The sequence below is a fragment of the Pseudomonas cerasi genome, assembly GCF_900074915.1.
Taxonomy (GTDB): Bacteria; Pseudomonadota; Gammaproteobacteria; order Pseudomonadales; family Pseudomonadaceae; genus Aquipseudomonas; species Aquipseudomonas cerasi.
On record NZ_LT222319.1, the window covers coordinates 4,218,784 to 4,449,469 of the forward strand.

Here is a 230,686-nt window from a genome sequence, read left to right on the forward strand (position 1 = left end):
GATTGACCATCCTTCGCTGGATATTCTTCCGGTCACGCTGCTACTCTCTCCTCTGATATCACTATGACCACGAGCTGGATCACGCTCTGGACGTTATCTTCTTTGTGGAATGCTCGAATGAAGAACTGGATGCTTTTCGGTGCACTTGTCTACCTTGGCGGCTGCGCGTCGCACCACTGCGAAAACGGCCCCAACGACAGTCAGCTCACCGACAGCCCTTGCCGGGCGGAGCACCTGCTCTATCAGAACGACATGCTGCAGGCCAAACTGCTGATCAGCGAAGACAACCGCGAAAACTATGAGCTGGCCGAAGCCATGCTGCGTCGTGCCGCACTTGACGACGCGTCGGGCGAAGCCGAGTTCTATCAGGCCGTGTTGCTGATTCGCCAGCAGGCCGACCAAAAGCAGATCATCGATTTGCTGCAAACCGCTGCGAAACACAAGCATCCGTTGGCCATTGCCCTGCTCTCCCAGCAATTGAGTGTCAGCGATCCAAAACTTGCTGAACGTTACCAGGCCGAATACGCCCAACTGGACGTCGCCAAGAGCGGCTACCCGTCGTTCGAGCAGGCGTTGGTGGTGATTCGCGGGCTGATCATTCCGTCTGCCCGCACCACTGCGGCCAACTGACACACAACGGATCGACGAACGGTCCGCCCTCAGCTGATTTCGACGGTATGCTTGCGAGGCTCTAGCTCGCGGCTTGTGTCGGCTCCTGAGCCATTTTCGATACGCCATCCCTGACCACACTCCTCGCAGATCAAGGAGTGAGCCATGCTCAGCCATCGCTTACATGTGCTGTCTTTCAGCGCCATGCTTGTTTGTCAGTCCGTCTCTGCCCAGGTTCTGGAGCGGGATCTGGGCGACTTCGACCTGAAACTCGCCAACACGCCTACGCGCAGCATGGCCCAGGGTCTGGTGACGCCCACCGGCGGTTCCGGCTCCTTTCATGGCGGCCTGGACCTGACCCACGAGAGCGGTTTCTATTTCGGACAATGGGCACCCGACATGGGCCTGACCTCCGATACCGGGATGGAGCTTGATTCCTACATGGGCTTCAAGAAGCCGTTCGATAACACCCTTGGCTACGAGCTGGGGATGATTCGTTACAGTTACCCCGACACCAGCCAGATCGACAGCCACGAGTTCTATGCCGGTCTGCGCATGCTCAACAGCCGCATCGGCGCGGCCTTCAGCAACGATGTCGGCAGCCGCGACAGCACGGTATTCGTCGATCTGGGTGCCATCGAGCAACTGGGGGTCGGGGTGCGCATGCAGTACGCCAATCACCAGTTCGATACCCCGCAGTCCTCAGCCGACGGCGGATTGATCAACGGCTTCAACGACTGGTCGCTGAACCTGTCACGCCCCTGGCTGGGCATCGACATGAACCTCATCTACAGCGGCTCAAGCCTGAGCGGCGGCGATTGCAGCGTCTACAGCGGCCACAACGCGCGCTGTGAAGGGACGTTCACGCTCAAAGCGGTGCGTTCATTCTTTTAAAGGCCCAAACCGGTTGAACTGCCAGACGCTACACTCCTCTACTGCACGTCAGTACGCCAAGGAGATGTCATGCAGTCTTTATTCAAAGCATTCGTCACGCTGTTGATGACCGTTGCACTGCTCGCAGGATGCAATCAGGTAGGACTGGCGTATCGCAACCTCGACGTGATCATTCCGTGGACGCTCAGCGACTACCTGGACATGAATTCGGAACAGAAAAGCTGGCTGGACGTGCGCCTCAAACAGCATTTGAGCTGGCATTGCAGCACCCAGCTGCCGGAATACCTGACCTGGCTGGACAAGCTTGAAGACATGGTCAAGACCGACCAGGTGACTTACGAAGGGCTGCAAGCCCGTACCAGCGAAGCCAAAGAGGCGATCGCCAAGATCTCGAAGGAAATCACCCCGTCTGCCGTGGAGTTACTGTCGCGCTTTGACGACAAGCAAGTGCAGGAGATGCAGGAGTCGTTCGCCAAGGACCAGCGCAAGCGCGAAAACAAGTACCTCGACCAGCCACTGGAGCGCCAGATTGCAGAGCGTGCCGACCGGATGGAGAAACGCGTGACGCCGTGGGTCGGCAAGCTCAATCAGGCGCAGAAGGACCGCATTCAGGTATGGTCTGCATCACTGGGCGAGCAAAACAAGGCGTGGATTGAAAACCGTACGCGCTGGCAGAACCTGTTCCTGGCCACGGTCCAGCAGCGTCAGGCCAGTGACTTCCCGCAACGCATCGCCGCGCTGCTGCAGGACCGCGAGACGTTCTGGACCCCTGAATACCGCAAGGCCTACGACCAGACCGAGAAGGCCGCGATATCGCTGATCGTCGACATCACCGCCCTGAGCACCCCGGAACAACGCGCCAAACTGCTGAGCCGCATCGCCGACATGCGCAAGGACTTCACCGACCTGGATTGCCTGAAGTCGCAGAAGTAGTCCGCTAGCCCTATCACCATGACTATCGTGCCCATGCTCTGAAGTGGGCATGCCGTTCCGGACGCTCTGCGTTCTGCCTTGAGTGCGCGGCGCAGGATCGTGACGCAGAGCGTCACCCAATGCATTCCCACGCTGGAGCGTGAGGAACGATGGTCATTTCAGCACAACTATGACTATCGTACCCATGCTCCGCGTGGGCATGCCGTTCCGGACGCTCTGCGTCCTCAGAATCGGCATGTGCAGTGTCAGCGGTTTCAGGCGATCTGCGGCTTTTTGGCGATGGTGTCGAAGAGCGCGGGGTCAAGGGGGTCGCCGGCCTGCTCATTGAGCACCTGACGGGGGTGATCATTCCCCGGAATGCTGCTGTCGATCAAAGCCAGCAGACTTGCGCCGCGCTTTGTCAGCATGTACGTCGAGCCATCTCCGCCTTCCTCGCGAGGACGCGGTTCGATGTAGCTGCGATTCAGCAGTGTCTCGAACTCAGTGGATGTCGATGGGGTGCCGTTGTTCTGCACATCGTGCAACAAACGCTCGATAAGGTCCCAGTTATAAGTCATTTTTCTAAACCTCCGTCCAGCATGGAATGATCACCCATGACCTCCAGCCACGGGCATGCGACTCAAAGGGTGTGACCTGCGAGGTGTATGACGGTTCAGAGAAGCTGGCGGACGGTGTAACGAGGCGTTGTCAGTACTGCAAAGAGGTCGATCGCTCCCGAATGCTCGGGAGCGATCACGGCAATCACTCGGCAGCCGGGGCCGGAGTGCTGCGTTTTTTCAGCGGAGCCATGCCGTCCTGGCTGACCAGGTCGGACTTGGGACGGTTGACCGTCTTGCGTTTGGTTGGCCCTTTGGCCGCGACCTTCTTCTTGTCGCCCTTCGCGTCGGTCTTTTTCTTCTTGACGCCTACTGCCTTGCCTGAGGCCTTGACCTTCTTCGGCCCGCCGTAGGTGCCTTTGACTTCCTTGATGACGCGACGCTCGAAGCTCTGCTTGAGGTAGCGCTCCACGCTCGACATCAGGTTCCAGTCGCCATGACAGATCAACGAGATCGCCAGACCGTCGCTGCCTGCGCGACCGGTACGCCCGACGCGGTGGACGTAGTCATCGCCGCTGCGTGGCATGTCGAAGTTGATCACCATGTCCAGACCTTCGACATCAAGGCCGCGAGCCGCCACATCGGTGGCGACCATGACTTTCGCGCCGCCTTGCTTGAGACGGTCGATGGCCGCCTTGCGGTCCTTCTGGTCCTTGTCGCCGTGCAGCACGAACGCCTTGTATTCCAGCGCCACCAGACGGCCATACAGACGGTCGGCCATAGCCTTGGTATTGGTGAAGATAATGGCTTTCTGGTAAGTCTCGTTGGCCAGCAGCCAGTTGAGGACCTGCTCTTTGTGCACATTGTGGTCGGCAGTGATGATCTGGTGGCGTGTGCCGGAAGCCAGTTCGCTGACGCTGTTCACTTGCAGGTGCTGTGGATCCTTGAGCACCTTGCCGATCATTTCCCGCAGGCCAGCGCCGCCGGTGGTCGCCGAGAACAGCATGGTCTGCTCACGACCGGCACATTCGCCGGCCAGACGCTCGACGTCTTCGGAGAAGCCCATGTCCAGCATGCGGTCGGCTTCGTCCAGCACCAGCACTTCAACGTGCTTGAGGTCCAGATTGCCTGCGTTCAACTGCTCCAGCAGACGACCCGGCGTGCCGATCAGAATGTCCGGCACCTTGCGCAGCATCGCGGCCTGAACCTTGAAGTCCTCGCCGCCGGTGATCAAACCGGCCTTGACGAATGTGAACTGCGAGAAGCGCTCGACTTCCTTGAGCGTCTGCTGAGCCAGCTCGCGGGTCGGCAGCAGGATCACCGCACGGATGTCGACGCGAACCTTGGCCGGGCCGATCAGACGGTTGAGGATCGGCAGCACAAATGCGGCGGTCTTGCCGCTACCGGTTTGCGCAGTCACCCGCAGGTCGCGCCCTTGCAGTGCGAGCGGAATGGCGGCCGCCTGCACGGCCGTAGGCTCGACAAATTTAAGCTCGGCCACAGCTTTGAGCAGGCGTTCGTGCAGGGCGAATTCGGAAAACACGGGTGCTACCTCGACGAAAAACAAAAATACAGCCGCATAGCGTAACGGTTTCGAGCGCCGGGGCCGAGTTTCTTTACCAACAAAGGCCGATTTTGTTTACCAACGGGCGCATAAAGGCCATTCGCAAGTTTGCCGGGCAACGCCGCAAACCCGCGCCTCGTGTCACTCTTTCCCCCCTCTTGCGCGCAAAAAACCGAAGGTCGTGATTTCTTTTTCTACCTTCAGATTCGGTTAAGAAAGCGCTTCGATACTCCACCCTACTCGCTGACCGGGGGAGGAGCCTCGCCAATGCCTGATATCGATTCGAACATTCGTCTACCGCTGAGTTTTGGCAATGCCGGGGCACCTACCCTGACCCTCTTCCGCGCCTTGGCGCATGAACAGCCGCGTGAGCCTCTGGAACGGTTCGTTCAGCAACAATTTCGCAAGGCCCACAACGCCGTCATGCCGGAGCTTTTCGGGCTTCAGGACGGCAGCCGCGCGCTGTGTGCGGTTGCCGGCATTCGTCACGCCAGCGCCGGCACATTGTTTCTGGAGAACTATCTGGATGCGCCCATCGAACAACAGGTCAACGCTGCAGCAGGGCGACTGATCGAGCGCCAGTGCATTGTCGAAGTCGGCAACCTGGCGGCCAGCAGCCTGGGCAGCGCCCGGCTGAGCATCATCACAGTGACCTGGTTGCTGGCAATGGGCGGTTTCGAATGGGTCGCCTTTACCGGCAATGCGGCGCTGGTCAACAGCTTCAATCGTCTGGGCCTCAATCCGGTCACGCTGTGCACTGCCGATCCGGCACGCCTGGGTGAAGAACGTCACACCAGGGGCTCGTATTACGACTCACGGCCCAGTGTGCATGTCGGCGACATCCGTGCCGGTTTTCTGCACCTGAGCAGCATGGGCATCTTCGAGCGCTTTGGACTGCCACAGACACTGGAGCCTGATAGCCATGTCGCATGAACGTGAAGCCTTTTGGCAAAGACTGCAGACGCTGGCCGATGAGCAGCCTCGGGCGATCGCCCTGCGAGGCGAAGACCGGACGCTGGATTACGCCGCACTGATCGAAGAGGTTACGCAGCGCCGCGAACAATTGCGCGTCGCCAATGCGCGGATCGTGGCGCTGCTGCTGGACAACAGCCCCGACGCCCTGCTCTGGGACCTGGCCGTGCTGTTCGAAGGCCTGAGCTGCGTGGCGCTGCCGCCGTTCTTCAGCGCCGCTCAACGACAACACTGCCTGGAACGAAGCCAGGCGGACACGGTGATTACCGGATCGATCTTCGCCCAAGAGCTGCAGGCCTCTGATTACAGGCAACACGGCGCACTCTGGCAACGCCGCGCTGCCGAGCAACCGTACATGCCGGCGGGCACCGCCAAACTGACCTTCACGTCGGGCACCACGGGCACCCCCAAGGGCGTGTGCCTGAGCGCCGACAGCATCCTCAGGGTAGCTCGCGGGCTTCATGAAGCCAGTCAGTCGGTACACCCCGTACATCATCTGAGCCTGTTGCCGCTGGCGATCCTGCTGGAAAACATTGGCTGCTACGCGGCCTTGTATGCCGGCGCACGCATCAGCCTGCCGAGCCAGCAGGACCTGGGTATCCAGGGTGCCAGTGGCGTCGATGCGTCGCGTCTGCTGATGTTTTTACAGCAGCGCCGCCCGGACAGCATGATTCTGGTTCCGCAATTGTTGTTGCTGCTGGTGACGGCCTGCGAAGCGGGCGCGTTCGATGCGTCGATGCTGAGCTTCGCCGCAGTCGGTGGCGCGCGCGTCAGCCTCGATCTGCTGTCACGCGCTCAAGCGGCAGGCCTGCCGGTCTTCGAGGGCTATGGTCTGTCGGAGTGCGCCTCGGTCATCACCCTCAATCGACCGGACGCGCAGCGTGCCGGCAGTGTCGGTCGCCCACTGCCACACATTTGGCTACGGCTGGCGGCTGACGGCGAAGTGCTGGTGGCCGGCAGTCCGATGCTCGGCTATCTGGGCGACACGACACCCGCACCGGCCTGGTGGCCTACCGGCGATCTGGGTGAGCTCGATGCTGACGGCTACCTGTACCTGAAAGGCCGCAAGAAACATCAGTTCGTGACCAGCTTCGGACGTAACGTCAATCCGGAATGGATCGAAGCCGAACTGACCCAGAGCCACTGCATTGCCCAGGCGTTCGTGTATGGCGAGGCTCTGCCGTCCAACCACGCCCTGCTCTGGCCATCGCGCCCCGGCACCACTGACCTGCAGATCGACGAGGCCGTCAACCGGGCCAATCAGGCGCTGCCCGATTACGCCCGCGTCACGAGCTGGACCCGCCTCGACGAGCCTTTCAGCCCGGCAAACGGCTTGTCCACCGCGAATGGCCGGCCTCGCCGCGAGGCCATTCTTGAACGCTACCAAACCCTTTTCACGCCCTCCAACCTGACCCAAGGTGCCTTGTCATGAGCTTTTTTCAGACCCTGCAGGATGCGACCCAGGAACAACGCGAAACCCTGTTCAACCTGCCGATCATCCGCCAGGCAATGGCCGGCCAGGTCAGCCTGGAAAGTTACCGGGCGTTTCTGACTCAGGCCTACTACCACGTGCGCCATACCGTGCCGTTGATGATGGCTTGCGGCGCGAGGCTGCCGTCGCGCATGGAATGGCTGCGCGCGGCCGTCTGTGAGTACATCGAGGACGAATACGGACATGAAAAGTGGGTACTCAACGACCTGCGTGCCTGCGGCGGTCAGGCTGACGCCGTGGAAAACGGCCAACCCGGCGCGCCTGTCGAACTGATGGTCGCCTACCTTTACGACCTGATCGCACGTGGCAACCCGGTGGGCCTGTTCGGCATGGTCAATGTGCTGGAAGGCACCAGCATTGCCCTGGCTACGCACGCAGCAGACAGCATGCGCAAAGGGCTCGGCCTTGGGCCAGAAGCGTTCAGCTACCTGAGTTCTCACGGCAGCCTGGACATCGGCCACATGGAAACCTTCCGAAAACTGATGGACAAGGTCGATGATCCGGACGATCAACAGGCCGTGATTCATGCATCGCGCATGGTTTACCGCCTGTACACCGAGATGTTTCGCGAGTTGCCGGGCGCTGCGCTGACCGTGCACAAGGGGTCCGATCATGCGGCTGCCTGACGCGCACGTCGTTCTCACCGGTGCCAGCGGCGGCATCGGTCTGGCAATCGCCAAGGCACTGTGCAGCCAGGGCGCCAAGGTGCTGGCGGTGTCGCGGCACGTGCATCCGCTGCGTCAGTTGCTCGAGCTCTACCCGGCCAACCTGCACTGGGTCGAGGCGGACCTGTGCACGGCGCAAGGTCGTCAGCAAGTAGTCCGTGCGGTTGGCGCCGTGCCTGGCGTCAACCTGCTGATCAATGCGGCGGGCACCAACCATTTCGCGATGCTCGAGCAGCTGTCAGCCAGCGACATCGATTCCATGCTGACCCTCAACGTGCATGCACCGATCCTGTTGACCAGCCTGATGCTGCCGGTGCTCAAGCAGGCCAGCGAAGCCATGGTGGTCAACGTCGGTTCTACCTACGGCTCCATCGGCCATGCCGGGTATGCCACCTACTGCGCCAGCAAGTTTGCGTTGCGAGGGTTTTCCGAAGCGCTGCGTCGCGAGCTGGCCGACACCCGGGTGGGCGTACTGTACGTCGCCCCGCGTGCCACCCGGACCAGCATGAACAGCGCCGCAGCACAGGCCCTGAACGACGCGCTGAGTTCGGCAGTCGACGACCCGCAAGACGTTGCCCAAGCGGTGCTCCAAGCCATTGCAGGTAATCGCAGAGAGCTTTACCTGGGGTGGCCGGAGCGTTTTTTCGTCAGGCTCAACAGCCTGTTGCCGACCCTCGTGGACCGCGGCCTGCGCAAGCATCTCCCGTTGATCCGCCACCACAGTTCACCTATTGCGCAAGAGAAGCACATACCATGAAAAGAATCGCTTTCGTCGTCATGAGCCTGATCAGCCTGCCGCTCTGGGCACTCGATGCACCCGACCAGCAACGTCTGGCCGGTATCCAGAAAGAATGGGCGCATATTCAGTACGGCCTGCCCGAGAAGCAGCGTGTCGACGCATTCGAGAAGCTGGCCACGCAAACCACGGCCTTCACTCAGGATCGTCCCGACGCAGCAGAAGCGTGGATCTGGTCGGGTATCGTCACCAGCAGTTGGGCCGGGGCACAAGGCGGCCTTGGCGCGCTGGGCAAAGCCAAACAGGCAAAGGCCGACCTGGAAAAGGCCATGACCCTCGACGCCAATGCCTTGCAGGGCTCGGCCTACACCAGCCTGGCAGCGCTGTATGACAAAGTCCCCGGCTGGCCGATAGGCTTCGGCGACTCGGCCAAGGCCGGGCAATTGCTGGAGCAGGCGTTGAAAATCAACCCGAACGGCATAGATACGCTATTTTTCTCGGCGCAACATCAGTTCGATCAAGGCAACTATGCTCAAGCACAGCAAGCCCTGAACAAGGCGTTGCAGGCACCCCCCCGTCCGGGCCGTGAAGAGGCCGACGCCGGGCGCAGGAAAGACATTCAGTCGCTGCTCGCCAGCGTGAACAAGAAGCTCAACTGACGGAGAGACCATGCGTCTGCTGCTTATCGAAGACGACGTTGCACTGGGCGAAGGCATTCAGCAGGCACTCAGCCGGGAAGGCTACACGGTTGACTGGATAAAGGACGGCAGCAGCGCCCTGCATGCCCTGCTCAGCGAGAGCTTCGATCTGGCCATTCTCGACGTCGGCCTGCCGACGCTGAGTGGTTTTGAAGTGTTGCGTCGACTGCGTCACAGCGGCTCGACGCTGCCGGTCATGATCCTGACCGCACGCGACGCCACCGAAGACCGGATTATCGGCCTGGACAGTGGCGCTGACGATTATCTGGTCAAACCCTTCGATGTGTCCGAGCTGAAAGCCCGCTTGCGCGCCCTGCTACGCCGGAGTGCCGGACGCGCCAAGGTGCTGATCGAACACAACGGCATCCGTCTGGACCCCAGCACGCAACAGGTCAGCTATCACGATGCTGCAGTTGCGCTGACGCCCAAGGAATACCAACTGCTGTATGAATTGCTCTCGCCACCAGGCAGGGTCATGACCCGCGAACGGCTCATGCAGCTGCTCTATGGCTGGAATGAAGAGGCCGAAAGCAACACCCTCGAAGTGCACATTCACCATTTGCGCAAAAAGTTTTCCAGCACCCTGATCCGTACCATTCGAGGCGTGGGTTACCTGGTGGAGGAGCGTTCTTGAAGTCGATACGCCGCCGCACACTGACCCTGATCATCGGCCTGCTGCTGTGTGGTCTTCTGGTCCTGACGCTGTTCAACGTGCATGACAGCAATCACGAAATCGCGGAAATCTACGATGCCCAGCTGGCGCAGAACGCAAGACTGCTGGAAGGCGTGATGCGCATGCCCATGGAGCGCAAGGAGCACGCGCAGCTCTATCAGGCCTTCAATCAGGCGCTCGCCCAGGCCGAACCGCGTGTGGACGGCCATCCTTACGAGGGCAAGATCGCCTTTCAGGTCTGGGACAAGGACAACAATTCGCTGGTACACACCGCCAGCGCACCGACCTTCACTCATCCGCCACAGAGCACCGGGTTCAGTGATTTCAATGACATGACCGGCCATCAATGGCGAGCCTTCGTGCTCAGGGACCAACAGCACGGGCTGCTGGTCTGGGTCGGTGAGCGCGATGACGTGCGCTCGGATCTGGTCAACCGCATTGTGCGTCACACGGTCTTGCCGAACCTGATCGGCAGTCTGGTGCTGATGATCGCCATCTGGCTGGCGATCCGCTGGGGGCTGAGGCCACTGGCCGATTTCGCCAATACCCTGCGTGGCCGTAACGCCGGCTCTCTGCACCCTCTGCAACTCAACGCCCTGCCCGCTGAACTGGAGCCCATGCAGGCCGCCCTGAACCGCCTGCTGGGGCAGATTCAGGACCTGCTCAAACGCGAGCGACGCTTCATTGCCGATGCGGCCCACGAAATGCGCACGCCTCTGGCGGTCCTGCGGGTGCACGCGCAAAACGTCCTGGAAGCGCACAACGAAGAGCAGCGGCAACAGTCGCTGGGCTACCTGATCATCGGCGTGGACCGTACGACGCGGCTGGTCAACCAGTTACTGACCATTGCGCGCCTGGAGCCCGGCCCTTCGCCAGCGGGCAAGGTAGCGGTGGATCTGGTCAGCGCCGTGCGCGACAGTCTGGTGCAGCTGACGCCGTGGGTGCTGAGCAAGCACCTGGAGCTGTCCTTTGAATGCACTGAAGCCAGCCGCGAAGTCATGGTCGACTTCCCCGCGCTGGACATTGCCTTGCACAACCTGATCACCAATGCCGTCAACTTCTCACCCGAAGGTGGCCAGGTCACGGTGGGGCTGACGTTCAGTGAGCATTGCTTCCGGCTCAACGTCGACGATCAGGGCCCCGGTATCGATGAGCAGGAGCGCGAGCGCTTGTTCGAGCCGTTCTACAGCCGTGGCAACGATCAAGGCGTGGGTCTGGGACTGGCCATCGTGCAGAAAGTCGCGCTATTGATGGGTGGCAACGTGAGCCTCGACAATCGTCCGCAGGGTGGGCTCAGGGCCAGTCTGCAGGCGCCGCTGCGCTGAACATTAAGCAACGCGCCGAGGGACGGTCATCGAGCGCAGTCACGACACCGGCAGCAGTACATCGACCACCAGACCGCCGCCCGGCCGATTGCGTGCGGCGATCTGCCCGCCGTGCATTTCGATAGCCCGCAGGGCGATGGCCAGGCCCAGACCAAAGCCCTGCGCGGCATTCTCCGGACCGCGCTCGAAGGGCTGGAAAATCCGTTGCAGACACGCCTCGTACACACCTGGCCCCTGATCGATGACATTGACCATCAGGCACAGCGGCTGGGCCTGAACGTTGGCGACCACCACCACATCCGTGCCGACCGCCGTGTGGCGAACGGCATTGCGGATCACGTTTTCGAAGGCCCGATAAAGTAATTCGCTGTCGACCTGGGCGACGAAAGATCCGGGAGCCTGCAGCCTGACCCGACACTGCTTCAGTCCGGCCTCGAATTCGGCATCTTCGACGATGGCTGCCAGCAGGCTGATGACATCGACCTGGTCGCGCGTCAGGCTTTCGACATCGCTCTGCATGCGCGCCAGGGTCAGCAATTCTTCGATCAGCGAGTCCATTCGCTCCGATTCGCGCTCGATGCGTTCGAGCATGTCCAGTTGGGTCGGCTCCTGGCGCAGCAGGCCGATGGCGGCACTCATGCGCGTCAGCGGCGAACGCAGCTCATGGGAAATGTCATGCAGCAGTTGTTGCTGGGAGTCGGCCATGACCTTGAGCTGATTGGCCATGCGGTCGCAATCCTCGGCGAGGTCGACGATTTCATCGCGCCGCCGGCCCATATCAGGTTTCACCCGTGTGTCGAATCGGCCTCTGGCGACCTTGCCCATCGCCTCGCGCAATTTAATCAGCGGTGCCACCAGATAGCTGCTGAGAAACCAGCTGAACAGCGCGCTCATGACCGTGCCGGTGATCAGCGGATTGAGGTGAGAGGGTTGATCGTCATGGTTGGGACGCTGGGTAGAGCGGATATGCACGAGTGCACCTTCGCGTGTGCGCACGGCGAGTTCGAAGCGAGGGTTTTCCAGCGAATCGCCCGCCAGCAGCATCCCCTGGCTGTCGTACAAACCGACCTTGCTGTGACCCTCCGGCTGCCAGGCATCAAGCAACGCCTGCCCTGCGGCAATGCCCGAGCGCTGCAAAATGCGCACTTCGTTGTCGAGCACCGTGCTGAACGAAGGATCGCCACGCCCCGACTGGGTGAACATGAACAGGCCGGCACCGACCATGAAGGTCAGGCTGGTCGCCAGCCAGAACGCCAGAAACAGCTTCCAGAACAACCGGCTCGGTCTCATGGCGTGATCAACATATAGCCCAGATTGCGCACGCTCTGTATCCAGCTCTGGTTATCGTTGCGCGGGCCGAGCTTGTGGCGAATGCTGCTGATGTGCACGTCGATACTGCGATCGTAGCGGGCCAGCGGCCGTCCCAGCGCGTTCATCGACAGGTTCTGTTTGCTGACCAGTTGCCCGGCATGCCGCGCCAGCTCTTCGAGCAGGCAGAACTCGTTGCCGGTCAGTTCAAGCGTCACGCCCTGCCAGCGCGCTTCACGCTTGCCTGGCCAGAGCATCAGCTCTCCGGCCTGAATCACATCCCTGACCGTCTCGATCACCGGCACCGCACGCACCCGGCGCATGATCGCCCGCAGACGCGCCACCAGCTCACCCGGAGAGCTGGGCTTGGGCACGTAATCGTCGGCGCCCAGTTCCAGACCGGAAATACGGTCGATATTGTCACCGCGTGCGGTCAGCAGAATCACCGGCACCTGGCTTTGCGCACGGATCCGCCGCAGCACCTCAATGCCGGAGATGCGCGGCATCATGATGTCCAGCACGACGATGTCGTGACGCCCGGACAAGGCTTCAACCTCGCCCTCTTCAGCGCTGTTGGTGCAGGTCACGTCGAAGCTTTCACGGGTCAGGTACTGGCTGAGCATTTCCGTCAGTTCCCGATCATCGTCGACAAGCAATACGGAAGTCATGGCAGGCCCTTGATTGGTGGTTGCCGATTATCCCGGTGCTGCTGCGGCGTGTCAGCCGGGCTCGTTGATCTTTACCTAACCTTACACGGCGTTAACCGTCCCCAACATGCCCTCCCCCTATGCTGCGCAGCCAACAGCGCCCGCCGGACCGGCCCTTTCTGGCGTGTCATCGGCAGCGCTCAAATGCCTTTGTCGCAGCTTTCTGGAAAGGGTTTGATGATTTCTTCGCGTCTGCTTCTATCGTTCTGCCTGTTATTCAGCGTCTCGCTGGTACACGCCGATACTTTTGCCATCTCGGACATCCGCGTCAACGGCCTGCAACGCGTATCTGCCGGCAGCGTATTCGCTGCGCTGCCGCTCAATGTCGGTGATCAGGCCGATGAGCAGCGTCTGGCCGACGCGTCGCGCTCACTGTTCAAGACCGGTTTCTTTCAAGACATCAACGTTGCACGCGATGGCAATGTGCTGGTGATCAATGTAGTCGAACGCCCTTCTATCGCCAGTATCGAGATTGTCGGCAACAAGGTCATCAGCACCGACGACCTGATGAAGGGGCTCAAGCAGTCGGGGCTCAGTGAGGGCGAGATATTCCAGCGCGCCACGCTGGAGGGCGTGCGCAATGAACTGCAACGCCAATATGTCTCCCAGGGCCGCTACAGTGCCTCGGTCGATACTCAGGCGCTGCCTGCACCACGCAACCGCATTGCCCTGAAAATCACCATCGACGAAGGGACGGTGGCGTCGATCCAGCACATCAACGTGGTCGGCAACACCGTGTTCTCCGATGAACAACTGGCTGATCAGTTTCAGCTCAAGACCAGCAACTGGCTGTCGTTTTTCAAGAACGATGACAAGTACGCCCGTGAAAAACTCTCCGGAGACCTGGAACGACTGCGCTCCTGGTACCTGGACCGCGGCTACATCAACATGGATATCAACTCGACGCAGGTATCGCTGACACCTGACAAGAAAGGCGTGTTCATTACCGTCAACATCACCGAAGGCGACCGGTACACCGTGGGCAGCGTCAAACTGGGCGGCGACCTGAAAGTGCCGAAGGACCAGCTCGAACAACTGATTCTGGTCAAACCGGGGCAGGTGTTTTCACGCAAGGTCATGACTGATACCACCAACCTGATCACCCGTCGTCTGGGCAACGATGGCTACACATTCGCCAACGTCAATGGCGTGCCGAAAGCCAACGAGGCCAATCACACGGTCGATATCAGTTTCGTGGTCGACCCCGGCAAGCGCGCCTACGCCAACCGCATCAACTTTCACGGTAACACCAAGACCGCCGACGAAGTGCTGCGTCGTGAAATGCGTCAGATGGAAGGCGGCTGGGCCTCGACCTACCTGATCGACCAGTCGAAGGTGCGCCTGGAGCGTCTCGGTTTCTTCAAGGAAGTGAACGTCGAAACGCCAGCGGTCCCGGGCACCGACGATCAAGTGGACATCAACTACGCCGTCGAAGAACAGGCCTCGGGCAACATCACCGCCAGCGTGGGCTTTTCGCAAAGCGCCGGGCTGATACTGGGTGGCTCCATCTCGCAGAACAACATCCTCGGCACCGGCAACTTCGCCAGCCTTGGCATGACCCGCTCCGAGTATCAGACCAAGTACAACTTCGCGTTCACCAACCCGTACTTCACGCCTGACGGGGTGAGCCTGGGCTACAACGTTTTCTACAACGCGACCGACTACAGCAAGTACTACGACGATGACGACGAGGTCTCCTACTATTCGCTCAACAGCGTGGGCGCCGGGGTCAACCTCGGCTATCCGATCAGCGAAACATCGCGCCTGACCTACGGGCTGTCGATCCAGCGTGACACCCTCGACGCCGGCAGCTACAGCGCTGACGAGATCTACGACTTCATCGAGCGCGAAGGTGATGCGTTCACCAACCTGAAGGCCAGCGTCGGCTGGTCGGAATCGACCCTCAACAAAGGCGTACTGGCCACCCGCGGTCACTCGCAAAGCCTGACCCTGACCAGCACCGTGCCGGGCAGTGACCTGCAGTTCTACAAACTCGACTACAACGGCCAGACCTTCCTGCCGCTCAGCGACACCACCTCGCTGCGCCTGCATACCAAACTCGGCTACGGCAACGGTTACGGCGATACCGACGGCCTGCCCTTCTACGAAAACTATACGGCGGGCGGCCAGGCCACCGTGCGTGGCTTCAAGGACGGCACGCTGGGGCCACGCAATACCCCCGCCACCGGCACCTACGCCAGTCAGGGGCAGATCTACTATTCCGACCGCGACACCGAAGCCCTGGGCGGCAACATCCTGATCACCGGCGGCATGGAATACCTGTTCCCGATGCCCTTCGTCAAAGACCAGAAATCCCTGCGCACCTCGCTGTTCTGGGACTTCGGCACGGTTTACGCGGACAAGTGCTACCTGACCACCACGCAGAACTGCGGCAACATCAATATCGACCAGATGGCCAGTTCGGTCGGCGTCGGCGTGACCTGGTACTCGCCGCTCGGCCCCCTGAGCTTCGACCTCGCCGTGCCGATCAAAAAGCCCGAAGACGCCGAGACCCAAGTGTTCCAGTTCTCGCTGGGCCAGACCTTTTGAGGCGGACCTTTTACAGCATGAACAAGGCGGTCTTTACCCAGCATTACCTGGCCCGGACCGCGCTTTACATCCCGTCGTTGAATACTGCCTGCACTACTCATCAGGTCAGGAGTCGTTACATGAGCCGCGAAGTCAGACAGATCACCCCCGATGTGCAGGAAATCATCCAGCACGCCTTGCGCTCGCTGCTGGGCAAAGGCTTCGTCATCGCGCTGTTCGGCAGCGAGGATGCAACCGGGGCCATGCACTACCACCTGCGTATCGACCACGACGCCACGGGGCTGGGCATCGAGCATCACGACAACGTCGAAGACGGTTTCATCGACGATATCTTCATGCTCGCCACCCGCATGAAAGCCATGCTCAAGCACCGCGAAACCCTGTCTCGCATGCACGGCGGCAGCCAGGCGACGGGGCAGGTCCGGCTGCTGACCTGGATCACCGAGGACAACAGCCAGACAGTCATGCAAACCGCCGAGGCTGCGGGGCGCGAGTGTTTGAGTGCGTTACGCGAACGCAGGTTGCGGGCTTGAATAATGAGCGCCGCACGGCTCAATCAATGGCCGAAGCCATCAGTTCTCGTAACCACATATGAGCCGGATCACGGTGCAAACGCTCAGGCCACAGCATGAGCATTTCAAACCCGGGAATCGAAAGCGGCGGTTCCTGAACCACGAGCGTCAGCTGGGCGCGCACCAGCCGTTCGGGCACCACTGCAACCAGGTCGCTGCTGGTCAGTGCAGACACCAGCGAGCCGAAATGCGGCGCCGACAACACGACCCGTCTGCTTAACCCCTGCGCCGCCAGGGCCTGATCGGTGCTTCCGGCGAACCCGCCGCCGTTGGGAGACATGACCGCATGCTCCAGCTCACAGAAACGTGTCAGCGATACGGGCTGCGCAAAATCCGGATGATCATGCCGGGCAGCAAGCACATAACGTTCATGGATCAACGACCGCTGACGCAGCTTGGGCGGCGCCTCATCGCGGGTGTGCAACGCCAGATCCAGTCGACCGCTTTCGAGATCCGCGGCAAGGCTGACCGGGTGCTTGTTCAACAGAGCCAGGCGCGTACCCGGAGCACTGCTGCGCAACCTGCCGAGCGACGGCCATATCAACGCGATGGTCGCGTAGTCGCTGGCGGCCACGCGCCAGGTGTGATCGGCCTTTGCCGGATCGAAATCCCGGCCGGGCAGCAAAGCGGACTCCAGCGCTGCAAGCGCCTGCCTGAGCGGTTCGCGCAGTTGTTCAGCCCGCGCAGTCGGGGTCATACCCCGCGGTCCCGGCAACAGCAATGGATCATCCAGTACCTGCCTCAGCCGGCCCAATTGCAGGCTGACCGTCGGCTGAGTCAGGTTCAGCCGATGCGCCGCGCGGGTCACGTTCTGCTCCGAGAGCAATGCATCCAGCGTGATCAGCAAATTGAGGTCGATACGCCGCAAGGTATTGTTCATGCACATACCCAGTGTTTGGGAGATTGATTTCCAGCATATCCGATCGAGTCTGTAGCGTTGCCTCATGACAGACAAACCGGAGCCCCTCATGAACGTACTTATTGTCTACGCCCACCCCGAACCGCGCTCGCTGAATGGGTCGTTGAAAGACTTCGCAGTCGATCATCTGCCGAGCAAAGGCCATCAGGTGCAGGTGTCCGACCTTTACCAGATGGGCTGGAAGGCGACAATCGACGCCAACGATGCACCTGGCCTTGAGAGCAGCAGCCGCTTTGACCCTGCCCTTGAGTCGCAACGCGTATTTGCCGCCGGTATTCAACCGCCGGACATCGAGGCCGAACAGGCCAGATTGCTCTGGGCAGACGCCGTCATATTTCAGTTTCCGCTCTGGTGGTTTTCGATGCCGGCGATCATGAAAGGCTGGATAGAGCGGGTGTACGCCTGTGGCTTCGCCTACGGCGTGGGCGAGCACAGCGACCAGCACTGGGGTGATCGATACGGTGAGGGAACGCTGGCAGGCAAGCGCGCCATGCTGACGGTGACCATGGGCGGCTGGGAGTCCCACTACAGCGAGCGTGGCGTAAACGGAGCGCTGAACGACGTGCTCTTTCCTATCCAGCACGGCATCCTGTTCTATCCAGGCTTCGAGGTGCTCGCGCCCTTCCCCGTGTACCGGGCAGGCAAAGTGGACAGCGCAACCTTTGCGCGGATTTGCGCCGACTACGGCGACCGCCTGGATACCCTGTTCACCCTTGAGCCCTTGCCGTTTCGCAGGCAGAACGACGGTGACTACGAGATCCCGGCACTGACATTGCGTCCTCATCTTGCAGTGGGTCGGCAGGGGCTGGACATTCACCTTCGTGATGAGGATGAGCCTGCGGATCTTTAGGCAGATTTGAAACCACCAGTGACCGATAACAAAAAAGCCCTGCTTGTGCAGGGCCTTTTCATGCGTAGCGCTTTCAGGCGGATTACTTCAGGTTGTTCTTGAAAAACTCGCCCAGCTTGTCGAACGGGATCAGATCGACCCGATCGTAAAGATCCACATGCCCGGCCTCTGGCACGATGATCAATTGCTTGGGCTGGCCGGCCAGTTTGTACGCGTCCTCGCTGAACTCCAGCGAGTGCGCCTTTGAACCGGCGATGAACAACATCGGGCGTGGCGAGATGGTCGCGATGTCGTTGAACGGATAGAAGTTCATGAACTTGATGTTGCTGGTCAGCGTCGGGTGAGTGGTCAGTTCGGGGGACTGGCCTTCGGGCGTGAACTCGCCCCGTGGCGTGCGATAAAAATCATAGAACTCGCGTTCGATCGGGCCGGATGTGTCAGTCAGTTTGTGTACCGTGCCACTGGTATACGCGGTGTCGCCGCCGCTGTATTCCACGTCACGTTGCAGTGCCGCCTGCTCGATGAGCTTCTTGCGCTGCGCCAGCGTCTGCGAGTGTTTCAGGCCGTTGCGGTTGGCGGCGCCCATGTCATACATGCTCACCGTGGCGATGGCTTTCATGCGCGGGTCGATCTTCGCGGCACTGATGACAAAGCTGCCGCTGCCGCAAATCCCCAGCACGCCGATTCGTTTTTTGTCCACGAAGGTCTGCGTGCTCAGGAAGTCCACTGCGGCGCTGAAGTCTTCGGCGTAGATATCCGGTGAAACGGCATTACGCGGCAGGCCTTCGCTCTCGCCCCAGAACGACAGGTCCAGCGACAAGGTGACAAACCCCTGCTCGGCCAGTTTCTGCGCGTAGAGATTGGCGCTTTGCTCCTTCACCGCCCCCATCGGATGGCCGACGATGATTGCCGGAGCTTTAACGTTCGGGTTCGAGCCTTTGGGTATAAACAGGTTGCCCGCGACTTTCATCTTGTACTGGTTGTTGAACAGCACTTTTTGCGCAACGACCTTGTCGCTTGTGTAGAAATTATCGGCACCGTGAGACATGTCTGCTCCTGTCGCAGCGTATGAGCTGATTAAAAGCCCAAGCATCAAAAGAATCTTTTTCATGGCGTGTTACCTCGTTGAGAAATTGACCCGCGTTTATCTGCCCGGCCCTGACCGGTGTTGCTTTCCTGCAGAGACGCGTTGTCGCGTGCCGTCCAGGCCAGCGCGGCCGAACACGCCAGTAACACGCCACCGAATGCGAACGGGCTCCACCAACCGAGGCTGTCGAACAGCGCGCCGCCGATACCGGCCCCGGCGGTGATCGCCAATTGAATGGTCGCCACCATCAGGCCGCCGCCCGCCTCGGCATCGTCGGGCAGCGTGCGGCTCAACCACAGGCCCCAGGCGACCGGCGCAGGTGTGGCAATCAGCCCCCAGACGGCAAGCACAATGGCGACGGACTGAGGTGAATGGCCCAGGCCGGTCAGCGCCACGGCCAGCACCGCCATCAGCAACGGAATGGCGATCAGGCAGGCATACAGGCCTGTGTGCAGCAGCCTGCCGATCAGGTAGGTGCCAACCAGCCCGCTGGCCCCCAGCGCCAAAAGCATCAGGGACAACGTGTTGACGCTGACCCCGGTGATCTCTTCCAGAAACGGGCGCAGGTAGGTGAAGACGGCGAACTGGCCCATGAACAGCAACAGGATCGCGCTCATGCCGACGGCCACTTGCGGGTTGCGCAGCAGGCGAAAAGGATTGCGTGCCCGGTTGTTCGGCTGGCTGCGCATGGCCGGCAGGCTCAGCCACTGCCAGGCAAACGCCAGCGCCGCGAGCGGGATAACCAGGAAAAACGCCCCGCGCCAGCCGATGTACTGGCCCATGAAGCTGCCCAATGGCGCGGCGACCGTCGCCGCCAGCGCATTGCCGCCGTTGATCAGTGCCAGGCCCTTGGCGACCGATTGCTTCGGCACCAGCTTCATCACGGTGGCGGTCGACATCGACCAGAAACCGCCAATGGCAATCCCGAGCAATGCACGTCCCGTCATGAATAACCAGCCGTTGGAGGCCAGCGTGACGATCACGCCAGACACCAGCAACAACAGGCTGAAGCCCAGCAGGACAGGCTTGCGATCCAGATGCCCGGTCAGTGGCGTGTTCAGCAGGCTGGTCAACACAGCAAAAAAGCCGGAGATCGAAATCGCCTGCCCTGCCTGCCCTTGGCTGATGCCGAGGTCCTGCGCGATGGGTGTCAGCAGGCTGACCGGCATGAACTCCGACGCAATCAGCACCACCACACACAGCGCCATCGAGAACAAGGCGCCCCATGCGGGCGGATGAGTGGTTATTTCGGACTGCTTCAGGGTTGAATCAAATACTTGCATGCGTCCTGACCTGGCGACGTTAAAAATGAGTCGGCACAGGTTAGGGCAAAGGTATTAGGATGATTAGACACCACAATTTATACGCGCTTGTGAGAAGGATTCAGTAATGAGCACACCCAAACTCAATGACCTGCAAGCCTTCCTGCAGGTGGCACGCGATCAGAGCTTTACCAAGGCCGCGACCAGACTGGGCGTTACGCCTTCAGCCCTGAGCCACACCATGAGGGGCCTTGAAGAGCGCATGGGCCTGCGCCTGCTGGCGAGAACCACCCGCAACGTGGCCCCGACCGAGGCTGGCGAACGGCTGATGCGCTCGATCGGGCCGCTGCTGGATCAGATTGCCGCAGAAGTCGAAGTGCTGGGCGAACTGCGCGACAAACCCGCCGGCACCATTCGCATTACCTGCTCCGATGACGCCGCAGAAGGCATCATCCGCCCGATGCTTGCAAGGTTTCTGGTGCAGTACCCGGATATTCAGATCGAGATCTGCATCGACTACGGCTTCACCAATATTGTCAGCGAACGTTTCGATGCGGGCATCCGCCTGGGGGAGTCCATCAGCAAGGACATGATTGCCGTGCGCCTGGGGCCTGACTGGCGCCTGTCAGTGGTCGGCTCGCCGGCCTACTTCGAGCGACATCCCGTCCCGCTGCAGCCTCAGGACCTGACTCAACACACCTGCATCAACATCCGTCACTCGCCAAACGGCAGCTGCTACGCCTGGGAGTTCGAGAAGGACAGCCGCAAGCTCAACCTACGGGTCAACGGGCAATTTACGTCGAACAGCATGATTCATGTGCTCAACGCCGCACTGGACGGCGTGGGCCTGGCCTACGTGCCGGACTCCATGGCCGAGCCGCACATCGCCAGCGGCCGCCTGAAAGAAGTGCTGGTCGACTGGAGCCCGTATTTCGAAGGCTTTCACTTGTACTACCCGAACCGGCGACAGGCGTCGCCGGCATTCAGTGCGTTTGTCGAGGCGGTGAGGTATCGGGGCTAGCACCCCGTCGCCCGATTACTGCGCGGCTTTCAACGCATCCGCGACCTTGTTCAGCGAACCTTGAGCAGGCTCGGCAAGCAGTTTCAGCTCGGTGGTTTTGCCACGCACCACCACTTGCATGGCGGTGGGCGCACCCTTTGCGTCACCCACGATCCGGTAAACGGTGTCGCCGCGCACAAAGCTCAATACGTGACTGGCAGCGTCGTACTTCAGTTGCTCACCGTCAGCCTGGGGAAACAGCAGCCCGACCTGATTCTTGCTGTCCACGGCCGCGTAGAAGACCGGGCTTGCGTCCCCTGAGCGGAACAACACAATGCGCTTGCCGGACGGCGCGAGCCTGAACGACAGAAGAATCTCACGCTGCTGGTCTTCCTCCCAGACGATGCTGGTGGTGTGCGTCATCTTGCCATTCTGATTGCGACTGACTGTTTCAGTCGGCAGTCCCGACCCACCGGTATGGTCAAGGACCGTCTGCGTTTCCAGAACCGGCTCTCCATTACGGATGCTGTACGTAGACGTCTGGTGCCAGCAGCAACCGTCCTTGGTCATGGTCTCGATCTTGCGGGCTTTCTCATTCACGCTGAACAGGCCGCAGTTGTTTTGCGCCAGTTCGGTAAACGAATCGCTGTGCCGGAAACCATCGGCCGTGCCGAGAAAGACCTGATACGAGGGGCCGTGATAGCAGCTGTTCTGCCCGTCCATCAAGGCCAAGTCCTTGATGCCGTCGAAGTTGAAATCCTGATAGATCAGTACGCTTTGTTCGCCATAGGGCAACTCGTGCACGTTGGTTTTGACCTTGCCGGTTTTCGGGTCAGTGCCGAGCACCAGTTCGTCGGACTGCACGCGGATCAAAGCCGCACCGCTGGCCTTGTCGTACACGTTGATCACGCCGGGACGAAACACATCGTCCTTGGCTGAAATATCCAGCGTCGCACGGTATTTATCGGAAAAGTCCTGCAGGGCGTAGTTCTCCCGGGGCGAGCCCGCGAACCCTGCAGCGTCCATTTCACCGTAGGTCGGTAACGCGCCGGCGGCACTGACCAGTGTCGACGAGGCCAGACCGACCAGTACCCACAAGGCCTGCAACCCGAGACGTGACGCACAGCGTTGAACGATGGATAGGTGCAAGACGCAACTCCTTTGATAATGAGCGACGAGTCTACTTCAGCGATCGATAAAATTTGAAATCATTGCCCAACGTACACTTCGTGCTCACGGGCCGCCCTGTCCAACCCGGTAAATGTTCTAATCACGCCCCCTCTTCGCTTAACGGGCCCGATGCTTTTATGGATATTCACTCGCTTTGGCTCAAGACCCAGGAAATCTGGGACATGCTCGATCAGCACCCGTGGGTACGCACCGGGCTGGCGCTGATCCTGTTGCTGACCGCCGCACTGGTGCTTGGCCGCGTGGCGCGCTTTCTGGTGCTGTACGCCGTCAGGATGCTCGGCCGTCAGCCGTCCCTGCACTGGGTCAACGACTTCCGCCACAACAAGGTCTTTCACCGACTGGCGCAGATGGTGCCGTCACTGGTCATTCAGTTCGGCCTCACGCTGGTCCCGGGCCTGAGCACTGCGGGCCGCAACGTGATCGGCAACATCGCCATGGCGTTCACCATCCTGTTCATGACATTAGCCATCGGCACCCTGCTCAACGCCCTGCTGGACATCTACGCGCGCACCGAACACGCCCGCACGCGCTCCATCAAGGGTTACGTGCAACTGTCGAAGATGATCCTGTACGTCTTCGCCGGGATCATCATCGTCGCCACCCTGATCGACCGTTCGCCCCTGCTACTGCTGTCCGGCCTCGGCGCCATGTCGGCGGTCATCCTGTTGGTCTACAAGGAGAATCCAAAGAACCCCGAAAAAACTGAGAATCTTAAACGTCCATATGGACACGAGGATGAGGCTACGTGCCTGACCAAGCCTAAGCTGCCAACTAAGTCCTATTCAAAAAATGATAGCAACTCCATTAGGCGTCGGCAGCGCCCAAGCGATCACTCTCACCTCAAGACGATGTCGTCCCAGTGCCGCTGGAGGATGTGGGCCGCTGTTTCGGTTCGCCCCGCTGCATCCTCAACCATACGCGCCACCGCACGGTGATTAAACCGGATTTGGTTGCGCGTTAAATGGTCTTCTAACTCATCGACGACGTACCCGATGTTGGTATCCCGACCGATTTCCATAACCCTGCCGATGAACAAAAGCGCTACGTTTTTAGCGTAATGCTCCCCAGGCAGCACCACTGACGTGTCGGTTTCTTCACTGCGTTCGACCAGCACCTCGACCATAGCCGTCAAAGCATCGAGCTTTGTCTGGACTTGCGGAAGCTCTCGATTCAGATAGGCCTTGATGAACACTGCCACCCCGAGATTGTGGTCGATCACTTTGGCCAGTTCCTGGTGATTGTGCTCCGCAAGCCATGAGTTGAACTCGGCAACGCTGAGCGCCTGGGAGGCTTCGCGACCTGATGCAAATGCAGAAACGAGCCCGACAATAGTTGTGTAGGGATCAATTAAATCCATTCTGTTTTTACCCTCATATGAGTGTCTGAGAGGGCTCAATGCTTGATCGAACCGCCAATCCCTCATGGTAGAACCTGCAGACCCAAAGCGCCTATGTCGCCACCCAGAAGCTCTCATCCTGAGAGAAGGGAGTCGCTGACCAGGTACGGATTTCATCGGCAATACCCATGAGTGGCAAAGCGCATCGACCCCAACCCATATGTGTACTTAGGCTCAACATGACGCTGTCCGACGCCATTTTGTTGTTACTACTGGCTGATCGCATCCACGGCACTGACTAGGGGGCGACGTGCAGCTAAAGCATCTTGAAGAAATTCCCCCGCAGCAAGCGGAATATCATATAGACGTTGGTTGATTCCAAAAGCCCCAGACAATTGATCCACCACATCGCCGTGGATTTTGATGACTAGTGCGAATCAGCCGGTAGCCTGTTCGACCTCGAAAAATTCTGCATTAGAGGCTAGTCATACCGATGCCCTCGACTATTTCAAGTGCCCGTTACAGCGATTGCGGAAACCTCGTTTCTGAGATTGTTCTACCCTGCTGAGCAACGCTCTTAAGAACTATGCCCAGGCGCGAACCATCTCAGAGCGGGTCGACGTCTGCAACAATGAGAAGAGGATCTACCCTGAGGTGTATGAAGAAGGATTGGCCTACTTCAGAAACCGTTACTGTGTGAACGGTGAAATCACTTATCACTTCGAATACCTCAACCTCCGCCCTTCCGATTCCCCCGAGTTGGTAGCCAACGTCATCAAAGGCCGAAACGATTAACCTCGCGACAGCATGTTATGCGTCCTGATGATCGTCTGGCGACTTAAGAATAATCTGTTCCACGGTTCAAAGTGGGTATACCAATTCGTGATCAGCTAGACAACTTTACCCACGCCAACGCTGTACTGATGAAAATACTGGAGCGATACGGACGGGCTTGACTGCTCATCGAGCTCGAACAGTCGGTACTTTAGGATAGACACGGCACCATGGGGCCAATCCTAGAATTGCAGAACTCGACTACAAGGAAGAGCGCATGGGAAGCTACGCTTATATTACGATATCTGGTTACCCAATTTCATCGACGAAGAACTATTACCATCGATGGTGCTTTCGGAAGAATGATCGCGTGATCCGCGTTCGCGGTAAATCCCAGCGCAACACCCTCATTTGGTGTGAGGCAGAACCCCACGAGCAGCACGAAGAGGAGACCGATTACTTCTATGCAGTGCCTGGCCCTGTCATGAAAAGGCGTTTAGAGCTTGCAGGTTTCAATCATGAAACGTTGGAGCGCGAATTCAACGAGTGTATCGCTCGGAGAATTGAAATTCTTGAAGAGCCATTTGAGCATGATGACGACTGGGCGGAGGAGCGGTCAACGCGCGCTGCAATCCTCAGGTCTTCAGGTCTGACCGACTGGCTCAAGTGCCTCAAGACTGCCTTTGATGACAGCATAACGAGTTGGCGCTGGGACGAATGCAAGCAGAACTACGCGGATCCGCTTCTAGACATTTTCTTTGATTCGAACGCGTTCTGGGACGAAGGTACGCTCCATGATACCGGCTTCCCATGCCAGACCTTGGAGAGCATGGCAGTAGCGATGCTGGAAATCCTACCCACTGAGGCGGAGTGTATTCTCGATGTCACCGCTCTCATTGGTGGCGGCTGGACGGACTCTTTTGAAGACATCATTGAGTACAACAAGGACTGCACCACCTTCTACGAAGTATTCGCTACATCGATATTAGATACCCAGTCTCTCCTGGCCCTGACTTTGTAATCGTTCATCAGTGCGCGGGCTTCCATCATCGCCAATGGCGCGTTCCCCGTGCCATCAAAATCGGCCCATCCCGTACAGCCTATAAATCGCACACCCTGCAAAATCAGTGTGCGCTTCTCCAGAAAATGCACGTGCGGGGCGCTGGATGAGTTCAAGCGACCAAGCGTTTTATCCCAGCTCGACTTATAGAATTCATGATTGCCGGCCACCAAAATCGTCGTTTTCGAAAAATGCTCTCCAGCCCAATCTGAGCTTCGCCCCTTGATGTTGATGTGTTGGCGCTGATTGAAAACTGACCCACCCTGCCGATTGAAAATTGACCCAGGACGGATTGCTGATTTTTGCCCCAGCAATTGTGGATAAGCTTAGCAGCAGTGTTCCGATTGAAGACGCATCAAGCCCCACCGCATGCAGCAGGGCATTTATGGTGCGGATCAAAATGGCTCATCGTCCTCGATATCATTTCCGTCCTTTCGCTTTCGTTCGCGTGTTTTGATCTTTGTCTGGGCAGCCAATGTGCTGTGTTGTAGGCGGTAGGACTCGTTGCCCGTTTCGACGATGTGGCAGTGGTGTGTCAGCCGATCCAGCAACGCGGTGGTCATCTTGGCGTCGCCAAACACACTCGACCATTCCGAGAAGCTCAGGTTGGTGGTGATGACCACGCTGGTGTGTTCGTACAGTTTGGACAGCAGGTGAAATAACAGGGCGCCACCGCTTTGGCTGAAGGGCAAATATCCGAGTTCATCCAGTATCACCAGGTCTGTGCGCAGCAGTGCCTGGGCGATTCGCCCTGCCTTGCCATCGTACTTCTCACGCTCCAGCAGATTCACCAGATCCACCGTGGAAAAGAAGCGCACGCGTTTGTTGTAGGCCGTGATTCCGGATACAGCCAAGGCACTGGCCAGGTGTGTTTTCCCGGTGCCAGGGCCGCCGATGAACACGACATTCTGCGCGGTTTCAGTGAACGCCAAGCTGGATAGATCGCTGACCAGCCGGGCATCAGCGCTGGAAGCGCTGAAGTCAAAGCCAGCTAAGTCACGGTGCATGGGGAGTTTTGCCATGTTCATCTGATGATTCACCGAGCGCACCGCGCGATCCGCATGTTCCTGCTGAAGCAGATGTTCCAGCAGCCATTTCGATGAAGCCGTCGACGCTGTTCCTTGAGAGACCAGTTCTTCCCAAGCACTGGCCATGCCGTGCAGGCGCAGTTCTTTGAGTTCAGTCATTAGGTCACGCATTGCGATTCTCCTCATCGGTCGTACGGAGCCGGTCGTAGCGTGCTGTATTGGCAACCGGCGCCACTTTGAGTTGCAGGCTGGTTTCTACACAGGGAGGTGGTGCGGTGGAGGTCAGGCGGGCAACGACATTGAGGATGTGATCGGCGCTCAGACTTCCCGATTCAAGTACCAGCTCCACCGCCACCAGCACTGGTTCGAGACCGGCGATGGGCACAGCAGCCAGTACCTGCATCATGATTCGATCACCGTTGGTGTGACGCCTCAGTCCGCGTTTAAGAAGCTGTAACGGTTTTGGCAGATCAGCAAATGGAGCGCCATTGCGCAGTGCACCAGGCTTGCGTTCGATGAGTGGGATGTAGTGCTGCCAGTCAAAACCGATCTGATCTCGATCAAAGAGGCGCTCGTGACTGGCGATCACCGTTTCGTCGGCAATGACCACGATTCGCGAAGGGTACAAACGGCTGCTGACCCATTGACCCACACGCTCGCAAGGCACCGAATAACGATTGCGCGCCACGCTGATCAGGCAGGTGCTAGAGACACGGACGGTGCGTTCCACGTAGCCATCAAAGGCCGTCGGCATCGGCATCATTTCAGCCTGCTCCAGCTCCAGGGCTTCTGCCACCGTCAAACCGTTGTACTGCGGATGTACAAGTTCAGCCCAGAGCGTACGACAGCGTTGGCCGAGCCAGACGTTCAGCTCCTCGAAGGTATGGAACATGCAATTTTGAGCATCGAGCCAGATTCGCCTCCGGCTGTCTTGCACGTTCTTTTCGACGATGCCTTTCTCCCAGCCAGAGGCCACGTTGCAGAAGTCCGGATCGAACAGATAGTGCGCGCACATCACGGAAAACCGGGCATTGACCGTGCGGCCTTTGCCTTTGTTAACCTTGTCGACAGCCGTTTTCATGTTGTCGTAGATGCCGCGACGTGGCACGCCACCCAACGCTCCAAACGAACGTGTATGGGCATCAAACAGCATCTCGTGGCCTTGACTGGGGTACGCAACCAACCAGAACGCGCGACTTGCGCACAGCTTCATATGGGAGACCTGGATACGTCGAAACAGGCCACCGATCAGCAGGCCTTCTTCGCTCCAGTCAAACTGAAAGGCCTCACCGAGGGCAAAAGTCAGCGGTACAAAAGCGCGTACAGACTTGCCTTGCTCGCACCGCCAAGAGCGGACAAACGCCGTGAGCTGGCTGTAACCGCCGTCATAACCCTCGGCCTTGATCTGCTCAAAAAGTGCCTTGGCGCTCCTACGGTTGTGTTTTGGCCGGAACGAATCAGCCTTGAGCGCCTGCTCTAAGGTCTCGTGAAAAGGGTTGAGCTTATTGAAGGATGCGCACCGTTGGTACGCTGGTTGATTGGCTTCGGGCGCTCTGACCCATTTTCGGATGGTGTTTCTCGACAGCCCGGTACGCTTGGCTATCTGATGCAGCGAGAGCTTGTCGCGGAAGTACATCCGCCGGATTTTTCCCAACATTTCCATGCTGATCACCCTGTGTTCTCCTGCTCAAAAAGTGAGCAGAAGCAGTTGAACACCTGGGTCAGTTTTCAGTCGGCAGAACAGCCTCTACTGGGTCAGTTTTCGGTCAGCGGCAACAAAGAGGGGCCTTTTGGTCTTGTCTATAACGTGTGTGAAAAAACATCAGCTGAAAACTGCAAGTTCACTGTCGTTCAGTAACACGAAATTACCCTGTCGCTCTTCAGCGAGCCTGCAATGGTTCGCTGAAGAGTCACTCACGTCAGATCATGCAAATCCTTGCCCAGTGCAGGCATGACCTCGAAATGAGAGAACACCACCTCCAGCCCTCCCCGTTCCGGACTGCAGCACATTGGGCCTACGGCATAAGACTCACTCACGGGAAATGGTGCCAGGCGCAGCAGCGGCCAGCGCAGGCCGTCGCTGGAGTGCTGAATGCGCAACACGCCCTTGGCGACGGTAACTCGCAGCCAGAGGCCGGATGACGAATCATCAAATACACCCGTGGCCCAATCGGATTGTCCGCAGGTTAGAACGCTGCCCAGCATCAGGGCTCCGTCACTGACTTCAACGCCGGTTTTGACCCAGTTGCGCTCGTCAATGCGGACCATCAAGCCCGCCTGATCGTAAAGCGTCTTGAAATCACCTTGCACATGCACTTGCGCAGTGAAATCACCGGTCACCGAAACACCCAGAAAATGACCCGTGTCACGGCAGAAGCCGTAGTGCGTCTGCTGCCAGAAATCGGTTTGCGGGTCTGTGGTGACTGTCAAACGCTCGTCCGTCACGCCGCAGTGCCGGGGTTGGTTCAGCCAGATGCCTTTGTCGAACATGTCGCCTCCTGTGTGGGGTTGTCGAGGGTGATGGAGGCGTTACCTAATCTAACCCATGCAGATGGGCGCGCTTCAATAATAAACATCAACCGACAACACACTATCTGAACACAACCTAAAATCTAACGCATCGCAGCCGCCCCAAAAAATGCCGTTTCCTATGCTTCAGCCCCACACCTTTCCCCCCACACACCCCATTTCGAAGCCACCCTCGTCCTCCGTCACAGCCATATGCTGCGTCAGTGGCTGACGCATGAGGTACTGACGACCTTGCATGATCAACAGAACGTCACGCTGGATAAACCCAGAATGAGCCAGCTGCAATGGCCCGGCACATCGCTGAGCGTGCTGCACTGGCGCAGCGAAACCTGGATTCGCTTACGGGACATGCCGAATGTGGTGGCCGAAGCAGCTCCTCATCCAAAGCGGCCGTTATGGCGCAGGGTGTTGAAGCGCATCAACACAATGCGCACTGCCGCCTGACCGGTACTGCCTGAACCCCGTTGACACCCCTCCCACCAAAAAACATGATGCATCCACTCTAAAAACCGGAACGCACTCATGAGCGACAAGAAAAAGCTTTTGCTGACTGGCGCAAGCCGGGGTATCGGTCATGCCACGGTCAAGCATTTCAATGCCGCTGGCTGGGAGGTGTTTACCGCGTCGCGGCAGAACTGGGTCGATGACTGCCCGTGGGCTGAAGGTCTGCTCAACCACATTCACCTGGACCTGGAAAACATCGACAGCGTCAGCGAGAGCATGGCAGCGATCAAGGACAAGCTCGGCGGGCGGCTCGATGCGCTGGTCAATAATGCCGGCGTTTCACCGAAGACCGAGGACGGCGGGCGCATGGGTGTGCTGGAGTCGGATTACAGCACCTGGATCAAGGTGTTCAACGTCAATCTGTTCTCTACCGCGCTGCTGGGTCGGGGTTTGTTTGACGAGTTGAAGGCAGCCAAGGGCAGCATCATCAATGTCACCTCGATCGCCGGCTCAAAGGTCCACCCGTTTGCAGGCGTCGCCTACGCCACGTCCAAGGCGGCACTGTCGGCGCTGACCCGGGAAATGGCCTTCGATTTCGGCCCGCACGGGATACGGGTCAATGCCATTGCGCCGGGTGAAATCGATACGTCGATTCTGTCACCCGGCACCGCCGAGATTGTCGAGCGGCTGGTGCCGATGCACCGGCTGGGCAAGCCCGAGGAAGTCGCTTCGCTGATCTACTTCCTGTGCACGGCTGGCGCGTCCTACGTGAACGGTGCGGAGATTCACGTCAACGGCGGCCAGCACGTCTGACTCAACGTGTGCCGGAAACGCTCTCCGGCACGCGCCGCACGCCCAGGCGACTGATCCACACCGACGCCACGATCACCCCGCCGCCGATCAGCAGGCGGGTGAAGTCCTCATGCTGGTTCCAGATCAGCAGATTGATCAACAGCCCCAGCGGCACATGCAGGTTATTCATCACCGCCAGGGTGCCGCCGTTGACCATGCACGCACCTTTATTCCACCAATACATGCCCAGCGCCGTCGAACACAGGCCGAGAAATAGCAGCACGATCCATTGGGTCGGCGCTTCGGGCAGGTGTTGCGGGTTACCGAATATCAGGAACGCAGGCAGTACCACGGCCAGTGCGCCGAGGTAGAAGTAGCCGAAGCGTCGGTAATGCGGCAGGTCGCTCGGGTAGCGCGCCACCAGATGCTTGTACAGCACCTGCCCGGCGGCGTAGGTGAAGTTGGCCAGTTGCAGCAGCAGGAACCCGCCCAGGAAGTCGCCATCCAGACCGTCATAGCGAATCACGCCCGCGCCCAGCACCGCGATCAGCGCAGCCAATAGCGCCCACGGGTTGAAGCGTCGGTTCAGCGCGTCTTCGATCAACGTTACGTGCAGTGGCGTGAGGATGGTGAACAGCAGCACTTCCGGCACCGTCAGCACCCTGAAACTCAGGTACAGGCAGACATAGGTCACGCCGAATTGCAGTGCGCCGATCAGCAGCATGCTGCGCATGAAGCGGGGTTCGACCTGACGCCAGCGGGTCAGCGGAATGAATACCAGACCCGCCAGCACCACGCGGATCAGTACCGCGAAATAACTGTCGACGTGCCCGGCCAGATAGACACCGATCAGGCTGAACGAAAACGCCTGAATCAGTGTGACGAAAAGTAGATAACCCATGCCCGCCCCCCATTTTTGAAGGGCGCGACCATAGCGGTTGCGTCACTCACTGTCCACTCGACGGCCGCCAATTTTTGACGCCAACCCGTCGCCGCGCTCCGCGTTACCCGTCACAAATATGACAGTCGCATTATTGACGTACATGTCGTCGGTTTCGACGAAAATATAGCCTATATCGGCAACTTTTCCACAGAAAAAGGTCTTATCATCTCGACGCTGCAATATTGACTCATTTCATCCACATTCGTCGTCGCCTGGAGTAACACCATGATATTCAACACAAAAGACTTCGGAGCAGTGGGCGACGGCGTCACTGACGATACAGCTGCCATTCAGGCCGCAATCGATGCGGCGGCGGCTGCAGGCGGCGGTGAAGTGGTCATGGGGGCCGGCACATACATCGTGTCCGGTGGCGAAGAGCCTTCTGATGGCTGCCTGATGCTCAAGAGCAACGTCACCCTGTCGGGTGCAGGCATGGGCGAGACGGTCATCAAGCTTGCGGATGGCTCGGACACCAAGATCACCGGCATCGTGCGCTCGGCCTATGGCGAAGAAACCCACGACTTCGGCATGAAGAACCTGACGCTGGACGGTAACCGGGACGCCACCACCGGCAAGGTGGATGGCTGGTTCAACGGTTACATTCCGGGCTCTGACGGCAAGGATTCGAACGTTACCCTCGACAGCGTCGAGATCAAGGATTGCTCGGGCTACGGCTTCGACCCGCACGAGCAGACCGTCAACATGGTGATCAAGAACAGCGTGTCGCATGGCAACGGCCTGGACGGCTTCGTGGCCGATTACCTGAGCGACAGCGTGTTTGAAAACAACGTTGCGTACGACAACGATCGTCACGGCTTCAACGTGGTCACCAGCACCCACGACTTCACCCTGAGCAACAACGTTGCCTATGGCAATGGCAGCACCGGCATCGTGGTGCAGCGCGGCAGCGAGAACATCCCCTCTCCCGCCAACATCACCATCACCGGCGGCGCGGTGTATGGCAACGCAGCAGAAGGCGTACTGATCAAGCTGTCCAGCCAGGTCTCGGTCAGCGGCGTGGACATCCACGACAACGGCAACGCCGGCGTGCGCATTTACGGCAGTTCCGGGGTGGATATCTTCGATAACACCCTGAGCAACAACGCGCTGGGTTCAGCGGTTCCGGAAATCATCATTCAGTCCTACGACGACACCACGGGCGTGTCCGGCAAGTTCTTCAGCGGCAGCGACAACCTGATCCGTGGCAACACGATCACCGGCAGTGACAACTCCACCTACGGCGTCGCCGAGCGCAACGAAGACGGCACCGACCGCAACAGCATCGTCGGCAACACCATCAGCCACACCAGCAAGGGGCTGACCCTGGTGTATGGCGATGGCAGCTTTGCAGGTGATGCGTTCCCGCTGGTGACCGTCAATGGCACCGAGGGCAACGACGTCATCACCGGTGGCGCGGCCCACGAGCAGATCTTCGGTCTGGCCGGCAAGGACACCTTGAACGGCGGTGCGGGTGACGACATCCTGATTGGTGGTGCCGGAGCCGACAAGCTCACCGGTGGCGCGGGTGCCGACACCTTTCGCTTCGATCAGTTGACCGACAGCTACCGTACAGCGACCACCAGTTCCACCGATCTGGTCACCGACTTCGATATCAGCCAGGACCGCATCGACCTGAGCAACCTGGGCTTCACCGGGCTGGGCAGCGGCAAGGGCGGTACGCTGAACATCAGCTACAACGCCACGCTGGACCGCACCTACGTCAAATCACTCGACGCCGATGCCAGCGGTAACCGCTTCGAACTGGGCCTGAGCGGCAACCTGAAAGACACGCTCAATGCCAGTCATTTCATCTTCCAGCATGTCGTGGAAGGCACGGCGGGCGGCGATACCCTGACCGGCACCGACGGCAATGACGTGATCAACGGCAACGCCGGTACGGACCGTATCGATGGCGGCGCGGGCGCCGACACGATCACTGGCGGAGCCGATGCCGACACCCTGACCGGTGGCGCGGGCGCGGACCTGTTCATCTACAACTCGCGTCTGGACAGCTATCGCAATTACACAGCCAGCGGCACCAAGCAGAGCGACACGATCACCGACTTCAACCCGGCCGAAGACCGCATCGACCTGTCCAGCATCGGCCTGCGCGGCCTGGGCGATGGCAGCGCCAACACCATTTACCTGTCCGTCAATGCCGACGGCAGCAAGACCTACATCAAGACCGATGCGGTCGACAGCACAGGCAATCGCTTCGAGATCGCCTTGCAAGGCAATCTGGCCGACAAACTGAGCGCGTCCAACTTCATCTTCTCCACCGCAGCCGCCGCCAATCAGGCACCAGTGCTCAATACGCCGCTGATGGACCAGAACATCACCGAGCTGAAGGCGTTCTCCTACGCTGTGCAACCCGGCAGCTTCAGCGACCCGGACAGCAACACGCTGACCTACAGCGCGACCCTGGCCGATAACAGCGCCCTGCCCGACTGGTTGAAGTTCGACAGCAAGACCCTGACCTTCAGCGGCACGCCGGGTGGCACGGCATCGGGGCTTTACTCGGTATTGCTGACCGCAAGCGACGCCACCGGCGCGTCGGTGGCCGACAGTTTTGCCATCAATGTGGGCAACGTCACGCCGGGGACCCTCACCGGCACCGAGAACGCCGAGGCGCTGTATGGCACCGAAGGCAACGACACGATTCTGGGCCTGGGCGGTGACGACACGCTGCGCGGCGATACCGGCGCCGACATCATCAACGGTGGCGCAGGACGTGACGCCCTGTACGGAGGAGCCGATGCCGACACGTTCGTCTACAGCGCCCTGACCGACAGCTACCGCGATTACGACGCTGGCGGGCTGACCGCCACCGACACGATCTATGACTTCACCCCGGGCCAGGACAAGATAGACGTTTCCGCCCTGGGCTTTCTGGGGCTGGGCAACGGCGAAGATCACACGCTGTACATGACCCTCAACGAAACGGGCGACAAGACTTACATCAAGTCCGCTACGGCGGATGCCGACGGCAATCGCTTCGAAATCGCCCTGAGCGGCAACCTGATTAACACCCTGACCGATGCGGACTTCGTCTTCGGCCAGCGTGAGGCGCAGGAGATTCTCTACCTGCCGACGCTGGGCCAGTCCAATGCGCGCCTGCTGCGCATGACCGAAGACGATAACCAGTCCGGCACCTCGGAAATGGTCAAGGACCTGACCCGCTACACCGATTACGACGTGCGCAGCCAATTCACCGACGCCAACGGCGATGGCATCGACCTCGCCGTGGGCGGCAGCACCGTGGTCGGCTACTCGACCGGCACTCAGGAAGAACAGCGTGTTTCCTGGTGGCTGGTCGACACCGATGAGCCGGGCCCTGCGCTGTTGCGCGCCACCGAGTTGCTCAAGTCGCAACTGGCGTCGCTGACCGCCATCGACAAAGTGACCACCGGGATCATCTGGGGTCAGGGTGAAGAAGCCGCTCAGGAAATCGCCCGCGCCACTGACAAGCAGGCGGCAGCCGAGCTGTACAAGGCCTCGACCCTGAAAGTGTTCGACTACTTGCATGCGCAGATCGGCGATTTCACCGTATACATCGCCGAAACCGGGCACTACCAGACCGATGCGGCCAAGGCCCGCGGCTACACCGATGAAAAGATCAACGCCATTGTCGAGGGTACCGGGTACGTCAGAAGCGTTCAGGAAGCCATTGCCACTGAGCGCGCCGACGTCAAGCTGGCGGTTGACTACACCGACCTGCCGCTGCGTTACGAGGTCAACCCGCTGGTTTACCCCGATGACGTCTGGCACTTGCATGAAGAGTCCGCCGAGATCGTCGGCCAGCGCCTGGCCGATTTCATCGCCGATGACCTGGGTTTCCACGGCAACGCCGCTGACAACAACGACCCGGCGGCCATTTTCGAGAGTGGCCAGAACGAAGGTGGCCACATCTTCGGCACCAGTGACGACGACACACTGGTCGGCAGTTCCGGCAATGACGTGCTGGACGGCGATCAGGGCGCGGATGACATGAGCGGCGGCGATGGCAACGACATCTATGTCGTCGACAACGCTTTCGATACCGTCACCGAAAGCAACGACTCGCCTTCGCAGGTCGACACCGTGGTGTCGTCTGTCAGCTGGACGCTGGGCGCCAACCTGGAAAACCTGGTGCTTACCGGCGTGTCTGCCATCAACGGCACCGGCAACGCCGTGAAGAACGTCATCATCGGCAATGCCAGCAACAACATTCTTGACGGTGCTGCAGGTGCCGACATGCTGACCGGCGGCGATGGATCGGACAGTTATTACGTCGACGATGCCGCCGACCGGGTGGTCGAAACCAATGCCGATGCACAGGTGGGTGGCGTGGATACGGTGTACAGCTCGCTGGCCAGCTACACGCTGGGGGCCAATGTGGAGAACATCGTCATCAACAGTACCGGGGCCGCCAACGCCACCGGCAATGCCCTGGACAACCTGATTTACGCGGGCGCTGGCGACAACGTCATGGACGGCCGCGACGGCAATGACACCGTGTCGTATCTGTTCGCCACCGCCGGCGTCACCGTTGCGTTGAACACCAGCGCCCAGCAAGCCACCGGGGGTTCGGGCCTGGACACACTGAAATTCACTGAAAACCTGATCGGCAGCCAGTTTGCCGACACGCTGACCGGCAACAAGAACGCCAACACCCTGAGCGGCGGCGATGGCAATGACACCTTGTCCGGTGGTGCGGGTGATGACGTGCTGATCGGCGGGTCAGGCGCTGATACGCTGATCGGCGGCACCGGCGCGGACCACTACGTGTTCAACAGCATCACCGATACGGGCCTGGGCGGACTGCGCGACATCATCAATGGCTTCAAGACAGTCGAAGGCGACAAGCTGGACTTCTCCGGCTTCGATGCCCGACCGCTGACCGATGGCCACGATGCGTTCGTATTCATCGGCAACGCGGCGTTCAGCGCCAACAACAGCGGTGAACTGCGTTTTGCCGACGGTGTGCTGTACGGCAATATCGATGACAACGTCGGCGCGGACTTCGAAATCCAGCTCACGGGCGTGCAAACGCTGCAGGCCGCCGACATCATTGTCTGATCGTCCCAAAGCATATAACTCATAAAAAGCCCTGGAAACGGGGCTGCACCCTCAGAACATCAGCAAGAGCGACCGGGGTGAGTACCATCCCCCGCAACCCCGGTCCTACACCAACGCGTTGCACAAAAACGCGAAGCCTCTGTGCTCCCCCCATAAATTTGTCTTATCCATAAGAGCGCTCTACTCTCAGGCGGGCTGGCAGCTGAGCCTGATTCGCAACTTTATGATGCTGCGATTGAATCGGGATGAAACGTCGAGACTCTTGCCTGCGCCGACCTGCACATGTCGGGTGCGCGGTGCCTCCGGCCCGTTGATGAACACCACCGAACATTTGGCGTCTACTTCACCGTAGTTGTTGACGGTGATTGACCCGGTATCGTGATAGACGTCGTGGGCAACATAATCGATCTTCACGCCCTGGTACTGTTTTTCCACCTCGATGGGGTACGCCAGGGCCGTCAACGGCAACATGACCAGCAGCGCACAACACAGTCGATTCATTCGGCAATCTCCGAGTCGGGATTGTCAGAGTAGAACAATAAGCCCGTACTTTAAGAGGAATTACAGCATGAAAGCGCCCCGCGTGACTCTCGACCAGTGGCGCACATTGCAGGCCGTGGTCGATCACGGTGGTTTTGCTCAGGCCGCCGAAGCGTTGCATCGCTCGCAATCATCGGTGAGTTACACCGTGGCGCGCATGCAGGAACAGCTCGGCGTGCCGTTGTTGCGTATCGACGGGCGCAAGGCGGTACTGACCGAAGCCGGTGGCGTACTGCTGCGCCGCTCGCGGCAACTGGTCAAACAGGCCAGCCAACTGGAAGACCTCGCCCACCATATGGAGCAGGGTTGGGAAGCGGAAGTGCGCCTGGTGATCGACGCGGCGTACCCTTCGGCGCGTCTGGTCAGGGCGCTGACTGCGTTCATGCCGCAGAGCCGTGGCTGCCGGGTGCGACTGCGTGAGGAAGTGCTCTCCGGCGTCGAGGAGGTCTTGCTCGAAGGCGTCGCGGACCTGGCCATCAGCGGCTACAGCATTGCCGGGCATCTGGGCACCGAGATGAGCTCGGTCGAGTTCGTCGCCGTCGCTCACCCGGACCACGCCCTGCATCAGGCCAATCGCGAGCTGACCTTTCAGGACCTGGAAAGCCAGTTGCAGGTCGTCATCCGTGATTCCGGCAGGCAGCAACCCAGGGACTTCGGCTGGCTGGGCGCGGAACAGCGCTGGACCGTCGGCAGCCTGGGCACCGCTGCGACCTTCGTCAGCAACGGCCTGGGCTTCGCCTGGCTGCCTCGGCACATGATCGAGCGTGAACTGCGCGAAGGCCTGCTCAAGCCCTTGCGCCTGGACAAGGGTGGCAGCCGCAACCCGACCTTCTATCTTTACTCCAGCAAGGACCGACCGCTGGGCCCGGCCACGCAGATTCTGATCGATCTGATCCGCAGCTTTGACACGACCCCGCTCACCGCTGCACTCGGCACGCCGCAAAATGCCTGACCGGCGCAGGCACTTGGCGCTCTTCACTGTATGCAGCACGTCAATCGCACGCGGCTGGAATTCATCGCCAGCAACGCAGTCTGAAAATCCTGTGCGGTCCATGGACGTGCAGCCTGATCGTCTGAAGTGCTGCAAACCCGCCAATACGCTGGGCAAAAAAAGCCAAACGTGGTTACCTTGCCGGTCACAGTCGATATCTCTTAATGAAGGACGTGTTGCCACATGCTGAAAAAAATCGCTCTCGCCGCCTGCTCCGTACTGTTCGCCGCCAACCTGATGGCTGCTCCGGATAAAGCCACGCACGTGGTACTCGACACCAGCTTCGGCCAGATTGAAATCGAACTTGCAGACACCAAGGCGCCGATCAGCACCCAGAACTTTCTGGGCTATGTCGACAGCGGCTTCTATACCAACACCATCTTTCACCGGGTGATTCCGGGTTTCATGGTGCAGGGCGGTGGCTTCACCCAGCAACTGGTTCAGAAGCAGACCAAGGATCCGATCAAGAACGAAGCCCAGAACGGTTTGCATAACGTCCGCGGCACCATTGCCATGGCGCGTACTTCGGACGTGAACTCGGCCACCAGTCAATTCTTCATCAACACCAACGACAATGCCATGCTCGACAACGGCGCGCGCGACTTCGGTTACGCGGTGTTCGGTAAAGTCGTCAAGGGTATGGACGTCGTCGACAACATCGTCAACGCCCGCACCACTACTCAGAAAGGCATGCAAAACGTGCCAATCGACCCGATCCTGATCAAGTCCGCCAAACGCGTCAACTGATCGGGAAACCTGCACCGCATGGAGCCTTCGGGCTTCGTGCGGTCCGGACGGGAGAGCCTCCACTTATCAAGGAGAACCCACGTCGCGTGGGTGTGATAGCCAATGCTTTATCGTCGTTTCGAAAAACTGATCGATATCTTCAAAGACGCTCCTACCGCTGCCCCGCCCAATACCGTCTTCGCGTTTTATCTCTACTACCTGCGTCAGGTGTGGCCGACGTTTACCGCGCTGCTGGTGGTCGGGCTGATCGGTGCGCTGATCGAAGTGTCGCTGTTCAGTTACCTGAGCCGCATCATCGACCTGGCGCAAACCACGCCGCCGGAGAACTTCTTCAGCATTCATGGTTCCGAGCTGATCTGGATGGTCGTCGTCGCCCTGCTGCTGCGGCCGATTTTCGTCGGCCTGCATGACCTGCTGGTACACCAGACGATCAGCCCCGGCATGACCAACCTGATTCGCTGGCAGAACCACAGTTACGTGCTCAAGCAGAGCGTCAACTTCTTCCAGAACGACTTCGCCGGGCGTATCGCTCAGCGCATCATGCAGACCGGCAACTCATTGCGCGACTCGGCCGTACAGTCGGTGGATGCGCTGTGGCATGTGCTGATCTACGCGATCAGCGCGATGGTGCTGTTCGCCGAGGCCGACTGGCGCCTGATGATCCCGCTGGGTACCTGGATCGCGGCGTTCATCCTCTCGCTGATGTATTTCGTGCCGAGGGTCAAGCAGCGCTCGGTGGATTCGTCCGATGCGCGCTCACGACTGATGGGCCGCATCGTCGACGGCTATACCAACATCACCACGCTCAAGCTGTTCGCCCACACCAACCACGAGCAGCAGTACGCTCGCGAAGCGATGCGCGATCACACCGAAAAAAGTCAGCTGGCTGGCCGCGTGGTCACGTCGATGGACACTACCATCACCACCATGAACGGCATACTGATCGTTACGACGACCGGCCTGGCCCTGTGGTTGTGGACTCAGTCGATGATCTCGGTGGGGGCGATCGCACTGGCCACCGGTCTGGTCATCCGCATCGTCAACATGTCCGGCTGGATCATGTGGGTGGTCAACGGCATCTTCGAGAACATCGGTACCGTGCAGGACGGCCTGGAAAGTATCTCGCAGCCCGTCACGGTCAATGACAAACCTGGCGCCCTGCCGCTGAAGATCGAAAACGGCGGTGTCAGGTTCGACGGCGTCGATTTCCATTACGGCAATGGCAACGGGATCATTCACAACCTCAACCTGGACATCAAACCGGGTGAGAAGATCGGCCTGATCGGGCCTTCCGGCGCGGGCAAGTCGACGCTGGTGAACCTGCTGCTGCGCATGTACGACGTGCAAGGCGGGAGAATCCTTATCGACGGCCAGGATATTTCCGAAATCACCCAGGAAAGCCTGCGGGCGCAGATCGGCATGATTACCCAGGACACCTCGCTGCTGCACCGCTCGATTCGCGAGAACCTGCTGTATGGCAATCCGCACGCAACCGACGAACAGCTCTGGGAGTCGATCCGCAAGGCTCGTGCTGACGAGTTCATCCCGCTGCTGTCGGACTCCGAAGGGCGTACCGGCTTCGATGCTCATGTCGGTGAACGCGGCGTCAAGCTGTCCGGCGGTCAACGCCAGCGTATCGCGATCACTCGCGTGCTGCTCAAGGACGCACCGATCCTGATCATGGACGAAGCCACCTCGGCACTCGACTCGGAAGTCGAAGCAGCGATTCAGGAAAGCCTGGAGACGTTGATGCAGGGCAAAACGGTGATCGCCATCGCGCACCGCCTGTCGACGATTGCACGCATGGATCGCCTGGTGGTTCTGGAGAAAGGCCAGATCGCTGAAACAGGCACGCACAGCGAACTGCTGGCGCATGGCGGGCTGTATGCGCGGTTGTGGCAGCATCAAACGGGTGGGTTTGTAGGCGTGGATTGATAGGGGGAGTTTGCTGGCCTCTTCGCGAGCAAGCTCGCTCCCACAGGATCTTCAGAGGCCACAACATCTTCAGCGGCAGCGACGCCGCACTTGTGGGAGCAAGCTTGCTCACGATCGCACGCATGGATCGCCTGGTGGTTCTGGAGAAAGGCCAGATCGCCGAAACCGGCACGCACTGCGAACTGCTGGCGCATGGCGGGCTGTACGCGCGGTTGTGGCAGCATCAAACGGGTGGGTTTGTAGGCGTGGATTGATAGGGGGAATTTGCTGGCCTCTTCGCGAGCAAGCTCGCTCCCACAGGATCTTCAGAGGCCACAAAATCTCCAGCGGCAGCGACGCAGCACTTGTGGGGTCCACCTGTCGGTCATATGTACGCAGCACTTGTGGGAGCGAGCTTGCTCGCGAAGGGGCCAGTGCAGTCGCTGAATGTCTTCTGGCCGGTTACTCCACCTGCCGATACGGCAGCGCGCTGCGCGCTTCCTCGGCATAGGCCAGTACGCCGACTCGCTCCTGCTCCAAAAACTCGCTGACGGCGTCTTTCAGGCCTGGGTGCATCAGGTAGTGCCACGAACGGGTGATCTGCGGTTCGAAGCCGCGGATCAGTTTGTGTTCGCCCTGCGCGCCGGCGTCGAAGCGTTGCAGGCCGTGCGCGATGGCGTAGTCCATACCCTGATAGAAACAGGTTTCGAAATGCAGCCGGTCAAACTCGGCCAGACAGCCCCAGTAGCGCCCATAGAAACTGTCGTCGCCGATCAGGCTGAAGGCCATCGCCACCGGCCGTGAGCCCTGCAGCGCGATGACCACACGAATCGATTCGGGCATGCGCTCGGCCAGCAGGCTGAAGAACTCACGCGTCAGGTAAGGCGCCTGACCACGCACCTCGTAGGTATTGGAGTAGCACGCATACACGAAGTCCCACAGCACTTCGCTCATCTGCGCGCCTTCGAGCCATTCAAACTCGATGCCCTGCCCGGCCACCTGCTCACGTTCCTTGCGCATCTGTTTGCGCTTGCGCGAACTCAATGCATCAAGGAAGTCCTGAAAGTCCCGGTAGCCGCGATTGTGCCAGTGAAACTGGCAGCCAAAGCGCTCCAGCCAACCCGGTTGCGTTTCAAGCAAGGCATCGGCCGCCGGATCGGTGAAGTTCACGTGGGCGCTCGACAACCCTTCACTCTGCAGATAGGCAGGCAGCTCGCTGAGCAACTCGATACCGCCCTGAGGCGTCACCGACAAAATCCGCGAACCGCCGACCGGGCTGAAAGGCACGGCGATCAGCAGCTTGGGGTAATAGGCGATGCCGGCGCGACGGCAGGCGTCTGCCCAGGCGTGATCGAACACATACTCGCCATACGAATGCCACTTTCGGTAAGCCGGCAACGCCGCCACCAACTGATCGTTTTCGTAGTGCAGCACGTGCTCGGCACGCCAGCCCGATCGTGGCCCGAGGCTGCCGCTGTCCTCCAGCGAGCTGAGAAACGCATGCCGCAGGAATGGCTGATTGCCAGGCACCAGCGCATCCCACTGGGCAGGCGCGACGGTGCCGAGGCTGTCGATTACGTGAACAGGCATGCAGGTTCCCCGATAGGCAGACAGGGTGAAGAATATCCCTTATTGAGCCGTCATGTTCACCGCTTGGGCAATCTGCCTGGAAAGAGTGATCGCGAATTCGTTGATCGCCTGCTCACGCTGACGAGAGATCAGGCCAATCTGCTCGAGGTACTGCTGATCGGATCGCTGATCAGGCGGCAACTCATCCAGGGCCACCAGGCGCTGATTGAAAGGCTGCTTGACCGGCTCGAACTCCGGGGCGTAACGAATTTCCAGATAACTCATCCAGAATTCCCGGGCAATCATCGACTGGAAAAACTCAGGGGTGGCTTCGCGATCGATGATTTCGTTGTAAGCCGCCTGCAAATCCGCTTCGCTCACCTTGGCAATAGCGCGGAACCACATGTTTCGCGGCTGGCCCGGCAGCTCAAGCCGCGCCTGCAGACCGACGCGGTAGGCCAGGCGTACTTCGGCCTCATCGACCGTTTCGCCGCTCGCCTGACGAAACGCTATATCGCGCAGGGCGATTTTCTCCACCTGGTCCAGACGGTCCAGACTGCGGGTCATCCTGAACAGCTCGCGTGGCTGCGCGGCCGCCGTCGTGGATGACATGATCGAGAAGATCTGGACGCGCACTTCCATATCGCCAAACACCATTGCCAGTCCATCACCACACGTCTGCGGGTGCGCGGCAACATCGAAGAGCTGGGCACGCAGCTCGGCGTTGACCGACGCCGATTGGATCATCGACCAGACTCGCGCAATCAGCTCATCGCGGTTACTTGAGAAGTCGCCGATTGCGTCAGATCGCTCAGCATCTGAAAAAAATCCGTGGATCCGGCACAGGCGCGCAGGTCTTGCCACAGCCTTATGCGGGTATTCACCTGCTCACGATTCAGACCTGCAAGCCACGGCGCACTGCCAGGTCCGGCCTCGACCGGATTGCGACTCTGGCTGACACCCCACCGCGGGCGCAGCCTGCCCTCGCGAAACAGCCTGATGCGTTCCAGCGTGGGTGAATTCAACGGATTGCCGCTCAGATGCAGGTGCAGGCGCGAGGAACTGAGGGAGCGCTCGATGTTATCGAGTTCATCGATGGATATTTCCGAGATGCGATTGTCACGCACATCAATCCGAATCAGCTCGGACCGCACCCAGTTCCATGCCGGCAATGTTCGAATGCCCGTGCCACGCAAAAACAGTAGGCGCAATGAGTTCAATGCGTGGATGGGGACGTCCTCGCCGAGCGAGCAAAAGTTGAGGTCCAGAATCTCCAACCGGTTCAGGTTCTGCAACGCCACGTTGGCGGACTCTGTCCAGATCAGCGGGTTGTGGCTGATGGACAGCTCTGCAAGCTGAGGCATTTGCCCTATCGAGGTCGGCAAGGATCGCAGATCATTGAAGTCCAGGCTCAGCGAACGCAGTCTGTTGAAGTTTTTCAGTAATGCATTCGCTTGTGGATCGGTAAGCTGCATGGCGCGGGCTTTCAGCACCGCCACATGGTCGAAGTTAGCCGTGATATCCGGGAGTTCTCCGATACGCAAGTTATCCAGATCGAGCGCATACCCTAAAAAGTCACCCTGAAAGTTTCGGCACTGAAAGCTCAAGCGTTTCCAGCAGTCGCGAATGCGCGTCGCGGCGACCTCCCTCGGCCTGCGCAACGAAGAAAAGGGCGTTTCCGCGACCCAGTTGTCCAGGGTAACTTGAAGCGTTCGCAATTCATCGGCGAGGCTGCTCAGTCTTTGCCGGACGAAAGTCGACAACTCCCTCGCCGGTCCGGTGTGTTCGGCGCGCAGCGTGCTCAGGAAGTCGGACACTTCTGCATCGGAAAAACCCGGGTACAGACTTCTTACCGCAAGCTCCGGCGAGTGCCTGGACGCGCCAATGCCCAAGCGACGAAAGAAACCCCGCAAGCGTCCACTCAGGGGGTAGCCAATACGGCCATGAGGCAAGCGTTGCGGCCACTTGATACCCGGCTTGATTGGCTGCAATTGCAAAATGGCAGCCATGCGCTCACGCCGTTCGACTGCCGTATTGCGCAACAGACTGCGCAGTTGCTGCTCATCCGCGCCAGCAGGCAGCTGAATGTCGAGGCGTATCTGTTCGGGAAGCGCCAGCAACAACGCCCTGAAAAATTGCTGATCGACTTCACCGAGCGGCTCACCTGAAGGATCGAAGCACTGAACGCCCGCTTCGGCGCTGACCAGCAGCCGGTGCACTGAGGCCTGATCGCTGTCGAGACTGGCGATTTCGTCGCCCTCCAGCGAATCTTTCAGCAGATCGATGGAAACATCACCTCGCCAGCCTGGCACGTACTGCAGCATGCCCATCCCCGCCGCCTGGGTGTCCAGATTATCGGTTACTGCCCGATAGAAGCCTTCGTTGGTGCGGTTTATCCGCAGTTGCTGCTGATACTCGCGGGCATGCTCGGCAAGTGTCAGAGGAATGCGTTTTTCCGTGGTCATCCGCGCTTTGTCCGCGTCGCTGGCCATGCCGATGAGTTCGAGCGCCACGCTGCTCGGCAAGCTGCCGAAGTCGCGCTGTATCAGTTGAACATGCGGGTCGTCGCTGCGACCTTTGAGCGCCTGCACGTCATCCAGCAGACGCCCCAAGTGTGTCTGGGCGCAATCGGCCAGATAGCGTTTGAAGCCGCGCAGTTGAACGGCCTTGTCGGCACTGTCGCTCCCGGTCAAACGAGTGACTTCATCGGCGGGCAGACCTTCCAGTAACTGGCCGAGCACTTGACTGAGGTGCCCGGTCGGCCCTGTGACATGGGACGACAGCGTCATCTGCGATCCCACGTTCCAGGATTCCAGCAGCGCCCCTTGGGCGTCGATGAGCAACAGGCCGCGGGGCTCATGCCAGCGCGGTGACGACACCAGCAGTTTCAGCCACGGCTCAAGATGAGAAACATGGACCTCAGACACATCGGCGGCCTGAAGAGCGCCGATGCAGACGTGCAGTTGCCGTTCTGTTTCAACGCGCTGAATGGCGTCCTTCAGCAAGGCCGGAGGCTGGAGGTTCTCGACATGTACCTGGCGCAGCAACGCCTCGTGGGTGCCGGTAATGCGCAGGACTTTCTGAATGTCCTCTTCCGGGAGTGCATGACAGGTCGGGTTGAGGCGTCTGAAAGCCGTTACCTCGTCCCAACCCATAGGGTTTTCCCATTCATGGCGCCAGGCACCGGCCCCATTGTGCTTGAGCTTCGGTGCGTAAGAACGCTCATTCAGCGGATGCCTGATGCGCCAGTTGGCGCCGGAGGCATCGGACTCGACGCGATACAGCTTGCCGTCCAGTGGCAGCCAGGTCCTGCCATCGTGCTCATAAAGTCCAAGGGCGTTGCTGCTCAGGTTGTCGGGCAACGAAACCGTATGCGCATAGGCGTCGATGCTCGGCTTGCCGAGACGTACGGCCCCGTCGACACGTCGTTGCACCAGGCTTTCGATGAACATCGAGGGTTGCAACCCGTTCACCGCGCCCACCACGCCGCCTACCAGCAACATCTGTGCAACGTTTTCGCCGATGTTGTAGACATGTTGCATGGCGTCTTCGACTTCATCGTGCTGCCAGTCCTCGTAAGCCACGAACGCTTCGCTGGCGAGCTGATAGAGGGCGACCACTGACATGATTTCACCCAGCACCGGCACAAAGAACCCGGCCACGTTGAGCAGGTTCATGCCATTGTTTTCAAGGCTTTCGTTCAGTGAATCATGAGCCTGCTGGTCCACCTGCGCGGAAGGCACCGCGATAGCCTTTGAGTCGTCATAGGTTTTGGACAGCAAATGGTCGTACAGCCGTTCGAATGGCGGTTTCGAAAACGGCTGTGCCTGCACGACCAGGTCGGCGTCGGGGTCCAGCTTGCGGTCCCCGGCGGGATACAGCCGTGCGTCCAGTTTGGTAAAAAATGCCGGAGCCTGGCCAAGACTGACGAAACGGCTGAAGTAGCGTCGATAGTGTTCGCTGCCCAACGCCGTCACCAACCAGGCGTTGAAGGCCCACAATGACTCGAACTGTTTGATCGGATGCGAGGGCTCGGAAGGCAGGTAGACCAGACAAGGACTGTCATCGGGCCTGGCGCCGTCCTGCTGTATCAGCAAGGCACCCTGTAACAGCGAGCCTGAAAACGTGTAGGTATCGAGCACGTGCAACTGGCAATAGCGCACGCCCTTGCCATCCCAGCGGGGCTGGTCAACGGACTTCACCATATCCAGCAGGGTCTGGTACGCCGCTTCAGTGATATCGCCTTTCATCACGGCAATATGCGCAAGCACCTCAACGGCGGCACGCTCGCTGTCCATGAACGCGCTGGCAACCGCTTGCGTAGCCGGGCCTGGCGGCTTGAACACGCTGTCCAGGTGAGTCTGATACTGACGGCCCAGATCCAGCTCATGGCAAAAATCAGCGAACTGCTCAAGATCGATCGCCTGACGGTCCCGGTATTCCACCTTGTAGCGGCGCTGGGCGCTGTCGATCAGCCAGTAGCGCAGGCCACCTGTCCGCAGGATTGCCGAGTAGGGATTGAAGCGGCTTCTGTTGCTCGAAGCGAAGTTCTGCAAGGCCGCCTGGAGCAAGGTCTGCTCGAGCGGGGCGGGGCTCCAGGCGCTGTCGTAGCGCCAGGTCATCAGTTGAAAGGCTTCAACGTCCAGGTCGAGCTGGAAACGTTCGACAAACGCTTTCGACAGCAAGGGCGCTGCAAATTGCTGTGGCGATAACAGGCGGTTGCGCACCGGCTCCAGCGCCTGCGCGTAACGCCGTGCACTTTGCTGGCTGGCGTGCAGTGCCTGGCGCAGTGCCGTGGACGCACCCACATACCAGTCTGGCAAGTTGAGCCTGATGAATTCGGTGTTGGCGTGCTCCGCTTCGAACGGCGCCGCGTCCTGCGCTCGAGGCGTTACAGAGGCGTGCGCAATGGACGCTTCTATGGTTTCAAAGGGGTTGTAACGGAGGGTGAACATGGTCGATACCGCTAATGGCTTTGTGAATAGCCAATACGATAAAGACCCAAGGGCCTGCACATGACATAACGGGATATGACAGGTAGCGCCCGCCTCCGGAGCGCTACCCGTCGAACGTGATCAGCGCTTGCGCAGAATCACGCTGCCGATCGAATAACCGGCGCCAAACGAGCTGAGTACCGCCAGCGCGCCTTGCGGCAAGTCATCCTGATAGGTGTGAAACGCAATCACCGAACCCGCCGAGCTGGTATTGCCGTAGGTGTCGAGAATCACCGGCGCCTCTTCGACCGTAGCGTCGCGGCCCAGCAGCTTCTTGACGATCAGATGGTTCATGCTCAGGTTGGCCTGATGCAGCCAGAAGCGTTTGACGTCAGTGATGTTGATGCCGTTATCCTGCAAATGCGCAGCGACCAGCTCGGCGACCATCGGGCACACCTCGCGAAACACCTTGCGGCCTTCCTGCACGAACAGCTTGTCCGGCGCATTCTGACCCTCGTCCGAGGTACGGTTGAGGAAACCGAAATTGTTGCGGATGTTGTTGGAGAACTGGGTCAGCAGGCGGGTGCTGACGATATCGAACTGGTAAGGCGAGGTTGCCAGGTCGGCGCGCTCGACCACCACGGCAGTGGCGCCGTCACCAAAAATGAAGTGGCTATCACGGTCACGGAAATTAAGGTGTGCGGTGCAGATTTCCGGGCTGATCACCAGCAAGGCGCGGGCCTGACCGAGTTGCACACTGTTGCAGGCTGCCTGAATGCCAAAGGTGGCCGAGGAACAGGCCACATTCATGTCGAAGCCGTAACCGGCGACACCCAGCGCTTGTTGAATCTCGATGGAGATCGCCGGGTAGGCCCGCTGCAGGTTGGAGCAGGCAACGATTACACCGTCGATATCGGCAGCGGTTTTGCCCGCGCGTTGCAGCGCCTGTCTGGCGGCAGCTACACCCATCTCACAGAGGATCGACCATTCGTCATTGCTGCGCTCCGGCAGGTTGGGCTTCATGCGCTGCGGATCGAGAATGCCCTCCTTGTCCATGACGAAGCGGCTTTTGATACCCGAAGCCTTTTCGATGAAAGCGGCGCTGGATTCACTCAGCGCCTGCACGTCGCCACGTTCGATAGCGGCGGCGTTATCGTTGTTGAACTGTGCAACATAGGCATTGAAAGACTGCACCAGCTCTTCGTTGGAGATGCTGTTGGCCGGGGTAAACAGGCCTGTGCCGCTGATGACGACGTTGTGCACGGTCGTTCCTCTCTTATTGAGTTGCAGGTAATGACCTGCTCAGGCACGGCAATTGAAGGCCCACTGTTTTTGGGACCAACGTACCAGTGCGACTGTAAAAGCTGCCCGTAACAGGGAGCAGCATTTCATGACACGGTGAAGACAGGCGCGGAGTGTGCCACAGAGCCCGGTTTTGGCGCTATCGGGCCAATGAATATAGGCACGATAGACGCCTTTTACTTGGTGACAGGAAGCAGTGGATCAGCTCTCCACCTGACTCCACTGCTTGCTCAACCGTTTGTCCGACACCGGCATTTTGGTGCCCAGTTGCTGGGCGAACAGCGAGACGCGGTATTCCTCCATCCACCAGCGGTACAGCGCCAGCTCCGGGTCGCGCTTGCCCTCTTGAGCATGCTTGTCGGCGCGTGTCTGATATTGCGTCCACAGACCTGCCAGCTCGATGCTCCATACCCTGTCCTTCTGCACCTGAGCCGGGAGTTTTTCCAGGCGTATCTCGATGGCCTTCAGGTAACGCGGCAGCTCCTTGAGCCATACCGCCGGGGTCTCGCGGACGAATCTGGGGTACACCAGCTTGCTCAGTTGCGCCTTGATATCGTTGAGCGCCACCGCTTGGGACAGGTCGATCTTGCCTTTGAAGCGCTTTTGCAGACCGTGCCACAGCTTGAGGATTTCCAGCGTCAGCTTCGCGAGCCGCTCGGCATGCTCGGTCCAGTCGGCGCGCTTGCGCTCCGCCAGTGACAGCAGGCCGGCACCGTCGCGCGGTAACTCGGTTTCACCTTCCAGCACGCAACTGTCGAGGCTGGCCAGCAGAATGTCTTCGATCAACGCATCGATGCGCCCCAGTTCGCGATGCAGCAAGGCCAGCTCGGTCTGCCCCGGCAATTTGTTGCGCAGAAACTTGGCGGGTTCGGCCAACTGCTGCAACAGTAAACGCTGCAAGGCGCGGCGATGCTGGTATTCGGCCTCGGCCTGAGTCGAGAACCGGCCTTCCTTGACCGCGCCGCCCTCTTCGACCAGCGCCGGATAGACCGTCATCGACAGCCCGGCGATGTTCTGTTGGGTTTTCTGCGCCACCGCTGCGAAGGCCTTGGCCTGCACCGGCTGCTGGCTTTTTGCGGTTTGCGGCACGGCCAGCGCGGCCTGGCTCGCCTCGGCAAAGCGCGCCGTCAGCTCGGCCAGATCACGTCCCTCACCAAGAAACTTGCCGCTGCCATCGACGATTTCCAGGTTCATCTTCAGGTGGCCTTCAAGCTGCTGTGCCGCCTCGGCCCAGGCTTCGTCGCTGACCCGTACGCCGGTCATGCGCAGCAGTTCACGACCCAGCGCCTGAGGCAACGAGCCCTCGCCGAAAGTAATGCGCTGCAACGCCGCCTTGATGAAATCCGGGACCGGCACGAAATTCTTGCGTACCGCCTTGGGCAGGTTGCGGACCAGCGCGATGCATTTGGTCTCGAGCAACCCCGGCACCAGCCACTCGAGACGCTCGGCAGGCAGCGACAGCAACAATGGCGCGGGAACGCGCAAGGTCACGCCGTCACGCGGGTGGTTGGGTTCGAAGTGGTAGCTCAGCGACAGGCTCAGGTCGCCCAGACGCAAGGTATCCGGGTATTGCGCGGCGGTGACTTCGCTGGCCTCGCGAGCCAGCACGTCCTCTTCGCGCATGATCAGCAGCTGCGGATTCTTCTGGCTTTCGGTCTTGTACCAGCTGTCGAAGGTGGCCGTCTGATGAATCTCGGCCGGGATGCGTGCTTCATAGAAGCTGTACAAGGTGTCTTCGTCAGCCAGAATATCTCGGCGTCGAGCCTTGGCTTCCAGCTCGTCGAGCTGCTCCAGCAAGCGGGTATTGGCGCTCAGGCACTTGGCCCGCGACAGGATATCGCCACGCACCAAGCCTTCACGAATGAACAGCTCGCGCGAAACCACCGGGTCGATGGGGCCGAAATGCACAGGGCGACGGCCCACCACGATCAGGCCGAACAGCGTGATCTGTTCGAACGCCACAACCTGCCCGCGCTTCTTCTCCCAATGCGGCTCGAAATGATTTTTCTTGATCAGGTGGCCGGCCAGCGGCTCGATCCAGTCCGAGTCGATCTTGGCGACCATGCGCGCGTACAGCTTGGTGGTTTCCACCAGTTCGGCGGTCATCAGCCACTGTGGACGCTTCTTGCCCAATCCGGAGGACGGATGAATCCAGAAGCGCCGCTGCCGTGCGCCGAGGTAATCGCCCTCGTCGGTCTTTTGCCCGATCTGACTCAGCAGACCGGAAAGAATGGCCTTGTGGAATTTCGGGTAATCGGCCGGCTCCTTGTTGACCGTCAGTTGCAGGTCGCGACAAATCAGACTCAATTGCCGATGGGAATCGCGCCATTCCCGCAGGCGCAGGTAATTCAAGAAATTGCGCCGGCACCAGTTACGCAGCGGGCTGGCGGTCAGGGTCTGGCGCTGCTCTTCGAAGCCGCGCCATAGATTGACCATCCCGGCGAAGTCCGAGTCGGCGTCCTTCCATTGCGCGTGGGCCTGATCCGCGGCCTGCTGACGCTCGGGCGGGCGCTCGCGCACGTCCTGTACCGACATGGCGCTGGCGACGATCAGCACTTCCTGCAGGCTGCCCTGCTTCGCTGCTTCCAGCAGCATGCGGCCCATACGCGGGTCCACCGGCAGACGCGCCAGTTGACGGCCCAGCGGGGTCAGCTGATTCTCACGGTTGACCGCCGAGAGCTCCTGCAACAGGTTGAAACCGTCGCTGATCGCCTTGCCGTCCGGCGGTTCGATGAACGGGAAGTCGGTGATCTCGCCCAGGCGCAGGTGCAGCATCTGCAGGATGACCGCAGCCAAGTTGGTGCGCAGGATCTCGGGGTCGGTGAATTCCGGCCGCCCGTTGAAATCCTCTTCGCTGTACAGACGCACGCACAGGCCGGGTTCGACCCGTCCACAACGGCCTTTGCGCTGGTTGGCGCTAGCCTGCGACACCGCCTCGATCGGCAGGCGCTGGACCTTGGCGCGATAGCTGTAGCGACTGATGCGCGCCGTACCGGTGTCGATCACGTAACGGATGCCTGGCACGGTCAGCGAGGTTTCAGCGACGTTGGTGGCCAGTAAGACGCGACGACCGGGGTGTGACTGAAAGATACGCTGCTGCTCGGCCGGCGAGAGGCGCGCGTAAAGCGGCAGAATCTCGGTATGCCTGAGCTGCGCCTTGCGCAGCACTTCGGCGGCATCGCGGATCTCGCGCTCGCCGGGCAGGAACACCAGCACATCGCCTGGGCTCTTGCGCTCGCTGCGCTCGAAGGCCGCCAGTTCGTCCAGCGTGGCCAGAATCGCCTGATCGACGGTCAGGTCCTCTTCAACGCTGTTGCCGTCTTCGTCCTGCTCGCTGGTCAGCGGGCGGTACCAGACGTCCACGGGGAAGGTACGCCCGGACACTTCGATCACCGGCGCATCGTTGAAATGCTCGGAAAAGCGCTGCAGGTCGATGGTCGCGGAGGTGATGATGACTTTCAGGTCCGGACGACGCGGCAGCAGGGTTTTCAGGTAACCCAGCAGGAAATCGATGTTCAGGCTGCGTTCGTGGGCTTCGTCGACGATAATCGTGTCGTAGCGCTCAAGAAAGCGATCATGCTGGGTTTCGGCCAGCAGAATACCGTCGGTCATCAGCTTGATCAGGGTATTGCTGTCGCTCTGATCCTCGAAACGCACCTGATAGCCGACCAGTGCGCCCAACGGTGTGCCGATCTCCTCGGCAACCCGGCTGGCCACGCTGCGAGCGGCGATCCGGCGTGGCTGGGTATGACCGATCAGACCGTGCTGACCTCGACCGATTTCCAGGCATATCTTCGGCAACTGGGTGGTCTTCCCGGAGCCAGTCTCGCCGGCAATGATCAGCACCTGGTGCTTGAGCAGCGCCTCCTTGATCTCGTCACGCTTGGCCGCGATGGGCAGGTTATCGTCATAACGAATCGCCGGCACACTGTCACGCCGCGCCGTGACCTGTGCACAGGACGCCTGCACCCGCGCAACCCACTGCGCCAGCTTCGCCTCGTCGGGCTTTTTGCGCAGGTCATGCAACTGACGGCGCAGACGATGACGTTCGCTGATCATCGCTTGGTCGAGGTTTTTCAGAAGTTGGTCGATAGAGGGCGATTCGTCGGTCATCAGGCGCGCAGGGTCTTTTTTCAAATGGCAGGTGCGGATTGTCGCAGATTGTGGCGGGTCGTGACGAATGGCCTGAGTGTCAGGCTATCCATTGCGGTCATGGTTTGCGGCAGCAGTGCTCAATCACAATAAAGTATGAGGTACTCCATTCCTGACTCTTCGCGCCCTTTTTGCGACGCAGAGCGTCGAGAACTGCATTCCCACGCTGGAGCGTAGGGAACGATAATCGCAACTATCGTGCGGCGCTCCGCGTCGCACGCCGTTCCGGACGCTGCGCGTCCTCTTGCGACGCAGAGCGTCGAGAACTGCATTCCCACGCTGGAGCGTGCGGAACGATAATCTCAACTATCGTGCGGCGCTCCGCGTCGCATGCCGTTCCGGACGCTCCACCCTACTTCTTCACACCCAGCTTCTTCAATTCCTCGTCACGCAGCTCGCGACGCAGGATCTTGCCGACGTTGGTGGTTGGCAGCACGTCGCGAAATTCGACGCTGCGTGGCACTTTGTAGCCGGTCAGGTTGGCGCGCATGTGCTCCATGACCTTATCCTTGGTCAGGGTCACGCCCGGTTTGGCCACCACGAAAACCTTGATGGTCTCGCCCGATTTCTCGTCCGGTACGCCGATGGCCGCGCATTGAAGCACGCCGGGAAGTGTCGCCAGTACGTCTTCCAGCTCGTTGGGGTACACGTTGAAACCGGAGATCAGGATCATGTCTTTCTTGCGATCGACAATCCGGATGTAGCCATCAGGCTGAATGATCGCGATGTCGCCGGTCTTCAGCCAGCCTTCGCTGTCGATCATTTCATCGGTCGCTTCCTGGCGCTGCCAGTAGCCCTTCATGACCTGCGGCCCCTTGATGCACAGCTCGCCGGTTTCACCGAACGCCAGCTCGTTGCCCGCATCGTCGATGACCTTGCACAGGGTCGACGGTACGGGAATGCCGATGCTGCCCATCTGCACGTCCTGAGCGGGATTGACTGTGGCCACCGGGCTGGTCTCGGTCATGCCATAGCCTTCGCAGACCTGGCAGCCCGTCACCTGCTTCCAGCGCTCGGCGGCGGCCTGCTGCAGGGCCATGCCACCGGACAAGGTGACTTTCAACGCCGAGAAATCGAGGTTGCGGAAGCCTTCGTTATTGCACAGGGCCACGAACAGCGTGTTAAGGCCGACAAAGCCGCTGAACTTCCATTTCGAAAGCTCCTTGACCATGGCCGGCAGGTCACGCGGGTTGCTGATCAGGATGTTGTGATTGCCAAGCAGCATCATCGCCATGCAATGAAAGGTGAAGGCATAGATGTGATACAGCGGCAGCGGCGTGATGATGATTTCACAGCCTTCGCCCAGATTTGACGCCATCAGCGCGCGGCATTGCAGCATGTTGGCGATCAGGTTGCGGTGCGTCAGCATTGCCCCCTTGGCCACCCCGGTGGTGCCGCCGGTGTACTGCAGCACGGCAACATCGGCGCTGCCGGGCGACACGTCGGTCACTGGCTGACCACGGCCCTTGCCAAGCACATCGTTGAATTTGATGGCCTTGGGCAAGTGATAGGCCGGGACCATCTTCTTCACGTACTTGATGACGCTATTGATCAGCAAGCGCTTGAACGGCGACAGCATGTCGGCCACTTCGGTGACAATCACCTGCCTGATCTGCGTCTTGGGTACGACCTTCTCGGCCAGATGGGCCATGTTTGCCAGGCACACCAGCGCCTTGGCACCGGAGTCGTTGAACTGGTGTTCCATTTCCCGCGCGGTGTACAGCGGGTTGGTGTTGACCACGATCAGCCCGGCGCGAATCGCACCAAAGACGGCAATCGGGTACTGCAATACGTTGGGTAGCTGCACGGCGATACGGTCACCCGGCTGCAGGTCGGTATGTTGCTGAATCCAGGCGGCAAACGCGCCGGACAGCTCATACAGCTCGCCGTAGGTGATGGTCTTGCCCAGGTTGCTGAACGCCGGCTTGTCGGCGAAGCGCTGGCAGGACTGCTTCAGGACCGCCTGGACGTTAGGGTACTCGTCGGGGTTGATATCGGCAGGGATACCGGACGGGTACTTGTCCTTCCAGAAGTTATCAATCATTCAGTCGGCTCCGTAGCGATAGCGAATTCTTCACATCGCCTGAAGCGATGATTTTCTTGTGCTTGGAATTATGCAGTAGACGCTTTTTCGCTTTATGACTGATCAAAAAGCGCGCCGAGAGTAGCAGCTTTGCCAAAGGCCGACTAGAGGCAGAAGCAGGCCACACAGTCACGAATACGACCAGAAACTAACAATCAGTCACTTTAAATTCATTTAATAAATTTTCATCATCACGTCGAAAGTACCGGAACAGAGCGGCCAATCAATATAATCGCCTGTTTCCGAAAAAAACTGACCCCGTTTACAGCGTTCTGCAAACGGGGCCTAGTACACACATGGAGACGATTAAAGGGTCAGGCGATGTCCCGAAGCTCGCGTCGCAGAATCTTGCCCACCGGAGTCATCGGCAATGAATCACGCAGAACGATCTGCCTGGGCACCTTGTAGCCGGTGAAATTCTCTTTGCAGAAGGCCTTGAGCTCTTCAATGCTCAGCTGCGGGTCTCGCGCCACCACGAACAGCTTCACGGCCTCCCCCGAGCGCTCGTCCGGCACGCCGATACAGGCGCAGTTGGCGACTTTCGGATGGGCCATGACCACGTCTTCGATTTCGTTGGGGTAGACGTTGAAACCGGACACGATGATCAAGTCTTTCTTGCGGTCGACGATACTGACGAACCCGTCAGCGCCAATCACGGCAATGTCACCGGTCTTGAACCAGCCTTCGGCGTCCAGGCATTCGGCCGTGGCATCAGGCTGGTTCCAGTAGCCTTTCATGACCTGCGGCCCCTTGATACACAGCTCGCCACGCTCGCCGAAAGGCAACTCGATGCCATCGTCATTAATGACTTTCATCGCGGTGCCGGGCACGGGAATGCCCACGGTTCCCAAGCGTGCCAGGGCGCCATAGGGATTGGCGCTGGCGACAGGCGACGTCTCGGTCAGGCCGTAACCTTCGACGATCGTGCAGCCGGTGATCTGCGCCCAGCGCTCGGCCGTGGCCTTGACCAGTGCAGTGCCACCGGAGTTGGTGCTTTTCAGCGCCGAGAAATCCAGATTCTTGAATTCCGGGTGGTTCATGAGCACCACGAACAGCGTGTTGAGGCCGATCATGGCAGTGAAACGCCACTTGCCCAGCTCCTTGATGAAGCCGCCGATATCGCGAGGGTTGGTGATCAGGATGTTGTGATTGCCGCTGATCATCATGCACATGCAGTTCGCCGTGAACGCATAGATGTGATAGAGCGGCAACGGCGCAATCATCACCTCCTTGCCCTCTTCAAACAGCGATCCGCCTTGCGGTCCTTGCTGGCGCATGCAGGCATAGACTTGCTGCATGTTGGCGACCAGATTGCCATGGGTGAGCATCGCGCCTTTGGCCAGCCCCGTGGTGCCACCGGTGTATTGCAGAACGGCAACATCCTGCAGACCTCGCGGTACGACCTGCATGCGGCTCTCGCGCCCCAGGCGCAGCGCGCGCTTGAAGCCGACGGCCTGAGGCAGATGGAATTCGGGGACCATCTTCTTGACCTTGTCGACAAGGGTATTGACCAGCCAGCCCTTGGCCGCCGACTGCATGTCGCCCATTTTTACTTCGATCAGGTATTCGATGGCCGTGTCCGGCAGCACTTCCTGCACCAGCTTGCCGAACAGGTTGAGGTAAACCAGCGCTCTGGCACCAGAGTCCTTGAATTGATGGCGCATCTCGCGTGCGGTGTACAACGGGTTGGTGTTGACCACCGTCAGACCGGCGCGCATCGCACCGAATACGGCGATCGGATATTGCAGGATATTGGGCATCTGTACGGCAATGCGATCACCCGGCACCAGTTGCGTATGCTGCTGTAGATACGCGGCGAAAGCGGCGGAGTGACGCTCGAGTTCCGCGTAAGTCAGCGTCACGCCCATGTTGCTGAACGCAGGTCGGTCGGCGAATTTCCTGCAGCAGCGCTCGAACACCTCGACGACCGATTGGTAGGTCTGCAGATCCACCTCGGCGTCGACACCCGCCGGACGCTTGTCATCCCAGAAGTCAGCTTGCATTATTTTTATCCTTTTTCCCTGCATGGGTCTGGGCGGACGTTAGCAGTTAAAGTGTCTCAGGCAAATGATCGTCCGGGCCTCATCAGCAGCATGAATCTTGTCTCTGTTCAGACTGAAATCTGTCGTCGGCGATACACGGCTCACGGCAATCGGGCTGGTAAAGATACTTGCCCGATCGCTCAGTAGCCGTATTCACATGGCGTTTGCTTATTATTTGCCTTGAATGTGATCCGGGGAGCGCCAGCAAGCGTCTGAATGATCTTGTCCGCGCATTGGCGGCGACAGGTCATCAAGTGTTACAAATCAAGGCCAGGTCGGATTGCACGAACCGGCACGCTTCAATTCATTTTTATTGTCAGGACAGCCACATGACTCAAGTCACCAACACGCCTTACGAAGCTCTTGAAGTCGGTCAGACCGCCAGCTACAGCAAGACAGTGGAAGAGCGTGACATTCAACTGTTCGCCGCCATGTCCGGAGACCACAACCCGGTCCACCTGGACGCCGAATACGCCTCCAAGACCATGTTCAAGGAGCGTATTGCCCACGGCATGTTCAGCGGCGCACTGATCAGTGCGGCGGTTGCATGCGAGTTGCCTGGCCCCGGCACCATCTATATCGGTCAGCAGATGACCTTCCAGAAGCCGGTGAAACTGGGCGATACCCTGACTGTGCGCCTGGAAATCCTGGAAAAACTGCCGAAATTCCGCGTGCGCATCGCCACCCGTGTTTTCAATCAGAACGATGAGCTGGTTGTAGACGGCGAAGCCGAGATTCTCGCCCCGCGAAAGCAGCAGACCGTCGACCTGACCGTATTGCCCGAGATCACTTTCGGCTGATACCCGGAACCGGCGCGCGCACCTGCGGCCGCGCCCGGGCTCCACTGCTGACCTGAACACAAATTCATGATGCCCTCGGAACTGTTTGGGCTGCGCTTTCCACTCAGGAAACCAGCGCTACCTTATCCGGATCACGAATCGTTCATTCCTGCAGGCGGGGCAATCACCCATGAATATGATCACCCGAAATTATTATCCCGTCTCCGGGCAACCAACCCAGGGCATAAACCCGCAAGCCGATAACAGTCCGCCACCTCAGGTCACGTCCGGCAATGGCAGCAAACTGGTCGACTTCGCCCCGCCGCAGCAGGCAACAGGGTTGCAGTCGTCATTCAATGGCCTTGGTTCCAGGGCGCAAACGCCCGCTACAAACGCAGCCTCGGGTGCAACTGAAAACCCCGTCGAGTTGTTGCTGAACAAGCTGGTGGAAGCCATTCGCACCATCCTCAAGGATCTGTTTTCCAGATCACAAGGGCATCAGCAGGACGGCTCGACACCGGCACCTGCGCCGTCTGAACGGGAACAGGCGCCGACCTCCCTTCAGTCTTCATCAGCACCCTCGTCAGGGTCGCCGTCATCGTCCGGCAACACAGAAAAGCCGTTCGTGGTGAAAAACGATTATCCGACCGACAAACCGGTCTCGCTGCAAAAGAGCGCCACAGCAGCGCCGTCTGATACGGCACGCACTTCGGCGCCAGCCCAAGGCAATACGCCAGCCGCCAATCAGCCTGCGCCCGCCAAAACGTTGCCAACCGCCACAGACAGATCTGAGACCACAGAAAAAGTGGCGCAACCCGCGCACCGAGCGGGCAACGGTCCTGGGGCCGACATGTCCGGAATGGTCGGCTTCGCCAAACAGGCGAACACCACCGGCGGTAATGGTGGCGAATTCGTCACGGTCAATACCGTAGCGGACCTCAAGAAGTACATGGAGGACGACAAAGCCCGTACCGTCAAACTGGGGGCCAACCTGTCTGCCGACAGCAAGGTGACCATCAACTTTGGCGCCAACAAGACCCTGCTGGGTACCGACAAGGGCAACAGCCTGCACAACATCTACCTGGCCAGCGGCAAGACCGCCAGCAATGACATCTTCCAGAATCTGAACTTCGATCACGACAGCCGTTATCGCGAAAACGGTGACATGCAGATGTTCATCAGCAGCGGTCAGAAATACTGGATCGATCACAACACCTATTCAGGCACCAAGGATCAGAACGCCAAAGGCCTGGACAAACTGCTTTATGTCGGCGGGACGGCAGACAACGTCAGTCTGACCAACTCGAAATTCCAGAACAACGAATATGGCGTGATTCTCGGTCAGCCGGACGACTCCGCTCAAGCCAAGGCCGAGTACAAGGGTTACCCGCGCATGACCATCGCCAACAATGTGTTCAGCAACCTGGATGTTCGGGCACCCGGCCTGATGCGGCATGGCGACTTTGACGTTTACAACAACTCGATCGACAACTTCCATCTTGGCTTCACCGCGACGGGGGATGCGACCATCCTCTCGCAGGCCAACTATTTCGCAAAAGGCGTGGATGTTTCCAACAAGGCCAGCAACTCCGGCGTGCTGGATGACTATGGCGATGCGCACTTCAAGGACATCGGCAGCAATGTCAGCTTCACCCAGAAGTCACTGGTGACCGCCTGGACGCCGAGCTATCAGCGCGACATCAAGACCGCCGAAGCCGCCAGAGCCTATGACCTGGCCAATGCCGGTGCCAAAAACGTGAGCTGATAGCGCCCGGCGTTCGATGCAGGGCGTGGCATGCAGACGAAAAAAAGGGCGACCGAAGTCGCCCCAAGTGCCTTGCGTGCTCATTGAATGCATCCAGGCGCGTGTTCCGCCCACAACGCATTCGATAGAGCAAGATTAAGGCAGCGAACATAACGGCGAGTTGATCCAGATCAGCTGTTGCTGAACCAGACTGATCAGATCAAGGGTGTGGCGGCTGGATCAGCGTTTTTTGGGCTTTTTCTTCGGTTTTTTGCTGCTCAATGGCATCGCCTGTTCGAAGGCGTTACGCACTTCATTGAGGCGCTTGTCATTCAGATCGTGGATACGCTTGGCGCGCTCGGCACCCAGGTCGATCAGTTGTGCATCGTCGCTCATGGCTTGCGGTTCTCGAACACGGGAAATCAGGGCCAATAATGCTCAATCGCAGCAGCCCTGACCAGTCCCGTGACCAGTACAGCCCTGGGCGGTGCAGCAATCAGATCTGAATATCCACCCAAAGCCCCTGGCGCGGCTCGTCGTCGATGAGCGGTACAACGGGTACGGTGTTGTCGGCGTTCAGCGAATCACCCGGGACGACCAGCCCGACGTATTCCTCGGCTTCTCCGCCGCCATGAGCCTGCTGCTGTTGCTGCTGGCGCTGTTGCTCTTCACGCAACAGCAACGCGCTGCGTTCAGTATCTTCATTATTGCGCAGGTCGATGGAGGTCTCGCTGGAGCTCTCCTGTACCGGCGCTACAGGTGGAATGTCCGGCATGCGTTTGGCCGGATCCAGCTGTGATGTCACAGGCACCACACTTAACGGAAGCATAGGTTGCAGCATGGTTTTATCTCCTCTTACCGGGGTTTCGGCCGTGCACGAGGCAACTTGAACCGGGCTGAAAGAGCCAGTGGTCTATAAGATCTTTTTTGACCCCTCTCAGTGAAATAAGTGTCATGGAACCAAAAATTCGATAGGTTGCGGCGCTGACCATGAGTTTTTTCACGCTGCCTTTGGCCTTCGGGGCGTGTTCCGTTAACATACTCAGCTTTTTCAAGCGGGAGACAGGCAGCATGGCGCAGCAGTATCAACCGGGGCAACGCTGGATTAGTGACAGCGAAGCCGAGCTGGGTTTGGGCACCGTTCTGGCACAGGACGGCCGCTTGTTGACCGTGCTCTATCCGGCCACTGGCGAAACACGTCAGTACGCACTGCGTAATGCGCCGCTGACCCGCGTGCGCTTCTCCCCTGGCGACGTGATCACGCACTTCGAAAACTGGAAAATGACCGTTCGCGAAGTCGACGATGTCGATGGTCTGCTGGTCTACCACGGCCTGAACGCGCAGAACGAACTGGTCACGCTGCCGGAAACCCAGCTGTCGAACTTTATCCAGTTCCGCCTGGCGACCGACCGTCTGTTTGCTGGCCAGATCGACCAGTTGTCATGGTTCTCGCTGCGCTACAACACGCTCGAACACACCAGCCGCCAATTGCAGTCCTCCCTGTGGGGCCTGGGTGGCGTGCGGGCACAGCCTATCGCCCACCAGTTGCACATCGCTCGCGAAGTCGCGGATCGTATCGCGCCGCGCGTTCTGCTGGCCGACGAAGTGGGTCTGGGTAAAACCATCGAAGCCGGTCTGGTCATCCATCGCCAACTGCTGTCGGGCCGCGCCAGCCGCGTGCTGATTCTGGTCCCGGAAAACCTCCAGCACCAGTGGCTGGTGGAAATGCGTCGCCGCTTCAACCTGCAGGTCGCGCTGTTCGACGCTGAGCGCTTCATGGAAAGCGATGCCGGCAACCCGTTCGAAGACACCCAGCTCGCACTGGTCGCCCTGGAATGGCTGGTCGAAGACGAAAAAGCCCAGGACGCCCTGTTTGCGGCAGGCTGGGACCTGATGGTGGTTGACGAAGCGCACCACCTGGTCTGGCACGAAGACAAGGCCAGCCGCGAATATTCGCTGGTCGAACAACTGGCCGAAGTCATTGCCGGCGTACTGCTGCTGACCGCGACGCCGGAACAACTGGGCCAGGACAGCCACTTTGCCCGTCTGCGCCTGCTGGACCCGAACCGTTTCCACGACCTCAAGGCCTTCCGCGCCGAGAGCGAGAACTATCGCCCGGTGGCTCAGGCTGTTCAGGAGCTGCTCGACAAAGGCAAGCTGTCTGCCGAGGCGCAGGAAACCATTCACGGCTTCCTGGGTGCCGAAGGCGATTCGCTGCTGGCCTCGGTGAATACCGGCGACGAAGAAGCCAAATCGCGTCTGATTCGCGAACTGCTGGACCGTCATGGCACCGGCCGCGTGCTGTTCCGCAACACCCGTGCCGCCGTGCAGGGCTTCCCGGAGCGCAAGCTGCATCAATACCCGCTGCCCTGCCCTGTCGAATACCTCGAACTGCCGGTCGGCGAGCACGCCGATCTTTACCCTGAAGTCAGCTTCCAGTCGCAGTCGGAAGTCAGCGAGGAAGAGCGCTGGTGGCGCTTTGATCCACGCGTCGACTGGCTGATCGATACCCTGAAAATGCTCAAGCGCGTCAAGGTGCTGGTCATCTGTGCCCATGCCGAAACCGCCATGGACCTGGAAGACGCGCTGCGTGTGCGTTCCGGTATCCCCGCCACGGTTTTCCACGAAGGCATGAACATCCTCGAGCGCGACCGAGCCGCGGCCTACTTTGCAGACGAAGAGTTCGGCGCCCAGGTGCTGATCTGTTCGGAAATCGGCAGCGAAGGCCGCAACTTCCAGTTCTCCCACCATCTGGTCCTGTTCGATCTGCCGTCGCACCCGGACTTGCTGGAGCAGCGTATCGGGCGTCTGGACCGGATCGGCCAGAAGCACACCATCGAGCTGCATGTCCCGTTCCTGGAAACCAGTCCGCAGGCCCGCCTGTTCCAGTGGTATCACGAAGCGCTCAATGCGTTCCTCAATACTTGCCCGACCGGCAACGCCCTGCTGCATCAGTTCGGCCCGCGCCTGCTGCCGTTGCTGGAAAGCGGTGACGACGACGAGTGGCAAACCCTGATCGATGAAGCCCGCAGCGAACGCGAGCGCCTGGAAAGCGAACTGCATACCGGTCGCGACCGTTTGCTGGAACTCAATTCCGGCGGCGCAGGCGAAGGCGAAGCGCTGGTCGAAGCGATCCTCGACCAGGACGATCAGTTCAGCCTGCCGATCTACATGGAAACCCTGTTCGACGCCTTTGGCATCGACAGCGAGGACCACTCGGAAAACGCCCTGATCCTCAAGCCGAGTGAAAAGATGCTCGACGCCAGCTTCCCGCTGGGCGACGACGAAGGCGTGACCATCACCTACGACCGCAATCAGGCGCTGTCCCGCGAGGACATGCAGTTCATCACCTGGGAGCACCCGATGGTGCAAGGCGGCATGGATCTGGTGCTGTCCGGCTCGATGGGCAACACCGCCGTGGCACTGATCAAGAACAAGGCGCTCAAGCCGGGCACCGTTCTGCTCGAACTGATCTACGTCAGCGAAGTGGTTGCGCCTCGCTCGCTGCAACTGGGGCGTTATCTGCCGCCTGCTGCGCTGCGCTGCCTGCTTGACCCCAATGGCAACGATCTGGCCAGCCGTGTGTCGTTCAATACGCTCAACGATCAGCTCGAAAGCGTGCCCCGTGCCAGCGCCAACAAGTTCATCCAGGCGCAACGCGACCAACTGACCCCGAGGATCAACGCGGGCGAAGAGAAAATCACGCCGAAACACGCAGAGCGCGTCGCCGAAGCTCAGCGTCGCCTGGCAGCCGACACCGAAGAAGAACTGGCCCGCCTGACGGCATTGCAAGCGGTCAACCCGACCGTGCGCGACAGTGAACTGGTGGCTCTGCGCACGCAACGTGAACAGGGTCTGGCCATGCTTGAAAAAGCGGCCCTGCGTCTGGAAGCGATCCGGGTACTGGTCGCAGGCTGAGGGCTGGTCACACACCAGCCGGTCATGCCCATGCCCCGCATGGGCATGACGCTCTTGCTCACGCTATGACGCAGAGCGTCATGAAAGGCATTCCCACGCTGGAGCGTGAGGAACGATGTGTCCCGTAACCACGCCCCTGCTCCGCGATATCCGCAACACCCCCCTATCATGCTCCGGGTAGGCATGCCTTTCCGGACGCTCTGCGTCCTCTAAACGATAAGCACCAAACACGCCAGCCATCACTTTGATGCCAAATTGGCACCTCGTGCATTTGCAGGTTGTAAACAGCTTCTATACTCAGCTTTGAACGCTAGGCTTTCAGCCTTGGCGGCCTTGCAGTGAGATAAGGGCAAGCTATGGATTGGCTGGGTTTGAACGTATTCGCTGGCCCACCAGCGGACGTGCAATTATTGATCGACTGCAGTCACAACCTGTTTCTGGTCGCGCTGGCTTATGGCGTGGCCTGTGCTGCGTGCTTTGCCACGCTGGACATTGCGGACCGTGTCATCCAGGTCGACGCCCTTAAAAGCCGTCGCCTCTGGAAGGCGCTGGGCGCGTTATGCCTGGCCGGTGGCGTGTGGGCGATGCACTTCATCAGCATGCTGGCGTTCCAGGCGCCGCTCAAAATCACTTATGACCTTTCCATCACGCTGATTTCCCTGCTGATCGTACTGGTTACCGCACTGGTGGCCATGCGGGCGCTGACCATCCCGGAGCTGACCCTGAGACGCTGCCTGACCAGCGCGGTGGTGATGGGGATCGGCATCAGCGTCATGCATTACCTCGGCATGTCAGCCATGCGCTCTACCGCTACGCAGTACTATGAGCCGCGAATGTTTGCCCTGTCGATTCTGGTCGCGGTTCTTTCCAGCATTGCGCTGCTGACCCTGTCCCGGCACTTGCGCCAGTACCACGGCATGTTTCATCAGATGTTCCGTTATGCGGTCAGCCTTCTGCTGGGCGCAGGCCTGCTGACCATGCACCTGATGGGCATGAAGGCGCTGCGGCTGGTGATACCCGAAGGCATTGAGATGCACGTCCCCAGCACTGAAAACAGCCAGCAGTTGGGGCTTACCATCGCGGCCATCGCCCTGCTGACCATCGCCGGCAGCATCAGCGCGGCAATGGCCGACAAGAAACTGCAAGGCAAGGAGCATGATCTGCAGCGGGTCAATGCACTGCTTACCCAGCTGGATCAGGCACGCGTTTCACTTCAGCAGGTTGCGCATTACGACCCGCTGACCAACCTGATCAACCGCCGCGGGTTCAATCAGATCTTCGCCGAGAAGCTGCAGGAGCATACCTTCAACAAAGGCATGCTTGCGGTGATGTTTCTGGACATCGACCACTTCAAGCGCATCAACGACAGCCTGGGCCATGATGCGGGTGACGAGTTGCTCAAGGTGATCGCCGAGCGCATCCGCAGTGCTACCCGTACCCAGGACGTGGTGGCGCGTTTCGGCGGCGATGAATTCTGCATCCTGCTGAGCATTCCGGACTACGAAGAGGCCCGCCATCTGGCTCATCGGGTCATGCAAAAGATGAAGGAGACCATCGCGCTGGCAGGAAGGCGCATGGTCATGACCACCAGCATCGGCATTGCCGTATTCCCGCGTGACGGTGAGACCTGCGATGAGTTGCTCAAGCACGCAGACCTCGCGCTGTACCAGTCAAAGGACAAAGGGCGCAACGGCGTCAATTTCTTCAATCCGGCCCTCAAGACCAAGGCCAGTCTGGAGCTGCAACTGGAAGAAGAACTGCGCAATGCCCTGCGCGAGGGAACGGGGCTGCAGGTGTATTACCAACCTATCGTCGACATGCGCACCGGCCACGTTGCCAAGCTCGAGGCGCTGGTACGCTGGAATCACCCGCAGCACGGCTTGCTGGTACCCGCACGCTTCATCGGCATCGCCGAGGCCAACGGCCTGATTGCCGAACTGGATAACTGGGTGCTGCGCCGCGCCTGTCACGACTTGCGCACTCTGCATCATGAAGGGCTGGAACAGCTGATCATCTCCGTCAACTGCTCAGCGCTGACGCTGGGCCGCAACGAACTGGTCGAAGAGGTTGAGCGGGCGCTGGCCGATGCTGACGCAGCGCCTGGACGGCTGGAACTGGAAGTGACCGAAAATGCCCTGATGGGCAACATCAGCAACACTATTCTGATGCTCAAACACATTCGCAGCCTGGGTGTTTCCCTGTCGATCGACGACTTCGGCACCGGTTACTCGTCGCTCGCCTATCTCAAGCCGCTGCCGCTGGACACGTTGAAGATCGACCGATCGTTCATTATCGACATCCCCCAGTCCCCGCAGGACATGGAAATCGTTCAGGCAATCCTTGTCATGGCGCATACGCTGCGCTTGAAAGTCGTGACCGAAGGCGTCGAAACCCAGGATCAACTGGAGTTTCTCAGGCAGTTTGGCAGTGATTACGTACAGGGTTATCTGTTCAGCAGGCCCCAGCCGCTGGAGCGCATCCTGCCTCTTGCCAGACAAATGAACCAGCGCGAGCCCACGACCCGCTGGTCTGCCCTGCCACAACAGCACAGCCAGGGGCAAGACAGCGAAACACCAGACATTCCGGATGTGTTTGCCGAACTGCCTGAAAATGACGACTTCGCCAGTCCCAGACCTGTTCGTACCTGAAGGAGCAGCGCAAGGCTCCATCGTCGAAAGAAACAGTGCAGCCCGCAGAAACTGCCACCTTAACGGTGTGGTTTTACGCTACGCGGGCTGCCGAAGAGTTACCTTCCCACTCACTCCGGAAAGCCGCAACACACCTGACTGGTGCGCAAATCAATCCTGCGCCCTGTTTTGAATCAAAACCCAAGGTGCCACTACCACAGCCCAGAGCAGCGGATCTGTCTCCACCAGCTCAAGCGCCTTGGTTTCAGACACCTTGCCAACCCGCCCCTCCGCCAGCCACGCAGACACCCTGGCTGCATCATTTTCGGCCACTGCCTCGGCGACTTCGATCAAATCCAGAGGCAACTCGACCCACAACAGGGCACCCTTGGCAAAGAATGGTTGCAATTCAGTCCAGGTGATTGAGGCCGTTTCGCCAAGCAGTTTGGCATAGAGGGTGCTAGGTTCTTGCGTCATGGGTCTCACCAAAAAGAAAATCGGCGCAATCATACCGCCGACTTTCCCACCGGCAAGCCCAGAAGCAGGCGATTTATCGCAGGGAAGTGCAGATAACCTTATGGATCTGAAGTGATTTCAGACACTCAAGCGGTTCGATTCTGTAACTTTCTTTCGATTAAGCGACACCCACAGGTTTGTCCCCAGACGCCCGGCTTTCCAAGCCAGCGAACCGCGCTCTAAACTGTTCCGGTACAGTTGGCGGCGTGGGACAACCGGTGATCGAATCGGTCCTGGAGCCTTGGCCATCAGGATTATAAAAACTACAATGCAAGAGTGGAGCATCATGACTAAGGGTACCAATAAGCTTTCAAGGCTGTTTGCCGCACTGGTTATGGCGGGGGTTGCCAGCCATTCGTTCGCAGCTGACACCATCAAGATCGGCATCGCCGGCCCCAAGACCGGCCCTGTCGCCGAATACGGCACCATGCAGTTCAATGGCGCCAAGATGGCCATCGAGCAGATCAACGCCAAAGGCGGCGTGGATGGCAAAAAGCTCGAAGCAGTCGAATACGATGATGCCTGCGATCCGAAACAGGCCGTTGCGGTCGCCAACAAAGTGGTCAACGACGGCGTTAAATACGTGGTCGGCCACCTCTGCTCCAGCTCCGCTCAGCCAGCGTCCGACGTTTACGAAGATGAAGGCATCATCATGGTGACCCCGGCTGCCACCAGCCCGGAAATCACCGCGCGCGGCTACAAACTGGTGTTCCGCACCATCGGTCTCGACAGCGCCCAGGGTCCGGCCGCTGGCAACTACATTGCCGACGTCGCCAAGCCGAAAATCGTTGCAGTCATTCACGACAAGCAGCAGTACGGCGAAGGCATCGCGACAGCCGTCAAGCAGACGCTGGAGAAAAAAGGCGTCAAGGTTGCACTGTTCGAAGGCATCAACGCTGGCGACAAGGACTTCTCGTCGCTGATCGCCAAGCTCAAGCAGGCCAACGTCGACTTCGTCTACTACGGCGGCTACCACCCTGAGCTGGGCCAGATCCTGCGTCAGTCCAAGGAAAAAGGCCTGAACGCCAAATTCATGGGCCCTGAAGGCGTCGGCAACGAGTCGATCTCGCAAATCGCGGGCGATGCTTCGGAAGGCCTGCTGGTCACCCTGCCAAAATCCTTCGACCAGGACCCGGCCAACCAGGCGCTGACCGAAGCCTTCAAGGCCAAGAGCCAGGATCCGAGCGGCCCGTTCGTGTACCCGTCCTACTCCGCCGTGCAGGTCATTGCTGACGGCATCGCGGCCGCCAAGTCCGAAGACACCGCCAAGGTGGCCGCTGCCATCCATGCCGGTACCTTCAAAACGCCAATGGGCGAGCTGAGCTACGACGAAAAAGGTGACCTGAAGAACTTCCAGTTCGTGGTCTACGAGTGGCATTTCGGCAAACCCAAGACCGAAGCCGCCAAATAAGCTGCTTGCATCAACCCTCAAAGCCCACTGCCAGCGCAGTGGGCTTTGTTTTACGAATCCAGGCCCGTACGCACGTTTCGGCGACCCGAACGGCGTGCACGAGGCCCCCTGAAAATCTTAAAACCGTCAACAGCGGTTCCCTGGCAGCGCAACAGGCTACGCATCCACAGAATGCCACCCCGGCGCAGGTCAGAGAAATGCAGATCAGGTTTTTAGGAGCGCGGTAAATGCCCGAGTTATTCCACTACATGCAGCAGCTGGTCAATGGCCTGACCATTGGCAGTACGTATGCATTGATCGCCATCGGTTACACGATGGTGTACGGCATCATCGGAATGATCAACTTCGCCCATGGCGAGGTGTACATGATCGGTTCCTATGTAGCTTTCATGGCACTCGCCGGCCTGGCGATGCTGGGGATTCACAGCCTGCCGTTGCTGATGATTGCCGGTTTTGCCGCTGCGATCATCGTGACCAGTGCCTATGGATACAGCATCGAGCGTTTGGCCTACCGTCCGTTGCGCAACAGCAACCGTCTGATTCCACTGATTTCTGCCATCGGCATGTCGATCTTTCTGCAGAACTCGGTCCAGCTTTCCCAGGGCTCGGGCAACTTCGCCATCCCCAACCTGCTACCCGGCAGCCTCTCGTTCGGGCCCGGTGGCGCAGAGGAAGTGCTGATTTCCTACATGCAGATCGTGGTGTTCGTCGTCACCCTGGTGGCCATGACCGGCCTGACCCTGTTCATTTCCCGCTCGCGAATGGGCCGCGCCTGCCGCGCCTGCGCCGAGGACATGAAGATGGCCAATCTGCTGGGCATCAACACCAACAACATCATCGCCCTGACCTTCGTGGTCGGTGCGGCACTGGCCGCTGTCGCCGCCATGCTGCTGAGCATGCAATATGGCGTGATCAACCCCAACGCCGGCTTCCTCGTCGGCCTGAAAGCCTTCACGGCTGCGGTACTGGGCGGTATCGGTTCGATCCCGGGTGCCGTGCTCGGTGGCCTGGTGCTGGGCGTCGCCGAAGCCTTCGGTGCCGACATTTTTGGTGATCAGTACAAGGACGTCGTAGCTTTCGGCCTGCTGGTCCTGGTGCTGCTGTTCCGACCGACCGGCATTCTGGGTCGTCCGGAGGTTGAGAAAGTATGAGCAAGTCCTTCAAGCAGGCGCTGTTCAGCGCCGCACTGGTCTGGGCCGTGGCCTATCCGGTGTTCGGTCTGAAACTGGCCTTTTCCGGCGTCACCCTGCAAGTGCAGAACGCCAGCCCGCTGACCCTGACCATCATTGCCGTGTGTTCGGTCCTGCTGTTTCTGCGCGTATTGTTTGCCGAGCAGATCAGCGGCCTGCGTCGCGGCTCCGACAAGCCGCTGATCCCGCAAAAGACCAGCGACTTTCTGACCCAGCCGAAAACCCAGCGCTGGGGCCTCGCGGCGCTCATAGTGCTTGCGTTCATCTGGCCATTTTTCGGGTCGCGCGGTGCGGTGGACATTGCCACGCTGATCCTGATCTACGTGATGCTCGGCCTCGGCCTGAACATCGTAGTCGGCCTGGCAGGTCTGCTTGACCTGGGCTATGTCGGTTTCTATGCGGTCGGTGCCTACAGCTATGCCCTGCTGTCGCACTACTACGGACTCGGTTTCTGGATCTGCCTGCCGATCGCGGGGTTGATGGCGGCGCTGTTCGGACTCCTGCTGGGCTTTCCGGTGTTGCGTCTGCGCGGCGACTATCTGGCTATCGTGACGCTGGGCTTCGGCGAGATTATCCGTATCTTCCTGCGTAACCTGACCGATATCACCGGCGGCCCGAACGGCATCAGCAACATCGAAAAGCCGACCCTCTTCGGTCTGACCTTTGAGCGCAAGGCCGCTGAGGGCATGCAGACCTTCCACGAGTTCTTCGGCCTGCCGTACAACTCGATCAACAAGGTCATCTTCCTCTACCTGATCGCCCTGCTGCTGGCACTGGCAGCGTTGTTCGTCATCAATCGCCTGCTGCGCATGCCGATCGGCCGGGCCTGGGAAGCCTTGCGCGAAGACGAAATCGCCTGTCGTGCACTGGGTCTGAATCCGACCGTGATCAAGCTCTCGGCGTTCACCCTTGGCGCTGCGTTCGCAGGTTTCGCAGGCAGCTTCTTTGCCGCGCGTCAGGGCCTGATCACCCCGGAATCGTTCACCTTCATCGAGTCGGCAATCATCCTGGCCATCGTCGTGCTGGGTGGCATGGGCTCGCAATTGGGTGTGATCCTGGCAGCCATCTTGATGATCCTGTTGCCCGAGCTGATGCGTGAGTTCAGTGACTACCGCATGCTGATGTTCGGCGCGCTGATGGTGCTGATGATGATCTGGCGCCCACAAGGCTTCCTGCCGATGCAGCGCCCCGAAATGAAATTGAAAGCGGAGCAGTCGAAATGAGCCGCCCATTACTGCAAGCCACTGGCTTGAGCATGCGTTTTGGCGGCCTGCTGGCGGTCAATGGCGTTGCCCTGACCGTCAATCAGGGGCAGGTCGTATCGATGATCGGCCCCAATGGCGCCGGCAAGACGACAGTTTTCAATTGCCTGACCGGTTTCTACCGGCCAAGCGCGGGCACGATTCTGCTGGACGGTGAGCCGATCCAGGGCCTGGCTGGCCATCAGATCGCGCGCAAGGGCGTGGTGCGTACGTTCCAGAACGTGCGCCTGTTCAAGGAAATGACTGCCGTGGAAAACCTGCTGGTTGCCCAGCACCGGCATTTGAACACCAACTTCCTGTCCGGCCTGTTCAAGACGCCCGCGTTCCGCCGCAGCGAACGTGAAGCCATGGACTACGCCGAGCACTGGCTTGAGGCGGTCAACCTCCGGGAGTTCGCCAACCGCCCTGCCGGGACGCTGGCCTACGGTCAGCAACGCCGCCTGGAAATCGCCCGCTGCATGATGACGCGCCCGCGCATTCTGATGCTCGACGAACCGGCGGCGGGTCTGAACCCCAGAGAAACCGATGATCTGAAAGCGCTGATCGGCGTGTTGCGCAGCGAGCACAACGCTACGGTCCTGTTGATCGAGCACGACATGAAACTGGTAATGAGCATTTCCGACCACATCGTGGTGATCAATCAGGGCACGCCTCTGGCCGATGGCACTCCGGAACAGATTCGTGACAATCCCGATGTGATCAAAGCCTACCTGGGGGAAGCGTAAATGCTGCAGTTCGAAAACGTTTCCACCTTCTACGGCAAGATCCAGGCGCTGCACAACGTCAACGTGGAAGTGCGTCAGGGTGAAATTGTCACCCTGATTGGTGCCAACGGTGCCGGCAAGTCCACCCTTTTGATGACCCTGTGCGGCTCACCACGCGCCCACAGCGGCAGTATTCGCTATATGGGTGAGGAACTGGTCGGGCTGGAGTCGTCGATCATCATGCGCAAGAGCATTGCCGTGGTGCCGGAAGGCCGTCGGGTGTTTGCGCGTCTGACCGTTGAAGAGAACCTGGCGATGGGCGGCTTCTTCACGGAAAAGGCTGATTATCAGGAACAGATGGACAAGGTCCTGCAGCTCTTTCCACGCCTCAAGGAACGCTTCAATCAGCGCGGCGGCACCATGTCCGGTGGCGAGCAACAGATGCTGGCCATCGGTCGAGCACTGATGAGCAAGCCCAAGCTGTTGTTGCTGGACGAGCCTTCGCTGGGTCTGGCGCCGATCATCATCCAGCAGATTTTCGAGATCGTCGAACAGCTGCGCCGCGATGGCGTGACGGTGTTTCTAGTCGAACAGAACGCCAACCAGGCCCTGAAAGTCGCCGACCGCGCCTACGTACTGGAAAACGGCCGCGTGGTCATGCAGGGCACAGGCGAAGAACTGCTGGTCGATCCGAAAGTGCGGGACGCGTATCTGGGAGGGTAAGCGCACGCCACGCCCCTATAGGCCGAAACGGTTTTGCAGGAGCGAATCGGGTGACGTTTCGCTTGTTCGCGAAGGCGTTCGTTTAAACGATGTATTTTCGTCGAACAAAACGGCCCTTTCGCGAACACGTTCGCTCCTACCGTCAGCGTCAAACCTGAACTACAGTCAAAGCCACTGCTCGCGCGATAAGCATCCCGACCCTTGTGATGCACCTCCAGTCTGAGTAACGTGGCGGCACTTGTCTGGAGACCACATCATGTTCGCTGCCCGTTCCGTCCTCGTATTTGCTCTTCTACCGCTGTTTGCCGGGTGTCAGTTGCTCGGTAAACAGGCCGAGGAACCGAAGGTTTCCACGGCGGGCATGCTCCGTATGCAGGGCGACCTGACCGGAGAAAACGGCCAGCTGCTGTTCAAGCCGTGTAACGAGCAGCGTCGCTACGTGGTCAAGGATCGCGGCAACACCGGTATTCTGCAGGAAGCGGCCTCGCTGGCGGACAGCAAGGGCACGGTGTTTGCCGATCTGCGCGGCAGTTTTGCTGCGAGCAAGGCGGCCAACAGTGACGGACAGCTGGATCTGCATCAGTTGTACCGCGTCGAGCGTCCCGGCCAGGCCTGTGAAGACCTCAATTTCAAACGCCTGACATTGCACGTCAATGGCAACAAGCCCGCCTGGAACGTCAATGTCAGCGGCAAGGGCATGGTTCTGGAGCGCGAGGGCGTTGCCCCACTGGCGTTGCCCTACGTGGAAGAGAAGCTGCCGGACGGCAGTTTCAGCATCAGCAGTGAAGCCAACAACCAGCGCATCGAGATCTGGGTCGCGCCACAGCGCTGCGTCGACAGCGTCGACGGCTCGGTGCAACACCTCACCGCAGAGCTGCGCATCAACGGCCAGGCCCAGCGTGGCTGCGGTTATTACGGCGGTTCGCGCGACGACTGATCGCCCAGGCTCGCCGCCAAAGGGGTTCAGCGCTTATAATCGCCGGTTCTTGTAGTGCTGTCGGGCTGAACCTGCGGCCCGAAAACTGGACCCCTTAATGTTACGAATCACCGAACTCAAGCTGCCGATCGATCATCCGGAAGAAGACCTGCGCGTTGCGCTCTTGAAGCACCTGGGTATCGACAGCGGCGAACTGCTGGACTTTACCCTCTTCAAACGCAGTTACGACGCGCGCAAAAAGTCTTCCGAGCTGTGCTTCATCTACACCATCGACTTCCAGGTCAAGGATGAAGAGGCACTGTTGCGCAAGCTGGCCAATGACCGCCACGTCGGCCCGGCACCTGATGTCAGCTACAAAGTCGTCGGTCACGCTCCCGAGGGCCTGACAGAGCGTCCGATCGTCGTGGGTTTCGGACCCTGCGGCATTTTTGCCGGGCTGCTGCTGGCGCAGATGGGCTTCAAGCCGATCATCCTCGAGCGCGGCACCGAAGTTCGCCAGCGCACCAAGGACACCTGGGCACTGTGGCGCAAAAACGTGCTCAACCCCGAATCCAACGTGCAGTTTGGCGAGGGCGGTGCCGGGACCTTTTCCGACGGCAAGCTTTACAGCCAGATCAAGGACCCGAAATTCATCGGCCGCAAGGTGCTGCACGAGTTCGTGAAGGCCGGCGCGCCGGAAGAAATCCTCTATGTCAGCAAGCCGCATATCGGCACGTTCCGCCTGACGGGCGTGGTCGAGAACATGCGCCATCAGATCGAAGCACTGGGCGGCGAAGTGCGCTTTCAGCAGCGCGTGACCGACGTGATGATCGAGGATGGCCAATTGCTGGGCGTGCAGCTCGACAGCGGCGAGCAGATCGAGTCCCGGCACGTGATTCTGGCGCTGGGCCACAGTGCCCGTGACACCTTCCGCATGCTGCACGGCCGTGGCGTGTTCATGGAAGCCAAGCCGTTCTCGGTGGGCTTCCGCATCGAACACCCGCAATCGTTGATCGACCGCGCGCGACTGGGTAAATATGCCGGTCACCCGAAGCTCGGCGCAGCCGATTACAAACTGGTGCACCACGCCAGCAACGGCCGCTCGGTCTACAGCTTCTGCATGTGCCCTGGCGGCACGGTCGTGGCAGCCACATCAGAGCCCGGCCGAGTGGTCACCAACGGCATGAGCCAATACTCACGCAACGAGCGCAATGCCAACTCGGGCATCGTGGTCGGTATCTCGCCGGAACAGGACTACCCTGGCAGCCCGCTGGCCGGTATCGAGTTGCAGGAGCGTCTGGAATCCCACGCCTATCTGCTCGGCGGCAGCAGCTACGAGGCTCCGGCGCAACTGGTCGGCGACTTCATTGCAGGCAGGGCCTCGACCGCTCTGGGCAGTGTTGAACCGTCCTACAAGCCGGGCGTGAAGCTGGTGGACCTTGCCGAGGCCCTGCCCGCCTTTGCCATTGAAGCTATTCGCGAAGCGTTGCCTGCGTTCGACAAGCAGATCAAAGGCTTCTCGCTGCACGACGCCGTGTTGACCGGCATCGAAACCCGTACCTCGGCACCGCTGCGCATTACCCGCGGGCCGGCGCTGCAAAGCCTGAACACCAAAGGCCTTTACCCGGCCGGTGAAGGCGCTGGCTATGCGGGCGGGATTCTCTCGGCTGGCGTGGACGGCATTCGGGTGGCTGAAGCGCTGGTGCGCGACATGCTGGGGATCGAGGGCTGACCCCAGGAAACAGGGCGTTCGATACATCGTCTTCGTGAGCAATGGGCATGGTATTCACGCCCATTTACGCTTGGCAATAAAAAACCCCGAGCATTGCGGCTCGGGGTTTTGCTGTGCGGTGTTGCGGATCAGTGAGTAACGCGGCTGGTGCCGTTGACGCTCATGATGCGCACACGCTCGCCGACCCGGAAAATCTCGTTTTCCTGAACCTGCTGCACGTAGGCACGCATGCTGCCGTCATCCTCACGCACGGTGATTTCAACACCTTGCGTACGGGTCAGGCCTTCCTCGGTCGCCGAACCCAGCAGGCCGCCGGCCACTGCGCCGATCACCGCTGCCACGATACTGCCGCGACCGCCACCGATAGCGCTGCCGCCCACACCACCAACGACTGCACCTGCCGCGCCGCCGATCGGGGTCTTGGTGCCCTCGATCTTGACCGGACGCAGGGATTCGATCGTTCCCATGCGAACTGTCTGTACGGTCCTGGCCTCGTCACGGGAGTAGGAATCACCGGTCAGATTCGAGGTACAGCCGCCCATCATCAGTGCCATGGCAGTGAACGAAGCAACCAGAAGAGCAGACTTGCGCATAAAAGGAATCTCCAGAGGAATCAGTGGCCATTAGACTACCCGACAAAGGCGCTGTCACGGCCCCGAGCCCGCAAATTAAATTGATTCAGGCCTCATACAGCCACGGCCCGTATAACGCTCAGACGATTGGCCAGACGAATAATTCAATCAGGGTGCAAGGCGCTCGCGTGTCCATCTGTCGTCTATCAAACGATAGTTCAAACGGTCGTGAAGTCGACTGGAGCGACCCTGCCAGAACTCGATCCGCTCGGGCAAGAGACGATAGCCACCCCAGTGCTCGGGGCAGTGTGGCTGGGTGTCTGCGAAGCGTTGTTCCGTCTGTCTGATCAGACCTTCCAGTTCGTCGCGATCGGCGATCACCCGACTTTGTGGCGAGGCCCATGCACCCAGACGGCTGCCCAGAGGGCGCACCTGGTAATAGGCGTCGGATTCTTGCGCAGAGACTTTCTCGACCCGCCCCTCGATACGCACCTGGCGCTCCAGTGTCGGCCAGAAGAAGGTCATCGCGGCAAATGGAAGTGCAGCGATCTGCTGGCCCTTGGCGCTTTCGTAGTTGGTGAAAAACGTAAAGCCCTGAGTGTCCAGGCCCTTGAGCAGCAGGACGCGGCAATGTGGACGTCCTTGCTCATCAACCGTCGCCAATGTCATGGCGTTAGCCTCGACCGGCGGTTGCTCGGTGTTCACCGCGTCGGCAAACCATGCATGAAAGAGTGCAAAGGGCTCGTCCGGCGATTGCGCTTCGGTCAACCCGTCGCGCGTGTAATCACGGCGCATATCGGCCAGGGTCTGGGTCATGGTCTGGTTCCTGCGAGGTCACGGATCGACCCCACGCGAAGCGTCAGTGACGATCCGCGTGGGTGCTGACAGGCTTAGTTACTGGCCTGGCTGTCATCCTTCTTGGCGGGCGTTGCGGTTTTGGCCGGGGCCTTGGCGGTGGTTTTGGTCGCTGCCGGCTTCTTGGCCGCTGCGGTGGTCTTGGCTGGCGCGGCCTTCTTGGCGGTGCTGGCTTTGGCCGGTGCAGCTTTCTTGGCGGTGTCTTTCTTTGCAGCGGCTTTCTTCGCAGGTGCGGCGGCAGGTGCCGGGGCGACTGGCTTGACGTCCTGGGTCGCGACCATGGTCGGTGCAACTGGCGGCAGTGCGTAGCGGCTCATCAGCGCGCGCATGGTGTCCTGCGGCGTCATGAGGATCTCGACCCGGCGGTTGAGCGCACGACCCTGCAAGCTGTCGTTGGCGGCGCGCGGCATCACCGCACCCATGCCACGCTGGCTCAGGCGATTACGCTCCAGGCCACTGAGACGGAAAATCGCGGCAACCGACTGCGCACGCTCCTGGCTGATCTTCTGGTTGGCTTCGGTAGGACCCGAAGTGTCGGCGTGACCGAGAATCAGCACGGCAGTTTTCTGATCGCCTTCTACCACCTTGGCCAGACGGGTGATCGGACCCAGCGTGTTCGGCAGCAGCATGGCCGGACGGTCGGGGTTGAACGAGCTGTCGACGGGCGCGGTGATTGCCAGCAGGTCTTCGCGACGCTCCAGCTGGAAAGGGCTGTCCTTGATTGCAGCGCGCAGGCGCGGCTCGTATTCGTCCAGCCAGGCCTGGGTCACTTTCGGATCAGGCATCGGCAGCGCTTTCGGCTCGTCCTTGGCGGAGTCATTGCCAAACGGCCACCACCACTTGCTGTCGGTCTCCGACTTGGCAACCATCGCCGGTGCAGCAGGCTTGGCGGCCGGCTTGTCGGCCACGGCATCAGGTTTGGCCTGCGCGTTATCGTTCGAGCCGAACGGCCAGTACCACCGCGCGCTGTTTTCAGCACCTGCCTCAGGTGCCGGCGTTGCAGCAGCCTTGGCAACCGGAGCGGGCGCCGGGCTCGGTGCCGGAGCCTTGGCAGCGGTGCCTGCGTCAGCGGAGTCGCTGCCGGAACCGAACTGCCACCAATGGCCTCCGGTTGCAGCAGAGTCGGATTGTGGGGTTTGCGCACAGCCGGTCACGGCGATGCACAGGGCGAGAACGAGGCTTTTATTAGACGACATGGGTAACCCGCAACGGTTTTGATCAGACAGAAGGACGTAACTACGCCGGTATAACATGCATAAAGATGCAGTTGGAAAAAGAAACCGTCGTACGGTTCCTGTTACAGCCATTTAACTGACAGTCGGTATGAAACAAGCACTTATAGCCGATACTTACTGCAAACACTCACGCAGAACCCCGACCAGTTTCTGAGCGCGTGGGTCCATCAGAATGTACGGCCCCAAGGTGTTGGTAACGAAGCCAAAGGCAACCTCGTCATCAGGATCGGCGAAACCCACCGAGCCGCCCGCCCCCGGATGGCCAAAGGCCTTTGGCCCCAGGCCGTAAGTCGCGTTGGCAACGCCCGGCTGATCGAGCATGCAGCCCAGTCCCAGACGGGTCGAGGTCAGTAATGTCTTGTCCTGACCGAGGCTGTGTTCACGGGTCAGCTCATTGAGCATGTCTGCTTCAAGCAGGCTGCCATCGAGCAGACCGTTATAGAAACCGGCAAGACTGCGCGCATTGCCGTGACCGTTGGCTGCTGGCTGCTGCATGCGGCGCCACTCCGGCTTGTTGGTGCTGGTCATGATCGACGGCGGGTTGGTGAACGCCTTGGCTGTGATCGAAGCCGGTTCGCGCATCGTCGCCTGAAGCACGCGCTGGGCAGCGTCGTCACCGGCATTGCCTTTGCCACGCGCGATGTGGGCCACGCGATGAAACTGGTCATCCGCCAGGCCCACATGAAAATCCAGCCCCAGCGGGCGGGCGATACGCGCAGCAATGGATTCCCCGGGACCTCGACCATCGGCGCGGCGCAGCATCTCGCCCACCAGCCAGCCATAGGTGATCGCTGCATAACCATGCCCCTGACCCGGTGTCCACCAGGGTTCTTCGGCTGCCAGGGCGGCGGTCATGATGTCCCACTGGTAAAGCGCTTCGGCAGGCAACGGCTCACGCAACGCGGGCAGGCCGGCCTGATGGCAGAGCAATTGGCGCAGGGTGATGGAGGCCTTGCCCGCCGCGGCGAATTCGGGCCAGAGCCTGGCCACGGGTTCGTCCAGCTTCAACTTGCCCTCTTCGACCAGTTGCAGAACCGCCACGCTGGTGAAGGTCTTGGTGCAGGAGAACAGGTTGAGAATGGTGTCGGTGTGCCAAGCCTCGGCACCGTCCTTGTCGGCAGTGCCCGCCCACAGATCGATGACGGTCTGGCCGCCGACCTGAATGCACAAGGCAGCACCGCGCTCCTGCGGGTCGTCAAAGAGCGCCGCAAAGGCTTCACGTACTGCTTCGAATTGAAGTTCGTAATGACCCTGGATCTGCAACGGCTGACTCCTGACTGGCAACATGAGCCTGGCGACAGGCTAAATGGCGCGTATTGTTTCAGCGATCGAGCGCTTTGGGAACAGATGTGAAACGCTCTTCATCTTTGGCTCAGGTTATTTCCCGGCGGAACGGTGGCAGCGCATTGAGAATCGCCTTGCCATAGCGCTGGGTGACCACGCGTCGGTCCAGCAGCGTGATGGTGCCGCGGTCCTCTTCGGTACGCAGCAAGCGGCCACAGGCCTGTACCAGACGCAACGAGGCATCCGGCACGGCGATCTCCATGAACGGGTTGCCACCACGCGCTTCAATCCACTCGGCCAGCGCGGCCTCGACCGGGTCATCCGGCACCGCGAACGGGATCTTGGCGATGACCACGTGTTCGCAATAGGCGCCGGGCAAATCCACACCCTCGGCAAAGCTGGCCAGCCCGAACAGTACGCTGGACTCGCCGCTGTCGACGCGTGCCTTGTGCTTGTTGAGGGTTTCCTGCTTGGACAGATTGCCCTGAATGAACACCTGCTTGCGCCAGTCACGGTCCAGGCCGTCGAAGACATCCTGCATCTGCTTGCGCGACGAGTACAGCACCAGCGTGCCTCGCGAACCTTCCACCAGACCCGGCAGGTCGCGAATGATCGCTGCGGTGTGGGCCACCGAGTCACGCGGGTCGGCCTTGAGGTCCGGCACGCGCAGCACACCGGCATCGGCGTGATGGAACGGGCTTGGTACCACGGCGGTCACCGCCCCCTTGGGCAGGCCGGCACGCATGCGATAGCGGTCGAATTTGCCCAGCGCGGTCAGGGTCGCCGAGGTAACCAGCGCCCCGTAGGCGATGTTCCACAAGTTGCGACGCAGCATTTCCGCCGCCAGGATCGGGCTGGCATTGACCTCGATATCGAACATTGCACCGCTGTCGGCCAGGGTCAGCCAGCGCGCCATTGGCGGGCTGTCTTCCGGGTCTTCGGCGGTGAAGGCTGTCCACAATTCCCAGTTGCCATGCGCGCGGGCCAGCAGGCTGCCGAACAGCGGATACCATTCTTCGGCCTGATGGCTGGCGATGCCGATGTTGACCTCACCGTCCATGCCTTCCTTGAGCAGCTCGGTCAGGCGCGTGAACAGGTCGTCGAGGCGCGCAAAGCCCTTCTTGAGCTCGATGCCCATCTCGCGGATGTGCTCGGGAATCACGCCGCCGACAAAGCGATGACGTGGACGCTCGCGGCCCTGCATGTCTTCACCGGCGCGGAAATCCGCCAGTTGCTCGCAGGCACCGAACATGAACTGCTGATGGCCCTTGATCTCGCGGGCCAGCTCCGGCACCTGCTCGATCAGCTTGCCCAGATCGCCGGGCAGCGGATGCTGGGCCAGCAGCTTGGCGAGGTTCTTGGCGGTCTGTTCCAGCCAGTCGGCGGTCGATTTCAAACGGGTGTAATGGGCAAAGTGGCCGATGGCCTTGTCCGGCAGGTGATGACCCTCGTCGAAGACATACAAGGTGTCACGCGGGTCCGGCAGCACTGCACCGCCGCCAAGTGCCAGGTCAGCCAGTACCATGTCGTGGTTGGTGACGATCACATCGACCTTGCCCATGCCTTCCCGCGCCTTGTAGAAGGCGCACTGCTGAAAGTTGGGGCAGTGCCGGTTGGTGCACTGGCTGTGATCGGTGGTCAGACGCGCCCAGTCCTGATCGGCGAGTTCCTGCGGCCAGCTGTCGCGATCGCCGTCCCACTTGTTGCCCGCCAGCTTCTGCAACATGCTGGTGAAAAGCTTCTGACTGGCCTCATCGACCTCGATCTTGAAGCCTTCTTCCTCGAACAGCTGCGCGGTCGCGTTGGTCGCGTCACTTTCCTGCAGCAATGCGTCGAGCTTGGACAGGCACATGTAACGCCCGCGCCCCTTGGCCAGGGCGAAGGTAAAATTCAGACCGCTGTTGCGCATCAGGTCCGGCAGGTCCTTGTAGACGATCTGTTCCTGCAGGGCGACGGTCGCGGTGGCGATCACCAGCCGCTTGCCTGCCGCCTTGGCAGTGGGAATCGAGGCGATGGCATAGGCCACGGTCTTGCCGGTACCCGTCCCGGCCTCGACGGCCACTACCGCAGGATCGCCCGAACGACGGCCCTCTTCATCGGTGTCAATGTCCCCCAGCACCTTGGCGACTTCAGCGATCATCAATCGCTGGCCATAGCGCGGCTTGAGGCTCTTGGCTTCGAGGAAACGCGAGTAAGCGCCCTGGATCTGGGTTTTGAGTTCGGTACTGATCATTGGCTTCGGTTCGGGGGCACGGCTAAAAAGGCTGGATAAATTTTCAGTAGTTCTGAGTGGGCGCTATCATAGCGCGCTAAATCCATCCGCGCAGAACGGAGTGTCCGATGACCGCTTTTTCTACTGTCTATACATTGCATCTGCTGGCTGCCCTGGTGTGGGTTGGCGGGATGTTTTTCGCCTGGATGGTGTTGCGCCCAGCAGTCATTGCAGCACTTGAAGGCCCTTCTCGCCTGAAAGTGTGGGTCCAGGTGTTTCCGCGCTTCTTCGCCTGGGTCTGGGCTGCGGTGGTGCTGCTGCCGATCACCGGCATCGGCATGATTCAGCTCAACTTCACCGGCTTTGAAACCGCGCCGCGTTATGTGCAGATCATGATGGGCCTGTACGTGGTCATGGTTGCGCTGTTTTTGCGTATCCAGTCATTGCAACTGCCGGAGCTGCGTCGTGCCGTGGAAGCCGAACAGTGGGCCGAGGGCGCCGCGGTATTGGGCCATATCCGCCGCCTGGTCGGCATCAATCTGATTATCGGTCTGGCCGTGGTCATGCTCGCTGCTGCTCGTCCGGGCCTTTGAGGTAAAACGGAACATCGCGGGGCACTGGCGGTGACACCGCGCACAGCTTGCGGGCGTTTTCCTGCCCGATCGGTCATCTTCTGCGCCTGATATCCAAGGCATTCAACATCTTGAAACAGTTTGGCATGGGCTGTGCAAACGTTTGCGATCAGCAGTACGCGCCCACGAAAAGGAGCTTCAATGCCACAGCCGCCGTTCACTCGACCCGCAACGCCCTCAAGATTTCTCATGCCTCTGCTGTTCGCCGCCGCTGCGGCGATGCCATGCACCAGCGCGCTGGCACAGCCCGCCGCTACCGACGACTCGGCGCAGGGCGAAGCACTCAGCCCGCCTGCCTCGCCCAAGGAAGGTAAAGGCGCGTATTTTTCAGACTGGTTCAACCAGGACCTGACGCTGATCGGCAGCAAGGACATCAGCTTCGGCCCCAAGCCTAACGATGACATCTACCTGGAGTACGAATACTTCGGCCGCAAAGGGCCGTTCGAGCTGTATGGCTATGTCGACGTACCGAAGATTCTCGGCATCGGCAATGATAATGACAAAGGCGTCTGGGACCATGGCTCGCCGCTGTTCATGGAGCACGAGCCACGCGTCTCGATCGACTACCTCGCCGGGCGCAGTCTGGCCATCGGTCCGTTCAAGGAATGGTACGTCGCCTTCGACTGGATCTATGACCACGGCAGCAATACGGCGAACCGGGCCAACACCCTGTACAGCGGCCTGGGCACTGACATCGATACCCACTCGCGGGTCAATCTGTCGGCCAACTTCTATGGCCGCTACCAGTGGGAGAACTACGGTGCCAGCAACGAATATTCGTGGGACGGCTATCGCGCCCAGCTCAAATACATCGTACCGATCAGCACGTTCGACAACGGCGCCTCGCTGACCTACATCGGCTTCACCAACTTCGATTTCGGCTCGGACCTCAAAAACGATCCGGCACGCACCGGTAACTCCACGGTCGCCACCAATGTGCTGCTTTACGCCTTCACGCATCTGCGCTTCACCCTGGTTGGCCGCTACTTCCACAACGGCGGCAACTGGCAGGACGGCAGCGAGCTGAACTTCGGCGATGGCAACTTCCGCGCGCGCTCCGACGGCTGGGGCTATTACGCAGGCGTGGGTTACCAGTTCTGAACCTTATTATGACGACAGGAGTTTTCATGAAACACACTACTCGCAACGCCCTCTGCACCACGCTGGCACTGCTCAGCCCGGCTGTCTGGGCGGCTACCGCGCCGGTGGCACCGGTCACGCCCAAGGTCACGCTGGTCGCCATGTTTGCGCCCGAAGCACAGAACTGGATCGACCGGCTGCATCTGACCAAGGAGATTCAGGTGCCCGGCCTTGCCGCCGAGTACCCGGCCATCCGCTGCAATGATCAGGACGTCTGCCTGCTGGTCACCGGCATGGGTCAGACCAATGCCGCAGCATCGACTCTGGCCCTGGCCCTGTCGCCGCAATTCGACCTGCGCAAGACTTACTTCATCGTCGCGGGCATTGCCGGCATCAACCCGCACCACGGCACACTCGGCACCACGGCCTGGGCGCATTATCTGGTGGAATTCGGCACGCAGTGGGAAATCGACTCCCGCGATGTGCCCAAGGAATGGCCGACCGGTTATCTGGGCATCAACACCAAGGGTCCGAACGAGAAGCCGCCACTGGATTACAAGACCGAAGTCTTCGAGCTCAACCCCAAGCTGCAGGCCAAGGCGTTTGCCCTGTCGCACAAAGTGACCCTCAGCGAGAGCAAGGAATCAGCAGCCTGGCGCGTCAAATACCCTTATGCGCCTGCCAACCAGCCGCCGCAGGTCACGCAGTGCGACACGCTGGCAGGCAATACCTGGTTTTCCGGGACGCGTCTGAGCGAGCGTGCGGAAGTCTGGACCAAGCTGCTGACCGACGGCAAAGGCGTGTATTGCACCACCCAGCAGGAGGATAACTCCACCTACGAGGCTCTGCTGCGAGCGAGCAAGGCCGGCAAGGTCGATGTCAATCGCCTGGCTGTCGTGCGCGCGGGTTCCGACTTCGATCGTCCGTATCCGGGTTACAGCGAGGTGGACAACCTGCTCAAGTACGCCGATCAGGGGGCCTTCGTCCCGGCGCTGGAAAACCTCTACCGCACCGGCAACCCGCTGGTGCAGGCGATTGTCGGCGACTGGAAGAATTGGGAGAAAGGCGTACCGCAATAATGTGATGTGAAGCGGGTCGCGACTGTCCGGATCATGGCCTTGCACCTGATCCGGACAGGCTCTCGCAGATTACAGACGTTGCAAGATCAACGCGCCTGCCGGTCCCGGAGCACCTGGCAGACCGGGCTCACCCTGTCTGCCAGCCTTGCCGCCTTCAGCGCGGTAGACGATACAGCCTTTGGACGCACCGCCCTTGCCTGCCTTGCCGCCTTCGCCCCCCTTGCCCGCCGCACCACCCGCGACATTCACCTTGATGCGCTCGGCCGGATAGCTCTGTGGCAGTTCAAGACGCACCTGTGCGCCCGCAGCGCCATCGTGACCATTACCGCCGCTGTCGCCGTTATAACCACGCCCGGCCTGGCCCCAGGTACAGCCCGGGTCTTCGCCCGTGCCGCCGTCCAGCCCGGCATAGCCTGGGCTGCCTGCGCCACCACGGGCGTCAATCGACAGTTCTTCGGCATTCAGGCTCTGCAGGCGCAGGGTCAGGTTGCGCCCTGGCCGTGCCGGTTTCTCGAAAGTACCCGGCGCGCCCCGCGCGGTGATCTGGCTGCCGGTGCCGAACTCACCGTGCAGCACGACCATATTGAACGCCTGCACACCAGGGACGATGGCGATTCGCGCTTCGTGCCCCAGCACCAGCTCGCCAATCTTCACATCATCGATCCCGGCCGGGATCAGCAGAGTGCCGTAGTCGGCCACTTCAAGGCGCTCGACCTGCAGAACGCTGCTGTTGCCAGGCAGACGCATCAGCGAGTGTGGCGCAACAATGATTGCCTGGGCCATGGCCAGAGGGCTGAACAGTGCCGCCAGCAGAACGAGCTTACGCATGAGTGTGCCCCCTGACCGAACGGCCGATGGATTGAACGTGAAAGATGCCGAAAAGAATGATTTTGCCCCGGTCGCGCCACGGATGCCGGCGACCGCGCAGGCTGCCGTTGAACAGAATCAGCTCCAGCAAATGAGTCAACAACAGCACCGCGCCTGCCATGTCGATCATCACGCCAAACGGGCTGGGCGCCTCAATCGCCGCGTTGACCAGCACCACCAGCCAGAAGCCCAGCATCAATATCTTTCCCAGCCCCCAAAACACCTTCATTGCCTGCCCACCCCTTGTCATGATCCATTACGAAATTGCAGTCTTCGCATGCTTTTCGTCGCCGCACAGTAGACGTGCTGTACGCCGAATATGCCAGCGGTGTGTTGAAAAAGATCCGCAATGATCTCGACGCAAGACAATGTTTGTGTTCGGCAATACTGCAATCAAGGATAGCGGACACCAAAAAGCCCTGTCACAAAGGATGCAGGGCTTTTTGCAGGACCTCTGATGTGTATCGAGCCTGTCAGGCCTCGCTGGGAGTCTTGGCCTGGACGACTGGACGTACCACCGGCACCGGGCGCTTGTACCACCAGACACCTGCCAATACTGCAGCAACGCCAACCCATTGCACGAACGTGAGCTGCTCATCGAAAAAGAAGAAACCGATCAAAATCGCCACCACCGGACGGGCCAGTGCAGAAACAGAGGCCAGTACCACATCGACGTGCCTGAGTGCATATGCCATCAGGCCATGGCCCAGAAGCTGGCTGATCAGCGCGAGCAACGCAATGACCACCCAGCCGTACACGGTGTCCGGCAGAACCTTCGGACTGGTGAGCAAAGCGATGGGCAGTAACAGCACTGCACAGGTAAAGCTGTTCCAGATAATAATCTTGCGAGACGTGAAGCAGTCGCGCAACGACTTGATCATGATCAGGTAGATCGCATAGAAAAGCGCCGAGTTGAGGGCCAGCAGGTCGCCGGTCACGCTCTGACTGGAAAATGCCACGCTGGCACTGCCGTCAAACACCAGCAGACAGGCCCCGCCGATACTCAGGGCCAGCGCCAACACTTGATAGATGCCGATTTTTTCCTTCATGAACAGATAGGACAGCAGCGCCACGAACACCGGGGACAGGTTCATCAGGACCGACGTGTTGGCCATGCTGGTCAGCTTGACCGCCCAGTGATTGGACAGCAGATCCACACACGACACCACGCCCGACAGCACCAGCAACCAGAGCATCGCCCGCCGGCTGCGCGCCGTACCGACGGTCCCGGTCTCAGTGTTTTTACCTGCTGGCCAGGCAGCCAGCGCAGAGGCCATACCGCCCGCCATGAACATTCGCAGCATCAGGGTAGACGTGGCATCCACTTCACTGAGTTTGACGAACGCAATGGCGGAGGCCACACCGATGGTACTTATGATCAGTGCCAGAACGGGCAGAAACGCCTTATTACCCACCTTCATGACGGTCCCTCGAAGTTATAGGAGTTGAGTGGCGCAATGAATGCCGCCAAACTGCTTTTGATGCTCTGTACAGGCGATCAGATGAACATGACAGTCATGCTCAGCCAACTGATCAAGCAGGCGCACCGGGGCGTTCTGATCGATCCAGACATGGTTGCCCAATGACAATGCATTTGCGCACCATGCAGCCATCATTTCTTCGTCCAGCGGTATCAGCCCGATGCCCGCGACCTGTGCTGCCTGGCGAAGCGTCAGGTCCTTGTCAGTCAGTTGCCAGCCCGATGACACGCGCCGATAAACGTTGGCCAGGGATCGGTCGGCGGCGTCCGCTCTTTTCGCGTCGACCAGCAGGGCGTCGCGCAGCAGGCAGGCGTAGTGATCCAGGTGAAACTGTTCCGGATTGCGCCATACGTCCTGCACCGCCAGCACAACTTCCCCCTTGAGCAGGTTTGAAGCCAGCAAGAACTCCAGCACCGGGAGCTCGGTACGAAAGCCGGTGTTGATCACGGATACGCGTTCATTTTCCAGATAGTCGCCGCCCTCAAGCACCTGATCGAGTTCGACGGGAACGTGACCATGTGCAGCGACCACCTGCTTCACCACATCAACCTCACGCGCCCTGTCCTGACGCTTCAGACGCCCGAAAACCGGCTGTCCACCTACGCTCATGAAGTGGTCCCGCGGAAACAGAAGTCCGTACAGCGGTTGAATCCGGTAGCTCTCGTAGGTAGCGTCCGGACTGATCCGGCCCAACTCGTCATCGTCATGCAGCCGCAGCTCAGGCTGGTTGATGATGATCTCGGCCAACTCCTGCCGACTGCAGCGGAACAATTGCTGGTGAGCAAGCTGCTGGCGCCCGTGTTCGACGTTGTCGGCAAAGCGCAATGCATGCCTTGCCAACCGCCGCATATCCTCGATGGCGACATGCGGACCGTCCTCGCTGAACAGCGCATCGGACAGGAAGACGGTCGGGAAACCCGCTGCATTGAACGAACTGGCCATAGCCATGACATCGGCATCTGCCTGCCGAAGCGAATACGGCTGCTGCGATTCCATGAATACCGACATGGAAACAGGCTGCACGACAGAGGGAAGCTGCAGGAGCACTTTCATCCAGGGTTCCAGAAATCAGGTTGCGCGAATCGACGTCTGCAAAATATTCATGCACTGCACAATGGCCTGCTCTATCGCAGCCTGGCTGTCGGCGGCGAAGTGCAGTCTGGCGGGGATATCCTCGTAGCTGAACGCACTTGAATCGCCCTGAGACTGCACGCTGCTATACGTCAGCAGCGGATGGGAGAGCTCCATCTGCGGATCGAAGGTGAACCCGCCGGGGAACGGATTGGGCATCATCAGAAAACCGGTGATTCGGGTGTCTAGCGGAGCGATAGCCACTTCGAGCGCGGCGCGGGTCCAGAGCTCATACAGGTCGATCCCCTCGCTGCGCAACGCGACAAACGGAATCTCGCCGCCACCGACGCGACCGCCGATCTCCAGAAACACCAGCTCGCCACGACGCTCGATGATTTCCAGGTGAATGGCCTGGTTGTGCAGGTTGAGACGCAGGCAGACTTCTTCGGTGAACGCGCGAACCCGCGCGATGAATGCCCGGTCATCGACTGTGACCGAGCCGAGCGGCAGGCCGTTGCGAAAGTCCAGGCAGGTGTTCAGGTACTTGGACACCTTGAAGTACGGCATGCTGTCGGCCGCCAGTATCGCGTCGACATGATAAATATCGCCTTCTATATATTCTTCGACTTCGTAGCCATTGAAATCCGGCAGGTCGGGTATGTCTTCCAGGCGTTCGATCTTCACCACGCCGTCCGAGGCGGCGCCAACCTGGGGTTTCAGGATGACCGGAAAGCCGTGCTCGCGACAGAAGGCTTCGACGCCGCTGCGCGACGCTACATTCCGGTACTGAGGATAACGAACCGAAGAACCGGTCAAGGCTTCCTTCATGCTCGCCTTGTTACGGCACAGCAGGTTATCGGCGACCTTGGCACCAGGTATGTTGAATTCGGTACGCACCAGCGCAGCGGCATCCAGATCGTATTCCGAAAAGGCGATCACGAAATCGACGGGCTGACGACGATGAATGGCCCGCGCTTCCTGAAGTATCAGATCGGCGTCCAGTACGCTGACTTCGACCACATTGGCGCTGACCTGCGGATCAATCAGTCGCGAGTGCCCTGCCAGTGATATGTAGGAGACATCGACCTGCGAGTGATCGATGTAGTTGCGGTAGTCCGAAAGCTCGTCGTCATAGCGGTTGATGATCAGGACATGCTTCATACGATTCCAACCTCTGTGTGTACCCGCCCGACGAGGCTTCTTACAAGCGCCTCGTCGGCGCCGCCGAACATGACGTAGCCAATTCTTGAGGTCCAGTCCTGATCGGAGCCCAGAGCATCTCCGGACCGGTAATACACCTGATGCGAGAGGTAATACGGACTGTCGAAAATGTCGGAGAGCCCCTGCAGTTCGGTAAATTCGCTCTTGTCGCCTCGGGGGATGAAGGCGATGGCACTGACGCCGTTCGCACATGGCACGGTGCGACTGTCGATGTCCAGGTACTCACACAGCGTCTCTTTGGCCAGGTCAATGCCGCTGGCACGCCTGATCAACTCGACGATATTGTCGCCTGGAAGGCGGGCCGCCAGTTCAACCGCCACCGGCTGACCTTGTGGCGTTACACGCAACTCCAGATGGAACGGCCCGACGTTGAGCTTTATGGCCTCAAGCACCGCCAGCGAGTATTCGGTCAGCACCTTGCGAAACCCTTCGTCATAGCCCTGGCCCACAATGTGACCGACTTCGACGAAGTACGGCTCCGAGCCGAGCAGTTTTTCCGTGATGGACGCAAGGGTGACGCTGCCATCGCTGCGCACGATGCCTTCGACACTGTATTCCGTGCCGGGAATGTACGCTTCGACAATCAGCCGGCCACTGGCAGTAAAGCCGATGTCGTCGGGCAATGATTGACGGAATGTCTGCACCGCTTCGATCAACTCTTCATGACTGTAGAGCTTGCGCACACCGATGCTGCCCGCCATATCGATCGGCTTGACCACCGCCGGAAAGCTGAAGCCCTCCGGCACCGATACCGGGGCGTGGGCATCCAGAAGGAAAAAGCCGATAGTGCTCAGCCCCGCGTCAGTCAGCCGACTGCGGAAATTGAATTTGTTGCGCACTTTCTGTACTGCACTGTCGTGCAGATGCGTTGTGCCTGACGCAGCCCCCAGGCGCGCGGCCATGGGCACGGCGTACTCCACACCGGGAAGAACGGCGCGGATGTTTCCCAACTCATTGATTTTCTCTAGCTGTGCATCGAAATCACCGGTGTCGATTTTGATGACCTGACGCACCTTGGCCCGCAACTCAGCGTTGAGCTCCTGCTCGCCACCGTCACAGGAAAACACATAGACATCGACGCCCAGTTGCTGCGCCGCATTGATATAGTTAATGCCGGATGAAACAGGATCAATGACAACGATGGACATGGCTCAGTCTCCGACTATCCAAAACTTTCAAGTTCACACAAGGGAAGGTTCTTTAACTTGCCGATCACCCCATCCGACCCGACGCCGATGGTGAGCGTGTCGTGCATCAAGTATTCGCCAATGGCGAAGTCAGGGTGGGTCCATTCGGAAAATGGAAAGTTGGTGACCTGAACGTCGCATTCAACCGTCTTGCGAAAGACCTCTATACACCCCGCGTGATAATCGCTTAGGCCTGCACGATTGACGGCGTAAATGGCAACTTCACTAATACCGTACTTCGTCACCAGTTCCTGTGCACGGCTCAGTGCCGCCCCCATTCCACTTCCACCGCTCACGACATTCAAATGACTCAGGGACTGTTCATAGACCGGCAAGGCAGGACTTGCAATTGAATACTCCAACGGTTCGCCAATTGGCCACTGCACCAATAAGCCCGAGAACAGGCCACCCTCACGCAACTTCACATGGCAGGTCAGGCTGTCGTAATCCTTGCCACCCAAGGTGACCACGGAATAACTTCGTACCGCTGAACCCTCGGGGTATTTCAAGCTGATGACCGACTTGGCGTTATAAAAAACCTTTTTGACCTCAAGCACGACTTCCATGATTTGCCCGGACAGAATCCGTTTGCTTTTCAGCCTGGCCTTATGAAAAGTGCTGATCGCAACGCGGATATCAATATCCGTTTCAGCACGACTGACGCATGGCAAAAAGGCTTCATTCAAGGCAACGACTTTTCCCTGTTCCAGAACGCGACCCGAAACAAGTGTGCACTTGCACACTCTGCACACCCCTTTGAGACACCCCCTTACCAACGCTTCATGAGGAAGGGCATCGGTAAGGGGGTGCTGGCTCTCGGCGGTGTAAGTCTGGTCTCCAATACGAACACTGTAGATTGCCATTACACCGACCTTGAGTAAGGTGTATTAAAGCGTTGCTGCACGCAGGGCCTGGAAGTACTCACCGACCATCGGCACGAATGCCTTGATATGAACGACAGCCTTTTGCAGATCCTTCTCATCCTTGATAACCGACGCCAGCATGTTGTTCATCATGCCGCTGTGGTCCTCGGCTTCGTCGAAAGCCACGTGCGAAGCCGCTCCGCTGACCGCTGGCTGGCCCATGCTGGCGCTGGCCTTCTGAGTGATGAACGAGCTGTACTTGTCGCCGTAGTATTCGAGGAACCAGTCCCAGGTGATCGAGGACAATGGCCCGAACTTGCTGACGCAGAAGTTCAGGTAACCCATGAGTTTCCAGGTTTCCGGAAAGGCGAACTGCGCCTGAATATCGGAAGGGGAATAGCCGTACGTAGCGAGGTCCTGACCGAACATTTCGTCGTGGCCGAACTCATCATACAAATAGTAGGACAATTGTTTGGCCGCGGAAATGTTATCGACCGCCGCAACCTGTACAGCCCGTGCGTCCAGTTCGTTGTTCATGTGAATGCGGATCACGCACTCCAGGATATGACGCTTGTAATAAGACTCATTGAACCAGTCGCCTTTATGGAACTCGCCCATGACAGTGTCTTTTTTGAATTCTGCTTCCAGGCAGGCGTCAACGGTGCTTTCAAGCGTCTTTAGCATCTCAGCGGTGGATATCATCGTTTGCTTCTCTCCATGTTAATCATTAATGGCTTAATGACATTTAATGTTCAGCGCCATGCTGAACCGTGTTATCCGTATCACAACAAAACAAATGACCGACGGCCTGAACCGAGAGCAAAAGCTGATCGAGTGGTCAAACAGCGATTGCGTAAAACAAAAAATGACGTCAAACAGGCGCCCCAGCCTATTGCCAGATGCGGCAGCTGAACAACCAGCGTTTTTAATAGCTGCACCGGCACGCACCCGAATGACCCGGGCAATATCATTGCTTTGCGTATTCAAGGCGCACAGAAAAGCGGTTCATCATAATGAACGCCGCACGCCTAATAGCCCGTGGTCAGAATATTCTGCATGCCCGCCGGACACACAGTAAGTGCCACGCCTTTATCAAGGCATCGCAGAAAATACAATTGAGTTACATTGAAGGTGTTTAGGCGTCGCGTCCATGCAGTCACTCTTGGGATCCAATTTGTGCCGGGGATCCTAATACCTCTTAAAACAGCTTGCAAGTAACTTTATAATCTAAGTATCTGCCAAATGGCTTAATGAACCAGTCGCTGCACCTGAAGGCCCGTGAACGACGCTTTCCAGACCTCGCCGGGCAGGCTAGTCTTGTCAGCCAACCAGAGGACTTTCAATGACCGTCGGCTACTCGAACCGTACGCCCCAACAAGCGCTGGCTGCCTTGCTCGATCGCTATGCGCCGCAGCGCCTGCTGTTGATCGGCGCTCAGGCGTTCCCGGCGTTGCAGGCCTTTCAGGAGGCCCATCCGCAGACCGAGGTCGCGCTGGCCGAACCCGGTGCGCTGCCTGCCCATCTGGCTGCGCAACGTTTCGATCTGGCGCTGGTGGTCGATTGCCTTGAGCACATCCCCAAGCGTACCGGCCTGGAACTGTTGGGTGGCATCCGCAACCTCAACGCCAGCCGCATCGCGGTGCTCGCCGATTTGCAGGCCTGCGGCTGGCAGGAGACGGATTTTTTCTCGCTGGCGTTGCAGTCCAGCGAACGCTTCGCCCGCAACGAGCAGGTACTGAACCTGTTTACGTACGATTTGCGTGAGTACAAACAGGTGCCCGACTGGCTGAACGCGAAGTACTGGGCCAACCCGGAGAATTTTGGAAAGTATTGGTGGTGACCTATGAGTAGTGCCATTTGCCCTTGCGGCAGCGGCGATCTGTTGCTGGCCTGCTGCGGTCGCTATCACGCAGGTCAGCCTGCACCCGGCGCGGAAAAGCTGATGCGCTCGCGTTATAGCGCCTATGTGTTGGGGCTGACCGACTATCTGGTACAGACCACTTTGCCGGTGCAGCAAGACGGGCTGGACCGTGAGGCTATCGCGCAGTGGAGTGCGCAGAGCACTTGGCTGGGGCTGGAGGTGGAAAGCTCGGAGGTGTTCGGCGGCAAGCCGGAGCATGCGTTCGTGACCTTTACCGCTCGCTGGCATGATGGCAATGGTGAGCACAGTCATAAGGAGCGTTCGTCGTTCGTGCAGAATCAGGGGCGCTGGTATTTTATCGACTCTACCGTGCCGTTGAGGGCTGGGCGTAATGATGCGTGTCCGTGTGGCAGTGAGCAGAAGTTCAAGAAGTGCTGCTCGGCTTATGTGGACTGAGTTGCGTCTCTTTGCTTGAGCGTCGAGAACTCTGCGGTTGACCATCGTTCCCACGCTCCGCGTGGGAATGCAGTTCGTGACGCTCTGCGTCACACAGCGGTCTGCCTTATCAGGTGGATTGGGCTCACCTTAAAACTCCAATTGCGCCGAGAACGCGACGGTGCGTGGGTCGCCCAGGTAGCTGCTGTTGAGCCAGTATTCCTTGTTGGTCAGGTTGCTGACGTTGACGCGCAGGGTCAGGTCGTTTTCTGAGAGGCGCAAACGGTAGCGGGCTCCGGCGTCGAAGGTGGTGAAGGACGGCAGGTCGTTTTCGTTGCTTTGATCGGTGTATTGTTTGCCGGTGTAGAACGCCCCACCAGTCATGGCCAAGCCTGGTACCGGGTTGATGTCGTATTCGGCATAGACCTTGGCCAGTTGTTTGGCGACGTTGGTCGGCACGTTGCCTTCATCCGCGGCGACGCCGGTTTTCTTGATTTTCGGGTCCAGTAAGGTGAAGCCGCCAACCACAGTCAGTTCCGGAATGACCTTGCCGGTGACGCTGAATTCCAGGCCGTTGTTTTCCTGACGTCCGTCAACCACGTAAATGTTGCCACCCGTGGTGTAGCCGTTGGGCTTTTCGATGTTGAACAGCGCCAGGGTCAGCAGGGTTTCGCCCAGCGTCGCCTTGGCACCAATTTCGTATTGCTCGCTGATTTCAGGCGCAAACGCCTGGCCGGCATTGAGCGTACCGCTAGGCGCGACGCCACCCGATTGCAGGCCTTCTATATACGTCGCATAGGTGGTCAGCCACGGCAGTGGTTTATAGACCAGCGAGATGTTTGGCGAGGTCTTGCTTTCATTGTATTTCGTCTCGGTTTCCGCCGAGCCGAACGCCTTGGCATAGACGAACTCGTTGGCGTAGGTTTTGATCTGCGTGTTGGTCACACCCAGGATCGTTGACCATTGTTCGTTGAAGGTGATGACGTCACCGATCAGGACATTGTTGCTTTCCGAACTGTTGGCCAAGCGCTGGTCGCCATGCCCGATCGAGTACGACGGTTTACCGACCTGAGGCGTCTGGTCCAGCGGTATTGTGCCCACCGGCGAGGTGTATTGCGGGCCTGGCTGATCGGGCGTGTACGGGATGTGATCCTCGTACTGTTTCTGGCGCGAGGTATTGCCCTGATAGCCCACGGTGACCTTGTGACCGATGAAACCGGTATCGAACGCCGCATCGAGAAACAACGAGCCGGTCTTTTCTTCGGTTTCAATCGGGGCGAAGGCATACAGCGGCTGTGAGTAAAGACCCGCGCTGTAGACCGTCGGCCCGGTATAGGTGTTCTCCGAGGTGTACTGCTGGGCAGCGAAGGCTGCGCGCAAGGTGAACGTATCGTTCAAGCGCCATTTGGCGCGAACACCGGCCTTGTCGGACTCATAATCGGAAAACGACCACTTCTGGCTGTAGAGCTTGTCGTTGTCCAGTGATGCCGCGCTGGGACGCAGGGACTGGTCACCGAAATACCAGTAGCTGGTCAGGCCGCGAATCTCGGTCTTCTTGTGCGAGGCGTCGAACTGCACCAGCAGGTCGTCGGACACGTTCCAGTCCAGCGCCAGGGAAATCATCTCGCGACGCCGCTTGTTCAGATCGACGGCCGTTTCGCCATCCTGGGTCAGCACATTGAGGCGATAGGCGAATTTGCCCTCGCTGTCGATCGGCCCGCCGAAATCACCGTGCAGGTAGTAATTCTCACCCCCGGCATTGCCCAGGGTGACGCTGTTGTAGCGTTGATAGGTCGGGCGCTTGAGCACGTAATTGACCAGCCCGCCCGGCGAGGCCGGGCCATACAGAAAGCCGGTCAGCCCGGTAATGACTTCCAGCTGTTCCATCTCTTCCATGTAGTTGCTGCCGTCGGCACCGTTGGTGAAACGCAGGCCATCATTGGCGATGTTCAGGCTGCCCGCGCTGCTGAAACCACGAATGTTGACGGCACTGGCGTAGCCGGCGCTGGTCGGCGAGTACATCTGGGTGAACGGGTTGTGCTTGATGACATCGTCCAGCGAGGTGGCCTGGATGTTTTTCAGCAATGCCTGAGGCGTGACACTGATGGAATAAGGCGTGTCCTGCAGCCTCATGCCACCCAGCGCGCCGACGCTGCTGACGGTCTCGCTGCGATAACCCGCTGCTTCCGAACCTTCGACGGGCGTGCTATTGGCGTTGATGTTGACGTCCGACAGGTTCAAGGCGTTCTGTTCCATGACCATCAGCGTGTAGGTGCCAGCGCTGCTCTGCACCAGTTGCAGACCGCTGCCACGCAGGGCCTCGCGCAAGGCCGTCGCCGCATCGAAATTGCCTTTCACCGCCGAGCTGGTTTTGCCGGCGACCAACGCCGGGTCAAGACTCAGTGCCAGACCACCCTGGCTGGAGATCCGATTCAGCGTGGTCGCCATGGGGCCTGCGGGCAGATCATAGGCAACCACGCTGGCCTGCTGCGCCGCCATCGACAGCGGGCTGGTCAGAGGCGTGCACAGGGCGATCGCCACGGCCAACAGACTGGGACGCAGAAGGGTGTCTAACGAACGGGACATCGGGCAACTCCTGATGGAATACTTCTCAATGCCTGTTAGCCGGACGAACGCTCGAAAGTAACAGGGCTGATTGAAAATAATTCCGTTTCAGGATTCAGCGGGCTCGCAGCATCACTCCGGGATGATCTTCAGATGTGACGTATCGGGCGCCTCCTGCGACTCGGGCTTTTCCACCTGTCCCATGTCGCTGCCCACAGGGGCCAGGCTCAAACGCGAGAGATCCAGCAGCGGCGCAACAGGCTGAGGCTTGCCGGGCAGCAACTCGACGCCCGCTTCTGCAACCGAGTAGTCCGGCGCATCGACGTCCACAAAAGCCGCCATGTAAGCGTCGCGCGGTTTGATCTGCAAACGCCCCGGACTGACCGAGGTCTTGCGCAACCAGGTCGGTGCGTCGGGCGGCGGCGCCAGTTCGACTTCTTCCATGGGCGGTGGCGTATTCATTTCCAGCACACTCACCAGAGCACCTGCGCGCTCCAGGGTGGCGCGGTATTTTTCTGCGGTTGCGGCGTCGAGATTGTTTTTCAGAACCAGTCGGCGCCCCGAGAACAGGAGGTCCAGACGTTCAGCATCCGCATTGAACAGCTTGCCAAGGTTAGCCCTTACCTTCTCGGGTTGTGCTCCGGCGACGAGTTCAGCGCTGAAGACAATTTCGTAGAGATTCATGGAAGAAGACACCGATATGCACGTCAGTAAAAGTATGGCGTAGCGTGATACAGCGCAATAAGCGCGTTGCCGTTGAACGTCGAGTTGGTAGACTCAGGCGTCAAAGGGAGCACATCCATGTTTTTTCAGGCGCACATTACAAGAATCATAAGCCTTGCGTTGATCCTGTTCGGGCTCGGCGGATGCTCACTCCTGAGTTTTGACCGCACTCAGGAACCGAAAGTGCATTTGCTGAAGGTCCAGGTGGTCAAGGCAAGGCTGACACAGCAGGATTTCAAGCTGTACTTCGAAGTTGAAAACCCCAATGAAGACAGCTTGCTGGTGCGTGGCCTGAAGTACAAGATCACCCTCAATGACGTGGTCCTCGTCGATGACACGTTCAGCGACTGGTTTGTCGTCGACGGTAATAGCCGCAAAACCTTTGTGGTGCCGATTCGCACCAACCTCTGGCGCTACGCACGGTACATCGCTCAACTGCTGAAAAAGCCTGATGAGCTGATCCATTATCGGCTGGACGGCAAGCTCAAGACCGGCATCGTATTCAGGCACAACGTCCGCATCGGCACATCAGGCGATGTGCTGCCGCACGACCTGATCCAGCGCCGATGATCATTCCGGCTATCCGCCCAGCTTGCCCTTGATCAGTTCCAGAAGAAACTTCCAGATGTCCGCGGCCCACAATGCCCGATTGACGGCACTGATCAGCGCACCGCCGAACGATCCCAGCAGAAACCCCACGCCCGTGGTGTTGCGCGGGTCTGCCACGCCAAGGTAATCACTGGCAATGCCGGTGAGAAACACAGCACAAGCCACACCGGTCACCAGAAAAACCAGCCAGGCACGCCAGTCAAGCAGACCTGCCTTATGCCACCAGCCAGAAATGATCGCACCCACCCGGCTACCAGCCATTCGCCTCGGTCTGCCAAACCATTCAAGATATCCATCGCTTCTGACTCCGTTCAAGAAATACAGCCGTTCACGAACACAGAAAAATTCAGACACTGGGGGACCTGCCGGGAATTGCTGCGGCGTCGGCACCGTTCAAAAATCAGAAAATTAAGCATACTTAAAAAAACAGGTAAACATATGCCATCAACCCACCGCGCTACCGGGCGAGCATCAGAGGCTTGAGGTCAATTGTCGATGTAGCGCTGCCAGCCGATCCTTATCGAACCGTCTGGCTGACGGTCAATCTCGATGCCTTCGGTCTCTTCGATTTCCTGCAGCACCACGTTCCAGCTGTCCAAGGGCTCATCATCACGACGGACGACGATGACCCACTGGGTCTTTTGAACATTCGGCGCGGAGACCAGCCGTTGAATGCGCTTGCCGATCTGTTCGTAGGAAGACCTGCCTGTCGATCCATTATTACTGCCAGCCATGATAGCCTCCGAGGCATAACTGTATATAAATACAGTATTCCAGCTGCATGAACCTCGCACGCATTTCGTAGGACTTGTCCTGCCGAGCATCTTGGACAAAAATGCCCGCACGCCCTGCCACGCAGGGCTTACAGCCTGCCGGTCATCCTCACGGCCACGCCGATAATGCGACAGTCGGCACCGCACTCGATCATTTTGTACGCCGGGTTCAAGGGCTTCAGGTAGCGTGTGCCACCATCCTCGACCAACTTCTTGAACGTCGCCTCGTTGCTGGCGGGCAGCTTGGCGATGACCAGCCTGCCAGGCTGCACGTCGGCCTCCGTGTCCACCAGAATAAGCATCCCTTCCGGCACGCTGACGCCGGTGGGTGCGGTCATCGAATCGCCCTTGACCTCCAGCCAGAATGCCGGCCCCTTGGAGTCGTAGTCGGAGATTTCATAGCGGTCGGAAAAACCGTCGGGGTAAGGCTGAACCGCCTCTTCCCACGAGCCTGCCGAGACCCAGCTGATCACCGGATAACGGAAGGACATTTTCGGCTGATCGATCAGCGCAACGTTGGCGTCGAAGGCAGGCGCCTTTTCCGGCCCCTCGCCAATCGCCAGCCACTCGGCACGAAAGCCCGTGGCACGAGCCAGTGCGTAAAGGTTTTCCGGCCTCAGGCTCTTGCTTTCTCCGCTGATCCACTGGGTGACGGCAGAGTTGGCCACGCCGCAAAGTGCGGCAATCTCACCTTTCTTCAGGCCACTGGCGGCGATTGCCCTGGCGATGCGTTCCTGTCGGGTCATGGAGTTGGCTCTGCACATGAAATAAAGAACGCTGAAAAACGCTCGACTAAAACTAAGCATACTTAAAAATCGATGCTATGCGAATCCTGATATGGCGGTACTGCTTTGCCATGATTTGCGGGATAATGCGCGCCAGTTTTAATTGCGGAGTAAAACCGATGAACCAGCAAGCCCATGTGCATGGCCCCGATTGCGACCATGATCACGATCACCACGACCACCAGCACGGCCATGTACACGGTCCGAACTGCGGTCACGCCCATCAGGAGCCAGTGCGCAATACCCTAAAGGATGTCGGTCGTAACGATCCCTGCCCATGCGGCAGCGACAAGAAATTCAAGAAATGCCACGGCGCGTAAGGCGCGGAGCATTCTGACGACGGCCTGCATTGCAGGCCGTTTTCATTTGAGCGTGCTGCATGCCTTCAGTTAGGGACCTAAGGCATGTAGCCACTGGCTGCCATGTAGCGCAGAGCGTTGCGAACTAAAGGCGTCTGGTCAGCCTCTGCAAAATCCTGAAATAAACTAGTCCGTGCCGCTTGCGTGCGGCTTGCCTGCTCTCTAACGTAGCGGCTTTTGTACGTTACCCCTCCAGGAGCTTGCCCATGGCCTCGCCAGCCCTTCGTCATTTTCTACCCCGATTCGGCGCTGCCGCCGCTGCGGCGAGCTTCCTGAGCCTTGCCGGCTGCCAGTTGGGCGGCGGCGATCCCGAGACCGTGCTGCCTGTTTCCGGGACGTTCCCGCTCAAAGGGCTGGCGCAAAATGTTTCGGTGCGCCGCAACACGATGGGCATGCCGCTGATAGAAAGCAGCAGCTACCACGATGCGCTGTTCACGCTGGGCTACGTTCATTCCGGTGATCGGATCAGTCAGATGCTCGGCATGCGCCTGCTGGCGCAGGGCCGTTTGTCGGAAATGGCCGGCGCCGATGCGCTGGACGTCGACCGCCTGATGCGCTCGGTCAACCTCAAGCAGAATGCCAGCGACCTGTACAACGCCGCATCGCCACGCTTGAAACGCTTCTTCGATGTCTATGCGCGCGGCGTGAACGCCTACCTGTTCCGTTATCGCGACAAGCTGCCTGCCGATATCGCCAGTTCGGGCTATAAGCCGGAATACTGGAAGCCGGAAGACTCGGCGCTGATCTTCAGCCTGCTCAACTTCAGCCTGTCGGTCAACCTGCAGGAAGAGCTGTCGGCGCTGGTTCTGGCGCAGAAAGTCAGCGCGGACAAGCTCGCCTGGCTACTGCCGACCTACCCTGACGAAGAATTGCCATTTGCCGAAGCCGACAAGCTCAAGGGCCTGAACCTGAACAATCAGGTCACCGGCCTGAGCGATCTGAACAGGATCGCCCTGCAGCTCTCGGACCTGAACATGCTCGGCGTCGCGGCCTCCAGCAACTGGGCCATCGCGCCACAACGCAGCCGAAACGGCAAGAGCCTGCTCGCCAGTGACATGCAGCTGCCTGCCGGGCTCAATTCTGCCTGGAGCTTCGTGCAGATCCGCGCACCGAAATATCAGGTGTCCGGTGTCACCATCGCCGGTATGCCGCTGGTGCTCAGCGGTTTCAACGGCAAACTGGCGTGGAGCATGAGCAACGTCAAGGGCGACAACCAGGACCTGTTTCTGGAGAAGATCAAGCGCGAAGGCAACCGCGTCTCCTATATGGCTGACGGCAAATGGCTGCCAGCGGCGGCTCATCAGGAAACCTTTCTGGTCAAGGGCGGCAGCCCGCTGCGTGAAACCGTGTACGAAACCCGCCACGGCGCGCTGCTCAACGCCTCTGCAACCCCGCCCGGCAACGGTTTGAGCCTGGCACTGCAGGTTCCGACCTTCAAGGACGACAAGAGCCTGGATGCGTTCTTCGACCTGTCCCGTGCGCCTAACGTCGAGAAAGCCTTCGATACCAGCCGCGAGATTCGGGCGATCACCCTGAACATGATCTTTGCCGACGCCTCGAACATTGGCTGGCAGGTCACCGGCCGCTTCCCGAACCGCCGTGAAGGCCAGGGCCTGCTGCCTTCGCCGGGTTGGGATGGCAAGTACGATTGGGACGGCTTCGCCGACTCGATGCTCCACCCCTATGATCAGGATCCGCGCCAGGGCTGGCTTGCAGCGGCCAACCAGCGCACGATTCCGAAAGGCTACGGCATGCAGCTCTCCAACTCGTGGGGCTACCCGGAGCGCGCCGAGCGGATTGCCGAACTCGCCAACGGCGGCAAGCAGGACCTGCGCAGCACCATCGCCATGCAATACGACCAGACCACGACGTTCGCCGCCAAGCTCAAGACCATGTTCCAGGCGCCGGGCATGAGCAAGCCGCTCAAACAGGCCATTGATGCTCTGCCCGAAGCTGAGCGCAACAAGGCCCGCGAAGCGCTCACGCGCCTGATGGCGTTCGATGGCAAGCTCAGTGCGACTTCGGCTGATGCGGCGCTGTACGAGCTGTTTCTGCAGGAAAGCGCCAAGCAGATTTTCCTTGATGAGTTGGGCCCGGAAACCAGCCCTGCCTGGCAGGCACTGGTGGCCAACGCCAGTTCATCCTACTCGCCACAGGCCGACCACTTGCTGGGTCGCGATGACAGTCCGTTTTGGGATGACGTCAAAACCGCGCAGAAGGAAGATAAACCGGCCATCCTTGCGCGCAGTTTGGCGGCCGCCATCACCAGCGGCGACAGCCTGTTGGGCAGCGATCACAAGGCCTGGCAATGGGGCAAACTGCACCGCGACAACTGGGCCTCGACCAGCCCGCTGGCCAAACAATTGGGTGGCGGCGAGTTCAACCGTGGCGCCACAGCAGCGGGGGGTGATCACACGACGCTGAACGTGTCCGGCTTCGAGTGGGGCAAGGGCTTCGACGCCCGCATGGCACCCGGTCTGCGCATGATTGTCGACTTCAGCCTGGTCGAACCGATGACCGGCCTGATCAGCACCGGCCAATCCGGCAACCCGGCCAGCCCGTATTACGCCAACAGCATCGAGCCGTGGCAGAAAGGCCAGTACCAGTCGATTCCGGTGCAACAACAGAACTACGAAAAAGGCTACGGCAAACAGCGCCTGACGCTGACGCCGGGCAAGTAAGCGCCGAAAGGGAGCATGGGCACGAGGATGTTCTCCAGGACACCTATCGTTCCCACGCTCCAGTGTGGTAATGCCTTTCGTGACGCTCCGCGTCACACAGCGGTTCTGTGGTGTCAGGTGGATTTAGGCTCGACTCAAGTCACCTTTTCGCCCCTCGTCGAGTTACTTTGATGAGGCCAAAGTAACCAACGCCTTTCGCTCCGGTTTCCGGCCCGACTTCGTCGGGTTCCTTCGTCCTGTCACTTACGTCGCACTCGGCGTCGTCTGTGCCATCGCGACAAAAAAGCGCTTTTATGCACGATAGTGTTCTTTTGGACATTTATCGCACCTCACGCTCCGCAGCCCTCACGCAAACTCCCCGAACTTCCAGATCCTTACCGGCTCATAGCTAACAAGCCCATCCATACGGTTGCCCCATGGATCTTGTCGTTGCACGCCCCGAAGGTTTGTACTGCCCACCCGGTGATTTCTACATCGATCCATGGCGTCCTGTCGAACGGGCAGTCATCACCCACGCGCATGGTGACCATGCCCGTACCGGCAACGAGCATTACCTGTCAGCGGCCAGTGGCGAGGGCATTCTGCGTTCGCGCCTCGGGCAGGACATTAATCTGCAGACCCTGGAATATGGCGAAACCATCACCCATCACGGCGTGAAACTGAGCCTGCATCCGGCCGGGCATGTGTTGGGGTCGGCGCAAGTGCGACTGGAGTACCAAGGCGAGGTCTGGGTTGCTTCCGGCGATTACAAAGTCGAGCCGGACGGCACGTGTGCGGCCTTCGAACCGGTGCGCTGTCATACCTTTATCACCGAATCGACCTTCGGCCTGCCGATCTATCGCTGGGCACCGCAGGCGCAGATATTCGAAGGCATCAACCAGTGGTGGCGTGCCAATGCAGCCCAGGGCAAGGCCAGCGTGTTGTTCGCCTATTCGTTCGGCAAGGCCCAGCGCATTCTGCATGGCATCGACGCGCAGATCGGGCCGATTCTGGTCCACGGCGCCGTTGAACCGCTGAACCGTGTGTATCGCGAGGGCGGCATCTACATCCCCGAAACCCAATACGCCGGCGATTTCAAAAAGACCGATCCCGCACTGCGACAAGCGTTGATTCTCGCCCCGCCTTCGGCAGGCGGCAGCAGCTGGATGAAGCGCTTTGGGGAATACAGCGATGCGTTTGCCAGCGGCTGGATGATGCTGCGCGGCACACGACGCCGGCGCGGTGTGGATCGTGGTTTTGTGCTGTCCGATCACGCCGACTGGCCGGGCCTGCTATGGGCTGTCGAACAGACCGGCGCCGAACGCGTCATGGTGACCCACGGTTCGGTCGGCATACTGGTGCGCTACCTGCGTGAACTGGGCCTGGATGCGCAAGGCTTCAGCACCGAATACGGCGATGAAGAAGACAGCAACCCGGCAACAAGCGAACCCGAGGCGGCAGGCACGGGTGAGGCTCAGTCATGAAAGCCTTCGCTGAACTCTACGCACAACTGGACGCGACTACGTCAAGCAACGCCAAACTTGCCGCCATGCGCGACTACTTCGAAAAGGCGGCTGCAGAGGACGCCGCCTGGGCGGTGTACTTTCTGTCAGGCGGACGTCCACGGCAACTGGTGCCTACTCGTGTGCTGCGCGAGCAGGCAATGACCCTGGCAAATCTGCCGGAATGGCTGTTCGAAGAAAGCTATCAGGCGGTCGGCGACCTGGCGGAAACCCTGTCGCTGTTACTGCCCCAGGCCGACCACAGTAATGACGAAGGTCTGGCCACCTGGATGGAAGACAAGCTGTTGCCATTGCGCGGCCTGCCGCCTGAAGAACTCGCCGAGCGGTTGCCGCTGTTCTGGTCGCAGCTGGACCGCAGCAGCCTGATGGTCTGTATCAAGCTGATCACCGGCAGCTTCCGCGTCGGCGTGTCCAAGCTGCTGGTCACCCGTGCGCTGGCAGCGCTGGCAGACATCGACAGCAAGCGTGTCGCACAACGACTGGTGGGCTACACCGACCTGTCGCACCGACCCAGCGCCGAACGCTATTTGAAGCTGATCGCGCCTGAATCCGAAGATGAGCACGCCCAACGCGGCGGCCAGCCCTACCCGTTTTTTCTCGCCCACTCCCTGCAACAGCCCGCCGATCAGTTCGAGGAGTTGCTCGGTCCGGCGCAGAACTGGCAGGTGGAATGGAAGTGGGACGGTATTCGCGCGCAACTGGTCAAACGTGACGGACGCTTGTGGATCTGGTCGCGCGGCGAGGAGCTGGTGACCGACCGTTTTCCGGAGTTGCACAGCCTGGTGCAGTGCCTGCCGGACGGCACGGTGATCGATGGCGAAATCGTGGTCTGGAAAGCCCCCGATGCGAACCCCGATGCCGATGCGGAGTTTGCCTTGAACAGCGATGCGCCTGCGGCTGCGCCCTCGGTTCAACCGTTCGCCCTGCTGCAACAGCGCATAGGCCGAAAGACGCTCGGCAAAAAGATTCTTGCCGACGTCCCGGTCGTGGTGCTCGCCTATGACCTGCTGGAGTGGCAAGGCGATGACTGGCGCAGTCGCCCGCAACATGAGCGCCGTGCGCAACTGGAAGCGCTGATCGAAACCTGCCAGAGCGAGGTGCTGATGCCCTCCCCGGTGCTCAGCGGGAAGGATTGGCTCGATCTGGCCACCCAGCGCGAGGCCTCTCGCAGCCTGGGCGTCGAGGGCATGATGCTCAAGGCTCGCGACTCGTTGTATGGGGTCGGTCGCACCAAAGACATGGGGGTGTGGTGGAAATGGAAAATCGATCCGTTCAGTGTCGACGCCGTGCTGATTTACGCGCAACGCGGTCACGGACGACGCGCCAGCCTGTACAGCGACTACACCTTTGCAGTGTGGGACGGCCCGCCCGACGCCAGTGAACGCACCCTGGTGCCGTTCGCCAAGGCCTACTCGGGGCTGACCGATGAAGAAATGCGCAAGGTCGACGCCATCGTTCGCAAGACGACGGTGGAGAAATTCGGTCCGGTCAGCAGCGTCACCCCGACGCTGGTGTTCGAGCTCGGCTTTGAAGGTATCGCGCTGTCGAAGCGCCACAAGAGCGGCATCGCGGTGCGTTTTCCGCGCATGCTGCGCTGGCGGCAGGACAAGCCGGTCGCCGAAGCCGACAGTCTGGCGACGCTGCAGGACCTGCTGAACTAGAGCACCAAAAAGACGCACGGTAAATACTGTGCACCTTTTTGAAACACCGACGAACGAATCATCCCGTCTCCATGCAGGAAACTTCCCGATTCGCTACCAATCTTCCGCTCTTTCTTACCTGAACAAGCATCTTGTGTAGGACCGGGCGATGAACACCAGCCCTGTAAGCGCGCATGGGCGGCCTATTGCCAGCCGTTTATATGAAATAGCGACAACCCCTTATATTTCAAACGCACGTTCGTTCCTCTGGTTCGGAAATTGCTAACCAATGCCTGTCTGGCACTTGCCGGTAGCACGCTTCGCGTATTCCCAACGCCCCATTTAAGGTTTTAAGGACTGAACAATGAAAAAAGCATGGCTGACTCTTTCTGCACTGGCTCTGTGCATCGCCGCCGGTAACACCATGGCCAAGGAATACAAGGAACTGCGCTTCGGCGTCGATCCATCTTACGCACCGTTCGAGTCCAAAGCGGCCGACGGCAGCCTGGTCGGTTTCGATATCGATCTGGGCAACGCGATCTGCAAAGAGCTGAAAGTCACCTGCAAATGGGTCGAAAGCGACTTCGACGGCATGATCCCTGGCCTCAAGGCACGCAAATTCGACGGCGTCATTTCCTCGATGACCGTGACCCCGGCTCGCGAAAAAGTCATCGACTTCTCCAACGAACTGTTCTCCGGCCCGACCTCGCTGGTGTTCAAGAAAGGTGCAGGCCTGACCGCCGACCCGGCCAGCCTGAAAGGCAAGACCGTGGGCTATGAGCAAGGCACCATCCAGGAAGCCTACGCCAAGGCCGTACTGGACAAGGCTGGTGTATCCACCAAGGCCTATGCCAACCAGGACCAGGTTTACGCCGACCTGACTTCGGGCCGTCTGGACGCTTCTATCCAGGACATGCTGCAGGCCGAACTGGGCTTCCTCAAATCGCCAGCCGGTGCCGACTACGAAGTCAGCAAGCCTGTCGACAGCGAACTGCTGCCGGCCAAAACCGCCATCGGCATTGCCAAGGGCAACAAGGAACTCAAAGCGCTGCTGGATAAAGGCATCAAGGCGATGCACGACGACGGCACCTATGCTGAAATCCAGAAAAAACACTTTGGCGACCTGAATCTCTATAGCGGTAAATAACACCCCGACGCCCATCGATTTCGGCGATGATTCGTCGCCCGATCGGTGGGCGTTTTTGTTGGTAACAAGGCCTATCCATGCTCGATGCACTCATGCAAAACCTGGGACTCTCGGCATTCAGCCTGAAGGGCTTTGGCCCGCTGTTGCTGGAAGGCACCTGGATGACCGTCAAACTGGCTGTGCTGTCGCTTGCTCTGAGCATTCTGCTCGGACTGATCGGGGCCAGCGCCAAACTGTCGAGCTCGGCGCTGCTGCGCGTGCCGGCGCAAATTTACACGACACTGATCCGTGGTGTTCCGGACCTGGTGTTGATGCTGCTGATTTTCTACAGCCTGCAAACCTGGCTCACCATGCTGACCGACGCGATGGAATGGGAATACATCGAGATCAACCCGTTCGGCGCAGGCGTCATCACCCTGGGCTTCATCTATGGTGCGTATTTCACCGAGACGTTTCGCGGCGCGATCCTGTCCGTACCTCGCGGTCAGGTGGAAGCAGCGACAGCCTATGGACTGAAACGCGGCCAGCGCTTTCGTTACGTCGTGTTCCCGCAGATGATGCGTTATGCGCTGCCGGGCATCGGCAACAACTGGCAGGTGCTGCTCAAGGCGACTGCGCTGGTGTCGATCATCGGCCTGGCCGATCTGGTCAAGGCGTCACAGGACGCGGGCAAGAGCACCTATCAGCTGTTCTACTTTCTGGTGCTGGCGGCATTGATCTACCTGCTGATCACCAGCGCCTCGAACTTCGCCCTGCGTTGGGCTGAGCGGTATTACGCCGCAGGCAGCCGGGAGGCACAGCGATGATCGAATTGCTGCAGGAATACTGGAAGCCCTTCCTTTATACAGATGGCGTCAACGTCACCGGCCTGGCGATGACCATGTGGCTGCTCAGCGCCTCCATCGCCATCGGCTTCTGCGTGTCGATCCCGCTGTCGATTGCGCGGGTGTCGAAAAACCGCTGGGTGCGCTGGCCGGTGCAGTTCTACACCTACCTGTTTCGCGGCACGCCCCTCTATATACAGTTGCTGATCTGCTACACCGGCATTTACAGCATTGCTGCGGTGCGTGAACAGCCGATGCTTGATGCGTTCTTTCGCGATGCGATGAACTGCACGATCCTGGCCTTCACTCTGAACACCTGCGCCTACACCACGGAGATCTTTGCCGGGGCGATCCGCAGCATGGCCCACGGCGAAGTCGAAGCGGCCAAGGCCTACGGCCTGACCGGCTGGAGGCTTTACGCCTGCGTGATCATGCCGTCGGTGCTGCGCCGTTCGCTGCCGTATTACAGCAACGAAGTGATCCTGATGCTGCACTCGACCACCGTGGCCTTTACCGCCACGGTGCCGGACATCCTGAAAGTGGCGCGGGACGCCAACTCTGCCACTTTCATGACCTTCCAGTCCTTCGGTATCGCCGCCGTCATGTACCTGACCGTGACGTTCATTCTGGTCGGGCTGTTCCGCCTTGCCGAACGCCGCTGGCTGGCCTTTCTCGGCCCGGCCCATTAATCAGGACTGAACATGCGCCACCACACCCATGACTTGCTGTCGCCAGTGCCCGGCACTGGCCGGCAGATCCACAGCTTCCATTACGGTCCGCAAAACGGCACCGGCAAAGTCTATGTCCAGGCGTCGCTGCATGCCGATGAGCTGCCAGGAATGCTGGTGGCCTGGTACCTGAAGCAGCGTCTGGCCGAACTGGAAAATGCCGGGCGCCTGCTGGGCGAAATCGTTGTGGTGCCCGTCGCCAACCCGATCGGTCTGGAACAGGTGCTGATGGACACCCCGCTGGGCCGCTACGAGCTGGAAAGCGGCCAGAATTTCAATCGCTGGTTCAGCGATCTCGGCACTCAGGTCGGTGATGACATTGCAGCCCGACTGACTGCCGACGCAGAGCACAACCGCGCACTGGTCAGGGACAGCCTGCTGGCGGCGCTGAATGCCCTGTCGGCGACCACCCAGTTGCAATCGCTGCGTCTGACCCTGCAGCGCCTGGCCTGCGACGCCGACATGGTGCTGGACCTGCATTGTGATTTCGAGTCGGTCGAGCACCTGTACACCACGCCCGAGGCCTGGCCAAAAGTCGAACCGCTATCACGCTACCTGGGCGCGCAAGCCAGCCTGCTGGCAACCGACTCAGGCGGGCAGTCGTTCGATGAGTGCTTTACGCTGGTCTGGTGGCAATTGCAGCAACGCTTTGGCGAGCGTTTTCCGATTCCCATGGGCAGCTTTTCAGTGACCCTGGAGCTGCGCGGGCAAGGCGATGTGAACCATGCGCTGGCCAGCCGCGACTGTCAGGCGATCATCCATTACCTGATCGACGCCGGCATCATCGACGGCGATCTGCAGCCGCTGCCCGAACTGCTCTACCCCGCTACGCCACTGGCAGCGGTCGAACCGGTGGCTACGCCGGTCGGCGGCCTGCTGGTGTTCTGTGCGATGCCTGGCGAACACGTCGAGGCCGGCCAGCTGATTGCCGAGGTCATCGACCCGATCAGCGACACCGTGACCTGCATCCATGCCCTCAACGCAGGCCTGCTGTATGCGCGTTCGCTGCGCCGCATGGCGACTGCCGGCATGGTCATTGCGCACATCGCCGGCACCCAGGCCTATCGCAGCGGCTATCTACTTTCTCCTTGAGGACCTGTCATGCAAAAACTGACCATCGATGGCCTGCACAAAAGCTATGGCGACAATCACGTGCTCAAAGGCGTATCGCTCAAGGCCAGCAGCGGTGACGTCATCTGCCTGATCGGGGCCAGCGGCTCCGGCAAGAGCACCTTTTTGCGCTGTATCAATTTTCTCGAACAACCCAGTGACGGGGCGATGAGCCTGGATGGCAAGCAAGTGCGCATGGTCAGCGACAAGGACGGCATGCGCGTTGCCGACCCAGATGAGCTGCAGCGTATCCGCACGCGGCTGGCGATGGTGTTTCAGCACTTCAACCTGTGGGCGCACATGACCGTGCTGGAAAACATCACCATGGCGCCGCGCCGGGTTCTGGGCGTGCCCAAGGCCGAAGCAGAGGCGCGCGCGCGCAAATACCTGGAAAAGGTCGGTCTGCCGGAGCGTGTTGCCGATCAGTACCCCGCGTTTCTTTCCGGTGGTCAGCAGCAGCGCGTGGCCATTGCCCGTGCGCTGGCGATGGAGCCGGAAATCATGCTCTTCGACGAGCCGACATCCGCGCTGGACCCGGAGCTGGTCGGTGAGGTGCTGAAAGTCATTCAAGGCCTGGCTGAAGAAGGCCGGACGATGATTCTGGTGACCCACGAAATGGGTTTCGCACGCAAGGTGGCGAGCCAGGTGGTGTTCCTGCACCAGGGCCAGATCGAAGAGTCCGGCCACCCGGACGAAGTACTCAACAATCCGAAAAGCGAGCGTTTGCAGCAGTTCTTGAGCGGCAATCTGAAGTAGCACTGATTGCTGCGTACACACGTCTGGCCCCCCCCCTCAAATCTCGTTCCCACGCTCCAGCGTGGGAATGCATTTCACTGCGCTGCGCGTCATAAACAGGACGCAGAGCGTCCAGAACGGCATGTCGACGCGGAGCATCGGCACGATGGGTAATCCAGGAACGATCAGCCACATAACCATTTAAAACTATTACCCTTTCTCTGCTGTCTCTGACTTAACGCCACTCAGAGCACACTCAAACGGATGAGCAGACCCACCGATTTCGCTCGACGATGGTTTCTCGCCCGGGGCTGGAAGCCCTTTGCGTTTCAGAAGGAAGTTTGGGCAGCGGTAAAAAACGGCGAGTCCGGATTGCTGCATGCCAGCACCGGCTCGGGTAAGACCTACGCCGTGTGGTTCGCTGCGCTCAACCGCTTCGCCAAAGCCAATACGCTCACCGCTGACAACAAACCCCGCAAACGCAAACCGCCCGCTGAACCGCTGAGTGTCCTGTGGATTACGCCCATGCGCGCCTTGGCCGCCGATACCGCCAGAGCCCTTGAGGCCCCGTTGGCTGAACTGGATATCCCGTGGTCGGTCGGCTTGCGCACCGGCGATACCAGCGGCAGCGAACGGGCCCGGCAGAGCCGGCGGCTGCCCTCTGCCCTGATCACCACCCCTGAAAGCCTGACGCTGCTGCTGACCCGTGCCGACGCTCAGGTCGCCCTGTCGACACTGAAGATGGTGGTGGTGGACGAATGGCACGAGTTGATCGGCAACAAGCGCGGCGTGCAGTTGCAACTGGCCCTGGCGCGCCTGAGGCGCTGGAATCCGCAACTGATCGTGTGGGGCATTTCCGCGACGCTGGGCAATCAGCAACACGCGCAGCAGGTGCTGATCGGCGACTGCGGCGTGACCGTGCAAGGCAAGATCGTCAAGGACTTACAGGTCGATACGCTGCTGCCGCCGTCCATCGAACGCTTCCCGTGGGCCGGGCATATGGGCTTGCGCATGTTGCCGCAGGTCGTCGCCGAGGTGGAGAGCAGCGCGAGCTGTCTGGTGTTCACCAACACTCGGGCACAATCGGAAATCTGGTATCAGGCGCTACTGGAAGCCCGCCCCGACTGGGCCGGGTTGATTGCCCTGCATCACGGGTCGCTGGCGCGAGAGGTCCGAGACTGGGTCGAGCGCGCGTTGAAAGAAGGCGCACTCAAGGCTGTGGTGTGCACCTCCAGTCTGGACCTGGGCGTGGACTTTCTACCGGTGGAGCGCGTGTTGCAAATCGGCTCACCCAAAGGTGTCGCGCGCCTGATGCAGCGCGCCGGGCGCTCAGGCCACGCGCCGGGTCGCCCCTCGCGCGTGACGCTGGTGCCGACCCACAGCCTGGAGCTGGTCGAAGCCGCTGCCGCTCACGACGCCGTCGAAGCACGGATGATCGAGCCCCGCGAATCACCGCTCCAGCCGTTGGACGTGCTGGTCCAACACCTGGTCAGCATCGCTCTGGGCGGTGGTTTCCTGCCTGATGAGCTGCTCGCCGAGGTACGCAGCGCCTGGGCTTACCGGGACCTCAGCGACGAGCAATGGCAATGGGCGCTGGCGTTTGTCCGCAACGGCGGCCACTCACTGACCGCCTACCCTGATTATCGCCGTGCCGAACCTGACGAGGACGGCGTCTGGCGCGTCCCCGATGCGCGTCTCGCCAGACGTCACCGCATGAGCGTGGGGACCATCGTCAGTGAGGCCACCGTCAACCTGAAATACTGGAAAAAAGGTGGCGGCGGTGGCTCGCTGGGCAGCGTCGAAGAAGGCTTCATCGCCAGACTCAAACCCGGTGACGGCTTTCTGTTCGGCGGACGCTTGCTGGAGCTGGTTCGAGTGGAAAACATGACGGCCTACGTCAAGCGTGCGACCGGCGAGAAAGCCGCCGTGCCACGCTGGAATGGCGGTCGAATGCCGCTGTCCAGCGAACTGGCGGATGCCGTGGTGGAGAAGTTCGACGCCGCTGCACGAGGCGAATTCAACAGCCCGGAAATGTGTGCCATCAAACCCCTGCTGGAAGTACAGCAGCAGTGGTCAGGGCTGCCACGACGCGACACATTGCTGGCCGAAACACTCAAATCCCGCGAAGGCTGGCACCTGTTCCTCTACCCGTTCGCCGGCCGACACGTGCACCTGGGACTGGGCAGCCTGCTGGCCTGGCGCCTGAGCCGGCATCGGCCGCTGACCTTTTCCATTGCCGTCAACGACTACGGGCTGGAGTTGCTCAGTGCCAGCGAGATCGACTGGGCGCAAGCGTTGCAGGCTGACCTGTTCAGCGAAACGGATCTGTTAGCCGATATTATCGCCAGCCTGAACGCTGGCGAGCTGGCCCTGCGGCGCTTTCGGGAAATCGCGCGTATATCCGGCCTGGTGTTTTCCGGCTACCCTGGCGCGGCCAAGAGCAATCGTCAGCTTCAGGCATCCAGCGGACTGTTCTTCGAGGTGTTCAAGCAGTACGACGCGGACAACATGCTGCTGACCCAGGCCGAACAGGAAGTCCTGCGTCAAGAACTGGACCTGCAACGTCTGGAACTGACGTTGCGCCAGATCAACAGCCGCACGCTGGACCTGCACGCAATAAAGCGCGCGACCCCGCTGGCCTTTCCATTGCTGGTCGAACGCTTTCGCGAAAGCCTCAGTTCGGAGAAACTTGCCGACCGCATCGCGCGAATGGTCCGCGACCTGGAGAAAGCCGCCGGCCCGGAGACTGAACAATGAACCCGTATCTGGCTGTCACGCTGGCAGGAGAAGAGCTGTGGTTGCTGGCCGACAAGGCCATCTACTACCCCGCCGAACGATCCTTGCTGATTGCCGATGCGCACTTTGGCAAGGCGGCCGCCTATCGCAAGCTCGGCCAGCCGGTGCCGCACGGCACTACACAGGAGAATCTGCGCCGCCTGGACAGCCTTTTGAAGGCCTATCCCTGCGATCATCTGATCTTTCTGGGCGATTTCCTGCACGCGCCGGAATCTCACGCGGTTGGCACGCTGGCGGCGCTGGAACAATGGCGGGCAGAACGCTCGACGCTGCGCATCACACTCATCCGCGGCAACCATGACAAACGGGCTGGCGATCCACCCGCTTATCTGGGCATCGATGTGGTCCCCGAGCCCTTGTCACTCGGGCCATTTGCACTGCAGCACGAGCCCGATCCGCACCCTGACCTGCACGTACTGGCCGGGCACGTTCATCCGGTGTATCGGCTACACGGGCGCGGCCGGCAAAGCTTGCGGCTGGCGTGTTTTTACCTGGGCCGGCAAGTCAGTCTGCTGCCAGCCTTCGGCGAATTCACCGGTGGTTTTCAGATTCGTCCCGCGCAGGACAGCACGGTCTATGTGACCGGCGGTGATGCGGTGTGGCGAGTGGCATAACGTAGCCGGTCGCCCTATAAAAAACTGCCCACTGCTCGCGAGAGCAGCAGGCAGTCTTGTGATAATCAGGCCACAGGTGCAGGTGGCGGCTCGTCCGGAACAGTAGGCCCGCCTGGCTCGGTAGGCTGAAACGGAGTGTCGGGGCCTGGATCGCCCGGGATCCCGCCACCGACCATGTTCAGCTCCGGGCTGAGATCGGAATGAGCCATCAATGACCAAGCGAGCAGCCCGATCTCGTTAAGCGGAGATTGAACCTGTTCAGAGATTTTGAAAGTAGTCTTCATAGGGCACTCCAGATCAAAGGCCTTCGCACGTAATGAATGATGCGAAAGCATGTGAGCAGATAGAGTGCGGAATAGAGTATTAATTCAATTCCACTAGTCACCTGAAGCGCAAATCAGGTGCGTGGCAGGGTGACGCCACGCTGGCCCTGGTACTTGCCACCCCGATCCTTGTAGGACACTTCACACTCCTCATCGGACTCCAGGAACAGCATCTGCGCCACGCCTTCGTTGGCGTAGATCTTGGCCGGCAGTGTCGTGGTGTTGGAAAACTCCAGCGTTACATGGCCTTCCCACTCTGGCTCGAGCGGCGTGACATTGACGATGATGCCGCAGCGCGCGTAGGTGCTCTTGCCCAGGCAGATCGTCAGAACGTTACGCGGAATACGGAAATATTCCACCGTGCGCGCCAGCGCAAACGAGTTGGGAGGGATGATGCACACGTCGCTCTTGATATCGACGAAGCTTTTTTCATCGAAGTTTTTCGGATCGACCGTGGCCGAATTGATGTTGGTGAACACCTTGAATTCGTCGGCGCAACGCACGTCGTAGCCGTAACTGGACACCCCGAAAGAGATCACCCGATCGGCGCCTTCGCCACGTACCTGGCGCTCTACGAAGGGCTCGATCATCCCATGTTCCTGCGCCATGCGGCGAATCCACTTGTCCGATTTGATGCTCATGGCGGTGTCCTGAATAGCGAGGTGAAAAAGATATCCGGCATCTTACCGGGCTGAGGCCGACGGTTCAAAGGCAACAGATCGCGAGTTTGCGTGACTGGCCGGGCTGTTTCGCTGTGAATGGAAATAATCATCAACAGACCATTGGCACGTTCGGAAAAAAGGGTTAAGGTGGCGTCACTGTGTTGCTTGTGTCACTGAGAATCTCTACACGATGTTGAATTTCGATCCAACCATCTCCATGAATTTTCCAGCTCTTTGCACTCAGTCTCGGCCAGGGCTCTTCCTACGCCGCAGTTAACTTTGTCCAAGGAGATATACTATGTCCAATCGCCAAACTGGTACCGTTAAGTGGTTCAACGATGAAAAAGGCTTCGGCTTCATCACTCCACAATCCGGTGACGACCTGTTCGTGCACTTCAAAGCTATCCAATCCGACGGCTTCAAAAGCCTGAAAGAAGGCCAACAGGTTTCTTTCATCGCTACCCGCGGTCAGAAAGGCATGCAAGCTGAAGAAGTTCAAGTTATCTAACTTGTACTGATTCGCTTAAAAACCCCGCCCTTAAAAGCGGGGTTTTTTATTGCCCGTCTTTTGACCTCTCGCCGGCTGAGCACCTGCTGTACAGCTGACCGGGACGAGAGAAGCAAAGCACCTCCCCCGCCCGATCATCGCTATCCAATCAGTCTTCGCTTACCGAAATGGTCGGCATGGCTGGACTTGCAGCTTCCTGCAACACGATCCGTGCGCCGACATGACGTGCCAGCTCCTGATACACCATCGCAATCTGACTCTCCGGCTCGGCAATCGCCGTAGGCTTGCCGCCATCTGCCTGCTCGCGAATCAGCATCGACAGCGGCAGTGACGCCAGCAGCTCGACATCGTACTGCGTCGCCAGCTTCTCGCCGCCACCCTCACCGAACAGATGCTCGGCATGGCCGCAGTTGGAGCAGATGTGCACCGCCATGTTTTCCACAACGCCCAGTACCGGAATGTTGACCTTGCGGAACATCTCGACACCCTTTTTCGCATCCAGCAGGGCCAGATCCTGTGGCGTGGTAACAATCACGGCACCCGCCACCGGGACTTTCTGCGCGAGCGTCAACTGGATATCACCAGTGCCGGGCGGCATGTCGATAACCAGATAATCCAGATCATTCCAGGCAGTCTGCGTGACCAGTTGCAGCAACGCCCCCGACACCATCGGTCCGCGCCAGACCATCGGCGTGTTGTCGTCGGTCAGAAAGGCCATCGACATCACCTCGATGCCATGCGCCTCGACCGGCACGAACCACTTCTGGTCCTTGATCTTCGGCCGCGTGCCTTCGGGAATACCGAACATCACCCCTTGGCTAGGCCCATAGATATCGGCATCGAGAATGCCGACACGTGCGCCCTCGCGAGACAGTGCCAAGGCCAGGTTGGCGGCGGTCGTGGACTTGCCGACACCGCCCTTGCCGGACGCGACGGCAACAATGTTTTTCACATTGGCAAGCCCCGGGATCTGGCTCTGGGCCTTGTGCGCGCCGATCACGCTGCTGATGGCGACCGTGGCCGAACTGACGCCTTCAAGGTTCTCGATGGCAGTTTTCAATACTTGCGCCCAGCCGTTCCTGAACAGGTCGGCGGCATAGCCCAATTCGAGTTGCACGCTGACCTGTGCCCCCTGAATATCGATGGACCGGACGCAACCGGCAGTGACCGGATCCTGATTCATATAGGGGTCGGTGTACTGGCGAAGAATCGTCTCCACCGCTGCGCGATTGACTGCGCTCATGGGCTTACTCCGTAAAAAGACTGACTGAAACAGCCGACTATCGTACCTGTTCTGCCAACAGCCCACATGATTTCACTGAACCGCGGCCCACCTTTCAGGAGCATTCCCACAACCGCACGGGTGAAAAAAATCGTTCAGACCTTTATAGTGGCCGGTCTCCGTTTCACTTCAAGTAGCCGAGCCCCATGTCCGAGCCACGCAAGATTCTCGTTACCAGCGCCCTGCCCTATGCCAATGGTTCCATCCACCTTGGCCACATGCTCGAGTACATCCAGACCGACATGTGGGTGCGTTTTCAGAAGCACCGCGGCAATCAATGCATTTATGTCTGCGCGGACGACGCCCATGGCTCGGCGATCATGCTGCGCGCCGAAAAGGAAGGCATCACGCCAGAGCAACTGATCGCCAACGTCAAGGCCGAACACAGCGCCGACTTTGCCGACTTCCTGGTGGATTTCGATAACTTCCACTCGACGCACTCGGACGAGAACCGCGAGCTGTCGAGCATGATCTACAAGCGGCTGCGCGATGCGGGTCATATCGCGACGCGCTCGGTTACCCAGTACTTCGACCCGGAAAAGAAAATGTTCCTGGCCGACCGTTTCATCAAGGGCACCTGCCCGAAATGTGCGGCCGAAGACCAGTACGGCGACAACTGTGAAAAGTGCGGCGCCACCTACGCCCCGACGGACCTGAAAGACCCCAAGTCGGCGATTTCCGGTGCCACGCCGGTGCTCAAGGACTCGAAGCACTTCTTCTTCGACCTGCCTGCGTTCGACGCCATGCTCAAGAGCTGGACACGCAGCGGCACCCTGCAGGACGCCGTTGCCAACAAGATCGCCGAATGGCTGGACAGTGGCCTGCAGCAGTGGGACATCTCCCGCGATGCGCCCTATTTCGGCTTTGAAATTCCCGACGAGCCAGGTAAATACTTCTACGTGTGGCTCGATGCGCCGATCGGTTACATGGCCAGCTTCAAGAACCTGTGCGCGCGTCGTCCGGACCTGGACTTCGATGCGTACTGGGGAAAGGGCGCGACCACTGAGCTCTATCACTTCATCGGCAAGGACATCGTCAATTTCCACGCGCTGTTCTGGCCAGCCATGCTGGAAGGTGCGGCCTTGCGCACGCCGACCGGCATCAACGTACACGGCTACCTGACCGTCAATGGTCAGAAGATGTCGAAATCGCGCGGCACCTTTATCAAGGCACGCACCTACCTCGACCACCTGCCGCCCGAGTACCTGCGCTATTACTACGCGTCGAAGCTGGGCCGTGGCGTCGACGACCTCGACCTGAACCTCGAAGACTTCGTGCAAAAGGTCAACTCCGACCTGATCGGCAAGGTCGTCAACATTGCCAGCCGTTGCGCCGGGTTCATTCACAAGGGCAACGCCGGCGTGATGGTCGAAGCCAATGCGGCGCCCGAACTGACCGACGCGTTTCTGGCGGCTGCACCCAGCATTGCCGACGCTTACGAAGCCCGCGACTTCGCCCGCGCCATGCGCGAGACCATGGCCCTGGCGGACCGTGCCAATGCCTACATCGCGGAAAAAGCGCCATGGGCGCTGGCCAAGCAGGAAGGCAAACAGGATGAAGTCCAGGCTGTATGCGCGCTGGGCATCAACCTGTTCCGCCAGCTGGTGATTTTCCTCAAGCCGGTGCTGCCGAATCTGGCCGCCGATGCGGAAAAATTCCTCAATGTCGAACCACTGACCTGGGCAGACCATAAGACCTTGCTGGCCAATCATCAGCTCAACCCGTTCTCGGCACTGATGACCCGTATCGACCCGGTCAAGGTCGAGGCCATGGCCACTGCCTCCAAGGAAGATCTGACCGCTACCGACTCGTCGGCGGACACCGCACCTGCCGGTAATGGCGAACTCACCAAAGACCCACTGTCGGCGGAAATCGACTTTGACGCTTTTGCCGCCATCGATCTGCGTGTTGCACTGATTCTCAAGGCCGAACACGTGGAGGGTGCCGACAAGTTGCTGCGCCTGACCCTGGACATCGGCGACGAGCAGCGCAATGTCTTTTCCGGCATCAAGAGCGCCTACCCGAACCCGTCCGAACTCGAAGGCCGTCTGACCATGATGATCGCCAACCTCAAGCCGCGAAAAATGCGCTTCGGCATTTCGCAGGGCATGGTGATGGCGGCAGGCCCCGGCGGTGAGGAGATCTATCTGCTCAGCCCCGACAGTGGCGCCAAGCCAGGCCAGCGCATCAAGTAAAAAACGACGCAGGGCCCGGTATCCTGCCATCAGGCGGATACCGGGCCTTTACGCATTCGCAAGCTCCCTGATCTGTCCGATAATGCTGCTCTCTCGATAGACAGAACACCTGTTGGTCACCTGGCAAGACCATGACTGAATTGATTCGCCTGCTTCCCGACGTGGACCTGATCCGCAGTATCGACGCCCTTCTGCCGCAGACTCAGTGCGGCAAGTGCGGCCATCCCGGCTGCAAGCCCTACGCCGAAGGCATCGCTGGCGGTGAAGCCATCAACAAATGCCCACCGGGCGGCGATGAAACGATAGTCCAGCTGGCCGAACTGCTGTCTGTTCCGGTCCTGACACTGGATATGCAACGCGGCACTGCACCTGCGCAGGTTGCCTTCATTCGCGAAGCAGAGTGCATCGGTTGTACCAAATGCATTCAGGCCTGCCCCGTGGATGCCATTCTTGGCGCATCCAAGCTGATGCACACCGTGATTATCGACGAATGCACAGGTTGTGACCTGTGCGTTGCGCCGTGCCCGGTGGATTGCATTGAAATGCATCCGCTGCCACTGGCCACGGTCACGCCCATCGTGGGTGGTCTGGCCCCTACCGCCGAGCTGCAGGAGGCGCGGCAGCGCAAGCGTAGCCATGCCCGGATGCGTTTCGAAGCACGAAATGCGCGCCTGCACCGTGAACAGCAAAAGCGGCTGGCAGAGCGCCTTGCGCGGTCACAGCGCATTGAATCCGCTCGTAGTGTGCTGCCTCAATCCGCCGTCGCTCTCGCCCGCAACGACAAGCCTGCAGGACCGGATGAAGCGGTGAAAAAAGCCCGAATTGCGCTGGCCATGAGCCGCGCGCAGCTCAACAAGTCACTCAAGGCGTTTGGTCACCCTCCCATTGCGGAGCAGGCTGCCAGGCTTGTGGAATTGCAGCGCGAATACGAAGCTGCCGAGCAAACACTTGCAGCACTTCTGCCACCCCCCGCACAGGCTGATTCCGAGGAAAAGCTCCGCTCATGAATGCCGCAAAACGCCAGGAAATCTTTCGCAGGCTGCATGAGGACAATCCGGACCCGAAAACCGAATTGGCCTACACCACGCCTTTTGAACTGTTGATAGCCGTCATCCTTTCCGCCCAGGCCACCGACGTAAGCGTCAACAAGGCGACTGCCAGGCTATACCCGGTCGCCAATACACCACAGGCCATCTACGAACTGGGTGTAGAGGGGCTTTCCGAGTACATCAAGACAATCGGCCTCTACAACAGCAAAGCCAAAAACGTGATTGAAACCTGCCGCATGCTGGTGGAGCTGCACAACGGCGAGGTACCGCAAACCCGAGAAGCACTCGAGGCGCTGCCGGGCGTCGGGCGCAAAACCGCTAACGTGGTGCTCAACACCGCTTTCCGCCAGATCGCGATGGCGGTAGACACGCATATCTTTCGCGTCAGCAACCGCACAGGCATCGCGCCAGGGAAAAATGTGGTGGAAGTGGAAAGGCAACTGATGAAATTTGTGCCGAAAAACTACCTGCTCGACGCCCATCACTGGTTGATTCTGCACGGGCGCTACGTTTGCCAGGCCCGTAAACCGCGGTGCGGCAGTTGCCGTATAGAGGATCTATGCGATTACAAGGCAAAAACGTCCGACGATTGAGCCAGACAGCTCATTGCTGCCTTGTCGATTGAAAAAATCTTTTTTACCCACCTGTGGATTGTCGATATAAGAAGCGCCAGAGAGCCCAAGCCCTGGAGTCGACTTCATGAGCACTGATAACGAACAACTGGACGTAGACGACGACCTTGTCTCCGTCGACACGGACGACACAGAACCAGTGACTGTCGAGCCGGCGAAGACCAACCTGAGCAAACGACGCACCATCGACAACCTGCTTGAAGAACGGCGTTTGCAGAAGCAGTTGGCTGATTACGACTTCGATTTCTAGACAGCCCTGAAACCTCGCACTGACTTGCTCGATCAAGGCATTTGAAGCCTCTCGCAGAAGAGGCTTCAATACGTGATCACTACGAAAGATGAAGGCTCGATAGCCGACCTGCACAACCGGGCATCAGCCACAGCTCCTTTTAGACAATTCCTTACTCAGACAAGCCCGTTACGCTGCGCAAGCTCGATCAGATCGACCAGCGAATGCGCGTTGAGTTTGAGCAATAAACGCGTTTTGTAGGTACTGACGGTCTTGTTGCTCAAAAACATGCCATCTGCAATTTCCTTGTTGGTCTTGCCTCGGGCCAACTGCTGCAAAACCATCATCTCCCTGCCGGAAAGCCGGTCGACCATATCCGACTCACTCGCGTTGCCCATACTGGAGCGAACAGTGTGCAACGCCTGGTTGGGAAAGTAGCTGTACCCTGACAGTACCGCCTTGATGGCACTGAGAAGCTCGGTCAGATCCTGCTGCTTGCAGACATAGCCGGCGGCCCCGGCCTGCATGCAGCGCATGGAGAAGTGGCCCGGCGCCTGGGAGGTGAGGATCAGAACCTTGAATGGCAACGTCATGGCTGACAGACGGGCGATTACCTCCAGCCCGTCGAGCTTGGGGATACCGATATCGAGAATGACGATATCCGGGAGGTGCTCACGCGCCAGTTGCAGCGCATCCACACCGTTGTCAGTCTCCGCGATGACCTCATAGCCATGACGCTCCATCAGCATGCGTACAGCAAGGCGAATGACGGGATGATCATCCACGATCAGCACTTTATTCATGGGCAGTCCATTTTTCGCTATTCGAATTTTCAGAGCCAGCACAATAACTTAGTCGTTTACTGCTTTGCATGGCGCTCACCCTTGTGGACTGACAGCCAAAGACCATTCCTACAATTACAGCAGAAACTTCCTACAATACTTGGCAGGAACGTACATTTTTTATTAATTCTCACAAAGCCTTCCTTTTCGGAACCTGGTGAATTTTGTTGCTGATCACTGCAGCACAAGCATCGCAGCATCAGTAGATAAATGCGTACAGCAGACGATCGCCGAACTCTTACATTCAAAATGCGGCCCTGTTGCACCTGTTAACAGTATCGCCAGAGCATTCCTGCATCAGCGTCACAAATCGACCCGATACATGGCTTATCGCCAGCAATTTAAAACCAATTCCCTTTAGCTGAATCATTTAAAAACAGGTCGTTCCCTGCGTTCCCGATTGAGCACATCTGCTGTTAAAGCCTATTCCTAACGATCTGCGGCGTGGAAGGCGACATCTGCCCATAACGCCCCCTTAGCAGGGTGACTGAAAAGTTTCTGCATGCGGATGCCCTAGCCTGCACACCTATGATCGAAGACCACTGGACACACCCCACACACTAAATACGTAAATAAGGTTTAAAAATTACACATTATTTACAAAATTTCGTACAAATATTTATTTAAGGAAACTCTGAAAAAGACTTCCAAATCTGGTGAAATACGCCAGTCCCAAGCACTGAACGGTTGAGTCCCGATGAAGCAGATGTCCTTCGCTGACGCCGAATACGCTGGCAAACGCAAACAAACCCGCCGTGAACGCTTCCTGATCGAGATGGATCAGGTCGTGCCCTGGAATGGCTTGGTCAAACTGATCGAGCCACACTATCCAAAGGGCGAAGGTGGTCGCCCTGCCTATCCGTTGATGGCGATGTTGCGGGTTCATCTGATGCAAAACTGGTTCGGCTACAGCGATCCGGCCATGGAAGAATCGCTCTACGAAACCACAATTCTGCGACAGTTTGCAGGACTGCACCTGGATCGGATTCCGGACGAAACCACGATCCTCAATTTCCGCCGACTGCTGGAGAAACATGAGCTGGCCGGTGGGATTTTGCAGGTCATCAATGGCTATTTGGGCGACCGTGGTTTGTTGCTGCGCCAGGGCACCGTGGTCGATGCAACGATCATCCATGCGGCGAGTTCGACCAAGAACGAGGACGGAAAACGTGACCCTGAAATGCACCAGACGAAGAAAGGAAATCAATATTTCTTCGGGATGAAAGCGCACATCGGTGTCGATGCCGAATCCGGTTTGGTGCATAGCGTGGTGGGCACGGCGGCGAATGTAGCTGACGTAACTCAGGTCGACCAGTTACTGCACGGAGAAGAAACTTACGTCTCTGGCGACGCGGGCTACACCGGTGTCGAAAAGCGTCCCGAGCATCAAAATCGCCAAATGATATGGTCGATTGCAGCGCGGCCCAGCAGTTATAAAAAGCATGCAAAGGAAAGTCTGATCGGGCGCATGCGTCGCAAAATCGAATACGCGAAAGCTCAACTGCGCGCCAAGGTTGAGCATCCGTTTCGAGTGATCAAACGCCAGTTTGGTTATACGAAAGTACGCTTCCGAGGCCTGCTGAAAAACACTGCGCAGCAGACCACGCTATTTGCTCTGTCCAATCTGTGGATGATGCGAAAACGACTGCTGAATACAGGAGAGGTGCGCCTGTAATGTGGACAATTGACGCTAAAAAGCGCTTGTCCGAAGAAAAAAGAGGAGTTGGGCGAGGCAAAGGTCTGATTTTCGATTGAAACGACGTTTTTTGAAACTTTGAAGCAACGGGAGGGTTAAAAAGTCTGCCTACTTCAGACCTTCCTTAAGGAGAATCCTCACAAAACAGCAAGAAAAATCCTACAAACAAACACATGGCATCAACGTGCCATACCTCTATGAACTGCTCATTGACATGCCTCTACTCAACAAGCTCCATTCTCTTACTGTCGCAAAATCTTACGTACACCCTAGCATAACCCTACATCATTCAAGACCATAAGTAGCTCTTTCGACACGTAGCAAATGCCATTTTTCATTTCAAAGCCAAACGTATTCTTTCGAATAGGAAACGGACTACACGATTAGCAGACGCGACATAACAACTCGTAAGACATTATAAAAACCGCTCGATCAATTCTTATAACTTGCCATTTTTCCCTTGCAAAATTTATTACCAGTCGTTACTTTTTTAACAGCAACTTTATTACTTACTGCCCTTGAACACGCGCCACTATAAGAAACCCTGTTGCTGCGCACTGTACTTGCGCACGTGCCTATGCGATGTGTTTAAGCAGGCTCCATGTATCGCGCGGTCGGATTAATTCCGGCACTGGGTATATCACCAATCCGGCATCGCTGCCTTCTGAAAACTCTCGGGGCGCCTGGCAACTCTTTTGAATGGGCCCTGTGTATAACCATGTTCAAAAAGGGATGTACCATGAACACTAAATACGCTCGTACGCGGCCACCCACCTCCACCCCCACCGCCTCTGATCTCATCACCGCAGTGGAAGCCTTTGTTGCCAGCGGTGGCGTCATAGCCGTCATACCCGAAGGAGAGGCCGCAGGATTAGCCGCCCCCTCATCCACTCGTACACAACCTGCCGTAGAACACGGACTTGAACACGCGGGCAAAGTGCAGCAACTGAAATACCTGGCGGCCAAGGGTGCCGGTTTTACCGCGTTACAGTATTCATTGCGAATGAGTAAAAGGGATGTGCGCCGCCTGGCGACAGAAAATGGCGTGACCGTTAACCTCAGCCAGCCCTTGCTTACCCCCCGCAGGGAGGCCCTTGATGACGTTACGGACATCGATGACGTCGTTGCAGGTCACGCCATGCATTACTCGGCATTGGGCTACACCGCGTCCGAGATTGCCGGGATACTCGATCTGAGCCTTCGCCAGGTACTCGGCATCGGCAAGGCGTACCGGTTTGAGTTCAGCCAGCGACGGGAGAGCGACTGGCGCTGAATAACGAGGCAAAAAAGAGACAGCGTGCGATACCTTTCAGGGAGCCGATGGAAAACTCTGTTATCCCCTGCCCTGAACGTCTACAACTGTTGTAGGAAAACACTAAAACAAATAAGCACTTTTTCGACGCTAACGGTAAGAAGATATTCAACGACTGAATACCCGTGACACATGATATTTCTGCAGTCGGCTACACGCTGCTATCTTGCATAGTATATGTACCCTGTATATCAACCACCGGTTTCACTGGCTAAACGTCTTTTTACATGACGTCCGGAAGGAATGCCCCTTTCGATAGTATTTGAAGTGCAGCCCTGTACGGGCTGCACGTGTCGAACAACTTGCGGTATCAGAACAGCTTGCGGCCCTTGTTGGCTGCAATCCGCATGCGCAGTGCGTTGAGCTTGATGAAGCCCGCTGCATCGGCCTGATCGTAGGCGCCTGCGTCATCTTCAAACGTGGCAATGTTGGCGTCGAACAGCGAATCATCCGACTTGCGACCGGTGACGATCACATTGCCCTTGTACAATTTCAGACGCACAACGCCGTTCACGTGAACCTGAGACGCGTCGATCATCTGCTGCAGCATCAGACGCTCAGGGCTCCACCAGTAGCCTGTGTAGATCAGGCTGGCGTATTTGGCCATGAGCTCGTCCTTGAGGTGGGCGACTTCGCGGTCCAGGGTAATGGATTCGATGGCGCGGTGAGCACGCAGCATGATGGTGCCACCAGGCGTCTCGTAGCAGCCACGGGACTTCATGCCCACATAACGGTTTTCAACGATATCCAGACGGCCGATACCGTTTTCGCCACCGATGCGGTTCAGGGTCGCCAGCACAGTGGCCGGGGTCATTTCGACGCCATCCAGCGCAACGATGTCACCATTGCGATAGGTCAGCTCAAGGTAGGTCGCAACGTTTGGCGCGTCCTCAGGGGACTTGGTCCAGCGCCACATGTCTTCTTCGTGCTCGGTCCAGGTGTCTTCCAGCACGCCGCCTTCATAAGAAATGTGCAGCAGGTTGGCATCCATGGAGTACGGGGATTTCTTCTTGCCGTGACGCTCGATGGGAATGTTGTGCTTCTCGGCGTAGTCCATCAGTTTTTCACGCGACAGCAGATCCCATTCGCGCCATGGAGCAATGACCTTCACGCCTGGCTTGAGCGCGTAGGCACCCAGCTCGAAACGCACCTGATCGTTACCCTTGCCGGTCGCGCCGTGGGAAATGGCGTCAGCGCCGGTTTCGTTGGCGATCTCGATCAGACGCTTGGCGATCAACGGACGGGCGATGGAGGTACCCAGCAGGTACTCGCCTTCATAGACGGTGTTGGCACGGAACATCGGGAAGACGAAATCACGCACGAACTCTTCGCGCAGGTCATCGATGTAGATTTCTTTCACGCCCATGGCCTGCGCCTTGGCGCGTGCCGGCTCGACTTCTTCACCCTGACCCAGGTCAGCGGTAAAGGTCACCACTTCGCAGTTGTACGTATCTTGCAGCCACTTGAGGATTACCGAAGTATCCAGGCCACCGGAATACGCGAGAACTACCTTGTTTACGTCCGCCATGCCATCACTCCACCGGGTTGTACGGAAAACCGCTGATTCTACCGTTCAAACCAGCAAATTTACAGGGGCGCGACAGCTTGTGACGACAAGGCGACGTCTGGCAGGAGCCTTTTACAGGTCTTAAGAAGTGTGTGCTGCGCTGGCAGACGCAACCGGCACCGGGCGCTCATCGGGCGCGACGCGCTCAAGGTGCACGTTCACCCGACGGTTGCGCGCACGATTGGCTTCATTGGTGTTGGGCGCCAGCGGGTAGCGCTCGCCATGAAAGCGCAGGGTGATTTGCTGCTCGGGTATGCCTTGAGCCTTGAAATAATCCATGACCGCCAGCGCGCGACGGCGGGACAGGTCACGGTTGGTGAGGCGATTGCCACTGTTATCCGAATGGCCGTCCAGTTCGATACGATTCACGGTCGGGTCGGCCTTCAAATAAGCCACCATGTTGTCCAGACGTGCTTTGGCACGCGCATCCAGCTCGATACCGCCGCCCGGGAAACCCACTTCGGCCTGTTTGATCTGATCGAAGTTCATCGGCAACAGCTTGGCAGTGCATGCCTGGTAATCGCTGAATGCCTTGCTGAACTTGACCGGCAGCAGACGCACTTCCATCTGGCCGCCGTCTCGCGTGTAGTGGCGAATGAGCGGACTGCGACCGTCCATCAGACCGCTGATCAGACGTCCGGCCTGGGCTTGGGAGGTATTGAAGGGAATGTCGCCATTGCTGACGCGCACCGATCCCAGGTTGATATCGCCGCGACCCGGTTGCCACGGTGCCGCAGCGGCCAGCAATGTCGCGGAGCCGTTACCGAGCATGTTGTACGAAGCCTTGAGGCGAAACGTCGCCTGCTCGCCCGCGCGGCGCACGAACTCACCGGCACCGAAGTCGGTGATCGGTTGAGTCAGACGGCACTCGAACTGATCGCCTTCGACCTTCCACTCGATGCTCTCCAGACGCGTCTGGAAACTGATAGCCATCGCCGGGAGGCTGGCAAACAGGCTGAGCAGGGCTAAATATCGCTGGCGCACGGGAGGCTCCACTGGAAATGAACGCGAAACAGAAAATTACCGACTGACAAGGGAGCTATCGGTAACTTCATGCAAAACTTGATAGCGGATGCCTGAGAGAGTCTTTTCCGGTAGCATTCCCAGCGAGTTTGACCCGCCTGGAATCCCCAATGTCTGACCGCCTGACCCTCCTGCGTCCCGACGACTGGCATATTCACCTCCGTGACGGAGCTGTCTTGCCTCATACCGTTGCTGACGTAGCGCGAACTTTTGGCCGCGCAATCATCATGCCCAACCTCGTGCCTCCGGTGCGCAATGCGCAGCAAGCCGATGCCTATCGCCAGCGCATTCTGGCTGCACGCCCGGCCAGCAGCCGCTTCGAGCCGTTGATGGTGCTGTACCTCACCGACCAGACCACGCCCGACGACATCCGCACCGCCAAGGCCAGTGGTTTCGTGTATGCGGCCAAGCTGTATCCGGCTGGCGCGACCACCAACTCCGATTCCGGTGTCACCGGCATCGACAAGATCTTTCCTGCTCTCGAAGCCATGGCCGAAGTCGGCATGCTGTTGCTGGTGCACGGGGAAGTGACACGTGGCGAAATCGACGTGTTCGATCGCGAGAAGGTCTTCATCGATGAGCACCTGCGTCGTGTAGTCGAGCGCTTCCCGACCCTCAAAGTGGTGTTCGAACACATCACCACCGGTGAAGCGGTGCAGTTCGTCAATGAGGCTTCAGCCAATGTCGCGGCGACCATCACCGCGCATCACCTGCTGTACAACCGCAACCACATGCTGGTCGGCGGGATTCGTCCGCACTTTTATTGCCTGCCGATCCTCAAGCGCAATACGCATCAGACGGCCTTGCTCGACGCGGCCACCAGCGGCAGCGGCAAGTTCTTCCTGGGCACCGACTCGGCGCCGCATGCCCAGCATGCCAAGGAAAACGCCTGCGGTTGCGCCGGGTGCTACACCGCCTACGCAGCCATCGAGTTGTATGCCGAAGCTTTCGAGCAGCGTAACGCTCTGGACAAGCTGGAAGGCTTCGCCAGCCTCCACGGTCCGGCGTTCTACGGCTTGCCCGCCAATCAGGACACCATCACGCTGGTGCGTGACGAGTGGACCGCCCCTGCCAGCCTGCCGTTTGGCGAGTTGACTGTTATCCCGCTGCGCGCTGGTGAAAAGCTGCGCTGGCGTCTGGAGGAACACGCGTGAGTGAAGATCATTTTGACGACGAACACGAAGGCCACGGCGGTGGCGGCGGTTCCCGTCACCCGATGGCGGCGCGCTTTCGCGGCTACCTGCCCGTGGTCGTCGACGTAGAAACCGGCGGTTTCAATTCAGCCACCGATGCCTTGCTGGAAATCGCTGCGGTGACGATCGGCATGGATGAAAAAGGCTTCGTGTTCCCGGAACACACCTATTTCTTCCGCGTAGAACCGTTCGAGGGTGCCAACATCGAAGCGGCGGCGCTGGAATTCACCGGCATCAAGCTCGATCACCCGCTGCGCATGGCCGTCAGCGAAGAAACCGCGATGAACGACATCTTCCGCGGCGTGCGCAAGGCCCTCAAGGCCAATGGCTGTAAACGTGCGGTGCTGGTAGGCCACAACGCCAGCTTCGACCTCGGCTTCGTCAATGCCGCCGTCGCGCGGATGGACATGAAGCGCAACCCGTTTCACCCGTTCTCCAGCTTCGACACCGCCACCCTCGCCGGCCTGGCCTATGGTCAGACTGTGCTGGCAAAGGCCTGTCAGGCTGCCGGCATCGACTTCGACGGACGCGAGGCGCACTCGGCCCGTTACGACACCGAGAAGACCGCCGAGCTGTTCTGCGGCATCGTCAATCGCTGGAAAGAAATGGGCGGCTGGGAAGATTTTGACGACTGAGGTCGTCACGTCTGTGAATGGACCGGCCTTGTGCCGGTTTTTTCATGTCCGGAACTCGACCATCCCGAGGCCGACCGGTAATGCGATTCCTGCGAAAACAACCGCTCATCGCTCGACCTGAATACAACCCAAAACAGTTTTGACAAGCATTCTCATTAACATTAAGCTCCTCGGCACCAAGCAATAAACCAGCGACGGTCCATAGCTTATGTATGTTTGCCTCTGCCAAGGTGTCACCGACGGTCAAATCCGAGATGCAATTCTGGAAGGCTGCTGCAGTTATCGTGAAGTCCGTGAAACACTGGGCGTTGCGAGTAAATGTGGAAAATGCGCCTGCCTGGCAAAGGAAGTGGTGCGTGATACGCTGACCGAGCTGCAAACCAGCCATGCCTTGCTGGCCTATCCAGCAAAATTTTCAGCTGCTTGAATCCCCTCTTTTAAAGAACCGGACACCGCGTCCGGTTTTTTTATGCCTGTAATTCAAGCGCTTAGCGTCAAGATGCGGAACTCAAACATTCTTATTCCTATTTAATTTCACTTATTATTCAACAACTTAGGTTTGACAGGCGTTTAAGCTCAGCTCACACTCGGCACTTATATACACAAGCCACCGGCAGGACCTCGAACATGAAAGGCGACATTACCGTCATCCAGCATCTCAACAAGATCCTCGGGAACGAGCTGGTCGCTATCAATCAGTATTTCCTGCATGCGCGCATGTACGAAGACTGGGGTCTGAAAAAGCTGGGTGGCCACGAATATAAAGAGTCCATCCATGCGATGAAGTACGCTGACAAGCTGATCAAGCGCACGCTGCTTCTGGAAGGGCTGCCAAACCTGCAGGACCTGGGCAAGATCCTCATCGGTGAGCACACCAAGGAAATGTTGGAGTGCGACCTGAAGATCGAGCAAAAAGGTCTGGCCGATCTGAAAGCCGCGATCGCTCACTTCGAGACCGTCGGTGACTTCGGCAGCCGTGAGCTGCTGGAAGACATCCTTGAGCCCAAGGAAGAGCAAATCGACTGGCTGGAGACTCAGCTGGGTCTGATCGTAAAAGTCGGTATCGAGAACTACCTGCAGTCGCAGATGGGTGACTGATTCCCCCATAGCGCCGCAATGAAAAAGCCCGCCTCAATCGAGAGCGGGCTTTTTCTTGTGCGTAAAACCAGGCTGGAGCGTACGAAGCGATAATCGCGACTATCGTGCGACGCTCTGCGCGAGGCTTTACTCGGCCTTGGCGGCGGATGCTTCCTTGACCAACGTCTGCAACGAACCGTCAGCCATCATCTCGGTGATGATGTCGCTACCACCGACCAGCTCACCGGCAACCCACAGTTGCGGGAAAGTCGGCCAGTTGGCGTACTTTGGCAGGTTGGCGCGGATTTCAGGGTTTTGCAGGATGTCGACGTAGGCAAACTTTTCGCCACACGCCATCAATGCCTGGGAAGCCTTGGCAGAAAAGCCGCATTGCGGAGCGTTCGGAGCGCCTTTCATGTAAAGCAGAATGGTGTTGTTGGCAATCTGCTCTTTGATCGTTTCGATGATATCCATGGAGCACCTCGGCTGAAATATCCGACTCAGTTGTCGGCACGGTGGCGCATTGTAACGAAATCCCGAGCATGACGCTCTGTCTTGAGGCTTAACACGCCACGACCTTCACCGGTACGCCGTTCAACGCCGCGTTGCAGGACAGCGCGTCGAGTTGCCGTTCGTCGGTCAGGTCATTGGCACTGACGCCAGGCAGGCTCTGTGCGATCGCCATCTTTACTCCCGCACGTGAATGCCCCCAACCGTGCGGCAGGCTGACCACCCCGGGCATCATGTCCAGACTGCCCAGCACCTGAACCTCGATCATCCCGACCCGGGAGCTGACGCGAACCTGCTGGCCGTCGCTCAGACCACGGCACGCGAGATCGTCAGGATGCATCAACAGCTGATGCCGGGGTTTGCCCTTCACCAGCCGATGGTAGTTGTGCATCCAGGAATTGTTACTGCGCACATGCCGGCGGCCAATCAGCAGCAACTCGCCGGTCTGGGGAGCAGGCTCGGCAGCAAAGCGCGCCAAGTCGGCCATGATCACCTCAGGCGCGGCCTGAATGCGCCCATTGGCGGTCTTCAAGCGCTCTGCAAGATTGGCCTTCAACGCCCCCAGATCAAGACCGTGCGGACGACTGTCCAGGGTTTCCAGTGACAGCTTATGGGGTGATGCATCGCCATAGAGACCTGCACGCAGCCCGCGATCGATCATCTGCGCAGGCGGCAACGTGGGTTTCAGCGCTCGCTCGGCCTTGGCAGCAAAGGCGCTGGCCAGCCCGACGAAGATTTCCCAGTCGTGCAGCGCACCTTCGGGCTTGTCGAAAATGGCCCGATTGAAGCGCGTGACGTTACGCACGGCCAAGGTGTTGAAGGTGGTGTCGTAGTGATCATTCTCCAGCGTCGAGGTGGACGGCAGAATCAAGTCGGCGTGGCGAGTGGTCTCGTTGATGTAAAGATCGATGCTGAGCATGAACTCAAGCCCTTCGAGCGCCTGCTCCAGCTGACGGCCGTTGGGCGTCGACAGAACCGGGTTACCCGCAACGGTCACCAGCGCGCGAACCTGCCCTTCCCCCTCCACGAGCATTTCCTCGGCCAGCGCCGAAACCGGCAACTCGCCGCCATACTCCGGCAGGCCGGACACCCTGCTTTGCCACAGATTGAAATGACCGCCGGATGTCGAGCTGACGAGGTCGACGGCCGGCTCTGTGCACAGCGCGCCACCCACGCGGTCCAGGTTGCCAGTCACCAGATTGATCAGTTGTGCCAGCCAATGGCACAGCGTGCCGAAGGTCTGAGTCGACACGCCCATTCGCCCATAACACACCGCCTTGTCAGCGGCCGCGAAATCCCGCGCCAGTTGCCGGATCTGCTCGGCAGCAATACCGCAGCGCCGGCTCATGGCCTCAGCAGTGAAGCCGGCAATGGCGTGGCGAACCTGCTCCAGGCCGTCGACGGGCAAATGGCTCTCGCGGGGCAGCCCCTCCTCGAACAGCGTATTGAGCAGCCCGAACAGCAACGCCGCATCACCGCCCGGACGTACGAACAGATGCTGGTCAGCGATGGCAGCCGTCTCACTGCGGCGCGGGTCAATGACCACCAGTTTGCCGCCGCGCTGCTGGATCGCTTTCAGGCGCTTTTCGACATCCGGAACCGTCATGATGCTGCCATTGGACGCCAGCGGATTACCGCCGAGAATCAGCATGAAGTCGGTGTGATCGATATCCGGAATCGGCAACAGCATGCCGTGGCCATACATCAGGAAACTGGTGAGGTGGTGCGGCAACTGATCGACCGACGTCGCCGAAAAACGATTGCGGGTCTTGAGCAGACCGAGAAAGTAATTGCTATGGGTCATCAACCCGTAGTTATGCACGCTGGGGTTGCCCTGATAGACCGCTACCGCGTTCTGCCCATGGCGCTGCTGAATGGCGTAAAGCCGCTCCGCGACCAGATCGAACGCCTGCTGCCAGGCAATTGGCTGCCACTGATCACCCGTGCGCAGCATCGGTTGTCGCAAGCGATCAGGGTCGTTCTGGATGTCCTGCAGCGCAACCGCCTTGGGGCAGATATGACCGCGGCTGAACGTGTCCAGCGGGTCGCCCTTGATCGAGGCAATGCGCGGCGCAGAATCCGCCTCCACGACGGTCTCGATCACAAGACCGCAAATGGCCTCGCACAGGTGGCAGGCTCGGTAGTGTTCAGTCCGGGTCATCACAGCCTCAGATCTTGTCATGGCAATCCGGTTGATTGCCGAACACTCACTATGCTGCCTTGCCATGCCCCGCGCCACTGATGTTCGGCCCGTGAATCGAGGGGCATCAGGCGCGCGGATGAGGTGGCCGAATCAACCGCCGATAGGCGTGACGACCTTGCGCTGTTGCTGCATTTCGGCCACGGTTTCGATCTGTTCCTGCGCCAGGTGGACGCCGGTCAGATCGCCGATCAGGCGCCAGTGCTCGTCGAGACCGGAGCTGATAGTGGCCATGCGATCAATCATGCGCCGCCCCGCCGTACGCGTGACTTCGTCCTCGCTGCGCAGCAGTTCGAAAGACATTGAGGTCATCGAGGCTGTCAGATGGGTAAGCGTGCGGGCGGTGAGCCCGAGCAACTCCGTTAATTGATGCTCTTTTGAGTCCATTCCCCCACCCCTCGATCAGTAATGTATCGGCAACGATTTATAACCCACGTCCGGGATTAAAGAAACGGTCCTTGTTTCAAGCCCGTGAAGCGCATCCCATTAGGCAACGCCCGCGCAAACATGGACTGTTACAGGATTGGTACTAATTGCCAAGCGCTATTTGAGCAGTGTACAAATGCTGCCTTCTGAAAAAGTGCAGATGGCTGCCAACCTTCTCAGCGTAGCCAGTTTTTGCCCCGTCAATACAGAATAACGGCGTCCCTTCTATCCGGGACGCCAGTAGTGTCCATGTTTCAGAAAAACGCATGCTATTGGTAAGACGCGACATTTTTTTATACCATCGCGCCTTTCTTATTCGTCGCCCCGTGCGGCTTCCGCCGCAGGTCTCGCCCGTTTTATCGATAAAAACCGGCTTTGATAACCTGCGGTCTGTTGCAGAAAAGGTAGTTAATCATGAACGCCAGGCACTTTCTCTCGATGATGGATTACACCCCGGATGAACTCTCGGGCTTGATCCGTCGTGGCGTAGAGCTTAAAGACCTGCGAAATCGCGGTGTACTTTTTGAACCGCTGAAGAACCGGGTATTGGGGATGATTTTCGAGAAATCATCGACACGTACCCGTCTTTCTTTTGAAGCAGGGATGATTCAGCTCGGTGGCCAGGCCATCTTTTTATCCCATCGAGACACCCAATTGGGCCGCGGCGAGCCGATTGCCGACAGCGCGAAAGTGATGTCGCGCATGCTGGATGCGGTCATGATCCGTACTTATGCGCACAGCAATCTGACCGAATTCGCCGCCAATTCCCGTGTGCCGGTCATCAACGGCCTGTCCGATGACCTGCACCCGTGCCAGTTGCTCGCCGACATGCAGACCTTCCTGGAGCATCGCGGCTCGATCCAGGGCAAGACCGTTGCCTGGATCGGCGATGGCAACAACATGTGCAACAGCTATATAGAAGCGGCGATTCAATTCGACTTCCAGTTGCGTGTGGCCTGCCCTGCCGGCTACGAGCCAAACGCCGAATTCCTGGCACTGGCTGGCGAGCGCGTCATCGTGGTCCGCGATCCGAAAGCCGCAGTTGCCGGCGCACATCTGGTCAGCACCGATGTGTGGACCTCCATGGGCCAGGAAGAGGAAACCGCGCGGCGCAAAAAGCTGTTCGCGCCGTTTCAGGTCACGCGTGCCCTGCTCGACCTGGCTGACACGGATGTGCTGTTCATGCACTGCCTGCCTGCCCATCGTGGCGAAGAAATCAGTGTCGACCTGCTGGATGATTCACGCTCGGTCGCCTGGGATCAGGCAGAAAATCGCTTGCACGCGCAGAAAGCGCTGCTGGAGTTTCTCGTCGCGCCGGCCTGCAAACCCGCATGAACCCGTTGCTGCTGAACCTGCGCAACCTCGCTTGCGGCTATCAGAACCAGCGCGTGGTGCAGGATCTGAACCTGCACCTCAACGCGGGTGACATAGGCTGCCTGCTCGGCTCGTCGGGCTGCGGCAAGACCACGACACTGCGCGCCATTGCCGGCTTCGAACCGATCCATGCGGGTGAGATCACTCTGGCGGGCGAAGTGATCTCCCGTCCGGGCTGGACCCTGCCGCCGGAGAAACGCCGTATCGGCATGGTGTTTCAGGATTACGCGCTGTTCCCGCACTTGAGTGTCGCCGAAAACATCGCATTCGGCATTCGCAACCACCCGAGCCTGGATAAAGTGATCGCCGAGTTGCTTGAACTGGTCAACCTCGGCGCGCTGGGCAAGCGCTATCCACACGAGCTGTCCGGTGGCCAGCAACAGCGAGTGGCGCTGGCCAGAGCACTGGCGCCCGAGCCGCAACTCCTGCTGCTCGATGAACCCTTCTCCAACCTGGACGGCGAGTTGCGCCGGCGCCTGAGCCATGAGGTGCGCGATATCCTCAAGGCGCGGGGCACCAGCGCGATTCTGGTGACTCATGACCAAGAAGAGGCTTTTGCCGTGAGCGATCACGTAGGCGTATTCAAGGAGGGGCGCCTGGAGCAGTGGGACACACCTTACAATCTCTACCACGAACCGCGCACGCCGTTCGTTGCCAGCTTCATCGGCCAGGGCTATTTCATTCGCGGGCAGATGATGAATCCGGAATCGGTGCATACCGAACTCGGCATTCTGCGCGGCAACCGGGCATACCCGGGCGTAAGCGGTGCCGCTGTGGATGTCTTGCTACGCCCTGACGACATCGTCTACGCGCCGCACAGTGACCTGAAAGCACGGGTCATCGGTCGAACCTTTCAAGGCGCCTCGACGCTGTATCGCCTGCAACTGTCGACCGGCAGTCAGCTGGAAGCCATTTTCCCCAGCCACGCCGATCACGGCCAGGGTGAGGAAGTCGGCATTCGTGTGGCAGCAGACCATCTGGTGCTGTTCCCGGCACCCGGCAGCGTGGCTGTGCATACGCTCAACCACTGAGACGCAGATCATTCCCTGCCGATCGGGGCAAATCTGGCCTGGGTATATTCAGCCAGTACCGCTGGTGAAAGCTCGACCTCAAGTCCCCTCCTCCCGGCACTGACGTAAATGCTGTCAAAGCGCTGCGCAGTTTCGTCGATAAAGGTGCGCAGACGCTTCTTCTGGCCCAAGGGGCTGATGCCACCCAACAGGTAACCCGTCGAGCGTTGCGCCGCTGCAGGGTCAGCCATTTCGGTTTTTTTTGCCCCGGCAGCCTGCGCCAAAGCCTTTAGATCAAGTGTTCCGACGACCGGCACGACGGCGACCAGCAATTCGCCTTTTTCGGTACTGGCGAGCAGCGTCTTGAACACCTGTGCAGGTTCAAGACCCAGCTTTTCCGCCGCCTCCAGCCCATATGACGGCGCTTTCGGATCATGTTCATAACTGTGAATGCGATGTTCGGCGCGATGTTTTTTCAGCAAATCCAGTGCGGGTGTCATGCAGCGCTCCAAAAGGTTCCGAATGCCCATCACTTTAAGCGAAGTAAAGTGAACATGCCTTGATTCACGCCACCTGCGACACTGATGGCCTTTTGGCAACAGCCTGAATTCCCCGGTGTAAAGCGGTCTTGCCGGGTCCTTGCGGGGTCCTGGCGATTTACTGACCGTTCGGTTCCGACCTTTGACAGCGTTGTTTCTTGTCTATATTTTTTCGTTTACGAATATTATCGAAAGCGGTTTTTCGGTATAACTCGCACCGGCGATCAGAAATGGGTTTTTTTCTGAGACGCACGAATAACGAGCACCCACGCCTGTCTCAGGGTGCCGAGACAAAAACAAAAATGAGGTATCCATGTCCATCGCACTAAAACAACCGACGCTCACCGGGCAATGTGTGGCTGAATTTCTTGGCACCGCCCTGATGATTTTTTTCGGCACAGGATGCGTTGCAGCGCTCAAGGTCGCGGGAGCCACTTTCGGTCTTTGGGAAATCTGCATCATCTGGGGCATGGCTGTCAGCATGGGAATCTACCTCAGCGCCGGCATTTCAGGTGCCCACCTCAACCCCGCCGTCAGCATCGCGCTGAGTCTGTTCGCCGGTTTTGAAAAACGTAAATTGCCCTTTTATATCTCGGCGCAAATCGCAGGCGCGTTCTGCGGAGCGGGTCTGGTGTACCTGATGTACATCAGCCTTTTTTTCGACTTCGAACATGCTCACCACATCATTCGCGGCAGCGAGCAGAGTCTTGAACTGGCGTCGGTATTCTCGACATACCCAAACCCGGCCATTTCGGTCGGTCAGGCCTTTCTGGTCGAAGTGGTCATCACCACCATTCTGATGGGTGTGATCATGGCTCTGGGCGATGATAGCAATGGTTTGCCGCGCGGCCCGCTGGCGCCCTTGCTGATCGGCCTGCTGGTAGCCGTGATAGGCAGCTCGATGGGCCCACTGACCGGTTTCGCCATGAACCCGGCGCGCGACTTCGGTCCGAAGCTGATGACGTTCTTCGCTGGCTGGGGTGAAATGGCCTTCACCGGCGGTCGTGACATTCCTTACTTCCTGGTTCCGATTTTTGCGCCCATTCTGGGTGCCTGCCTTGGTGCTGCTGGCTACCGCGCGCTGATTGCGCGTCATCTGCCCAGCGCCGCTCCTGTTGAAAATGAAAAAGAGGCTCCTGTGGTTCGCGGCAAAGTTCAGGCTTCATCTTGAGCACCCCTCAATTTGAATCTCACTCAACTGAATCCACCCAATAAATGCAAGGCAATCGACATGACTGACACACAGAACAAGAACTACATCATTGCTCTTGACCAGGGCACCACCAGCTCGCGCGCCATCATCTTCGACCGCGACGCCAACGTGGTGAGCACTGCCCAAAGCGAATTCGTCCAGCATTACCCGCAGGCAGGCTGGGTCGAACACGACCCGATGGAAATCTTCGCCACCCAGACGGCCTGCATGACCAAGGCGCTGGCGCAGGCCGATCTGCACCACAACCAGATCGCCGCCATCGGTATCACCAACCAGCGTGAAACCACGGTCATCTGGGAGCGCGACACCGGCCGCCCGATCTACAACGCAATCGTCTGGCAGTGCCGCCGCAGCACCGAGATCTGCCAGCAGCTCAAGCGTGACGGTCTTGAGGAGTACATCAAGGACACCACAGGCCTGGTGATTGACCCGTACTTCTCCGGCTCCAAGGTCAAATGGATTCTGGACAACGTCGAAGGCAGCCGCGAGCGCGCCCGCAAAGGCGAGCTGATGTTCGGCACCATCGATACCTGGCTGATCTGGAAATTCACCGGCGGCAAGGTTCACGTCACCGACTACACCAACGCCTCGCGGACCATGCTGTTCAATATCCATACGCTGGAATGGGATCAGCGCATGCTCGACGTGCTGGACATCCCGCGCGAGATACTGCCAGAGGTCAAAGCCTCCTCCGAGGTCTACGGTCACAGCAAAAGCGGCATCCCGATTGCCGGTATCGCAGGCGACCAACAGGCGGCGTTGTTCGGCCAGATGTGTGTCGAACCCGGCCAGGCCAAGAACACCTACGGCACCGGCTGCTTCCTGCTGATGAACACCGGCAAGAAAGCCGTGAAGTCGGCGCACGGCATGCTGACCACCATCGGCTGCGGCCCGCGTGGTGAAGTGGCCTATGCACTGGAAGGCGCGGTCTTCAACGGTGGCTCGACCGTGCAGTGGCTGCGCGACGAACTCAAGCTCATCAACGACGCGCTGGACACCGAATACTTCGCTGGCAAGGTCAAGGACAGCAACGGCGTGTACCTGGTGCCGGCGTTCACGGGCCTGGGCGCACCTTACTGGGACCCGTACGCACGAGGCGCATTGTTCGGCCTGACCCGCGGTGTGAAAGTCGATCACATCATCCGTGCAGCGCTGGAATCCATCGCCTATCAAACCCGCGACGTGCTCGATGCCATGCAACAGGACTCCGGCGAACGCCTCAAGTCGCTGCGCGTGGACGGCGGTGCCGTGGCCAACAACTTCCTGATGCAGTTCCAGGCAGACATCCTCGGCACCCACGTCGAGCGTCCGCAAATGCGTGAAACCACGGCACTGGGTGCAGCCTTCCTGGCCGGTCTGGCGATTGGTTTCTGGAGCAGCCTGGACGAGTTGCGTAACAAGGCGGTGATCGAGCGTGTGTTCGAGCCGTCCTGTGAAGAGGCGCATCGCGAAAAACTTTACGCTGGCTGGCAGAAAGCAGTCGCGCGTACTCGTGACTGGGAACCGCACGAAAACGAAGAGTGACAGCGCCGTTGTAAGGAGGGGAGCAGGATTCCGGCTGACAGGTTGCACTTTCCTGCGGCATGATGGGCGCCATTTGTAGAGGGCGTCCAAGGAAAAACAATGAACCTGCCTCCCCGCCAACAACAGATCCTCGAACTGGTCCGTGACCGTGGTTATGTCAGCATCGAGGAGATGGCGACGCTGTTCGTCGTGACCCCACAAACCATTCGCCGTGATATCAATCAATTGGCGGAAATGAACCTGTTGCGCCGCTACCACGGCGGCGCGGCCTATGACTCCAGCATCGAAAATACTGCCTACGCCATGCGTGCGGACCAGATGCGTGACGAAAAACAACGGATCGCCGAGGCCATCGCCGCGCAGATCCCGGACAACGCCTCGTTGTTCATCAATATCGGTACCACCACCGAATCCATCGCCCGTGCGTTGCTCAACCACAACAACCTGAAGATCATCACCAATAACCTGCATGTGGCGTCGATCCTCAGCACCAAGGATGATTTCGAGGTATTGATAGCAGGCGGCAATGTGCGACGTGACGGTGGCGTGGTGGGCCAGGGCAGCATCGACTTTATCACCCAGTTCAAAGTGGACTTCGCCTTGGTGGGCATCAGCGGCATCGACGAAGACGGCAGCCTGCTTGATTTCGACTATCAGGAAGTACGGGTGTCCCAGGCGATCATCGCAAACGCACGCAAAGTGCTGCTGGCGGCTGACTCCAGCAAGTTCGGACGCAACGCCATGGTCCGCCTGGGGCCGATCACCCTCATCGATTGCCTGGTCACCGACCAGCCACCCGTGCCCGCACTGCAGCAGTTGCTGAATCAGCACAAGATTCGTCTGGAAGTGGTGTGATTGTCAGGCGCGAGCGGTGCTCGCGCGGCGGTCCGCGTTGCTCATGAAGACGGTGCGTCGAGCGCCCTATTTTCTGGGGTCTGTACCGGCCTCTTCGCGAGCAAGCTCGCTCCCACGAGATTTGTGTACATATGGCGCAGCACGCATCTGTGACGCAGAGCGTCACCCAAGGCAGTCCCATGCCGGAGCGTGAGGAACGATAGGTGTCTTGAAGAACACTATCGTACCCATGCTCTGCGTAGGTATGCCGTTCCGGACGCTCTGCGTCCTCCCCGGTTCAAGCGATGCAGCGCAGACCGTTGATCCAGAGCAATTCAGTGCAGGCAGTGCAGGCAGTGCAGGCAGTGCAGGCAGTGCACCGATCCTCCCGGTAACAATTCCCTCCCTACAATGTTCATATTTGTTCTTTTCCTGACACCATCATCAGTATTTTCAATCGATACGTGCTGGCAAGGGTCATTTTATTGAGCTATGATTTTCGAAAATGAACATTAATGTTCAGATTCGCCTTTCGAGCACTGCTCACGAATTGTCCAGGAGGCCACCAATGCCCCACACCAACGTGCCAACCCCGCCCCTCTCAGAGGTCTACGACATTGCCGTTATTGGCGGTGGCATCAACGGTGTCGGTATCGCAGCGGATGCCTCCGGTCGCGGCCTCTCGGTTTTTCTCTGCGAAAAGGACGACCTGGCCAGCCATACGTCTTCGGCCAGCAGCAAGCTGATTCATGGTGGCCTCCGCTATCTGGAGCACTACGAATTCCGCCTGGTGCGTGAAGCACTGGCAGAACGTGAAGTGCTGCTTGCCAAAGCGCCGCACATCGTCAAGCCAATGCGCTTCGTGCTGCCTCACCGCCCACACCTGCGTCCGGCCTGGATGATTCGTGCCGGGATGTTTCTTTATGACAACCTTGGCAAGCGCGAAAAACTTCCCGCATCGCGGACCATTCATTTCGGTGCGGACAGCCCGCTCAACTCGAGCATCACCCGCGGTTTCGAATATTCCGACTGCTGGGTCGACGACGCGCGCCTGGTAGTGCTCAACGCCATGTCCGCTCGTGAAAACGGTGCGCACATTCATACTCAGACCCGCTGTGTCAGCGCCCGCCGTATCAAGGGCATGTGGCATCTGCATCTTGAGCGCAGCGACGGCAGCCTGTTCTCGATCCACGCCAAGGCGTTGGTCAATGCGGCAGGTCCGTGGGTAGCCAAGTTCATCCGTGAAGACCTCAAGCTCGATTCGGCTTACGGCATCCGCCTGATTCAAGGCAGCCACCTGATCGTGCCGAAACTGTACGAGGGTGAGCACGCGTTCATTCTGCAGAACGAAGACAAGCGCATCGTGTTCACGATTCCGTACCTGGAGCACTTCACCATCGTCGGCACCACCGACCGTGAGTATCAGGGCGATCCGAACAAGGTGGACATCACCGAAGGCGAGATGGATTACGTACTGAAAGTGGCCAACGACCACTTCAAGAAACAGTTGAGTCGCGCAGACGTGCTCCACACATTCTCTGGCGTGCGCCCGCTGTGCAACGACGAGTCCGATAATCCGTCTGCCATTACCCGTGATTACACGCTTTCGTTGTCAGGCGGCGCGGACGAGGCACCAATTCTGTCGGTGTTCGGCGGCAAGCTGACCACCTACCGCAAACTGGCAGAATCGGCGATGGCGCAGTTGGCACCGTTCTTCAAACAGATGAAACCGAGCTGGACGGCCAACGCTGCCCTGCCTGGCGGCGAAGACATGACCACCGCCGAAGCGCTGGCGACAGAAATGACCCGCCGCTTCAGCTGGCTGCCCGCGCCTATCGCCAAGCGCTGGTCGATCACTTACGGCAGCCGCAGCTGGCTCTTGCTGGAGGGCGCGCAAAGTCTGGAAGACCTTGGTCAGCATTTGGGTGCAGGCCTGTATACCCGCGAGGTCGATTACCTGTGCGATCAGGAATGGGCCACCAGCATCGAAGACATCCTGTGGCGCCGCACCAAGCTGGGCCTGTTCATGACGCCTGAGGAACAGGCCGCCGTGAGCAGCTACCTGGAAACCATCGTGCGCAACAAAGCCTCTTTCGAAGCCGCCTGATAATCCGCTTGCAACCTGTTCACTCATCGTGCGGTGAACAGGTTTCCCTCCTTACTGCCCTCCTCCCGCCCCCCTTTCCATTCGGTTTTCCGAACAATCGCCCCCGCTTTATTCGGCTTCCCGGACGCATTTGTCCGTAGCATCAGAGCCGATCTAAAAAAACCCTTTTGAATTCAGCGTGTTGAATTCTAAAAACGGTCTGGCACGACTCATGCTCTACATTCTGAACCGAGCGTTTCGACAAGAGCGTATGTCTGGATGTGGACGCCGTTGAAGCATTCGCCAACAAGCGGGCCGACTCTGATTGCGGCCCCATCAATAAAAAATGACATCAAGGACTCACCCATGCGCATCGTTCCCCACCTGTTGGGCGCAGCCATCGCTGCCGCTCTGATCAGCACGCCGGTTTTCGCCGCCGAACTCACTGGCACTCTGAAGAAGATCAAGGAATCCGGCACCATTACGCTGGGCCATCGTGACGCCTCCATCCCGTTTTCCTACATCGCTGATGCCTCTGGCGTGCCGATGGGCTACTCCCACGACATCCAGCTGAAAATCGTCGAAGCCATCAAAAAAGACCTGGACATGCCTGACCTCAAGGTCAAGTACAACCTGGTGACTTCGCAGACCCGTATCCCGCTGGTTCAGAACGGCACCGTCGATGTGGAATGTGGCTCGACAACCAACAATGTCGAGCGCCAGCAGCAAGTCGATTTCTCCATCGGCATCTTCGAAGTCGGCACGCGCCTGCTGTCGAAAAAGGATTCCAGCTATAAGGATTTCGACGACCTGAAAGGCAAGAACGTCGTCACCACGGCGGGCACCACGTCCGAGCGCATCCTCAAGGCGATGAACGCTGACAAGCAGATGGGCATGAACGTGATCTCCGCCAAAGACCACGGTGAATCCTTCCAGATGCTCGAGTCCGGCCGTGCAGTCGCCTTCATGATGGACGACGCGCTGCTGGCGGGCGAAATGGCCAAGGCCAAGAAGCCGGACGACTGGGCAGTGACCGGTACAGCGCAATCCTACGAGATCTACGGCTGCATGGTCCGCAAGGGCGATGCCCCGTTCAAGAAGGCCGTGGATGACGCCATTGTCGCTACCTACAAGTCGGGCGACATCAACGCCATCTACAGCAAGTGGTTCATGTCCCCTGTCCCTCCGAAAGGTCTGAACCTGAATTTCCCGATGAGCGACAAGCTCAAGGAACTGATTCAGAACCCGACCGATAAGCCAGCTGACGACAAGAAAGCCTGAGAGACCGGTTCAGCCAGTCTGAACTGACTGCATCCCGGACGGGCAGCGCTCGTCCGGGATCGCCTCGTCATTCTCGACAGACGACAGTGCGTGCATTTCGATAGCAATAAAAAGAGGGGGAGACCCTGATGAATTACAACTGGGACTGGGGCGTATTCTTCAAGTCCACCGGCGTCGGCAGCGAGACCTATCTGGACTGGTTCATCTCCGGCCTGGGCTGGACCATCGCCATCGCTGTCATTGCCTGGATCATTGCCCTGATACTGGGCTCGGTGCTGGGCGTCATGCGCACCGTGCCAAACCGTCTGGTGTCAGGTATCGCCACGGTATACGTGGAAATCTTCCGTAATGTGCCACTGCTGGTGCAGCTGTTCATCTGGTACTTCCTGGTGCCCGACCTGCTGCCGGAAAACCTGCAGGAGTGGTACAAGCAGGACCTGAACCCGACCACCTCCGCGTTCCTCAGCGTAGTGGTCTGCCTTGGCCTGTTCACCGCTGCCCGGGTCTGCGAACAGGTGCGTACCGGCATTGAAGCACTGCCGAAGGGCCAGGAATCGGCCGCACGCGCCATGGGCTTCAAGCTGCCACAGATCTACTGGAACGTGCTGTTGCCGCAGGCTTACCGGATCATCATTCCGCCGCTCACCTCCGAATTCCTGAACGTGTTCAAGAACTCTTCGGTCGCGTCGCTGATCGGCCTGATGGAGCTGCTTGCGCAGACCAAACAGACCGCCGAATTCTCCGCCAACCTGTTCGAGGCCTTCACCCTCGCGACCCTCATCTACTTCACGCTGAACATGAGCCTGATGCTGCTGATGCGTGTGATCGAGAAGAAAGTCGCCGTACCGGGACTCATCTCACTGGGGGGCAAATAATGGACTTCACTGGAATCGTTCCGGCCATTCCCGGCCTGTGGAACGGCATGGTCATGACCCTCAAGCTGATGGCAATGGGTGTCGTCGGCGGCCTGGTACTTGGCACGCTGCTGGCGTTGATGCGCCTGTCATCGAACAAGTTGCTGGCCAATGTGGCCGGCGCCTACGTGAACTACTTTCGTTCGATCCCGCTGCTGCTGGTGATCACCTGGTTCTACCTGGCCGTGCCGTTCGTGCTGCGCTGGATTACCGGTGAAGACACGCCCATCGGTGCGTTCGCCTCCTGCGTCGTGGCCTTCATGATGTTCGAAGCCGCGTACTTCTGCGAAATCGTCCGTGCTGGCGTGCAGTCGATCTCCAAGGGGCAAATGGGCGCTGCTCAGGCGCTGGGCATGAATTACTCGCAGATGATGCGACTGATCATCCTGCCCCAGGCCTTTCGCAAAATGACCCCGCTGCTGCTGCAACAGAGCATCATTCTGTTTCAGGACACCTCTCTGGTGTACACCGTCGGCCTCGTCGATTTTCTCAACGCATCGCGCTCCAGTGGCGACATCATCGGGCGCGCCAACGAGTTCCTGATCATTGCCGGTCTGGTGTATTTCACGATCAGCTTTGCCGCCTCGCTGCTGGTGAAGCGCCTGCAAAAAAGGTTTGCCGTATGATTTCCATCAAAAACGTCAACAAGTGGTATGGGGACTTCCAGGTACTGACCGATTGCAGCACCGAGGTCAGCAAGGGCGAAGTGGTTGTGGTGTGCGGCCCGTCCGGCTCCGGCAAATCGACCCTGATCAAATGTGTCAACGCGCTGGAACCGTTCCAGAAAGGCGATATCGTTGTCGACGGCACATCGATCTCCGATTCGAAGACCAACCTGCCGAAACTGCGCTCGCGGGTCGGCATGGTGTTTCAGCACTTCGAACTGTTTCCGCACCTGAGCATTGTCGAAAACCTGACCATCGCGCAGATCAAGGTGCTGGGCCGCAGCAAGGCCGAAGCCACCGAGAAGGGACTGAAGCTGCTGGAGCGCGTCGGCCTTTCCGAGCATGCGCACAAGCACCCCGGCCAGCTTTCCGGCGGGCAACAACAGCGTGTCGCCATCGCGCGCGCGCTGGCGATGGACCCGGTGGTCATGCTGTTCGACGAACCCACGTCCGCGCTCGACCCGGAAATGGTCAATGAAGTGCTCGATGTGATGGTGCAACTGGCCCAGGAAGGCATGACCATGATGTGCGTGACCCACGAAATGGGCTTCGCGCGCAAAGTCGCCAACCGGGTGATTTTCATGGACAAGGGACAGATTGTCGAAGACTGTGCAAAGGAAGAATTTTTCGGTGACGTCAGCGCACGCTCGGAGCGTGCCCAACAATTCCTCGCCAAGATTCTGCAGCACTAGGCAGTACTTTAACGGCTGCCCGCTCATCCGCGGGCAGCTGTTCGGTCCAGGACGACTGTGATGAAATGCGACCCCACTCTTTATCGCGCCGCCCCGCCATCACTCGCCGTGAAACCCCGTCTGATCCGCCAACTGTTCCTACCGCCGCTGATCCTCATGCTAATGATCGGGCTGGGCTATATCGCCTATCTGGTCAGTGAACACAGCGCCATCAAGGGACTGCGCGAAACCGGCGAACGCCAGCTGGAGCTGCACGCCCGCACGGTCGAGAGCGAAATCAGCAAATACACCTACCTGCCCAGCGTGCTGGAACTGGAATCCAGCGTGTCGCAGTTGCTGAACGAACCGGGACCCGAGCTTCAGCAGCAGGTCAACCGCTACCTCGAAGGGCTGAATCGACGCAGCCGCAGCCGTGCCATTTACGTAATGGACACCACCGGACGTGTGCTGGCCACCAGCAACTGGCGTGACGCCGACAGTTATCAGGGCGAAGACCTGTCTTTCCGTGCCTACTTTCAGGACGCCGTGCGCGGCCTGCCCGGGCGCTTTTACGGCATCGGCACCACCACCGGTGAGTCGGGCTATTACCTGGCGCATGGGCTGGAAGACAAAGGCCGCATCATCGGCGTTGCGGTGATCAAGGTACGCCTCGAAGCACTTGAAGAACGCTGGCAGCGGGCGCGCCTGGAGGCATTTGTCAGCGACGAGAATGGCATCATCATCCTCTCCAGCGACCCGGCTCGGCGTCTGAAATCAGTACGTCCGCTCACTGCCGAGATCAAGGAGCGCCTGGCTCGCAGCCTGCAATATTACTGGTGGCCGCTCAACGAACTGGTGCCACTGGAACGGGAAACCTTGTCTGAAGGCGTCGAAACACTGGTTTTCCCCGCCAACATCAGTGTCGACCGCGAACACAAAAAGGTCAGTTATCTGGCCCAGAGCCGCCCGCTGAATGACACCGCCTGGCACCTGACACTGCTTACTCCGCTGGAGGATCTGCGCCGTGAAGCGGCCAACCAGGGCATGCTGGTCGCCGTGGCCTGCGCGCTGGTGACCTTTCTGCTGATTGCCTGGAACGAGCGGCGCAAAGTGATCTCGACCCGGCTTGCTGCCAGGGAAGCGCTGCAGGCGGCCAACAACGAACTGGAACGCAAGATCACCGAGCGCACCGAACACCTGCGGGCCAGCAACGAACGCCTCAAGGCGCAGATTCGTGAACGAAGGCAGGCCGAAGACACTTTGCGCAAGGCGCAGGACGAACTGGTACAGGCCGGCAAACTGGCAGCCATCGGCCAGATGTCGACCAGCATCGCGCATGAGCTGAACCAGCCTCTGGCCGCACTGCGCACCTTGTCCGGCAACACCGTGCGCTTTCTGGAACGAGGTGCGCTGGATACCGCCAGTACCAACCTGCGTACCATCAATGACCTGGTCGACCGCATGGGCCGCATCACCGCCAGCCTGCGCGCATTCGCCAGACGCGGCGACGATCAGGGCCAGGCGCAACTGAGCAAGGCTGTCGATGCGGCGGCGCAGTTGCTAAGCGTGCGTCTGGAGCAGTCCGGCCTGATAGTGCATCGAGACTTCGTCGACGCCACCCTGACCATCGACCAGACCCGCCTGGAACAGATTCTGGTCAACCTGATCGGCAACGCACTGGATGCCATGTTCGACCTGCCGCAACCGGAGTTATGGCTCAGCGGATCGGTTGTCGACGGCCGATACCGTCTGCGGGTACGTGATAACGGGCGCGGCGTCGACGCCGAGGCGCGCAAGCATCTGTTTGAACCTTTCTTCACCACCAAACCGGGCGAACAAGGCCTGGGGCTGGGCCTGACGCTGTCGGCGAGCCTTGCCGCCGCAGCCGGAGGCAGCCTGAGCGCAGAGCATCCGCAGGACGGCGGTACGACGTTTGTCCTGAGCCTGCCGTTTATACCCGATGCCCGCCACCCGGACAGCCCGACATGAGACGACACCCATGAGCATAAACAGCGACCTGACTGTCCTGATCGTTGAAGACGATCCGCATGTATTGCTCGGTTGCCAGCAGGCCCTGGCGCTGGAGGACATCGCCAGCGAAGGCGTTGCCAGCGCTGAAGAGGCGCTAAAGCGCATCGGTGACAACTTCGCCGGCATCGTCATCAGCGACATTCGCTTGCCGGGCATCGACGGCCTGGCGTTGCTGAGCCGTCTCAAGGCACGTGACAGCAGCCTGCCGGTGGTGCTGATCACCGGCCATGGCGATATCACCATGGCCGTCAACGCTATGCGCGATGGCGCTTACGATTTCATGGAGAAACCCTTTTCTCCAGAGCGTCTGGTGGACGTCACCCGACGCGCACTGGAACAACGCGGCCTGGCCCGTGAAGTGTGGGCGTTGCGCAAGCAACTCGCCGAGCGCGATTCGCTGGAGGGCCGGATCATTGGCCGCTCCCCGGCCATGCAAAACCTGCGTGCGTTGATTGCCAACGTCGCCGACACCTCGGCCAACGTACTGATCGAAGGCGAAACCGGCACGGGCAAGGAACTGGTCGCGCGCTGCCTGCACGATTTCAGTCGGCGCAAGGACAGCCAGTTCGTGGCGCTCAACTGTGGCGGGCTGGCGGAAAGCCTGTTCGAGTCGGAAATTTTCGGCCATGAAGCCAACGCCTTTACCGGCGCGGGCAAACGGCGCATCGGCAAGATCGAACACGCGCACAACGGCACGCTGTTTCTCGATGAAGTGGAAAGCATGCCGGTCAATCTGCAGATCAAGCTGTTGCGCGTCCTGCAGGAGCGAACCCTTGAGCGGCTGGGTTCCAACCAGAGCGTTGCCGTGGATTGCCGGGTCATAGCGGCAACCAAATCCGACTTGAATGCCTTGGGCAAGACCAATCAGTTCCGCAGCGACCTGTATTACCGCCTGAACGTCGTCACGCTTGAACTGCCACCCTTGCGTGAGCGCCGCGAAGACATTCTGCAGCTGTTCGAACACTTCCTGCAGTTGTCGTCGTTACGCTTCGACCGCGAACCGCCCGTGCTGGATCAACAGACCAGTTCGAACCTGATGAGCCACGACTGGCCGGGCAATGTACGCGAACTGCGCAACGTGGCCGAACGCTTTGCCCTTGGCCTGCCAGCGTTCAAGCAGTCAGGCACGGTCAGTGAAAACCAGAGCCTGGGGTTTGCCGAAGCGGTCGAAGCCTTCGAGCGCTCGTTGCTCGGCGACGCCTTGCAACGCAGCGGCGGCAACCTCAGCCAGGCCAGTCAGGAACTGGGCATGGCCAAGACCACACTGTTTGACAAGGTCAAAAAATACGGGCTTTGAGCACTGCGCCAGATCCTGAACGTGCGGCGTAGCGCAGATCTGTGACGCAGAGCGTGACCCACTGCATTCCCACGCTGGAGCGTGCGGAACGATAGGCGTCCTCAAGACACCTGTCGTGCCCATTCTCCGCGTGGGCATGCCTTCCGGACGCGCTGCGTCCGATCCCGCACGGGCAGTACGTTACTGCGATTCACCGATAATCTGGCGGATTGCGCTGACGAATACCTCGACCGGCTGACCGCCCGAGACGGCGTACTGGTCGTTGAAGACCATGGTCGGCACGGAGGTGATACCGCGAGACGTCCAGAGCTGCTCGGCCTCGCGAACCTCGGTGGTGTACTCGTCACTGTCCAGGATGGCCTGAGCACGCAGACGGTCCAGGCCGACCTTCTGCGCCACATCCGCCAGAGTCTGGTGACTGGACGGGTCTTTCAGGTCACTGAAATAGGCCTCGAACAACGCCTGCTTCAACGCGTGCTGCTTGCCTTGCTGTTCGGCCCAGTGCAACAGTCGATGGGCATCGAACGTGTTGTAGATACGCCGCTCGCCGCTGGCAAAAGTGAAGCCGAGTTCAGCACCGCGTTCACGGATGGTCTGGTGAATACCTTCGATCTGTTCCGGCGTGGAGCCGTACTTTTCGGCAATGTGCTCTTTGATGTCCTGCCCTTCGGCAGGCATGTTCGGGTTCAGCTCGAAAGGCTGGAAGTGAATGTGCGCTTGCACCTCATCCCCCAGTGCCTCCAGCGCCTGATCCAGCGCGCGCAGGCCAATGACGCACCAGGGGCAGGAAACATCGGAGATGAAGTCGATCTTCAGTGCAGTTGTCATGTCGGCCCTTTTCGGTAAGCAAAGGCCACACGATACACCTCTGCCCATGCCTGACAACCAGGCAGACTTACAACTGAGCCAGGTTGCGACCGTCTTCATGCTGGGCTTTCAGGTACGGCAGCACTGCACCAAGCAACGGCGCCTTGAAGGCCTCCTGAAAACGGTGTGCCAGACCCGGAATCAGGCGCAGTTGGCTGCCCTGAATGTGCGCGGCCACATGCACGCCATGCATGACCGGCAACAGCGGGTCAGCCGTACCATGAACCACCAGTACCGGCAGACGCAGACGGTTCAGCAGTTCCACGCGGCTGGGCTCGGCCAGAATCGCCATGATCTGGCGTTTCACGCCCTCGGGATTGAACGCCCGGTCATAGGAAACGGCCGCCTGATGCAGCAGTTGCTGGCGATCATCCTTGACCTGCGGGCTGCCCAGCGCTGCAAGCAAATCGGCCTGCTGCTCGATCGCCACTTCCCGATTGGGCGCGCCGCGCCGCGCCAACAGTTGCATCAACGCGGCACTGGGCATGGGCAGACCCTGCGCACCGGAACTGGTCATGATCAGTGTCAGGCTTTCGACCCGCGACGGCGCCAGATCAGCCAGATGCTGAGCGATCATGCCGCCCATGCTCGCGCCCAACACGTGAAACTGACGAATCTGCAATGCATCCATCAACCCCAGCGCATCGTCGGCCATATCAGTCAACGAATAGGGTGCCGAGACAGGCAGGCCAAGTTTATAACGCAGCACTTCGAACGTCAGATTGGCATCCGCTGGCTGTTGTACCCAAGAAGACAGCCCCACATCGCGATTGTCGTAGCGAATGACCCGATAGCCCTGCTGACACAACGCGACCACGACCTCGTCCGGCCAATGAATCAACTGCCCGCCCAGCCCCATCACCAACAGCAAGGCAGGGTCGGACTCGCTACCAATACTCTGGTACGCAATCCGCACTTCCTTGAGGTCAGCCATCTGTACAGGAACATCGGTATCACAACGATCGGCCGCAAAAGACGGCAAGCCGCACAGAAGCGCGGCCAGAAAAATTAAAACCCGCATGAAAAACACCAAAAAACAGATCCCCAGTAGGCCGCGAGTCTGATGATGTTTTCCAAAGCGCGCTGCCACACTTACGTGACAGTTTGATGAATGGCGCTGAGCGGTCGTTAATCGAGTGTTGCGCTACGCAGCGACCTGGTCCGCCACCATCAGGTTTTCCCCAAAACGGGCGCGCGCTTCGAGGAGCGATTCCTGATGCCAGTTCGAATGCGTATCGCACTCGCCCAGGGACAGAACCTTGTAAACCGGCAGACGATCAAACACCGGGGCCAGCAGCTCCGGTTCGGTCACGCTGTCCAGATGCAACCCTGCAACCGGCAGCAAGGCCGCGACACCCAGGTTGGGCCGCAGGTCACCGTGATAGAGGCCAATAAGCTTCTTCAACGGCGAATACTGAAGAATGTGATAGGCACGTTCGAAGGCGTTGCTCCATGCCAGCGGCAGGTCGAGCGCCAGGATCGGTTCGTCGATCTGAATCCACTCGACACCGCGCGCCGCCAGACGCCCGAAGATCTCGCCATACACCGGCAGCAGATGCTCCAGCAGGTCGAGGCGATCCACTTCGTCACCCTGAACGTCACTTAGCCAGAGCAGTGTCAGCGGACCGATCAACGCAGGTTTGCGGCCTTGCTCGCACGCTTCGGCGACGCTCGCCAGCAGCGGTGCCCAAGCGGGCTGAAAACGCTGGTCGCGTTTCAGGTGTGGCACCTGCTGCGGGTAACGCGCCATCAGCCAGTTGCGCAGTTCGGCATCAGTTGTCGCAACACCCTGATCCTGTTTCCAGAAAGCCTGCAGAGCGTGCTGCAATTCACGGTCTGCGCCAATGTGAAAATAGTCAGGGTGTTGAGTCAGGGCCACGATGCGTCCTCCATAAAAGATGGGCCTATTGTCGACAGCTGACACAACATGAGACAAACTCATTTTTTTCGTGTTGATCACAAATACTGCTCATGGAGCACTGAACGTGCTTGAAATACGCCACCTCAAAACCCTGCATGCACTGCGCGAGGCCGACAGCCTTGTGGAAGCAGCCGAGCGCCTGCATTTGACGCAGTCGGCGCTGTCCCATCAGTTCAAGGAGCTGGAAGAGCGCATGGGCATGCCGCTGTTCGTGCGCAAGACCAAACCGGTGCGCTTTACCAGCGCCGGTTTGCGCCTGCTGCAACTGGCCGACTCCATGCTGCCGCAACTGCGCAGTGCCGAGCGCGACATCGCTCGACTGGCGGGTGGCACGGCGGGACGGCTGCACATGGCAATCGAGTGCCACAGTTGTTTTCAGTGGCTGATGCCGACCATCGACCAGTTCCGCGATGCCTGGCCCGAGGTGGAACTGGACCTGTCTTCCGGCTTCTCGTTCGCACCCTTGCCTGCCCTGGCGCGTGGCGATCTGGACCTGGTGGTGACCTCCGACCCGCTGGAATTGCCCGGCATCACCTATGTGCCGCTATTCACCTATGAAGCGATGCTGGCGGTGGCCAATCAACACGCGCTGGCGGGCCGGCCGTACATTGTTCCAGAAGACCTGCTCAGCGAAACGCTGATCATCTACCCGGTGGAGCGCGACCGACTGGACATCTTTACCCGTTTTCTGGAGCCCGCCGATATCGAGCCTGCACAGGTACGAACCTCGGAATTGACGGTGATGATGATGCAACTGGTCGCCAGCGGACGCGGGGTCTGTGGGATGCCGCACTGGGCGCTGCATGAATACAGCTCACGCGGCTATGTGAAGGCCAAGCGCCTGGGCGAGAAAGGGCTGTTCGCAACGCTGTATGCCGGCATTCGCGCCGACATGCTCGACGCACCGTACATGCGCGATTTCCTGCTGACCGCTAAGGACACCTCGTTTTCGACGCTCGACGGGGTGAGTGTGGTTCGCTGACACCTGATTCGCTGAAATAGGGTTCGCTGACAGTGCCGTCCTGCACCGCGATGCAGGACGACTGCGCCGTTCAGCTGCGTGCAGCCTGCCGCTGAAGATACAGCGGCAGGATCAGATCGCGGGTCAACGGAGCCAGTTGCAAACCCGCATGACTGTCCGCGTCAACCCACAGCACTTCTTCGATCTCGGCGGCAGGCACTGCCTGGGCGTCGGTCCTGACCTCATACAACTGACAGTTGACCTCGAAACCAGGCTCGTTGGCGGCGGGTGCCGTGAACTCACCGAGAAACACTGCCTGCGCCGGATCGACGATCAGCCCGAGTTCTTCTTCGAGTTCTCTGGCCAGCGCCTGCGGTGCCGGTTCACCGGGCTCGATCTTGCCGCCCGGCTGCATGAAGGCCCGGGTACCGCGCTTGCGCACCAGCAGGGTCCGGCCGTCTGCGCCGATCAGCAGCGCCGCCGCGATGCGGATGATCTTCATGCGAAGATCTCCGTTTTCAGCAGCCGCGCCTGATCAGCCCGTTCCAGCGCCAGAACGATCAGGCGATGGATCAGTTCGGCATACGACAGACCGCTGGCCTGCCAGAGCTTGGGGTACATGCTGATCGAGGTGAAGCCCGGCAGCGTGTTGACCTCGTTGATGATGATGTCGCGTCCTTCGGTGACGAAAAAATCGACCCGCGAGAGCCCTGCGCAGCCCAGCACCTTGTAAGCCTGCAAAGCGACGTCACGCACCTGATCACTCAGATCGGCGGGCAGCTCGGCGGGGATAGCGATGCGCGCCTGATCGCCGTTCAGGTACTTGGTGTCGTAGGCATAGAATTCATCGTTGGCAATCACTTCGCCACAGACGCTGACCTGCGCATCGAAGTTACCCAATACGGCGCACTCCACTTCCCGGCCGACGATGCCCTGCTCGATCAGCAGCTTATGATCGAACTCGAAACCCAGCGCCAGTGCCGCCGCAAAACCAGCCTCGTCGGACACCTTGCTGACGCCCACCGATGAACCCTGGTTGGCCGGCTTGACGAACATCGGCAGCCCCAATTGGTCGGCAGCTTCCGTGAAAGAAAGGCTCTCTCCACGCGACAGGACCCTGAACGGCGCGACGGCTATGCCCGCATCGCGCAGCAGACGCTTGGTCACATCCTTGTCCATGCAGGCCGCAGAGGACAGCACATCGGCGCCGACAAAGGGCACGGCCAGCATGCGCAGCACACCCTGCAACGCACCGTCTTCGCCAAACGCGCCGTGGATCAGCGGGAATACCACATCAATGGCAGCCAGTGGCTGACCTGACTCGACGTCGACAAACTGCCCGCCGATGCTGCCCGGCAGCAAGGACAATGGCTTGCCTGATGCGCTCAGTTTGATCCGTGCAGGATCAGTGGCATTGAGCAGGTAATCGGCTTCGTCGAAATGCAGCCAGCGGCCCAGCTTGTCGACGCCGATCAGGGTCAGCGCATAGCGTTCACGATCAATCGCATTGATCACGTTGCGTGCCGACTGCAACGAAACCTCATGCTCGCTGGATTGCCCACCGAAAACGATGGCGACTGACTTTTTCAAAGCGGTTACTCCTGTTTTTCAGGCCGCGAAGATAAAAGCAATGTCGGCTGTTAGTCCAGTAGATGATTGGTCGCAGGCCTGAAATTCAGACAAAAAAATCCCGGTCGTGGGCAATCCATACGAAATGCCCACGACCGGGAGGTCAGACCGCTCATTGAGCGGCTGCGGTTTCTTTCTTGCCAGTCGAGCCAAAGGTGGCGAAACGCTTGTTGAAACCCGCGATCCGGCCTTCGGTGGTGGTCTTGCGCTGCTGCCCGGTGTACATCGGGTGCGAGGCGCTGGAAACGTCGAGTGCAACATAAGGATAGGAGTACCGTCGGTGTGCTGTTGCGTGCGGTCTGTGTCTACGGTGGAGCCGATCAGAAAGTAAACGTCGGCAGCGGTGTCGTGGAACAGCACGGTGCGGTATTGAGGATGGATATCGGGTTTCATCGTGATCTCTCCAGTGAGTTGACTGCAATAGTTATACAGTAACATAACGGAAGATGAGAATGATTGCTGTTGATTGGCATCATTGGTGAGGTTGATCGAACACGCACACGGTGCAGCGGTCGGCGTGAAGCCACCGGAACGCCTGAGCCAGAGACATTCTGTAATAGCGCGCCTTTGCAATTGCCCTCGATTAGCGGCACCCTGCCGCGCCGCCGAACGTCACTGGTCGCCGGCCTGGAACCTGAGCCTCTGTGGCCTATCTTTACTCATTAGCACTTTCAAGAGTCCACCGTTATGACTAACGGACGCGATCATCGAATCGACTTCTTTCGCGGCCTGGCGCTGATCTTCATCTTCTGGGATCACGTGCCGGATAATCCCCTGGCGCAACTGACCGTACGCAACTTCGGCTTCAGCGACGCAGCGGAAATCTTCGTTTTCCTCGCCGGGTACGCCTCGATCCTGGCCTACGGGCGGATCGCTCGACGTGACGGCATGCTGGTGGCTGGTGGCTGGTGGCTGGTGGCTGGTGGCTGGTGGCTGGTGTGCGAATCCTGCGCCGGACCTGGGTGCTGTATGTGGTGCATATCTTTCTGCTGACCCTGCTGATGGGCATCGTCTTCGTCGCCAACAATCATGTCGAGACGCGCGACATGGTCCAGCAGATGGGACTTGAATACTTCGTCGGCAACCCGCAACAGGCATTGGCTGATGAACTGCTGCTGCGCTTCAAGCCGAACCTGACCGACCCGTTGCCGCTGTATATCGTGCTGTTGCTGACCTTACCGCTGACCTTACCAGTGATGCTGCGCAAACTCGAAGTGGCCGTCGGCCTGTCGATTGCGCTGTACCTGATGGTGCCGCTATTCGGCTGGAACCTGCGCGCCTACGAAGGCGGCGGTGTCTGGTACTTCAACCCGGTCGCCTGGCAGCTGCTGTTCGTGCTCGGCGGTGCGTGCGCGTTGCGCAGCGAAACAGCCAAAACTGTTGAGCCCCCTCCGTTACGCAAACAGCCCTTGTTCATGGTGGCCGCCGTTTACGTGCTGGTCGCAGGCACACTGACCTTCAGCGAAAAATGGCCCGGCCTGCACGCCGCGCTGGTCTCCAGCCTGCACCTTGAAAGCCTTTACCCGATCAGCAAGACCGACCTTGCGCCCTTCCGGTTACTGCACTTTCTGGCCCTGGTCTACGTCGTCGCCCGACTGCTGCCAACCTCAAGCACCTGGCTCGAAAACTGGCCCGCCCGCCAGACTTGCCGCATGGGCCGCTATTCGCTGGAAGTCTTCTGCTGGGCGTACTTCTTGCTCCGTTGGCAGACATGGCCAATGCACTGGCAGGTGATACATGGCCCATGCAAGTGACGACCGCGATTGTCGGCCTGGGGTTGATGATGCTGATGGCCAATGGGCTGGAGTTGAATAAGCGGCTGGGGAAATCGCCCCGCCTGTTAACTACTTGAGAACAGCGTCACGTTTGCACGCCCTCTCGGAAATGTCCTACTGGTTTATCAGGCCAAGTTTTTCAGGAACTGGCCGCTATTCGGTATGAGACCAAAGAGAGGGCGACGCTTTGAACATTAATGGAGTTTCAAATCCGGCAAACATCCCGCAACAGATGGGGCTGGTAACCGGTGCTAAACATGTTGATCCGACAGAAGACGTCAGTCTTCAAGAGGCCATTGCATCTGAAGTCAAAACGACAGAAAAAAATGTATTTTACGAATATCAGAAAGAGCCATGGCTGTTGGAGTCGATCAACGAACACATCACAAACAGGCTTGACTACGTAGCTCACAAAAAGAGACTAGACGTACTGGAGCTTGCACTGGTAAATGTCACCTACGATAGCTTTCGAAAAGAACTGCAAGAAACCCACCCCGACATTGCACGTAAAAACTTCGGTTTCACACTGACCGAAAGTGCATCCATCAAGATAATTGACTACGATAACAGCCTGACTGAAAACGACACATCAGTTCTTACCCACGCCATCAACGGGTTCAGAGAATTCAAAGAGCAACTCCAACATCACGCAAAGACCATCATGACCCTGGTAGACCACGACCATGAAACATTTGGCGGCCGATATAAACTGGATATCAGCAATTTTCAGGACGTGATCGACTATGGCAAAATCATGAACACCAGCGTACAAAAAATGCAGGACGAATGGATACATCAAGTCCAGAGCAATGCTGAGAAACGAGATTTTTCGTATATTTTGTTGGCGGTATGATACATCAGCCTGGCGAGATAAATGATTCGCCAGGCTGAGTTAGGCGTTAACCGCGAGGAACAACAGTTCGCAGAACGGTTTGTGTGCAGATGTGTCCCATGTAAAAAATATGAGGGGTCGCAGTCATCGGCCCCAATGAAAAATTGTGTACGGTATAGCCGGCTACCTTATAGTGGCTTCTCCACGTGTTGAAACCTCTCTGGGTGTGCACAAAGTCCTGGGCCTCCACACCCCCATAGCAGCGTCCAAACTCGATACGCTGAGAGACAAACCCATCAGCATTGCTGGTTACAACATGCTCGATTGAGGGCTCTCCTTTGCCAAAACTCAGGTCAAGGATCGCCATACCTCCTTCCAGAGGCGCGCCCTTAGTATCGGTAAATCTCGCCTCAAAGATAGCCTCCTTATAAATCTGCGTCGCCAACCAGCCAGGGTTAGTATATCCACTTGGAATCCTTATCACTCCCGGTTCATCGAGCAGCTCAATTGACGCAATAGAAAGTTAAGCGCCGAGTCAACCCTCACATTAAAATCAAGGAAACTTCCTACAAAAAATAATCACTACTACAGCCTAGGAAAAACCCTACACACTTATCAGGCAAAGTTTTGCGAAGGTCTGCCGCTAGCTAGTTATCATTGACACCAAAGAGCGCTTAGCATGCATATCAACCCTTTAGCTTCTGCATCACAAAGTCAACAGCGCACTCTCTCGGGCTCGAGTTCCCTCACCTCACCTGCTGCTCCGCCAATCAAAATTCCTCAGGCGCGTGATAACGTGCGTGATCCGAACGCTGAGTTCTATACCACCGAGGAAACACCCTGGTTATCCGACTACAAAACGTCGGCGGCAGGACGGGTTATGCTGGACAGTATGTCTGAAGAGATATCGAACCTACTCCGAAGTACATACCTGGGTGACTTAACTAAAGATTTTGATAAGACCCTATGCCGTATGTACGACAATTTTCACGATTTCAAGCAGCAGCTTTTTTACCTTAATATGGAGCTGTCAAATAAGCACTTCGGCTTCACGCTGGGTTTTAATCAGGACATCCAGGTGACCGACCCAGACGATGTGCTCACCCCGGCAGAGTTCGCGTACCTGACCGAGAAGCTGAACGAACGTCAACAACTGAAGGAGGATCTGCGTGCGCACGCAAAAATTGTGATGACGTTACTCGATCACTACACGGAGAAATTCGGCAACCAGCACACACTCAACCTTGAGAATTACAGCAAGGTTATCGACTACGGGCAGGTCTTCAGCCGCAACCACATTGGCAACTTCATGGACACGATCATTTACCAGATCGAGCGCAATGCGCCGAAGCGTGAAGAAGAGCGCAAACCGTTGGTTGATCTTCACGTCTGATCAAGCCAGCGCCACTGCAGTTCATGTGTGGCTGCAGTGGGATTAGTTCATGACGCTCGTCCCCACTGCGCGCCTTCCGCCCTCGAAAACCACCAGACAATTCCCTCCCACAATCCCATCCAGCGTCTAAGCTTGGGTCAGGTGCTTTGACAGGATGACCGGACAATCGACTATGGGCGCATTTCGGCATTCCGATAGCAAGCAAGAGACGCTATCCGCTGATCGTGAGGATGATCCTCGTACGCCCAAATATCCGCGTCGCAAGCGATACGGATGGCGGGTGTTCTGGGTCGTGGTGGTGTTGGCCGGGGTTGCATTGGGCGTGGCGGTGGCCGTGGAGAGCAGAACCTCCAGGCTTCAGGCGCGCGAATTCAGCCGCTTTGCCGCGAGCCTGGGTTACTCGATGCAGCCCGGACCTAGTCATGACGTGGTGTATCCCGGTGACGGGCCGTTCGACAGGCGCCTGGGCTATTCATCCATGGATGAATTCCTGTCGCGCCTGCTCAAACGCGACTACGTGATCACGCGCCAGACCCGCTTTTCCCCGGAACTATTACGTTACGTCCGGCATGGATTTTTCGTGCCTTACGAGGAAAAGACCCAGGCTGGGCTGTCGATCACCGATTGCCGAAACGAGCCGCTGTACGAATTCAGATACCCACAGCAGTTTTACCCGACCTTTGCCGCCATTCCGCCATTGCTGGTGAACAGCCTGCTGTTCATCGAAAACCGCGACCTGCTCGATCCGCAGCAGCCCATGGCCAACCCTGCGGTGGACTGGCCACGTTTTGTCAAAGCCGCCTGGTCGCAACTGGCGAAGATGTTTGCCCTCCCCGGCCAGTCGGCTGGGGGCAGCACGCTGGCCACTCAGCTGGAAAAATACCGTCACTCCCCAGACGGGCTGACGCTGTCGGGTTCTGAAAAGCTGCGGCAGATGATTTCCGCCAGCGTTCGCGCCTATCAGCCGGGGACCGAGACACTCGCCGTGCGCCAGCGGGTGGTGCGTGACTACCTGAACAGCGTGCCGCTGTCTGCGGTGCCAGGGCATGGCGAAGTGCATGGTCTGGCTGAAGGACTGCGGGTGTGGTTCGGCGCAGACTTCGGCAAAACCAACGAGATACTGGCTTCTAATCCCGGCGATAAACAGGCACTGGCCGACAAGGCGCTGGCGCTGCGTGAAGTGCTCTCACTGGTAATCGCCCAGCGTCGTCCGTCGCACTATCTGGCCAAGGGCCGCCAGGAATTGGCAGAACTGACCGACAGCCACATTCGGTTGCTGGCCCAGGCCAACGTCATCGACCGACCGCTGGCCGATGCCGCGCTGGCAGCCCAGGTCACCTACCGCGACTGGGCCCAGCAACCGACCCTGCAGCCCATCGAAACCAACAAGGGCATCAGTGTCGCGCGCACTCGCCTGTCGAATCTGCTCAATCGCCCGCTCTACGATCTGGACCGTCTTGACTTGTCTGCCACCAGCACCCTGCATGGCGAATTGCAGCGCAGCGTCAGCCAGTACCTGCGCGACCTGGCCAACCCTGAATTTGCCGCAAAGATCGGGTTGATGGGCGAGCGCCTGTTGACCCCGGCCAGCACAACGCAGGTGCGCTACAGCTTCACGCTGTTTGAACGCGGCGTGGACGGCTCGCGGGTCAGGGTCCAGACCGACAGCACCGATCAGCCTTTCGATATCAACGAAGGCAGCAAGCTGGAGCTGGGCTCGACGGCGAAGATGCGCGTGCTGACGACGTATCTGGAGATCATCGCCGAACTGCATGGGCGCTATGCGGGCTTGAACCCTGCGCAATTGCGCAAAGTCCCTGTCGAGGAACCGGATCGGCTGACCCGCTGGGCGGTGGATTATCTGCTGCTGAACAAGGACCATGACCTGGCGAAGATGCTGTCGGCCGCACTCGACCGCACCTATTCGGCCAGCCCCGCAGAAGCGTTCTTCACCGGTGGCGGCATGCACCGTTTCAATAATTTCCGGCGCGAAGACAACGAGCGGATTCCAACCCTGCGCGAGTCGCTGCGTGAGTCGATCAACCTGCCGTTCATCCGCCTGATGCGCGATGTCGTTCGCTACAGCACCGATCAGGCGCCCAACAACAGCGCCGAGCTGCTCAAGGATGATGACAACCCACGCCGCCAGGAATACCTGGCGCAGTTTGCCGACCGCGAAGGCGCGGTATTCCTGCTGCGCTTCTGGAAACGCTACAAGGAAAAGACCACGCAGGAGCGACTCGACACCTTCCTCGACGGCATTCACCCGACGGCGATCCGTCTGGCTGCGGTGCACCGTTATCTGCTGCCGGGCGCTGATCAGGGCACATTCAACGCGTTCATCCGCGCCCACCTGGACGAGCCCAGGGCGAGCTCGAAACTTACCGACAAACGTCTTGCCGAGCTGTACAAGAGTTACGGCCCGGGCACTTATGATCTGCCCGATCAAGGCTACATCGCCCGCGTCCATCCGCTGGAACTGTGGCTGGTAGGCTACCTGCTCAAACATCCGGACGCGCAGTTCAAGGACGCAGTGGCCGCCAGCCGTTTCGAGCGTCAGGAAGTCTATGGCTGGCTGTTCAAGAGTCGCCACAAAGGCGCTCGCGACAGCCGTGTGCGGACCATGATGGAGGTCGAAGCGTTTCTGGACATCGAGCAACGCTGGCAGCGCGTGGGTTATCCGTTCGACCATCTGGTGCCTTCGCTGGCGACGGCTATCGGCAGTTCGGGAGACCGTCCGGCGGCGCTTGCCGAGCTGATCGGCATCATCCAGAACGATGGTATCCGCCTGCCTGCGGTGCGCATCGACAGTCTGCACTTTGCTGCCGATACGCCTTACGACACCCAACTGAGCATCAACCGGAGCTGGGCAAGCGTGTGTTGCCATCGGAGGTCGCAGCGGCAATGCGCGAGGCCTTGTCGCAAGTGGTGGACGGCGGCACGGCCAAACGCGTGCAAGGCACGTTCAAGATGCAAGACGGCAGTGTGCTGGCGATGGGTGGCAAGACCGGCACCGGCGACAACAGGATCGAAAGCGTCGGTGCGGGCGGGCGTATTCTCAGCTCAAGGGCAATCAACCGCACGGCGACTTTTGTGTTTTATATCGGCGACAACCACTTTGGCGCGCTGACGGCGTTTGTGCCGGGACGTGCTGCCGAGGGCTTTCGCTTCACCTCGGCGTTGCCGGTTCAGGTGCTCAAAGGCATGGCACCGATCCTGACGCCGTACCTGGAGAACCACGGACAGGCGATGTGCAACGCCCCGCTTGCCGATCCGCCCAAGGGTGTCTGACCGGCAATGACCGCTCGTCTGCCAGCTCTGTGATTACAATAAGATATATCTTAAGGTATATCTAACTTGTAACCAGAGAGCAAAAACATGCGTGAAGATAAACACCCTCCCCACCACCGTCCGCCGCATCTTCGTGAACCAGGTGAAGATCGCGACGGCTTTGAAAAACGCCCGGGCCGTGAACGCGGTGGACGTGGCCCTCGGGTTTTCGCCCCTGGCGATCTGAAATTACTGCTGTTGGCGTTGATCGCCGAACAGCCCGCCCACGGCTATGACCTGATCCGCAAGATCGAAGGTCTGTTCGAGGGTGCGTACTGCCCCAGCCCCGGCGTTATCTACCCCACCCTGACGTTTCTTGAAGAAAGCGAAATGGTGGTCGGCGATGCCCAGGCCGGCAAGAAGCTCTACACCATCACCGATGCGGGTCGCCAATCCCTGGAAGATCAGGCCGTGGCGCTGGAAGGTGTGCGCATGCGCATCGATGTCAGCAAGCGCTCACTGCGCGGCCACGATCGTCCGCCGGAAATCCACGAAGCGGTGCACAACCTGCGCCACGCGCTGCAGATGCACCATGGCCGCTGGAGCCCGGAAGAGATTTTGCGCGTCAGCGAACTGCTCAACAGCACGGCCAAGGCTGTCGTCGATGGGCCTCAACCTGCCTCGGAGGAGTCGGCATGAATTCGCCCCAGTCAATCCATCGCGTCATGCATGAAATCAAGCGTCGCAAGCTGCAGGTGGTACGGGTCACGGAACTGACACCCCTGATGCGCCGCATTACCTTGCAGGGGCCGGAGTTGGCGGGTTTCATCAGCCTGGGCACCGACGACCACGTCAAACTGTTCTTCCCGCAAACGGCAGAAGAGCAGGCCGCGCTGGAAAACCTGAACCCTGCCGGCGACAAGGACACGCCGCGCCCGCCGATGCGCGATTACACACCGCGTCGCTACGACGAAGAAACCGGGGAACTGGATATCGATTTCGTTCTGCATGGCGAAGGCCCGGCGGCCACCTGGGCCGCGCAGGCAGCGCCCGGGCAATTCCTGCACATCGCCGGGCCAAAGGGGTCGATGGTGGTGCCGGACATGTTCGACAGCTACCTGCTGATCGGCGACGAAACAGCCATTCCGGCCATCGCCCGACGCCTTGAATCGCTGCCCGCCAACCGCGCTGCGCTGGTGGTGGTCGAAGTCGCCAACCCGCAGGAACAGCAGGTGTTCGACAGTGCCGCACAGGTCGACGTGATCTGGATCGTACGCGGCGAACAGAGTCTGCTGGACGTCACGCGTCGTCTGGAGATGCCCGAGGGCAAGCTGTACGCATGGATCGCGACCGAATCTGCGCTGTCACGCAAGTTACGTCGTGTGCTGCTCGACGAGTTCGGCCTGGAAGAGGAGTTCGTCAAGGCCGCCGGTTACTGGAAGCTGGACAGCACTGAAGAATGAGCAGGACCGGGCGACTCACCGGGTACGACGAGACGCCCGTTTATCAACTGCCAGCAGCACCAATGCGATCAGCACGAAACCGAGCAGCACGCCCAGCGCGTTGATGAATGCCGCCGGGAAACCGAGCGTGCCGACATCGATGAACGGATACAGGTAATCACCGAACATGTGGCCACGCAGCAGGACATAGGCGAAGTAGACGATCGGATAGATCGCCCAGAGCACTACATGGCTCAGACGCAGCGTGCCCTTGGGCACGTACAGCCACCAATAGAGCACGAACGCCAGCGGCATTATGTCGTGCAGCAGCTCGTCGGCCACCCACTGCCAGCCTTCCGGGTGCCACAAGTGGCGCAGCAGAATGTTGTAGGCGATGCCCACCAGCGCAATACTCACCGCAATGCCACCACACACCACCGGATGCCGGAAAAACCGGTGGCCTGCCGACTGCCGTGTCGTCAGCGCGCAACTCAGGGCGACCGCTACCAGCGTATTGGTCAGTACGGTGAAAAAACTTGAAAAGCGCACCAGCCCACCCAACAGACTGGCGTGATCGGCATAACGGCCAATCAGGATCAGGTAAAGCTGAATCACCAATCCCGACCAGCCGAGACAAGCAGCCACAAGGGCGTAATAGCGCTGTCCCTGCGCAGGTTGTGGATGTTCACTGAGCATCAATCGGTATCCTTGCGTGCCGGCGTCCCTGCCGGACTGTCTGGCGGGCCTGTTACCAGCCCTTGCTGCGATGCAATTTCACATACAGCGCTTCGACCTTTTCCCGCGCCCAGGGTGTCTTGCGCAGGAAGGTCAGGCTGGACTTGATGCTCGGATCGCTCTTGAAGCAGCGAATATCGATGCGTTCGGCGAGGCCGGACCATTCGTAATGTTCGACCAGCGCCCTGAGGATCTGCTCCAGCGTGACGCCGTGCAACGGGTCGGAATTGGGTGTTGTCATGATGAGCCTTGCAACGAAATAAGAAGAGACGAACCTGAACGGATCTCTGGAGTACGCAGGTGCTTCCCGAAAGTCTGCCATTGTAAGCGCCGCGCTTTCATAAAACACCGTCGACCTGCAGCACTGTTGCCGGCGTTGCAATGATCCATGTCAGGTTTTTCGCTTTTAGAAAAATCGTTAGCGCCCTATCATTGCCGGGTTAAGGATTGAAGATTCCCCCTTCTGCAGATGTTCCTTCGGACAAAAAGCCTATGCACGAATTCGGGCGGTAATGGTCTACGACTCAACGACCGCGCCAGCCGAACGTGCAGCCGCGCTCTGCCTGACGGTTTAATTCCACCGTCGGCGATTCGTCTCAACAAGCAGCTTCAAGGAATGGCGCCAGGGCAGGCGATGCTTAAAAAAAGATTTCAATTACTTACTTCTCGCGGAGATTCGCATTATGAGCACTGACGGTGCTTCAAATAGAAATCGCCTGTTGCCGACCCTGCTCGGGCTGGTGATCCTGTTGATGGGGCTGGCCTTGCTGGTCGGTGGTGCCCGACTGCTGCAACTGGATGGCTCGTTGTATTACCTGTTGGCCGGTATCGGCTTCGCCGTGACCGGCGTGTTGCTGATCACCGGACGTGCGGCTGCGCTGGGCCTTTATGCACTGCTGCTGTTCGCGAGCACTGTATGGTCGTTGTGGGAAGTCGGCCTCGATTGGTGGCAACTGGTGCCACGCCTGGCGCTGTGGTTCGCACTGGGTATCGTATTGCTGCTGCCATGGTTCCGCAGACCGTTGCTGCGCAACGGTCCGGCACGCATGGGCACCGGTGCATTGAGCATCGCTGTGGTGCTGGCCGGCCTGACCGCGCTGGCGAGCCAGTTCACCAACCCGGGCCGTATCGAAGGCCAGCTGGACCGCGAGACGGCTGGCACGACCAACACCGCCCCAGCCATGCCTGACGGCGACTGGCAGTCCTACGGCCGCACCGCCTTCGGTGACCGTTACTCGCCGCTGGCGCAGATCACGCCGGAAAACGTCAACAAGCTGGAGCCGGCCTGGACCTATCGCACGGGTGACATTCCGGGGCCGAACGATCCGGGGGAAACGACTGCCGAGAACACCCCACTCAAGGTCAACGGCATGCTTTATGTGTGCACGCCGCACAGCCAGGTGATCGCGCTTGACCCGGATTCGGGCAAGGAAATCTGGCGCTTCGATCCGAAGCTCAGCACTCAGAACGCTGCCAACTTCAAGGGCTGGGCGCACATGACCTGCCGTGGCGTCACCTATCATGACGACGCTGCCTACGCTGCCTACGCCGCCAGCGCCCCGGCGCAAAGCCCGACGGTCCCGGCTGCTGACGGCACGGCCACTGCCAGTGCTGCCTGCCCGCGCAGAATCTTCCTGCCGACTGCCGACACCCGTTTGATCGCGCTGAACGCCGATACTGGCAAGATGTGTGAAGACTTCGGCAACAAGGGTTCGGTTGACCTGACCGCCAACATGGGCACCTTCGCTCCGGGCGGCTACTACTCCACGTCGCCACCCGCGGTCACCAAGGACCTGGTGATTATCGGTGGCCACGTCACTGACAACGTCTCCATGGACGAGCCGTCCGGCGTGATCCGCGCCTATGACGTGCACACCGGCCGTCTGGTGTGGAACTGGGACAGCGGCAATCCGGAAGAAACTGCACCGATTGCCGAAGGCAAGATCTACACCCGCAACTCGCCGAACATGTGGTCCATGTTCAGCGTCGATGAAAAGCTCGGCATGATCTACCTGCCGATGGGTAACCAGACCCCTGACCAGTGGGGCGGCGACCGTACGCCAGAGTCCGAGAAGTACAGCGCGGGCCTGGTTGCACTGGACATCGCTACCGGCCGCGTGCGCTGGGACTACCAATTCACTCACCATGACCTGTGGGACATGGACGTGGGCGGTCAGCCGACGCTGCTGGACATGAAAACCGCTGACGGCGTCAAACCCGCAGTGCTGGCGTCGACCAAGCAGGGCAGCATCTACGTGCTGGATCGCAGCACCGGCAAACCGATCGTGCCGATCAATGAAGTGCCGGTCCCGCAAGGCGCTGTCGCGGGCGATCACACCTCGCCGACCCAGCCCAAGTCCGACCTGAACTTCATGCCGCCGCCGCTCAAGGAGCGCGACATGTGGGGCGTGACGCCGTTTGACCAGATGATGTGCCGGATCGACTTCAAGTCGCTGCGCTACGATGGTCCGTTCACACCACCTTCACTGCAGGGTTCGATCGTTTATCCGGGTAACTTCGGCGTGTTCGACTGGGGCGGTATTTCCGTCGACCCGGTGCGTCAGATCGCCTTCGTCAATCCTAACTACATGGCTTTCCGTTCGAAGCTGGTACCGTCTGCCGAAGTTGAAGGCGGCCCGGGCCGCAAGAGCGAAACCGAAGGCGTACAGCCGAACAAGGGCGCGCCTTATGGTGTGATCCTGGAAGCACTGCTGTCGCCGATGGGCCTGCCTTGCCAGGCACCCGCGTGGGGTTACGTGGCGGCGGTCGACCTGACCAACCACAAGACCATCTGGATGCACAAGAACGGTACCGTGCGCGACAGCTCGCCGATCCCGCTCCCGCTGACCATGGGCGTTCCAAGCCTGGGTGGTACGTTCACCACCGCCAGCGGCCTGGCGTTCATGAGCGCTACGCTTGACCAGTACCTGCGTGCTTATGACGTGCGTAACGGCAAGCAGTTGTGGGAAGCCCGCCTGCCCGCAGGTGCGCAAACCACGCCGATGACCTACACCGGCAAGGACGGTCAGCAATACGTGCTGGTCGTTGCGGGCGGTCACGGCTCACTGGGCACCAAACAGGGTGACTACGTGATGGCGTTCAAACTGCCGAAGTGATGCGTTGCTGAGGTCAATGAACGGCGGCTACCGAGAGGTAGCCGCTTTTTTTTGTCGCCACTGAAGCCGGATCCCGGTTGATCCAGCTACCGGGCAGGGTTGCGGATCTGTGAGCTCTACCAGACGACTATCGCTCCTCACGCTCCAGCGTGGGAATGCCGTTCTGGACGCTCTGCGTCCTCTCTCCAGTGCGACTGACTAGCGTGCCTTGGCGCTGCTTTTGTCACTGGCGCGTAGGATGTCGCTCCAGCGGCGGACCAGGTAGTTGTGCTCGTTCATGACCGAATTCCACACGGCAATATGGCCCATGCGTTCTTCGTAGGAGCCGCCGTCGCGGACTTCTCCGGCGTCGATGAGCGGCAAGCCGTCGCTGCCGAGCAGTTGTTCGCGCGCAGGCAGGCCGGCGTACCAGTAATCCCATTCGGCAGCGCTGAGGTGATCGCGGCTGCGTGCCGGATTGCCGATGTAGTAGCCCTGCCGCGCCATCACTGCGCCGGGCCAGCCCGACAACCACCAGTTGAGATACGCGTACGCCGCATCCAGCACCGGCCCCTTGGCGTGGCGTGACAGGGAAAGCCCGCCAAACCAGCCGCGATAACCTTCTTTGGGCACCGCCACACGGTACTTGACCCCCGCACGGTGCAGCCTGACCAGGGTCGGTGACCAGAGGCTCTGAATGTCGATGTTCGGGCTGAGCATCAGTTCGGCGGCTTCTTCGTCGCCTGACCAGAACGCACCAAAATGCCCTTGCTGCTGTTTGCGCACCAGCACATCAGCGAGCCGATCGATTTCTTCGATGCTCATGTTGCCGATGTCCTTGAAGCTCGCCAGCCCCGCCCCCTGCACCGCCAGCGCGGCATCCAATGCGCCGATGGCCGCGTCACTCTGCAAGGCGATGCGCCCGCCCCACACCGGGTCGAGCAGCCAGCCCCAGCTTTCGTCCGCAGAGCTCAAGCCCTCCGGCAAGCGCTCGGGGCGATAGGCGAAGCTGTCGGCGTTATGGGTCAGCGGCAACATGCTGATGCGTTCGGTCACCGCGCTGCCCAGACTGCCGTCGTGCTGCACGAACAAACGCTCGCTGGGCACACTGCCGCTGCCTGGCTGGTCGGTAGGCCGCAGACGGCCCTGCTTGGGCAAGTCGTTGATTTCGTGCCACAGCGCGATGCGCCGCGTGTCGATGGGTTGAATCGCCCGGGCTGGCCAGACGAAATCAACGTTATGAAACCACTGATCGTAGAGGTCGTAGCTGTCTGGTTGCATGACCGCGATACGTTGCGCGGTTTGCACGTCATGAATCTGGTAGATCAGTTTGATCCCCAGTTCCTGCTCGGCCCGCTCACGCAAAGACTCCAGCAGGGTCACGGAGGTGCCCAGCACGCGCAAGGTGATGGTCATGCTGCCGACTCGTTGAGCGGCGGCGCGAAACTGCCAGAGAAGACTTCGAACGAACGACGCAGCAGATCGGGATCGAGACCGCGCAGGATGAACACCAGCCGCGAGGTGCGATCCTCGCCCGGCCAGGCGGCAAGATGCACCGGCGCATGCAGGCAATGCTGCACACCATGAATCACGATGGGAGCCTGATTGTCGTTCACGTTGAGCAGTCCTTTGACGCGGAGGATTCGTTCACCGTGGCATCTTAACAGCATCGACAGCCACACCCCGAAGCCGACCCAGTCCAGAGGGCGCTCGAACGTCAGGCAACAGACCTGCGCATCACCATGCCGCGCGGAAGTCGACAGCACCCGATGCAGTTGCCAGCGGGTCACTTCAGCGGCCGGTTCGTCGCTGCGCATGCCCTCGCCCAGCAGCAACTGATCGCCGCTGTGGACCTCCGCCGTATCAAGCAGTGGCGCAGAAAAATTCAGCGCTTGCAGATGCTCGCGCAGGCCATCCAGTACCGACTCATCGACCAGATCGGTTTTGCTCAACAGCAGACGATCCGCCGCCGCGACCTGCGCCAGCCATTCCGGATGCAGACGCTCTTGCAGCGTCGCGTGACAAACGTCCACCAGCGTGACAATCAGACCGATGTGAAAACGCCCGCGCAATTGCGGGTCGTTGCTCAGCGTGGTGAGAATCGGGGCCGGATCGGCCAGGCCGGTGGTCTCCAGAATCACCCGGCGAAATGCAGGAATTTCACCTCGATTACGCCGCTCCAGCAGACCGAGCAGCGCGTCTTTCAATTCACCGCGGACGGTGCAGCAGACACAGCCGCTGGGCAACAGCACGGTATCCGGTGCGACCTCTTCAACCAGCAGATGATCGATACCCACATCGCCGAATTCGTTGATCAGCAGCGCGGTGTCACCCATGTTTTCATCGGCCAGCAGGCGTTTGAGCAACGTGGTCTTGCCGCTGCCGAGGAAGCCGGTAATCACGTTCAGGGCAATACTCATGATGACCTCTGCAGATGATCGAGCAGACGTGAATCAAGCGGGTCCAGCGGCCGGCCGATCAGCAACTCGGCTTTCTGCCAGAGCTGTTCCAGCCCGGTCGCCAGTTCCTGCTTGCCGGTGGCCCCGAGCAGGAGATAGGAAACGCCTTGAAAATCTTCGACCTTCAGGCGAAACGGCGCGACCACCTTGTTGATTGCAGCAATACGCCGCAAGCGCTCACGCCGCCGGGGCAGTTCTGCAACCAGCGGATCGCTCCAGTGCACGTCTTCACCCAATAGCCCGCACAATCCACACATCAGGTGTTCTCCAGCTGTTTGCTCATGGCATGACGTCGCCGGAATTGGGGCCCAGGGTCTGACCGACGAACAGATTGCCACCTGGCTCGCTGGCCAGCAGCACCGCCACCGGGGCGACCTCCTCGGCCAGACCGAAGCGGCCCAGTGGCAACTCGGCGGCCTTGGCGGTTTTCCAGGCGCTGCTGATCCCGGCGACCAGTGGGGTTTCGATAGGGCCGGGTGCAATGGCGTTGACCAGCACGTTGTCCTTGGCGACTTCCAGCGCCAGGGATTTGCTGAAACCGATCACCCCGGCCTTGGCGGCGGCGTAATGGGTCAGTTCGGCACCGCCCTTGATGCCCAGTTGCGAAGCAACATTGATGATGCGCCCCCAGCGCTGGGCAATCATGTGCGGCAATGCCCGCTGACTGGCCACAAAGACGCTGGTCAGGTCGATGCGCAGCATGTCGTTCCACATATCGAGGGTCAGGTCGACGCAACGCGCCTGGGTCAGCATGCCCGCGTTGTTGACCAGAATGTCGATACCTCCGAACTGCTCGACACAGACATCGACGCTGGCTTGCGCGCCGTCGGTGCTGCCGACATCGGCCACGCACTCCTGAACCTGAGCGCCCAGCTGACGGCACTCTGCAGCGATCTTCGCCAGGCTGTGGGCGTCTCGATCGCCCAGCACCAGACGCGCGCCTTCAGCCGCATAGGCGCGAGCGATGGCTGCGCCGATGCCACTGCCTGCTCCGGTGATCACTGCCCGCTTTTGTTTGAGTTGCTGCATGGGTCGGGTTCCTCGGTTGGTTTGGGGATCACTGCGTATTGCTCGCGAACGCTCAGTCACTGACACGCCATTCCCAGCGTCTGTACTGAACGCTTCGCGAGCAGGCTCGCTGCCGATCCGAATCGCTCTACTCGGGCCAGCGCACGGTCAGGCCACCGTCGATCACGATGCTTTGCCCGGTCAGGTAACTGGCTTCATCGCTGCACAGAAAACGCACCAGCGCAGCGACTTCATCCGCTCTACCGACACGGCCCAGCGGGATGGCTTTGGCCGCCTGCGCCAGACCTTCCGGCCCCAGCGAGTTCTTGCTGTCCAGCGATTGCGGCGTCTCGATCAAGCCGGGAATCACCGCGTTGCAACGGATGCCCTTCGGGGCGAGCTCCACCGCCAGTGACCGGCACAGCCCTGGCACGCCGGCCTTGGCCGCTGCGTAATGGGCATGGTCCTGCCAGCCATACACACCACCGGCAATCGAGGAAATCGCCACCAGCGCCCCGCCCTCACCCATGTGCCGGACGGCGGCGCGGAAGGTACGCATCACGCCGGTCAGGTCCACGTCGAGCATCTCGTTCCAGCGCTCGTCGGTCATTTCCAGCAACGGCGCGCGGCGCAACAGCCCGGCATTGGCGACCGCGTAGTCGATGCGGCCAAACGCCTTGACTGCCTGCGCGGCCAGATCATCGACCGATTCGGTGAAGGTCACATCCAGCGGCAGCATCAGGCATTCGCCGCCCGCCTCCACCACCAGCCTGCGGGTTTCGTCCGGATCATGCGGGTCAGCCGGATAGAAACCGCCTGCCACCGCCACACCCTGGCGGGCAAACGCCACTGCCAGCGCCTGACCGATGCCGCTGGCGGCACCGGTTATCACTGCAACTTTACGCGTCATGTGCTGCTCCTCATTTCACCGTTTCAGGTCGCACGTGTTTAGCGGCGAACATCAGTGCACCCGACAGGAAGCAAGGCACTGCGCCGAAGTACAACGCCGAGGTCTGCCAGTCGCCGCCTGCGCTCAGTACCGATGTGGCGCCGAAGCCTGCGACCACAGCACCGAGCGGGCCCATGGCATGGATGATTGCGCCACCCGTGGCACGAATGCTGGTCGGGAAGCTTTCGCTGATGAAGAACAAGGCCGCCGAGTACGGGCCGATCAGGAAGAACAGCCCCAGGCTGTACAAGCCGACCACCGTCACCATGTTGCTTGGCCCGTAAAGCATGCCGGCAAACGCCAGGCCGCCGAGCATCCAGCCAAGGCCGATGACATTGCGGCGACCGATCCGGTCACCCATCCAGCCGTGACACAGGTAGCCGCAATAGCCCACCAGGTTGGACAGCACCAGAATGATCAGCGAGTTCTCGAACGAGATGTGGTGGACGCTGACGATCACCGTCGTACCCAGAACACTGAATACCTGAATGGCCGCCCAGTTGAGCAGGATCGCAGCACCGATCACCAGGGTCGCGCGGCGCGAAGAACCGCGAAAGGCCGCGCCGATACCGGCCTTGCTGTGCTCTTCGTAATCCACCCCGTAGGTCTGCGCCACGGCCTGCGCCTGACTGAGGTCGCCCTTCTTGCGCAATTGGGTGATGCGTTGATGGATCTGAAACTGCGGGCTTTCCTTGAGCTTGCGCGCCAGGATAGCGATGACGATGGCCGGAATAGCCGCAAACACGAAGCAACCCTGCCAGCCGATGACCGGCAACAGCACCGCCGTCAGACCAGCAGCGATCAGCGCACCGACCGGCCAGCCGCCCTGCACAAGGCTGTAGATGAAGCCACGGCGCTTGGTGAGTCGCGGGTCGTCGGATGCGGCGTAGATCTCGCTCAGATAGGTCGCGTTGACCGTTTCCTCTGCATAACCCAGACCGCCCAGCGAACGAATGAGGATCAGGGGCGACTTGCCCCATGCTCCGCCGATGGCCGTGAGCGCCGAGCAGATCGCCGAGCCACTCACGGTGAAAATGATACCCACGCGCCGTCCCAGGCGATCTACCAGCGGGCCGATGGCCAGAGCCACCACCGCGGTGCCGACCGCGACCCAGGTCGCGATTTCGGCCTGTTCGACCTCACTCCAGCTGAAATGCCGACCGATTTCCGGTAACAGCGTGCCAAACAGAATGAAGTCATATACCGCAAACACCCACGCGAAAAACGCAATCCATGTGGCGAACCGTACTTGCTCCGGAGTCAGTTGCTCAGGTTTCCAGCCGGTCAGGTCGAGCTTATTGTAAATGGACATGAGTGACGCCTCGGACAGGGCAATGAATCAGCGGGTACGGGGATTGCGACGCACGAAATCGTCGGCAATCTCGTCGAAAGTGACGAACTTGACGCCAGCATGGCTCTGAATGTGCTCGATCAAGCGCTCCAGCATCAGCAGCACTTGCGGGCGACCAGACACGTCCGGGTGAATGGTCATGGTGAATACAGCGTGTTCGTGTTCGCGATAGACCCAGTCGAACTGGTCGCGCCACATCTCTTCCAGGTGCCGAGGGTTGACGAAACCGTGGCTGTTCGGTGCCTTCTTGATGAACATCATTGGCGGCAGATCGTCCAGGTACCAGTTGGCCGGAATTTCCACCAGATCGGTTTCTTCGCCACGTACCAGCGGCTTCATCCAGGTATCCGGATGCTGGCTGTAATCGATTTTGGTCCACTTGTCGCCCACCCGAACGTAGTAAGGGTGGAAGTCGTTGTGCATCAGGCTGTGGTCGTACTTGATGCCTTTCTTGAGCAGCAGCTCGTTGGTGACGTTGCTGAACTCCCACCATGGCGCGACATAGCCGGTCGGGCGTTTGCCGGTCATTTGCGTGATCAGGTCGATGGACTTGTCGAGGACGATCTCCTCTTGCTCCGGGGTCATCGCAATCGGGTTTTCATGGCTGTAACCATGCACACCGATTTCATGCCCGGCATCCGCCACGGCTTTCATCTGCTCGGGGAAGGTCTCCATGGAGTGCCCCGGAATGAACCAGGTGGTGCGCAGACCGTAACGCTCGAACAGCTTGAGCAGACGCGGAGCGCCGACTTCACCGGCGAACAGGCCGCGGGAAATGTCGTCCGGCGAATCCTCGCCGCCATAGGAGCCCAGCCAGCCAGCAACGGCATCCACATCCACACCAAACGCACACAGAATTTCTTTGGCCATCGTTGTTCTCCCACGGGTTAATCAGATCGGCTTCGCGCTGTACGGCACGCGGGCCGGTTTGCACTGCAAAACGTATTCAAGGGGCTGCGATCAATGACTCCACGGTCAGCGCCGCACGCAGCAGCCGTGCGTCTTCGCCTGCCGGTGCGCTGAGCAACAGCCCGGTGGGCAAGCCCGAGGCATCGTGGCCGCTGGGCAGTGACACGCCGGGCATGTTCAGCAGGCTGCCGGGCATGGTCAGGCGCAGCGTGGCAAGGTTGGTTTGAACGAACAGGTCGTCGTCCTTCAGCAGCGGTGCGAGCGGCGGCGCCACATGGGCCACGGTCGGAGTAATCAGCAGCGCGCCGTCCAGTTCGAGGGTCAACTGCTCCTGCAACCGCTCGCGCGCAGCGTACAGATTGACCAGCAGGCTGGCCGGCATGGAACGGGCTGCCTCCAGGCGCTTGCGAACCCTGGGATCAAGCTGGCTGGCGGCGTCGCTGTCGAGCAACGCCTGATGCAGCGCGAACGCCTCGGCTGCACCAAGCCAGCCCTGTTGCTGGGTTAACAGCAACGTGGCCTGAAATGCCTGGCAAGGCTTGACCTCGATCAGCGCACCGCTTGCACGCAAGGCTTCAACAGCACGCAACAGGTTGTCGCGAACGGCCGGCGTGACGCGTTCGTCTTCCAGCACCGCCTGATCGAGCAGGAAACGTTGACCGGCCAGGCTGCGTGGTATCAACGATGAAGGTTTGCTGCGCGCACAGAGCAGATCGTCGATCACCAGAGCGTCGCGCACACTGCGGGTCAGTGGCCCGACGCTGTCCAGCGTCAGCGCCAGCGGGAAAACGCCGTCGCGGCTATAGCGGCGGCTGGTGCTGCGAAACCCCACCAGACCGTTGAGCGCTGCCGGCACACGAATAGAACCGGCGGTATCGGTGCCCATGGCGATCGGTACGGTTCCGTTGGCGACGGCGACTGCCGAACCCGAAGACGAACCGCCAGGAATACGTGGCGAGCCGTCGCTGTTGGGGTTGATCGGCGTACCGAAATGCGGGTTCAGGCCCAGCCCTGAATAAGCGAATTCACTGAGATTGGTCTTGCCCAGGCTGACCATCCCGGACCGTGCCAGCAGCCCGACACTCGGCGCATCCAGCAGCGCGGGGGACAGGTTGTTGCGCACCGCGGCGCCGGCGGTTGTGACGCTGCCTGCCACGTCGAAAAGATCCTTCCAGGCGATGGGCACGCCGTCGAAGGGGCTCAATGGCTGCCCTTGCTGCCAGCGGGCCGCAGAGGCTTCGGCTTCCCTGCGTGCCCGTTCGATACTCATGGAAATGAACACATGATCGGCGCGTGCCGCCTGTTGCAGGGCCTTGTCCAGAGCCTGCACAGGGTCACTGCGCCCCTGGGCAAAATCCTCGGCCAGTGCGCAGGCATCACCGGTAACGCTGTGACTCCCGGTATCGGTCATGGACATCACACCTTTAAAAATGTACTTATTAATAAAATGTACATTTAACAAAGGCAGGTTCCATGCCAATCTGCATATCGCGACGCCCTGACCCGATCGAGCTGACGGCCCTTTCGCGCTGGAAACGCCGTACTAGAAACCTTTTTGCAAAGGCATCAATCAGTTGCGATAAGGCGTCGTGGGCGAACAGGATCGTCATAAAGAAATAATGTATCTTTTACAAAAGATACATTTCAGTGCAAAAAAGTAACGGTGGCCCCATGAGCGAGCATAAGGACGTGTGCCAAGGTGACAACAGCGCTTCTGTGCGAGAATCGTCCGTCAACCGCCAGAAGTGTATGAAACCGATGTCAGAAGAGGACCCGCGCACCGCGTCGCGCTACGCCATGATCCGCGAGGTGTTGCGTAACGCCATCGTCTCGGGCGCGGCCGCCAATGGACTGGTGCTGCTTGAAGCACCGCTGGCAGAACTGTTCGGCACCAGCCGGGTGCCGGTGCGTAAGGCGCTCAACCTGCTGCATGAAGAAGGCTTGATCAGCCGCTTCGACGGCCGGGGTTATCTGGTCAATCCTGACGCGCAGGAAGTCGAGCCGCTGCGTCTGAGCCTGAGCCACAAGCAGTTCGGGCTGGACAGCAGCGAAGAACTGGTCGATACCCGCCCGCTCGGCGAACGTATTCACGATGAGATCGGTGCGGCACTGTCGGCCTGTATCGCCTTTGGTCACTACCGGCTGGATGAACAAAGCGCCGCGCAGCATTACGGAGTGAGCCGCGCAGTGGTTCGTGAGGCGCTGATGCGTCTGCGGGATCGCGGCCTGGTGGAAAAAGAGCCTTACTCGCAATGGCTGGCGGGGCCGCTGACGGCCCGGGAAATCACCGAAGACTACGAATTGCGCGCCTGCCTCGAGCCCGAAGCCTTGCGCCAGACGGCGCCGCAACTGAGCCGCGAAACCCTGGAGGCAATGCTGGCCAGGGTCATCGAGGCGCAAAACGCCGAACAGTGCAGCCTTGAGGAGATCGAGCGCCTTGAGGACGACCTGCATCAGCAATGCCTGGGCGGTCTGCAAAACCGCAAGATCGCCATGCTGATCAGCCAGGCGCAGAGCCCGATGATTATCAACCGGATTTTCTACCGCCTGCTGAGCATTGGCGCCGATGAAGCGATGCTCGCCGAACACCGGCTGATCATTGAATTGCTGCTGCACGGCGCCTTCGACGCCGCCGCACTGAACCTCAAGGAACACCTGTTACGCGCCCGCCAGCGCATGCTGCAACGCCTGAAAGTGTTGTCGGTATTGCCGGAGCAGGAAGTGCCGGGGTATCTGACGCGGTTGAGTTGAGATGGGGCAAAGTTGGAGTTAACGCGACAGAGACTAGCGTTACCACGCTCCAGCGTGGCAACGCTGTTCTGGACGCTCTGTGTCCGATCCTGAACACGCGGCGCGGCGTCGATTTGTGACGCGGAGCGTCACGAACGGCATGCCAACGCGGAGCATTGGCACGATAGTGTTCTCGCGCAAGTGCCCTCCCTGAAGATTATCGTTCCGCACGCTCCAGCGTGGGAACGCTGTTCTGGACGCTCTGCGTCCGATCTTGGACGGGGAGGATTGGCACGATAGTCAGTGTGTTTCAGGGCTACCAATCACTTGCCGATCACTTCGCCGCGCATCGGTGCCAGGCGGGCGATGAGGCGGTTTTGTACGGGGACCGGGACCTTTTCGGTGTCCATCGCGGCGATCAGGTCTTCGACCAGCGCGTTGAAATCGCTGGGCGTCAGGTGCTGGCCCTTGTGCGCCTCGGCCATGCTGTCGCCGGTATAGCGACACGGGCCGCCGGACTCGACGCAGAGTTGCTCGACCAGTTTGTCGCGCAGACGCACGATGTCGACTTTCTTGAAATGCTCGACGATCCGCTCATCCCTGGCCACGTTTATCAGCATACCTTCGACGATGCGCTGGATACCGGCACGCTGGCCAAGGTCCTGGTAGAGGCTGTCATCCTTGGGTGGCTGTTGCTGCTGCGCGCAACCGGCCAGTAGCGTCAGCATCATGGCTATCAGCATACGCCTCATCAGAAACTCCCCTGCACAGACAGATAGGTGCCGTTCTGGTTGTCCAGCGTGGCGATTTCGCCCAAACGGGCATAAGCCAGGACCACGGACACGTGCTTGTTGGGGAAATAGCCGAGAAACACATCGGCCCAGTCACTTTCGCCCGCAAACGACAGGTTGTCTGGCTTCTCGCGATATTCGACACCGAGTGCCCAGCGTGGATTGAACAGCACGGCTACCGAGCTCTCCTTGAGCAGGCTGCGGCTGTCGCGCCGATCGCCGCCAAACCCCAACAGTCCGGTTTCGTTGGCGCGGCTGTAACGCACGCCGCCGTTGACCACAACGTTGTAGCCAAACGCCGCGCCCATGAACAAGCGGCTGGCCGTCAGGTAGCCTTCGACATCCGAGTCACGTCGGGCGCCGACCAGGCTGGGAATCAGGAAATCGTTCTGATGCTTGTACTGCACCCCCAGAGAAACCTGCGGCAGGCTTTCGTAGATCAGGTCGCCGAAGAGCCGTACCTTGACGCCGAACACGTCCTGACTGAGGTTATCGTCCGGCAGGCTGAGCCTGTGCTGCAGGTTGCTGATATCGAAACGCTGATGCGCGTAGGAAAACTCCACGCGGTTGCCATAGGCGACCGCCAGGCCTGCCACATCAAGGTTGTAGTCCGGCAGATCCACATGCGTGGCGAAGGCGGTAGCGCCCCATTCGCCTTGCTCGCTGTAGCCGGTAATCACCGCCCACGGGGTTATGCCGCCGCCGGCGCTGCCTTCAATGCTGGTAGCGCCACCCGTGGCGATCAACCGGCCGTTGTCGCCCAGGGCGGGCGTCGAAGCAACCCCCGCCATGCCCACCAGCAAAGACCCCAACAGCAGCGATGTTTTGTGCAACATGGATTAATTCACCATAAGACCGGGTGAGGCCTGATACGTGGCAATCCATGCCTCGAACGCCGACGCGGTCAGCGGTCGACTGATCAGGTAACCCTGTGCCGTATCGCAGTGCCAACGCCGGAGCAGGTCCAGGCTGTGTTGATACTCGACACCTTCTGCCACCACCTTCAGTCCGAGGTTGTGGCTCATTTCAATGGTCGACCGCACGATCACTGCGTCTTCACTGGTTTCATCCAGATTGCGCACGAAAGACTGGTCGATTTTCAGCTCCTGCACGGGCAGACGTTTCAAGTGAGCCAATGACGAGTAACCGGTGCCGAAATCGTCGACTGACAGACTGATGCCGCAATCACGCAGGCGATGCAGGACGATCAGTGCTTTTTCCGGTTCGCTCATGACTGCGCTTTCGGTGATCTCGAATACCAGTTGTTCGGCAGGCAGAGCGTATTGCTTGAGCAATTTCATGACATAACCGACCAGATCATCACCCAGCAGGTCATCAGCGGAAATGTTCACCGACACCTGCAGGACCAGACCGCGCTGACGCCATTCGGCCAGTTGGCGAATCGCCTCTTCGATCACCCAGTTGGTCAGCAGGTAAATGCTCCCGGTACGCTCGGCGAGGACGATGAATTCGGCGGGCGAGACATTGCCGAACTGCGGATGAGCCCAGCGCAACAACGCTTCGGCCTGACGCACATAGCCCTGACGGATATCCAGCTTGGGCTGGTAATGCAGCGTGAATTCGCCATTTTGCGCGGCCTTGCGCAGGTCACGAATCAGCGTGATCTGCCGCTGGTGGGCCAGATCACGTCCATCCTGATAAATCTGCAGGCGACCGGGAATGAACGCGGCGTCCTTGCGGGCAATTGCCGCACGGTTGAGCAATTCCTGGGCGGAATCACCGTGTTCCGGATACACCGTGATGCCAATGCAGCACTCAAGCTCCAGCTCGTGATTGTCGATACGCTGCGGCTCACTGAGCAGACGCTGTAGGGCGTCTGCCATGCCCACTGCACCCGCGCTGGACGTGTTGTCCAGCAACAGCAGAAACTCGTTGGTCCCCAGACGTGCCACGGTATCGCCGGCACGCAGATTTCCTTGCAGGCGCTGGCCCACATGGCGCAACAACTGCTCCACGCCTTCAACGCTCACGCTTTCGCCGATCGTGGCGAGGTTTTCGATACTCAGAGACAACAGAGCCAACGCACGTTCTGCAGCAATCGAGCTACCCAGACGCTCCATCACCAGCGCCCGGTTGGGCAGCCCGGTCAGATTGTCGTGCAGCGCGTTGTGCGCCAATTGCCCCTCGCGCACCGCGATGCCCTGCTGCATGGTGTTGATCGCTTCGGCGAGCATGCCCAGCTCATCGCTGCGAACCAGGGTGACCGGCGTTTTATAGTCGCCATCACCAATACGTTTGGCCGCCGTGGCCAGGGCCTGTACCGGTAGCGACACGCTTCGCGCCAGTGCCAGTGTGCCGATCAGCGACGCCACCAAAGCGGCCATGGAAATCCAGAAGATCTTCTCATTCAGCGGCGCGAATGCCTGATAGGCCTTGTCCAGAGGGCTCTGTAATAGCGCGATAACCTGCCCGTCGCCGCCAATACTGGTGTTGGCGAGCATCAGGGTCTGGCTGAGAAAGTTAAGGTTCGATTGCTCGGTAAGCAGCATCTGGCCTTCCGAGGAGCTGCGCATCAGCTCAATCAGGCCCGCGTGCAGGGCCTCTGGCTGGGTACTGATCAGTTCACCGTTCTTACCGTCTTCTACGGTGAGAAAAGACACTTCCAGACCGCTGAGCGAACGCAGTTCTTCGGCAATACCGCTGTCGATGGTAAAGCCCATGACCACGCGGCCGATCGGCAATGGCGCGAGAACGGTGCTCTCCACCAGCAAATGAGGGTCTCCGCCGCCGGGCACAATGAGCACTGACTGACCGGCACGTTTGGCATTGCGCAGGGCTTGGTCATAGACAAACCTGGAACCTTCGGGGACTTTCGGCACGGTGCTGGCAATCACTACGCCATCCATGCCCAGCAGAAACATGTCGCTGGCATTGATGCGTTTGCCATGGTTGAGCAACACCGAGCGAATGGTCGAGGCGTCGGAACTGGCCACCGCGTCACGAAAGCCGAAATCGGCGGCCACCAGTTGCACGGTGTCACGCAGACGTTTGCCGCGCAGATCGATCAGACGCTCGAAGACGCGGCTACCCACCTCCAGCTGCGCCTGGGCCTGAGTGCGCACCGCCTCGCCTGTTGCAACCTTGACGGCGAGATAGACCGCACTCACGACAATCAGCAACAGGACAATCAGAACCCCGGCAATGCGCGCCTGAAAGCTGGCTCTAAATTTCATTCATGTGCGGCCTTGTGAAAGGCGTCACCGAAACCGCCGGGTGCGGGCTTGCCGGGTTTGTCATCGGCTTCCGCTTCGACCGCGAGGTTGAAACGCTGAGTGAGGCCTGCCGCCGGCAACTCGAGCTCGCCGCCCGACACAGGCTGCATATCCGCGATACGCGGATGCCAGAGGGTCGCGGCATAATGCCCGGCCGGAAGCTGATCCAGCTTGAGCTGGCCGTTGCTGTCGGTCACGCCGAACCATGAATCGTCGGTGACGTAGATGTAACCGACCATCCAGTCATGGATGTTGCAGCCCAGTACGACCACGCCAGGCTTGTCGAACAACAGCGGATCCGAGGGTGTGCCCTCGTAAAGCCGCAACTCGAAGCGCTTGGCCGGAGAAAAGGAGTAGACCTGATGGCGGATGTTGTCGCTGTTGGGGAACTTGACCTGAGTGCCGGCGTGGATGGCCAGTACATGTGGCGCAAACTCCTGATCACGCTGGTCCATTGACGCCTTCAACACAACAGGTGAAGGATCGGGCGGCCCTTTGAGCGTTACCACCGCATCTGCAAGGGGCTTGCCTTCCTTGTCCGTTACCTGGGCGGTAAAGCTGGAAGCCGATGCGTTTGCAGCCGATGCTATCCACAGTCCTGCCACTAATGCAGAAATAAATACGTTGGTCATGCCTGATTCAACCCATACCGGCAGTGCCGTAAATGAAGTAAGCCCGTCGTTGTCAGCCCTGACAGGCCCGCTAATAAATAACGGTTTTCCAACCGCTTTACAGACTATCGACCAAGACTATTGAAACCTGAGAGCCGCTGCCCCATCTAAGAACCATGTTCAACTTCTAAGGTGCCCCATGAGCGACCAGCAGACAGACTCGCCAGACTTGCCCAATGACGCAGACGAGCACGACGTGTCTCTGAGTTCCGACAGCACCTCGCTGGCCTTGCCCGGCCAGAACCTGCCCGATAAGGTTTACATCATCCCGATCCACAACCGTCCGTTCTTCCCGGCGCAGGTCCTGCCTGTCATCGTCAATGAAGAGCCGTGGGCCGAAACGCTGGAGCTGGTCAGCAAGTCCGAGCATCATTCGCTGGCGCTGTTCTTCATGGACACTCCGCAGGAAGATCCGCGCCACTTCAAGACCGACGCACTCCCCGAGTATGGCACTCTGGTCAAGGTTCACCACGCCAGTCGCGAAAATGGTCGTTTACAGTTCGTCGCGCAGGGGTTGAGCCGTGTGCGTATCCGTACCTGGCTCAAACATCACCGCCCACCGTACCTGGCAGAAGTCGAATACCCGCAGCAGCCCAATGAGCCGACCGATGAAGTGAAGGCCTACGGCATGGCCCTGATCAATGCGATCAAGGAACTGCTGCCGCTCAACCCGCTGTACAGCGAAGAGCTGAAGAATTACCTCAATCGTTTCAGCCCCAACGATCCCTCGCCGCTCACTGACTTCGCCGCCGCGCTGACCTCGGCCACCGGCGTCGAACTGCAGGAGGTGCTCGACTGCGTGCCGATGCTCAGGCGCATGGAGAAAGTCCTGCCGATGCTGCGCAAGGAAGTCGAGGTTGCACGCCTGCAGAAGGAAATCTCTGCCGAAGTGAACCGCAAGATCGGCGAGCATCAGCGGCAGTTCTTCCTCAAGGAACAGCTCAAGGTCATTCAGCAGGAGCTGGGCCTGAGCAAGGATGATCGCAGCGCCGACATTGAACAGTTCGAGCAGCGCCTCGAAGGCAAGACCTTGCCGCCACAGGCGCGCAAGAAGTTCGACGAAGAAATCGGCAAGCTCAAGGTGCTGGAAACCGGCTCGCCCGAATACGCCGTGACGCGCAATTACCTGGATTGGACCAGCTCGCTGCCATGGGGCATCTATGGTGCCGACAAGCTGGACCTCAAACACGCGCGCAAGGTGCTCGATCAGCACCACGCCGGGCTTGACGACATCAAGGCGCGGATTCTGGAATTCCTCGCCGTCGGTGCCTACAAGGGTGAAATCAGCGGCTCGATCGTGCTGCTGGTCGGCCCGCCAGGGGTGGGCAAGACCAGTGTCGGGCGCTCGATTGCCGAGTCGCTGGGGCGGCCGTTCTATCGCCTGAGCGTGGGCGGCATGCGCGACGAGGCCGAAATCAAGGGTCACCGCCGTACCTATATCGGTGCGCAACCGGGCAAGCTGGTGCAGGCGCTGAAAGACGTTGAAGTCATGAACCCGGTCATCATGCTCGATGAGATCGACAAGATGGGCCAGAGCTATCAGGGCGACCCTGCATCCGCGCTGCTGGAAACCCTGGACCCGGAACAAAACGTCGAGTTTCTCGATCACTACTTGGACCTGCGTCTGGACCTCTCCAAGGTTCTGTTCGTGTGCACGGCCAACACGCTGGACTCGATCCCCGGCCCGCTGCTCGACCGGATGGAAGTGATTCGCCTGTCCGGCTATATCACTGAAGAGAAGCTGGCGATTGCCAAACGCCACTTGTGGCCCAAACAACTGGAGAAAGCAGGCGTTGCCAAAAGCAAGCTGAGCATCAGCGACAGCGCCCTGCGCGCCGTCATCGAAGGCTACGCCCGCGAAGCCGGTGTGCGGCATCTGGAGAAGCAACTTGGCAAGCTGGTGCGCAAGGCAGTGGTCAAACTGCTGGACGAGCCCGATTCAGTGATCAAGATCGGACCAAAAGACCTCGAAGCGTCGCTGGGCATGCCCGTATTCCGCAGCGAACAAGTACTGTCCGGCACCGGCGTGATCACCGGCCTGGCGTGGACCAGCATGGGCGGCGCTACCCTGCCCATCGAGGCGACGCGCATTCATACGCTCAACCGTGGCTTCAAGCTGACCGGGCAATTGGGCGATGTGATGAAAGAGTCGGCTGAAATTGCCTACAGCTACGTCAGCGCCAATCTGTCGAAGTTTGGTGGTGATGCGAAGTTCTTCGATGAGGCGTTCGTGCACGTACATGTTCCCGAAGGTGCCACCCCGAAAGACGGTCCGAGTGCGGGTGTGACCATGGCCAGCGCCTTGCTGTCCCTGGCCCGCAACCAGCCGCCGAAAAAAGGTGTCGCCATGACCGGCGAACTGACCCTGACCGGGCATGTGCTGCCGATCGGCGGCGTGCGGGAAAAAGTCATTGCCGCGCGACGCCAGAAGATCCACGAACTGATCCTGCCGGAACCTAACCGTGGCAACTTCGAGGAACTGCCGGACTACCTCAAGGAAGGCATTACCGTGCACTTCGCCAAACGCTTTGCGGACGTGGTGAAGGTGTTGTTCTAAAGATTGATACTGCGCAGGTCCTAAGCTGAACGGGCACGAGAGGTGTTCTATCGGGCACCTCTCGTTCCGGCACGCTTCAGCAGTTCTGGACACTCTGCGTCCGATCCAGAGCGCGACACCGGTCGTACTCCCTCACAAAACTCCGATCAGTTATCCTTGCGCCTCGTATCGCGATACCGGAACTTGCCATGACCCCTGCCCGTTTCATTGCCCCGCTGAGCCTTGCGCTGCTGACGGCGTGCGCTCAGACGCCGAAAAACATTGTTTCCATCGACACGCAAAGCGACTGCCCGCTGACACTCACGTCCGGGCAGACGCTGATCCTGACCCTGCCCAGCAACCCCACCACCGGCTTTCGCTGGCTGACCCAGAACCCGGCCCAGAATATTCTGCGCAGCCTGGGGCCTGAGGTGTATGCCAGCGCCGAGAGCAAGGAGATGGTCGGCGACGGCGGGCAATCGGTCTGGCGCTTCAAGGCCACCGATGCCGGGACCGGCCGGCTGATGATGGTCTATCAGCAACCCTGGGCACCCGAAGTCGTCCCGGAGCAGACATTCGAGTGCGCCATCAGCGTGAAGTGAGGCTTTGCGCACGGCTTGTCCGACAGCACGTACTGCACCATGCATCCCGGCAGCAACTTGGCTAGAATGCCGGCTTTTCAAAGCCTTCGCCGGAACCGCCGTGAGCAAAGAAACCGACCGCATTTTCGCCCAGCCGCTGGCCCAGGTGCCTGACTTCGCCTTCAACGAGGACGTGGTGCGGGTATTCCCGGACATGATCAAACGCTCGGTGCCCGGTTATCCGACGATTGTCGAAAACCTCGGTGTGCTGGCCGCGCAATTTGCGCAGCCAAATACTGTGCTCTATGACCTGGGCAGTTCTCTGGGCGCTGTCACCCAGGCCCTGCGCCGCCATGTGCGCGGTGAGGGCTGCGAAGTCATTGCGATAGACAACTCCAGCGCCATGGTCGAGCGTTGCCGTGAATACCTCAACGCGCAGAACTCCATGTTTCAGGAGTTGCTGCCGGTGCAGGTCCTCGAAGGCGACATCCTCGCGCTGGCGTTCAAACCCGCCTCGGTGGTGGCGCTGAACTTCACCCTGCAATTCATTGCCCCCGAACAGCGTCTGGCATTGCTCGGCCGCATTCGTGATGCGCTGGTGCCCGGCGGTGCGCTGATCCTCTCGGAAAAACTGCGCTTCGACGACCAGCAGGAACAGGCTCTGCTGACCGACCTGCACATCGCCTTCAAACGCGCCAACGGCTACAGCGACCTGGAAATTGCCCAGAAGCGCAGCGCCATCGAAAACGTCATGAAACCCGACAGCCTCGAAGAACACCGCCAACGCCTGCTTGCCGCAGGTTTTTCCAAGGTGGTGCCCTGGTTTCAATGCCTTAACTTCACCTCGTTGATTGCCCTGCCATGATTGATCTCGCTCCCCTCGTCCGTCGTCTGACGGGAACCCCTCTGGCCGATTGGGCCAATGGCCTGCAGGCCCAGCTCGACACCAAGATGGCCAAGGGTCACGGTGACCTGCAGCGCTGGCAAAGTGCGCTGGATGCCTTGCCCGACCTGCAGCCCGAGCGAATCGATCTGCTCGACAGTTTTACCCTGGAAGCCGAGTGCAACGGCGAGATCCGCACCGTCCTGCGCAAGGCACTGCTGGGCCTGTCACCGTGGCGCAAGGGGCCGTTCAATGTGTTCGGCGTGCACATCGACACTGAATGGCGCTCGGACTGGAAGTGGTCGAGGGTTTCGCCACACCTGGACCTGAAGGGCAAACGCGTTCTGGATGTCGGCTGCGGCAACGGTTATTACCAGTGGCGCATGCTTGGCGCCGGGGCCGACAGCGTGATCGGGGTCGACCCCAACTGGCTGTTTTTCTGTCAGTTTCAGGCCATGCAGCGCTATCTGCCTGACCTGCCCGCCTGGCACCTGCCGTTCGCGCTGGAAGATTTGCCCGCCAATCTTGAAGGCTTCGACACAGTGTTCTCGATGGGCGTGCTGTATCACCGCAAATCCCCCATCGACCACCTGCTGGCCTTGAAAGACTGCCTGGTAAAAGGCGGCGAGCTGGTGATGGAAACCCTGGTAGTGCCGGGCGATGTCCATCAAGTGCTGGTCCCGGAAGATCGTTATGCGCAGATGCGCAACGTCTGGTTCCTGCCTTCAGTCCCCGCGCTGGAGTTGTGGATGCGCCGTGCCGGCTTCACCGATGTGCGTTGCGTCGACGTCAGCCACACAACGGTCGACGAACAGCGCAGCACCGAGTGGATGCGCTTCCAGTCCCTGAGCGACTATCTGGACCCCACCGATCACAGCAAGACTATCGAGGGCCTGCCTGCCCCCATGCGTGCGGTGATCGTGGGGCGCAAACCTTGAACAGCAGCCGTATCTGTAGTAGATATAGATAGCATATAGATATCACTTGATAACATGTTTTGACTTTATTGTACTGCTGAAGCACAAGCCAATAATGTATAGCCTGCTACAGGCTACAAAAGAAAACTCAATTCGAAGCAAGGAGAGCTTACTTGAATTACAACCACTCGCGCGCCCTAGAATTACTCCGCACTGGCTCGAACAACCCGAACGCTCAATTTCGCGATGGTCAAAAGGAGGCGATTCAAGGCATTGTGGACGGCCATAATAGATTGCTTGTAGTGCAAAAAACAGGATGGGGGAAAAGTTTTGTATATTTCATCGCAGCTAAGATTTTACGTGAGCAGGGGCACGGGCCAGCTATATTGATCTCCCCTCTGTTGTCTCTAATGAGAAACCAGACCTTGGCTGCAACTCGAATGGGTGTAAAAGCCGCGCACATCAATTCAGATAACGAAGACGAATGGATGCTCGTCGAGCAATCGATAAAAACAGACGATATTGATGTTTTAATTATTTCCCCAGAGCGACTTGCCAATAGTCGATTCCGCGAAAAATCGCTGGCACAGCTAGCCTCAAATATCTCTCTCTTAGTTGTGGACGAAGCACATTGCATTTCCGACTGGGGGCATGATTTTAGGCCGCATTATAGACTGCTTGAAAGAACGATAAAAAACTGCCTCAGAACATGAAAGTATTGGCAACAACGGCCACCGCAAACAACAGAGTGATCGACGATCTCACTCATGTGTTAGGCCCTGACATTGAAGTATCAAGGGGCGACTTGAACCGTGCCTCACTGACGCTACAAACGCTACACATACCTAACCAAGCACTGCGCATGGCCTGGATTGCAGATCATCTGAACTATTTGAAAGGCAGTGGAATCATATATGCACTCACGGTCCGCGACGCAGAGGAGCTTACCCGCTGGCTAAAGCACAAAGGCTTCACCGTTGAGGCATATACTGGGCAAACGGAGGACCGGGCAGCCATTGAAAAAAATCTTGATGACAATGTTTTGAAAGCCGTCGTTGCCACTACAGCATTGGGAATGGGCTACGACAAACCCGATCTTTCATTCGTCATACACTATCAAATGCCCAGCTCAGTGGTGGCCTATTATCAACAAGTAGGGCGAGCTGGTCGAGCGTTGCCAAGTGCCTATGGTATTTTACTTTTCGGTGACGAAGAAAAAAGTGTAAATAATTTCTTTATCGATAATGCCTTCCCTTCTCCCGAGCTGGTAGAGAGTATATTAAAGGCCTTGGCGGATCATCCGGAAGGCTTGACGCTCCCCTCGTTGATGAAATGTTTGAATTTCGGAAAAGGCCGAATTGATCAAGCACTCAAGCTGATGGCTTTGGAACTCCCCACGCCTGTTGTGTACGAGAGTTCCAGATGGCAGCTCACTTCTTCAGAGCTGAATCCCGACTTTTGGGAACGCGCAGAGAGAATGACATCTCTGCGCCAGCAAGAACTTCAACAAATGAAGGACTATTGTAAACTTCCATTTGGACGGCACATGCAGTTTTTGATAGAGGCGCTGGATGGCGATCCCCGATCCGTATCACCCCCTACACTCAAACCTTTTGCTGCGGCCGTCAGCAAGCAAGCCGAACAAGAGGCACATGACTTCTTGTGCCGATCAAATTTACCCATTGATCCCCGGAAAATGTGGCCTGCCGGCGTGATGCCTTACTACCAGACAAGCGGTAGAATCACCCCAGCTCATCAAGCACAACAGGGGCGAGCACTCTGCGTATGGGGTGACTCTGGATGGGGTGCCCAAGTCAGAAAAGGCCGGTATGTCAGCCAGTCTTTCGACGATGAGCTCGTGGAAGCTTGCGTAAAAATGTTTAACGCATGGAATCCCCAACCGGCCCCGACATGGGTGACTGCTATCCCGTCTCTTCGGCACCCTGATCTAGTTCCTGAGTTTGCTCGCCGCATCGCCCGCAGACTCGGGTTGTCGTTTCATGAGGTTCTGAAAAAAACCGAGCATCGGCAAGAACAAAAAGCCATGGCCAACTCAACGCAACAGGCTTTGAACGTCGATGGGTCGATGGCACTGATAACTGATAAAATCCCGACTGGCCCTGTATTGCTGATAGATGATATCGTCAACTCACGTTGGACCTTCACCACCGCCGCTTGGCTTCTGCGAAAAAGCGGAGGTGGCGAGGTATGGCCATTAGCACTTGCCTTTAGCGGACACCAAGAATGACGCCGGACCTGTCTCCGAATACTCAAGCTATATTACTACTGACGGCACCATTGATTATTGGAAATACTCCTTCCAGGGACCTGCTCTCGCCGGCAGAATATAAACGTTTAGCGGTGCACCTTAGGCAGATGCATCGGCAACCGTCGGACTTAATGGCCGCGAATGGATCCACATTGATTTCTGCCTGTCAGACAGTCGTTGACGAAGCGAGACTCAGAAAGCTACTTAACAGGGGTTTTTTGTTAAGTCAGGTTGTTGAACACTGGCAGTCACGTGGAATCTGGGTCATTAGCCGGGCAGACAGTGTTTATCCGAGGCGACTGAAAGCAAGGCTAAAAGAAAATGCTCCAGCTATTTTATATGGATGCGGCAACGTCGAACTATTTGAATCAGGCGGGCTGGCCGTCGTAGGTCCCCGCGATGTCACTCATGACCTGATAGAGTACTCGACTACTGTTGGTCAGCTGGCCGCGCGCGCATCTATCCCTATTATCTCTGGGGGGGCAAAGGGCGTAGACCGCGCAGCCATGGATGGGTCATTGCATGAAAATGGGTACGCATGTGAAGTAATGGCCGAGCGTCTGGATCGGGGAGCGCTCGATCGCAATAATCGTTCTTATATAATGAGTGGACAGCTCGTTCTTGTATCTGCCTATGACCCAGGCTCGGTTTTCAGCGTTGGGCATGCGATGCAACGAAACAAACTCATTTATGCCCTTTCGGATGCTTCGCTTGTAGTCAATGCAGAAGTTAATAGAGGAGGTACATGGTCTGGCGCGGTAGAGCAATTGGACAAACTTAAATTAGTTAAAGTCTACGTACGATCAACAGGCACCCCCTCAGAAGCGCTAGACTTGTTGACAGAGAAGGGCGCACTTGCGTGGCCAAACCCAAAAACAAGATCAGACTTCAAAGATATGTTTGAACATCCCGCAAGCGTTATAGGGGAAAAACAAGACTTGCTGTCTTTAGCCAACGATAACGTGGACACGAGCCTTTCCGACAGTCTGTCATCACAGACGGCAATAAACGAAGCACCACCTGCTGAATATATTCCTCTAGAAACTGGCGCACCTGTACCTGCGGCAAAAAAAGAAAGCCCAGAAAGAAAACACAAAAAAAACCTTCACTCAGCCCAGCGGAGGCTTTATTAAAAACAGTGCATGAAGTATTAGAAGATATTTTGAAACACCCAATGAAAGAAGAAGAAATAGCCTCCATTCTTGAAGTATCGATTACGCAGACCCGAATCTGGCTAAAACGCTTGTTGGAAGAAGGTCGCATAGAGAAACAAATCAGGCCTGCACGCTATTTTCTCGCGCCCGAACGCTTATTCGAATAGCGATTAAATCTTTAAATAAAGTAACCCAGAGGCATACCAGGTTACTCGGAAAAACCTAATGGGACATCGCAGCCGCCACGATCAACGCTTTCATCTCGGCCACTGCCGCCTTGAAGCCGACGAACAGAGCATGAGCCACTAGCGCGTGGCCGATGTTCAGTTCGTTGATGCCCTTGATCGCGGCGACCGCTTCGACGTTGTGATAATGCAGGCCGTGACCGGCATTGACGATCAGGCCCTGGGCGAGACCAAACGCTACGCCGTCGGCGACCCGCTGCAGTTCTTCGGCGACTTCAGTCGGGGTCTGAGCATCGGCATAGCGACCGGTATGCAGTTCGATGGCGGGGGCGCCGACGCGTTTTGAAGCGGCGATCTGACGCTCGTCGGCGTCGATGAACAGTGAAACCTCGCAGCCAATCTTCGCCAGTCGCTCGACCGCTGCCTTGATCCGCGCTTCCTGCCCTGCCACGTCCAGACCGCCTTCGGTGGTCAGCTCCTGCCGTGTCTCAGGCACCAGACAGATGTGCGCTGGGCGAATGCGTTCGGCAAAGGCGAGCATTTCTTCGGTCACGCCCATTTCGAAATTCATGCGGGTCTGCAAGACATCCTTGAGCAGCAGGACATCGCGCTCCTGAATATGGCGGCGGTCTTCACGCAAGTGAACGGTGATGCCGTCGGCGCCTGCCTCTTCGGCGTCCAGGGCAGCCTTGACCGGGTCCGGGTAACGCGTGCCACGGGCCTGACGCAAGGTGGCTACGTGGTCGATGTTCACGCCGAGAAGGATGCGAGTGCTTTGGGTCACGGTGGTCTCCAGAAAAATGGGCGAGCTGGTCGAAGCAGGCTGTAGAGAATAAAGCCTGATCAAGGCTTGCGAAACAGTTCACGACTGACTAACGGGCGACCGCCCAAGTGTACCGCCAGCGCCTGACGCATCAGACGCTTGGCAGCGGACAACGCACCGGGGACGCTCCAGTCCGCTTCGGACATGGCCAGTAATTCCGCGCCCTGAAACAGACCGGGCTGAAGCAGGTAGACACGCTCGAGCCCGGCATCGACCTGCAAGCGATACATGCCATCAACGGCCAGCGGTTCGCCGTTGATGTCGGCGTCCATCGCGAAGCCATAGCCCAGGTCATCCAGCAACCGCCATTCGAACGAACGCAGCAACGGCTCCAGCGGACGCCCCAGAGAAAGGGCCAGCAGCGTGGCAGCGTAATGTTCGAACACGGCAGGATGAGGGTCTTCGGCAGGCAACAGGCGAATCAGCAGCTCGTTGAGGTACATGCCGCTGAATAACGCCTCGCCGGTCATCCAGGTAGCGACGCCCGCGCTTTCCATGCGGCCGACATTCTTCAGCTCGCCCCGCCCTCGAAACTCGACCTCGAGGGGCACGAATGGGCGTGCCAGCGAACCCGTCTTGCCCTTGGCACTGCGCAGCACGGCACGCAGACGGCCCTGAGGCGTGAGGAAGTCGACCAGCGCGCTGTTTTCGCGATACGCACGGCTGTGGAGCACATAAGCAGGTTGGCCGGTAGGCGTGCTCATCAGGCTGGCTCGAAAGAGAAGTGTTCGCCCGACCATAGCAAGGTCGGGCGAAAGGACAGCTTAGAGGTCGCCGTAGCCAAGGGAACGCAGTGCGCGCTCGTCATCGGACCAGCCACCTTTGACCTTGACCCACAGGTTGAGCATCACCTTGGAGTCGAACAGCAGTTCCATGTCACGACGCGCATCACTGCCGATGCGCTTGATGCGATCGCCCTTGTCGCCAATGATGATCTTCTTCTGTCCATCGCGCTCGACAAGAATCAGCGCATGGATATGCAGGGTGCGGCCCTGCTGCTTGAATTCTTCGATCTCGACGGTGATCTGGTACGGAAGCTCGGCACCCAACTGGCGCATGATTTTCTCGCGGACCAGTTCGGCAGCCAGAAAGCGGCTGCTGCGATCAGTGATCTGGTCTTCCGGGAAGAAGTGGTCATTCTCGGGCAGGTGGGAGGCAATCAGGCTTTCCAGCGCCTCGAGGTTGTGACCATGCTGCGCGGAGATCGGCACGATGGACGCATTCGGCAACTGGCCCTGCAGCCACTCCAGATGCGGCATCAGATCGCTTTTGTCTTCGATACGATCGGTCTTGTTGATCGCCAGGATGACCGGCCCCTGGACATACTGAACGCGCTCCAGAACCATCTGGTCTTCGTCCGTCCAGCGGGTGCGATCGACGACGAAGATGACCACGTCGACGTCCTTCAGCGCCGCCGAAGCGGTCTTGTTCATGTAACGGTTGAGCGCTTTCTCGCCATTCTTGTGCATGCCGGGAGTATCGACATAGATTGCCTGCACGGCGCCTTCAGTCTTGATGCCCAGCATGTTGTGGCGCGTGGTCTGCGGTTTGCGCGAGGTGATCGCGAGCTTCTGACCGAGAATGTGGTTGAGCAGCGTGGACTTGCCTACGTTGGGACGGCCGACAATGGCAACATAGCCACAGCGTGTTGCGGTTGTATCATTCATGACCGTTCTCCACGCCCAGGGCGATGAGTGCTGCTGCGGCGGCTACCTGTTCGGCGATCCGGCGGCTGACACCCTGTCCTCGGCTTTTTTCATTCAATAGGTTGATCTCGCATTCGACGAAAAACGTCCGGCAATGCGGCTCGCCCTGGATATCCACCACCTCGTAACGCGGCAGTTCGCAGGCCCGCGACTGGAGAAATTCCTGCAGTCGGGTCTTGGGGTCCTTGTTGGTGTCCACCAGCGTCAGGCTGTCAAACTCGGTTGTCAGCCAGGCCAGGACGCGCTCGCGCGCCGCCTCCATGCCTGCATCCAGATAGATCGCCCCGATCAGCGCCTCGAGCGCGTCGGCGAGAATCGACTCACGACGGAAACCACCGCTTTTCAACTCGCCCGAGCCAAGGCGCAGGTACTCGCCCAGATCGAAACCACGGGCCAGCAACGCCAGGGTCTCGCCCTTCACCAGCCGCGCCCGCAAGCGGGACAACTGGCCTTCGCGAGCCTGGGGGAAACGCTCGAACAGCGCCTCGCCAGCCACGAAGTTGAGAATGGCATCACCGAGAAACTCCAGACGCTCATTGTTGCGACCGGCAAAACTGCGATGGGTCAGGGCCAGGACCATCAGTTCCTGATCCTTGAAGGTGTAGCCGAGCTGACGCTCAAGGCGGCTCAAGGATACGCTCACGGTTTACCCACACTGAATTGCTTGTCGAACTTCAACACCAGATCGATGTTCTGGAACCACGGTTCACGCTGCTCATAGTTCAAATGAGCCTGGAACGCATTGTTCTCCACCGTCACTTTCAACGCCTTGTTCAAATCTATATCCCGAATGCTGTTGACCTGCATGTTCTTACCGACATAACCGTAAAAATCGTCGACCGTGGTGATGTCCAGGGTCTTGTTGGTGTCGACCGCTTCGATGATTTTCTTCATCGTCATGTAGTCGAGGTAGTGCGGAACCAGCTTGAAGGCCGTGCTCGTCGCAAACGCGACCAGCGCCAGCACCAACAGCCAGCCCACGAAAGAAAAGCCTTTTTGAGAAGTAGAGAACGTCATGTTCGACTTCGACCTCAAGAGTGCAACGCCTCCTGACCGGGTCGACTCATGCTTCAGAGGCGTTTCCAGTCAGCCCAAATGACATGCGGCGCTGCTCAGGCAGCGCCGCATCGATTACTTGATCAGCCCTACGCGCGCAAAATTGGGGAAGTGGCTCAGTTTCGGCTCGGGCCAGCTCATCCACACCGCGAACGCCTTGCCTACGATGTTCTTGTCCGGGACCATGCCCAGCTCGTCCTTGGGAATGTTGGGATCATCCCAGTAACGGCTGTCGTTGGAGTTGTCACGGTTGTCGCCCATCATGAAGTAGTGCGCGGCAGGCACTGTCCACTCACTGTCAGGCGGCGCGCGGTAGCGGCTCATTTCCTGACGGATCTGATGTTCGACTTCGCCCAGCTGCTCTTCATAGAGTTCCGCGCTGCCCAGTGTACCGGGCTCGGTGCCGATCAGCTTCTTGGCGACCAGCTCGCCATTGATGAACAGCCGCTTGTCGCTGGTGTAGCGGATACGATCACCCGGCAGACCGACGACACGCTTGATGTAATTGACACTCGGGTCGCTCGGATAACGGAACACCATCACGTCGCCACGCTGCGGATCACCGATCTGAATCACCTTCTGGTCCAGTACCGGCAGGCGAATGCCGTACGCGAACTTGTTGACCAGAATGAAATCACCCACATCCAGTGTCGGCTTCATGGAGCCCGAAGGAATCTGGAACGGCTCGACCAGAAACGAACGAAGCACCAGCACGATGAACAACACCGGGAAGAACGATTTGCCGTACTCGACCAGCAAAGGCTCCTTGTTCAAGCGCTCCACGACAGCAATGTCAGGTTCGCCCACGCTGCCCTGATAGTTGGAAATGGCAGCCCGGCGGCGAGGCGCCAGGATGACCAGATCAATCAGTGCAAGCACGCCACAGACGAAGACAGCGATGACCAACAACAGCGGGAAATTTAGTGACATAGGACCTGACTATTCCAACCTGAGCACTGCAAGGAAGGCTTCCTGTGGAATTTCCACGTTGCCGACCTGCTTCATGCGTTTCTTACCGGCCTTTTGCTTCTCCAGCAATTTACGCTTGCGGCTGACGTCACCGCCGTAGCATTTGGCCAATACGTTCTTTCTAAGCGCCTTGACGGTTGTCCGGGCCACAATCTGACCGCCGATAGCTGCCTGAATTGCCACGTCGAACATCTGTCGAGGGATCAGCTCTTTCATCTTCTCGGTCAACGCACGCCCTTTGTAGTGTGCGTTGTCGCGGTGAACGATCAGGGCCAGGGCGTCGACCTTCTCGGCGTTGATCAGAACGTCGAGCTTGACCAGGTTGGCCGACTGGTAACGATCAAAATGATAATCCAGCGAAGCATAACCGCGGCTGACAGACTTGAGACGATCGAAGAAATCCAGAACCACTTCGTTCATCGGCAAATCGTAGCTCACCTGGACCTGCGTGCCGAGGAACAGCATGTCGTGCTGTACGCCACGTTTTTCGATGCACAACGTAATGACGTTGCCCAGGTGCTCCTGCGGCACAAGAATATTTGCGCGAACGATGGGCTCGCGCATGTCTTCGATGGCCGAGAGGTCAGGCAGCTTGGATGGGTTATCGACGTAAATCGTTTCGCCGGTCTTCAGCAACAGCTCGAAGATTACGGTTGGCGCGGTGGTGATCAGGTCGAGATTGTATTCACGCTCCAGGCGTTCCTGGATGATCTCCATGTGCAGCATGCCGAGGAAGCCACAGCGGAAGCCGAAGCCCAGCGCATCGGAGCTCTCGGGCAGGTATTGCAGTGAAGAGTCGTTCAGGGTCAGCTTCTGCAGCGCTTCACGGAAGTCTTCGAAGTCGTCCGAGCTGACCGGGAACAGGCCTGCATAGACTTGTGGCTGAATACGCTTGAAGCCGGGCAGCACGTCGACGTCGGGCGTGGTGCTCAGGGTCAGGGTGTCACCGACCGGCGCACCGTGAATGTCCTTGATGCCAGCGATGATGAAGCCTACTTCGCCCGCTTTCAGATCGACGGTTGCCGTGTGCTTGGGGTTGAACACGCCCACGCTGTCGACCAGATGCAGCTTGCCGGTCGACTTGACGAGAATCTTGTCGCCCTTCTTGACGCGGCCGTGGCGCACACGCACCAGGGACACGACGCCCAGGTAATTGTCGAACCAGGAGTCGATGATCAACGCCTGCAGCGGATCCTCGATATTGCCGGTCGGTGCCGGAATGGTTGCGACCAGACGCTCGAGGACCTCATCCACGCCCATGCCGCTCTTGGCGCTGCACGCCACGGCATCGGTGGCGTCGATGCCGATGATCTTCTCGATTTCTTCCTTGACGCGGTCCGGATCGGCCTGCGGCAAGTCCATCTTGTTCAGTACCGGCATGACCTCAAGGCCCTGCTCGATGGCGGTATAGCAGTTGGCGACCGATTGCGCCTCGACGCCCTGCCCTGCATCGACCACCAGCAACGCACCTTCGCACGCGGCCAGAGAACGGCTGACTTCGTAGGTGAAGTCGACGTGCCCGGGGGTGTCGATGAAGTTCAGCTGGTAGGTAATACCGTCTTTGGCCTTGTAATACAGGGTAACGCTATGGGCCTTGATGGTGATCCCGCGCTCGCGCTCAAGATCCATGGAATCGAGCACCTGCGCTTCCATTTCGCGCTCGGTCAGGCCGCCGCACATTTGAATGAAGCGGTCGGCCAGCGTCGACTTGCCATGGTCAATGTGGGCGATGATGGAGAAATTGCGGATATGACTCAAATCACTCACGGATCAACACTCAAAAAGGTTGCAGGCAGATTCCCCGCCGAAAAATAGCCGGGAATTGTACCTGAACTAAGCAAGAGGCGTCACGCTTACAGGCACCCGGATCGGCGCACGGTAAACAAACGGGTACAAAAAAGGGTGGCCATGGCCACCCTTTCCTCTTAAACCGACCGGTTACTCGGACAGCTTGAAGGTAATGAAGGTCGCACGGCCCTGACGCAGAACACGCATCGAGACAGAGCGATCCTTGGGCAGGCTTTTCGCCACCTCAGTGAACTGCTTGCTGGACGTGATCGCCTGATTGTTCAGGTGAGTGATCACATCACCCGCCTGCAGACCGATCAGCGAAGCCGGGCCGCCTGTGACTTCCTTGATCGCCACACCACCTTTGAGATCCAGGGATTTCTTCTGCTCGGCGGTCAGCTCGATCACCGATACGCCCAGACGATTACTGCTGCGCTCGGCACCCGTACCGCCAACATCGCCCATTTCCTGACCTTCATCAGGCAGTGCACCGACGGTGACCGTCAGCTTCTGACGCTTGCCGTCGCGAATCACTTCAAGTTCGGCCTTGCTGCCGTCCTTGAGGTTGCCGATCAGGTGCGGCAGGTCAGCCGACATGACGATTGGCTGACCGTTGGCGCTCAGAATCACGTCACCCACCTGCACACCACCCTTGGCAGCCGGGCCGTCGTCAAGCACTTGCGCAACCAGCGCGCCGGCAGGCTTGTCCAGGCCAAACGACTCGGCGAGGTCCTTGTTCACTTCCTGGATGACCACACCCAGCCAGCCGCGGCTGACTTTGCCATTGGCCTTGAGCTGATTGGCCACATCCATGGCGACGTCGATCGGAATCGCGAACGACAGCCCCATGAAACCACCGGAACGCGTGAAGATCTGCGAGTTGATCCCGACGACCTCGCCCGCCATGTTGAACAGCGGGCCACCCGAGTTACCCGGGTTGATGGCCACGTCGGTCTGAATGAACGGCACATAGGTGTCGTTAGGCAGGCTGCGCCCCTTGGCACTGACGATACCCTTGGTCACGGAATGGTCGAAACCGAACGGCGAGCCGATCGCCAGGACCCATTCGCCGACCTTGAGCGTATTGGAATTACCCAGCTTGGCAGTTGGCAGGTCCTTGCCTTCAATTTTCAGGACGGCAACGTCGGTACGCGGATCGGTACCCACCAGCTTGGCCTTCAACTCGCTGCGGTCGGACAGGCGTACGAGAATTTCGTCAGCGCCGTCGATTACGTGATTATTGGTCAGCACGTAGCCGTCAGGAGAGATGATGAAACCCGAGCCGAGGGACTGGGCCTCACGCTGGCGATCACCCTTGCCAGCACCCGAACCTGGCGGACGCGAACCCGGCGGCATGCTGCGCTCGAGAAACTCGCGAAGCATCGGCGGCAAGCCTTCCAGATCAGGCATTTGCTGATTGGCGACGGCACGGTCCGGCAACTTCTGGCGCGTACTGATATTCACCACTGCGGGCGACGCCTGCTCGACCAGCCCGGTGAAGTCCGGCAGGTTTTCGGCTTGAGCCGTAGCAACCTGACCGAGCATCAGCACAGCGGCAATCAATGAAAAGTAGGATTTCATGCGTGGTATCGACATATGGCTCCCGTTCGTAACGAGGAAAAAATTAAGCAGTCCGAAGCAACCGACTCAAAGACCTCAAGCAGCGATGCTCATCTCTGGATCAGCGACATGGCCTCTGGAAACGACAAAAGGCCAGAGCTGCGAGGCTGTGACCTATAGAAAAAAAACAGAGCTTTTGCAATCTGCAAACCTCACCAAACATTTCAGCGCCTGTGCCCGAGCCAGGTTGAGTGCGGCCTGGCGGCTTCTGTAACCCAGGATGAAAATTTTTACATCCTGGGATCCGTGACTTCAAATGTTTATTTATTGGCTGGAGGTTCGTCGTTACGCATCGACAATGCTATGCGCTCCGCAGTGCCCATCGGAACTTCTCCGACGACCGTCACCATCATGTCGCCCTGCGGCGTGGTGAGACGGCGCGAAACAGCCACTGTAGGGCCTAGCTGGGTGCGAATATCCGAGGAAGATCCGCCTTTCACCGACTCGATGAACACCGAAAAACGCGCCAGACCGTCACCATACATCAGATGGGTAACGGAGGATTGCGTGGAGGCGTCCTTGCGCACGCCACTGCTGCTGACTTCGAAACCCGGCGGCAGCCAGTCCGAATGCCAGGCCACAGGACTTATGGACGCTTCGGGCTTGGTTTTCACCACAGACACGGGTTTGCAATCGGCACTGGTCTTGAGCGTTTGCTCGGACAGAACACCGGCGGTATCGAGATCGGTAAACTGGAAACGTTCGAGCAACTGCCCCTTCTCGCTCAATAGAAGCGACTTGAGCACAAGACCGGTTTCGTTATCCAGGTGAAGTTCGAGGCCGTATCGATGCTGGTCCTTGGGGGACAGCGCAACGATGGTTGCCTGGCGACCGGCCACTCTGGATTTGCCGACAACTTTTATGTCGTACCAGGCGGAGAGTCTTTTGACATCGAAGGCGCGGGCAGATGAGTCGGCCGGATTGGCCACGCCCGCTTCGAGTGTGCCGCTGACGCACTGGGTAAGCCCGTCAACACGCAACACTTCCTGAGCAGAACCATCAAGTTGCAGCAAGCGCTCCTGAACATGACCTTCCGCTATGCGGTGCCAGATTCGGTGGGTAGAAAAACTACCGTTGCGCTCGTATACAAAAGTACCCTGATAGCTCTGCTGCTGATCAACCTTGGCAAGACGATTGATTGCGTCTTGGGCATCATCAGCCTGTACCGGTAGGGCAAGCCATCCACCAAGCAGTAGCGGCAGTAGAGGGACGGCTCGCATGATCCTCCTTAACGGTTTTCCAGACTCGCAGCACGGGCGTATGGCAACGCGCTTTCAGTGCCTTTCAACGCTGCTTCCTGGGCATGCTGACGCAGATAGCCCGGCAGACGCTGGTCACCTTGACCACCGCCCTGCAATACACCATTGGCCATAGGACCAGGTGCTTGCTCGGCGCTTTCAGTGTAACCAGCCAGTACGGCCGGGCCTTTCACTTGCGGAACAGTCAGGTTTGCAGGCTGTTGGGTCTGCTGTGCCAGTTGTGCACCGGCAATGTCGTCCTGATTGTACAGGCGGACACCAGCCAGAACGGCTACGGTAACCGACGCTGCAACGGCCAGGCGACCCAGCGTACGCCAAGGACCGCGAGCTGCCTTGAGCGGGCTGACTTCATCGGCGATCGCGGCAGATACAGCAGCCGAGATATCCAGATGAGGGATCAGCAGCTCTTTGTGCATCGCTGCACGAGCAACTTGGTAACGCGACCAGGTGGCGCGAGTATCGGCATCGTCAATGGCATTCAATACCCGACGTAATTCCAGTTCGTCCGCTTCATTATCAAGTACCGCGGACAGCGATTCCTGCAGGGCTTCACGACTCATGGCGGGTTCCTCTCTTGGGCTATCGCCGCTGTCTCAGGATTCCTGCAACAACGGCTGCAGGGCTTTATCGATGGCTTCCCGAGCGCGGAAGATCCGAGAGCGCACGGTACCAACAGGACACTGCATGACGCTCGCAATGTCTTCATAACTCAGACCATCGAATTCACGTAAAGTTAGTGCCGTACGTAAATCTTCCGGGAGAAGCTGGATGGTCCGATGGACGGTGCCCTCGATCTCATCCCTCAACAATGCACGCTCCGGCGACTCGATGTCCTTGAGGCCGTGGTCGCCGTCGTAGAACTCCGCGTCTTCAGACCTTACATCGCTATCCGGTGGCCGCCGACCTCGCGAAACCAGATAGTTCTTCGCCGTGTTAATGGCGATGCGGTACAGCCAGGTGTAGAAAGCACTGTCGCCGCGAAAATTTCCGAGAGCACGATAAGCCTTGATAAAGGCTTCCTGTGCAACGTCTTGAGCCTCATGGGTGTCGTGCACGAATCGCACGATCAACCCTAGAATTTTGTGCTGATACTTCAGCACCAACAGATCAAATGCTCGCGTATCGCCACGCTGTACGCGTTCGACAAGCTGCTGATCCTCTTCCTGGGTTAGCATGAACACTCCTCGTTAAGCATGAAGGAGTGTTGCAACTGATATTGTTCAGGCTCGCAAACATAGACTCGGGCTTTTCGCAAAAGTTCTCCCCCTTCAAGCAAGTTTCCTGCAAGCCATCGTAAAGCCTGCACGAAAAACGCAGCTCGACACGGTCGGCTGCGCGAATAGTCTTGTCGCCGGTTTCGCAGTTGATGATCACTTATCTAACCCTGCGAAATCGACGCTGTTCCTGTGTAGGCAACCTGCTATTGAGCATGGTTCTTTAAGAAAAGTTCCATTGGCACAACCGCTGGCGTGAGCCGCAAACTGCATAAAACTCCCTTAAATCAATACACTGGAGCATTTCCAGCAACTCAACAAAAGGAAATCAATAGGCATGACGTCGAGGACTGGAGCACAATCCAGACCCGCCGTGGTCTCACATTGCCATGTAGGCGAGGCTATTGTGCCGTTACCCCAATACTTATACTAGTGGTCGCCAAGGGCAGAATTCGCAGATGAGTCAACATTTTCAGCATGACGTACTGGTAATCGGCAGCGGCGCGGCCGGGTTGAGCCTGGCACTGACCCTTCCCGACCACCTGCGGATTGCAGTCCTGAGCAAGGGCGATCTCGCCAATGGCTCGACCTTCTGGGCACAGGGCGGCGTTGCGGCAGTACTGGATGACACCGACACCGTGCAATCTCATGTTGAGGACACGCTGAACGCAGGCGGCGGCCTTTGCGACGAAGACGCTGTGCGCTTCACCGTCGAGCACAGCCGCGAGGCGATTCAATGGCTGATCGATCAAGGCGTACCTTTTACCCGTGGCGATGACGCAGACACCGACGAAAGCGGATTTGAATTTCACCTGACGCGTGAAGGCGGCCATAGCCATCGGCGGATCATTCATGCTGCAGATGCCACGGGCGCAGCGATTTTTCGCACCCTGCTGGAACAGGCGATCAAGCGACCCAACATTGAACTGCTCGATCAGCGCGCTGCCATCGACCTGATCACTGAACGCCGCCTCGGCCTGGACGGCCAGCGCTGCCTCGGTGCCTATGTGCTCAACCGCCACAGTGGCGAAGTGGATACTTACAGCGCGCGCTTCACTATCCTGGCGTCGGGTGGCGCCGCCAAGGTCTATCTGTACACCAGCAACCCTGACGGCGCCTGTGGCGACGGCATCGCCATGGCCTGGCGTTCCGGCTGCCGGGTGGCGAACCTCGAGTTCAACCAGTTTCACCCCACTTGCCTGTATCACCCGCAGGCCAAGAGTTTTCTGATCACCGAAGCACTTCGTGGCGAAGGGGCCTATCTCAAACTGCCCAACGGCGAACGCTTCATGCAGCGCTTCGACGAGCGGGCAGAACTGGCCCCGCGCGATATCGTGGCCCGCGCGATAGACCATGAAATGAAGCGACTGGGCATCGACTGTGTGTATCTGGACATCAGCCACAAGCCGGAAGCCTTCATCAAGACGCACTTTCCAACCGTCTACGAGCGCTGCCTGGAGTTTTCCATCGACATCACACGCGAGCCGATACCGGTGGTTCCGGCCGCGCATTACACCTGTGGCGGCGTGATGGTGGACAGCAAGGGGCATACCGATGTGCCGGGCCTGTACGCCATCGGCGAGACCAGCTTCACGGGCCTGCACGGCGCCAACCGCATGGCCAGCAACTCGCTGCTGGAGTGCTTCGTCTATGCCCGATCGGCCGCCGCAGACATAGAAAAGCAATTGGCTGACGTGCAGATGCCCGCCGACCTTCCTGCCTGGGACGCCAGCCAGGTCACCGACTCGGACGAGGACGTGATCATCGCGCACAACTGGGACGAGCTGAGGCGGTTCATGTGGGACTACGTCGGCATTGTGCGCACCAACAAACGCCTGCAGCGCGCTCAACACCGCGTACGCCTGCTGCTGGATGAGATCGACGAGTTCTACAGCAACTACAAGGTCAGCCGTGACCTGATCGAGTTGCGCAATCTGGCGCAGGTCGCGGAACTGATGATCCGCTCGGCCATGCAGCGCAAGGAAAGCCGCGGCCTGCATTACACGCTGGATTATCCCGATATGTTGCCGGAGGCGCTGGACACTATTCTGGTGCCGCCCACCTATGCCGGCTGAATTTCAAACGTACACGCAGACGTCGATGAATGTCCGGCGTCAATGCGTCATGCGGGATACAACAACTGTTTATTGATCGTCCTGGCCGACCGGCGATAATCGGGCGAAAACGCAGAATGACCACCCACGGCAAGGCAAGGCTGTCGGGGCATAACTGCACAGACTGCCAGCCGTCACATGCATTCCACAGCTGCCAGCCTTGATGATCGCGCTTGAGTGCAGTGAATGCCGCCGGATGCGTCAGCAGGATGGAGCGTGGTATCACGCGGACAGCGTGCACCAGGCACATCAGCGCACCCAGCGCCGCAGCCCACGCGGCGATGTCCAGCCAGTACAACGCGACCAGTGCCAGCGACTGAACCGCAAGATACGCCGTCACCAGCAGACGCGAAGCCTGCCAGTGACATTCAAAGCGATCACTGGGGCTGGACACGATCCAGAATCATGCGAACCATACGCTGCAATTCAGCGTCTTCGGATTCGGCGCGCTGCATGAACCAGCCGAACATATCCTGATCCTCACAGGTCAGCAGACGGCGGTACAAATCGCGGTCTACGTCATTCAGATGTGGATAGACCTCACGGACAAACGGCACCAGCAGCACGTCCAGTTCAAGCATGCCGCGGCGGCTGTGCCAGTAAAGGCGGTTGAGTTCAACGTCTTCGACCATGGAGCGCTCCTCAAAGTAGGCGGCAAGTATACAGCCGTGAGCCGGGCGCGCGAATCTCGCAATGGTCGCAGCAGTTTTCATGTACCCGTATGCATAACCTCGACTCGGCACTATGATGTGCCCCCGGACTTTTTTCCCAATCTGCGATGACCATGGCCCACACAGCTTTTTTCTGCACGCTAACCCATGAGGGCGTTCTCGCCGTTCGCGGCGTGGATGCCAGCAAGTTTCTTCAGGGTCAGCTGACGTGCAACCTCAATTATCTGAATGAAGACAAATCCAGCCTGGGTGCCCGTTGCACGCAGAAAGGCCGGATGCAGTCGAGTTTTCGCATCGTGTTCGAGGGCGACGGTTGCCTGTTGGCGATGGCTGGCGAACTGATCGAGGCGCAATTGCTCGACCTGCGCAAATACGCAGTGTTCTCCAAATCGAAGCTCACGGATGAAAGCGCAGACTGGGTGCGCTTCGGTCTGCAGGACGGGGACGCTGCGCTGGTCAGCCTGGGGCTGGATCTGCCACAGGAAACCGATAGCGTGGTGCGCGCCGATGACCTGATCGCGATCCGCGTCTCGCCAGGTCGGGCCGAGCTCTGGGTGCGCAGCGCACAGGCAGACAGCATCAAAGCGCGTCTGGCATCGCAGTTGAGCGAAGCCCCGCTGAACGACTGGCTGCTGGGCCAGATCCGTGTCGGTATCGGCCAGGTGTTCGGCAACACCCGCGAAGAATTCATTCCGCAGATGATCAATCTGCAAGCGGTTGGCGGCGTCAGCTTCAAGAAAGGCTGCTACACCGGCCAGGAAATCGTTGCCAGAATGCAATATCTTGGCAAACTAAAGCGCAGGCTTTACCGCCTGACCCTGAGCGGCGAAGAGATCCCGCAGCCCGGTACGGCACTGTTCTCACCGGTGCATGCCAGCGCAGTGGGCAACGTCGTCATTGCGGCACAGGATGGGCAGAACATCGAGCTGCTCGCGGTATTGCAGGGTGATGCGGCAGAAGACGGTCGTATCAATCTTGGTTCGCCAGAAGGCGCGGCGCTGCAAATGAGTGAACTGCCCTACACACTGGACAGCAAACTCGAAACTCAGCGCTAGCAGACGAACACATTCAGCTTCCTAGTGTCTTTAGAGCGATCCAGTACAGCCTGGCGCTCTGAAGAGCGCGCGGATAACTCTGGACACCCCCAACAGCTGCGAGATGCAACATGAGCAAGATGGCTGACGAGGTGCAGAGAAACTTGATCAAGGCCATCGACAGAGATGCCTTGTTTCTCCCCACCCTGCCGGAAGTGGCACTGAGGATTCGCCTGGCTGCAGAGGACACCGAGATCAGTATTTCGGCCCTGAGCAAGGTCATCGGTAGCGATACAGCCCTTTCCGCGCGCCTTATCAAGGTTGCGAACAGCCCCCTGCTGCGCCCGAATTTTGAAGTCAGCGACGTCAATACCGCGATTCGACGCCTGGGCGTCAACTACACCTGCAACCTGGCCATCGGCCTGGTGGTCGAGCAGATGTTCCACGCCAAGTCGCCGGTCATCGAGCAGAAGATGCGCGATATCTGGAAGCAAAGCCTGCAGGTGGCCGGTATCAGCTACACCCTGTGTCAGCACTACACCAGTCTGAAACCCGATCAGGCCACGCTCGCCGGGCTGATCCACCTGATCGGGATCCTGCCGATCCTGACCTATGCCGAAGACCATTACGAGCTGCTGTCCGACCCGATCAGCCTCAACCACGTAATCGACAGCATTCATCCGGTCATCGGCGAGCGCCTGCTGCGCTCATGGGATTTCCCCGAGCCGCTGGCCTGTGTGCCGGGCCAGTTCCAGAACTTCGCGCGCGTCTCGAAAAGCCCTGACTACACCGACCTGGTACAGATCGCCACGGTGCATATCCATAGGAATACCGACCATCCCTTCAGCCTCATCGAAATGGTCGACCTGCCTGCCTACAGCCAGCTGAGGCTCGCCAGAGGCGAAGGCGTGCTCAGCGCCCAGATGGACGAAGCCAAGAGCATGCTCTACTAATTTCGCCCCATCAGGTGGCGCTGAAACTGACCCTTACCTTCAAGCCACGCTCAGCCCCCTCGTGCAAGGTGATCCTGGCCAGATGTGCCCGGCAGATTTCGCCCACAATCGCCAGCCCGAGCCCGGCACCACTGCCCTGCTGGCTGCGGCGATAAAAACGCTCGAAGACCCGCTCACGCTCATCGGGCGGAATGCCGGGACCATCATCCTCGACCTCCAGAACGCCCGGCGCATAGACCCGCAACACGACGTTGCCGCCCGGCGAGGTATGGGCCAGCGCGTTGTCGATCAGATTGCTCAGCAACTCGTTCAGCAAGGTCGGCTCGCCGCGCAGCCAGACCGGCTCGTCAGCCTCCAGCGCCAGCGCAACGCCCCGGGAATGAGCCAACGGTGCCATGGCCATGCCCAGCTCTCTGGCCAATTGACTGAGGTCCAGCTGTTGCGCCCCGCCCTCGGCGATGGACCTGGCGCCGTTTTCGATGCGTGCCAGGGACAGCAGCTGGTTGGCCAGATGCGTGAGTCGATCGGTGCCGAGCGCCGCCGACTCCAGCGTGCTGCGCCAATGCTCCGGGTCGTGTTCGCGCAGCCCCAGCTCGACCCGCGCCTTCAAGGCGGCCAGCGGCGTGCGCAGTTCGTGGGCGGCATCCGCGATGAATTGCGCCTGGCGCTCGAACTGCACGCGCAATCGTTCGGTGAAGTGGTTCAGCGCCCCCACCAACGGACGCAGCTCGTGCTGCACTTCAACCATCGGCAAGGCGCGCAGATCATCCGGCTGACGCTCCTCGACGGCGGTGCGCAGGCGCTCCAGCGGTCGCAATGCCGCGCTGACCGTGAACCAGACCAGCAGCAGCGCGCCCCCTCCGAGCATGCCCAGGCGCAGCAATGTGTCGGCCATCAGGCTGCGCGCCATGCCCTTGCGCGCTTCCTGGGTTTCGGCAACGCGGATTTCAGCGGTGCCGTTCATGCCCGGGTCGGTCACCGGTTTGAGCAGACTGACAACCCGCACATCCTGGCCCTGATAGATCCCGTTATAAAATTTCGCCAGGGCCGGGTAATCGTCGGTACGCAAGGTACCGGGCGGCGGCGAAGGCAGGTTTTCATAACCGGAAATCAGCTTCTGATGAATGTCATTGACCTGATAGTAGATGCGCCCTTCGCTATCGTAGGCGAAGGTATCCAGCGCCACGTAGGGAATGTCGGCGCTCAGCGTGCCATCACGCTGGGTCAGGCCGGCAGCGATGGTTCGCGCGGAAGCCAGCAACGTACGGTCATAGGCGGTGTCGGCCACTTCGCGACCATTCCAGTAAGCGCTCATGCCGCTGGCCAGCATCAACACCACCAGCAGCAGGGCCAGGTTCCACAACAACCGCCAGCGCAGGCTGTCGTTAATCATCACGGCTTTCCAGCAGATACCCCAGACCGCGAAAGGTCACGATCGCCACGGAATGCCCGTCGAGCTTTTTGCGCAGACGATGGACATAGATCTCGATGGCGTCGGGGCTGGCTTCTTCATCGAGCCCGAACACCTGCGCCGCCAGTTGCTCCTTGCTCATCACCCGACCCGGCCGGGCGATAAGCGCTTCCAGCACTGCCTGTTCGCGAGAGGTCAGGGTCAGCAGCTCTTCGCCGAGTGTGAAACGTCGCGTATCCAGATCGTAGGCCAGCACGCCGCAGCGCTGTTGCCGCTCGCCACCCAGCACGCTGCGCCGCAGCAAAGCCTTGACCCTGGCCTCCAGCTCGGAGAGTTCGAAAGGCTTGGCCAGGTAGTCGTCGGCACCCAGATTCAGGCCGTGGACACGGTCCTTGACGTCACTGCGCGCCGTCAGCATCAGCACCGGCAGGTTTTTGCTGCGCGCTCGCAGACGCGCCAGCACTTCAAAGCCGTCCATGCGCGGCAACCCGACATCGAGAATGGCGACCGCGTACTCCTCGCTGTTCAATGCCAGGTCGGCAGCCACGCCATCATGCAGCACATCAACGGTCAAACCCGCGCTTTTGAGCGCCTGCGCGACACTTTCAGCCAATTGCAGATGATCTTCCACAAGAAGAACACGCATCGCCGTCTCCTGATTGTCACTGTTGTTATCGATCTGGGTATCGAGGCTCGTGGCGGTGGAGTTTACAGGCCGGCCGCCGTCTGTGAAGGGCAGAAACGATTCGCGGCTCGCTAGTCAAGACGTGAAAGGCAACTGAAAGGTTTACGAAAGGTTTGTCGTTTAGCATCGAGAGACGACCCGATAAAAGGGTACGTAAAAAACAGGCGCCCGGACGCGTCTGAACAATAAAAACAATAAATTGCTAAACGGAGTCACGTCATGTCTACGCCCGTCCAGGCTTGCCAGCTCATGGAGCACCTCCCGTCGAGGACTGCTCTGCGCGCTCCTCACGCCACCTGCTTCAAAACACCACTTCAGCGCAAACGCCCGCCCCTGTGACACAGCACACAGGTTTTCCCGTGCGCGTGACAAAAGCGCATGGTGAACAGCTTCTCTCTGCCAAAAACAACAATATCCCTGGAGACTGAACATGAAATTTTCCCTGCGCCACATAGCCGCTACCGCTGGGTGCATGCTGATTGCCAGCCAGTTGCTTGCCGAACCCAAACGTCCGGAATGCATTGCCCCTGCCTCGCCAGGTGGCGGATTCGACCTGACCTGCAAACTGGTGCAGAGCGCGCTGATCAACGAGAAGATTCTGACTTCGCCGATGCGCGTCACCTACATGCCAGGCGGTGTCGGCGCGGTGGCCTACAACGCCGTCGTTGCGCAGCGCCCCGCCGATGCCGGCACACTGGTCGCGTGGTCCAGCGGTTCGCTGCTCAATCTGGCGCAGGGCAAATTCGGTCGTTTCGATGAGAACGCAGTGCGCTGGCTCGCCGCCGTGGGCACCAGCTATGGCGCCATCGCAGTGAAGAGCGACTCGCCCTACAAGAATCTCGACGATCTGGTCCAGGCGCTGAAAGCCGACCCGAGCAAAGTCGTGATCGGCTCAGGCGGCACCGTGGGCAGCCAGGACTGGATGCAGACCGCATTGATCGCCAAGGCCGCCGGCATCAACCCGCGCGCACTGCGCTACGTGGCACTCGAAGGCGGCGGTGAAATCGCCACCGCGCTGCTCGGCGGCCACATCCAGGTGGGCAGTACCGATATTTCCGACTCCATGCCGCACATTCTGAGCGGCGATATGCGCCTGCTAGCGGTGTTCGCCGAAAAGCGTATCGACGAACCTGAAATGAAAGGCATCCCCACCGCCAAGGAACAGGGCTACGACATCGTCTGGCCGGTGGTACGTGGCTTCTACCTCGGGCCGAAGGTCAGCGACGAAGACTACAACTGGTGGAAAGCTTCGTTCGATAAGATCCTGGCTTCCGAGGACTTCGCCAAACTGCGCGACCAGCGCGAGCTGTTCCCGTTCGCCATGACCGGCGCGGAACTGGACACCTACGTCAAGAAGCAGGTCGCCGACTACAAGTTGATGGCCAAGGAATTCGGCCTGATTCAGTAATTGAACTCAATTGACTGACATTCAGTTGCACCCGCTGCAGGGGCGCGACTCAGGAGCTTCTCATGGTCATACAACGCATCTTCGCTGGCCTGCTGTTACTGGCATGCGCAGGCCTGGCCCTCATGGCCTGGCCTTATCAGGCACCTTTTTCCTATGAACCGGTCGGACCACGCGCCTTCCCGCTGCTGATGCTCGGGCTGATGAGCGTCGCCCTGCTGTACCTGCTGATCAGACCCACGCCCATCGTGCACACCGAGGAAGACCCGGAGCTGGATCGCGAGACCCTGATCAAGATCGGCGTGTGCATCGTCCTGCTGCTGATATTCGCGGGGCTGTTCGAACCGCTGGGCTTCATCCTCAGCAGCATTCTGATCGGCATTCCCATGGCGCGCCTGTATGGCGGCCGCTGGCTGCCGAGCGTGGTGGTGGTGATTCTGATGAGCGTCGGCCTGTACATGCTGTTCGACAAGGCCATGGACGTCCCCCTGCCTTTGGGCCTGCTCAGCGTTCTGGAGAATTAAAATGGATACTTTCGGTTATCTGGGCCAGGGCTTCGGTGTCGCCCTGACGCCTTACAACCTGATCACGGCGCTGTGCGGAACATTGATCGGTACTGTCGTCGGCCTGCTGCCGGGGCTTGGACCGATCAACGGTGTGGCGCTGCTGATCCCTATCGCTTTCGCACTGGGCCTGCCGCCCGAATCGGCGCTGATTCTGCTGGCAGCCGTCTACCTGGGCTGCGAATACGGCGGGCGTATCAGCTCGATCCTGCTGAACATCCCGGGTGAAGCGTCCACCGTGATGACCACCCTGGACGGCTACCCGATGGCCCGCCAGGGCCTGGCTGGCGTTGCACTGTCGCTCTCGGCATGGAGTTCGTTCATCGGCGCGTTCATCGCCACCTGCGGCATGGTGCTGTTCGCGCCCCTGCTCGCCAAATGGGCGATTGCCTTCGGCCCGGCGGAATACTTCGTGCTGATGGTCTTCGCGATCGTCTGTCTGGGCGGGATGGCCGGTGACCGGCCGTTGAAGACGTTCATTGCCGCGCTGATCGGGCTGTTCCTGTCTGCAGTAGGTATCGATGCCAACAGCGGGGTATACCGTTTCACGGGCGACAATATTCACCTCACCGATGGCATTCAGTTCGTGGTGCTGGTGCTGGGCCTGTTTTCGATCAGCGAAATCCTTTTGCTGCTGGAGAAGACCCATCGCGGTCAGGAGGCCGTCAAGGCCACCGGGCGCATGATGTTCAACGTCAAGGAAGCCGCTGCCGTGTTCGTGGTGAACATTCGCTGCGGTCTGCTGGGGTTCATCCTTGGCGTATTGCCTGGCGCCGGTGCGACGCTGGCCAGCGCGGTCGCTTACATGACGGAAAAACGCATCGCCGGCGCCAGCGGCAAGTTCGGCCAGGGCGACATGCGTGGCCTGGCCGCACCCGAGACGGCCATCGGCGCAACGGCCTGCGGCGCCCTGGTGCCGATGCTGACGCTGGGCGTGCCGGGTTCAGGCACCACGGCGGTAATGATCGGCGCCTTGTCGCTTTACAACATCACGCCTGGCCCGATGCTGTTTCAACAGCAGCCGGACATCGTCTGGGGCCTTATCGCGTCGTTGTTCATCGCCAACATCATGCTGGTGATCCTCAACATCCCGATGATTCGCCTCTTCACGCGCATCCTTGCCGTGCCGAACTGGGCACTGGTCCCGGTGATTGCGATCATCACCGGCATCGGTGTGTATGCGGTGCACGCCACCACGTTCGACCTGTTCCTGATGGTCGGTATCGGTATCTTCGGCTACATCCTGCGCAAGCTGGACTTCCCGCTGTCGCCGATCCTGCTCGGGTTCATCCTTGGCGGTCTGATGGAGCAGAACCTGCGTCGCGCCCTGTCGATCTCCAACGGCGAACTGGGGATCCTCTGGTCCAGCCCGATCACTCTCGGGGTCTGGGTGGTAACCGTGTTCATGCTGCTGTTCCCGCTGCTGCGCATCTGGCGCAAGCGCGCCAGACAGCAGGCCGCTGCGGCGCATGGCTGATTCGTCTCTGCGCCAATGGTGGGCAACGCCGCTGGTCGGCCTGCTGGGCGGCTACCTCGCCAGCCAGGTCGGCTGGCCGTTGCCATGGATGGTGGGCTCGTTGCTGGCAATCATTCTGGTGCGCTGCCTGACACCTTGGCAACTGGCGCAGATTCCCGGCGGTCGCAAGTTCGGTCAGTTGATCATCGGGATCGGCATCGGCCTGCACTTCACGCCGGTAGTCATCGAACAGGTACTGGCGCATTTCGGGCTGATTTTCATCGGAGCCCTGGTCACCAGTCTGTCGTGCCTGGTCGGCGTGTGGCTGATGCTGCGTACCGGAGAGGATCGCCCTACCGCGTTCTTCTCCAGCATGCCGGGCGGTTCCGGGGAGATGGTCAACCTTGGCGCACGTAACGGTGCAACGCTGAGCAGTGTCGCTGCCGCGCAAAGTCTGCGGGTACTTGCCGTAGTACTGTGCGTGCCGGCGATCTTCAAATACCTGCTGGGTGATGGCGCACCCGCCTTGCATGCCAGCATCGTGGACTGGCGCTGGCTGGCCGTTCTGCTGCCGCTCGGGGCTGCGCTGGCCTGGCTGTGGCAACGTCTCAAACAGCCCAATCCCTGGCTGTTCGGCCCGCTGTTGCTCAGTGCCGTGGCGAGCGTGGTCTGGGATTTGAAAATCGGCCTGCCCAACGGTGCCAGTCAGCTCGGTCAGTTGCTGATCGGCAGCGGGCTGGGTTGTCATTTCAATCGGGAGTTCTTTCGGCGTGCGCCATCGTTCCTCGCGCGCACGCTTCTGGGCACTGCCTTGACCATGCTGATCGCCGCGCTGGCGGCACTGGCGCTGAGCGCCCTCACCCACCTGGACCTGCGTTCACTGACGCTGGGCATGATGCCCGGCGGCATCGCAGAGATGAGCCTGACCGCCGAAGTGCTGCAACTGTCGGTGCCGCTGGTCACGGCCATGCAGGTCATGCGCCTGCTGTTCGTGCTGTTTCTTGCCGAGCCGTTGTACCGGCGCTGGAGCAAACGGCTCGCTGACTGAACAGGTCGCTGGAATCCTCTCAAATCAAAGCGCAGGCAAGCGCCAGTCGATCGGCGCGATGCCGTTTTGCTCAAGGTACTTGTTGGCCCGTCCGAAGTGTCCATTGCCCAGGAAGCCTTTGTAGGCTGACAACGGCGACGGATGGACGGAGGTCAGCACCAGATGCTTGGTCGCATCGACCAGTTTCTGCTTGCTCTGCGCATGAGCGCCCCACAGCAGGAACACCAGATGCGGCTGGTGCTCGCTGACCACTTGAATGATCCGGTCGGTGAAGTGCTGCCAGCCTTTTCCTGCATGGGAAGCCGCGTTGGCGCGCTCGACAGTGAGGGTGGTATTCAGCAACAAAACGCCCTGATCAGCCCAGGATTGCAGGCAACCGTGGTTCGGAATATCGATGTTCAGGTCGCGTTTCAGCTCTTTGTAGATGTTGACCAGCGATGGCGGCGTCGGCACACCCGGCTGCACCGAGAAGCACAGGCCATGCGCCTGATTCGGGCCGTGATAAGGGTCCTGGCCAAGGATGACCACTTTCACGTTATCCAGCGGCGTGGAGTTCAATGCATTGAAGATCAGTGGCCCGGGCGGATAGATTTCCTTGCCGGCCGCGTGCTCCTGACGCAGAAACTCGCGCAATTGAGCCATGTAGGGTTGTTCGAATTCGTCACGCAGGGCGTTTTTCCAGCTGGGCTCAAGCTTGATGCGGTCGTCGCTAGTCATGGTTACATCCGGTAAAAACAATGCGCGGACACTAGGAAAGCCGGGCCGCAAAGTCAATGCCGGTTGCGACATGCGCCCTCAAGATCGGACGCAGAGCCTAAAGAAGAGCGTGCCGACGCGGGGCATCGGCACGCTGGTCAGTTCACAGCAGTCAGCTTGCTGCGTTGGCATGACAGTGAGCACGCAGACTTCAGCTATCGATGCCCACCACGACCATCGCCGCGCCCACCTCTTCCATGATCACGGCCATCTCGTCCGCCACGCCCACCATGATCGTCCCAGCCTCGGTCGCCGCGGAAGCCGTCGTTGCGGCCGAAGCCACCATTGCCGCGAAAGCCGTCATTGCGGCCAAAGCCATCGTTTCTCCAGCCATAACCCGGTGGACGTCCCGGCTGGTAGTAGCGCGGCGGGGGCGGTGGCGCGTAATAGCGGGGTGCCGGGGCGTAGTAGCGAGGCTGGGTGTAATAGCGCGGTTGAGGCGCCACATAGATGCGTCGCTCCTGGTAGTAGGTAGAGCGGTAGCCATTGTCATACGCGTAGGCGCCGCCAACGACAGTCGGCTGCGTGTACACATCGGATTCGTAGTAACCGGGACCTGCGTAGCAACCAGAAAGGAAAAGGGTCAGCAACGTGATAAGCAAGGGTCTTCGATACATGGCGGCCTCCTGGACCGCGATTGGGCCAATCCAGCGACGCTGGTCGGCGTCCGTCAAAGCGGTTGGCGGACGAATTATCTGACATCGAAAAGGCACTCTAGTGCCTTCGGGCAGCGTCGAGGCCTGGCTATGAATGGCCCGTCACTGTCTCGCAAAGGCTCTGCAACCAAGGCCTGCAGGCGTATTTCAACGTTCTACAAAGATGCTACAAAACATTTCACCCACCCTTGCCTCATCACGGTGCGCCCTCGCACCAGCACAAGGCGACTCCTGCGACAGATGACCGAAGACGACTCGCCCGGCCCTTGAAAAACAAGGCGCGGCACAAGTTGGCACAACTCTCGCTTGATGATGGGTGTGCAGGAGTCAACACAGGTTCGCGGCACCACAATTTGCAATAGCCGACTAGGGTTCCGGCTTGCCGCCAGGCAAGTGGCTGGTCCGAGAGTTGGCGACCTCCAGTAGAGGTTACACGGCGGGACAAAAGCCCGGGAGACAGGGACACCAGTGGTGTCACGTTGCTCCTGGCCGCCTTTTTTCACTACTGGAGATTTCTCAACATGCAAAAGTCTCGTCTCTTCGGCCTGCTGACGGCAGGCCTGCTTGCTGCGTTGAGCCTCTCGGCGAATGCCGCCCAGAAAGATCACTTCAACGTCTGCTGGACCATCTACGCAGGCTGGATGCCGTGGGAATACGCGGGTAGCCAGGGCATCGTCGACAAGTGGGCGAAAAAGTACGGCATCAAGATCGATGTCACCCAGCTCAACGACTACGTCGAATCCATCAATCAGTACACCGCCGGCCAGTTCGATGGCTGCACCATGACCAACATGGACGCCCTTACCATCCCGGCCGCAGGTGGCGTGGAAAGCACGGCACTGATCGTCAGCGACTTCTCCAATGGCAATGACGGCATCGTGCTCAAGGGCGAAGGCAAGAAAGTCGCCGATCTGAAAGGCATGGACGTCAATCTGGTCGAACTGTCGGTCTCCCACTACCTGCTGGCCCGAGCGCTGGACAGCGTCAAGCTCAGTGAAAAAGACCTCAAGGTGGTCAATACCTCGGATGCCGATATCTCGGCAGCCTTCAATACTGACGATGTACAGGCGGTCACCACCTGGAACCCGATGCTTTCGGACATCAAGGCCAGGCCCGGCGTCACCGAAGTGTTCAACTCCAGCCAGATTCCTGGCGAGATCATGGACATGATGGTCGTCAACACTCAGACCTTGAAAGACAACCCGGCCCTGGGCAAGGCCCTGACTGGCGCCTGGTTTGAAGTGGTCGCGCTGATGAACGCCAAAAACGCTCAGAGCAAGGCTGCGCTGGAACACATGGCCAAGGCATCGGGGACCGATCTGGCCGGCTTCCAGGCGCAACTGGACACCACCAAGCTGTTTGCCACGCCCAAGGAAGCCCTTGAGTTCGCGACCAGCAAACAGCTGCCGGACACCCAGCGCAAGGTGGCTGACTTCTCGTTCGCCCATGGTTTGCTCGGCGAAGGCGCACGCGATGCCGATGCGGTCGGCATGTCGTTCGCCAATGGCGTGATGCTCGGCGACAAGGGCAATCTCAAGCTGCACTTTGACCCCAGCTACGTGCAGATGGCCGTCGACGGCAAGCTGTAAATCACGTTCAGTAGAAAGGTCATTGCCATGCGTTTGATAAACCGCCATCCGGATCGTGCCGGTCGCCTGATACTGGTGATCCTGCCGTTCGCCCTGTTGCTGTTCGCCTATTTCATGGGCTCGGCCACCCGGCTTGCGGAAAACCCCAGCGACAAACTGCTGCCCAGCGCGGTACAGATGGCCGATGCGGTCAAGCGCATGGCGTTCGTTGCCGACCCGCGCAGCGGTGACTACCTGCTGTGGCAGGACAGCGCATCGAGCCTGCAACGCCTCGCCATCGGCCTGGGGATCAGCGCGCTGTTGGGTCTGTGTCTGGGCATCGCAGCGGGCATCCTGCCGTTGTGCGGCGCAACGCTGTCGCCCTTGCTGACGGTACTGTCGATGGTGCCGCCGCTGGCCATTCTGCCGATTCTGTTCATCGTGTTCGGTCTGGGCGAGTTGTCGAAGGTGATGCTGATCGTGATCGGTATCACACCGATTCTGGCCCGTGATCTGGAACAGCGCGCCCGTGAAATCCCGGTCGAACTGCTGATCAAGGCGCAAACCCTCGGCGCCTCGACCTGGACACTGATCCTGCGGGTGATCCTGCCGCAATTGCTGCCACGCCTGTTAATCGCCCTGCGCCTGGTGCTGGGTTCGGCGTGGCTGTTCCTGATCGCCGCCGAGGCGATTGCCTCGACTGACGGTCTGGGCTACCGGATCTTCCTGGTGCGGCGCTATCTGGCGATGGACGTGATTCTGCCCTATGTGGTGTGGATCACCCTGCTCGCCTGGCTGATGGACTGGGGTCTGAAGGCCCTGACCCGACGTGCCTTTCCCTGGTACGAAGGAGCGCGGGCATGAGCTTTATCAGTGTGCGCAATGTCTGGCAGCAATACGCCGACCAGGTGGTGCTCGAGGGCCTCAACCTGGACGTGGCCGAAGGCGAGTTCTGCACGCTGGTCGGCGCGTCGGGCTGCGGTAAATCGACTTTTCTGCGCCTGTTGCTGGGTCAGGAAACCCCCAGTCGCGGTCTGATCACGCTGGACGGGACGGCGCTGCGCAATGAGCCGGATGCCAGCCGAGGCGTGGTGTTTCAGCGCTATTCGGTATTCCCGCACCTGTCGGTGCTCGACAACGTGGCACTGGGTCTGGAGCTGCCCCGCTCGCCCTGGCTCGGCCGTCTGTTCGGCCAGGCAAAAAACGAGGCACGCGAGCACGCCGCACAGTTGCTCGGCAAGGTCGGCCTGGGGCATGCGCTGGACAAGTACCCGACGCAATTGTCCGGCGGTATGCAACAGCGACTGGCGATTGCCCAGGCGCTGATCATGAAACCCCGCGTCCTGCTGCTGGACGAGCCGTTCGGCGCGCTCGACCCTGGTATCCGCAAGGACATGCATCACCTGCTGCTGGACCTGTGGCGCGAAACCAAACTGACCGTGTTCATGGTCACCCACGACCTGTCCGAAGGCTTCAACCTCGGCACCCGCCTGCTGGTATTCGACAAGGTGCGCCACGACCCGCACGCGCCCGGAGCCTATGGCGCGCGCATCACTTACGACATCCCCCTCAACAGCGAACGCCGCGCCGAGCGCGCCGCCATCGATTCGCTGCTCAACGTTTCAGAGGAGCCCGTTCAATGACTGACTCAACCACGCTTTATCCGGTTTTCGCCGAAGAACTGCTGCCCGGTGGCGGCCATCGTTCGTTCGTCCTCAAGCGCGGTGAATTGCTGCGCCTGACCGACCTGCACGGCAACGCCAACGTCAGCCTGACCCTGCTCAACGCCCACGAAAAAACCGAGCGGCTGAACCTGCCCGACAGCCTCAAATGCCAGCACACCGCTCGCCTGAGCAACGGTCATTGCCTGTATTCGGACATGGGCCGAGTGCTGGCGGCCATCGTCACTGACACCTGCGGCTGGAGCGACAGCATCGGCGGCGTGCTCAATGCGCAGGAAGTCGCTGAAAAATACGGCCAGGGCCGTTATCAGGAATTGCGCAACGGCTTCTTCCGCAATGGCGTCGACAACCTGCTGGTCGAGCTGGGCAAATGGGGGCTGGGGCTGTCCGACCTGTTGATGACCCTCAACCTGTTCAGCCGTGTCGATGTCGACGAGACAGGAACCCTGCACTTCGCGCCGAACAACTCCAAGGCCGGTGACTACATCGAACTCTACGCACCAATGGACACGCTGGTGGTACTGACCGCGCTGCAACACCCGATGGACCCCAACCCGGAATATGCCCCGCAACCGCTCAAGCTCAGCTGGATGAAGGCCGACGCCAGCGTTGCCGAGCACTGCCGTACATCGCGCCCGGAAAACGAGCGCGGCTTCATCAACACCGACCGCCTGTTCGCCTGAGGAGCCCTGTCATGAATTCACACACTCACCTTTGCTGCGACGCAACCATACCGGCAGGCGAGCCGTTCCTGGCCGAAGTCAAGGCCGGGCAGACCGTGCGCATCCTCGATCTGCAAGGCAACCAGGCCGTCGACACGCTGTTTTTCAGCCTGAGCAACCCGCGTGAGCGCTACGATGTGCAGCGCACCCTGCGCCGCCAGAACAGCGTATACCTGACCACCGGCAGCGTGCTGTTTTCCAACCTCGGCCAGCCGATGCTGACCATTGTCGATGACACCTGCGGTCGCCACGACACACTCGGTGGCGCGTGCGCGCAAGAGAGCAACACCGTGCGCTACGCCCTGGAAAAGCGCTACATGCACAGCTGCCGCGACAACTACCTGCGCGCCTGTGTGCATGACGGCCGCCTGAGCAAGGCAGACATCGGCCCCAACATCAATTTCTTCATGAACGTACCGGTGACAGCCGAAGGCGGCCTGACCTTCGAAGACGGTATTTCCGCGCCCGGCAAATACGTCGAGCTGCGCGCTGAAATGGACGTGATCGTGCTGATTTCCAACTGTCCGCAGCTCAACAACCCCTGCAATGGCTACAACCCGACGCCTGCGCAGCTGTTGATTCGCGACTGACCCGGCACCTGCCCTCAGCAACGGACGACCGTTGCGTAGATTGATCAATAGCGGGACGGCCCGCTTCCCATCACGAAACCGAGCGCGACTGGGTTTCCGGGGTTATGCCATGTTCGACAAACTGCTGATCGCCAACCGTGGCGCCATTGCCTGCCGCATCCTGCGGACCCTGCGTACCTTGCAGGTCAAGGGCGTGGCGGTGTATTCCGAAGCCGACGCTGCCAGCCTGCACCTGATGCAGGCCGACGAAGCCCACAGCCTGGGCGAAGGTGGCGCAGCCGGAACCTATCTGGCGGTGGACAAGATCCTCGCCATTGCCAAAGCCAGCGGCGCCAAAGCCATTCATCCCGGCTACGGGTTCCTCTCCGAAAACGCCGCGTTCGCTCAAGCCTGCGAAGACGCCTGTATCGCCTTCGTCGGGCCAACACCCGAGCAACTGCGCGTATTCGGCCTCAAGCACACTGCCCGCGCACTGGCCAGACAGCATGGCGTGCCCATGCTCGAAGGCACCGAACTGCTCGACAGCCTTGAATCAGCCATCGCGGCGGCCCGTACCATCGGCTATCCGGTCATGCTCAAGAGCACTGCAGGCGGTGGCGGGATCGGCATGCGAGTGTGCCGCAGCGCTGAAGAACTGGCCGACTCGTTCGAGGCGGTGAAGCGCCTTGGCCAGAACAATTTCAGCGACGCGGGTGTGTTCATCGAGAAATACATCCAGCGCGCGCGCCATCTGGAAGTACAGGTGTTCGGTGACGGCCAGGGCGAGGTGCTGGCGCTCGGCGTACGCGACTGCTCGGTACAGCGGCGCAATCAGAAAGTACTGGAAGAAACCCCGGCCCCGAACCTGCCGCACGGCATGGCCGAAGAACTCTGCGCAGCGGCTGTCAAACTCGCCAGGGCAGTCAATTATCGCAGCGCCGGGACGGTCGAGTTCGTCCTCGACAGTGACGATCAGCGCTTCTATTTTCTGGAAGTGAACACACGCCTGCAGGTCGAGCACGGCGTCACCGAGCAGGTCTGGGGCGTGGATCTGGTCAGCTGGATGGTGCAACTGGCTGCCGGTGATCTACCGCCGCTGGATCAGTTGCAGGCCGGCCTGAAACCGGTTGGCCATGCGATTCAGGCGCGGCTGTACGCGGAAGATCCGGGGCGTGACTTTCAGCCCTGCCCTGGCTTGCTGACTGCGGCTGATTTCCCGCCTGCCGATGGCCGAACGCTACGTATCGACACTTGGGTCGAGGCCGGCTGCGAGATACCGCCGTACTTCGACCCGATGATCGCCAAGCTGATCCGTTGGGCACCGACCCGCGAGGACGCCAGCGCCGGACTGATCGACGCGCTGAACGAAACGCGTCTGTACGGTGTGGAAACCAATCGCGACTATCTGCGCCAGATCATTGCCGACGCGCCGTTCGCCAGTGGCCAGCCGTGGACCCGCTGCCTGGAAGATCTGGTGTATCACGCTGACACCTTCGAGGTGTTGAGCGGCGGCACGCAGACCAGCGTTCAGGATTATCCGGGACGACTGGGCTACTGGGCGGTCGGCGTACCGCCATCCGGTCCGATGGACAGCCGCGCGTTGCGCCAGGGCAATGGCCTGCTGGGTAACCCCGAAGGATGCGCTGCGCTGGAAATCACCATGAGCGGGCCGTTATTGCGTTTCAACACCGATGCGGTGGTCGCAGTGACCGGTGCGCATATCCCGATCACCGTCGATGGCCAATCCTGTGCCATGAACACCGCGCTTCTGGTGCACGCCGGGTCGACGTTGTCGCTGGGCACCATCGCAGGTGCCGGTGTACGCAGCTACCTGTGCGTGCGCGGTGGGCTCGACGTGCCGGATTATCTGGGCAGCAAAAGTACCTTTACCCTCGGCCAGTTCGGCGGTCACGGAGGCCGCGCGCTGAGGGCCGGCGATGTGCTGCACATCGCGCCTCTGGTGGAACGCAGTACGGGACAGCGGATTGCCGATGAAGCCCTTGAAGCGCTGACAGATATCCGCCGGATGAGGGTCATTTACGGCCCGCATGCGGCCCCGGAATACTTCACCGAAGCGTACATCGAGAGGTTTTTTGCGACCGACTGGGAAGTGCATTTCAACTCCAGCCGCACAGGCGTACGTCTGATCGGCCCCAAACCCGAATGGGTGCGTGCAGATGGTGGTGAGGCGGGGTTGCACCCGTCCAACATTCACGACAACCCCTATGCGATCGGCGCGGTGGATTTCACCGGCGACATGCCGGTAATCCTGGGCCCGGATGGACCCAGCCTGGGCGGATTCGTGTGCCCGGTGACCATCATCGAAGCGGACCTGTGGCAGCTAGGGCAATTGAAGGCTGGCGACAGGGTCCGGTTTCATCCGGTGAGTGTCGAGGCGTGTCATGCAGCGATGAACTCAACATCTCACTGGAAAAACACCCGTGGGAGCGAGCTTGCTCGCGAAAGCTATATTCCACACACAGAAAACCCATCGACTGTACCGTCCTCTTCGCGAGCAAGCTCGCTCCCACAAGGCACCACAAACTCCCGTAGAAGCGAGCTTGTTCGCGAAGGCTATATTCCAGACGCAGTAAATCCATCGACTGCTCGCGAAGGCTATATTCCTGACCCAGAAAATCCATCGACTGCTCGCGAAGGCTATATTCCTGACCCAGAAAATACATCGGCTGTACCGACCTCTTCGCGAGCAAGCTCGCTCCCACAAGGCACCGCAAACTCCTGTGAAAGCGAAGTTGTCCGCATAGAGGATCTGCCCTCCCCGATCATTCTCGACATCGGTCAGGACGATAAACGCCTGGTTGCGCGCCTGTCCGGCGATACCCATCTGCTCCTGGAAATCGGGGCGCCGGAGCTGGATCTGGTGCTGCGTCTGCGCGGCCATGCCTTGATGCTTGCGCTGGAGGCCAAGGCGCTGGCGGGGGTGATCGATCTGACGCCGGGCATTCGCTCACTGCAAGTCCATTACCGCCCCGAGCAACTGCCGCTTCGGCAACTGCTCGACATCGTCGCCGGAGAGTGGGACGCCGTGTGCGCCGCGAAAGACCTGCAAGTGGCCTCGCGCATCGTCCATCTGCCACTGTCCTGGGATGACCCGGCCTGCCAACTGGCCATCGAAAAATACATGACCACCGTGCGCAAGGACGCCCCCTGGTGCCCGAGCAACCTGGAGTTCATCCGCCGCATCAATGATCTGCCCAACCTCGATGAAGTACAGCGCACGGTGTTCGACGCCAGTTATCTGGTCATGGGGCTGGGCGATGTCTACCTCGGCGCACCGGTCGCCACGCCTCTGGACCCGCGTCATCGATTAGTGACCACCAAGTACAACCCGGCGCGTACCTGGACCGCCGAGAATTCGGTGGGCATCGGCGGCGCCTACATGTGCGTGTACGGCATGGAAGGCCCCGGCGGTTATCAGTTCGTCGGCCGCACGCTGCAGATGTGGAATCGCTATCGCGACGTCGCCGCCTTCGAGGGCAAACCATGGCTGTTGCGCTTCTTCGATCAGATCCGTTTCTACCCGGTCAGCGCCGACGAACTGTTGCGTATCCGCCGCGACTTCCCGCTGGGTCGCTTCGCCCTGAACATCGAACACAGCACCCTGAATCTGGCTGACTACCAGGCCTTCCTGAGCCGCGAAGCCGAAGGTATTACGGCATTCCGCGCCCAGCAAAACGCCGCCTTCAACGCCGAGCGCGAACGCTGGATCGCCAACGGGCAGGCCGATTTTGAGAGCGATGAAGGCGTGGCGTCGAACACTGAAGAACAGCCTCTGCAAACCGGCCAGCAAGGCGTCGACAGCCACATCGCCGGCAATCTCTGGCAAGTCCAGGTGCAACCGGGCGACCGCGTGGAAGCGGGCGATGTGCTGGTGATTCTGGAGTCGATGAAAATGGAAATCCCCCTGCACGCCCCGATCGCCGGCGTGGTGCAGGACGTCAGGGTGCAACCCGGCTCGGCAGTACGCGCAGGGCAACGGGTCGTGGTGCTGGCCGCAGACTGAATCGACCGACTTTTTACTTTCGAGGGAATCCCGTCATGAACGACACAGCACTGCCCAATGACCTGCGCCTGGACACCGTCCGCGCGGCCTACCAGTCAGGCCGGATATCACCGCGCCAGCTGATTTTGGCGCTGCGCGAAAAGGCCGCACGGCTGAACAGCGATTATCACCTGTTCATCCACCTGCTCAGCGCAGCTGAACTCGAGCCTTACCTGGCCGCGCTGGACGATCGTGATCCCAGAGACCTGCCGCTGTTCGGCGTGCCCTTCGCGATCAAGGACAATATTGATCTGGCGGCCATTCCAACCACCGCGGCCTGCCCGGACTATGCCTACACACCCGAACACTCGGCAAGCGTCGTCACGCAACTGATCGCGCTGGGCGCAGTGCCCATGGGCAAGACCAATCTGGACCAGTTCGCCACGGGCTTGAACGGCAGCCGCTCGCCCTATGGCGCCTGCCCCAACAGCGTGTTGAACGAGTACCCGTCCGGCGGCTCGAGCGCCGGCTCGTCGCTAGCCGTGGCGCTGGGCGTCAGCAGTTTCTCGCTGGGCACCGATACGGCGGGCTCGGGCCGGGTGCCTGCGGCCCTGAACAACCTGGTGGGGATGAAAGCCAGCAAGGGGCTGATTTCCACGGCAGGCGTGGTGCCCGCATGCCGCACGCAGGATTGTGTCTCGACCTTCACCGCCACAGCACGGGAAGCCAGCGAGCTATTGGCGCTGATCGCCACATTTGATCCGCGCGACGAGTACAGCCGTCGCAACCCGCTGTGGAACGACGCCTCGGCTTTTGGCGCACCTCGCCCGTTTCGCTTCGGAGTACCCCGCGCCGAGGACCTGCAGTTCTTCGGCTGTACCGAAGGGCCGAGGCTGTTCAAGGCTGCCATCGACCACCTGACCGCGCTGGGTGGCGAAGCGGTCACGGTGGACCTGTCACCGTTTCTCGAAGCGGCGCGGTTGTTGTACGAGGGGCCGTGGGTGGCCGAACGCTACAGCGTCGCCGGGCAGTTAATGGAAGAACACCCTGACGCGGTATTGCCGGTGATCCGCGACGTGCTGGCCAAGGCTCCCCAGGTCAGTGGAGTCGATACGTTTCGCGCGCAATACCGCCTGCAAGCGCTCAAGGCAGCGTGCGATCGGGCACTTGAAGGGCTGGAGTGCGTGGTGACGCCAAGCATCGGCCGCCCGGTGACATTGGCAGAGCTGGCGGCCGAGCCGGTGTTGCGCAATTCGGAGCTGGGTTACTACACGAATTTCGTCAACCTGCTCGATTACGCCGCCGTCGCCGTGCCCAGCGCTTTCATGGGCAACGGTCTGCCGTGGGGCGTGACGTTGTTCGGACGGGCATTCACCGATCAGTACCTGCTCAGTCTGGCCGACGCCATGCAGCGGCAAACCGCCCTGCCCTTGATTGGCGGCGAATCACCTCGGCTGACTGTGCCGCAGACCACTGCGCGCAACGATATGGCGCGGCTGGTGGTCTGCGGTGCCCATCTGGACGGGCTGGCCTTGAACTGGCAACTCAGGCAACGCGGGGCACGCCTGCTGGAAACCACGCAAAGCTCGGCCGACTATCGGTTGTATGCGCTGGCCGGTGGTCCGCCCTTCCGGCCTGGCATGGTGCGGGTGGCCGAACACGGCGTAGCCATCGACGTGGAGGTCTGGGAGTTGCCAAGTATCGAGTTGGGGTCGTTTCTGACCGGCATTCCAGCACCGCTCGGGCTGGGCAAAGTGCAATTGGCCGACGGTCGCTGGGAGACCGGTTTCATCTGCGAAGCCTATGGTCTGGAGGGTGCACGCGACATCAGCCCTCTCGGTGGCTGGCGCGCGCACTTGCAGCAACAGCATTAAGCATAAAGGCGGCATGCTCAGACGTGCCGCCTTGCTCTTTCAACGCGATGAGCAGTCGCACTACATAGTTATGACCTTCCACATCGCGCTTCCCGAAATAATGGGCATTCACTCATTTTGACCGCACGTCATGAATCCCATCTGGAGTCCGCTTCGTCAGGACACACTGTTTCACCCGTCCTCTTTGCTGCTGGAACAAACCAGCATTCTGCGCCCCGAGCACAGCAATAGCAGGCACGACACGTTGAACGCGTCGGCGCCGTTTATCCTGCCGGACGGCTTTTCAGCGCCCGAACCGACGCCGTTGCCTGCGATAGCCGAAGAAAGCGAGCCGGAAGACGCCGCGCCACACATCGAACGTCAACTCAGAGCCATGCGTAGCAGCGCAGGTTTCCGGCAGATTGCCGACTCGACATTGCTCCTGAAAGCCTGCCAACTGGACATGGACTTTCCACCGACCCGACAGGATTTCGTTCGCCAGCAATTGACCACGCTGCTCAGGCAGCAGAGCGGCAAGGCACTCGACCCGGACGTACTGCAAATCACCTTCAGCGATGATGACCGACCTGCTGTGGACGACAATTGACACGAGCATTACAGCGTCAGCCTGTCGCTGACCGATGTAGCGCTGGCCAGCTTCGACCCCGCGCATTTCCAGGCGCTGTCTCGTAGCACCCTTGCCGACTTTTCACTGTGCGAAGACACGCCAGCTCTGACCACGGCGCGAATGTTCAAGCTGATCGGCGAGCTGCCGCTCAAACGCAATTACAACGCCGTACTGGAGGCGTTCAGAGCCCGCCACGAGGCAACCTGGCGCACCTTGTCGCGGCTGGCGTTCCTTGACAACCTGGCTCGGCAGCTCAACCACAGGCACATCAGCCGGGACGGTTATTGGCTGGCGCGGGACGCCATGGGACTTGACCGGTCTCCCGTCGACACCGACACGATCAGCATGAGCGGACGAGGTGAAAAATCCGAGGTCCGGGTCCTGACGCTGAATGGCAAACAGGTGCCGGGGATATTTCAGATCAGCTCGAAAACCACGTCGCACTGTTTCATTCACATTCTGGGTGCCAAGGGCAACGTCATCGAATACATCAGCGATGATCCACGCCAGATGAGCAAGCGGCTGTTGACGGCCATGAACGCCTCAGGGCTCTACGGCCAGGTATTTCTTTCGCTTGAGCAGCACGCCGGCATCGTTGTCGAGGCGCCACTGATCGAAGGCGACCTGTTCAGCGCACTGACCCAGGCTTCGTTCGCCGGGCTTCTTGCCGACAGCCACGCGCGCAGCACGCTCGACCTGCTCAGGCCAGTCGCTCGCGGCCTGGCGCTGGCAGGTGCAGCCGACCTGTGGCAGACACAGCCGGGCATTTTGGAGCAGATCCCGGTTGCGTCGAAAATGGCCGGCCAGGTCATGGCGAACTATCTGCAGGAAAACCACGCGCTGACGCTCAACCCCGAGCAGGTGTTCATTGCTTATCAACCTGGCTATTCGAGCAACCCCTTAGGCAACCCCCGGTTGCCGCCTACGTATGTGCACACGCCCGACCCGAGGCCGATCAGCCTGAGCGAGGCGCTGATGAGCAATTATCGAGTCGATCATCCTGCTGGCTACAACGATCACGGCGGCGGTACCGTGGTCTTTTTCGACCCCACCGGACAGGGCGACAGTGAGCAGGGTCAGGTACTGGAGATCAGCCCGCAGGCGATCGAGGACTACATCAGAGCTTTCGACTTTCTGACCTGGATGACTCAGCGCATCCACGACTTCTGGGATCAGCAGAGAGCCCCCATAGAACAGGCGTTCAGAACCACGTTCATCAGCCAGGCGCTGATCAGCCTGAAGCGCGGCAGCCTCACGCGCGGCACCTTCGATCTGCTCGTGGAAACCCTTGCGCCGGCTGCGCCCGATCAATGGCGGTCACTCGGTTTTTTCGTTCAAGGCGCGTTGACCGACGGCATGCAGGAGCAATACACCGGCCTGCTGGTACTTGAGCAGCCGGGCTTGCCGAACGTGCTTTATCAGGCAGGACATGCCGATGCGTTCATCGAGTTTGCAGATGACACGACGCTGAAGCTGCATCTGAACCGGGCAGCAGCCAATCCAGAATGGCGTGAGACGGTCATGCGCTATGTTCCCCGCCGCCATCACCAGCGCCTGGACTACCTGCTCAAATTATGGGCCGGGACACAGGCGCCCAACCCGCCCGTTTCCATCCTTCGCCCCTGGACCGATGCGCTTTACAACCCTGACACGCGCCAGGCCATGAGCCAGTCGTTGTGTGAAAAAAGGCTGGAAGACACGCCATTCGCTTTTCTGCACCAACTGCTCAAGCAGAACGCACTGGATGACGCAGAGGATCAGATCGTCACGTCGACGCAGGTAACACTGGCGGACTGGACCGACCGGCTTCAGCAATTACAGCGGCTGCTGGTGCCGATGTCATTGTTGCTGACACCTGCGCTTGTCGCCTCCCTGGCGACAGAGATTGGCATCACCTCGCTGGCTATTACCGCAACGCATCTGCCGGGCAGCCGTTACGCAGAGAAAAACCAGGCGCTGCTGGCCACGCTAACGCTGGGCTTGCTGCAACTGGCTCCGCACACGCCAAGAATGCTGCGCTCACTGAGCCGAATCGTAAAACCTGCCGTGAGCAGTTCCCAAACCGTAGCGATTACGCTCGACCGGGCGTTCGGCACACGACCATTGCGCAGGCAGTTTGTCACACCGCGCCAGACCCGGCTGGAGAAGTTCTTTCACACCGACGCCCTGCTCAAACGCTGGACTGTCAGCACTGCCGTCTCATCAAACCTGTTGCAGGTCCATGCCTGGAAGCTGGGAAGAAGGTTCCTTTTATGGACGTCGGACAGAGGTCAGGCGCGCACTCTGGTGGTCAGCAGCCACGGGTACTATACGCCGTGGTCGCGAACCGTGAAGATCCCCAACGGCACCGAGATTCGCACCTACGCGCCGCATGGCTACGAACTGGTGGACCCGAAACTGCATCGGGTCGTCAACAAGGATGCCCGGCCATTCGCACGTTCCAACACGGCAGTGCACAGCGTGATGCAGCCCACGCCACTTGAACCCCTGCTTCTCACCAACAAGCTGATAGCAGGCACTTCGCTGCCCGGCAGACTGAAGAACTACAGCCTGTCCAAGTTTCAGACGACGACCAGCGAGAGTTATGACGAGATCGCAAGCGTGGTGGGCAACTCGCGGGCGTCGCCCTTGCGCGGCTGGTTGCCGCCGACGCCGATGGATGTTCTGACAGTACGCAATCGCTTTGGCATGCCCCCACCATCGCTGGCCGACCTGTTCGAAAGCCTATCCATTCAAGGCATCCATTACGACAGAATATTGCTGGTGCACTGCCGGTGTGCGGCGATATCGGCGCTGATGAACCGTTCACCCGTCTATCATGCCCCGACAGCGAGCTCGGTGATTGCTAATATGGCCTGAACCAAACACCCCGATCATCCAGCACGGCACTTACCTCCGACATGACAACGGCCTCCACTGACACCGCGCTGTGCCCCTTGTGCGGCTTCAGCAACCAATGCAGCCTGGCCGATCCGCGTACCGTGGACCAGCCCTGCTGGTGCTTTTCGCAAAGCATCGACCCTGCATTGCTGGCAGCGCTGCCGGATAACCTTCGCGACAAGGCCTGTCTGTGCCCGCGCTGCGCCGGGATCGAAGATGCAGCGCCAGGTCCACAGGCACGCCGGGCCACAGAGTAAGATGCGCACACCATACTCCGCTCGCTGTTATCGCCATGCGCCTTGATCGTTTCCTCAGCAACTTGCCACGCTTCAATCGTCAACAAGTGCGCCTGGCGCTGGCAAGCGGACGAGTGCAGGTAGACGGCCAGGCAACCCGCGGCCCGCATCACGAAGTACGCGAATTCAGTTGTGTGGCGCTTGACGAAGAAATCCTCCAGGCAGGCAAAGCTGCCCGCTACTTCATGCTGCACAAGCCCGAAGGCTGTGTCAGCGCGACGAGCGATGCGCAGCATCCGACCGTACTCGACTTGCTGGACGAGCCTGACAAGCACGAACTGCACATCGCCGGACGGCTTGACTTCAACACCACCGGCCTGATGCTGATAACCAACGATGGTCAATGGTCGCGACGACTGACTCAGCCACAGACCAAAATGCCCAAGGTGTATTACGTCGAGACCGAGCAACCGATCGACGAGCGCTACGCCGCGAAGTTTGCCGAAGGCCTATATTTCGCATTCGAGAACATCACCACACAGCCGGCGCAATTGACCTTGTTGGGGCCGCGCAGTGCGCGCCTGAGCATTGTCGAAGGCCGCTATCATCAGGTGAAACGAATGTTCGGCCACTTCGACAACAAAGTGTTGCGCCTGCATCGGGAAAACATCGGCGCGCTGGCGCTGGACCACGACCTGCGCCCCGGCAGCTACCGCGCGCTTAACGTCGGGGAAATCGACCTGTTTTGAACGTCATGGCCGCCTGACAAACGCTGGTCGGATCGGCACAGGCTTTTGATCGACTATCGCCTGTCTGTCACGAAACTTGTGCAACGTCATAGGTACGCATACCTGTCTACGCCAGGAGTGACACCTATGTCGCCAGAAAAAGCAGTGCTCGACATACAAGGACAGTTTCGGGTTTATACCGAACTCTATCGCACCGATACCGCCGCCAAGACAATCATTCTGGTCAACGGCTCATTGGCCACCACCGCTTCATTTACCCAGACCGTCCGCAACCTCTACCCGACCTTCAACGTGGTGCTTTACGACCAGCCCTATTCAGGCAAATCCAAACCGCACAACCTGCATGGCGCGCCACTGACCCGGGAAGAAGAAGGTCAGTTGTTGCTGGAACTGATCGATCACTTCAACGCCGAGCACGTGCTGTCGTTCTCATGGGGCGGAGCGGCCACGCTGGTTGCCCTGGCGCATCGGCCAAAACGCATCGAAAGCGCGGTAATCAGTTCGTTCTCCCCAGTGATCAACGAGAAGATGCATGACTACCTGTGTCACGGCATCACGCACCTGGGCGCGCATAGCCGTTATGACATGGGCCACTTGATCAACAACACCGTCGGCAAGCATCTGCCTGCGTTGTTCAAGCGCTTCAATTTCCGTCATATCAGCAGCCTGGATGCTCACGAGTATGACCAGATGCATTACCACTTCAGCCAGGTCCTGGAGCTCGACCCGGACAATTACCTGACCGCAGGCAAGAACATCACCGTCCCCGTGCTGTTCATCAACGGAGCCCTGGACGAATACACCTGCGCAAACGACGCCGCCCACTTCTCCAGATACCTGCGCGACTGCTGCTTCAGCACCATCGACGCTACCGGCCACTTTCTGGACATGGAACACAAGGCCGCCTGCCGTGACTCGAAACAGGTGCTTATGAACTTCCTGCAACCGCGACAGGAGTCACGCAGCACCCATAACCGCGCTCAGGACTACCAGTCCCTGACCTTCTGAAAACCGCACACGAAGCCACCGTCAGCTGCGCAGCAGTATCATCTGGCGGTTGGTTTTCGGGGTGAGTATCAGGAGGCAAAGCGCTGCGCAGTGAAATTAGCGCTTCAAATCAGGGCAGGGTTCTGGTACAAAGTCAGCCGCTCAGAGCAGCTCTCAGAGCGGGTATAGTTTAGTGGTAAAACGAAAGCTTCCCAAGCTTTAGTTGAGGGTTCGATTCCCTCTACCCGCTCCACATTTCTTGATCTAGAGCACTTCCAGCCTTTCTGCCTAGTGCTTTGAATCCCTCGGAACTCCCTCTCCTTCCCTAGAAATTCTGAAACGACCTCACTCACAAACGTGATGACTCGTACACCCATGCCAATTGGGTGCCGCACAACACTGCATACCAGTGCCTGAGCCTTCGAAAAAGCTCAACCTGCGATCAGCCCAGCCTCCTCCCTACGAAAAGTCGATTTTCCAGACAATTGGATCGTGTTGAATCGAAAAGGGCCGGCCATACATTGCGTCAGGCCAGCCCTAGACACTTCATACCAATACCATCAGGCGATACGACCGCCGCCATCCACGTGCAACACAGCCGCATTGATGAACTCGCTCTCGACCAGCGAGAGGACAGCATCAGCGAGATCATCAGCACGCTCTACCTGTCCGCCCGGCAGCCCCGAACCCACCTGATCGAACAGGCCAGCACGATCCTGCTCCGACAAGACGCTCTAGGTCGGGGTATCAACAACACCTAGGGAGATCACATTGACGCGCAGCGGTTTGACCTCCAACGCCAGAGCCATCGAGAAGCCTTCAAAACCCGCATGCAACGCTGCGACGATGTTAGTGTCAACGGCTGGACGATAAGCCGCCAGGCCAGAGAAGTAGGTGACCGAGCTTTTGCGGTTGATGAAGTTCAGGCAGTAATTCGCGGCGTTTACAGGCCCCAGAACTTCGTGTTAAGCATGTGTTGAATGTCGTTGGTGTTGAGTTGGGCTAACTGTGCGAAGGACAGGTCTGCAGCGGTCACGAGGAGATGATCGTAGGTGCCGATCGCGATGGAAGAATTGATCACGTCCTGGCTGACACCGGCGTCGAACGCCTGGTAGCTCGGAACGCTTCCCTGCTCGGCCAGGGTGGACACCGCATTTTCCAGCTTGCAGGAGCTCCGACCGCAAAGCACGACCTCCCCCCTTCCTGAACCACCTTTTTCGCTAAGGCCAAGCCCATCCCCGACCAACCACCGATAATGACAAAGCGCTGTTTTGTGATGCTCATGGTATTCCCCTTTTAGGGATTCCGATCAAGTCAGCACAGGCCATCTGACCTGTGCTGACTTGTTCGGAGCTTCCCTAACTGCTCTACGGTTTTCGGCTGGGGGCTATAGCCAGACTGTGCCAGATGCATTTAGGATCAGGCCTTCCCGATTAGGAGAGTGGGTGTAGCAATGAATCTAACAGCTTTAGGTTCAAAGCTGTCTCGGTATCGCAAGCAGCTTGCGATGAGCGAGGAAGAAGTGTGTGCGGTCACCCACATCCCCCTTGAGCGCCTGCAGTCAGTTGAAGCCGGCTCTCAGGCGCCTACGGGTGATGAAGTGCTTATCCTGGCCGATCTCTACCACTGCAACTTTAAATTCTTCATCTCGAACGAGCCGCTCGCCCCCTTTGAGCAGACCGAAATCCTGTATCGCAGGCACGGAGCTGAGTTCATCAAGGAGGATCGTAGAGCTGTCCAAGAATTCCTGTACCTCTGCGAAACAGAGGACTTCCTGATGAGTGAGTTGAACGCTATGAAGCTCGAATTTCCGTTGCCGCAGGCTTCTGGGAATTTTAAGAATGATGGAGTCCGAGCGGCTGAAGCCTTTCGCCTTTTCAATCAGCACCCCACAAACGCCGTGCCTCGCGATGTGTATCAGGAGATTCGCCAAACCGGCGTGCATGTGCTCCGTAGAAAGCTTGGTAACTCTAACATTTCGGGGCTTTTCCTGGCTCACCCCACGGCTGGGAAGTGCATTCTGGTCAACTACAGCGAAGACGTATACCGGCAGCGGTTTAGCGCTGCGCATGAATTTGCTCACGCTCTTTTCGATGCGCAGGGTGGCCCCAGTATTACCTACTCCCGTGCGACTAAGGCTGACCTAGTCGAAGTGAGAGCAAACACCTTTGCCTCCCGGTATCTGATGCCTTCAGAAATCCTCCGACAGCTTCCCAACCCTGAGCAATGGACACAGGAAAATACCCAGTATTGGGCTCATGAGTTGCGAGTCAGCTGCGTTGCCTTGGGCATAGGCCTGAAGTCAGAGGGCTTAATTAGCGAGCATGCATTCCAGAGGATAAAGTCGTACCGCGTTCCTCGTGAACTGAAGATTGACCCAGAATTGCCGGCCCAATTGACGAAGCAACAGCGTGAGCGAAAGGCTAAGTTACTGGAAAGGGGGTTATCTGATAGCTACGTCGCGCTGTGCCTAGACGCTCAGAGCCGTGGCATCATCACTCAAGGTCGATTGGCTGAAGCCTTGCTTAGTGACTTGGGAGGCCTTCAAGAGCTGCTCAGCCTTTATGGAAGATCGCGCAATGGCCATTGACCCATCCCGCTTTCATTTGATCAATGTGACAGACACCTGTTCGGTGTGGAATGTTCTCTCGTCTAGCACCCTGTACCGTGCTGCGCTGGCAGCGCAATGCCACTTCTGCGTCACCGAATTCGTGAACTACGAGTGTCTAGTGAAGCCCAGAACGTCACCAACCAACGCTAGCCGAGAGCTACAGCGTCGACTAATTGACGCGCGTGAAAAGGGTCAGTTCCCGGTACACGCTTGCAGTCTTGATGATCTCCAAGCCATGAGTAGATTGGAAAACCTTAGGCGTCTTGGAAAGGGGGAGTTGTCCTCTATCGCATTTGCAATGAGTCGTGGTTTAGCTGTGATGACCGACGATCAGGGTGCTAGAAAGCTTTCGGCGGCAGCGGGGAGCCATCCCACGCAGACGACTCCGCACCTGCACAGTTGGCTGATTTTTCATCGTAAATTGGATGATGCTGATCACTCCAACGTGATGACACAGCATATGAGCATGGAGGGATGTATTGCGCCTCACCTGGCAGACGCCTACGGCTTAGCTTTACAGTGCGCTCGAAACGCGCATCCTGCTGAATCTAAGCAGGCTTAGCGTCATCTCATCAGAATATATTGCAGGGAATGATCATGTGGGTGTTAGGTGATGGCAGAAAACATTTTTTAGAGTTCCTTCGCAACACTTCCATCCAGTTTTTTTTAATGATTTTAGTCGCTGTCTCAGGTGGAAAATTTAACGCTCTGATCTTAAAGCATGACTACAAAAATGCTTTTCCGATGGGGTTTATAACAACTGTGATACTGTTGTTGCTCTGGCTGGCGGCTCACGCCAACATTAAAAATTTCTTTGTGGAATTTAAACGCGGTACGACTCCTGGCCTGAAGCCCTACCTCGACAGCCTACCAGTTCAAAACCTAAAAACGAAAAATAGGCTAACCATAATTTATTTAGCTAGGCACGGTAAATTTGCCTTGGCGGAAGCGGGGCTTCTGATAATAGGGTTTTATTTCTCAATAATGTTCGGTGCATTCTATTCCTTTGAAAGCGCACAAAAGTTTCTTTCCGAGGAAAAGGATCGTAGCTGTTTTTCGGTAGTTCAAACCACAAGCTTATCGAGTAGCTCAGGCCTGGCTGGCTCTAGCAACAATAGTGCAGAATAGGAGCCAATGAAAATGCAGGGCGAGGTAGGTTTTTGTGAATGGCACCCCTGGTCTGGTCGTAGTGAAATTCCAGGGAGGAATCTGCCTGGGGTCTACTTCATCGCTAGGAGCAAAAAGAAGCCGGACAACTTTAGGGTAAACAATGATTTCATAATTTATATAGGAGAAACCACAGGGCAGACGCTAGCAGATCGCCTCCGCCAGTTTAATACATCTGCATTCAGTGAGCGTCCGGGCCATTCGGGTGGCAATACTTTCAGACTAATGCTGCTTGAGACTACCCCGCATGATCACTTATGGGTATCTGCCTGCCCTGTAGATATGGGGTCTCCCTACACAACCGCCTATATCAAACATCTTGAAAGGAAACTGCTCTGGGAGTTCGTCTGTACTTGGGGACGCTACCCTGAATGTAATAAATCCTGAGCCTTCGTTGTGATGATGTACTTTAAATGGCTAGCCCTCTATGCCTGAGAGGATAGCTTATACTCATCAGCTAAATCCGCTAGACTAAGGAAATCATCAATTTCCTGGAACTCCCTCCACACCAGAAACCCTTTATCGACAATTTTTAGTCGAGATCGCGTCTGATCATATTCGATAATTATCGGTGAGATCTTTTTCTCTTGTTGAAGGTCAATAACTTTTGCAAGCGCCGCTAATATCCTACCAATTTTTATCTGATTGCCACTTGGGTGCCATTTTTCT

General features: G+C 59.2%; 196 protein-coding genes, 1 tRNA gene, 12 pseudogenes and 1 riboswitch (1 of these 210 cut by a window edge). Of the genes and pseudogenes, 115 read left to right on the forward strand and 94 right to left on the reverse strand.

The window, feature by feature from the left end:
• The first annotated feature begins 117 nt into the window (after window positions 1-117).
• From PCPL58_RS21125 to PCPL58_RS21135, 3 genes are all read left to right on the forward strand, one after another.
• Window positions 118-630, forward strand: coding sequence for a hypothetical protein (locus PCPL58_RS21125; RefSeq protein WP_003363378.1), 513 nt, complete (start codon window positions 118-120; stop codon window positions 628-630).
• Window positions 631-774: 144 nt separating this feature from the next.
• Entirely contained in the window at window positions 775-1,503 is a 729-nt protein-coding gene (locus PCPL58_RS21130) for a TorF family putative porin (protein WP_065350373.1), read from the forward strand.
• Window positions 1,504-1,572: 69 nt separating this feature from the next.
• Complete coding sequence (locus tag PCPL58_RS21135) at window positions 1,573-2,436, forward strand: DUF6279 family lipoprotein (RefSeq protein ID WP_003363382.1); 864 nt, start codon at window positions 1,573-1,575, stop codon at window positions 2,434-2,436.
• A gap of 254 nt (window positions 2,437-2,690) precedes the next feature.
• Here the strand turns inward: PCPL58_RS21135 and PCPL58_RS21140 are convergent, their stop codons facing one another.
• Window positions 2,691-2,993 (reverse strand): hypothetical protein, encoded by a 303-nt coding sequence (locus PCPL58_RS21140; RefSeq protein WP_003349651.1) that lies wholly within the window; start codon window positions 2,991-2,993, stop codon window positions 2,691-2,693.
• Between the two features lie 184 nt (window positions 2,994-3,177).
• Complete coding sequence (locus tag PCPL58_RS21145; protein ID WP_065351094.1) at window positions 3,178-4,515, reverse strand: DEAD/DEAH box helicase; 1,338 nt, start codon at window positions 4,513-4,515, stop codon at window positions 3,178-3,180.
• 288 nt (window positions 4,516-4,803) lie between these two features.
• Here PCPL58_RS21145 and PCPL58_RS21150 point away from each other — a divergent pair, with 288 nt between their 5' ends.
• The 7 genes from PCPL58_RS21150 to PCPL58_RS21180 are packed head-to-tail and all read left to right on the forward strand — an operon-like array spanning window position 4,804 to window position 11,097.
• On the forward strand, window positions 4,804-5,469 hold the full coding sequence (locus PCPL58_RS21150) for a thermostable hemolysin (protein WP_065350374.1): 666 nt from the start codon (window positions 4,804-4,806) through the stop codon (window positions 5,467-5,469).
• Window positions 5,459-6,940: an AMP-binding protein gene (locus PCPL58_RS21155; protein ID WP_065350375.1), complete on the forward strand. Its 1,482-nt coding sequence runs from the start codon at window positions 5,459-5,461 to the stop codon at window positions 6,938-6,940. The genes PCPL58_RS21150 and PCPL58_RS21155 overlap by 11 nt, the downstream gene beginning before the upstream one ends.
• Window positions 6,937-7,626 carry a TenA family transcriptional regulator gene (locus tag PCPL58_RS21160; protein ID WP_044309765.1) on the forward strand — a complete coding sequence of 230 codons (690 nt, stop codon included), beginning with the start codon at window positions 6,937-6,939 and terminating at the stop codon, window positions 7,624-7,626. The genes PCPL58_RS21155 and PCPL58_RS21160 overlap by 4 nt, the downstream gene beginning before the upstream one ends.
• A complete protein-coding gene (locus tag PCPL58_RS21165; RefSeq protein ID WP_065350376.1) occupies window positions 7,613-8,422 on the forward strand; it encodes an SDR family oxidoreductase in 810 nt (269 codons plus the stop codon). The genes PCPL58_RS21160 and PCPL58_RS21165 overlap by 14 nt, the downstream gene beginning before the upstream one ends.
• A complete protein-coding gene (locus tag PCPL58_RS21170) occupies window positions 8,419-9,060 on the forward strand; it encodes a tetratricopeptide repeat protein (RefSeq protein ID WP_003431073.1) in 642 nt (213 codons plus the stop codon). The genes PCPL58_RS21165 and PCPL58_RS21170 overlap by 4 nt, the downstream gene beginning before the upstream one ends.
• Window positions 9,061-9,070: 10 nt before the next feature.
• Complete coding sequence (locus tag PCPL58_RS21175) at window positions 9,071-9,733, forward strand: response regulator (protein ID WP_003393295.1); 663 nt, start codon at window positions 9,071-9,073, stop codon at window positions 9,731-9,733.
• Window positions 9,730-11,097, forward strand: a complete 1,368-nt coding sequence (locus tag PCPL58_RS21180) for an ATP-binding protein (protein WP_003431077.1) — start codon at window positions 9,730-9,732, stop codon at window positions 11,095-11,097. The genes PCPL58_RS21175 and PCPL58_RS21180 overlap by 4 nt, the downstream gene beginning before the upstream one ends.
• Before the next feature lie 39 nt (window positions 11,098-11,136).
• Here the strand turns inward: PCPL58_RS21180 and PCPL58_RS21185 are convergent, their stop codons facing one another.
• Entirely contained in the window at window positions 11,137-12,372 is a 1,236-nt protein-coding gene (locus PCPL58_RS21185) for a HAMP domain-containing sensor histidine kinase (protein WP_065350377.1), read from the reverse strand.
• A gap of 11 nt (window positions 12,373-12,383) precedes the next feature.
• Window positions 12,384-13,073 carry a response regulator transcription factor gene (locus tag PCPL58_RS21190; protein ID WP_003393298.1) on the reverse strand — a complete coding sequence of 230 codons (690 nt, stop codon included), beginning with the start codon at window positions 13,071-13,073 and terminating at the stop codon, window positions 12,384-12,386.
• A gap of 216 nt (window positions 13,074-13,289) precedes the next feature.
• On the opposite strand from PCPL58_RS21190, the gene bamA reads away from it, so the two are divergent.
• Window positions 13,290-15,662, forward strand: coding sequence for an outer membrane protein assembly factor BamA (gene bamA / locus PCPL58_RS21195; RefSeq protein ID WP_065350378.1), 2,373 nt, complete (start codon window positions 13,290-13,292; stop codon window positions 15,660-15,662).
• 119 nt (window positions 15,663-15,781) lie between these two features.
• A complete protein-coding gene (locus tag PCPL58_RS21200; protein WP_003431083.1) occupies window positions 15,782-16,195 on the forward strand; it encodes a hypothetical protein in 414 nt (137 codons plus the stop codon).
• Window positions 16,196-16,214: 19 nt separating this feature from the next.
• Here PCPL58_RS21200 and PCPL58_RS21205 read toward each other — a convergent pair whose 3' ends face one another.
• Window positions 16,215-17,114, reverse strand: coding sequence for a LysR family transcriptional regulator (locus PCPL58_RS21205; RefSeq protein ID WP_044309760.1), 900 nt, complete (start codon window positions 17,112-17,114; stop codon window positions 16,215-16,217).
• Window positions 17,115-17,202: 88 nt separating this feature from the next.
• Here PCPL58_RS21205 and PCPL58_RS21210 point away from each other — a divergent pair, with 88 nt between their 5' ends.
• Window positions 17,203-18,003, forward strand: a complete 801-nt coding sequence (locus PCPL58_RS21210) for an NAD(P)H-dependent oxidoreductase (RefSeq protein WP_065350379.1) — start codon at window positions 17,203-17,205, stop codon at window positions 18,001-18,003.
• A gap of 82 nt (window positions 18,004-18,085) precedes the next feature.
• Here PCPL58_RS21210 and PCPL58_RS21215 read toward each other — a convergent pair whose 3' ends face one another.
• Together PCPL58_RS21215 and PCPL58_RS21220 are read right to left on the reverse strand one after the other, a co-directional pair.
• Complete coding sequence (locus tag PCPL58_RS21215; protein WP_065350380.1) at window positions 18,086-19,114, reverse strand: alpha/beta hydrolase; 1,029 nt, start codon at window positions 19,112-19,114, stop codon at window positions 18,086-18,088.
• Complete coding sequence (locus tag PCPL58_RS21220) at window positions 19,111-20,373, reverse strand: MFS transporter (protein ID WP_065350381.1); 1,263 nt, start codon at window positions 20,371-20,373, stop codon at window positions 19,111-19,113. The genes PCPL58_RS21215 and PCPL58_RS21220 overlap by 4 nt, the downstream gene beginning before the upstream one ends.
• Before the next feature lie 106 nt (window positions 20,374-20,479).
• On the opposite strand from PCPL58_RS21220, the gene PCPL58_RS21225 reads away from it, so the two are divergent.
• A complete protein-coding gene (locus PCPL58_RS21225) occupies window positions 20,480-21,373 on the forward strand; it encodes a LysR family transcriptional regulator (protein WP_065350382.1) in 894 nt (297 codons plus the stop codon).
• A 15-nt stretch (window positions 21,374-21,388) separates the two neighbouring features.
• Here the strand turns inward: PCPL58_RS21225 and PCPL58_RS21230 are convergent, their stop codons facing one another.
• Entirely contained in the window at window positions 21,389-22,501 is a 1,113-nt protein-coding gene (locus PCPL58_RS21230; protein WP_065350383.1) for an XAC2610-related protein, read from the reverse strand.
• Window positions 22,502-22,659: 158 nt separating this feature from the next.
• Here PCPL58_RS21230 and PCPL58_RS21235 point away from each other — a divergent pair.
• A pseudogene (locus PCPL58_RS21235) lies at window positions 22,660-23,223 on the forward strand (mechanosensitive ion channel family protein); the annotation flags it as partial.
• A 155-nt stretch (window positions 23,224-23,378) separates the two neighbouring features.
• Here PCPL58_RS21235 and PCPL58_RS31060 read toward each other — a convergent pair.
• Window positions 23,379-23,900 (reverse strand): hypothetical protein, encoded by a 522-nt coding sequence (locus tag PCPL58_RS31060; RefSeq protein WP_157893919.1) that lies wholly within the window; start codon window positions 23,898-23,900, stop codon window positions 23,379-23,381.
• A 1,030-nt stretch (window positions 23,901-24,930) separates the two neighbouring features.
• On the opposite strand from PCPL58_RS31060, the gene PCPL58_RS21240 reads away from it, so the two are divergent.
• Entirely contained in the window at window positions 24,931-25,674 is a 744-nt protein-coding gene (locus tag PCPL58_RS21240; RefSeq protein ID WP_173926081.1) for a HEPN/Toprim-associated domain-containing protein, read from the forward strand.
• Window positions 25,675-25,866: 192 nt separating this feature from the next.
• Here PCPL58_RS21240 and PCPL58_RS31065 read toward each other — a convergent pair whose 3' ends face one another.
• From PCPL58_RS31065 to istA, 3 genes are read right to left on the reverse strand one after another with little or no spacing between them, the layout of a single operon-like run.
• Window positions 25,867-26,112 carry a hypothetical protein gene (locus tag PCPL58_RS31065; RefSeq protein WP_104685623.1) on the reverse strand — a complete coding sequence of 82 codons (246 nt, stop codon included), beginning with the start codon at window positions 26,110-26,112 and terminating at the stop codon, window positions 25,867-25,869.
• Window positions 26,109-26,912 (reverse strand): IS21-like element ISPsy20 family helper ATPase IstB, encoded by an 804-nt coding sequence (istB, locus tag PCPL58_RS21245; RefSeq protein WP_031598096.1) that lies wholly within the window; start codon window positions 26,910-26,912, stop codon window positions 26,109-26,111. Before istB ends, PCPL58_RS31065 begins: the two co-directional genes overlap by 4 nt.
• A complete protein-coding gene (gene istA, locus PCPL58_RS21250) occupies window positions 26,905-28,404 on the reverse strand; it encodes an IS21-like element ISPsy20 family transposase (protein ID WP_104685637.1) in 1,500 nt (499 codons plus the stop codon). Before istA ends, istB begins: the two co-directional genes overlap by 8 nt.
• A 114-nt stretch (window positions 28,405-28,518) precedes the next feature.
• Here istA and PCPL58_RS32890 point away from each other — a divergent pair.
• Window positions 28,519-28,599, forward strand: a pseudogene (locus PCPL58_RS32890) (DUF3757 domain-containing protein); the annotation flags it as partial.
• 56 nt (window positions 28,600-28,655) lie between these two features.
• On the opposite strand, the gene PCPL58_RS21260 reads toward PCPL58_RS32890, so the two are convergent.
• Entirely contained in the window at window positions 28,656-29,231 is a 576-nt protein-coding gene (locus tag PCPL58_RS21260) for a DUF1349 domain-containing protein (RefSeq protein WP_065350385.1), read from the reverse strand.
• Between the two features lie 234 nt (window positions 29,232-29,465).
• Here PCPL58_RS21260 and PCPL58_RS21265 point away from each other — a divergent pair.
• Both PCPL58_RS21265 and PCPL58_RS21270 read left to right on the forward strand, forming a co-directional pair.
• Window positions 29,466-29,714: pseudogene (locus PCPL58_RS21265) on the forward strand (BRO-N domain-containing protein); the annotation flags it as partial.
• A gap of 78 nt (window positions 29,715-29,792) precedes the next feature.
• The gene (locus PCPL58_RS21270; protein ID WP_044310166.1) at window positions 29,793-30,527 is read left to right on the forward strand and encodes an SDR family NAD(P)-dependent oxidoreductase; all 735 of its coding nucleotides are present in this window, start codon (window positions 29,793-29,795) and stop codon (window positions 30,525-30,527) included.
• A 1-nt stretch (window position 30,528) separates the two neighbouring features.
• Here the strand turns inward: PCPL58_RS21270 and PCPL58_RS21275 are convergent, their stop codons facing one another.
• The gene (locus tag PCPL58_RS21275) at window positions 30,529-31,407 is read right to left on the reverse strand and encodes a carboxylate/amino acid/amine transporter (protein WP_065350386.1); all 879 of its coding nucleotides are present in this window, start codon (window positions 31,405-31,407) and stop codon (window positions 30,529-30,531) included.
• Between the two features lie 267 nt (window positions 31,408-31,674).
• Between PCPL58_RS21275 and PCPL58_RS21285 the strand changes: the two genes are divergently transcribed.
• Window positions 31,675-36,507 (forward strand): M10 family metallopeptidase C-terminal domain-containing protein, encoded by a 4,833-nt coding sequence (locus PCPL58_RS21285; RefSeq protein ID WP_065350387.1) that lies wholly within the window; start codon window positions 31,675-31,677, stop codon window positions 36,505-36,507.
• 186 nt (window positions 36,508-36,693) lie between these two features.
• On the opposite strand, the gene PCPL58_RS21290 is transcribed toward PCPL58_RS21285, so the two are convergent.
• Complete coding sequence (locus PCPL58_RS21290; RefSeq protein ID WP_003363462.1) at window positions 36,694-37,008, reverse strand: hypothetical protein; 315 nt, start codon at window positions 37,006-37,008, stop codon at window positions 36,694-36,696.
• A gap of 67 nt (window positions 37,009-37,075) precedes the next feature.
• On the opposite strand from PCPL58_RS21290, the gene PCPL58_RS21295 reads away from it, so the two are divergent.
• The 4 genes and pseudogenes from PCPL58_RS21295 to PCPL58_RS31575 form a co-directional block, all read left to right on the forward strand.
• Window positions 37,076-37,999: a LysR family transcriptional regulator gene (locus PCPL58_RS21295; protein WP_003363464.1), complete on the forward strand. Its 924-nt coding sequence runs from the start codon at window positions 37,076-37,078 to the stop codon at window positions 37,997-37,999.
• 222 nt (window positions 38,000-38,221) lie between these two features.
• Window positions 38,222-38,785, forward strand: coding sequence for a peptidylprolyl isomerase A (locus PCPL58_RS21300; RefSeq protein ID WP_003363466.1), 564 nt, complete (start codon window positions 38,222-38,224; stop codon window positions 38,783-38,785).
• A 102-nt stretch (window positions 38,786-38,887) separates the two neighbouring features.
• Window positions 38,888-40,720 carry an ABC transporter ATP-binding protein gene (locus PCPL58_RS21305; RefSeq protein WP_003431136.1) on the forward strand — a complete coding sequence of 611 codons (1,833 nt, stop codon included), beginning with the start codon at window positions 38,888-38,890 and terminating at the stop codon, window positions 40,718-40,720.
• A 104-nt stretch (window positions 40,721-40,824) separates the two neighbouring features.
• Window positions 40,825-40,974: pseudogene (locus PCPL58_RS31575) on the forward strand (hypothetical protein); the annotation flags it as partial.
• A 187-nt stretch (window positions 40,975-41,161) separates the two neighbouring features.
• Here PCPL58_RS31575 and PCPL58_RS21310 read toward each other — a convergent pair.
• The 6 genes and pseudogenes from PCPL58_RS21310 to fadD2 all read right to left on the reverse strand — a co-directional run bounded on the left by PCPL58_RS21310 (window position 41,162) and on the right by fadD2 (window position 56,742).
• A complete protein-coding gene (locus tag PCPL58_RS21310) occupies window positions 41,162-42,289 on the reverse strand; it encodes a GNAT family N-acetyltransferase (protein ID WP_065350388.1) in 1,128 nt (375 codons plus the stop codon).
• Window positions 42,290-42,328: 39 nt separating this feature from the next.
• Window positions 42,329-47,223: pseudogene (locus tag PCPL58_RS21315) on the reverse strand (NEL-type E3 ubiquitin ligase domain-containing protein).
• Window positions 47,224-47,343: 120 nt separating this feature from the next.
• Window positions 47,344-48,465 carry a beta-ketoacyl-ACP synthase III gene (locus PCPL58_RS21320; protein ID WP_003363473.1) on the reverse strand — a complete coding sequence of 374 codons (1,122 nt, stop codon included), beginning with the start codon at window positions 48,463-48,465 and terminating at the stop codon, window positions 47,344-47,346.
• 240 nt (window positions 48,466-48,705) lie between these two features.
• On the reverse strand, window positions 48,706-52,617 hold the full coding sequence (gene hrpA, locus PCPL58_RS21325; RefSeq protein WP_065350389.1) for an ATP-dependent RNA helicase HrpA: 3,912 nt from the start codon (window positions 52,615-52,617) through the stop codon (window positions 48,706-48,708).
• 391 nt (window positions 52,618-53,008) lie between these two features.
• Window positions 53,009-54,700 (reverse strand): long-chain-fatty-acid--CoA ligase FadD1, encoded by a 1,692-nt coding sequence (gene fadD1 / locus PCPL58_RS21330; RefSeq protein WP_003431149.1) that lies wholly within the window; start codon window positions 54,698-54,700, stop codon window positions 53,009-53,011.
• A gap of 353 nt (window positions 54,701-55,053) precedes the next feature.
• A complete protein-coding gene (fadD2, locus tag PCPL58_RS21335) occupies window positions 55,054-56,742 on the reverse strand; it encodes a long-chain-fatty-acid--CoA ligase FadD2 (protein ID WP_065350390.1) in 1,689 nt (562 codons plus the stop codon).
• 368 nt (window positions 56,743-57,110) lie between these two features.
• Here fadD2 and PCPL58_RS21340 point away from each other — a divergent pair, with 368 nt between their 5' ends.
• Together PCPL58_RS21340 and PCPL58_RS21345 are read left to right on the forward strand one after the other, a co-directional pair.
• Entirely contained in the window at window positions 57,111-57,581 is a 471-nt protein-coding gene (locus PCPL58_RS21340; protein WP_003363482.1) for a MaoC family dehydratase, read from the forward strand.
• Window positions 57,582-57,750: 169 nt separating this feature from the next.
• A complete protein-coding gene (locus PCPL58_RS21345; RefSeq protein ID WP_065350391.1) occupies window positions 57,751-59,325 on the forward strand; it encodes a pectate lyase family protein in 1,575 nt (524 codons plus the stop codon).
• Window positions 59,326-59,544: 219 nt separating this feature from the next.
• On the opposite strand, the gene PCPL58_RS31580 is transcribed toward PCPL58_RS21345, so the two are convergent.
• Window positions 59,545-59,700, reverse strand: coding sequence for a hypothetical protein (locus PCPL58_RS31580; RefSeq protein ID WP_002554798.1), 156 nt, complete (start codon window positions 59,698-59,700; stop codon window positions 59,545-59,547).
• 100 nt (window positions 59,701-59,800) lie between these two features.
• A complete protein-coding gene (locus PCPL58_RS21355) occupies window positions 59,801-60,145 on the reverse strand; it encodes an aspartate-semialdehyde dehydrogenase (protein WP_065350392.1) in 345 nt (114 codons plus the stop codon).
• Between the two features lie 230 nt (window positions 60,146-60,375).
• On the opposite strand from PCPL58_RS21355, the gene rapA reads away from it, so the two are divergent.
• Both rapA and PCPL58_RS21365 read left to right on the forward strand, forming a co-directional pair.
• The gene (rapA, locus tag PCPL58_RS21360) at window positions 60,376-63,222 is read left to right on the forward strand and encodes an RNA polymerase-associated protein RapA (protein WP_065351095.1); all 2,847 of its coding nucleotides are present in this window, start codon (window positions 60,376-60,378) and stop codon (window positions 63,220-63,222) included.
• A 356-nt stretch (window positions 63,223-63,578) separates the two neighbouring features.
• Window positions 63,579-65,870, forward strand: a complete 2,292-nt coding sequence (locus PCPL58_RS21365) for a putative bifunctional diguanylate cyclase/phosphodiesterase (protein ID WP_065350393.1) — start codon at window positions 63,579-63,581, stop codon at window positions 65,868-65,870.
• A gap of 150 nt (window positions 65,871-66,020) precedes the next feature.
• Here PCPL58_RS21365 and PCPL58_RS21370 read toward each other — a convergent pair whose 3' ends face one another.
• Window positions 66,021-66,326, reverse strand: coding sequence for a DUF2288 domain-containing protein (locus tag PCPL58_RS21370; RefSeq protein WP_003393364.1), 306 nt, complete (start codon window positions 66,324-66,326; stop codon window positions 66,021-66,023).
• Between PCPL58_RS21370 and PCPL58_RS32170 the strand changes: the two are divergent.
• From PCPL58_RS32170 to PCPL58_RS21405, 8 genes and pseudogenes are all read left to right on the forward strand, one after another.
• Window positions 66,325-66,576, forward strand: a pseudogene (locus tag PCPL58_RS32170) (hypothetical protein); the annotation flags it as partial. The gene PCPL58_RS21370 and the pseudogene PCPL58_RS32170 sit on opposite strands and share 2 nt — an antisense overlap.
• A 75-nt stretch (window positions 66,577-66,651) precedes the next feature.
• Window positions 66,652-67,776 carry a branched-chain amino acid ABC transporter substrate-binding protein gene (locus tag PCPL58_RS21375; RefSeq protein ID WP_003431160.1) on the forward strand — a complete coding sequence of 375 codons (1,125 nt, stop codon included), beginning with the start codon at window positions 66,652-66,654 and terminating at the stop codon, window positions 67,774-67,776.
• A gap of 227 nt (window positions 67,777-68,003) precedes the next feature.
• Window positions 68,004-68,927, forward strand: a complete 924-nt coding sequence (gene livH, locus PCPL58_RS21380) for a high-affinity branched-chain amino acid ABC transporter permease LivH (protein WP_065350394.1) — start codon at window positions 68,004-68,006, stop codon at window positions 68,925-68,927.
• Window positions 68,924-70,189 carry a high-affinity branched-chain amino acid ABC transporter permease LivM gene (locus PCPL58_RS21385; protein WP_065350395.1) on the forward strand — a complete coding sequence of 422 codons (1,266 nt, stop codon included), beginning with the start codon at window positions 68,924-68,926 and terminating at the stop codon, window positions 70,187-70,189. Before livH ends, PCPL58_RS21385 begins: the two co-directional genes overlap by 4 nt.
• On the forward strand, window positions 70,186-70,953 hold the full coding sequence (gene livG / locus PCPL58_RS21390) for a high-affinity branched-chain amino acid ABC transporter ATP-binding protein LivG (protein WP_003314434.1): 768 nt from the start codon (window positions 70,186-70,188) through the stop codon (window positions 70,951-70,953). Before PCPL58_RS21385 ends, livG begins: the two co-directional genes overlap by 4 nt.
• Window positions 70,954-71,655 (forward strand): ABC transporter ATP-binding protein, encoded by a 702-nt coding sequence (locus PCPL58_RS21395; protein ID WP_065350396.1) that lies wholly within the window; start codon window positions 70,954-70,956, stop codon window positions 71,653-71,655.
• 256 nt (window positions 71,656-71,911) lie between these two features.
• Window positions 71,912-72,592 carry a COG3650 family protein gene (locus PCPL58_RS21400; RefSeq protein ID WP_003363504.1) on the forward strand — a complete coding sequence of 227 codons (681 nt, stop codon included), beginning with the start codon at window positions 71,912-71,914 and terminating at the stop codon, window positions 72,590-72,592.
• Window positions 72,593-72,689: 97 nt separating this feature from the next.
• Window positions 72,690-74,303 (forward strand): NAD(P)/FAD-dependent oxidoreductase, encoded by a 1,614-nt coding sequence (locus PCPL58_RS21405; protein WP_003431164.1) that lies wholly within the window; start codon window positions 72,690-72,692, stop codon window positions 74,301-74,303.
• Window positions 74,304-74,431: 128 nt separating this feature from the next.
• On the opposite strand, the gene PCPL58_RS21410 is transcribed toward PCPL58_RS21405, so the two are convergent.
• The 5 genes from PCPL58_RS21410 to dinG all read right to left on the reverse strand — a co-directional run bounded on the left by PCPL58_RS21410 (window position 74,432) and on the right by dinG (window position 80,482).
• Window positions 74,432-74,896: an outer membrane lipoprotein gene (locus tag PCPL58_RS21410; protein WP_003363510.1), complete on the reverse strand. Its 465-nt coding sequence runs from the start codon at window positions 74,894-74,896 to the stop codon at window positions 74,432-74,434.
• A 147-nt stretch (window positions 74,897-75,043) separates the two neighbouring features.
• Entirely contained in the window at window positions 75,044-75,691 is a 648-nt protein-coding gene (gene pdxH, locus PCPL58_RS21415) for a pyridoxamine 5'-phosphate oxidase (RefSeq protein WP_065350397.1), read from the reverse strand.
• A gap of 74 nt (window positions 75,692-75,765) precedes the next feature.
• The gene (locus PCPL58_RS21420; protein ID WP_054082130.1) at window positions 75,766-76,926 is read right to left on the reverse strand and encodes an OmpA family protein; all 1,161 of its coding nucleotides are present in this window, start codon (window positions 76,924-76,926) and stop codon (window positions 75,766-75,768) included.
• A gap of 153 nt (window positions 76,927-77,079) precedes the next feature.
• Window positions 77,080-78,228, reverse strand: a complete 1,149-nt coding sequence (locus PCPL58_RS21425; protein ID WP_065350398.1) for a serine hydrolase domain-containing protein — start codon at window positions 78,226-78,228, stop codon at window positions 77,080-77,082.
• A gap of 109 nt (window positions 78,229-78,337) precedes the next feature.
• Window positions 78,338-80,482: an ATP-dependent DNA helicase DinG gene (dinG, locus tag PCPL58_RS21430; protein ID WP_003402334.1), complete on the reverse strand. Its 2,145-nt coding sequence runs from the start codon at window positions 80,480-80,482 to the stop codon at window positions 78,338-78,340.
• Between the two features lie 107 nt (window positions 80,483-80,589).
• On the opposite strand from dinG, the gene PCPL58_RS21435 reads away from it, so the two are divergent.
• The 3 genes from PCPL58_RS21435 (at window position 80,590) to PCPL58_RS21445 (ending at window position 83,252) form a co-directional block, all read left to right on the forward strand.
• The gene (locus PCPL58_RS21435; RefSeq protein ID WP_065350399.1) at window positions 80,590-81,054 is read left to right on the forward strand and encodes a CopD family protein; all 465 of its coding nucleotides are present in this window, start codon (window positions 80,590-80,592) and stop codon (window positions 81,052-81,054) included.
• 180 nt (window positions 81,055-81,234) lie between these two features.
• Window positions 81,235-82,194 carry a nucleoside-specific channel-forming protein Tsx gene (locus PCPL58_RS21440; RefSeq protein ID WP_065350400.1) on the forward strand — a complete coding sequence of 320 codons (960 nt, stop codon included), beginning with the start codon at window positions 81,235-81,237 and terminating at the stop codon, window positions 82,192-82,194.
• 26 nt (window positions 82,195-82,220) lie between these two features.
• On the forward strand, window positions 82,221-83,252 hold the full coding sequence (locus PCPL58_RS21445; RefSeq protein ID WP_065350401.1) for a purine-nucleoside phosphorylase: 1,032 nt from the start codon (window positions 82,221-82,223) through the stop codon (window positions 83,250-83,252).
• A 69-nt stretch (window positions 83,253-83,321) separates the two neighbouring features.
• Here the strand turns inward: PCPL58_RS21445 and PCPL58_RS21450 are convergent, their stop codons facing one another.
• The 8 genes from PCPL58_RS21450 to PCPL58_RS21485 all read right to left on the reverse strand — a co-directional run bounded on the left by PCPL58_RS21450 (window position 83,322) and on the right by PCPL58_RS21485 (window position 90,644).
• Complete coding sequence (locus PCPL58_RS21450; protein WP_003363522.1) at window positions 83,322-84,080, reverse strand: hypothetical protein; 759 nt, start codon at window positions 84,078-84,080, stop codon at window positions 83,322-83,324.
• Entirely contained in the window at window positions 84,073-84,348 is a 276-nt protein-coding gene (locus PCPL58_RS21455) for a DUF1145 domain-containing protein (RefSeq protein WP_003363526.1), read from the reverse strand. The genes PCPL58_RS21450 and PCPL58_RS21455 overlap by 8 nt, the downstream gene beginning before the upstream one ends.
• 244 nt (window positions 84,349-84,592) lie before the next feature.
• Entirely contained in the window at window positions 84,593-85,540 is a 948-nt protein-coding gene (locus PCPL58_RS21460) for a DMT family transporter (protein WP_044310181.1), read from the reverse strand.
• 15 nt (window positions 85,541-85,555) lie between these two features.
• A complete protein-coding gene (locus tag PCPL58_RS21465; RefSeq protein WP_065350402.1) occupies window positions 85,556-86,653 on the reverse strand; it encodes an arginine deiminase family protein in 1,098 nt (365 codons plus the stop codon).
• 15 nt (window positions 86,654-86,668) lie between these two features.
• On the reverse strand, window positions 86,669-87,832 hold the full coding sequence (locus tag PCPL58_RS21470; protein WP_060708184.1) for an ATP-grasp domain-containing protein: 1,164 nt from the start codon (window positions 87,830-87,832) through the stop codon (window positions 86,669-86,671).
• A complete protein-coding gene (locus PCPL58_RS21475) occupies window positions 87,829-89,040 on the reverse strand; it encodes an ATP-grasp domain-containing protein (protein ID WP_065350403.1) in 1,212 nt (403 codons plus the stop codon). The genes PCPL58_RS21470 and PCPL58_RS21475 overlap by 4 nt, the downstream gene beginning before the upstream one ends.
• 14 nt (window positions 89,041-89,054) lie before the next feature.
• Window positions 89,055-89,942, reverse strand: coding sequence for a 2Fe-2S iron-sulfur cluster-binding protein (locus tag PCPL58_RS21480; protein WP_065350404.1), 888 nt, complete (start codon window positions 89,940-89,942; stop codon window positions 89,055-89,057).
• Between the two features lie 24 nt (window positions 89,943-89,966).
• Window positions 89,967-90,644, reverse strand: coding sequence for an iron-containing redox enzyme family protein (locus tag PCPL58_RS21485; protein WP_003363540.1), 678 nt, complete (start codon window positions 90,642-90,644; stop codon window positions 89,967-89,969).
• A 46-nt stretch (window positions 90,645-90,690) separates the two neighbouring features.
• On the opposite strand from PCPL58_RS21485, the gene PCPL58_RS31095 reads away from it, so the two are divergent.
• From PCPL58_RS31095 to PCPL58_RS21495, 3 genes are all read left to right on the forward strand, one after another.
• Entirely contained in the window at window positions 90,691-91,020 is a 330-nt protein-coding gene (locus tag PCPL58_RS31095; protein ID WP_129402392.1) for a hypothetical protein, read from the forward strand.
• A gap of 264 nt (window positions 91,021-91,284) precedes the next feature.
• Complete coding sequence (locus tag PCPL58_RS21490) at window positions 91,285-91,782, forward strand: DUF6231 family protein (protein WP_003363541.1); 498 nt, start codon at window positions 91,285-91,287, stop codon at window positions 91,780-91,782.
• A 3-nt stretch (window positions 91,783-91,785) separates the two neighbouring features.
• Complete coding sequence (locus PCPL58_RS21495; RefSeq protein ID WP_003431189.1) at window positions 91,786-92,259, forward strand: YchJ family protein; 474 nt, start codon at window positions 91,786-91,788, stop codon at window positions 92,257-92,259.
• Between the two features lie 129 nt (window positions 92,260-92,388).
• Here PCPL58_RS21495 and PCPL58_RS21500 read toward each other — a convergent pair whose 3' ends face one another.
• Window positions 92,389-94,824 (reverse strand): TonB-dependent receptor, encoded by a 2,436-nt coding sequence (locus PCPL58_RS21500; RefSeq protein ID WP_065350405.1) that lies wholly within the window; start codon window positions 94,822-94,824, stop codon window positions 92,389-92,391.
• Window positions 94,825-94,935: 111 nt separating this feature from the next.
• Window positions 94,936-95,487, reverse strand: a complete 552-nt coding sequence (locus PCPL58_RS21505; protein WP_065350406.1) for a hypothetical protein — start codon at window positions 95,485-95,487, stop codon at window positions 94,936-94,938.
• Window positions 95,488-95,604: 117 nt separating this feature from the next.
• On the opposite strand from PCPL58_RS21505, the gene PCPL58_RS21510 reads away from it, so the two are divergent.
• Window positions 95,605-96,096: an LEA/WHy family protein gene (locus tag PCPL58_RS21510; RefSeq protein WP_065350407.1), complete on the forward strand. Its 492-nt coding sequence runs from the start codon at window positions 95,605-95,607 to the stop codon at window positions 96,094-96,096.
• Window positions 96,097-96,105: 9 nt separating this feature from the next.
• Here PCPL58_RS21510 and PCPL58_RS21515 read toward each other — a convergent pair.
• The 3 genes and pseudogenes from PCPL58_RS21515 to PCPL58_RS21525 all read right to left on the reverse strand — a co-directional run bounded on the left by PCPL58_RS21515 (window position 96,106) and on the right by PCPL58_RS21525 (window position 97,654).
• Window positions 96,106-96,431, reverse strand: a pseudogene (locus tag PCPL58_RS21515) (MFS transporter).
• Between the two features lie 189 nt (window positions 96,432-96,620).
• The gene (locus tag PCPL58_RS21520; RefSeq protein ID WP_003363552.1) at window positions 96,621-96,869 is read right to left on the reverse strand and encodes a DUF1654 domain-containing protein; all 249 of its coding nucleotides are present in this window, start codon (window positions 96,867-96,869) and stop codon (window positions 96,621-96,623) included.
• A gap of 128 nt (window positions 96,870-96,997) precedes the next feature.
• Window positions 96,998-97,654 (reverse strand): LexA family protein, encoded by a 657-nt coding sequence (locus tag PCPL58_RS21525; protein ID WP_003431195.1) that lies wholly within the window; start codon window positions 97,652-97,654, stop codon window positions 96,998-97,000.
• A gap of 158 nt (window positions 97,655-97,812) precedes the next feature.
• On the opposite strand from PCPL58_RS21525, the gene PCPL58_RS29980 reads away from it, so the two are divergent.
• The 11 genes from PCPL58_RS29980 (at window position 97,813) to pdeM (ending at window position 111,829) form a co-directional block, all read left to right on the forward strand.
• Entirely contained in the window at window positions 97,813-98,013 is a 201-nt protein-coding gene (locus PCPL58_RS29980; protein ID WP_003431196.1) for an SEC-C metal-binding domain-containing protein, read from the forward strand.
• Window positions 98,014-98,258: 245 nt separating this feature from the next.
• Window positions 98,259-100,733: a penicillin acylase family protein gene (locus PCPL58_RS21535; protein WP_065350408.1), complete on the forward strand. Its 2,475-nt coding sequence runs from the start codon at window positions 98,259-98,261 to the stop codon at window positions 100,731-100,733.
• 416 nt (window positions 100,734-101,149) lie between these two features.
• Window positions 101,150-102,196: a ligase-associated DNA damage response exonuclease gene (locus PCPL58_RS21540; RefSeq protein WP_010436866.1), complete on the forward strand. Its 1,047-nt coding sequence runs from the start codon at window positions 101,150-101,152 to the stop codon at window positions 102,194-102,196.
• Complete coding sequence (locus PCPL58_RS21545; protein ID WP_003431199.1) at window positions 102,193-103,896, forward strand: ATP-dependent DNA ligase; 1,704 nt, start codon at window positions 102,193-102,195, stop codon at window positions 103,894-103,896. Before PCPL58_RS21540 ends, PCPL58_RS21545 begins: the two co-directional genes overlap by 4 nt.
• Before the next feature lie 343 nt (window positions 103,897-104,239).
• A complete protein-coding gene (locus PCPL58_RS21550) occupies window positions 104,240-105,022 on the forward strand; it encodes a transporter substrate-binding domain-containing protein (RefSeq protein WP_003363566.1) in 783 nt (260 codons plus the stop codon).
• A 77-nt stretch (window positions 105,023-105,099) separates the two neighbouring features.
• Window positions 105,100-105,828, forward strand: a complete 729-nt coding sequence (locus PCPL58_RS21555; RefSeq protein ID WP_003363567.1) for an ABC transporter permease — start codon at window positions 105,100-105,102, stop codon at window positions 105,826-105,828.
• The gene (locus PCPL58_RS21560; protein ID WP_065350409.1) at window positions 105,825-106,535 is read left to right on the forward strand and encodes an ABC transporter permease; all 711 of its coding nucleotides are present in this window, start codon (window positions 105,825-105,827) and stop codon (window positions 106,533-106,535) included. The genes PCPL58_RS21555 and PCPL58_RS21560 overlap by 4 nt, the downstream gene beginning before the upstream one ends.
• A gap of 12 nt (window positions 106,536-106,547) precedes the next feature.
• Complete coding sequence (locus PCPL58_RS21565; RefSeq protein WP_003431200.1) at window positions 106,548-107,666, forward strand: succinylglutamate desuccinylase/aspartoacylase family protein; 1,119 nt, start codon at window positions 106,548-106,550, stop codon at window positions 107,664-107,666.
• 9 nt (window positions 107,667-107,675) lie between these two features.
• Window positions 107,676-108,440 (forward strand): ABC transporter ATP-binding protein, encoded by a 765-nt coding sequence (locus PCPL58_RS21570; protein ID WP_003431202.1) that lies wholly within the window; start codon window positions 107,676-107,678, stop codon window positions 108,438-108,440.
• A gap of 243 nt (window positions 108,441-108,683) precedes the next feature.
• Window positions 108,684-111,176 (forward strand): ligase-associated DNA damage response DEXH box helicase, encoded by a 2,493-nt coding sequence (locus tag PCPL58_RS21575; protein ID WP_065350410.1) that lies wholly within the window; start codon window positions 108,684-108,686, stop codon window positions 111,174-111,176.
• Window positions 111,173-111,829 (forward strand): ligase-associated DNA damage response endonuclease PdeM, encoded by a 657-nt coding sequence (gene pdeM, locus PCPL58_RS21580; RefSeq protein WP_065350411.1) that lies wholly within the window; start codon window positions 111,173-111,175, stop codon window positions 111,827-111,829. The genes PCPL58_RS21575 and pdeM overlap by 4 nt, the downstream gene beginning before the upstream one ends.
• Before the next feature lie 65 nt (window positions 111,830-111,894).
• Here pdeM and PCPL58_RS21585 read toward each other — a convergent pair whose 3' ends face one another.
• Both PCPL58_RS21585 and dcd read right to left on the reverse strand, forming a co-directional pair.
• Complete coding sequence (locus PCPL58_RS21585) at window positions 111,895-112,113, reverse strand: hypothetical protein (protein WP_003363577.1); 219 nt, start codon at window positions 112,111-112,113, stop codon at window positions 111,895-111,897.
• A gap of 113 nt (window positions 112,114-112,226) precedes the next feature.
• Entirely contained in the window at window positions 112,227-112,793 is a 567-nt protein-coding gene (gene dcd / locus PCPL58_RS21590) for a dCTP deaminase (protein WP_002554836.1), read from the reverse strand.
• Window positions 112,794-113,112: 319 nt separating this feature from the next.
• Between dcd and PCPL58_RS21595 the strand changes: the two genes are divergently transcribed.
• Window positions 113,113-113,322 carry a cold-shock protein gene (locus PCPL58_RS21595; protein WP_002554837.1) on the forward strand — a complete coding sequence of 70 codons (210 nt, stop codon included), beginning with the start codon at window positions 113,113-113,115 and terminating at the stop codon, window positions 113,320-113,322.
• Window positions 113,323-113,470: 148 nt separating this feature from the next.
• Here PCPL58_RS21595 and apbC read toward each other — a convergent pair whose 3' ends face one another.
• Window positions 113,471-114,565, reverse strand: a complete 1,095-nt coding sequence (apbC, locus tag PCPL58_RS21600) for an iron-sulfur cluster carrier protein ApbC (protein ID WP_065350412.1) — start codon at window positions 114,563-114,565, stop codon at window positions 113,471-113,473.
• A 185-nt stretch (window positions 114,566-114,750) separates the two neighbouring features.
• Here apbC and metG point away from each other — a divergent pair, with 185 nt between their 5' ends.
• From metG to PCPL58_RS21620, 4 genes are all read left to right on the forward strand, one after another.
• Entirely contained in the window at window positions 114,751-116,799 is a 2,049-nt protein-coding gene (metG, locus tag PCPL58_RS21605) for a methionine--tRNA ligase (RefSeq protein ID WP_058397256.1), read from the forward strand.
• Between the two features lie 131 nt (window positions 116,800-116,930).
• Complete coding sequence (gene rsxB / locus PCPL58_RS21610; protein ID WP_003431233.1) at window positions 116,931-117,806, forward strand: electron transport complex subunit RsxB; 876 nt, start codon at window positions 116,931-116,933, stop codon at window positions 117,804-117,806.
• Window positions 117,803-118,441: an endonuclease III gene (gene nth / locus PCPL58_RS21615; protein ID WP_003363585.1), complete on the forward strand. Its 639-nt coding sequence runs from the start codon at window positions 117,803-117,805 to the stop codon at window positions 118,439-118,441. The genes rsxB and nth overlap by 4 nt, the downstream gene beginning before the upstream one ends.
• A 106-nt stretch (window positions 118,442-118,547) precedes the next feature.
• Window positions 118,548-118,730 (forward strand): PA3496 family putative envelope integrity protein, encoded by a 183-nt coding sequence (locus tag PCPL58_RS21620; RefSeq protein ID WP_003363588.1) that lies wholly within the window; start codon window positions 118,548-118,550, stop codon window positions 118,728-118,730.
• Window positions 118,731-118,885: 155 nt separating this feature from the next.
• Here PCPL58_RS21620 and PCPL58_RS21625 read toward each other — a convergent pair whose 3' ends face one another.
• Window positions 118,886-119,512: a response regulator transcription factor gene (locus PCPL58_RS21625; RefSeq protein ID WP_002554843.1), complete on the reverse strand. Its 627-nt coding sequence runs from the start codon at window positions 119,510-119,512 to the stop codon at window positions 118,886-118,888.
• A gap of 736 nt (window positions 119,513-120,248) precedes the next feature.
• On the opposite strand from PCPL58_RS21625, the gene PCPL58_RS21630 reads away from it, so the two are divergent.
• Both PCPL58_RS21630 and PCPL58_RS21635 read left to right on the forward strand, forming a co-directional pair.
• Window positions 120,249-121,226: an IS5 family transposase gene (locus PCPL58_RS21630; RefSeq protein ID WP_065348561.1), complete on the forward strand. Its 978-nt coding sequence runs from the start codon at window positions 120,249-120,251 to the stop codon at window positions 121,224-121,226.
• 760 nt (window positions 121,227-121,986) lie between these two features.
• Window positions 121,987-122,520, forward strand: a complete 534-nt coding sequence (locus PCPL58_RS21635; RefSeq protein ID WP_065351096.1) for a hypothetical protein — start codon at window positions 121,987-121,989, stop codon at window positions 122,518-122,520.
• Window positions 122,521-122,869: 349 nt separating this feature from the next.
• Here the strand turns inward: PCPL58_RS21635 and PCPL58_RS21640 are convergent, their stop codons facing one another.
• A complete protein-coding gene (locus PCPL58_RS21640) occupies window positions 122,870-124,087 on the reverse strand; it encodes an argininosuccinate synthase (RefSeq protein WP_003363593.1) in 1,218 nt (405 codons plus the stop codon).
• 120 nt (window positions 124,088-124,207) lie between these two features.
• A complete protein-coding gene (locus PCPL58_RS21645; RefSeq protein WP_003363596.1) occupies window positions 124,208-125,110 on the reverse strand; it encodes a flagellar protein MotY in 903 nt (300 codons plus the stop codon).
• A 149-nt stretch (window positions 125,111-125,259) separates the two neighbouring features.
• On the opposite strand from PCPL58_RS21645, the gene pyrC reads away from it, so the two are divergent.
• From pyrC to bfr, 4 genes are all read left to right on the forward strand, one after another.
• Window positions 125,260-126,303, forward strand: coding sequence for a dihydroorotase (gene pyrC / locus PCPL58_RS21650; RefSeq protein WP_065350413.1), 1,044 nt, complete (start codon window positions 125,260-125,262; stop codon window positions 126,301-126,303).
• Window positions 126,300-126,977, forward strand: a complete 678-nt coding sequence (gene rnt, locus PCPL58_RS21655; protein ID WP_003363600.1) for a ribonuclease T — start codon at window positions 126,300-126,302, stop codon at window positions 126,975-126,977. The genes pyrC and rnt overlap by 4 nt, the downstream gene beginning before the upstream one ends.
• A gap of 208 nt (window positions 126,978-127,185) precedes the next feature.
• Entirely contained in the window at window positions 127,186-127,404 is a 219-nt protein-coding gene (locus PCPL58_RS21660) for a bacterioferritin-associated ferredoxin (protein WP_003350768.1), read from the forward strand.
• 200 nt (window positions 127,405-127,604) lie between these two features.
• Window positions 127,605-128,075, forward strand: a complete 471-nt coding sequence (gene bfr, locus PCPL58_RS21665; protein WP_065350414.1) for a bacterioferritin — start codon at window positions 127,605-127,607, stop codon at window positions 128,073-128,075.
• A gap of 126 nt (window positions 128,076-128,201) precedes the next feature.
• On the opposite strand, the gene grxD is transcribed toward bfr, so the two are convergent.
• The 3 genes from grxD to PCPL58_RS21680 form a co-directional block, all read right to left on the reverse strand.
• On the reverse strand, window positions 128,202-128,528 hold the full coding sequence (gene grxD, locus PCPL58_RS21670) for a Grx4 family monothiol glutaredoxin (RefSeq protein WP_002554852.1): 327 nt from the start codon (window positions 128,526-128,528) through the stop codon (window positions 128,202-128,204).
• 88 nt (window positions 128,529-128,616) lie between these two features.
• Window positions 128,617-130,725 carry a molybdopterin oxidoreductase family protein gene (locus PCPL58_RS21675; protein ID WP_065350415.1) on the reverse strand — a complete coding sequence of 703 codons (2,109 nt, stop codon included), beginning with the start codon at window positions 130,723-130,725 and terminating at the stop codon, window positions 128,617-128,619.
• A 132-nt stretch (window positions 130,726-130,857) separates the two neighbouring features.
• Window positions 130,858-131,151, reverse strand: a complete 294-nt coding sequence (locus PCPL58_RS21680; RefSeq protein ID WP_032609138.1) for a hypothetical protein — start codon at window positions 131,149-131,151, stop codon at window positions 130,858-130,860.
• Between the two features lie 453 nt (window positions 131,152-131,604).
• On the opposite strand from PCPL58_RS21680, the gene argF reads away from it, so the two are divergent.
• The gene (gene argF / locus PCPL58_RS21685) at window positions 131,605-132,525 is read left to right on the forward strand and encodes an ornithine carbamoyltransferase (RefSeq protein ID WP_065350416.1); all 921 of its coding nucleotides are present in this window, start codon (window positions 131,605-131,607) and stop codon (window positions 132,523-132,525) included.
• Complete coding sequence (locus PCPL58_RS21690) at window positions 132,522-133,595, forward strand: ABC transporter ATP-binding protein (RefSeq protein WP_065350417.1); 1,074 nt, start codon at window positions 132,522-132,524, stop codon at window positions 133,593-133,595. Before argF ends, PCPL58_RS21690 begins: the two co-directional genes overlap by 4 nt.
• A gap of 8 nt (window positions 133,596-133,603) precedes the next feature.
• Here PCPL58_RS21690 and ybaK read toward each other — a convergent pair whose 3' ends face one another.
• Window positions 133,604-134,074 (reverse strand): Cys-tRNA(Pro) deacylase, encoded by a 471-nt coding sequence (gene ybaK, locus PCPL58_RS21695; protein ID WP_003363610.1) that lies wholly within the window; start codon window positions 134,072-134,074, stop codon window positions 133,604-133,606.
• A 352-nt stretch (window positions 134,075-134,426) separates the two neighbouring features.
• Here ybaK and PCPL58_RS21700 point away from each other — a divergent pair, with 352 nt between their 5' ends.
• From PCPL58_RS21700 to aauR, 10 genes are all read left to right on the forward strand, one after another.
• Window positions 134,427-135,284 carry an MIP/aquaporin family protein gene (locus tag PCPL58_RS21700; protein ID WP_003363613.1) on the forward strand — a complete coding sequence of 286 codons (858 nt, stop codon included), beginning with the start codon at window positions 134,427-134,429 and terminating at the stop codon, window positions 135,282-135,284.
• Window positions 135,285-135,344: 60 nt separating this feature from the next.
• On the forward strand, window positions 135,345-136,850 hold the full coding sequence (glpK, locus tag PCPL58_RS21705; protein ID WP_003363615.1) for a glycerol kinase GlpK: 1,506 nt from the start codon (window positions 135,345-135,347) through the stop codon (window positions 136,848-136,850).
• A 99-nt stretch (window positions 136,851-136,949) separates the two neighbouring features.
• Window positions 136,950-137,705 carry a DeoR/GlpR family transcriptional regulator gene (locus tag PCPL58_RS21710; RefSeq protein WP_003363617.1) on the forward strand — a complete coding sequence of 252 codons (756 nt, stop codon included), beginning with the start codon at window positions 136,950-136,952 and terminating at the stop codon, window positions 137,703-137,705.
• Window positions 137,706-138,252: 547 nt separating this feature from the next.
• Window positions 138,253-139,791, forward strand: a complete 1,539-nt coding sequence (glpD, locus tag PCPL58_RS21715) for a glycerol-3-phosphate dehydrogenase (protein ID WP_065350418.1) — start codon at window positions 138,253-138,255, stop codon at window positions 139,789-139,791.
• 345 nt (window positions 139,792-140,136) lie between these two features.
• Window positions 140,137-141,051, forward strand: a complete 915-nt coding sequence (locus tag PCPL58_RS21720; RefSeq protein ID WP_003363622.1) for a glutamate/aspartate ABC transporter substrate-binding protein — start codon at window positions 140,137-140,139, stop codon at window positions 141,049-141,051.
• Window positions 141,052-141,179: 128 nt separating this feature from the next.
• Window positions 141,180-141,926 carry an amino acid ABC transporter permease gene (locus PCPL58_RS21725; protein WP_003363624.1) on the forward strand — a complete coding sequence of 249 codons (747 nt, stop codon included), beginning with the start codon at window positions 141,180-141,182 and terminating at the stop codon, window positions 141,924-141,926.
• Entirely contained in the window at window positions 141,923-142,591 is a 669-nt protein-coding gene (locus PCPL58_RS21730) for an amino acid ABC transporter permease (protein ID WP_170947361.1), read from the forward strand. The genes PCPL58_RS21725 and PCPL58_RS21730 overlap by 4 nt, the downstream gene beginning before the upstream one ends.
• On the forward strand, window positions 142,588-143,322 hold the full coding sequence (locus PCPL58_RS21735) for an amino acid ABC transporter ATP-binding protein (protein ID WP_003363626.1): 735 nt from the start codon (window positions 142,588-142,590) through the stop codon (window positions 143,320-143,322). The genes PCPL58_RS21730 and PCPL58_RS21735 overlap by 4 nt, the downstream gene beginning before the upstream one ends.
• Window positions 143,323-143,382: 60 nt before the next feature.
• Entirely contained in the window at window positions 143,383-145,290 is a 1,908-nt protein-coding gene (gene aauS, locus PCPL58_RS21740) for a two-component sensor histidine kinase AauS (protein ID WP_044308848.1), read from the forward strand.
• 10 nt (window positions 145,291-145,300) lie between these two features.
• Entirely contained in the window at window positions 145,301-146,629 is a 1,329-nt protein-coding gene (gene aauR, locus PCPL58_RS21745; RefSeq protein ID WP_003363630.1) for a two-component response regulator AauR, read from the forward strand.
• Window positions 146,630-146,809: 180 nt separating this feature from the next.
• Here the strand turns inward: aauR and PCPL58_RS21750 are convergent, their stop codons facing one another.
• From PCPL58_RS21750 to PCPL58_RS21760, 3 genes are all read right to left on the reverse strand, one after another.
• Window positions 146,810-147,457: a DsbA family oxidoreductase gene (locus PCPL58_RS21750; protein ID WP_060708194.1), complete on the reverse strand. Its 648-nt coding sequence runs from the start codon at window positions 147,455-147,457 to the stop codon at window positions 146,810-146,812.
• A 67-nt stretch (window positions 147,458-147,524) separates the two neighbouring features.
• A complete protein-coding gene (locus PCPL58_RS21755; protein WP_054082112.1) occupies window positions 147,525-148,517 on the reverse strand; it encodes an alpha/beta fold hydrolase in 993 nt (330 codons plus the stop codon).
• 123 nt (window positions 148,518-148,640) lie between these two features.
• Entirely contained in the window at window positions 148,641-149,375 is a 735-nt protein-coding gene (locus PCPL58_RS21760) for a uroporphyrinogen decarboxylase/cobalamine-independent methonine synthase family protein (protein WP_003363637.1), read from the reverse strand.
• Window positions 149,376-149,481: 106 nt separating this feature from the next.
• Between PCPL58_RS21760 and metR the strand changes: the two genes are divergently transcribed.
• Complete coding sequence (gene metR / locus PCPL58_RS21765; RefSeq protein WP_065350419.1) at window positions 149,482-150,399, forward strand: transcriptional regulator MetR; 918 nt, start codon at window positions 149,482-149,484, stop codon at window positions 150,397-150,399.
• A 70-nt stretch (window positions 150,400-150,469) separates the two neighbouring features.
• Here metR and PCPL58_RS21770 read toward each other — a convergent pair whose 3' ends face one another.
• The 3 genes and pseudogenes from PCPL58_RS21770 to PCPL58_RS21780 form a co-directional block, all read right to left on the reverse strand.
• Window positions 150,470-150,880 (reverse strand): NUDIX hydrolase, encoded by a 411-nt coding sequence (locus tag PCPL58_RS21770; RefSeq protein WP_058416675.1) that lies wholly within the window; start codon window positions 150,878-150,880, stop codon window positions 150,470-150,472.
• A complete protein-coding gene (ddlA, locus tag PCPL58_RS21775) occupies window positions 150,877-151,968 on the reverse strand; it encodes a D-alanine--D-alanine ligase (RefSeq protein ID WP_003431276.1) in 1,092 nt (363 codons plus the stop codon). The genes PCPL58_RS21770 and ddlA overlap by 4 nt, the downstream gene beginning before the upstream one ends.
• A 151-nt stretch (window positions 151,969-152,119) precedes the next feature.
• Window positions 152,120-152,400, reverse strand: a pseudogene (locus PCPL58_RS21780) (type B 50S ribosomal protein L31).
• Window positions 152,401-152,694: 294 nt separating this feature from the next.
• Here PCPL58_RS21780 and PCPL58_RS21785 point away from each other — a divergent pair.
• Window positions 152,695-153,859: pseudogene (locus PCPL58_RS21785) on the forward strand (OpgC domain-containing protein).
• A gap of 155 nt (window positions 153,860-154,014) precedes the next feature.
• Window positions 154,015-154,635, forward strand: a complete 621-nt coding sequence (locus tag PCPL58_RS21790) for a hypothetical protein (protein WP_065350420.1) — start codon at window positions 154,015-154,017, stop codon at window positions 154,633-154,635.
• Between the two features lie 46 nt (window positions 154,636-154,681).
• On the opposite strand, the pseudogene PCPL58_RS31585 reads toward PCPL58_RS21790, so the two are convergent.
• A pseudogene (locus PCPL58_RS31585) lies at window positions 154,682-155,131 on the reverse strand (hypothetical protein); the annotation flags it as partial.
• 162 nt (window positions 155,132-155,293) lie between these two features.
• On the opposite strand from PCPL58_RS31585, the gene PCPL58_RS30005 reads away from it, so the two are divergent.
• The 4 genes and pseudogenes from PCPL58_RS30005 to PCPL58_RS21815 all read left to right on the forward strand — a co-directional run bounded on the left by PCPL58_RS30005 (window position 155,294) and on the right by PCPL58_RS21815 (window position 160,740).
• Entirely contained in the window at window positions 155,294-156,007 is a 714-nt protein-coding gene (locus tag PCPL58_RS30005) for a hypothetical protein (RefSeq protein WP_083188463.1), read from the forward strand.
• A 172-nt stretch (window positions 156,008-156,179) separates the two neighbouring features.
• A pseudogene (locus PCPL58_RS21805) lies at window positions 156,180-159,298 on the forward strand (transglycosylase domain-containing protein).
• 87 nt (window positions 159,299-159,385) lie between these two features.
• The gene (locus tag PCPL58_RS21810; RefSeq protein ID WP_003431287.1) at window positions 159,386-159,976 is read left to right on the forward strand and encodes a PadR family transcriptional regulator; all 591 of its coding nucleotides are present in this window, start codon (window positions 159,386-159,388) and stop codon (window positions 159,974-159,976) included.
• Window positions 159,973-160,740, forward strand: a complete 768-nt coding sequence (locus tag PCPL58_RS21815; RefSeq protein ID WP_065350422.1) for a siderophore-interacting protein — start codon at window positions 159,973-159,975, stop codon at window positions 160,738-160,740. Before PCPL58_RS21810 ends, PCPL58_RS21815 begins: the two co-directional genes overlap by 4 nt.
• Before the next feature lie 15 nt (window positions 160,741-160,755).
• Here the strand turns inward: PCPL58_RS21815 and PCPL58_RS21820 are convergent, their stop codons facing one another.
• Window positions 160,756-161,415 carry a Pr6Pr family membrane protein gene (locus tag PCPL58_RS21820; protein WP_003363659.1) on the reverse strand — a complete coding sequence of 220 codons (660 nt, stop codon included), beginning with the start codon at window positions 161,413-161,415 and terminating at the stop codon, window positions 160,756-160,758.
• Window positions 161,416-161,467: 52 nt separating this feature from the next.
• The gene (locus PCPL58_RS21825; protein WP_003363662.1) at window positions 161,468-161,695 is read right to left on the reverse strand and encodes a VF530 family protein; all 228 of its coding nucleotides are present in this window, start codon (window positions 161,693-161,695) and stop codon (window positions 161,468-161,470) included.
• A 442-nt stretch (window positions 161,696-162,137) separates the two neighbouring features.
• Here PCPL58_RS21825 and PCPL58_RS21830 point away from each other — a divergent pair, with 442 nt between their 5' ends.
• The gene (locus PCPL58_RS21830) at window positions 162,138-164,570 is read left to right on the forward strand and encodes a glucose/quinate/shikimate family membrane-bound PQQ-dependent dehydrogenase (RefSeq protein ID WP_065350423.1); all 2,433 of its coding nucleotides are present in this window, start codon (window positions 162,138-162,140) and stop codon (window positions 164,568-164,570) included.
• A gap of 198 nt (window positions 164,571-164,768) precedes the next feature.
• Here the strand turns inward: PCPL58_RS21830 and PCPL58_RS21835 are convergent, their stop codons facing one another.
• From PCPL58_RS21835 to PCPL58_RS21870, 8 genes are all read right to left on the reverse strand, one after another.
• Window positions 164,769-165,965: an ABC transporter substrate-binding protein gene (locus PCPL58_RS21835; protein WP_046719058.1), complete on the reverse strand. Its 1,197-nt coding sequence runs from the start codon at window positions 165,963-165,965 to the stop codon at window positions 164,769-164,771.
• Window positions 165,962-166,969, reverse strand: coding sequence for a CobW family GTP-binding protein (locus PCPL58_RS21840; RefSeq protein ID WP_065350424.1), 1,008 nt, complete (start codon window positions 166,967-166,969; stop codon window positions 165,962-165,964). Before PCPL58_RS21840 ends, PCPL58_RS21835 begins: the two co-directional genes overlap by 4 nt.
• Window positions 166,966-167,265, reverse strand: coding sequence for a hypothetical protein (locus PCPL58_RS21845; protein ID WP_065350425.1), 300 nt, complete (start codon window positions 167,263-167,265; stop codon window positions 166,966-166,968). Before PCPL58_RS21845 ends, PCPL58_RS21840 begins: the two co-directional genes overlap by 4 nt.
• A gap of 22 nt (window positions 167,266-167,287) precedes the next feature.
• A complete protein-coding gene (locus PCPL58_RS21850) occupies window positions 167,288-168,037 on the reverse strand; it encodes an SDR family NAD(P)-dependent oxidoreductase (protein ID WP_065350426.1) in 750 nt (249 codons plus the stop codon).
• Window positions 168,038-168,164: 127 nt separating this feature from the next.
• Window positions 168,165-168,926, reverse strand: coding sequence for an SDR family NAD(P)-dependent oxidoreductase (locus PCPL58_RS21855; RefSeq protein ID WP_065350427.1), 762 nt, complete (start codon window positions 168,924-168,926; stop codon window positions 168,165-168,167).
• 10 nt (window positions 168,927-168,936) lie between these two features.
• The gene (locus PCPL58_RS21860; protein WP_003363677.1) at window positions 168,937-170,277 is read right to left on the reverse strand and encodes an MFS transporter; all 1,341 of its coding nucleotides are present in this window, start codon (window positions 170,275-170,277) and stop codon (window positions 168,937-168,939) included.
• Window positions 170,278-170,304: 27 nt separating this feature from the next.
• A complete protein-coding gene (locus PCPL58_RS21865) occupies window positions 170,305-171,186 on the reverse strand; it encodes a polysaccharide deacetylase family protein (RefSeq protein WP_002554892.1) in 882 nt (293 codons plus the stop codon).
• 76 nt (window positions 171,187-171,262) lie between these two features.
• The gene (locus PCPL58_RS21870) at window positions 171,263-172,636 is read right to left on the reverse strand and encodes an amidase (RefSeq protein WP_065350428.1); all 1,374 of its coding nucleotides are present in this window, start codon (window positions 172,634-172,636) and stop codon (window positions 171,263-171,265) included.
• Between the two features lie 347 nt (window positions 172,637-172,983).
• Between PCPL58_RS21870 and PCPL58_RS21875 the strand changes: the two genes are divergently transcribed.
• On the forward strand, window positions 172,984-173,976 hold the full coding sequence (locus PCPL58_RS21875) for a GntR family transcriptional regulator (RefSeq protein WP_371123815.1): 993 nt from the start codon (window positions 172,984-172,986) through the stop codon (window positions 173,974-173,976).
• A gap of 302 nt (window positions 173,977-174,278) precedes the next feature.
• Here PCPL58_RS21875 and PCPL58_RS21880 read toward each other — a convergent pair whose 3' ends face one another.
• The 4 genes from PCPL58_RS21880 to PCPL58_RS21895 are packed head-to-tail and all read right to left on the reverse strand — an operon-like array spanning window position 174,279 to window position 178,611.
• Window positions 174,279-174,707: a group I truncated hemoglobin gene (locus PCPL58_RS21880; protein WP_003363688.1), complete on the reverse strand. Its 429-nt coding sequence runs from the start codon at window positions 174,705-174,707 to the stop codon at window positions 174,279-174,281.
• A complete protein-coding gene (locus PCPL58_RS21885) occupies window positions 174,707-175,582 on the reverse strand; it encodes a DUF3034 family protein (RefSeq protein ID WP_003363690.1) in 876 nt (291 codons plus the stop codon). The genes PCPL58_RS21880 and PCPL58_RS21885 overlap by 1 nt, the downstream gene beginning before the upstream one ends.
• Window positions 175,583-175,585: 3 nt before the next feature.
• A complete protein-coding gene (locus PCPL58_RS21890) occupies window positions 175,586-177,940 on the reverse strand; it encodes a bifunctional diguanylate cyclase/phosphodiesterase (RefSeq protein ID WP_044308863.1) in 2,355 nt (784 codons plus the stop codon).
• Window positions 177,937-178,611: a methylamine utilization protein gene (locus tag PCPL58_RS21895; RefSeq protein WP_044308864.1), complete on the reverse strand. Its 675-nt coding sequence runs from the start codon at window positions 178,609-178,611 to the stop codon at window positions 177,937-177,939. Before PCPL58_RS21895 ends, PCPL58_RS21890 begins: the two co-directional genes overlap by 4 nt.
• Window positions 178,612-178,789: 178 nt before the next feature.
• On the opposite strand from PCPL58_RS21895, the gene lon reads away from it, so the two are divergent.
• From lon to PCPL58_RS32180, 8 genes are all read left to right on the forward strand, one after another.
• Window positions 178,790-181,207, forward strand: coding sequence for an endopeptidase La (gene lon / locus PCPL58_RS21900; protein WP_065350429.1), 2,418 nt, complete (start codon window positions 178,790-178,792; stop codon window positions 181,205-181,207).
• A 188-nt stretch (window positions 181,208-181,395) separates the two neighbouring features.
• The gene (locus tag PCPL58_RS21905) at window positions 181,396-181,788 is read left to right on the forward strand and encodes a protease inhibitor I42 family protein (RefSeq protein ID WP_003363696.1); all 393 of its coding nucleotides are present in this window, start codon (window positions 181,396-181,398) and stop codon (window positions 181,786-181,788) included.
• A 100-nt stretch (window positions 181,789-181,888) separates the two neighbouring features.
• Entirely contained in the window at window positions 181,889-182,632 is a 744-nt protein-coding gene (cmoA, locus tag PCPL58_RS21910; protein ID WP_003363698.1) for a carboxy-S-adenosyl-L-methionine synthase CmoA, read from the forward strand.
• Entirely contained in the window at window positions 182,629-183,588 is a 960-nt protein-coding gene (gene cmoB / locus PCPL58_RS21915; protein ID WP_065350430.1) for a tRNA 5-methoxyuridine(34)/uridine 5-oxyacetic acid(34) synthase CmoB, read from the forward strand. Before cmoA ends, cmoB begins: the two co-directional genes overlap by 4 nt.
• A gap of 152 nt (window positions 183,589-183,740) precedes the next feature.
• Complete coding sequence (locus PCPL58_RS32175) at window positions 183,741-184,280, forward strand: DEAD/DEAH box helicase (protein ID WP_232002839.1); 540 nt, start codon at window positions 183,741-183,743, stop codon at window positions 184,278-184,280.
• Window positions 184,277-185,815 carry a helicase-related protein gene (locus PCPL58_RS21920; RefSeq protein ID WP_232002841.1) on the forward strand — a complete coding sequence of 513 codons (1,539 nt, stop codon included), beginning with the start codon at window positions 184,277-184,279 and terminating at the stop codon, window positions 185,813-185,815. Before PCPL58_RS32175 ends, PCPL58_RS21920 begins: the two co-directional genes overlap by 4 nt.
• Window positions 185,812-186,969: a DNA-processing protein DprA gene (locus PCPL58_RS30015; protein WP_232002842.1), complete on the forward strand. Its 1,158-nt coding sequence runs from the start codon at window positions 185,812-185,814 to the stop codon at window positions 186,967-186,969. Before PCPL58_RS21920 ends, PCPL58_RS30015 begins: the two co-directional genes overlap by 4 nt.
• Before the next feature lie 41 nt (window positions 186,970-187,010).
• Complete coding sequence (locus PCPL58_RS32180; RefSeq protein WP_232002843.1) at window positions 187,011-187,157, forward strand: hypothetical protein; 147 nt, start codon at window positions 187,011-187,013, stop codon at window positions 187,155-187,157.
• A 55-nt stretch (window positions 187,158-187,212) separates the two neighbouring features.
• Here PCPL58_RS32180 and pdxJ read toward each other — a convergent pair whose 3' ends face one another.
• The 11 genes from pdxJ to rpoE form a co-directional block, all read right to left on the reverse strand.
• Entirely contained in the window at window positions 187,213-187,959 is a 747-nt protein-coding gene (gene pdxJ, locus PCPL58_RS21925) for a pyridoxine 5'-phosphate synthase (RefSeq protein WP_065350431.1), read from the reverse strand.
• A 59-nt stretch (window positions 187,960-188,018) separates the two neighbouring features.
• Window positions 188,019-188,702 (reverse strand): DNA repair protein RecO, encoded by a 684-nt coding sequence (recO, locus tag PCPL58_RS21930; protein ID WP_065350432.1) that lies wholly within the window; start codon window positions 188,700-188,702, stop codon window positions 188,019-188,021.
• Window positions 188,703-188,762: 60 nt separating this feature from the next.
• Complete coding sequence (gene era, locus PCPL58_RS21935) at window positions 188,763-189,665, reverse strand: GTPase Era (RefSeq protein WP_003363707.1); 903 nt, start codon at window positions 189,663-189,665, stop codon at window positions 188,763-188,765.
• Window positions 189,658-190,347, reverse strand: a complete 690-nt coding sequence (rnc, locus tag PCPL58_RS21940) for a ribonuclease III (RefSeq protein WP_002554906.1) — start codon at window positions 190,345-190,347, stop codon at window positions 189,658-189,660. Before rnc ends, era begins: the two co-directional genes overlap by 8 nt.
• Window positions 190,344-190,721, reverse strand: a complete 378-nt coding sequence (locus PCPL58_RS21945; protein WP_003384196.1) for a DUF4845 domain-containing protein — start codon at window positions 190,719-190,721, stop codon at window positions 190,344-190,346. The genes rnc and PCPL58_RS21945 overlap by 4 nt, the downstream gene beginning before the upstream one ends.
• Window positions 190,722-190,835: 114 nt before the next feature.
• Window positions 190,836-191,690, reverse strand: coding sequence for a signal peptidase I (gene lepB, locus PCPL58_RS21950; RefSeq protein WP_003363711.1), 855 nt, complete (start codon window positions 191,688-191,690; stop codon window positions 190,836-190,838).
• 9 nt (window positions 191,691-191,699) lie between these two features.
• Complete coding sequence (lepA, locus tag PCPL58_RS21955; protein WP_024660706.1) at window positions 191,700-193,496, reverse strand: translation elongation factor 4; 1,797 nt, start codon at window positions 193,494-193,496, stop codon at window positions 191,700-191,702.
• Window positions 193,497-193,667: 171 nt separating this feature from the next.
• The gene (locus tag PCPL58_RS21960) at window positions 193,668-195,098 is read right to left on the reverse strand and encodes a DegQ family serine endoprotease (RefSeq protein ID WP_232002958.1); all 1,431 of its coding nucleotides are present in this window, start codon (window positions 195,096-195,098) and stop codon (window positions 193,668-193,670) included.
• A 299-nt stretch (window positions 195,099-195,397) separates the two neighbouring features.
• Window positions 195,398-196,357, reverse strand: coding sequence for a MucB/RseB C-terminal domain-containing protein (locus PCPL58_RS21965; protein ID WP_065350434.1), 960 nt, complete (start codon window positions 196,355-196,357; stop codon window positions 195,398-195,400).
• A gap of 8 nt (window positions 196,358-196,365) precedes the next feature.
• Window positions 196,366-196,956, reverse strand: a complete 591-nt coding sequence (locus PCPL58_RS21970; RefSeq protein ID WP_003395810.1) for an anti sigma-E factor RseA C-terminal domain-containing protein — start codon at window positions 196,954-196,956, stop codon at window positions 196,366-196,368.
• Between the two features lie 33 nt (window positions 196,957-196,989).
• Complete coding sequence (gene rpoE, locus PCPL58_RS21975) at window positions 196,990-197,571, reverse strand: RNA polymerase sigma factor RpoE (protein WP_002554912.1); 582 nt, start codon at window positions 197,569-197,571, stop codon at window positions 196,990-196,992.
• Window positions 197,572-198,068: 497 nt separating this feature from the next.
• Here rpoE and nadB point away from each other — a divergent pair, with 497 nt between their 5' ends.
• The gene (gene nadB, locus PCPL58_RS21980; RefSeq protein WP_044308869.1) at window positions 198,069-199,685 is read left to right on the forward strand and encodes an L-aspartate oxidase; all 1,617 of its coding nucleotides are present in this window, start codon (window positions 198,069-198,071) and stop codon (window positions 199,683-199,685) included.
• Here the strand turns inward: nadB and PCPL58_RS21985 are convergent.
• Entirely contained in the window at window positions 199,654-200,118 is a 465-nt protein-coding gene (locus PCPL58_RS21985) for a protein YgfX (protein WP_065350435.1), read from the reverse strand. The genes nadB and PCPL58_RS21985 overlap by 32 nt on opposite strands.
• The gene (locus PCPL58_RS21990) at window positions 200,102-200,356 is read right to left on the reverse strand and encodes an FAD assembly factor SdhE (protein WP_003363729.1); all 255 of its coding nucleotides are present in this window, start codon (window positions 200,354-200,356) and stop codon (window positions 200,102-200,104) included. The genes PCPL58_RS21985 and PCPL58_RS21990 overlap by 17 nt, the downstream gene beginning before the upstream one ends.
• 152 nt (window positions 200,357-200,508) lie before the next feature.
• Here PCPL58_RS21990 and ygfZ point away from each other — a divergent pair, with 152 nt between their 5' ends.
• Both ygfZ and PCPL58_RS22000 read left to right on the forward strand, forming a co-directional pair.
• Window positions 200,509-201,450 carry a CAF17-like 4Fe-4S cluster assembly/insertion protein YgfZ gene (gene ygfZ / locus PCPL58_RS21995; RefSeq protein ID WP_058416734.1) on the forward strand — a complete coding sequence of 314 codons (942 nt, stop codon included), beginning with the start codon at window positions 200,509-200,511 and terminating at the stop codon, window positions 201,448-201,450.
• A gap of 110 nt (window positions 201,451-201,560) precedes the next feature.
• Complete coding sequence (locus PCPL58_RS22000) at window positions 201,561-202,382, forward strand: HDOD domain-containing protein (RefSeq protein ID WP_003431326.1); 822 nt, start codon at window positions 201,561-201,563, stop codon at window positions 202,380-202,382.
• 10 nt (window positions 202,383-202,392) lie between these two features.
• On the opposite strand, the gene PCPL58_RS22005 is transcribed toward PCPL58_RS22000, so the two are convergent.
• Window positions 202,393-203,775, reverse strand: a complete 1,383-nt coding sequence (locus PCPL58_RS22005; protein ID WP_065350436.1) for a sensor histidine kinase — start codon at window positions 203,773-203,775, stop codon at window positions 202,393-202,395.
• Window positions 203,768-204,439 (reverse strand): response regulator, encoded by a 672-nt coding sequence (locus PCPL58_RS22010; protein ID WP_003363740.1) that lies wholly within the window; start codon window positions 204,437-204,439, stop codon window positions 203,768-203,770. The genes PCPL58_RS22005 and PCPL58_RS22010 overlap by 8 nt, the downstream gene beginning before the upstream one ends.
• A gap of 463 nt (window positions 204,440-204,902) precedes the next feature.
• Here PCPL58_RS22010 and PCPL58_RS22015 point away from each other — a divergent pair, with 463 nt between their 5' ends.
• The 4 genes from PCPL58_RS22015 (at window position 204,903) to PCPL58_RS22030 (ending at window position 208,950) form a co-directional block, all read left to right on the forward strand.
• Window positions 204,903-205,886 carry a Bug family tripartite tricarboxylate transporter substrate binding protein gene (locus tag PCPL58_RS22015; protein WP_173926090.1) on the forward strand — a complete coding sequence of 328 codons (984 nt, stop codon included), beginning with the start codon at window positions 204,903-204,905 and terminating at the stop codon, window positions 205,884-205,886.
• 62 nt (window positions 205,887-205,948) lie between these two features.
• On the forward strand, window positions 205,949-206,407 hold the full coding sequence (locus PCPL58_RS22020) for a tripartite tricarboxylate transporter TctB family protein (protein ID WP_060708208.1): 459 nt from the start codon (window positions 205,949-205,951) through the stop codon (window positions 206,405-206,407).
• A 1-nt stretch (window position 206,408) separates the two neighbouring features.
• The gene (locus PCPL58_RS22025) at window positions 206,409-207,923 is read left to right on the forward strand and encodes a tripartite tricarboxylate transporter permease (RefSeq protein WP_003363746.1); all 1,515 of its coding nucleotides are present in this window, start codon (window positions 206,409-206,411) and stop codon (window positions 207,921-207,923) included.
• Window positions 207,916-208,950 (forward strand): AbrB family transcriptional regulator, encoded by a 1,035-nt coding sequence (locus tag PCPL58_RS22030; RefSeq protein ID WP_003431330.1) that lies wholly within the window; start codon window positions 207,916-207,918, stop codon window positions 208,948-208,950. Before PCPL58_RS22025 ends, PCPL58_RS22030 begins: the two co-directional genes overlap by 8 nt.
• Before the next feature lie 24 nt (window positions 208,951-208,974).
• On the opposite strand, the gene ung is transcribed toward PCPL58_RS22030, so the two are convergent.
• Both ung and PCPL58_RS30025 read right to left on the reverse strand, forming a co-directional pair.
• Window positions 208,975-209,667 (reverse strand): uracil-DNA glycosylase, encoded by a 693-nt coding sequence (gene ung / locus PCPL58_RS22035; RefSeq protein WP_003405314.1) that lies wholly within the window; start codon window positions 209,665-209,667, stop codon window positions 208,975-208,977.
• A gap of 194 nt (window positions 209,668-209,861) precedes the next feature.
• Window positions 209,862-210,323, reverse strand: coding sequence for a hypothetical protein (locus tag PCPL58_RS30025; RefSeq protein WP_083188465.1), 462 nt, complete (start codon window positions 210,321-210,323; stop codon window positions 209,862-209,864).
• Between the two features lie 394 nt (window positions 210,324-210,717).
• A riboswitch (guanidine-I (ykkC/yxkD leader) is annotated at window positions 210,718-210,820 on the forward strand.
• A gap of 63 nt (window positions 210,821-210,883) precedes the next feature.
• On the opposite strand from PCPL58_RS30025, the gene PCPL58_RS22040 reads away from it, so the two are divergent.
• From PCPL58_RS22040 to PCPL58_RS22095, 12 genes and pseudogenes are all read left to right on the forward strand, one after another.
• Complete coding sequence (locus tag PCPL58_RS22040; RefSeq protein WP_003363752.1) at window positions 210,884-211,951, forward strand: putative urea ABC transporter substrate-binding protein; 1,068 nt, start codon at window positions 210,884-210,886, stop codon at window positions 211,949-211,951.
• Window positions 211,952-211,978: 27 nt separating this feature from the next.
• A complete protein-coding gene (locus PCPL58_RS22045) occupies window positions 211,979-212,794 on the forward strand; it encodes an ABC transporter permease (RefSeq protein ID WP_044308874.1) in 816 nt (271 codons plus the stop codon).
• Window positions 212,791-213,573 (forward strand): ABC transporter ATP-binding protein, encoded by a 783-nt coding sequence (locus PCPL58_RS22050; protein ID WP_003431337.1) that lies wholly within the window; start codon window positions 212,791-212,793, stop codon window positions 213,571-213,573. Before PCPL58_RS22045 ends, PCPL58_RS22050 begins: the two co-directional genes overlap by 4 nt.
• Entirely contained in the window at window positions 213,570-214,295 is a 726-nt protein-coding gene (locus PCPL58_RS22055; RefSeq protein ID WP_003363757.1) for an urea amidolyase associated protein UAAP1, read from the forward strand. Before PCPL58_RS22050 ends, PCPL58_RS22055 begins: the two co-directional genes overlap by 4 nt.
• An 11-nt stretch (window positions 214,296-214,306) precedes the next feature.
• The gene (locus PCPL58_RS22060) at window positions 214,307-214,924 is read left to right on the forward strand and encodes an urea amidolyase associated protein UAAP2 (protein ID WP_002554928.1); all 618 of its coding nucleotides are present in this window, start codon (window positions 214,307-214,309) and stop codon (window positions 214,922-214,924) included.
• Between the two features lie 109 nt (window positions 214,925-215,033).
• Window positions 215,034-218,927 (forward strand): urea carboxylase, encoded by a 3,894-nt coding sequence (locus PCPL58_RS22065; protein WP_065350438.1) that lies wholly within the window; start codon window positions 215,034-215,036, stop codon window positions 218,925-218,927.
• Between the two features lie 35 nt (window positions 218,928-218,962).
• The gene (gene atzF / locus PCPL58_RS22070; protein WP_065350439.1) at window positions 218,963-220,780 is read left to right on the forward strand and encodes an allophanate hydrolase; all 1,818 of its coding nucleotides are present in this window, start codon (window positions 218,963-218,965) and stop codon (window positions 220,778-220,780) included.
• Between the two features lie 130 nt (window positions 220,781-220,910).
• Window positions 220,911-224,246 (forward strand): annotated as a pseudogene (locus PCPL58_RS22075) (dermonecrotic toxin domain-containing protein).
• A 41-nt stretch (window positions 224,247-224,287) separates the two neighbouring features.
• Window positions 224,288-224,524 (forward strand): cysteine-rich CWC family protein, encoded by a 237-nt coding sequence (locus tag PCPL58_RS22080; protein WP_065350440.1) that lies wholly within the window; start codon window positions 224,288-224,290, stop codon window positions 224,522-224,524.
• 35 nt (window positions 224,525-224,559) lie between these two features.
• Window positions 224,560-225,252, forward strand: coding sequence for a pseudouridine synthase (locus tag PCPL58_RS22085; protein ID WP_065350441.1), 693 nt, complete (start codon window positions 224,560-224,562; stop codon window positions 225,250-225,252).
• A 126-nt stretch (window positions 225,253-225,378) separates the two neighbouring features.
• Complete coding sequence (locus PCPL58_RS22090; RefSeq protein WP_065350442.1) at window positions 225,379-226,260, forward strand: alpha/beta fold hydrolase; 882 nt, start codon at window positions 225,379-225,381, stop codon at window positions 226,258-226,260.
• Between the two features lie 158 nt (window positions 226,261-226,418).
• A tRNA-Gly gene (locus PCPL58_RS22095) sits at window positions 226,419-226,492 on the forward strand.
• 307 nt (window positions 226,493-226,799) lie between these two features.
• Here PCPL58_RS22095 and PCPL58_RS31125 read toward each other — a convergent pair.
• From PCPL58_RS31125 to PCPL58_RS22100, 3 genes are read right to left on the reverse strand one after another with little or no spacing between them, the layout of a single operon-like run.
• On the reverse strand, window positions 226,800-226,967 hold the full coding sequence (locus tag PCPL58_RS31125; protein WP_157893923.1) for an SDR family oxidoreductase: 168 nt from the start codon (window positions 226,965-226,967) through the stop codon (window positions 226,800-226,802).
• 6 nt (window positions 226,968-226,973) lie between these two features.
• Window positions 226,974-227,195: an SDR family oxidoreductase gene (locus tag PCPL58_RS32800; protein ID WP_157893943.1), complete on the reverse strand. Its 222-nt coding sequence runs from the start codon at window positions 227,193-227,195 to the stop codon at window positions 226,974-226,976.
• On the reverse strand, window positions 227,183-227,389 hold the full coding sequence (locus PCPL58_RS22100; protein WP_157893924.1) for a hypothetical protein: 207 nt from the start codon (window positions 227,387-227,389) through the stop codon (window positions 227,183-227,185). Before PCPL58_RS22100 ends, PCPL58_RS32800 begins: the two co-directional genes overlap by 13 nt.
• Window positions 227,390-227,746: 357 nt before the next feature.
• Between PCPL58_RS22100 and PCPL58_RS22105 the strand changes: the two genes are divergently transcribed.
• Both PCPL58_RS22105 and PCPL58_RS22115 read left to right on the forward strand, forming a co-directional pair.
• Window positions 227,747-228,829, forward strand: coding sequence for an ImmA/IrrE family metallo-endopeptidase (locus PCPL58_RS22105; protein WP_232002845.1), 1,083 nt, complete (start codon window positions 227,747-227,749; stop codon window positions 228,827-228,829).
• A gap of 618 nt (window positions 228,830-229,447) precedes the next feature.
• Window positions 229,448-229,978, forward strand: a complete 531-nt coding sequence (locus PCPL58_RS22115) for a hypothetical protein (protein ID WP_157893925.1) — start codon at window positions 229,448-229,450, stop codon at window positions 229,976-229,978.
• Between the two features lie 464 nt (window positions 229,979-230,442).
• Here the strand turns inward: PCPL58_RS22115 and PCPL58_RS22120 are convergent, their stop codons facing one another.
• On the reverse strand, window positions 230,443-230,686 hold the 3' portion of the coding sequence (locus PCPL58_RS22120; RefSeq protein WP_065350447.1) for a hypothetical protein. It continues 554 nt past the right edge of the window; the window shows 244 of its 798 coding nt (coding positions 555-798); the start codon falls outside the window, past its right edge — the gene reads right to left on this strand; its stop codon occupies window positions 230,443-230,445.

Bases quoted from the DNA above. Each gene is read 5' to 3' on its own strand.
- argF (WP_065350416.1), top strand. From the start codon at position 131,605: ATGAACGCCAGGCACTTTCTCTCGATGATGGATTACACCCCGGATGAA.
- PCPL58_RS21410 (WP_003363510.1), bottom strand. From the start codon at position 74,896: ATGCGCAAGTCTGCTCTTCTGGTTGCTTCGTTCACTGCCATGGCACTG.
- PCPL58_RS21510 (WP_065350407.1), top strand. From the start codon at position 95,605: ATGTTTTTTCAGGCGCACATTACAAGAATCATAAGCCTTGCGTTGATC.
- PCPL58_RS21550 (WP_003363566.1), top strand. From the start codon at position 104,240: ATGAAAAAAGCATGGCTGACTCTTTCTGCACTGGCTCTGTGCATCGCC.
- atzF (WP_065350439.1), top strand. From the start codon at position 218,963: ATGAACGACACAGCACTGCCCAATGACCTGCGCCTGGACACCGTCCGC.
- PCPL58_RS21340 (WP_003363482.1), top strand. From the start codon at position 57,111: ATGACTCAAGTCACCAACACGCCTTACGAAGCTCTTGAAGTCGGTCAG.
- PCPL58_RS22080 (WP_065350440.1), top strand. From the start codon at position 224,288: ATGACAACGGCCTCCACTGACACCGCGCTGTGCCCCTTGTGCGGCTTC.
- cmoB (WP_065350430.1), top strand. From the start codon at position 182,629: ATGATTGATCTCGCTCCCCTCGTCCGTCGTCTGACGGGAACCCCTCTG.
- PCPL58_RS21435 (WP_065350399.1), top strand. From the start codon at position 80,590: ATGACCGCTTTTTCTACTGTCTATACATTGCATCTGCTGGCTGCCCTG.
- PCPL58_RS21880 (WP_003363688.1), bottom strand. From the start codon at position 174,707: ATGAGGCGTATGCTGATAGCCATGATGCTGACGCTACTGGCCGGTTGC.
- metG (WP_058397256.1), top strand. From the start codon at position 114,751: ATGTCCGAGCCACGCAAGATTCTCGTTACCAGCGCCCTGCCCTATGCC.
- PCPL58_RS31060 (WP_157893919.1), bottom strand. From the start codon at position 23,900: ATGGATTTAATTGATCCCTACACAACTATTGTCGGGCTCGTTTCTGCA.
- PCPL58_RS21735 (WP_003363626.1), top strand. From the start codon at position 142,588: ATGATTTCCATCAAAAACGTCAACAAGTGGTATGGGGACTTCCAGGTA.
- PCPL58_RS21710 (WP_003363617.1), top strand. From the start codon at position 136,950: ATGAACCTGCCTCCCCGCCAACAACAGATCCTCGAACTGGTCCGTGAC.
- PCPL58_RS21470 (WP_060708184.1), bottom strand. From the start codon at position 87,832: ATGAAGCATGTCCTGATCATCAACCGCTATGACGACGAGCTTTCGGAC.
- PCPL58_RS21890 (WP_044308863.1), bottom strand. From the start codon at position 177,940: ATGAAATTTAGAGCCAGCTTTCAGGCGCGCATTGCCGGGGTTCTGATT.
- istA (WP_104685637.1), bottom strand. From the start codon at position 28,404: ATGGAAATGTTGGGAAAAATCCGGCGGATGTACTTCCGCGACAAGCTC.
- bamA (WP_065350378.1), top strand. From the start codon at position 13,290: ATGATTTCTTCGCGTCTGCTTCTATCGTTCTGCCTGTTATTCAGCGTC.
- PCPL58_RS21355 (WP_065350392.1), bottom strand. From the start codon at position 60,145: ATGCTGCAACCTATGCTTCCGTTAAGTGTGGTGCCTGTGACATCACAG.
- PCPL58_RS21190 (WP_003393298.1), bottom strand. From the start codon at position 13,073: ATGACTTCCGTATTGCTTGTCGACGATGATCGGGAACTGACGGAAATG.
- PCPL58_RS21420 (WP_054082130.1), bottom strand. From the start codon at position 76,926: ATGTCGTCTAATAAAAGCCTCGTTCTCGCCCTGTGCATCGCCGTGACC.
- nth (WP_003363585.1), top strand. From the start codon at position 117,803: ATGAATGCCGCAAAACGCCAGGAAATCTTTCGCAGGCTGCATGAGGAC.
- PCPL58_RS21945 (WP_003384196.1), bottom strand. From the start codon at position 190,721: ATGACGTTCTCTACTTCTCAAAAAGGCTTTTCTTTCGTGGGCTGGCTG.
- PCPL58_RS21140 (WP_003349651.1), bottom strand. From the start codon at position 2,993: ATGACTTATAACTGGGACCTTATCGAGCGTTTGTTGCACGATGTGCAG.
- PCPL58_RS21545 (WP_003431199.1), top strand. From the start codon at position 102,193: ATGAAAGCCTTCGCTGAACTCTACGCACAACTGGACGCGACTACGTCA.
- PCPL58_RS21840 (WP_065350424.1), bottom strand. From the start codon at position 166,969: ATGAGTATTGCCCTGAACGTGATTACCGGCTTCCTCGGCAGCGGCAAG.
- ung (WP_003405314.1), bottom strand. From the start codon at position 209,667: ATGACTAGCGACGACCGCATCAAGCTTGAGCCCAGCTGGAAAAACGCC.
- PCPL58_RS21990 (WP_003363729.1), bottom strand. From the start codon at position 200,356: ATGGTCGAAGACGTTGAACTCAACCGCCTTTACTGGCACAGCCGCCGC.
- PCPL58_RS21675 (WP_065350415.1), bottom strand. From the start codon at position 130,725: ATGACCCGGACTGAACACTACCGAGCCTGCCACCTGTGCGAGGCCATT.
- PCPL58_RS31095 (WP_129402392.1), top strand. From the start codon at position 90,691: ATGTTCAGCGCCATGCTGAACCGTGTTATCCGTATCACAACAAAACAA.
- PCPL58_RS21375 (WP_003431160.1), top strand. From the start codon at position 66,652: ATGACTAAGGGTACCAATAAGCTTTCAAGGCTGTTTGCCGCACTGGTT.
- PCPL58_RS21700 (WP_003363613.1), top strand. From the start codon at position 134,427: ATGTCCATCGCACTAAAACAACCGACGCTCACCGGGCAATGTGTGGCT.
- PCPL58_RS21575 (WP_065350410.1), top strand. From the start codon at position 108,684: ATGAGCAGACCCACCGATTTCGCTCGACGATGGTTTCTCGCCCGGGGC.
- PCPL58_RS21855 (WP_065350427.1), bottom strand. From the start codon at position 168,926: ATGACGCGTAAAGTTGCAGTGATAACCGGTGCCGCCAGCGGCATCGGT.
- apbC (WP_065350412.1), bottom strand. From the start codon at position 114,565: ATGAGCGCAGTCAATCGCGCAGCGGTGGAGACGATTCTTCGCCAGTAC.
- PCPL58_RS22030 (WP_003431330.1), top strand. From the start codon at position 207,916: ATGGCTGATTCGTCTCTGCGCCAATGGTGGGCAACGCCGCTGGTCGGC.
- PCPL58_RS21405 (WP_003431164.1), top strand. From the start codon at position 72,690: ATGTTACGAATCACCGAACTCAAGCTGCCGATCGATCATCCGGAAGAA.
- PCPL58_RS21850 (WP_065350426.1), bottom strand. From the start codon at position 168,037: ATGCAGCAACTCAAACAAAAGCGGGCAGTGATCACCGGAGCAGGCAGT.
- istB (WP_031598096.1), bottom strand. From the start codon at position 26,912: ATGCGTGACCTAATGACTGAACTCAAAGAACTGCGCCTGCACGGCATG.
- PCPL58_RS21215 (WP_065350380.1), bottom strand. From the start codon at position 19,114: ATGAAAAAGATTCTTTTGATGCTTGGGCTTTTAATCAGCTCATACGCT.
- PCPL58_RS21970 (WP_003395810.1), bottom strand. From the start codon at position 196,956: ATGAGTCGTGAAGCCCTGCAGGAATCGCTGTCCGCGGTACTTGATAAT.
- PCPL58_RS21635 (WP_065351096.1), top strand. From the start codon at position 121,987: ATGAACACTAAATACGCTCGTACGCGGCCACCCACCTCCACCCCCACC.
- PCPL58_RS21505 (WP_065350406.1), bottom strand. From the start codon at position 95,487: ATGAATCTCTACGAAATTGTCTTCAGCGCTGAACTCGTCGCCGGAGCA.
- pyrC (WP_065350413.1), top strand. From the start codon at position 125,260: ATGTCTGACCGCCTGACCCTCCTGCGTCCCGACGACTGGCATATTCAC.
- PCPL58_RS22020 (WP_060708208.1), top strand. From the start codon at position 205,949: ATGGTCATACAACGCATCTTCGCTGGCCTGCTGTTACTGGCATGCGCA.
- era (WP_003363707.1), bottom strand. From the start codon at position 189,665: ATGAATGATACAACCGCAACACGCTGTGGCTATGTTGCCATTGTCGGC.
- PCPL58_RS21225 (WP_065350382.1), top strand. From the start codon at position 20,480: ATGAGCACACCCAAACTCAATGACCTGCAAGCCTTCCTGCAGGTGGCA.
- recO (WP_065350432.1), bottom strand. From the start codon at position 188,702: ATGAGCACGCCTACCGGCCAACCTGCTTATGTGCTCCACAGCCGTGCG.
- glpK (WP_003363615.1), top strand. From the start codon at position 135,345: ATGACTGACACACAGAACAAGAACTACATCATTGCTCTTGACCAGGGC.
- PCPL58_RS22055 (WP_003363757.1), top strand. From the start codon at position 213,570: ATGACTGACTCAACCACGCTTTATCCGGTTTTCGCCGAAGAACTGCTG.
- PCPL58_RS21810 (WP_003431287.1), top strand. From the start codon at position 159,386: ATGCGTGAAGATAAACACCCTCCCCACCACCGTCCGCCGCATCTTCGT.
- PCPL58_RS30025 (WP_083188465.1), bottom strand. From the start codon at position 210,323: ATGTATCGAAGACCCTTGCTTATCACGTTGCTGACCCTTTTCCTTTCT.
- aauS (WP_044308848.1), top strand. From the start codon at position 143,383: ATGAAATGCGACCCCACTCTTTATCGCGCCGCCCCGCCATCACTCGCC.
- PCPL58_RS21630 (WP_065348561.1), top strand. From the start codon at position 120,249: ATGAAGCAGATGTCCTTCGCTGACGCCGAATACGCTGGCAAACGCAAA.
- PCPL58_RS21285 (WP_065350387.1), top strand. From the start codon at position 31,675: ATGATATTCAACACAAAAGACTTCGGAGCAGTGGGCGACGGCGTCACT.
- PCPL58_RS21690 (WP_065350417.1), top strand. From the start codon at position 132,522: ATGAACCCGTTGCTGCTGAACCTGCGCAACCTCGCTTGCGGCTATCAG.
- PCPL58_RS21290 (WP_003363462.1), bottom strand. From the start codon at position 37,008: ATGAATCGACTGTGTTGTGCGCTGCTGGTCATGTTGCCGTTGACGGCC.
- PCPL58_RS21130 (WP_065350373.1), top strand. From the start codon at position 775: ATGCTCAGCCATCGCTTACATGTGCTGTCTTTCAGCGCCATGCTTGTT.
- PCPL58_RS21905 (WP_003363696.1), top strand. From the start codon at position 181,396: ATGACCCCTGCCCGTTTCATTGCCCCGCTGAGCCTTGCGCTGCTGACG.
- PCPL58_RS21165 (WP_065350376.1), top strand. From the start codon at position 7,613: ATGCGGCTGCCTGACGCGCACGTCGTTCTCACCGGTGCCAGCGGCGGC.
- PCPL58_RS21270 (WP_044310166.1), top strand. From the start codon at position 29,793: ATGAGCGACAAGAAAAAGCTTTTGCTGACTGGCGCAAGCCGGGGTATC.
- PCPL58_RS21455 (WP_003363526.1), bottom strand. From the start codon at position 84,348: ATGAAGGTGTTTTGGGGGCTGGGAAAGATATTGATGCTGGGCTTCTGG.
- PCPL58_RS22005 (WP_065350436.1), bottom strand. From the start codon at position 203,775: ATGATTAACGACAGCCTGCGCTGGCGGTTGTTGTGGAACCTGGCCCTG.
- PCPL58_RS21395 (WP_065350396.1), top strand. From the start codon at position 70,954: ATGCTGCAGTTCGAAAACGTTTCCACCTTCTACGGCAAGATCCAGGCG.
- PCPL58_RS21495 (WP_003431189.1), top strand. From the start codon at position 91,786: ATGAGTAGTGCCATTTGCCCTTGCGGCAGCGGCGATCTGTTGCTGGCC.
- PCPL58_RS22050 (WP_003431337.1), top strand. From the start codon at position 212,791: ATGAGCTTTATCAGTGTGCGCAATGTCTGGCAGCAATACGCCGACCAG.
- fadD2 (WP_065350390.1), bottom strand. From the start codon at position 56,742: ATGCAAGCTGACTTCTGGGATGACAAGCGTCCGGCGGGTGTCGACGCC.
- PCPL58_RS21175 (WP_003393295.1), top strand. From the start codon at position 9,071: ATGCGTCTGCTGCTTATCGAAGACGACGTTGCACTGGGCGAAGGCATT.
- PCPL58_RS21565 (WP_003431200.1), top strand. From the start codon at position 106,548: ATGCGCCACCACACCCATGACTTGCTGTCGCCAGTGCCCGGCACTGGC.
- PCPL58_RS30005 (WP_083188463.1), top strand. From the start codon at position 155,294: ATGCATATCAACCCTTTAGCTTCTGCATCACAAAGTCAACAGCGCACT.
- PCPL58_RS21640 (WP_003363593.1), bottom strand. From the start codon at position 124,087: ATGGCGGACGTAAACAAGGTAGTTCTCGCGTATTCCGGTGGCCTGGAT.
- PCPL58_RS21885 (WP_003363690.1), bottom strand. From the start codon at position 175,582: ATGTTGCACAAAACATCGCTGCTGTTGGGGTCTTTGCTGGTGGGCATG.
- PCPL58_RS21220 (WP_065350381.1), bottom strand. From the start codon at position 20,373: ATGCAAGTATTTGATTCAACCCTGAAGCAGTCCGAAATAACCACTCAT.
- PCPL58_RS22045 (WP_044308874.1), top strand. From the start codon at position 211,979: ATGCGTTTGATAAACCGCCATCCGGATCGTGCCGGTCGCCTGATACTG.
- PCPL58_RS21465 (WP_065350402.1), bottom strand. From the start codon at position 86,653: ATGAAAGTGCTCCTGCAGCTTCCCTCTGTCGTGCAGCCTGTTTCCATG.
- PCPL58_RS21620 (WP_003363588.1), top strand. From the start codon at position 118,548: ATGAGCACTGATAACGAACAACTGGACGTAGACGACGACCTTGTCTCC.
- PCPL58_RS21555 (WP_003363567.1), top strand. From the start codon at position 105,100: ATGCTCGATGCACTCATGCAAAACCTGGGACTCTCGGCATTCAGCCTG.
- fadD1 (WP_003431149.1), bottom strand. From the start codon at position 54,700: ATGATTGATAACTTCTGGAAGGACAAGTACCCGTCCGGTATCCCTGCC.
- PCPL58_RS21830 (WP_065350423.1), top strand. From the start codon at position 162,138: ATGAGCACTGACGGTGCTTCAAATAGAAATCGCCTGTTGCCGACCCTG.
- PCPL58_RS21480 (WP_065350404.1), bottom strand. From the start codon at position 89,942: ATGGCAATCTACAGTGTTCGTATTGGAGACCAGACTTACACCGCCGAG.
- glpD (WP_065350418.1), top strand. From the start codon at position 138,253: ATGCCCCACACCAACGTGCCAACCCCGCCCCTCTCAGAGGTCTACGAC.
- PCPL58_RS21205 (WP_044309760.1), bottom strand. From the start codon at position 17,114: ATGAACAATACCTTGCGGCGTATCGACCTCAATTTGCTGATCACGCTG.
- pdeM (WP_065350411.1), top strand. From the start codon at position 111,173: ATGAACCCGTATCTGGCTGTCACGCTGGCAGGAGAAGAGCTGTGGTTG.
- livG (WP_003314434.1), top strand. From the start codon at position 70,186: ATGAGCCGCCCATTACTGCAAGCCACTGGCTTGAGCATGCGTTTTGGC.
- PCPL58_RS21485 (WP_003363540.1), bottom strand. From the start codon at position 90,644: ATGATATCCACCGCTGAGATGCTAAAGACGCTTGAAAGCACCGTTGAC.
- PCPL58_RS21825 (WP_003363662.1), bottom strand. From the start codon at position 161,695: ATGACAACACCCAATTCCGACCCGTTGCACGGCGTCACGCTGGAGCAG.
- PCPL58_RS21720 (WP_003363622.1), top strand. From the start codon at position 140,137: ATGCGCATCGTTCCCCACCTGTTGGGCGCAGCCATCGCTGCCGCTCTG.
- dinG (WP_003402334.1), bottom strand. From the start codon at position 80,482: ATGATCAGTACCGAACTCAAAACCCAGATCCAGGGCGCTTACTCGCGT.
- PCPL58_RS21895 (WP_044308864.1), bottom strand. From the start codon at position 178,611: ATGACCAACGTATTTATTTCTGCATTAGTGGCAGGACTGTGGATAGCA.
- PCPL58_RS21345 (WP_065350391.1), top strand. From the start codon at position 57,751: ATGAATATGATCACCCGAAATTATTATCCCGTCTCCGGGCAACCAACC.
- PCPL58_RS22105 (WP_232002845.1), top strand. From the start codon at position 227,747: ATGAGCGAGGAAGAAGTGTGTGCGGTCACCCACATCCCCCTTGAGCGC.
- PCPL58_RS21125 (WP_003363378.1), top strand. From the start codon at position 118: ATGAAGAACTGGATGCTTTTCGGTGCACTTGTCTACCTTGGCGGCTGC.
- PCPL58_RS22010 (WP_003363740.1), bottom strand. From the start codon at position 204,439: ATGCGTGTTCTTCTTGTGGAAGATCATCTGCAATTGGCTGAAAGTGTC.
- PCPL58_RS21260 (WP_065350385.1), bottom strand. From the start codon at position 29,231: ATGTTCGACAAAGGCATCTGGCTGAACCAACCCCGGCACTGCGGCGTG.
- PCPL58_RS21660 (WP_003350768.1), top strand. From the start codon at position 127,186: ATGTATGTTTGCCTCTGCCAAGGTGTCACCGACGGTCAAATCCGAGAT.
- PCPL58_RS21450 (WP_003363522.1), bottom strand. From the start codon at position 84,080: ATGCGTAAGCTCGTTCTGCTGGCGGCACTGTTCAGCCCTCTGGCCATG.
- grxD (WP_002554852.1), bottom strand. From the start codon at position 128,528: ATGGATATCATCGAAACGATCAAAGAGCAGATTGCCAACAACACCATT.
- PCPL58_RS21815 (WP_065350422.1), top strand. From the start codon at position 159,973: ATGAATTCGCCCCAGTCAATCCATCGCGTCATGCATGAAATCAAGCGT.
- dcd (WP_002554836.1), bottom strand. From the start codon at position 112,793: ATGAGCATCAAATCGGACAAGTGGATTCGCCGCATGGCGCAGGAACAT.
- PCPL58_RS21920 (WP_232002841.1), top strand. From the start codon at position 184,277: ATGAAAGTATTGGCAACAACGGCCACCGCAAACAACAGAGTGATCGAC.
- PCPL58_RS22025 (WP_003363746.1), top strand. From the start codon at position 206,409: ATGGATACTTTCGGTTATCTGGGCCAGGGCTTCGGTGTCGCCCTGACG.
- PCPL58_RS21200 (WP_003431083.1), top strand. From the start codon at position 15,782: ATGAGCCGCGAAGTCAGACAGATCACCCCCGATGTGCAGGAAATCATC.
- PCPL58_RS21305 (WP_003431136.1), top strand. From the start codon at position 38,888: ATGCTTTATCGTCGTTTCGAAAAACTGATCGATATCTTCAAAGACGCT.
- PCPL58_RS21370 (WP_003393364.1), bottom strand. From the start codon at position 66,326: ATGACGCAAGAACCTAGCACCCTCTATGCCAAACTGCTTGGCGAAACG.
- PCPL58_RS21875 (WP_371123815.1), top strand. From the start codon at position 172,984: ATGTCAGAAGAGGACCCGCGCACCGCGTCGCGCTACGCCATGATCCGC.
- PCPL58_RS29980 (WP_003431196.1), top strand. From the start codon at position 97,813: ATGAACCAGCAAGCCCATGTGCATGGCCCCGATTGCGACCATGATCAC.
- PCPL58_RS21835 (WP_046719058.1), bottom strand. From the start codon at position 165,965: ATGACCATCACCTTGCGCGTGCTGGGCACCTCCGTGACCCTGCTGGAG.
- PCPL58_RS21300 (WP_003363466.1), top strand. From the start codon at position 38,222: ATGCTGAAAAAAATCGCTCTCGCCGCCTGCTCCGTACTGTTCGCCGCC.
- PCPL58_RS22000 (WP_003431326.1), top strand. From the start codon at position 201,561: ATGAGCAAGATGGCTGACGAGGTGCAGAGAAACTTGATCAAGGCCATC.
- PCPL58_RS21595 (WP_002554837.1), top strand. From the start codon at position 113,113: ATGTCCAATCGCCAAACTGGTACCGTTAAGTGGTTCAACGATGAAAAA.
- PCPL58_RS21845 (WP_065350425.1), bottom strand. From the start codon at position 167,265: ATGTGTGGATTGTGCGGGCTATTGGGTGAAGACGTGCACTGGAGCGAT.
- PCPL58_RS22065 (WP_065350438.1), top strand. From the start codon at position 215,034: ATGTTCGACAAACTGCTGATCGCCAACCGTGGCGCCATTGCCTGCCGC.
- ygfZ (WP_058416734.1), top strand. From the start codon at position 200,509: ATGGCCCACACAGCTTTTTTCTGCACGCTAACCCATGAGGGCGTTCTC.
- PCPL58_RS21725 (WP_003363624.1), top strand. From the start codon at position 141,180: ATGAATTACAACTGGGACTGGGGCGTATTCTTCAAGTCCACCGGCGTC.
- rapA (WP_065351095.1), top strand. From the start codon at position 60,376: ATGGCGCAGCAGTATCAACCGGGGCAACGCTGGATTAGTGACAGCGAA.
- lepB (WP_003363711.1), bottom strand. From the start codon at position 191,690: ATGTCACTAAATTTCCCGCTGTTGTTGGTCATCGCTGTCTTCGTCTGT.
- pdxH (WP_065350397.1), bottom strand. From the start codon at position 75,691: ATGACCCAGACCCTGGCCGATATGCGCCGTGATTACACGCGCGACGGG.
- PCPL58_RS21160 (WP_044309765.1), top strand. From the start codon at position 6,937: ATGAGCTTTTTTCAGACCCTGCAGGATGCGACCCAGGAACAACGCGAA.
- bfr (WP_065350414.1), top strand. From the start codon at position 127,605: ATGAAAGGCGACATTACCGTCATCCAGCATCTCAACAAGATCCTCGGG.
- PCPL58_RS22090 (WP_065350442.1), top strand. From the start codon at position 225,379: ATGTCGCCAGAAAAAGCAGTGCTCGACATACAAGGACAGTTTCGGGTT.
- PCPL58_RS21295 (WP_003363464.1), top strand. From the start codon at position 37,076: ATGAAAGCGCCCCGCGTGACTCTCGACCAGTGGCGCACATTGCAGGCC.
- PCPL58_RS21540 (WP_010436866.1), top strand. From the start codon at position 101,150: ATGGATCTTGTCGTTGCACGCCCCGAAGGTTTGTACTGCCCACCCGGT.
- PCPL58_RS22060 (WP_002554928.1), top strand. From the start codon at position 214,307: ATGAATTCACACACTCACCTTTGCTGCGACGCAACCATACCGGCAGGC.
- PCPL58_RS21680 (WP_032609138.1), bottom strand. From the start codon at position 131,151: ATGGACTCAAAAGAGCATCAATTAACGGAGTTGCTCGGGCTCACCGCC.
- livH (WP_065350394.1), top strand. From the start codon at position 68,004: ATGCCCGAGTTATTCCACTACATGCAGCAGCTGGTCAATGGCCTGACC.
- PCPL58_RS21960 (WP_232002958.1), bottom strand. From the start codon at position 195,098: ATGAAATCCTACTTTTCATTGATTGCCGCTGTGCTGATGCTCGGTCAG.
- PCPL58_RS21770 (WP_058416675.1), bottom strand. From the start codon at position 150,880: ATGAAGATCATCCGCATCGCGGCGGCGCTGCTGATCGGCGCAGACGGC.
- PCPL58_RS21790 (WP_065350420.1), top strand. From the start codon at position 154,015: ATGGGGCTGGTAACCGGTGCTAAACATGTTGATCCGACAGAAGACGTC.
- PCPL58_RS30015 (WP_232002842.1), top strand. From the start codon at position 185,812: ATGACGCCGGACCTGTCTCCGAATACTCAAGCTATATTACTACTGACG.
- PCPL58_RS32180 (WP_232002843.1), top strand. From the start codon at position 187,011: ATGAAAGAAGAAGAAATAGCCTCCATTCTTGAAGTATCGATTACGCAG.
- PCPL58_RS21860 (WP_003363677.1), bottom strand. From the start codon at position 170,277: ATGTCCATTTACAATAAGCTCGACCTGACCGGCTGGAAACCTGAGCAA.
- PCPL58_RS21210 (WP_065350379.1), top strand. From the start codon at position 17,203: ATGAACGTACTTATTGTCTACGCCCACCCCGAACCGCGCTCGCTGAAT.
- PCPL58_RS21750 (WP_060708194.1), bottom strand. From the start codon at position 147,457: ATGACAACTGCACTGAAGATCGACTTCATCTCCGATGTTTCCTGCCCC.
- PCPL58_RS21475 (WP_065350403.1), bottom strand. From the start codon at position 89,040: ATGTCCATCGTTGTCATTGATCCTGTTTCATCCGGCATTAACTATATC.
- rpoE (WP_002554912.1), bottom strand. From the start codon at position 197,571: ATGCTAACCCAGGAAGAGGATCAGCAGCTTGTCGAACGCGTACAGCGT.
- PCPL58_RS21385 (WP_065350395.1), top strand. From the start codon at position 68,924: ATGAGCAAGTCCTTCAAGCAGGCGCTGTTCAGCGCCGCACTGGTCTGG.
- PCPL58_RS21500 (WP_065350405.1), bottom strand. From the start codon at position 94,824: ATGTCCCGTTCGTTAGACACCCTTCTGCGTCCCAGTCTGTTGGCCGTG.
- PCPL58_RS21820 (WP_003363659.1), bottom strand. From the start codon at position 161,415: ATGCTCAGTGAACATCCACAACCTGCGCAGGGACAGCGCTATTACGCC.
- PCPL58_RS21460 (WP_044310181.1), bottom strand. From the start codon at position 85,540: ATGAAGGTGGGTAATAAGGCGTTTCTGCCCGTTCTGGCACTGATCATA.
- hrpA (WP_065350389.1), bottom strand. From the start codon at position 52,617: ATGACCGACGAATCGCCCTCTATCGACCAACTTCTGAAAAACCTCGAC.
- PCPL58_RS21275 (WP_065350386.1), bottom strand. From the start codon at position 31,407: ATGGGTTATCTACTTTTCGTCACACTGATTCAGGCGTTTTCGTTCAGC.
- PCPL58_RS21440 (WP_065350400.1), top strand. From the start codon at position 81,235: ATGCCACAGCCGCCGTTCACTCGACCCGCAACGCCCTCAAGATTTCTC.
- PCPL58_RS21170 (WP_003431073.1), top strand. From the start codon at position 8,419: ATGAAAAGAATCGCTTTCGTCGTCATGAGCCTGATCAGCCTGCCGCTC.
- PCPL58_RS21525 (WP_003431195.1), bottom strand. From the start codon at position 97,654: ATGACCCGACAGGAACGCATCGCCAGGGCAATCGCCGCCAGTGGCCTG.
- PCPL58_RS21755 (WP_054082112.1), bottom strand. From the start codon at position 148,517: ATGCGGGTTTTAATTTTTCTGGCCGCGCTTCTGTGCGGCTTGCCGTCT.
- PCPL58_RS21570 (WP_003431202.1), top strand. From the start codon at position 107,676: ATGCAAAAACTGACCATCGATGGCCTGCACAAAAGCTATGGCGACAAT.
- PCPL58_RS21445 (WP_065350401.1), top strand. From the start codon at position 82,221: ATGAAACACACTACTCGCAACGCCCTCTGCACCACGCTGGCACTGCTC.
- PCPL58_RS21625 (WP_002554843.1), bottom strand. From the start codon at position 119,512: ATGAATAAAGTGCTGATCGTGGATGATCATCCCGTCATTCGCCTTGCT.
- PCPL58_RS21865 (WP_002554892.1), bottom strand. From the start codon at position 171,186: ATGGCCAAAGAAATTCTGTGTGCGTTTGGTGTGGATGTGGATGCCGTT.
- PCPL58_RS21150 (WP_065350374.1), top strand. From the start codon at position 4,804: ATGCCTGATATCGATTCGAACATTCGTCTACCGCTGAGTTTTGGCAAT.
- ybaK (WP_003363610.1), bottom strand. From the start codon at position 134,074: ATGACACCCGCACTGGATTTGCTGAAAAAACATCGCGCCGAACATCGC.
- PCPL58_RS31580 (WP_002554798.1), bottom strand. From the start codon at position 59,700: ATGAGCGACGATGCACAACTGATCGACCTGGGTGCCGAGCGCGCCAAG.
- PCPL58_RS22040 (WP_003363752.1), top strand. From the start codon at position 210,884: ATGCAAAAGTCTCGTCTCTTCGGCCTGCTGACGGCAGGCCTGCTTGCT.
- nadB (WP_044308869.1), top strand. From the start codon at position 198,069: ATGAGTCAACATTTTCAGCATGACGTACTGGTAATCGGCAGCGGCGCG.
- PCPL58_RS22085 (WP_065350441.1), top strand. From the start codon at position 224,560: ATGCGCCTTGATCGTTTCCTCAGCAACTTGCCACGCTTCAATCGTCAA.
- aauR (WP_003363630.1), top strand. From the start codon at position 145,301: ATGAGCATAAACAGCGACCTGACTGTCCTGATCGTTGAAGACGATCCG.
- PCPL58_RS21490 (WP_003363541.1), top strand. From the start codon at position 91,285: ATGACCGTCGGCTACTCGAACCGTACGCCCCAACAAGCGCTGGCTGCC.
- PCPL58_RS21310 (WP_065350388.1), bottom strand. From the start codon at position 42,289: ATGCCTGTTCACGTAATCGACAGCCTCGGCACCGTCGCGCCTGCCCAG.
- PCPL58_RS21240 (WP_173926081.1), top strand. From the start codon at position 24,931: ATGGGAAGCTACGCTTATATTACGATATCTGGTTACCCAATTTCATCG.
- PCPL58_RS21535 (WP_065350408.1), top strand. From the start codon at position 98,259: ATGGCCTCGCCAGCCCTTCGTCATTTTCTACCCCGATTCGGCGCTGCC.
- PCPL58_RS21365 (WP_065350393.1), top strand. From the start codon at position 63,579: ATGGATTGGCTGGGTTTGAACGTATTCGCTGGCCCACCAGCGGACGTG.
- PCPL58_RS21520 (WP_003363552.1), bottom strand. From the start codon at position 96,869: ATGGCTGGCAGTAATAATGGATCGACAGGCAGGTCTTCCTACGAACAG.
- PCPL58_RS22115 (WP_157893925.1), top strand. From the start codon at position 229,448: ATGTGGGTGTTAGGTGATGGCAGAAAACATTTTTTAGAGTTCCTTCGC.
- PCPL58_RS21400 (WP_003363504.1), top strand. From the start codon at position 71,912: ATGTTCGCTGCCCGTTCCGTCCTCGTATTTGCTCTTCTACCGCTGTTT.
- PCPL58_RS21560 (WP_065350409.1), top strand. From the start codon at position 105,825: ATGATCGAATTGCTGCAGGAATACTGGAAGCCCTTCCTTTATACAGAT.
- rsxB (WP_003431233.1), top strand. From the start codon at position 116,931: ATGACTGAATTGATTCGCCTGCTTCCCGACGTGGACCTGATCCGCAGT.
- PCPL58_RS21155 (WP_065350375.1), top strand. From the start codon at position 5,459: ATGTCGCATGAACGTGAAGCCTTTTGGCAAAGACTGCAGACGCTGGCC.
- PCPL58_RS21135 (WP_003363382.1), top strand. From the start codon at position 1,573: ATGCAGTCTTTATTCAAAGCATTCGTCACGCTGTTGATGACCGTTGCA.
- lon (WP_065350429.1), top strand. From the start codon at position 178,790: ATGAGCGACCAGCAGACAGACTCGCCAGACTTGCCCAATGACGCAGAC.
- PCPL58_RS21965 (WP_065350434.1), bottom strand. From the start codon at position 196,357: ATGCGAGCCGTCCCTCTACTGCCGCTACTGCTTGGTGGATGGCTTGCC.
- PCPL58_RS21870 (WP_065350428.1), bottom strand. From the start codon at position 172,636: ATGACCGATACCGGGAGTCACAGCGTTACCGGTGATGCCTGCGCACTG.
- PCPL58_RS21585 (WP_003363577.1), bottom strand. From the start codon at position 112,113: ATGAAGACTACTTTCAAAATCTCTGAACAGGTTCAATCTCCGCTTAAC.